Raw genomic sequence first — 230686 nt, 5'->3', positions numbered from 1 at the left:
AAGTATGATTATTTCCTCAATAGTTTTGATTCGCACCAATAAATGGAAATGGTTTTTCATCAAGCACCAAGCATAAGTGTCAGCAATAGGCTCTATATGAGTGTTGTATAAATTTAGGAAATGCTCATAGTTTCGGTTTTCTTTGAAAATAGTTTCGCTATTGTTACCACGGTTATAGATGTGGTAATAATTTCCAAATTCCAAAGGTTCGATTATTTGCATGTTTTTATTCAGAGTTAGTTCTTTTTTAAAACCCAACAGGTTTCAAAAAAGAAACTAAATATATTTAATTTTTTTGTAATATTACTTTACAAATTATTTTATGAGAAAGATTAAATACAAGAATGGAAAACGATTGCAACCTTATAATCTCGAATATACTGGTTTACACAGAAACAAAGAGATTGAAATGCAATTGTTTGTTTATGATGATAAAACTGTTGATGAATATGAGAGTGCTTCAATCGTTAAATTGAAAAAGCTTATTGACTTAAGCAGAATAAATTGGTTAAATATTCATGGATTGAGCGATGTAGATTTACTAAAAGAAGTGGCTAGCCATTTTGATATTGATAATTTTATGTTGGCAGATATTCTAAATACCAGCAAAAGAACAAAACTCGAAGAGGAAAAGGATGTTTTGTTTTTTAACATAAAATCGATGTTGCCAGCAGAAAACTCAGATGATATAAGGGTTGAGCAAATTAGTTTCTTGTTGAAAAAGGGGATTTTAATTTCATTTCAAGAAAAAAGAAGTGATTTCTTTACTCATATACGCGAACGTATTCGAACCAATTCTGGTATCGTACGAAACAAGAAAGCAGATTATTTATTGTATATTTTACTAGATGCCATTATTGGTAATTTTTACATAACTCTGGCAAGTGAAGAAGATAGAATTGAGGATTTGATAGACCTTACCAAGAATAGCGCAGATCCTATCATATTAGAAAAAATTGAGAAGCATAGGGATAATTTTAATTTCTTGAAGCGTTCTATAATTCCGCTTCGGGATTCTTTATACGATATAAAAAGTATAAAAGAGGATGATGTGTTTAATGAAATCGAATCTGAAAATTTTAGTTTTTTTAGCCGTTTGCATCAAAAATGTTTAGAGCTTTTAGAACAAATAGAATCAGATATGGGGTCTTTGGAGAGTGCGTCTAATTTCTTTTTTGCAGCGCAAACGCATAAGATGAATGAAATTATGAAAACGCTGACTATTATCTCGGTTATATTTATTCCGCTTACTTTTATCGTGGGCGTGTATGGGATGAATTTTGATAATATGCCTGAATTAAGATATACTAATGGATATTTTACAGTGATGGTTTTTATGTTTTTTGTAGTAATTGCAATGGTCTTTTATTTTAAAAGAAGAAGATGGTTTTAATTTAATGGAAACATAAAAGAGGAAGTTTGTTTTTTAAACTGATTTAAGTCATATTTAAAAAATAATTAAGAGGTTATTTTTGTATAGAGTGATTAATTACTAATTGTATTAAAAATAGTAGGCATGAAATGAACATGAGACTAAATTGGTAATAAGCACGAACAATAATATGCGTCTCAAGCAATAGTGAACAGACAAAGCAATTACTTATAACAGATAAAAGAACAGTAAATACCAACATATGAATAAAGCTATATATATTGCAACTATCGATGAAAATTGTGGTAAAACAATAATTACTCTGGGTTTAATGAGAACACTTTTGGGGAAAACTGCCAAAGTGGGGTATTTTAGACCAATAATAGAGGATGTAGAAGAAGGAAAAAAGGATACCCATATTGATATGGTTATTTCACATTTTGGTCTGGATATTCAGTATGAAGATGCTTATGCTATTACAAAAAGTAAGTTAATCAAGAAAAAAAATAAAGGTAAACTAGGAGAGGTAGTCGATCTAATTATTGAAAAATTCAAAAAATTAGAAGAGCGCTTTGATTTTGTTTTGGTAGAAGGAACCAGTTTTTCAGGAGAAGGAACCGTTATCGAATTGGATATTAATGTGCTTATTGCCAAAAATCTTGGAATACCTACCATAATTCTGGGTTCAGGAGTTGGGAAAACCTTAGATGAATTAATAGACAGTTTAAGTTTAGCATATAATTCATTTAAATTAAAAGAGGTAGAAGTATTGGCAGTAATAGCCAATAAAGTACAGCCCGAAAATTTAGAATTGGTAACGAATGGATTGAAGAAAAATTTACCGGAATCAATTCTTATCAATTCCATCCCTTTAATCAGTAGTTTAAATAATCCAACAATTCAGGAAATTGTTGAAGCATTAGATGCTAAAATATTATTTGGGAATGAATATTTAAACAATCAAATAGGAAGCTATAGCATTGGAGCAATGCAATTATGCAACTATTTGCTACATCTAAAAGAAAATGGTCTTATTATCACTCCGGGAGATCGTGCAGATATTATACTAGGGGCATTGCAAGCTAATGAATCGGCTAATTATCCTTCGGTGTCGGGTATTGTATTAACTGGGAACATAACCCCAGAAGATAGTATCTTAAAATTAATAGAAGGACTTTCTTCGGTAGTGCCAATCATTACTGTAGAAGGAGGAACCTATCATATTGCAAATACAATTGGCAGCATAAAGTCAAAAATATATGCTGGGAATTTGCAAAAAATAGAGACATCAATAAATACTTTCGATAAATATGTTGATTTAGATGCATTAACAAATAAATTTAATGCTTTTGAAGCAGAAGGAATGACTCCTAAAATGTTTCAATATAACTTAGTAAAAAGAGCAAAGCAGCACCGAAAACATATTGTTTTACCGGAAGGCAGTGACGAAAGAATTATCATAGCTGCAGCTCGCTTGCAAGCAATGGATGTAGTTGATATTTCTATTATTGGAAATAAAAAACAAATCGAAAGCAAAGTAGCCGAATTAGGCTTAGATTTTGATTTTTCTAAAGTGCCAATTATAAACCCAATAGATTCAGAGAATTATGCTGATTACGTGAATACTTATTATGAATTACGCAAAGCCAAAAATGTAACTCTGGGTATGGCCAAAGACCTAATGGAAGATGTGTCATATTTTGGAACCATGATGGTATACAAAGGACATGCTGACGGAATGGTTTCGGGAGCTGCACACACTACTCAACATACCATTTTGCCTGCATTGCAATTCATTAAAACCAAACCTAATTGCTCAGTTGTGTCATCAGTATTTTTTATGTGTTTAGAAGACAGGGTTTCTGTTTTCGGGGATTGCGCCATTAATCCTAATCCAACTGCAGAACAGTTAGCGGAAATTGCGATATCATCAGCAGATTCAAGTTTGGCTTTTGGAATAGAACCAAAAGTAGCCATGCTTTCCTATTCTTCCGGTTCATCAGGAAAAGGAGATGAAGTAGATAAAGTAAGGGCTGCAACCGAAATAGTAAAGCAAAAACGTCCTAATCTTAAAATTGAAGGTCCTATACAATATGACGCAGCAGTTGATTTAGAAGTAGGACAAAGTAAAATGCCAAATTCTGAGGTGGCAGGTCACGCCAGTGTATTGATTTTCCCTGATTTAAATACTGGAAATAACACCTATAAGGCAGTTCAAAGAGAAACAGGAGCATTGGCTATTGGACCAATGTTGCAAGGTTTAAACAAACCGGTAAATGACTTAAGCCGCGGCTGTACTATAGATGATATAATTAACACAGTCGTGATTACGGCAATTCAAGCACAGGGATTGTAAAAAAAAGTTGCTAAGATACAAAGATACAAAGGTTCTAAGTTACTAAGATTCTAAGCGGCTAAGATGCTAAGATACTTAGAGTCTCAGAACCTCAGAACTTTGCCAAAAAAATAAATAAAAATTGTTAAGATTCTAAGCGGCTAAGATACTTAGAGTCTCAGGACCTTAGTTTCTTAGTTCCTCTGAACCTTACTAAAAAAAATATATAAATGAAAATAGTAATTATAAACTCGGGAAGTTCATCTATAAAATATCAATTGATTGATATGCCAGCTAATGAAGTAATTTGTAGTGGTATGATTGATAGAATTGGTCTGGAGGTTTCAAACTTAAGTTATGTAACCCAGTCGGCTAAAATAGAAGAATCATTACCGATTGCCAATCATAAAATTGGTCTGAAAAAAATTGCCCAATTGTTAATGGACGAGAAAATAGGTGTAATCAAAAGTACCAAAGAAATAGAGGCTGTAGGACATCGTGTAGTACACGGCGGTAGTGCTTTTTCTGATACAGTTGTAATTAATGAAGCTGTAAAAGCAAAAATAAAGCAACTCATAGAATTAGCGCCATTACATAATCCAGCCAATTTAGAAGGTATAATTGTAGCCGAAGAAATTTTTTCTGATGCCAAACAGATAGCTGTTTTTGATACTGCTTTTCATCAAACAATCCCAGTTGTAGCCCATAAATATGCAGTGCCTAATTTTCTTTTGACAGAGAATAAAGTGCGTGTTTATGGTTTTCACGGAACCAGTCATAAATATGTCTCGGAAAATGCCATTCAATTTTTAAAAGATAATAAATACACAAATACTTCAAAGATTATCACCATACATTTGGGTAACGGTTGTAGTATGACAGCTGTCAAAGACGGGAAAAGTATCGACCATACTCTAGGGTTTGCACCTATGAACGGATTGATTATGGGAACCCGTTCTGGAGATGTTGATCAATCAGTTATTTTTTATCTTGTTAAAGCATTAGGATATACAGTAGATGAAGTAAACACAATGTTACAAAAACAAAGCGGAATGCTAGGTCTTACAGGATTTAGTGATTTAAGGGATATAGAATCTAATGCCGAAAAAGGAAATGCCGATTGCGAATTGGCTTTGGCTATGAACGCTTACCGTATTAAGAAATTTATAGGATCGTATGCGGCTGTGTTGAATGGTATTGATGCTATTGTTTTTACAGCAGGAATAGGTGAAAACTCATCATATATAAGGAAATTGGTGTGCACTGATATGGATTATTTTGGCTTAGAGTTGGATCATGCTAAAAACGAAATACGCTCGAAAGAAATGAGGGAAATAAATACTCCAAATTCAAGAACTAAGATTTTGGTAATTCCAACCAATGAAGAAATAGAGATCGCAAATCAGGTTTATAACTTGATATTGAATTAAAATTCAATATTATAAAAAAAGAGCTCCTTGAATAGGAGCTTTTTTTATGTAGTTATTGAGCATATTTGTTTAGAAATAATGAGTATTGGCGGTTTTGTTAAGTTAATTCTTTCAATTTTAAATAACTTTTTATAACTACATGGTTGTAGTAGTTTTTAGAAAAAAATAGGAGTGAATAAATATTTATATTTGAGAAATTAACAAAATAACCAAAATGAAATATTTATTATCTATTTTTTTAACTATTGTAACAGGATTACTCCAAGCACAAAGCGTACAATCACCTTCCGGTAAAATTGTGGTCGATTTTAAATTATTGACAAACGGAAAACCATCTTATTCGGTAAATTATAATGGCAAACCCGTTATTCTGGAAAGTACATTAGGGATAAAACTCAAAGAAAAACCGGCCCTTGATGCAAATTTCGAAATTCAGACTTCAAAAGCAGATACATTCAATGAATCTTGGAAACCAGTTTTAGGTCAAAAAGCATCAATCCTAAATCAATATAACGAGCTTACAGTTTCTTTAAAACAAAAGGAAACAAATGTGAAAATGAATATCATTTTTAAAGTATACGATGAAGGAGTAGCTTTTAGATATGATTTTCCAAAACAAGAAAACCTGAATTATTTCATTATATCAGATGAAGAATCACAGTTTAATTTGTCTGACAATTACAAAGCATTCTGGATTCCAGGTGATTTTGACAGTAATGAGTATGCGTATAATGAAACCAAAATTTCTGAAATAGATAATTCTAAACTGGACTTAAATAACGGAATCGGAGTAAAATCAATTCCCGGTAAATATTCAGTACAGTCACCATTGATGATGAAATCGCCAACAGGCATATATGTCAATATTTTTGAAGCAGCAGTAGTCAATTATCCAGTAATGCACTTGAATGTAGATAATGCTAACTTCAAATTATCGTCATTATTGGTACCTAATGCAATAGGAGACAAAGCTTATTTGCAAACGCCTTGTGTATCACCTTGGAGAACAATTATGATTAGTGATGATGCAAGAGATATTGTAGGTTCGCAAATGATTTTAAACTTAAACGAACCTTGTAAGCTTGATGATGTCTCATATATAAAACCAACGAAATATGTTGGAATCTGGTGGGAAATGCACGTAGGGAAATCTACTTGGGATTTAAGCGGTACACAAGATGCTTCCCAAAAGGGAGCAGGTAAAAAACCGCATGGAGCAACCACAGAGAATACCAAAAGATACATTGATTTTGCTGCAAAAAACGGATTTGATGGTGTCTTAGTCGAAGGATGGAATGTAGGTTGGGAAGATTGGTTTGGTAATTGGAAAGAAGAAGTTTTTGATTTTACAACTCCTTATCCAGATTTTGATATTGCAGCAATTTCGGCTTACGCTAAAGAAAAAAACGTAAAAATGATTATGCATCATGAAACATCAGGATCAGTGGCTAATTACGAACGTCATTTGGATCGAGCTTTCAATCTGATGAAGAAGTATGATTATCCAGCTGTAAAGTCGGGTTATGTTGGAAAAATTATTCCACGAGGTGAGTTTCATGACGGACAAACAATGGTGAATCATTATAATTATGTGGCAAGACGAGCTGCTGATTATAAAATCATGATCAATTCACATGAATCGTCACGACCAACAGGTTACAGCCGCACCTATCCAAACTATATTGCAGCCGAAGCCGCTCGTGGAAATGAATTTAATGCTTGGAGTGTAGGGAATCCGCCAAGTCACGAAACCATTTTACCGTTTACCAGACTTCTTGGAGGACCAATGGATTATACCCCTGGAATCTTTGAAATCAAAATGAGCTATTATGACAACAGTAAAAAAGAACAGATACATACTACATTAGCAAAACAATTGGCATTGTATGTGACCATGTATTCACCTTTGCAAATGGCAGCAGATCTACCTGAAAATTATGAAAAATATGCAGATGCTTTTCAATTTATAAAAGATGTAGCGCTAGATTGGGATGACACTAAAATTCTGGAAGCAGAACCTGGAGATTATTTGACCATAGCCAGAAAAACCAAAGGTAAGGAAACATGGTTTCTAGGCGCGATTACAGATGAAAATGGCAGAAAATCTGAAATAAAATTAGATTTTCTTACCAAAGGACAAAAGTATAAAGCCATTATTTATGAAGATGCCAAAGATGCCGATTGGAAAAATAACCCAATAGCCTATAAAATAAAAACAGTTGAGGTAAGCAGTAAATCAAAAATAAACTTGGTATTGGCTCCAGGCGGAGGAACAGCCATTAGTCTTGAACCGATTAAATAATAAAATTAATTAAATTCTGAATGTGTTAAAAAAGCAGGATTTTTTTTAAAAAATTTAACTTTGATTTTATTCTAAAATGCCGAAATTGCAGCTCCAATTAATCAAAAAATAAATTTTTAAAAGACCAAAAAATGAAAAAAAATCTATTGCTTTCACTACTTTTTATAAATAGTGTAGCTGTATTTGCACAAACGAAAGATGAGCAAGTATTTAAGGAAATTTATAAATCAGCACTTACGAATTCTAAATGTTATTCATGGTTAGATTACCTTTCTAATGATATAGGATCTAGGTTGTCAGGTTCTACTGGTGCTGAAAAAGCAGTTCAATATACCAAAAAGCAAATGGAAACATTGGGTTTTGATAAAGTGTATTTGCAAGAAGTGATGGTGCCTAAATGGGTTCGTGGCGAAAAAGAAACAGCCTACATTCAAGATAATTCTGCTAAAATAAAAGTGCCAATTTGTGCATTGGGAGGATCAATAGCTACACCTAAAAATGGATTAACTGCCGAAGTAATAGAAGTTCATAGTTTTGATGAACTAAAAGCTTTGGGAACTGATAAAGTAAAAGGAAAGATTGTTTTTTATAATCGCCCAATGGACAATGGTGCGATAGAATCTTTTGAAGCCTATTCAGGAGCAAATAGTCAAAGATATGCAGGAGCTAGAGAAGCTGCAAAATTGGGAGCTGTTGGTACAATTGTTCGCTCATTAACTTTCCGATTAGACGATTTTCCCCATACAGGAGGACAAAGCTATGGTGATCTTCCAAAATCACAATACATTCCAACTGCTGCAATTAGTACCAATGGTGCTGAATTATTAAGCAAGACTTTAAAGAGTAACCCAAATTTAAAATTCTATTTTAAACAAAGTTGTCAGCAATTTGAAGATGTATTGTCTTATAATGTGGTAGGGGAAATAAAAGGAAGTGAGCATCCGGAAAATATAATGGTAGTAGGAGGACATCTTGATTCATGGGACTTAGCAGATGGTTCTCATGATGATGGTGCAGGAGTGGTACAAAGTATGGAGGTGATGAATATTTTTAAAAATATGAATTATAAGCCTAAAAACACACTTCGCGTTGTTCTTTTTATGAATGAGGAAAATGGGTTAAGAGGAGGAAGTAAATATCAAGAGTTATCTTTGGCTAATAAAGAAAATCACATTTTTGCTTTAGAAAGTGATGCAGGAGGATTTACTCCTAGAGGTTTTTCTTTGGAATGTGACGATGCAAATTTTGCTAAAATAACAGGTTTGAAAAATATATTTGAACCTTATTTAATTCATAGTTTTGTAAAAGGACATGCAGGATCTGACATAGAACCATTAACAGGAGTAGCACTAGTAAAAGCAGGTTTGAAACCAGATTCACAACGCTATTTTGATTATCACCATGCAGCAAACGACAAGTTTGATGCTATTGATAAAAGAGAATTAGAACTTGGAGCTGGAACTATGGCAGCTTTGATGTATATGATAGACCAAAATGGAGTTGTAAAACAAAATCCTTAAGACGAATTAAGATTTTATAATTTAGAATACCGAAGATTTTTTAAAGAAAACAAGATTGGGTTTTAATCCAGTTTTGTTTTCTTTTTTTGTATAGTAATTTTCAATAAGATTAAATTGTTTAATAGTAAAAGTTAATGTAATTGGAATCTAATGAGGTTTAAATATTTACATAATGTTTAAAAATTAAATAGAGATATTAATAGCTAAACAAAAGAAAACTTAATCAGAATAAAAATGTGAAATCCTCAATTTTAAACTTACTTATTTTTAAATCCACAAAATAAATCCTACTTTAGCATTCTTTAAAAAATTACAAAAAATGATAAGTGAAGCACAATTTCAAAAGGAGTTACAAATACTAATTGCCAATGCTATTAGAGAAGATGTGGGTTCTGGAGATTATAGTTCATTAGCTTGTATTCCTGCAGAGGCATCGGGAAAAGCAAAATTGCTCGTAAAAGAAGATGGGATAATTGCAGGTGTGGATTTGGCTAAAATGATCTTTGAATATGTAGATCCAAATTTAGAAATAGAGACCTTTATTGAAGACGGAGCAGCTGTAAAGTTTGGTGATGTTGTTTTTCATGTTTCTGGAAGTTCTCAGTCAATTTTGAAAGCAGAAAGAGTTGTTCTGAATTCTATGCAAAGAATGAGTGCAATAGCCACAAAAACAAACAGTTTTGTGCAATTGTTAAAAGGTACCAACACAAAAATATTAGATACTCGTAAAACAACACCAGGTTTTCGCGCTGCAGAGAAATGGGCAGTGAAAATTGGAGGAGGAGAAAATCACCGTTTTGCTTTATATGACATGGTGATGTTAAAAGATAATCATATAGATTTCGCAGGCGGAATTACTTTGGCAATAGCCAAAACCCAAGCGTATCTAAAAGAAAATAATCTGGATTTAAAAATCATTGTTGAAGCAAGAGATTTAAAAGAGGTTATTGAGATTTTGAAATGCGAAGGAGTGCATAGAATATTAATTGATAATTTTAATTACGAAGATACTAGAAAAGCAGTTGTCTTAATTGGAACCAAATGCCAAACTGAATCTTCGGGAAATATCAATGAAGATACGATGCGCAGTTATGCGGAATGTGGTGTTGATTATATTTCTTCAGGAGCATTAACGCACTCTGTTTATAATATGGATTTAAGTCTAAAAGCAATTTAGAGTTATGACATTTAAGATTGAGGCAAAAATCGAAAAAATCCCGATTGTAAGAAACCTGATGCATATTTTAAAGAAGATTAAAGTTCCAGGTTTAGGAGGTTTTTCTTTTTATGATTTATTGGAATTGTATTTTGAAGGAATCATCGATGGAGCATTCTCATATCATGCCAGTGCAGTAGCATTTAGTTTTTTTATGGCTTTATTTCCTTTTGCGTTATTTATACTAAACTTAATCCCTTACATACCTATAGAAGGATTTCAGGATGATTTTCTTCAATTTGTTAAGGAGGGAGTGCCACCAAATACCTATGATGCAATTGCTAATATCATAAACGATATTCTAAATAATAGTCATTCCGGATTAGTGTCCTCAGGTTTTTTATTGTCTATTTTCTTGATGGCAAATGGGATAAACGGAATTTTGGGAGGATTTGAGTCTTCTCGACATGTTTTGGAAAAAAGAGGTTTCTTAAGTCAATATTTTGTAGCATTAGGAATTTCATTGTTACTTTCTATTCTCTTGCTTTTGACAGTTGCCATTATTGTTGTTTTTGAGGTTTTAATTCAAAGTACAGCAATACAGGACGTGTTGAGTGATCGGATTCCGTTGATTATTTTAGGGAGGTATATATTTGTGATTTTGATGATTTTAATTACTTCATCTGTGTTATTGCGTTATGGGACAAAACAATCACATAAACCACCATTTATAAGTATTGGTTCAGTGTTTACAACTATATTGATTATAATTTCGTCCTATTTTTTTGGAATATGGGTAATACATTTTTCTAAATATAATGAGCTTTATGGATCGATTGGAACATTACTGATTATGATGTTCTATATTTGGATAAACTGTATGATCTTATTACTGGGATTTGAATTGAATGCAACAATTCATAAACTACGCAAAAATAAAAATAATCATATCAAAAAAAGTTTGGTTAGCGAATAAGGTCATAAAGACGAATTTAGTATTCTTGCGACTAAACAACCTCAAAACAAGCTGTGATTGCAATCTGGTTTTATATATAAATTAATAATTTAAAAAAATGAAGAAAAGTATCGTATTTAGTTTAGCTGTCTTTTTTGCAATAATTTGCAATGCTCAGAGCCAAAGTGTTGTTGGGAAATGGAAAACAGTCGATGATGAAACTGGTAAGCCAAAATCAATAGTTGAAATCTATGAAAAGTCTGGAAAGATTTATGGTAAAATTGTAGAGATTTTTGAAGCAGATAAAAGAAATAGAGTTTGTGAAGAATGTACAGGAGAAGATAGAAACAAACCAATCCTTGGAATGGTAATCATAAAAGGATTGCGTAAAGACGGTAATGAGTACAATGATGGACAAATTTTGGATCCTAAAAACGGAAAATTATACAAATGTTTCATTACTCTTGAAGGAAATGATAAATTAAAACTTAGAGGTTATATAGGTGTTTCTATGTTTGGCCGCACTCAATATTGGTCTAGGGTTAAGAATTAAGAGTTGAGTTCAATTTTAAAATTCCAAGCTCGAATTGGTAAAGAGCAAATGGCAAAATCAATTTTTTAAATTCCAAAATCTAAATATCTAACAATCTAAGTAGTCTAAAAAGGAATGTATTTTGTAGAAGTTGTTTTACCGCTTTCTCTTGCCAAAACCTTTACGTACAGTGTTTCGGAAACAGAATTTCTTTTTATAAAAAAAGGAATGAGAGTGGCTGTACCTTTCGGGAAAAGTAAAATTTATACAGCTTTAGTAATTGAAATACACAATAACAAGCCTACATTATATGATGCTAAGGAAATTCATCAAATATTGGATGAATTTCCGATAGTAACAGAATCTCAAATCAATCATTGGCTCTGGATCTCCAATTATTATATGTGTGCCATTGGCGATGTGTACCGAGGTGCCATACCTAGTGCATTACTATTGGAAAGTGAAACTATAATTACAAAAAAAAATGATTCGTTTGTAGATGAGAGTTTACTCACGGATGATGAGTTTTTGGTTTATGAGGCTTTGCAGTACCAAAATTCACTAAAAGTTCAGGATATTATCGCTATTTTAAACAAGAATAATATTTTTCCCGTTATTCAGAAAATGGTCGATAAAAATATTTTGGTACTTCAAGAAGAAGTTCAGGAAAATTATAAGCCTAAATTAGTTCGTTACGTCCGTTTGCATCCTAAATATGATACGAACGACGGTTTAAAAGAATTGCTTGATATTCTTAAAAGTGCCAATAAGCAAAAAGAAATAGTTCTTAATTATTTTCAATTAAGCGCCACCGAAAAAAAGCCAATTACTGTAAAAAAACTAGTTGAGGTAGCGAAATCTTCTACCGCAATTATTAAAGCATTGGTAGAAAAAGAAATATTCGAAGAGTATTTTTTGCAAGAAGATCGAATTAATTTTACAGGCAATAGTAGAGAAGGAGAGCTTCAGTTAAGTGCAGCTCAACAAAAAGCTTTTGATTCCATAAAAGAAAACTTCGAGCATAAAGCAGTTTGTCTTTTGCATGGAATTACTTCAAGTGGTAAGACAGAGATATATATTAAGCTGATAGAGGAATATTTGGTAACGGGAAAGCAAGTCTTGTATTTATTGCCGGAAATAGCCTTGACCACTCAATTGGTTTCAAGATTAAGAGCTCATTTTGGAAATAAAGTAGCTGTTTTTCATTCTAAATATAATAATAATGAAAGGGTAGAAGTTTGGAATCAGGTTTTGAAAAATGCAGAAAAAGCTCAAATTGTGATTGGGGCAAGGTCAGCATTATTTTTGCCATTTTATGATTTAGGATTTATTATTATTGATGAAGAACATGAGCAAACTTTTAAGCAATCGGATCCAGCTCCTCGATACCATGCTCGTGATGCAGCTATAGTTTTGGCAAATGGGCATCAAGCCAAAGTACTTTTAGGTTCAGCAACACCAAGTATAGAAACCTATTTTAATGCAAAATCGGATAAATATGGCTTTGTGACAATTTCTGAGCGTTTTGGTAATGTAAGTTTGCCGGAAATAGTATTGGTTGATTTAAAAGATAAATACTTTCGCAAAAAAATGAATGGTCATTTTAGTGATGTTTTGATCGAAGAAATCACTACAGCTCTGTCGTTGGGAGAACAAGTTATTTTATTTCAAAATAGAAGAGGGTATTCACCAATAGTTGAATGTATAACCTGTGGACATGTGCCGCATTGTCAGCAGTGCGATGTAAGTCTTACTTATCATAAACACAAAAATCAGTTGCGTTGCCACTATTGCGGTTATTCAATGGCAAATCCTACCCGTTGTCATTCGTGCTCAAGTATTGATTTGATAACGAAGGGTTTTGGTACAGAACAAATAGAACAAGAATTGGTAGCTATTTTTCCTAATGCCAAAACAGGAAGAATGGATCAGGATACTACACGAGGTAAATTTGGTTTCGAAAAAATTATAGACAGTTTCAAGAATCGTGAAATTGATATTTTGGTGGGGACTCAAATGCTTGCCAAAGGTTTGGATTTTGACAATGTTAATTTGGTAGGGATTATGAATGCTGATAATATGTTGTATCATCCTGATTTTAGGGCATTCGAACGAAGTTTTCAAATGATGACTCAGGTAGCTGGACGTTCAGGGAGATCAGGAAAAAAAGGAAAAGTGGTTATTCAGACGTATAATCCTAATCACAATACAATTCAGCAAGTAACCAATACCGATTATATTGGGATGTATAAAGAGCAATTGTATGACAGGCAAATTTATAAGTATCCACCTTACTTTAGAATTATAAAATTAACACTTAAGCAGCGTGATTTTGATAAGCTTAAGGAAGGAGCAATGTGGTTGTATCAGGTATTAAGCCAAAATTTGGCTATGCCGGTTTTGGGGCCAGAAGAGCCTGTGATTAGTAGAATTCGAAATGAATATATTCGTACTATAATCATTAAAATTCCTCAGCAAGCTTCAATTGGAAACACAAAAAAAACTATCCAAAAGATATTGAATAGTTTTGAGGCTGTTGCTCAATATAGAGCTATTAAAGTGACGACAAATGTCGATTTCTATTAATAAGGTATATTTAAGAATAGGCAAGTGCTTTTACAAGATCTTCTTTTTTGTTTCTGCTTAAAGGAATTTTTGTTACCCCAATTTCGGCAAACTTGCTGTTAAAACGGTCAATTTTGTCGATATTGACAATAAATGATTTGTGTACTCTTATAAATTTCTCTTTCGATAAATCATTTTCAAAAGACTTCATTGTAGAAAGTACCAAATTGCTGTCATCTTCAGTAACTACTTTTACATAATCACCAAAAGCTTCAATCCATTTAATTTTAGAAGTGAAAATTTTTAATTTTTTCAGATTGCTTTTTATAAAGATATGTTCTCCTTCATCTTCTTTGTTCTCTTTCTTAAGAAGGAATTGATCAATAGCTCTTCGAACTGAAGCATTGAATCTCTCAATAGAAATTGGTTTTTGAAGGTAGTCGGTCGCATTATAATCAAAAGCCTTCATGGCATATTCTGCCTTAGAAGTGATAAATATGATTTGAGGTTTTGTTTTTAAGCCATCAAGAAAATCAAAACCACTAATTACTGGCATTTCAATATCAAGGAATATTAAATCCACCGTATGTACTGTCATGCAACTTTTAGCTTCAATAGCATTAGAGAAATCACCTATTAGATTTAAATTGGTGTGATTATTAACTAATTTTGCTATTATCATCCTTTGTATAGAACTATCATCTACAACTACACAGTTTAGTTTCATAATGTTCGAATTTATTGATTTGGTATAGTAAAAATACTTTTTTTTATTTTATTAATCTAATAAAAAGAGTGTTTTTTTGTTGTTCGTCGATTAAAACCGTTTTACGCTTGTTTGTTTAAAAAAAAAGATTACTTTTGCAGCCAAATTAACAAATAAATAAAAATATTTATGAATCATTATGAAACTGTTTTCATTTTAAATCCCGTTTTATCTGAGGTTCAGGTGAAGGAAACAGTAAGCAAATTTGAAGATTTTCTTACTAGTAGAGGAGCAGAAATGGTATCGAAAGAAGATTGGGGTCTGAAAAAAATGGCTTACGAAATTCAAAACAAAAAAAGTGGTTTTTATCACTTATTCGAATTCAAAGTTGCTGGAGAAGTTCTACTTGCTTTTGAAACTGAATTTAGACGTGACGAAAGAGTTATGCGTTTCTTAACTGTAAGTCTTGACAAACATGCTATCTCTTGGGCTGAAAGAAGAAGAGCAAAACTTAAATCTACAAAAGCTTAATTATCATGGCAACATTACAACAATCTGCTTCAGGAAAAAAAGACGGGGATATCAGATATCTAACGCCTTTAAATATAGAAACTAACAAAACTAAAAAGTATTGTCGTTTCAAAAAATCAGGTATCAAATATGTGGATTACAAAGATGCTGATTTCTTATTGAAATTCGTTAATGAGCAAGGGAAAATTCTTCCTCGTCGTTTAACAGGAACTTCATTGAAATTTCAAAGAAAAGTGTCAGTAGCTGTAAAAAGAGCTCGTCACTTAGCTTTAATGCCATATGTGGCCGATTTATTAAAATAATAATATTAATAACTAAAGTTGTTGCCCCGCCAGCGGCAGGGCTAACTTCTAAAATATAAGGACAACAACATGGAACTTATTTTAAAACAAGACGTACAAAACTTAGGATTTAAAGATGATGTAGTATCTGTAAAACCAGGTTACGGTCGTAACTTTTTAATTCCTCAAGGATTTGCTGTTTTAGCAACTTCTTCAGCTAAAAAAGTTTTAGCTGAAAACCTAAAACAAAGAGCTCACAAAGAGGCTAAAATTGTAGCAGACGCTAAAGCATTAGCTGAAACGTTAAAAGCTATCGAAATTAAAATCTCTGCAAAAGCAGGTGGTGAGAAATTATTTGGTTCAGTTACTAATATTGATATCGCTGATGCTTTAGCTAAAGCTGGTCAAGTAATTGATAGAAAATTCATCACTTCTGGAATCGTTAAACGTACTGGTAAATATGCTGCTACTGTAAGATTGCACAGAGATGTAATTATTGAATTAGCTTACGAAATTGTTGCTGAAAAAGCATAATTTCTAAAACTATATATTAAAATCCCGATGAAAATCGGGATTTTTTTGTTTAATTAAATAGCTTTAAGTTACGAGTTGTAAGTGTGAATTTGGCTTACAACCTATGGCTTATAGCATAAAGCTTAAAAAAAATGAAATACGCCAGACTTACAAAAGAACAATTTGAAGAGTTAACGCAAGAGTTTACTAATTTTTTGGCTACTCAGGCAATTGATAAAGCTGAATGGGATAAAATAAAGGCCGAAAAACCTGAGGTTGCTGAACAGGAATTGGATGTTTTTTCAGATTTGATTTGGGAAGGAGTACTTACCAAAGCAACTTTTTTGGAGTTTTTCTCCAAAAATCATATTTTTCTTTTTCACTGCTTTGATACCTATGTACAATCTATTGTTTTGAAATCGATGGTGCCAGAAATTGACTTTTTGACCAAGGAAGGTTTACAATGGCTTAGTGATAACATGTTTACGGAAACGATCGAAATGAAAGTGGGTAAAAAGGAATTTACGGAAGAGCGTAATCTGTCAATTTTTCAATTGATTCAGCAAGGTTCGTTTTTGAGTGATGGACAATTATACAATCAAATTAATTCGATTATCGAGTCATAAATTTGATTTTTATTCTTTTAATTGGTTATTTTAGTAGATTATTTAATAGACTAGAATAGCCAATTTTGTTTTTTATGGATATAACACAAACCATTCAATCGCTTCGAGAAGAACTAAATCTTCATAATCATAATTATTATGTTTTGGATAAACCCTCTATATCTGATTATGAGTTTGATATGAAGTTAAAAGAGCTTCAGGAGCTAGAGGATAAGTATCCCGATTTTTTTGATGCTAATTCGCCTACACAAAGAGTAGGGGGAGCAATTACCAAAAATTTTGAAACAATTACTCATGAATACCGTATGTATTCTTTAGATAATTCTTATTCGAAAGAAGATTTACAAGATTGGGAAAACCGTATTCAAAAAGTTTTAGGAAATGTACCTTTAGAGTATACCTGTGAATTGAAATATGATGGAGCATCAATAAGTATCACGTATGAGAATGGAATCTTAAAACGTGCAGTAACTCGTGGAGATGGTTTTCAGGGAGATGATGTAACTAATAATATAAAAACAATCAAGTCTATTCCTTTGAAATTAAAAGGGAATTATCCGGATCATTTTGCGATTCGAGGTGAAATTATTTTGCCTTTAGCTGGATTTGAAAAAATGAATCAGGAATTAATTGAGATTGGTGAAACTCCGTATTCAAACCCAAGAAATACTGCCTCTGGAAGTTTAAAATTACAAGATAGTGCGGAAGTTGCCAAGCGACCTCTGGATTGTTTGCTTTATTTTTTAATTGGTCCCAATTTGCCTTTTGATTCTCAATTTGAAGGTTTGGAAAATGCTAGAAATTGGGGTTTTAAAGCACCAACCGAAGCTAAATTGGCAAAGAGCCTGGATGAGGTATTTCAGTTTATAGAGTATTGGGATTTACATCGCCATGACTTGCCTTATGAAACTGATGGTGTGGTGATAAAAGTGAATGATTTTCGCCATCAAGAAGAGCTGGGTTATACGGCTAAATCGCCTCGATGGGCAATCGCATATAAATTCAAATCAGAGCAGGTAGCTACTCAATTAAATTCTATTTCGTATCAGGTTGGAAGAACCGGGGCTATTACTCCGGTTGCTAATCTTGAACCAGTGCAATTAGCGGGAACTATAGTAAAAAGAGCTTCTTTGCACAATGCAGACCAAATAGAAAAATTAGATATTCGAGTAAATGATACGGTATTTGTAGAAAAAGGAGGGGAGATAATTCCTAAGATTATTGCTGTTGATTTAAGTAAACGGCCTGATAATTCAGAACCTACAGAGTATATAACCCATTGCCCGGAATGTAATACAGAATTAATCCGTGGGGATGGAGAAGCAAATCATTATTGTCCTAACTATTATGGCTGCCCTCCTCAAATAATAGGAAGAATTCAGCATTATATTTCCCGAAAAGCAATGGATATTGAAGGATTGGGAGGTGAAACAGTTGCTCTGCTTTATAATAATGATTTGGTACATAATTATGCTGATTTATATGAGCTGACCGTAGAGCAGATTTTGCCTTTGGAAAGAATGGCGCAAAAATCGGCAGAGAATTTGGTAAAAGGGGTTGAGAATTCTAAGAATATTCCTTTTGAAAGTGTTTTGTTTGCTTTAGGGATTCGATTTGTAGGAGAAACTGTTGCCAAGAAGTTAGCTAAGCATTATAAAAATATTGATGCTTTGAAACAGGCAACTCTTATGGATTTGATTTTGGTTGATGAAATTGGAGAGAGAATTGCACAAAGCGTTATTGATTTTTTTGAAAATAATGAGAATAGAATTATTATTGAAAGATTAAAAAGTTACGGCGTTCAATTTGAAATAGTCGAAAAGATTAATCCAAATGCAACAGACAAATTCCTAGGGAAGACTTTTGTGGTTTCTGGTGTTTTTACTGCATTTTCGAGAGATGAATTAAAAAAAATGATTGAAGATAATGGCGGAAAAGTAGGAAGTTCAATATCTGCTAAAACGGACTTCGTCGTTGCAGGAGATAATATGGGACCAGCTAAGTTGGAAAAGGCAAACAAACTTAATGTGCCAATAATTTCGGAAGCTAATTTTATAGAAATGTTAAATGAAAGCTAGTACGCCCTCACTTGTCATATTCTTTGTAGCGTCTTTTTTTGCTATTTTATTTAAAGTGTTAGAGTGTACTTGTCTAATGCTTTATGCTAAATCTATTGTGATACCTTCTTTGTTTATTTATTATTTGGTTTCAAATAATTATAAAATTACGGTAACAAAAGCATTGATTTTTTTGCTGTGCTTTATGAGGGATGTTTTTGTATTGTTGAGTATTCAAGAATCGGCATTGGGATCTTTTCTTTGTATTCTTTTTGTTTATTTGATATTGTTGAATTTGACTCTTAAGGATTTTAGGAATTTAAAATTCAATTTTGATGATAGTGCTTCAATACTAATTTTAGTCTTATCAGTTGGTACTATTTGTTACTCTGTTTTAAATTTGAAATTAGAAGGATTAGATTTTAGCTTTTCATTATATGTCATTTTCGGAATTGTTTTGAGTATTTTGAGTGTTGTTGTATTGTCAAATTACATTAAAAACGAAAGCTATGTTTATGTTAATTCGATGATGATGTGTGTTTGTTTTATAATTACAGATATTTTCTTTGTGCTTTATAATTTCTATTTTGACCTTTATATTTTTAGCTTCATTAGTATAATCACACAGGTCTTATCGTATTTCTTTATGGTCAAGTATTTTTTGGCAAAGGATCAGATGGAGATTGATTCAGGTGATAGTAATAGAATTTCTATCAGTTAATTTCTGTTTGTTTGAGTCAACTTATGAGTTGGTTTTTTTAGGTTAAGTCTGTAGCTACTTACTTGGTTTGTTAAAACCTCTTTTGATCTATATTTTTTAAATTGTTGATTTGTTTGGAGGAAAAATAATGGATATTTTCTCTGATAATCAAATTGTTAGTATTTATTTTTAAGTTGTTTTTATTAAGTGTCTTGTTTAGTAATGATATAGCTGGTTGCTGACGACGAAGAATAAAATGTTAAGAATATAACAAAAAGTTTTAAAACCTCGTTATACTTTTTTAGATTTGCGATCTCAAATGTAACTTAATTAATTAAATTTGTAACCCTGTGAAAGTACTATGTTTTTAAATTACATAAAGAGCATATTAATTAAAAAAGTTTTAAAAAACAGCTTACGGAATGTTGCGATGGAGGATCATAAGAATCCAATAAAAACAGTTGGATTACTTGTTGATGAAAGTTATTTTTTAAATACAAATCCTTTAATAAAAGAAATCGTTTCTAATGGAATAGCCGAAACTGATATTAAAGTTATTGTTTACAGAGATGTTTTAAAAAAGAATGAATCGTATTCGTATACTGTTTTTGGATTGAAAGATTTCAATTTTAAAGGAGTGACAGAATTACAATCAATAAATGAGTTTATCTCTGATGAATTTGATTTATTAATTAATTATTATGATGTTGAAAAACCTGTTTTGTTGCTTTTGACCAGTAAATCAAAAGCAAAATTCAAAGTTGGTTTTTCATCTATTGATAAAAGATTAAATCACTTGACGATTAGCTGTAATACAGGAAATCACAAGGTTTTTACTCATGAATTATTTAGATACTTAAAAATATTAAACAAAATATAATTTAAATTATGCAATCATTAATAGGAACAGGAGTTGCTCTAATCACACCATTCAAAGAAGATTTTTCAATAGATATTGATGCTTTAAAAAGAATTGTAAATTTTTCGATTGATGGAGGTATTGAATATCTTGTTGTACTTGGTACAACAGCAGAAAATGCCACATTATCGCAAGATGAAAAAGAGTTGGTGATTCAAACTGTAATCGAAGTAAATGCAGGAAGACTGCCTTTGGTTTTGGGTGTAGGAGGGAATAATACATTAAAAGTGGTAGAAGAATTAAAGACAAGAGATTTGTCTAGTTTTGTTGCTATACTTTCTGTTTCGCCTTATTATAATAGACCTACTCAAGAGGGAATTTATCAGCACTTTAAAGCAGTTTCTGAAGCATCACCTATTCCGGTAATATTGTATAATGTTCCAGGAAGAACTGCTAGCAATATGTTGCCTTCAACAGTTATTAGATTAGCTAATGATTTTGAAAATATAGTAGCTATAAAAGAAGCTGCTGGTGATATGGTTCAGGCTATGCAATTATTAAAAAATAAGCCTAAAGATTTTCTTGTGATTTCAGGAGATGACATGATTGCTTTACCTATTGTTTTGGCAGGTGGTGTAGGAGTTATATCAGTAATTGGCCAAGGTTTTCCTAAAGAATTTTCTGAAATGATCCGTTTAGGATTGAATAGAAAAGTTGACGATGCATACAAATCGCAATATTTATTATCAGATTGTATTGATATGATTTTTGAACAAGGAAACCCAGCAGGGATTAAAGAAGTGTTTAAGATCCTAGGAATTTCGGAAAATGTGGTGCGTTTGCCACTGGTTACTGTAGATGAATCTCTGGCAAAACGATTAAGCGTTTTTGTAAAAAATATTGATAAAAATGCCTAAAAATCACTAGATTTTTTTATACAAAGAAATATTTTGTAATAGCTAAATTAATAACTAAATTTGCCATCAAAACTTTGGTGCCATTTTATTATGGATTTAAATTATCCAGTATAAATATTTAAGTAAAAAAATGAAAAAAATAATATCTGTATTGCTTGTTGTTCTCTTTTTTTGCTCATGTAGTGAATATCAAACGGCATTAAAAACCGAAGATGTTGCAGTAAAGTTTGATGTAGCTTCAAAATTATATGATGCAGGAAAATATTCCAAAGCAATTAGACTTTTTGAACAATTGGCACCTGCTTATAGAGGGAAACCGCAAGGGGAAAAATTATTCTACATGTATTCTCAATCTTGCTATAAAACAAAACAATATTATATAGCTGGTTACCAGTTTGATAGTTTTGTTTCCGGGTATCCAAAGAGTGAGAAAGCAGAAGAATGTGCTTACTTAGGAGCATTAAGTTACTCAATGTTGTCACCAGTTTATTCGATAGATCAGACCGATACATTCAAAGCCATTGAAAAGATGCAAGGATTTATTGATCGTTATCCAAATTCGAAGTATATTGCTGAAGCTAATACTATTTCTAGAAAATTGAATGACAAAATTGAACGTAAAGTTTACGAAAATGCTTTAGAATATAATAGAATTTCAAATTATAAATCAGCAATTATTGCTTTTGATAATTTTATTGCAGATTTCCCAGGGACTCCATACAAGGAAAAAGCATTATACTATAAATTTGATTCAGCTTACTTGTTAGCCATGAACAGTATTCCTTCTAAAATGGAAGAAAGACTTAATGCAGCAAAAACATATTATTTGAATTTGGTTAAGTTTAAACCTAATACTGAATATAAGGCTAAAGTAGACGAAATGTCAGCACAAATTGATTTAGAATTACAAAAATATAATAAATAAATAAAGTCATGGATTTAAAAAAGACAAATGCTCCAGTAAACACAATAACTTATAACAAAACAGTTATTGAAGAACCTACTGGAAATGTGTATGAGGCGATAACAATTATGGCTAAAAGAGCAAATCAAATTAATTCTGAAATCAAAAAAGAATTGACTGAAAAGCTAGAAGAATTTGCAACTTACAACGATAGTCTAGAAGAAGTTTTTGAAAATAAAGAGCAAATCGAAGTTTCTAAATTTTACGAGAAATTACCAAAGCCACACGCTTTGGCAGTTCAAGAATGGTTAGATGGTAAAATCTACCACAGAGACGCAAATAAATAATCGATATAATGTCAGTTTTAAGCGGAAAAAAGATTTTGCTGGGAATTTCTGGCGGAATTGCTGCGTATAAAACGGCTTCATTAGTTCGACTTTTCATAAAAGCAGGTGCACATGTCCAAGTGATAATGACACCTGCTTCTAAGGATTTTATAACCCCACTTACCTTATCTACATTATCCAAGAATCCCGTTTTTTCTGATTTTTACAATAAAGATGAAAAAAATGAGGAATGGAATAATCATGTTGAGTTTGGTCTTTGGGCCGATTTAATGGTTATTGCACCTGCAACTGCCAATACTTTATCCAAAATGGCAAACGGATTGTGTGATAATCTGTTAATTGCTTGTTACCTATCTGCCAAATGTCCTGTTTATTTTGCGCCAGCAATGGACTTAGATATGTATATTCATCCTTCTACAGTTGAGAGTTTTAAGTCTTTAAAGGAATTCGGTAATATAATGATTCCTGCTGAAAGTGGAGAACTTGCCAGTGGTTTATCTGGCGAAGGTAGAATGGCAGAGCCAGAGAATATTGTTTCTTTCTTAGAAGCTGATCTCGAAAGTAAATTACCGCTAAAAGGAAAAAAAATATTGATTACCGCAGGCCCTACTTATGAGGCAATAGATCCAGTTCGATTTATTGGGAATCATTCTTCAGGTAAAATGGGTTTTGACCTAGCTGAAAGTGCAGCCAATTATGGCGCAACTGTTATATTGGTATCCGGACCAACACATTTTAAAATAAATCACCCTTTAGTACAATTAGTTTCAGTTGTCTCTGCTCAAGAAATGTATGATGCCTGTCATAAACATTATGCAGATGTTGATGTGGCAATTGCAGCTGCTGCAGTAGCTGATTATAAACCTAAAAATGTAGCTGATCAAAAAATAAAAAAAGCAGCCGATGATTTTACAATCGAGCTCGAAAAAACCAAAGATATCCTTGCTTCACTTGGCGATATTAAAAAGAATCAATTCTTGATAGGCTTTGCTTTAGAAACTGAAAATGAAATTGAAAATGCTAAAGCTAAAATTCAGAAAAAAAACCTAAATTTGATTGTTCTTAATTCCTTACAAGATCAAGGAGCCGGTTTTGGTAAAGCAACCAATAAAGTTACTTTTATTGATAGCTCTTTTAATATAGAACCAATGGATTTGAAATCTAAGGAAGAAGTAGCTGATGATATTTTAAACAAGATAATAACGCACTTTTATGGTTAAATATGTTTTATTTCTATTGATGTGGTGTGGCTTTATTCAAGCGCAACAACTGAATTGCACAGTATCACTGAATACCCAAAAAGTGAACAATGCAAATCAGCAGGTTTTTAAAACTCTAGAAACTGCATTGAATGAGTTTGTAAATAAAACAGATTGGACAGGTCAATCAATGTCACAAAAGGAGAAAGTTGATTGTTCGATGTTTATAACAATTTCAAGTTATAATTCGGATCAATTTGTTGCTAATATACAAATACAGTCTTCAAGAAATATATACAACTCGTCGTATTCGTCTCCAGTTTTAAATTTGAATGATAAAGATTTTACCTTCAATTATACTGAGTTCGAAAACTTGACTTACATCCCAACGAGTTATGCTTCTAATCTGGTTTCGGTTATTTCTTTCTATTGTTATGTAATATTAGGAATGGATGCTGATACTTTTGTTCCTATGTATGGAAATAAATATTATAGCGAAGCATTAAATATTGCCAATGTTGCCCAGCAAGGCGGAAATAAAGGATGGAACCAATCCGATGGCCCAATTAGTAGATATTCTTTAATAAATGACTTATTGTCACCGACCTATAATGATATAAGAATGTCGATTGCTCAATATTATACAGGTTTAGACATAATGAATCTAGATCAGAAAAAAGCCAAAGAAATGATTAAAGGCGCTTTGATGAATTTAGCTAAATTAAATGATACCAAACCTAATTCTTATCTATTGAGAATTTTTATGGATTCAAATTCAGATGAAATTGTTTCTATTTTTTCAGGAGGACCAAGTATTACTATTACTGACTTGGTTGATAGTTTGAACAAAACATCTCCTATGAACTCTAGTAAATGGCAATTAATTAAATATTAATTTTATTATTAGTTATTCTTTAATTAAGTCAATTTATCCTTAAAACTATATAAATGATTACTTCTCTGTCGATAAAAAACTATGCGTTAATCGAAAAATTAGCAATTGATTTTTCTAAAGGTTTTTCAATTATTACGGGTGAAACGGGTGCCGGTAAATCGATAATATTAGGAGCGTTAGGTTTGGCGTTAGGTAAAAGAGCCGACTTAACATCGCTTAAAAATAAAGAAGAAAAATGTGTGATTGAAGCTCATTTTGATATTTCTAAATATAACTTGCTTCCTTTTTTTGAGGAAAATGATCTGGATTTCGAAAATGATACCATTATTCGAAGAGAAATATTGCCTTCAGGAAAATCTAGAGCATTTGTAAATGATAGTCCTGTAAATCTTCAAGAGTTGCAGGAATTGAGTTTGTATTTAATAGATATTCATTCGCAACAACAAACTCAGGAATTGTCTGATGAAAATGTTCAATTTAAAATTATTGATGCAATTGCAAATAATCAGGATATAATTTTAGAGTATCAGTCTTTTTTGAAAAAATATAAATCAGATAAGTCTAAGTTGAATGCAATGCTTAAAAGAAAAGCAGATGCTTCAAAAGAACAAGAGTATAATACTTTTCTTTTAGATGAATTGGTATCTGCAAAATTAAAATCCGGAGAGCAAGAAACTCTTGAGGCAGATTATGAGCAGCTAAATAATGTAGAAATTATCAAAGAATCTCTAGATAAGTCTTTGGCATTATCTAATGAAGAACAGATTGGTGTTTTTCATAATTTAAATGAGATAAAAAATGCAATTCAAAAAATAGCTGTTTTTTCATCAGAATATAATTTGTTATTTGAAAGAATTACAAGTTTAAAGATTGAATTTGAGGATATTGCAGTTGAGTTAAATCGTTGCTCAGAGAAATTGATTAATGATCCTGAGCAATTGAATTTAATTAATCAAAAGTTGCAACTTATATATAATCTCCAAAAGAAACATCAAGTACTTTCGGTTGATGAATTGATAGAGATTCAGACTAATTTAGAAAATTCAGTTTTAGAATTAGGAAATCTTGATGAGGAAATAGAAAGTTTATCGAAAGAGGTAGAGGAGAGTGTGAAAAAACTGGATTCAATTTGTGATACAATCCATAAAAATAGATTATCAGCTATTCCGGTTTTGAGTCAAAAATTGGTCGATATTCTAGGATCTTTGGGTATGCCAAATGTACGTTTTAAAATGGAAATAAATAGAACTTCGACCTATTTTGAAAATGGAAAAGACGAATTACAATTTTTAATTTCTGCTAATAAAGGAACTGATTTTGGTTTATTGAAGAAAGTGGCTTCTGGTGGAGAAATGTCAAGAATTATGCTGGCTGTAAAAGCAATTTTGGCACAATATTCAAAATTACCAACTCTGATTTTTGATGAAATCGATACTGGGGTTTCTGGTGAAATTGCTAATAGAATGGGAGAGATTATGAAAGAAATGAGTGTTGAAATGCAGATATTTGCAATAACCCACTTGCCTCAAATAGCAGCCAAAGGTGAGGAGCATTTCAAAGTCTCAAAGATGACTGTTGGAGAGGATACACAATCTGAATTAAGATTATTATCAAGTGATGAGCGTATCACAGAAATAGCACAAATGTTGTCTGGAACTGTTATTTCTGATTCGGCCTTAAATCATGCAAAGGCCTTGTTGAACTAAATAATTGGGCTATATTTGCTCATTCAATTTTGAAAGATTTAAAAACATTCAATTAATTTAAAAATTATATAATATAAATTAACGTATAGACTAATATGATTATAGAACCAAGAATGAGAGGATTTATTTGTTTGACAGCCCAACCAAAAGGTTGCGAACAAAGTGTTAAAAATCAAATTGAATATGTAAAATCAAAAGGAGCTATTGCTGGTGCTAAGAAAGTATTGGTTATAGGAGCTTCAACAGGTTTTGGTTTGGCTTCAAGAATTACTAGTGCTTTTGGTTCAGATGCAGCAACAATTGGGGTGTTTTTTGAAAAAGAACCTTCAGAAGGAAAGACAGCTTCTCCAGGTTGGTATAATTCGGCTGCTTTTGAAAATGAAGCTCATAAAGCGGGCTTATATGCAAAGAGTATTAATGGAGATGCGTTTTCAAACGAAATAAAAAAACAAACATTAGATCTTATAAAAGCTGATTTAGGCCAAGTAGATTTAGTTATATACAGTCTTGCTTCACCAGTAAGATTAAATCCAAATACAGGAGTTTTACACCGTTCAGTGTTGAAACCAATTGGAAGCACTTTTAGCAACAAAACTGTTGATTTTCATACCGGAAAAGTTTCTGAAATTTCTATAGAACCTTGCACAGAAGAAGATATTACCAATACAGTTGCTGTAATGGGTGGTGAAGATTGGGCTATGTGGATTGATGCTTTGAAAGCTGAAAATCTATTGGCTCCAGGTGCTACAACAGTTGCTTATTCATACATAGGGCCATCATTAACTGAGGCTGTTTATAGAAAAGGTACGATTGGTCGTGCTAAAGATCACCTTGAAGCAACAGCATTCACAATTTCTGAAAGTTTAGCATCTCTTAATGGTAAAGCTTATGTTTCCGTAAATAAAGCTTTGGTAACTCAAGCTAGTTCAGCAATTCCGGTTATTCCATTGTATATTTCTTTATTGTATAAAATAATGAAAGAAAAAGGAATTCATGAAGGTTGTATCGAGCAAATTCAGCGTTTGTACCAACAAAGACTATACACAGGAGAAGCAATTTTGACTGATGATAAAGGAAGAATCCGTATTGATGATTGGGAAATGCGTGAGGATGTTCAGGACCAAGTTGCTAAACTATGGTTAGAAGCTACAACTGAGAATCTGGCAGAATTAGGAGATTTAGAAGGTTACAGAAGTGATTTCTATAATTTGTTTGGTTTTGGATTCGATGGTGTAGATTATAAAGCAGATACAAACGAAATGGTTGCTATCCAAAGTATCGGATAATTAGCAAACAATATTCATAATTTTCAAAGCACCTTATTACTTGATGGTTTAAAATCAAGAAAATAAGGTGTTTTTTTATAGTATAATTTGCAGCTATTTAGATTCTAAGACACTGAGTCTCTAAGATTCTAAGTTAAAAAAATGTCTACTTAAAATCTTAGAGACTCAGTGTCTTAGCAACTAGATACTATTAAATAGTTACTGTAATTTTAAATATTATTTTTATGTATAATTTATTAAAAGGAAAAAGAGGAATTATTTTTGGGGCTTTAGATGAAAATTCTATAGCTTGGAAAACGGCTGAACGAGTTAATGCAGAAGGAGGTGTTTTTGTTTTAACAAATGCCCCAGCGGCAATGAGATTGGGTAATATAGACGCGCTGGCTGAGAAAATAGGATGTCAAATTATTCCTGCTGATGCAACTTCGGTTACGGATTTGGAATTGCTGGTTGATAAAGCGGTTGAAATTTTAGGAGGAAAAATTGATTTTGTTTTGCATTCAATCGGAATGTCGGTTAATGTTAGAAAAGGAAATCATTATACGAATCAAAATTATGAGTATACGGAAAAAGGTTGGAATGTTTCTGCAGTTTCTTTTCATAAGTTGATGCAAGTATTGTATAAAAAAGATGCCATGAATGAATGGGGTAGTATTATTGCGCTATCATATATGGCTGCTCAGAGAGTTTTTCCGGATTATAATGATATGGCCGATAATAAAGCCTATTTAGAATCTATTGCACGTAGTTTTGGGTATTTCTTTGGGAGAGATAAAAAAGTGAGAGTCAATACTATTTCGCAATCTCCTACAGCTACCAGAGCTGGGCAGGGAGTCAAAGGATTTGGAGGTTTTATTGCTTTCGCAGATAAGATGTCTCCTCTTGGTAATGCGACAGCTGCAGAATGTGCTGATTATATAGTTGTTATGTTTTCGGATCTGACCCGAAAAGTGACCTTGCAAAATTTGTTGCATGATGGAGGATTTTCTAATATGGGAGTTAGCCAAGAAGTAATGGAAATGTTTGAATAGAGCTAATAAAAACACATGTTATATAAAAACCATCATTATTTATTTGATGGTTTTTTTGTTGATAAAGAGTACCTTTGCCAAAATTTAAAATAAAAGAATAAAAAATAATAACCCAATTACTATTATGTTGTTTTCATTGATCATTCCTGTTTATAATCGTCCTGATGAAGTAGATGAATTATTAGAAAGTTTAGCAAAATCAACCTACGAAGAAATTTTTGAAATTGTACTGATAGAGGATGGTTCTACAATTCGATGTCAGGATGTTGCTGCTAAATATGGAGACAGACTGGATATTTCATACTACTATAAAGAAAATTCAGGTCCTGGTGACTCTAGAAACTACGGAATGAATAAGGCTAGGGGGGATTACTACATTATTTTTGACTCAGATTGTATTATACCTAGTAATTATTTGAGTGAGGTTGAAAAAGCTTTACAGGAAAATTATGTGGATTGTTTTGGTGGGCCAGATAAAGCATTAGATAGTTTTTCGGATATCCAAAAAGCAATCAATTTTGCAATGACTTCTTTTTTAACCACTGGTGGAATTAGAGGAGGATCAGAAAAAATAGATAAATTTCAGCCTCGAAGCTTTAATATGGGATTGTCTCGAAAAGCATTTATAGCTTCTAAAGGTTTTGGAAATATTCACCCTGGCGAGGACCCGGATTTGTCTATTCGTTTATGGGATTTAGGTTATGAAACACGACTTTTTCAGAATGCATTTGTGTATCATAAAAGACGAATTGATTGGGATAAATTCTCCATTCAGGTCAGTAAATTTGGTAAAGCAAGACCAATTCTTAATAGTTGGTATCCTCAATATAATAAATTAACTTTTTTCTTCCCAACGTTTTTTATAATAGGATTTTTTGTATCTTTAATGTTGTTGGTATTTAATCAAGATTTTCTTCTTAAATTTTATTTTGGTTATTTTTTGGCATTATTTTTGCTGTCTTCTATTCAGAATAAGAGTATTAAAATTGGTTATCTGTCAATTATTGCAGTTTGGAAACAGTTTTACGGTTACGGAATGGGGTTTTTAGAGTCTTATGTTAAAGTTATTATGTTAAAACAGAAGCCACAAGAAGCATTTCCAGAATTGTTTTTTAAGAATTAATTAAAATGGCAAAAATAATTGGTTTAACAGGAGGAATTGGTAGTGGTAAAACAACAGTGGCCCAACTTTTTTTAGCATCTGGTATTCCAGTTTACATAACAGATCAAGAAGCTAGAAATTTGATGCAATCAGAAATGATTTTAGATCAAATTAAAGATGTATTTGGTACAACTGTATTTGAAAAAGGCGTTTTAATAAAAGAAAAGTTATCTGAAATTGTATTTAATGACGCTAATAAACTAGCTCAGCTCAATGGAATTGTACATCCTGCTGTTAAAATGCATTTTAAACAATGGCTTTTAGAACATCAAAAAGATCAGTTTGTCATTTACGAAAGTGCCATTTTATTTGAAAGTGGTAGTTATAAAGAATGTGATTTCATCATAAATGTTGTAGCGCCTCTTGAAATAAGGATTCAAAGAGTTATAGAAAGAGATAAAACTACTCGAGAAAAAGTTTTAGAGCGAATAAAAAATCAATGGAATGATGAGCAAAAATCATCAAAAAGCGATTTTATTATAGAAAATACTGGTATAGAGGCTGTAAAGTTAGAAATTGTTAAAATTCTTAATTTTTTAGGAATTAAACAAATCAAGTCTTAAATGTTAATCTTTGGTTAATGCATTATTTACTATATTGTTAAAATATTAATTTTGCTTAAATGAATAAGTTATTTTTTAGATTACTTGTATTGTTAATGAGTTTGTCCTTGATCGGGATTATACTTGTTCAAGTATATTGGTTTAATAGTTCATTTAAGAATAATGATGAGCAGTTTAAGTATCACGTTAAGCAAGTAATTGGTAATGTTGCTGAGAAGCTTCAAAATAGAGAAGCCTATAGTTTTTATGATAAATACAATCATTATAAAGACAGTACAGGTAAAATTCCTAAGAGGGATGATTTATTAGAGTTTTATTATGTTCAGAAAAATCCAAAGACTAATCAAACCATCATTTATTCGAATCTTGTAATTTCTGAAGATTTTAAATTACCCTCTGGATTATTTGATAAAAAATTTGATACCGAAAATTTCAAAAATTTTAATTCAAAAAGAGTTACTGAAGTTTATAATAATAATAAGTTAGATAATTCTGGTTTACAACAGAGTTTGATACCGGATGTTAAAATTGAAAAATCAGGAAATCTAGATGTTTTAGACAATGCGCAGTTTGAAATTTTCTTTAAGGACATTGCCTCAGCCATGCCCATTCAAGAAAGAATTTCAAAAGAGGTATTAAGAGATTTGCTTAAAAAAGAGTTGGAAGAATATGGTGTAAAAACCAAGTTTGAATTTGGAATTTTAAGTAATGGAATACAAACTAAAGTAAAATCAGATAATTTCAAATACGATAAAGAAGCTACGTATTCGATTCCAATTTTTACAGATAATGAAGGAAATGAAAAGTATAAGTTACTGGTAACTTTTCCTCATAAAAAGAAGTTTCTATTATCTGAGTTGGTGAGTATTACGATATTATCTATCATATTTACGTTAATTATAATAATAGCTTATACAAGTGCCCTAAATCAGTTGATACGTCAAAGACAAATTTCGGAGATTAAGACGGATTTTATCAATAATATGACGCATGAGTTTAAAACACCGATTGCAACTATAAATTTAGCTTTGGATGCTATTCGAAATCCTAAAATTATAGAAGATAGGGAAAAAGTATTTAAGTATCTCGATATGATTCGGGATGAAAATAAAAGGATGCATGCTCAAGTAGAAAATGTATTGCGAATTTCTAAGCTGGAGAAGAAAGAATTAAACATAATAAAGGAATCTACAAATGTAGAGGAAATTATAAATGACGCAATAGAACATGTTAATTTGATTCTGGAAGATAGAAATGGTAGTGTTAACCTTCATTTTGGAGCTTTGAGAAAAACAGCGTTACTAAATGATGTGCATTTTACAAACGTAATAGTAAATATTTTAGAAAATGCCATAAAATACTCTCCAGATGTTCCTAAAATTGATATTTATACCGAGAATATCAAAGATATGGTTATTATAAAAATAAAGGATAATGGGGTTGGTATGAGTAAGATTGCCCAGAAAAGAGTTTTTGAGAAGTTTTACAGAGAGCATACAGGGGATATACATAATGTAAAAGGACATGGATTAGGACTTGCTTATGTAAAAAGAATTGTAGATGACCACAATGGTCAAGTATATGTAGAAAGTGAAAAGGGAAAAGGAAGTACCTTCATTATAAAATTACCATTAATAAATTAAAATATGGAAAACGCGAATAAAAAAATACTGTTAGTTGAAGATGACCTTAATTTTGGTGCCGTACTAAAAGATTATTTAATGCTAAATGATTTTGAAGTCGTATTAGCTAAAAATGGTATGGAAGGTTTTGAAAAATTCAAGAAAGATACTTACGATTTGTGTATTCTTGATGTTATGATGCCATATAAAGATGGATATACCCTAGCTAAAGAAATTAGAGAGAAAAATAATGAAGTGCCTATAATTTTCCTTACTGCAAAAACGATGAAGGAGGATGTATTAAAAGGTTACAAGGCAGGTGCTGATGATTATTTGAATAAACCTTTTGATTCTGAGGTATTATTAATGAAAATTAATGCCATCATTCAGAGAAAATCGTCTGATGTAAAAACAGAAGCGGTTCAATTTGAATTTAATATTGGTAAATTTCACCTTAATTCAAAATTGCGTTTCTTGACATTTAGCGGTGGAGAACCTATTAAGTTATCTCCAAAGGAAAACGAATTGCTTAAAATGCTAATTCTTCATGAAAATGACTTAATGCCTAGAGAATTAGCTTTGACTAAAATTTGGAGAGATGATAATTATTTTACTTCTAGAAGTATGGATGTTTACATCGCCAAACTTAGAAAATACTTAAAACAGGATGAGGATGTTGAAATTTTGAACATTCACGGTGAAGGTTTTAGATTAGTTATAAAAAACAAATAGCTTATAAATAAAAAAGCTTCGATTGATTTCGAAGCTTTTTTTTATTTCCAATTGAGTTGTAATGCAAAACTCGTTTTGTCATCCTTGGTAATGCTAAAAATGACATCTTTATCATTTATGCATTCATGTATTGTTACCCTGTCCTTAAGGGACAATTCCTTTAAGAAATTCATCTCGAAACTTTTAATTTCTTTGGATAGGATTTTCTTTTCATCTACCAGATCCAAACACCATTCTAGGTATTTTACATTATTGGCATGGTTGACAATATCTAAATCAGATAAAAATACGGTTCTCTCAAATACCATCTCTTTTTCGTGAGTTATATTTATTTTTGAGAAACCCAATTCAGTAGCTTTATTTTCTGGATATAATTCAAAATGAGAGTAGGGCAGTGCTAATGGTTCCGGTCTACGCATTTTGGTGTTAAAAACAGCCCAAAATGTTTCAGATCCTACTATCTTCTTTCCGTTGACATGCATTTCCAGTGCTCTTACAGAACGAGAATTTTCTAAGGAATTGATCCAAGTTTTTACAGTAACAATGTCTCTCCATTTTGGTAGTTCAGTAACTTCTACGCGCATTCTACTCAAAACCCATGCTTGATCAAATTCTTGCATATCGGAAAAGCTGATACCACCTACTTCTGAATGTGCTGCAGCAGTTAGCTGTAGCAAATTGCATAAATCTGCATATTTTAAATAACCGTTTGGAGCACATTGAGTAAAATTGATTTCCCAATCTTTGCTAAATATGGACGTGAAATTTGGATCTATTGGCATAGGGTTTTATGATTTATGATTGTTGATTTTAGACTGGGATTGAGTTTCTATATATTTTATAATTTCTGCTCTGTCTGTTAGATAGTCAAACCATTGAGTGTTTTCTTTTCGTTTGAACCAAGTGAGTTGGCGCTTAGAAAATCTTCTGGTATTTTTTTTGATTTCTTCTATAGCAAAGGGTAGCGTAAATTCTCCATCAAAATAGCTAAACAATTCTCTATAACCTACGGTTTGTAATGCATTTAGTTCTTTGTTTGGGTATAGTTTTTCGGCTTCTGATAAAAGCCCTTCATTGAGCATGATGTCTACCCGTTGGTTTATTCGATCATAAATAACGCTTCTTTCTGCTTCTAATCCTATGATTATTGGGGTAAAGTTGCGGTTGTTTTTTTCTTGATTTAAAAATGATGAATAAGGTTTACCGGAACCAATGCAAACTTCTACAAAACGCATCATACGTTGTGGATTTTGTAGAGTTTGTGGGTTTTCGGATGTTATTGTTTTGTAATATTCAGGATCTAATGTTGCCAGTTGTTGTTGCAAGTACTCGATTCCTGATTCTTTGTAACTTGAATTTACATTTTCTCTAACAGAAGGATCTATAGTTGGAAATTCATCAAAGCCTTTTAAAATAGCATCTACATACAATCCGGAACCTCCAACGAGAACTACGTAATCATTATTTTGGAACAATTCTTCTATTTTTGACAATGCCTCTTTTTCGAAATCACCTACGGTATAGTTATCAAAAATTGATTTATTTTGAATAAAATGATGTGTTGCTGCTGCCAATTCTTTTGGATTAGGAACTGCTGTACCAATGGTCATTTCCTTAAAAAACTGTCGGCTGTCACAGGAAACAATTTCACAATTATAGTGATTGGCCAGGTTTATACTTAAGGCAGTTTTTCCTATGGCTGTAGGTCCGACGATGGTAATTAAATACTTCATTTTCTTTTTTTAGCCCAGATGGTAACGAAAACCCCGGAATTATTTTAGTTAGTTTTTCTTGGTGTAAAAGAGCAACTGAAAGAAGCTCCTTTTGCGCCTTAGAAAAACGACTGGAATAATGAGGAGTTGTAGTGTACAGCTGGATTGGCTCCTAAATTATTTGCTTATTGGTGTTGAATCTTTCAATTAAAAATTAATAATTTTTAGGACTCTATGTTTTTTTAAATAACCTTGAATGTATGATCTCGTGTCTTTATTGTTGGGCATTGGAATCAGGATATTTTTTAGTATTTCGGGGGTGTGAATTTGATAATTTAAATCATAAAATGCATACCCTTTGTATATTCCTTTTTCGATTAATATTGCACTGTATTCTCCTGTTTTTCGGCCTTTGTCAATGATGATCATGCTTTTATTTTCAAAAAGATTTTTGTCAATAAAAACCTGAACTCTTGAGTTGTATTCTTCAGGAGTTATTTTGTCTATGCAAGCACCATCGCATTCATTGATTGCAAATTGTGCACAGGCTTTTTTTGAATCCGAAAGTCCAGTTAATTTTGGACAAAGTTGATAGTTTGTTGTAATGCGGTTAAGCGCTGCCTTTGCTTCTTGCTGGTTTACAAATGCAGTGATTTCTTTTTTACGACCATCTGCTTTTTGAAGTTTTAAATTCAAATAGCCATTTTTGTCTTTTTCGGTATAAATAGCCCAAGAGAACTTGTTTTTGCGCGCCATTCGGTTGTAAATAGGGCGATTTTTTTTAATTTCTTCGGATTCTTTTAGTAAGGCAATCAATTCACTTCCTGTTTCTTCATAGGTTACGGTAAATACTTCGGATTGGATTTTCTTGGCACTTCTCGTGATTCCTGTAAAGTGTTGATTGACCCTTTTTTTTATGTTTTTGCTTTGACCAATAAAGATAATTGTACCATCTTCCCGATGTATGTAATAAATCCCTGTTTTGGATGGTAAGCTTTCTACTATGTCTAATAATTTTGTTGGAATACCTTTGATGACTTCAAACTTAATGAGCTCTTTTACAATTGTTTTTTCGAGATCTTTGTCTAAAAGCATTTTGAATAGTTTTACCGTAGCCATAGCATCTCCGCTAGCTCTGTGTCTGTCTGCCATTGGGATACCTAGTGCTCTTACCAGTTTTCCTAGACTGTGTGAAGGCTGTTCTGGTAGTAAACGTTGTGATAATTCTACCGTACAAAGGGTTTTTATATTGAAATCATACCCTAAACGACGAAACTCGGTGCGAAGGATTCTGTAATCAAAAGCGGCATTATGAGCAACAAGAACGCAATCTGTGGTCATCTCAATGATACGTTTGGCTACTTCAAAAAACTTTGGAGCTCCACGAAGCATTTCGTTATTTATACCAGTAAGTTTGACAACAAATGGCTGAATGGGAATTTCTGGGTTGATTAAACTAATAAACTGATCTACAATTTCGTGTCCATCAAATTTATAGATTGCAATTTCCGTTATTCCTTCTTCGTTGAATTGTCCTCCTGTGGTTTCTATGTCGAGTATTGCGTACAAAATTCAGTATTCAGTTTTTTGTTGTGACGTACTGCAGTACATCTTTACGTTTTTTTAGTGTTCAGTCGCTAAATCTGAGATCAAAAAATCAAATTATCGCCCTCCAAAGATACTACTTCCAATCCGAACCATTGTACTGCCGCATGCAATTGCCAATTGGTAATCGCCAGACATTCCCATGGAAAGAATTTTTAGATTGCAATTCTCAGAATTTAGATTTTTATGATTGTCAAAAATAGATTTTAAATGCGTGAATTCTTTCTTGATCTGGTTTTGATTGTCTGTAAAAGTCGCCATTCCCATTAAGCCTACAATTCGAATATTTTTCATTTTTAGAAAAGAATCGGAGGATAAGAGAGTGTTAAGTTCTTCTTCATCAAGTCCAAATTTTGTTTCTTCTTCGGCTATATGTATCTGGAGTAAGCAATTAATAACCCGATCGTTTTTTAAGGCTTGCTTATTGATTTCTTCTAATAATTTAAGGCTGTCTACTCCATGAACCAAATTTACGAAAGGAGCCATGTATTTGACTTTATTGGTCTGTACATGTCCAATCATATGCCATTCGATATCTTTGGGCATTTGTTCCCATTTATCGACCATTTCCTGAATTTTGTTTTCACCAAAAATGCGTTGGCCTGCATCATAGGCTTGCATCAAATCAGAAACGGGTTTTGTTTTGGACACAGCGACTAAGGTCACGTGGTCTGGGAGTGTTGATTTTATAGTCTGTAAATTTGTAGCTATTGACATTTTTAAATCTTTTAATTTAAAGTTCATAAATCACTAATCCATTTCTGAATTTGGGTTCTATATAAGTACTTTTTGGTGGCATAACGAGATTAGCGTCAGCTAAATCTTTTATTTCCTGAATATTGGAAGGGAACATAATGAATCCTATTTCGAATTCTTCTTCATCTATTTTTCGTTTTACTTCGAGTATAGATTGTTTACCGGATATATATTCAATTCGCTCATCATTTCGAAGATCTTGAATGTTTAAAAGAGGCAATAGTACTTTTGAATAAAGAATTTGTGTATCTAAAGAATCTAAAGCAGTTTCAAAAATACAATATTCTGGTTTCAAAATCAGACTATAGAATTCATGGTCAAGATACATTCCAAATTGATGTTTTTCAATTGGCTGAAATGGCTGTTGATTTTTGATTTCGACAATGAAGGTCTCATTTAACTTCTGGAGAAAATCCTCTTTGGATAATCCGTTCAAATCTTTTATGAGTCGATTGAATTCGTATATTTTGATGTTGTTTTCTGAAATTAAATAACTTAGCAAGTAGTCTTTTGCTGTGTTTTCCGGATCTTTATTCTCTTCGGATAATAATTTAGAGGCTTCGGATCTGTGGTGACCGTCCGCGATATATAGATTTTTTATTTTTTCAAAAATACCTTGTATCCAATTGATTTCTAGTTCATCATCAATTTTCCATAAATAATGAATCTCTTTTTTTGTAGTAGAGAATTCAAAATCAGCTAGTTTTTGGGTACAGTTGTAAATCCAATTTTCAATAGTTTTGTTATCAGGATAGGTCATTAGAACGGGTTCTGTATTGAACTCCGAATAATTCATGTATTCTTTTAACAATCGAACTCTAAATGCTAGTGTATCTTCGTGTTTCTTGATTATATTGTTGCGATAATCTTCTATACTTGTGCCAACTATTATTCCTGTGAATGAATGTGTTTTGGTGACAATCTTATGGATGTAAATAGATGGCTTTTTATCTTTGATTAAAATAAGCTCTTTTTTGAATTCCTGATATTTTTGGGATACCAGTTTGTATCGCTTTTCATAAGAAACTGTATTTTGATTCGAATAGGCTGGTTTTAAAATATGCAAAAATGATAATGGATTAAAATCCAATTGTGCGGCCAATTCAGCATTTATGTATTCCTCATACGAACGACATGTTACAAGACACACTTTATCGCGTGTGGGTCTAACTGCTTTAAAAGGTACTATTTTTGCCATTCTATTTTGTTTTTAGTTTTAGTCACAGATTTTAATTCATCAATTAGGTTAAAATCTGTGACCGAAAACCACAGCTTTTTAAATAAACTGTTTTGAAATTTTTTCAGCTTTTTTACTTTCGCTATAATCGTAAAAACCTTCACCTGATTTTACACCTAATTTTCCTGCTCTCACCATGTTTACCAATAAAGGACAAGGTGCATATTTTGGATTTTTGAAACCATCGTACATCACATTTAAGATAGCAAGACATACATCAAGACCAATAAAATCTGCTAGTTGTAAAGGTCCCATTGGGTGTCCCATTCCTAATTTCATAACAGTGTCAATCTCATAAACACCAGCTACTTTGTTATATAAAGTTTCAATTGCCTCGTTAATCATTGGCATTAAAATTCTATTGGCAACAAATCCTGGATAATCGTTTACTTCAACTGGTGTTTTTCCTAATTTTTCGGATAAAGCCATGATAATGTTAGTAACTTCATCACTGGTATTGTAACCGCGAATGATTTCTACAAGTTTCATGATAGGCACAGGGTTCATAAAGTGCATTCCAATTACACGTTCCGGATGAGCTACTACTGCACCAATTTGTGTAATGGAAATTGATGAGGTATTAGTTGCTAAAATGGTGTTGTGCGAACAAGCTTCGTTTAATTGCTTGAAGATGTTGAGTTTTAAATCTACATTTTCAGTAGCAGCTTCTACTACTAAATCTACACCTGTTACACCATCCTTAATGTCTGTATAGGTAATGATATTTGTAATAGTTTTTGTCTTTTCTTCTTCGGTTATGGTTCCTTTAGAAACCATTCGATCTAAATTGGCTGCTATGGTTGCCATTCCTTTGTCTAATGACTTCTCGGAGATATCGATTAATTTAACAGTAAATCCACTTTGTGCAAAGGTATGTGCAATTCCATTACCCATAGTCCCAGCACCAATTACAGCAATAATTTTCATTTTTATTATTTTTTAAAGTTAAAAAAGTTTAAAATTTAAAGACGAATTGTGGACTTTAAACTTTAAACTTTTAATTTGATTTATTGAGTTATTTATTTTTTAAAGCAATCTATAATTTGGTATGCCACTCTTAATGCATCTGTTGCTTGTTCTAAAGTTACTACAGGTGTAGTATCGTTATTGATAGCATCAGCAAACGATTCTAGTTCGTCCAGAATAGCATTATTTTGTTCAACATCTGGATTAGAGAAGTAAATCTGTTTTTTTACTCCTTCGGCATTTTGTAAAATCATGTCAAAATCACCAGGTACTTCTGGAGCATCTTTCATTTTAACTACTTCACATTTTTTTTCTAGAAAGTCAACAGAAATGTAGGCATCTTTTTGAAAAAATCGCGACTTGCGCATGTTTTTCATAGAAATTCGGCTCGCGGTTAAGTTGGCTACACAACCGTTTTCGAATTCAATTCTTGCATTGGCAATATCTGGAGTTTCACTTATAACAGATACACCGCTTGCATTGATGTTTTTTACTTTAGAATTTACTACGCTTAAAATAGCATCGATGTCATGAATCATCAAGTCTAAAACTACTGGGACATCTGTACCACGTGGATTAAACTCTGCCAATCGATGGGTTTCTATAAACATGGGATTTTCAATCATGTTTTTGGTAGCGATAAAGGCAGGATTGAATCTTTCTACATGTCCAACTTGTCCTTTTACATTATATTCTTTGGCAAGAGCAATGATTTCTTCAGCCTCTTCAACTGTATTAGAAATAGGTTTTTCTATAAAAACGTGTTTACCGGATTTAATAGCAACTTTGGCACATTTATAGTGGGAAAGTGTTGGAGTTACAATATCAATTACGTCAACTGCATGAATTAGAGTTGCAATTGTATTAAAATGTTTGTAACCAAATTCTTTCGATATTTTTTCGGCATTTTCTTGATTGGGGTCATAAAAACCAACTAATTCATACTTTTCGGATTGTTGTAATAAACGCAAATGTATTTTACCTAGATGCCCTGCACCCAATACTCCAATTTTCAGCATAATAATGATGTTTCTACAAAAATAGTAATAAAATAAGAAATTCCAATTTTTATGCGGATAACTATCGAGTCTAAATTTTAACCTTTAAGTATGAAACGGACTCAGTAAAAATTGAAGTTTTTTTTAAATTGGAATTTGAATTTGTTTTCTATTTTTGCCTTTTTATAAAACCCAAAACTTTGAAAGATACCGCCAAACATCAAGGACTTCGTAATCAATTAGTAAGTGTCTTACAACAAAAAGGAATTACAGACAAGAACGTTTTAGAAGCCATAAAAAAAATTCCGAGACATTTGTTTTTGAACTCAAGTTTTGCAGATTTCGCATACCAAGACAAAGCATTTCCTATTGGAGCTGGCCAAACTATTTCCCAGCCTTATACTGTTGCTTTTCAATCCCAATTATTAGAGGTTAGTAAAGGTCATAAAGTACTAGAAATTGGTACTGGCTCTGGTTATCAAACAGCTGTTTTGTGTATGATGGGTGCTAAAGTTTATAGTGTTGAGCGACAAAAAGAATTGTTTAAACAAACTTCGGCTTTATTACCAAAACTAGGAATTCGTCCGCAACATATTTCTTTTGGAGATGGTTATAAGGGTTTACCTGGTTACGCTCCATTTGATAGTATAATTGTTACTGCCGGTGCTCCTATAATTCCACAACCATTAATGGCACAACTCAAAATAGGAGGAAGACTCGTCATTCCGTTAGGAGAAGATGTTCAAATCATGACATTGTTAATACGTATAAATGAAACTCAATTTGAAAAGCATGAGTTTGGAGAATTTCGTTTCGTTCCTTTATTAGAAGACAAGAATTAATTTATTTTCTAATCTAATTTTTTAAAACCATTCATTCTATAGAATGGTTTTTTTATGTCATAGCTTTAAAGTAAATACTATTATATTGGAATACAGCAACCGTATTTTAATAATAAGCAGCTAAATTCTGATAATATTTACAAAACTGACTATTATCATATTTTTAACAAAAAGGAGGTTTTAAATTTGTTTCGTCAAGTATTCGTAAGTAAAATACTTGTAATAGAATTAAATGTTTAATAAAAAGGTATGAACGAAGTGAAAGAAATGATCAAAAGACCAATCCCTATTGATAAAGAGGTGTCATGGGATAAAACGAAAACAATTATGAGTAAAACGGATTTGTATGGTACCATCGAGTACGCAAATGAAGTTTTTGTAGATGTTTGTGGTTATGAGGATTATGAATTAATGGCTCAGCCCCATAATATTGTTAGACATCCGGATATGCCAAAGGTTATATTTAAGGTGCTTTGGGAGAATATTCAAAAGGGAAATCAGTTTCATGGAATTGTAAAAAATTTAGCAAAATCCGGAAGGTATTATTGGGTGATTACCAATTTTGAGTATTCTAGAGACGAAAATGGTAATATAGTTAATTATATAGCCAGAAGAAAAGCGGTTCCGGAAGAGGTGATAACAAAGCATATTGAGCCTTTGTATAAAAAGCTTTTACAGATTGAACAAGCGAGTGGTGTTGATGCAAGTGAAAAATACTTGATTGGCTTTTTAGAAGAGGAAGGGCTTAGTTATGTTGAGTTGGTTACTAAATTAATGATCGAAAATCAAAAAACTGAGGAATTGCAACAAATACAACATGATGCAGTTGTTAAAGGAACCGAAGAGGAAGAAAAGAAAGGTTTTTTCAGTAGATTTTTCGGTTTATAAAAGCATATCTTTTTAGGTATTATTATTTCAATTTGAATGAAAAAAGCAATACTAAATAATTTTAGTATTGCTTTTTAATTTATATAAATCTCTTTATGAGGATTATGTTATTTTGTTTTAGGAGGCATATATCCATCAGCTCTCATCTGATTCACACAAGCTTGCATGATTTCGTCAACAGTGGCACTGATATCAGATACATCCAAAGATTTTGTAGTAGCACTCCAAACTAATTTATTGTTTTTTAAGTCAAAAATATTAGTTTCTATATAGTAATATGTGTTTTCTTGGTAGTACCCCGGAGTGTAGTATGCAGGAGCGTAAGCACCGTACCATCCTCCAAATCCAGCACCATAACCCATGCCATATCCGCCTACATAGCCATATCCCATTCCAGGATATCCCATTCCACCATAATAAGTGCTTGTTCCTGGGACATATTGAGTTTCTTTATCGGCTCTTATGAAACGCATTGTAATTGCCCCGTCAAAGCCTTCAGTTTGAAGAATGCTTAATTTTTGTTCTTGTGTAAGATTTAAATTTGCTTGATTTAAATAATTGTAAGAAGGATTTAGTACCGAAGGATTAATAGAAGCAATTCTATTTTCTGTAGACCTTCTGGTACTTTCGTCTTTAGCTAAAGCTACAACTATTACTTTTTTGAAGTTTTCACTTGCAAGAGTTGCATTTGGGTCTCTCCAACTAGAAACAATTGATGTATTACTTCCACAACTTGTAAGGCAAACACAAATTAATGCGATAAAAATGTTTTTCATAATTTTCCGTTTTTTTGTTTTACTGTAGTAAAAGTAATTATAATTTTGACAAAAATCTACGGTATCTTATTGAAATTTAATCAAAAAGCATTAAAGATTATTTAAAAAGCTTTCTTTATTCTATCTAAATCTCTTTTGGTGTCCTGTTCTTTCAAGGACTCTCTTTTATCATAAGTTTTTTTACCTTTACAAAGTCCAATTTGTAGTTTGGCCAATCCCTTTTCATTAGTGAATAATTTTAGAGGGACGATAGTAAGTCCCTTGGCTTGAACACTTCTTAGTAATCCCTTCAATTCCCTTTTATTCAAAAGTAATTTACGTTCGCTACGGGCTTTATGATTGAATTGATTTCCAAAAGAATATTCCTCTATATAAGTATTGATGGCAAAAAGTTCATTACCGCTAAATTCACAAAAACTTTCGGTTATGTTGGCTTTTCCTAATCGAATAGATTTTATTTCGGTTCCCACTAAAACAATACCTGCGGTATAGGTTTCAAGGATTTCATAGTCGAATCGGGCTCTTTTATTGAGTATGTTGACAGTTTTTTGCATAGTTGGGCAAATTTAGGAACTAATTAATGAAAGACCAATTGTTTTTGATAAAATGCTATAAATTTGCCGGATGGAAAAGCAGCAATCAAAAGACCCGCTTCATGGAGTTACACTTCAAAAAATTCTGGAAACGTTAGTAGCTTACTATGGATTTGATACCTTAGGGGAATTGATTAAAATCAAATGTTTCAATATAAATCCGAGCATAAAATCCAGTCTTACCTTCTTGCGTAAAACAGATTGGGCCAGAAAACAAGTTGAAGAATTGTATATAAAGACCATTCAGAAAATGTAAACCAATAGCTAGGAGCTTAATCCAGCTGTACACAATATCTTTTATGCCGAACACCGGCATAAAAGGATATTTGTTTCCATCTGGGCTATGACATTCGTTTCCGAGAACTATATAAGTGTGGTAAGTAATTTTTTCAACTGATTATTAGGGCACTATTTGTTCAAAACGGAGTATATTAAGGTATCTAGAAAACGTCCATCATAGTATTCATTTTCTACTAAATGTGCTTCTTTTACAAAACCATTTTTCAATAGAACTTTTTCTGATCCAGCGTTTTTAGGGTCTAAAACTGCTTCTATAGAATGGAGTTGCATATCTTTGAAACCATATTCAACTACTTTTTGCAAAGCTTCGGATATAATTCCTTTTCCATTATATTCAGGTAATAGCATGTAACCTACTTCGGCTCTATAGTGCTCGGGTTTAATTCTGTAATGCCCAATAATACCAATGATTTTTGGATCATTTTTCAGTTGTATTCCCCAGTTAATTCCAATGTTGTTTTCTATTTTGTCATTTAACATAGCAATAAGTTCCAAGGCTTCTTCTTTGTTTTGAAGCAATGGTCTCGGGATGTATTTCATGACTTCTTTATTAGATCGCAATTCAAAAATGTCATCAACATCATCAGCGGTTACTTGTTTCAACAATAAACGCTCGGTTTCAAGATTCGGAAAAGGGGTAAAGTTTATTTCTAACATTATTTGCTATTGTTTAAAAATTCGACAATTTTTTTATTTATAATTTCAGATTGGTCAATAGACATAAAGTGTCCGGAGTTTTTGATAACTGCAGTCTCTGCATTGGGAATGTATTTGTGCACTTTGACAAATATTTTTTCTTTATTAACAATATCATGATCGCCTATCAAAACGAGTACGGGCATTTTTAGTGATTTTAATTCTTTTTTAGAAAATAGTGACATATTCAATAGACGAGGTTTGCTGTTACCATATTTGTAAGCAAGATAAAGCTGATTTTTGAAAACACTGTCAATTTTTTCCGGATAATAGGAAAAGGCGTTAAAAAATCTATTTGTACTTTTTAGGCTTGGAAATATTTTAATATTAATTCCAGTAAGGACTTTCCCTAAATTCGCAACTCTTCCAAAGGTTTGTGCAGGGCTCAATAAGATTATTCTTTTGACTGGGATATTGGGTTGTAAGGCTAAATAGGTTGCCATCCATCCGCCTCTTGATATGCCCAATAAATTAATGTCTTCCATTTGAAAATGTTTAAAAACCTCATTATAAAATGCAGCAGCTTGTTTGTTGCTTAATTTTCTCCTGTTTGAAAGTGACTTTCCAGCTTCTAAAGGGAAGTCAATGGCATAAACTCGGTTTCCTTTGCTTAATTCTGTTACATTCGGAAACCACATGGTCGAACTGGCATCTGTACCATGAAATAAAACCAATGGTTCACCTGATTTTGGGCCACAGACAATAACGTGTGCAATACCATAATTTGTCTTTACGTCTATCTCTTCAAACGGTACATCCCATAATTTTAATGTATTGTCGTATGATTTAATGTATAATTCTTTCTTTTTTAAAGAATTAAATACATAGTCAGGGACTATTTTAAAATCAGAACAGCCCGATGTTGAGAGAATGAGCAATGACAGAAGCGGTAAATTACGCATAGTTTCTTTTATTTACGAACTTCAGTTATATGAGTTTTAGTTCAATATAAAGGTACTGTTTTCATTGGTTATAAGATTTCAATATTGAAAGCCGATTGAAAAGTTGCATTGGCTTCTAATATTTGTATACTTTCTTTTTCAAAAAGATCTCCAAATGTATTGGTGGTGTCTGAATAGCCAAACCATGGTTCAATACATATAAAAGGCGCATTTTGGGGTGTCCAAATTCCTAAATCGGGGAAATCTTTGTAGCTAACTTTTAAAATTGGATTTGAATTTCTTAAAATTGTAATCGATTTTGATTGAATTTGTTTGATAATCAAAGTATCCTTTTCGAATAGCTTACGATTTAAATGCAATTGTTTTTTATCTAATTGTATTTGCTCGGTAATATTTGAAATTAGACCATCTTCCAAGAGGGAAAGTGTCAAAGGCTCATCATTCTCAAATTCAAGGCTGTAATTTTCAAAATTTCCGGGTAAGTCAAATGCAGGATGTGCTCCAATTGAAAATGGCATTTTTGATACTCCCTTGTTGATGACTTTGTATTCAATTTTTAAAGATTTATTCTCTAAAGTATAAATTATACGCAATTCAAAATCAAACGGATATTTTTTCAAAGTTTCATCAGATGAAATTAAAGAAAAAGTAGCACTGTTTTCTTGTTTGTCAATCAATTCAAAGTTCATTTCACGAGCAAATCCATGTCTGGATAAATGATATTCAGTGTCTTTATATTGATAGGAATTGTTTTTTAGTGTGCCAACAATTGGAAACAAAATAGGGGAGTGTTTACCCCAAAATTCAGGGTTTCCACTCCAAATGTATTCCGTATTGGAATTGTCTTTTAGGGAACATAATTCAGCTCCTATATGTTTTATTTGTGCGGTAAGAATTGAGTTTGATAGAGTTGTAATCAAAATAATATCTGTTTATTGTATTTATAGCATATTGTAAAGATATTTTATATTTTAATTAAGTTGTAGAAATAATGCTAAATTCTAATCATATTCTTAATTTCATGTGGAAAATTCATTTTTTTTTCCATTAATTTGTGATTTAAAAAAAAGAAAAATATGAAAAACACCCGTTTCGGAGCCATTTTGCAACTGGCTTTACTTGTTGGAAGTGCTACTTCATGGGCACAAGAAACATCAAATGCTGCAACTCCTGCACCTGTATCAAAGTATAGCTATCAAGATGCGTTTGGACCTATATTTTATGCAAATAATGGTTCCTCTACACGATCTGCTAATGGTGCACCAGGTCATGAATATTGGCAAAACAGAGCTGATTATAAATTGACAGCCAGATTAAATGAAAAAACAAATGAAATTATTGGGTCAGAAATTGTGACCTATACCAATAATAGTTTTGATAAAATGTCTTTTGTTTGGATGTCATTGGATCAAAATTTTTTCAAATCAGATTCTAGAGGAAATGCAATTGTACCTTTAAAAGGAAGTCGTAATGGAGCTCAAGGCGAAGTATTTGATGGAGGATATAAAATAAAGTCAGTAAAAGTTGTTTCTACTAATAGAGGAAAAACGGTTGAAACTGAAGCAAAATATGTTATTTCTGATACCAGAATGCAAGTTTTTCTTCCAGATGAGTTGAAATCTAAAGGTGGAGTAGTGAAAATAAAAATTGATTTTTCATTCATTTCTCCAAAAGAAGGTTCGGACAGAATGGGGGTTTTGGATACTAAAAACGGGAAAATTTTCACCATTGCACAATGGTACCCTCGTATGTGTGTGTATGATGATTTAAGAGGTTGGAATATCAATCCATATATTGGAGCATCAGAGTTTTATCTTGAATATGGTGATTTTGATTTTAATATCACAGTTCCTTCTAATCATGTTGTAGTGAGTTCAGGAGAATTATTAAATCCAACTGCAGTTTATACGGCAGCTGAGCAAAAAAGAATTGCACAAGCTGCACAAAGTGAAAAAACAGTTATGATTCGTACTGCTGATGAGGTAAATGCTGCTGCAAAATCTGGAAGTACTTCTGAGAAAACATGGCACTTTAGAATAAAAAATTCACGTGATCTTTCTTGGGCATCATCTTCAGCATTTATATTAGATGGAGCCAGAATTAATTTGCCAAGTGGTAAAAAATCATTGGCTTTATCTGCTTATCCAGTAGAAAGCGTAGGAAAAGATGCTTGGGATCGTGCTACAGAATATACTAAGGCAGCTATTGAGCATTATTCTAAAAAATGGTTTGAATATCCTTATCCAGTTGCTACAAATGTAGCCGGAAATGAAGGAGGAATGGAATACCCTGGAATTGTTTTTTGCGGATGGCAATCTAAAGGAGAAGATTTATGGGGAGTTACAGATCATGAGTTTGGTCATGGTTGGTTTCCTATGATTGTAGGGTCTAACGAGCGTTTATTTGCTTGGATGGATGAAGGATTTAATACTTTTATTAATTCAGTAAGTTCAGCTGAATTCAATAATGGTGAGTTTAAAAAGAAACCAACAGATTTTCATCAAAATGCGGAGTATTTTACCAATCCAAAAGTAGAAACCGTTATGAGTTCTCCAGATAACATGAAAGAAAGAAATATTGGTCTTTTATGTTATTACAAACCAAGTTCAGGATTGCAAATTTTAAGAGAGCAAGTGTTAGGACAAGAACGTTTTGATACAGCTTTTAGAACTTATACTGAGCGTTGGGCTTTTAAACACCCATCTCCTGATGATTTTTTTAGAACCATGGAGAATGTGGCTGGAGAAGATTTAGGTTGGTTCTGGAGAGGTTGGTTTATAAATAACTGGCGTTTAGACCAAGGAATTAATTCTATTAAATATGTAAAAAATGATCCTGCACAAGGTGTAATAATTAATATTGAAAACTTTGAGAAAATGGCGATGCCAGTCGTTTTGGATGTGAAAACAAAAAGCGGAAAAGTTACCAGAGTTAAATTACCGGTTGAAGTTTGGCAAAAAAATGTTGATTGGTCATTCAAAGTAAATACTACTGAAGAAATAGCTAGTATTGTTCTTGATCCAGAACATGCTTTTCCAGATTCTAATGAAAGCAATAATACTTGGACTTCAGAGAAAGGTGTAATAGAGAAAGAAATAATTTTAGATAGTTATATTGGTAAATACTCTACGAAAGTAGCTCCATTGAAAATTGTAATTACCGAAAAAAATAGTACTTTATTTGCCGAGATCACTGATTATCCTAAGTTTGGGTTAACGTTTGTTTCTCAAGATGTATTTGAATCTAAAGAAGCAGGAGTTAAATTTCAATTTAATGAAGCCAAAACTGGATTTGATATGGTTATTGAAGGCGATCAAAAAATTCCTTTCGCAAGAGATTAATTTTGTTTGAGGATAAAAAAAGACTTGTAGTTTTCTACAAGTCTTTTTTTATGGTTTAATGTTATCTATGAATTTGAAATGCTATATAAATAGATTTGCATTTTAAAAATATACAATAACGATAATTTATTCTGGAATTTGTTGGCTCAAGCAATGTAAGGTCCCAAATCCCCAAATTAAATCTATGGCACTTATCCCGATAATTTCTCTATCAGGGAAGCATTCTGCCAAAATATTTAATGCATTTCTGTCATTGGCGTCATTAAACGTCGGAACCAAAACACAGTTGTTTAATATTAAGAAATTAGCATAACTGGCAGGTAAACGTAAGCCATCAAAATCTATGCGTTTTGGCATTGGTAATGCTACAATAATTGGTGATTTTCCGTTTTCTAGTTTAGCATTTTGCAATCGTTTCAAGTTATCTTGTAACGGTTTGTAGTTGCTGTCGTTTGGATCTAATTCGATTATGGTAACAATTGTGTCTTCATTTACAAATCGGCATAAATCATCGATGTGTCCGTGAGTATCATCGCCTTCAATTCCGTCGCCTAACCAAATCACATTGGTTACTCCAAGATATTCTTTGAAAACGGCTTCGTAATCTTCTTTGGTGAAATTAGGATTCCTTACCTGAATATCAGGATGCATCAAGCATTCTTCTGATGTTAGTAATGTTCCTTTTCCGTTTACATCAATAGCACCGCCTTCTACAATAACAGGTTTTCCTTTGTACATTACTTGTGTAACAGGAATATTTAGAGATTCACCTACTTTTGCAGGGATGTGTTTGTCTAAATTGATGTTTTTGTACTTGGCCCAACCGTTAAAGTTAAAATTCAATGCTTCTCTTGTGGTACCATTTTTTACAATGATTGGTCCAGAGTCACGCATCCAACTGCGATTGGTTTTCTGAATGATAAATGAAACATTGCTAATTTTTACATGTGCCATTTCTAGCATTTCATTTACTTTCGCTTTTTGGTTTTCATCGGCAACTACCAAAAAAACGATCTCGTAAGTGGCTACTTTTTTGATGAATTCTACAAAAGCCCATTGTATAGCTTCATATTTTCCAGGCCAATCTTTCCCGTTATGCGGAAAACACAATAAAATACCTTGTTGTTTTTCCCATTCTGCTGGGAATCTTCTGTTGTTTGTACTCATGATTAGTCGATTGCTCTTTTGGTAATATCTCCGAAAGCATCAACTCTTCTGTCTCTGAAGAAAGGCCAGTTCTGACGTACATTTTCCTGTAAATCCAAGTCTACTTCAGCAATTAAGATTTCCTCTTTATCATGTGAGGCTTGCGCCAAAATTTCACCTTGAGGTCCAGCAATAAATGATGATCCCCAAAACTGAATTCCAGCAGTTCCTTCAATATATTGTTCTAAACCAATTCTGTTTGCGGCAGCTACATAAACACCATTTGCCACAGCATGACCTTTCATTACGTTCATCCATGCACCGTGTTGGTTTTCGCCATATTCTTCTTTTTCAAGAGGATGCCACCCAATTGCTGTTGGGTAAAACAACACATCAGCACCTTGTAAAGCAGTTAATCGAGCTGCTTCCGGATACCATTGATCCCAACAAATTAAAGTTCCTATTTTTCCTTTTTCGGTAGGGAAGGCTTTGAATCCTATATCACCTGGAGTAAAATAGAATTTTTCATAAAAATGAGGATCGTCTGGAATATGCATTTTGCGGTATAATCCTGCTTCTGTTCCATCTGTATTGATGATATAAGCACTATTATGATAAATTCCTGCCATTCTTTTTTCGAAGAAAGGAACAATGATTACGACACCTAATTCTTTTGCTAAAGCGCTAAAAGCAATAAATGATGTGCTATACAAAGGTTCTGCTAAAGCAAAATTGTCGACATCTTCACTTTGACAAAAATAATGACTGCTGTATAATTCAGGTAGTGAAATAACTTCGGCACCTTGATTGGCGGCATCTCGCACCCAACTCAAACATTTTTTCAGGTTGTTTTCGGCGACATCATTAAGATTCAATTGAATAACCGCTATTTTGTATTTCTTCTTTGACATGGTAAAAAATTTAGACTGCAAAAATAGTTATTTTTATAAAGAGTAGGATAAACCGTTTTATAAATATTTCGTTCGTAAATTATTATTAGAATTGAATGAAATTAAGAATAAAACGGTTTCTTAGATAACAGTACAAAAGTTTAAATAATGCAAAAAGGTTATTCTTTTTGTTTTTAAAATTTGTTAATTGATGACGATGGTGTGCGTTTTAAATTCAGTTTCAGATTTTCTAAATTTTACCTGATAGCTTCCTTTAGTAGATGATTTGAATTTATATGTTGTAGTTTTTGGTTCTGGTACTCTTTTGTCGCAAATTGCTGATGGATATTTGGCTTGTACTTGTAAGCCTTTTTCTTTGTCTATTGTGACATCGATAAATTTATTGAAATCTCCGCAGCTATTATCTACAGTGAAGAGAACGTTTAGAGTGATGGTTTCGTCTACTTTTCCTGTAGTAGGTCCATTTACATCAGTTACAAAAGTATTTTTTGTGATAAGTTCCGGAGTACTTGGAGAATCATCATCTTTGTTACAGGAAGTTAAAACTGTTGCTGCGAAAAACACGAATAGAATAGATTGTAATTTAAATTTTTTCATAATAAAATTGTTTTTTGTTATATATAAATAGATACCTAAATAGGAATATGGTTGCTTTTTTAAAATGTTAAATAGGATTTTTGGGTATTAATTTTCTGAAAAACAGAATTTTGTAGATTCTTTAAAATGCTGATATATGAGGGAATCAGTAATTATCGCACAATAAAATTTAAGATTTTTTTGTATGTTATTATTGTGATCAACTCTATTTATTTGAATTCAATAGTTGTAGTTTTGTAATTCAAATTTTTAAAAACAACAATGGAAAGTGCATGAACATATAATTGGTATGTAAACACCAATGATGATATGCAAATTACATATGAGCAATAAAAAGCAGTAAATACCAACATATGAAAATACTATATACCTATATTAAAGAGCACAAAACTTTATTATTTTTGGCTCTATTTTTAGCAGCAATTAACCAATGTTTTTCTTTATGCGACTCTATTATTATTGGGAAATTGTTGAACCAATGTGGTGTTGGGGTGGCAAGTTTCAAGAATAATTTATCCGATTTTATCAAAGCAGTTTCGGGCTGGTTGGCTTTATCTTTAGGAGCCGCAATGATGTCAAGAATAGCTAAAAATTTCCAAGATTACTTTACCAACATTATCATTCAACGAACAGGGGCTAAAATGTATACTGATGGTATTCAGAAAGCACTTGAATTGCCTTTTCAGGATTTTGAAGATCAACGAAGCGGTGAAACCTTAGGGAGACTTCAGAAAGTAAAAATAGATTGCGAAAAGTTCATCACCTTGGCCATTTCGTTAGTTTTTCAAACGCTTATCGGAATTGTATTTGTGATGGGGTATGCCATTAATATCCATTGGTTACTTGGCCCAATTATTTTGGCAACAGTTCCTGTTATTGCTTTTATCAGTTCATTTTTGGGCACCAAAATCAAAAAAGTATCTAAGGAAATTCTTTTGGAAACAACTGCTTTGGCTGGTGCAACAACCGAATCGTTGCGCAATATTGAGTTAGTGAAAAGTTTAGGATTAACTGAGCAGGAAGTGAATCGCTTGAACAGTACGACTATAAAAATATTAGGATTAGAGCTAAAGAAAGTACGATTTATTCGTTCTTTGAGTTTTGTTCAAGGGACAACGGTTCATTTTATGAGAACAAGTTTAGTCTTTGCATTATACATGTTTATTTTTCAAGGAATCATTAAGCCTGGTGATTTGATTACGTTGCTATTTTTCTCTTTCTTTTTGTTTAATCCTTTGCAAGAACTGGGGAATGTTATAGCAACTTATAATGAAACAAAAGTTTCGATGGATAATTTTAGTGATTTGATGAATGCCAAACGTGAGGAGAAACCAATGCATCCCAAAACAATTGGCTCTATCAATGATTTAAGGTTTTCTAACATTTCTTTCAAACATCAAACAGCCACTGGTTATGCTGTAAAAGGAATCTCTTTTGAGGCCAAAGCTGGAGAAACAATTGCTTTTGTTGGACCATCAGGAAGTGGTAAAACAACTTTGGTGAAAATGTTGGTTGGGTTATATACTCCCGAAGATGGCGCTATTTTTTACAATAATATAAATGCCAAAGACATTGATATAACCGAATTGAGACAACAATTAGGGTTTGTGACCCAAGATTCGCAATTGTTCTCAGGAACTATAAAAGACAATTTATTGTTTGTAAAGCCTGATGCAACTGATGAAGAAATAAATGATGTATTGCAAAAATCTGCCTGTCAAAATTTATTGGCGCGTGCCGAAAATGGGTTGAATACCACTATTGGTGAAGGTGGTATTAAAGTATCGGGCGGAGAAAAACAGCGATTATCTATTGCAAGAGCACTGTTAAGAAATCCAAGATTACTGTTATTTGATGAAGCAACCTCGGCTCTTGACTCTATTACAGAAGAAGAAATCACACAAACCATTCGAAGCATATCATCTAAGCAAGACCAAATTACGGTATTAATAGCCCATCGTTTGTCTACCATTATGCATGCTGACAGAATATATGTATTAGAACAAGGTAGAGTTATTGAACAAGGAAAACACTACGATTTATTGGACGAGAAAGGACTGTATTACGCCATGTGGAGACAACAGATTGGTGAACGTAAAATGGTGGTGTAAAAAATAAAAATTTTCGAAAGAATGCTATTCATCACGGGTGAAATGAATATTTTTGATCTTCCGAAAATATTTATTTTAACCTAACTGGATTGAATGAATTTGATAAAAGCAGCGTTATCACCATTGAAAAGATCATAATCATTGGTATTCTCGTGAAGACTATAGTTTTCTGTTTTTTGCCAAAAAGTCCAAGTTTTGGATTCCCAAACAGTAGGTAATGTTAAGGTCGAATTGTAATCGGCTATCCATAAATTATAATTAGCAAAAGCAGTATCAGTCAGATAGGTGTTTGCAGTATTATTATCAGTATATAAAAGTGGTTTCCTCCCTGTTTTTTGTTCCAAAAGAGTTAGGAATTGCAATAAATTGGGTTGAATGCTTGCTTTATTGATTCCTTGATCGATGCTGAGTTCTTCAAAATCTACAATAGGAGGGAAGTCAGTAGCTGAAAGCGTTCCTATAACCGTTAGATAATGTTCTACTTGTTGCTCAGGACTATCGTCACAATGATAAAAATGATAGGCACCTCTTACGTACCCTTTTGAATGTATTGTTGACCAATTTGTGCTGAAATCAGGATCAGTATACGTAACACCTTCTGTGGCTTTACAGATTACAAAAGTGAGTGGGTCAGTTTGTTTGTTAAGCTGATTGATCTCATTTCCTTGGTATTTTGAGATGTCAATTCCGTATACGCTTAAATTATTGGATTCGGTTGTGTTTGTACTCATTGGTTTATTATTGGTTAGTTGTTGAGGTTATATGTTTTTTTTGTATAGTTTATTTGTGTTTTTTACTTTTTTACAATTATCTTTTTGAATAGGTTTACAATAGCAAGAACAATTCCCCCAATTATTAGCCCAATACCAAATTCTTTTACTGTAGAAGGAAGTTGAGGTAATATATGATGTAAGAAATCAATATTATGTACAAATATCCCACCTGCTACAAGAATTAATGCGATTGTACCAATAACGGCTAAGCTCTTTATGACTTTTGGTAACGCTTGTACCAGCAGGTTTCCAATAGTTTTAGATATACTACGTTCGTTACTACTTAATTCAATAAGCTTAAAACCCATTTCATCCATTCTTACAATAATGGCTACAATGCCATACACACCAATGGTTGCTATTAATGCAATAAAGGAAACAACAACAATTTGTGATAGGATAGGCTGGCCAATTACTGTTCCCAGAGCAATAATTACTATCTCTACCGATAAAATAAAATCAGTAACTATAGCTGATTTTATTTTTTCTTTTTCAAGAGTCAAGATTTCGGTTTCTGTTAAAGTGACCATTGTGGTTTCGGCTTTTGAATGGGAGTGAGGGAAAAAATATTCGTATACTTTTTCGGCACCTTCATAAGCCAGAAAAAGCCCTCCAAGTACTAAGATTATTATAATTGCCAAAGGAAAAAAAGCGCTTAGTAAAAAAGCTATTGGCAAAATAATTAGTTTATTGATAAAGGAACCTTTTGCAATTGCCCATAATACCGGAATTTCTCTTGAGGAAATAAACCCCGAAGCTTTTTCGGCATTTACGGCTAAATCATCACCTAAAATACCTGCTGTTTTTTTTGCTGCAATTTTGCTCATTGCCGCAACATCATCCATAATTGCTGCTATATCATCTAATAGTACGAAAAAACCTGATGCCATTCTAATTTGTTTTTTTAAAGAGAGTATTGATTTTGGTATTGTTTCCAAAATTCAATCTGCATATTTTGATTACTTATTTATGCGAAACTACTACTTTTTTGATTGCATTTTTTTATAAAGTTAGTGTTTAGAAAGACTAAATTTCTCGTCTGGTCCCAATGAGAACAAGTATTCTTAATTTTAATGTTGGAGTTCAGTAGAATTATTTTTTCTTTAAAAATAAAGCAGCTATTAATGAAATTAGAATTCCTAGAGGAAAAATTTCCAAATAAGTCAGCAAAATTATCATCAATGGATTTTTATACCATTCTTTCATTTGGTTTATTTCAACAGTTTTTGTGGCTAGCTCTTCGGATGGGGTGTTTTTTATGACCATTTCACTATATTTTTCCATAAAATCAGGGAAAAAGTTATAATAAATAACAAGCCAGGTCAAAACATATATTGTTGATATAACGAATGAAATTTTCAAGCCTGTAAAGAATGCTCTCCCAAAGGTGATTGTACCGTTATTTGTACTACGTTCTTGTTTGATACCTATTATTATGGAAACAAATGCCAAAAGCATACAGGTAAAACCTATAATTGAATTGGGTTCTTGTCCAGGATTGTTTTTCATATAAAATACCATCGAGGACATGACTATTGCAGCAATTATACCGCCAAAAATTCCGTTTTTGAAGATGTTGTTTTTCATAGATGTAAAATTTATTTGTTACTGGTTGTATATATTTCCCTTCGTTAGTTTGCTTTTTATTTTTGGTATTTAATCATGCAAGTTTTTTGTCAAAATCAATATTATAATTATAGTTTATGGGTTAGTATTTCAAAGATAAAGAAAAATTGATTTTTAAATTCTTATTTCCAGTTAGTAATTACTTGTTAAAGAAAACGGTGGGAATAATAATATTTGGTTGAATCTTACAGATGAGGTTATGAGGATTAGGTTGATTTTCTGATATTTATGATTTGTAATGTTGTTTTGTACAGATTTTTCTTTATCTTGTACCTAAATATGTAAGTTTTAATGCATTTTTTAAAATTGTATTTTATTGAATGCTTATTTTCATGTTTTAATAGAGTTAACCTTAAAATCTAACTAACAAAACCAAAAATGAAAACGACAAAAAAATTATTGCTTTTGATTGCACTAATTTCATTATGTGCTTGCAAAAAAGAGACAAAAGAGGGTGAAAAAAATGCTGATTATTCTGGTACCAAACCTACTGAGTGTTTAGCTCCAGCGGATTGGTTTACGATGGTAAACAATACCCGAAAAACCCCTCCGCCAAATGAAGGGCCAACAAGCGCATTTGCAAATAATGAAACGGTAACTAATTGCGACTTTCATCAATGGTCTTGGCAAAAGTTTCTTTATTTAACTAATGATGTAAAAGGGCACCCGTTGTTTATGGATGAACTAATTCAGGTGAATTCGTCTGGTCAAAAATTAGATAAAACTAAAGGAATTGTTTTGACAGATACTGCTCAAGCCAGTTCTACTGTAGATATTTTAAAAACACCTAATTATCCATCAGGTGTCCCACCATCCACTACGGTTTATTACTCAATATTCATGGATAAACTACTTTATGCAACAATGCTAAAGTATGGACCAATAGCAAAAAGTGATCCTACTAAACTAAAGGATGTAACTTTTCCTGTAGGTTCATTAGAACTTAAAACCTCTTGGATAAATGCAAGTGTTCTTAAAGATTCTACTTCTTATTTTATTACTAATGGAGAAATCAATGGGGTAAAAACTAGAGTAGCACTTTTGGGAATGCACGTGGTTGGAGTTGTAGAGAATCACCCTGAATTTGTATGGGCTACATTTGAACATGAAAATCTTGCACCTGCTTATGATTGGGCTAAGGCTACACCAACAACAGATGCACCAGTGACTAGCACGGTCGATTATCCTTTCTTTAATAAAAGTAGCACTGCAACGGTTAAGAACATAACTTCAAAAAATGGTATTTATACAGACGTTTTCTCTGTTTACAAATATGGTGTTCCTGTTGAAAAACAAATGAAAGGATCTTCTGATGTACAGGTTTATATGGAAACCAGTCAAAATGGTTCTGAGAACTTCGATAACATTCGCATGATCAATGCAAGTGTTAAGAAACAACTGAAAGGAGTTTGGAATAATTATTTCTACAATGGTTCACTATGGATCAATACCGAAGGATATGTAGGTACCAAACAACAGGCAGCCTTATTAGATTCTTTAAGCTATAATTTATCAGATTCTGAGCCTAAAAAACTAACAAGAGGATCCGTTGCAGCCTACAATATTACTATGGAGACCTATGTTCAGGTAGGATTTGGAAAACCATCTTCTATACATGCCAATACTGTGAGCAATCTTGTTAATTGCCTTTCGTGTCATAATACTTATTCAGAAAAAAATGTTTCGCCACTTTTTATTAGCCATGTTTTTACTGGATATGTACAAAGTCTGAATGGATTAAGCAGAAAAGAAATCAAACAAAGACATGTTGATGAAATCATGAAGCAATTTCAGTTGCGTCTAAATCTAAAAAGGAAATAATTGAATTGAACTATGATTTTTTTTGAATCATAGTTCATATTTCATTTTACAAAAAAACACAAACGGTAGTTTGTGTTTTTTTATGCCTTGTTTTGATTGTATGCTGGGTTTGTTTTTGATAGTGAGATTGCTTCGTACCTCGCAAAGACTTTGATTGTGTTTATATTATTCCCTTGTTAGGGTATTATTTCCACGCCATAAAGCCTTCATATGCAAAGTATACTACAGTCACATAGATACTGTATTTCAGTATTTTCTTTGCTACTTTATAGCTCTTGAAAAGTATTGGGTTGTAAACCGATTTGTTGAATTGTGTTTTTGTTGTCTGTTCCATGATTATTGAAGTTTAGAAAATAGATATTATTTTGAAAAAAGAGTTTTTATTTGGCTTGTCCATTCTTCAATTGCCTCTGAATTGGCTTTGTCCGCTTTGTCAAAAAAGAAATGCTGATTGATTTCAAGCCCGCAATATGAGAAAATACCCTTATCAGATATTAAAGAAAGAGCCTTGTTCATTCCAATACTTTCGTATTCGGCTTGAGATTTTCCGTGAGTGTTGATAATAGTGGTTTGTTTACCAGTAAGTAAACCTTTTTGAACGCCCTGATCATAACGATATGCAAAACCATAGCTAAAAACGCGATCAATAAATCCTTTCATTATTGCTGGCATTCCTGTCCACCAGATAGGGTAGATGAAAGTGATATGGTCTGCCCACGAAATATAATCTTGTTCTTGTTTTACATCGTCTGCAACTTTTCCCATTCGCTGCCCTTTCATGTCATCCAATGTAAGTGTTGGATTAAAATTGAGTTGATACAAATCTCTTACTTCAATTTCGTGATTTTTGTTTTGAAAACTTTCTACAGCAGTTTGCATTAGGTGATGGTTTAAACTTCCATCATTTGGGTGAGCATAAATTATTAAATGTTTCATTGTCCTATTTTTTAATGTTACAGGACAAAAGTAGAATCACAGGGTCCGCTAAAATTGTATGAAAACGAAATCGGGTTTATTCAGCGTTTGCAATACAAATTTCTTGTTGAAATTTTAGATACTTCGTAGGACTCATTTTGATGTAGTATTTAAAATCATGAATGAGTTGACTTTGGTCGTAATAGCCGCATTTGTTTATGATTTCGAACCAGTCAATTTTAGTGGATGTCGAAGCAATGTCTTGAATAAGTTTAATGGCTTTCAAAAATCGTTGATAGCGATTGATTTCTTTGGAGGAGTATCCTAAATGTTTCTTATGATTGAGTTGGATATTTCTTTCGGTTTGGTTTTGTTGGCTTGCTACTGATTTAATAGGGTTTAAGTTTGCATCATTAAAGTTTGCTAACTTTTCAGCAATTATATTTCGGTGTTTTAAGTAAGGCTTGCAAAACTCAAGTATATAATCTACACGATGGTTTATATCATTACTTTTGTTTAGTTCTGTCCACAAAGCGGTAAAACAATTTTCATCTAATAAATCGTCTGGATTTATAGGCAAATGTTCAGCAACCGATGCGTTACCGAAAAAACGGTAAAAAGCATCATCTTTAAAATTTGCCACCAAAATTTGGGAATTTGGCGGCAAAGAATAATCAAAGGCCTGTTTTATAGGTCCTAACACAAGGCATTTATCAATAATTATTTCAGTATTGTTTTTAGAGTGAAGTATGGATTTTGCTCCAAAATTAAATATCAAAATGGTTTGAAAAGAAGGCAACAATGTTTTGAATACTGTGTCAGATGAAATGTTTTCAGCATAATAGAAATGAGAAAAAACGTCTTCATACTCTGTAGGAACTGCTATTCTAAAGTTGGTATATGTATCTTTGTTTTCTATCATTTTTATGTGTCAATTGAATGTATTGCTGTTTAATAGGGGAGACGTTCTGTAGTTTGGAGATATTATTACTTTTGATGTGCTTCTATTTTTGTAATTGCATCAAACGACAGTTAGTGTCTGTTTTTTTATTCTTTAATTTTTGTTTCAGGTATTTTTGTTGAAATCATCACATTCAGTAAGTTTTCTCTTTCTGTAGCTAAGTTTTGGAGAAACTTGGTTATCTTATTCCCATAACTTCTTTTTGAATATGAATAAACAAGTAATGCTTTTTTATGGTTGTCTAGTTCGATTTGTTTGTATCTATAAATTATAAATTCTACAATATCGAGCTCATCATTTTTGTTAGAACTGAGCAAGCAATCAAGGATACTTTCTTCACCATCAGGGCTATTTATAACACTGAAATTACATACTTTGTCAGTTTCTTTTCTTTTCGTAAGTTCACTCACTTTTTGATGAATAGCATTTTCAACACTAACGTCTAAAACAAATAGATTTACAGTTATGAGTTCATTGAATTTCTCTACGGTTTCATTTTTTGGTAAATATTCTTGGATATAATAGTTGTCATTTGGTTTCTCTGACCAAGCAAGATTAAATTCAGTTTTGTTAAAATTAATTGGACCTTTCAATCCAATTCTCTCAATTGTTTGGCTTTTAATTGTAGAAATGGTAATTAAGAGTAAGCTTGTAAAGTAAATTGTTTTTTTCATTTATGTTTATTTTATTTTGATTGTTGTAAATTGTCACTAACGTTCCCTTGTTAGATGCTCAGTGTAACTCAAGCGAGACTGGGTTTTATCGATAAGTTAATAGTTTTTAAGTGAAGAAAAAGTATGACGCTTAATTCTTATGTTCCTACTGGCGCTTAGAGTGTATTGGCGGTTGATTTGGATTAATTAATAAGTACTTTTCGAATTTGATCCCCATTTCTAAAATATTTGTACGTTTCAAAATTCGACTGTCGATGTAATATTTTAATTGATTTATTTTTGGAAAACATAAACTCAGCAAATGTTTCAATAGTGAAATTTTTTCCATCTAATGTATCTAAAACATGGTCAATTTTTTTTTCATTGATTATTAGGCGACAAAAATCTTTATATAATATATATTCACGAACATCACAGTAGTAAAATAATTCCTTTTTATCCTTTTTCTTAAGAAAAATACCTTCGTCGTTAAACATCAAAATATTGTCATCAAGATCAATTTTTAAAAGGCAATAAAATACAATGGCTACAGAAATTAATATAGAGATTATTGCAAAAGTTTTATTTGTACCTAAAAGGAAAAAGAAAACAAAATTTTCAAAAAAAACAGTCATCAAAATATATTGATATCTTGTACGTGAATTTATTCTTCCGATAAATTGTCGATGCGTTGTTATCATGATTTAAGCTTGTCACTCTTGTTACCAGTTGTTATTTTTTTTCGGTCATTAAGTGGCTAACATATCGTCCGCCATTAGCTTTTATGTTTAGAAACTACAATTTGTTGAGTGTTTGTAATTTAAATATTTGTTCATTGTCAAGATTTGCATTTCTTAATTTGAAATGTCCAACTGATGAAAAAACTTTAAGTTGAATAAGCAACCAGCTATTGAGCCAAGGCACTGTTACTGGCTGTGTAAAAATTATACTTGACCTCTTTTCGGGAATTCAGGTTTCCAAGGTGGAATAATTACTTGTTTTTGGAAATGTATTAATGTTTTATTTGATTTTAATTTTACGTCTACTATATATGATTGTGGACCAGTATCTAATGTATCAATAATTAAGTCAAAATTTCCATTTAATGATTTTTCATTAGAGAATAATTTTACTGTGTAATGTTCCTTTATTTTTTCTGAGTATTGTATACTGACAGGTAAGTTATTTCTGTATATTGGAATGGAAATTGATTTTGTCCAACCATTAATTATAATTTCTGGTCCAAAATCTATAAAGTTGGATAAAGTATCGGGATAAATTTTCTTGCCATTTAAAACAATCTCCTTAGTTTTCCAATTGCCTTCTAAATTAATTCTCTTAGGCTTATAGAAAGCGAAAAAAAGAAAAATTATTATTAAGATACATATTAATATTCTTTTAAACCATTTCATTTATTCGTAATTGTTTGAATTGCTATTAACTCTTTTACGGCTTGATGCAGTAGCGGTTTTTGAGACGTTTTTATCTTGCTAAGATAACCTTTTATGAAAATAAAACGGGATTTTATTCAATTGCAGGAATAGTGCCAAATTGTACTATTGGAAGAAGCTATCTCTGTCCATTGTCAATAGTAATTGTCAATTTATTTTTCTTTTGTTCTATGTTTACCATTTGTCCTTCCTTGAAACCAAGTTTGTCAAGCCATTTGCCTTCAAGCCTAATTTCGGGAATAGTTGTTGATCCGTAAGTCCTTGCTTGATATTTTGAATGAATTTTGAGTTTCCTTGAATTTGTCATTGTCATGCAGTTTTTTTTAATTTATCTCGCGTCTCGAATCAAATGTCATACAATTTCTTGAAAACTTTGTCATATAAAAAGTTGACAAAACAAAATTATTAAATTCAGAGAGCAGAAAAGTTGGAGCCAATCCGACTTGGCGAGAGCGTGTAACAATTGTATTCGTACTTACAAAAATTGATTATTATCCTTTATAAAAATAAAAAAAGCTACAAAAATATTTTCTTGTAGCTTTTTATCTTGTATAATGGCTCATCGTTGCGAGCACGGATTGCAAATCCGCGCGATTGGGGATGAAAGATTTCTGGAAACCGTTAGGTTTCCGGCGGAATAGATAGTAGCTATTGCGCCTAACCGCTGTTAGCGGTTCGTGCTTTTTATTGATTATTTTTCATTACAATTTCTTTTACGCCTCCTTTTGTCAAAATTATTGAATTGTAAACACCTGATTTGTCTTGTATAAATTCTATTGTCCGGTCATTATTGTCGGCTCTAAAAAATTTTGTTTGTGATTCAGGCAAAAGTTCCATTTCTGAATTGTTATAATATATTTTTTCTCCAATTTTGATTATTTCAATTTCTCCATACTTGCCTGTATATTTATCATAAATGGAATTGTCTATTTTAGTTTGATAATGCTTGTATGGAAGTTCTACCTCCATTTGTAAGGCAATTGCAGAAAGCCCATAAGCAATTATATATGAAGATGATTCGTTATTAGAAAGTACTGTTACAAAAAGGTTATCATCTGTAAATCGGTTGAGTGAGGTCATTGCTCCAAAAAAACCACCGTCATGAGCAATAAGTTGATGCCCATGATTATAAAATGGATTAATGATAAAACCATAACCCCAATTTTCTTTACTATAGGGCGTAAACATTAGTTTTTTCATTTTTGCGGACAAAATTGTTGTTCCATAAAGTGCTTTATCCCATAAGGCTAAATCTTCAACGGTAGAATAGACTCCATCATGTCCAATATTGATTTTCCAATTTATATAAGGGTTGTTTATGTATTTATTATCTTCTAAAATATAATTTTTAGCCTTTTTAGGAATCAGGATTTCGTTGGTAATCACTCCAGAGTTTTTCATTCCCACTTTTTCAAATATATGTTTGTTTAAATAATCGGCGTACTTTTCTCCTGAAACTTTTTCTATAATTTTTGCTAATAAATAATAACCAATATTGCTGTATGCCGTTTTTGTGCCTGGCGAAAATTCATAAGGCATTTTTTTAATTTCATTGTATGCTGAATCAGCAGATATACTACTTGTTGCTATTTCTTTAAAACCCATTGCAAGGCCTGAAGAATGTGATAATAACATGTGAATTGTGACGCTATCTGCTTTTGGATAATCTGGAAAGAACTGACTAAGCTTATCATTAAGCGAGAGTTTTCTCTTTTCTACTAATTGAAGAATTGCAGTAGCCGTAAATTGTTTAGTGACAGAAGCCAACTGAAATTTTGTATCAATTGTATTTTTAATATTCCATTCATAATCTGCAAAACCATAAGCCTTTTTTAATAATACAGAACCATTTTTTAAGACAATAACTGTTCCACTAAAATTATTCAAGTCAACTTGTGCCTGCATGTATTTTTCAAGATAAGTTGATATGTTTTTTTGCCCAAAAATTATTGTTGGAAGAAGAATGACTATTAAAAATAGTCTCGATTTAGTTATTTGATGTGTTTTTTTCATTTTATTTTTTACAGTTTGAAAGTATTTTAATTAGTATTTTATCCAATAATTCAATTTCATTTTCTGATAATCCTTTAAGAGCATCTTGCCTGTTTTTGTTTATGACAGGTGTTAACAATTCAATTGTTTTTTTTCCTTTTTCCGTTATTTCAAGGTTAAATTTTCTTCTGTCTATTTCGTTTATTTTTCTTGTCAGATACTCTTTTTTTACCATTAGTTCAATAATTCTAGTAATTGAAGTATTGTCTTTGAAAATCAATTCAGCTATTTCCTTTTGAGAATAATTAGAATTTTTATTAAGCACAATCAATAATAGACATTGGTCCACTGTTATATCCTTTACAATTTTCCCTATGTTTTTCTGTGAAATTTTTCTATACTCTTTTATTGTTTGCTCAATTGTATAAAGAACAGTTCCTGTTGGATTGCTTTTTTTCATATTAAATTAGTTAATGTGAATATAATTGATACGAATATAGTTGTTGTATCAACTAAATAAAAATAATTTAGCAATTTATTTTATTTTTTTTAAATTGTTTTTTTAGTGAAATTTCTGGTGACGCAGCCTGACGTTCTGGCGCTACATTAGGTTTGGGACTAAATTAAGCTCATTCTTCGGATTTGCCACCCGAGCGATAGCGAACAGGCGAAGCAAATCACTCAAATACAAAACTATTTTTCCATTAAGCCAATTGCTCAAATTCGTTGTAGTCGATGTTAGTATAAGGATTTTTATTTAGTTTCTTTTCTCATTAAATTCTTTCCCATAAAATATATTCCGATTATTATAAATGGAATACTCAATATTTGTCCCATATTTAATTTCATTCCATTTTCAAATTCCACTTGATTTATTTTTACAAACTCAATTAAAATTCTCATTGTGAAAATTAAAATTATTGTTAAACCAAACAAAAAACCATTTCCTAGCTTTATGTTTTTAGTTTTGTAAATAGTGAAAACTATAATGAAAATTATTAAATACGAAATAGCTTCGTAAAGCTGGGCTGGATGTCTTGGTATATTGTCAATACGACTAAAAATAAATGCCCAAGGCATTGTAGTCGGATTACCAATCATTTCAGAGTTCATTAAGTTCGCAAGCCTTATAAATGTTGCTCCCAATGGCGCAACAATTGCAATTAAATCAAGTATTTTAAGATATTTTATTTCGTATTTTTTTGAATATAGATAAAGTGAAATAATCAACCCAACTGTACCTCCGTGACTTGCTAAACCCGCAAAGCCAATAAATTTGTATTCTCCATTTAGAGTTTTCTTAATAGGTAAAATAATTTCTAATAGATTTTTTGAATAGTAATCAAAATCATAAAATAAACAATGCCCTAATCTCGCTCCAACAAAAATTCCAACTATTCCGTAAATGAACAATGCTTCGTGCGCACTATCTTTTAAGTTTTCTCTTCTAAAAATTCCTTTTAGAATGTACATACTTAAAAGTAAACCACAAGCAAATAAAAGTCCGTAATATTTTAATGGAAAACCATAAATGTTTATTATTTCAGAGTCAAAATCCCAATTTATGTATAATGCAATCATATATTTTTATTAATTTCTATTTTCTGCGATTTTCGGTAAACTTGCCACCAACGTCCAGCTACTACAGTGGGTTTTGGACTGAATTAAGCCCATTCTTTGGATTTGTCACCCGAGCGATAGCGAACAGGCGAAGCAAATTACAAATAGAAAACTATCTTTTCATTAAGCCAAATACCCAAATCCGTTGTAGTACCTGTTAGCTGTTGTTTTTATTTCCATTCGGTTACTATTTTTAATAAATATCTCATTATATTTTTTTTATCATAGTCATCAAATTTATCAGAAGTTAATGAGTTATTCAATATATAATTTCCCGATTCATAATCGTCATTAAAATTATTCGTCAAAATTGAAACTGATTTATCAAACTCTAAATAATCTTTGAATTCCAATTTTTCTTTGTCTATTAAAACTTGCATTTTTTGAGTGTAGTGTGTCTTTATTTCATAAAAATACTTTTCTTTAACAATTGGTAAAAGTTCTTCTTTCCCTTTTTGAAATTGTTGTAAAGCGTTCTTATATTGCTGTTCGGAATATTGAATTGTGTCGGTTATTATGCCTTTTTGTTTGTAATAGTCTATAAAATCAATATCTGGCGCAAATCCATTTTCTATAAACCAATCTAATGTTTTATGAAACCGTTCGTTGTCATTTTTTAAATATTCTAACCTTGAAATTGTTCTTACTTCGGCGATTATTTTTTGATAGGCTTCTAATTCTAATTCTTGAAGAATTAAAAAAGACTGATATTCCTTCCCATTTTTCTTAATAAAAAAAACATTAAAGTAAGATGCCCAATTATTTCCACATTTAGGTGCCAAAACACAGCCTCCTCCATTTGTTATTAGGTCAGAATAATAATCTTCATTATCTTGATATTTTCTTAACGTTATGGTTTTTGGTAATAAAGAAAGATTATTTTTTAGAATAGTGTCAACTTTTTTTATTTTGACGAATGAGGTATTTGTAAAATCATTTACACGAATTGTGTCAAAAGCAAAGTCATCACTCACAATAATTAAATCACTTTTTAGAATTGCCTTGCGAAAATTTAGATTTTGAGCGTAACTATTAATTGTCAAAAATAAAATCAATAAACTATTTAATATCTTCATTTGTATGTTGTGTCAATTTTTATGTCGATTTTGCAAAATTACCGCTAACGTTCAGGTACTACAGCGGGTTTGGGACTAAATTAAGCCCATTCTTCGGATTTGCCACCCGAGCGATAGCGAACAGGCGAAGCAAATCATCCTAAATGCAAAACCATCTTTCTATTAAGCCTATTGCCCAAATCCGTTGTAGTAGCTGTTAGCGGATGTTTTTTTTGTAGTAAACTGCGATTTCTGGTATATGAGCAAATTCAGTAATTTTTCTCATTTCAATTACTTTCTCTCTTTCAATTGGTTGCAATTTTTCAGTCTTTAATATTTCAATTAATTCGTCCATTTTTTGAGAAATGAATTCATAATTGGGGTTTTTAAGTCCAATTGAATTATTCATCATTATATTTCCTTCTCTCCAACGGTAACAGTAAGTTTTCGGAATCAAACTCCAACGAGACGTTATATACTTTTCAGATATTTCCTTTAAACGTTTATGGTCTGTTTTATTATTATTTAAGGTTGGGGGATTAAAATAAATATTTAAGACTAATGCTTTGCTATTTCTATTATTTGAAACCGTTAGCCAATCGTAGTAAATATCAAATAAATAATTTCTGTAAACTCCATTTAAGCCAACATAATCATTAACTTTTTCTATTCTAAAACCAAGAGAAATTAATTTTTTAAAACCTTCACTTTCAGTTATTTCGAAATGTCTTTTATATCCCAGTTTTGTGGTTAGTAATCCAGCTGTTATTATAAAAAACGTTGTCAATAAAAAAACAATTAATGAAATTAATAAATTATTTGTCGTTATATAAGTGATTAGAGAAAGCGGAATGTTAAAATATAAAGATATTATTATTTGCTCTTTTACTTCTGATGTCTTCATTCTGTGTTATTTGTTTATTCTGTTTCTCGAAAATATCCGCCAGCTTGTGTATAGTCGCTACTTTGTAACGAGTATACACCCAAAATTGGGTATATTGGTAAAGTTTTGTTTTGTATTATTATTATTATTATTATTATCAAATGTATTGAAATATTCTTACTAAATAATAAAATTAGTATTTCATTTGTTTACTGCTTTTCAAATTAATAGGATTGTTAATTAATGTAGTTCTTGTCTAGCCCCGATGGAAGGGAAAATCCTTTTTAATCTCGGCTTTTGGGACGAGATTAAAAAGATTGGAATGACAGCGGGACTACTGTTGATGCAAACACCAATGTCTTTGCTCCTAAAAACAAAAAACTGCAAAGCGTTGTTACTTTGCAGTTTTTAAAGTTTATAAAAAGATGTTATTTGTAGCTGTGAGGCTGTGTAAATTATATTCCTAGGATTTTTAAATACTAATTCATAGTCAAGACTTGTTGGTCTAATTTTACTTTGTACTTCTCTCAATTATGTTTTAGTTGTAAAAATATTTGTCATCGAAGGATTTTATTTATTAGCCACCTACTGCTGTTACGGTTAGGCTTTTCGCAGGGCAACCATTATTGAAGTAAATCTTTGCTTTGCAAGATACACTTGGCAAACAACCTTGGTAATAGAATTCATTTACAATTAAACCGCTTGGATCAGGAATGAAGGGTGGATATAATGTTCCATTGTTTAATCCGCTTAAAGGGGAATCAAATTCGAAAATTACTGCTCCGCTTAAATCAAGATCAATTTTTTCAACTGTACTCCAATCTACTTGACAATTCGTTGGAGATTTAAGACTTACGAAGCCTCCTAAACTTGTTGAAGAACTTCCTCTGCAGATGTATGACATTGTCATAACTGGAGTACAACTACAATTGGCTCCACTACCTGAGTTGGTTATATTTAATACAGTATTACAAGTTTGTGCTGTTCCACCCGAACCAGCTGCGGTTAAAGTACCACTTGCAAAATTTGCTAGGTAAGTTATAGTTATGTTAGCTCCATTAGCAACATAAGTAGCACTTCCAGCTGGGCTTGGGGTCAGTGTCCAAACAATATTACTTGCTGAACCTGTATTATTTGTATAGCTATAACTTGCGGTAGAGCCAGCTGCTACGACAGCTACGCCAGTTGATGTTACTGTTGGACCAGTAATATCACAAATAGTTTGAACTAATTGTGCAGTAGGAGCTATTTTATTGGTAGATAATGTTTTGTTTGTAACTTTGCTTATACCTTTATTGGACATTGTTTTATCTATACTTTTGGTTTCTTGTACTTGAGTGTCATCTTTTGTACAAGCTAGAAAGAATATACTACAGAATATGCCAATTAAACCAATTTTTAAAGAACTTTTTAACTTTTTCATAATTTTATTATATTTCCCTTTGCAAAATATTTGCCATTTTAAGGACGAAAACTTTAGGTACAAATGTTTTTAGTTAGATTTGTTCCGCCCTTGGCATCCTTTACTTTGTGAAATTAATATACTTCTTTAAAATACTCATGATTATTTAAGAGATGTGATATTAATTTGCCAATACCAATTATTTTTTGACTTTCGAACGCCAATTCTACTTGGTAGATTGAGTAAATTTTCTGCCAACTTGTAATGGTCTGACACAATCAGACCGATTGTCTCAAAAATTGTTTTTCGAGATCATACATAAAATTGAAACGCAATTACTTTTGTTTTATTTTGTATTATTTTTATTATAAAACAAAAAAGAGCTATTATTCTTATTTGTAAAAATACTACATTTATATATATTGTTTACACAAGACAATAACAGATTGTTTTTATAACTGATTTGTTACCAGTTGTTAAAAAGTTATGAAAACAGTAAATGAGCAATTATTACTATGAATAATAAGATAAAAAAGCATATAGACAAGGCATTGGAATGAACTCGGATTACAAATGCGTATTATGACTTTGGAAAATAAAAAAAACTGCAAAGCGTTGTCACTTTGCAGTTTTTTAAGATTTGTTCTCGATACATCACGCAAAAAAGCGTGACACTCGAACTGAGGGTTTATTTACTCGTGTGTCAACTCCGTTTGGTTTCTAAAAACCAGTTGCCCATCAAATTCATCGAGCAGGATTATGCTATCGGCAATAATTTTTCCTGCGAGTATTTCTTTAGAGAGTTGGTTTAGGACTTCTTTTTGAATTACTCTTTTTACGGGACGAGCTCCAAATTGCGGATCATAACCTTTCTCAGACAGATAGGCTATGGCTTCCGGCGTAGCGTCTATCGAGATGCCTTGCTGAGCCAGCATTTGAGTGACGTTATGGAGTTGTAAGCTCACAATTCTGGCGATATTGGCTGAGGTAAGCGGACGGAACATAACTATCTCGTCTATACGGTTGATGAATTCCGGACGTACCGTTTGCATCAATAATCCCATTACTTCTATTTTTGCCAATTCGGTGGCTGCTTCGACCCCTGTTTTTAGATTCTCAAATTTATCCTGTATAATTTGGCTTCCCATGTTGGAAGTCATGATGATTATGGTGTTCTTAAAATCGGCCAAGCGTCCTTTGTTGTCCGTCAAACGTCCTTCATCGAGTACTTGCAACAAGATATTGAAAGTGTCCGGATGGGCTTTCTCTATCTCGTCGAGCAAAATAACAGAATAAGGTTTTCTTCGTACGGCTTCGGTCAATTGACCTCCTTCTTCATAACCTATGTATCCTGGAGGCGCTCCCACCAAACGGCTCACGCTGTGGCGCTCTTGGTATTCGCTCATGTCAATTCGGGTCATGGCATTCTCATCATCAAAAAGATATTCGGCTAGCGCTTTGGCTAATTCGGTTTTTCCCACTCCGGTTGATCCAAGGAATAGGAAGGTACCAATTGGTTTTTTCATATCCTGCAATCCTGCACGGCTTCGACGTACGGCGTCGCTCACAGCTTCGATGGCTTCTTCTTGACCTACAACGCGTTTGTGCAATTCTTGTTCAAGATGCAATAGTTTTTCTTTTTCTCCCTGTAGCATTTTCATCACAGGAATTCCTGTCCATTTGGCCACCACTTCGGCAATGTCTTCACGGGTTACTTCCTCTTTTATTAAGGAAGTTCCCGATTGATTTTCGGCTAATTGTTTCTGAAAAACATCTAATCGTTCTTGAGCTTCCTTGATTTTTCCGTAACGAATTTCGGCTACTTTACCGTAATCGCCATCACGTTCGGCACGTTCGGCCTCGTATTTGAAATTTTCAATTTCGGTTTTTACTTCCTGAATATTATCGGCAACTTCTTTTTCGGATTTCCATTTGGCGTAAATCACGTTTCGCTCTTCTTTAAGATTGGCTAATTCCAATCCCAATACTTTGAGTTTGCTTTCGTCTTTTTCGCGTTTGATGGCTTCAATTTCGATTTCCAATTGCATGATTTTTCTATCCAAAACATCCAATTCCTCGGGTTTGGAGTTGATTTCCATACGGAGTTTAGAAGCCGCTTCGTCCATTAAGTCGATGGCTTTGTCTGGTAAGAAACGATTGGAAATGTAACGTTGCGATAGTGTTACGGCTGCAATGATAGCGTCGTCCTTGATTTGTACTTTATGGTGTGTTTCGTATTTTTCCTTGATTCCTCTTAGGATTGAAATCGCACTTTCGATATCTGGTTCTTCGATGATGATTTTTTGGAAACGACGTTCAAGGGCTTTGTCTTTTTCAAAATATTTTTGGTATTCGTCTAAAGTCGTTGCACCTATGGCTCTCAATTCTCCACGAGCCAAAGCTGGTTTCAAAATATTAGCTGCATCCATTGCACCTTCGCCACCACCTGCACCTACAAGCGTGTGAATTTCGTCAATGAATAATACGATGTCTCCTTCGGCAGCAATAACTTCTTTGACTACTGATTTTAATCGTTCCTCGAATTCCCCTTTGTATTTGGCACCAGCAATTAGGGCTCCCATATCAAGAGAAAATACGATTTTGTCTTTTAGGTTATCAGGCACATCGCCATCTACAATACGGTGTGCGAGACCTTCGGCAATAGCGGTTTTACCCACTCCAGGTTCTCCCACTAGCATTGGGTTGTTTTTGGTTCTTCGGGTAAGGATTTGCAGTACGCGTCTAATTTCCTCGTCACGACCAATTACTGGATCGAGTTTTCCGGTTCTGGCCAATTCGTTGAGGTTTTTGGCGTATTTGTTCAAAGAATTATAAGTTTCTTCGGCTGAGGCTGAGGTTACACGTTCGCCTTTTCGTAATTCGTCTATGGCTGCTTTGAGTCCTTTTCCGGTTACACCTTGGTCTTTTAGGATTTGGGCTACTTTGCTTTTAGAATCGAATATGGCAAGTATTAAATGCTCTATTGAAACGTATTCGTCATTCATTTTTTTTGCAATGATTTCCGCTTCGTTCAATGCAGAGCTGGCTGCTCTGGAAAGCTGTATTTCGCCTCCGCTAACTCTTGGAAAACTTTGAATTGTACTGTCTAAAATTTGTAAAAACAATGGTACATTGACATTGAGTTTTTTCAAAATAAACGGAGCTACATTCTCATCTACTTCAAAAATAGCTTTAAAAATGTGTTCGTTCTCAATTTGTTGCTGACCCAAACTCTGAACCAGTTGCTGCGAAAGCTGTATAGCTTCCTGTGATTTAATGGTAAATTTATTTATGTTCATGGTTTTTTATTTTTTGAGTTATTAATTGTTAGTGAAAAGGCAATAGATATTTGGTAGTTATTATTCACGAATCTATAGGTTTCTATATTGTTTTGTTTTTTATTCAAAAAACTAGTGCCAAATGGCTATTGGCTAATCACTAAAAGCTAACTTTGCAAAATAATCTTCAAATGGTGTTCCATAGTAAAATCATGGACAATTTGACGGTTTTAGCTATGTTTTTATAGCTTTTTAAAGACAAAATGACATAAAAAACGACAAAATGAGTATATTTAATTCCCTATTTGGTAGTTCTGAAGAAAAGAAAACAGCAGTTAGTAAAATCAATTGGATTCCATTAACAGATTTAAATCAGTTGAATGAAATTATTGCACTATCAAATGAAAAACCGGTATCGATTTTTAAGCATAGCACCCGTTGCAGCGTGAGTAGAATGGCTTTGAGACAATTTGAAAATGAGTTTGATTCTGCTGATACTACTGATACCTATTTTTTGGATTTGCTGGAATACCGTGAGGTTTCCAATGAAATCGCAAATCGTTTTCAAGTGATGCACCAATCTCCACAAGTGTTATTGATTAAAAACGGTAAATCAGTTTATGATGCTTCGCATAGTGATATTGATGCGAAGGATTTGGCGGAGAGACTGTAAGTTAATTAGTCTGAATAATTCTTTTCGTTAAATTGAGTTTTATATAAAAAGTAAAGACGCTAATCACAAAGTAAAATATTTTAAACTTTGTGATTAGCATCTTTGCTAAAAATAGTTTGGTGTGATTTTAAAATTCTCCTCCTGAGCCTCCACCACTAAATCCACCACCGCCAAATTCCATTGGAGATTCCTCAACTTTTGCTTCGGGTTTAAGTCCGAATTGCGAAGCGACTATAAGTGTTTGTAAATTGGCAAAAGCATTTGGATTGGTAAAGCGATCAGCTTTGAACGTGACTCCTTTTTCTTTATGTTTTGTCTTTTTTATGGCAAAATAAGTAAAGGCAAATACAACCAAACCTCCAATGGTTAAGCCAACTTCCGGCGGTAAAACATGATGATACATTCTAAAGGTAAAAAAGGCAAAGCAAAGTGCCAGAAAGCCTATCCATAGCATCATTCTATCTTTATTTTTCAAAGAGAATACAAGGTATACTGCCGGAACTATGAATGTAAAAGCCCAAAAGAATATGGCAAAAGGTATTTCAGGACTTACACCATCATAAAAATATTCTCCTGATAGGCCGTAATTTAATTCCCTTACCACATAATAATTTCCTGAGAGATAGAATAAAATTAAACTGTAGCCTTTAGCTAATTTTAATCCCTTGTAATAATAGGGAGAAGTTAAGCTTTGGAACTTTTTTTTCAAAATGAAATAACAAACTCCAGAGAATAAAAGCAGTACAAACGGTAATATAGATTTCCCGATTATTAAATATTCGAATGTAATGTAAGCTAGACTTCCTGTTATTCCTAGACAGGCGAGTAGAGCTAATGGGAGATTGAGGTATCGCAAATAGGAGAAACTTGATACGATTGCCATAACTATTATGATAACTAAAAAGTCTGGATCATAATTTTTTTCAAAGGTGAGACCAACTCCAATCAGTAATGCTAATATGGCACCCACAATAAAAGCATCGTCCAGGCCAAAACCAAAATATTTCATTTCTCTTGACATAAACTCTTTGGCTCCAAAACCAATTATAGTAAAGAGATAGATGAAAAATAAATATGCATCGTCTATAATACTCAGCGCAAATAACGATAGCACTCCACAAATAGAAGAATACAACATAAAGCCCAGAATGAAAAAAAGAATTTGGATGAAGATGTTCTTTTGGCTTTTAAGCTTTGGTATTTGAATTTGAATGCTTTTATATTGTTCTTGACTAATGAAGCCTGATTCCTTCAATCGATTGGCTTCTTCATCTATATATGTGTTGTCTAAAAGTGTTTTATCGTATACTATCATCAGTCGTGTTTTTGTTGAAGTGTTTAATCAATTTTATAAATCCAAGTATGGAACCAATAAAATAAAAAGGAGTGGTGAAAATGAATAAAAAGAATAGGTCATCAAATTTTATTAATTCTATAACTCTTACAAATAAGATGTTTATTCCTATATATCCGTATAGAATAGTAAAAATAAATAGAGATATAGACTTGATTTGAAAGCTTAAATTATAAAAGTAGTAGGCAGTAATTCCTAAAACTATTCCAAAAGGTAACCAATAGTAATCTTCAAATAAATTTACAATACAGGCTAAACTAACCAAATGCAACGAGAAAGTAAGATAAACGAGATTGAAGTGCTTTTTCAAATTGATTTTGATTGCATACAAGGCCCAAAGTAACAAAACCAATCCAAATGCTAAACCAATATAACTTAAATAGGGATTGTCAAACATTTCGTTTTCAAACACTTGTTTTGGATCTACTGAGAGTCCCAAATAAGCCGCCATCCCTGTGATTCCTATGGATAAAACACTTTTATTGTCAAAATAATAAGCACAAAAAAGACTGATAACAGTTGGTACCAAAGTGGCCAATCCGTAATGGGTTCCAAAAGTTTGGTATTGAAATTGCAAATATCCCACAAATGTACAGCTCAGTATAACCGCTGTAAGTACTAAGTAATCATAAAGCGGATTGGAGAATAGTACTTCTTCTTTTTTGAAGCCCTCATGTTTTTTGAAACAAAAATAAAAACAAGTTAACGTTACTAAAAGCAATAATCCAAGTAGTGCAGTATGTCCAATTGTGTCTATGTTTTGATAAATTAATATACCAATCCCCGATGTAAACATTAACATCGAAAGGTATAGTAATAATTTCAGTTCGTTGTGAACTGAAAACAAATTCAAACCTCGGTACTCCCGAATGGCTCCAAATTGTTCTTCTGTAATGTGATTTTTTTCAAAAAGCGTTTGAGTTGCTTGTTCCTCGAAATTCGTCATGCTATATATTTAAGATATTTCTCAAATATATAGTTTTTTTTGTACTAATTAATAATTGGAAAAAATACTTCTTTAGAAAAGGGATAAATTAAGGGATAGATCCTCATTTGTGAGTGTTTCCAATTGTATATTATAAGGCATAAAAAAACCAATTTTTCAGTTCTGAAAAATTGGTTTAGTCAATAGGATTGTTTGGTATTTTATTTTTGGACTTTGATATCTACTACGATTCTAGGATCATAGCCAACTCTGTGTACCGATTTAATGTAAATGGCCCCTTTTTTGCCAGCCGCATTTTTGAACAATACTACATTTGGCATTTGACTATCTGGAAAAGAGTCGTCATCATCTGTATCTATTTTAAGAGCGTCAAAATCTGAACCTTTTTCGATTTTGTTGAATTGCTCAATTGTCAATAAGTCTTTCTGGGTATTAATGAATAATGAAAGTGTTGCATTTTTTAGACCGTAGTCGCCATCATTTGGACTGGTGAAATAATTTAATTTATCACTGCTGCTATAAAATTCAATGTCAATTTTTGGTAGAATTGCAGCGTCAATTTGTTTTGTTTTGTATGATTTTCCTAATTCAGTCGAAAAATATAGTCCTGCATCATATCCTTCTGATTGGTCTAATGAAAAGGTAACATCTTTAAAGGTTTTTATGGTTGTATTGTCCGTTGCAGTTGTATCGTCTTTTGAACAGCTGATAAATAGTGTAGAACTAATAAATAATAGTAAAGTAATTTTTTGTGTTAATTTCATGGTATTTTTTTTTTTAATTTTTTGTGAAAATACGTAAAACTATGCGTGCATACTATTTTTATTAGCTAAAATAATTGATTTTTTTATGATTGATTTTAGCTATTTAATAATGGTTTAAGGTAGAATAGGTTACAAAAAAAAATCCATAAATGTATTTTATGGATTTTTCTTGCTTAATTGATTTTTGAATTAATAGGTACTCTTCATTTTATCCTTTATTGCTGCTAGACAAAGGTTATTAATGCTTCCTTCATGTGTATGTTTGGTTTCTTTTGGAGATTGATATGTTCCGTTTTCCAATTGCTCAGCAACGGCTTTGTAGGCATCTCTAAATGGCATTCCAGCTACAACCATTTCGTTTAGTGTATCTACTGTAAACAGATAATTGTATTTTGGGTCATTTAAAATATTGTCTTTTACCGTGATGTCTTTGATAGAGAAAATAGCGATATCCAAACAGGCTTTCAAGTTTTGTATGGCTGGAAACAATCCTTCTTTCAAGAGTTGTAAATCCCTGTGGTAGCCGCTTGGCAGATTGTTGGTAATTAAAGTGATTTCATACGGTAAGGCTTGAATCTTATTGCATTTACCACGAATCAGCTCAAAAACATCCGGGTTTTTCTTGTGTGGCATAATGCTGGAACCTGTGGTTAAGTGAGATGGCAAGCCTATAAAATCAAAATTTTGACTCATGTACAAACACACATCCATTGAGAATTTAGAAAGTGTAGCTGCTATACTGCTCATGGCAAAAGCTACTGTCTTTTCCGATTTTCCACGGCTCATTTGTGCCGCAACTGCGTTGAATTTTAAGGTTTCAAAACCTAATTCCTGAGTTGTAAATGTTCGGTTGATAGGGAATGAGCTTCCGTAACCTGCAGCTGAGCCCAGCGGATTTTGATCCACTATTTTCAAAGCGGCATTTAGCATTGTGATGTCGTCTATAAGACTTTCTGCATAGGCAGAAAACCACATCCCGAAAGAGGAAGGCATTGCAATTTGAAGATGAGTGTAACCTGGCAATAGCACATTTTGGTGTTTTTCTGCCGATTCCATCATTAAATCAAAAAGTGTTTTTACCTGTTCTTTCAGTTCTTTGACTTCATCTTTCAAGTATAAGTTCACATCGACTAAAACCTGATCGTTTCTAGAACGTGCGGTGTGGATTTTTTTTCCGGCATCGCCAAGTTTTACTGTTAGCAAATATTCAATTTTAGAATGTACGTCTTCAAAGCTGTCTTCGATTTCGAAATTCCCGTTCGCGATGTCTTGTATGATTTCGTTCAAGGCTACGACCAAAGATTCGGTTTCAGCATTAGTCAATAAACCTATTTGCCCTAACATTTTGGCGTGGGCAATGGAGCCTAAGGCATCATATTTGGCCAAAACCAAATCAAGTTCCCTGTCATTTCCTACCGTAAAATGTTCAATTTGTTTGTCGGTTGGTATTCCTTTTTCCCAAAGTTTCATAATTGGATTTTTAGATTGTTAGACTGTTAGATTGTTGGATTTTTAGATTGTTGGATTTTTAGACTTTTGGATTTTTTAGAGTATACTATTTTATAGGTTTAAATCTAAGTAATCCAATAATCGAATGATCGAATAATCCAAGTAGTCCAACAATCTATCAATTCAAGAAGTCTCCCAGTATTTTGATGTACAATTGGATTCCTTCTTCTATTTCGTTGATGTATATAAATTCGTCTGCTGAATGTGACCGGAGTGTTTCTCCTGGTCCTAATTTTAATGATTGACAACTTAAAACCGACTGATCCGAAAGGGTAGGCGAGCCATAAGTTGTTCTTCCCAATGCTATTCCGGCTTGTACTAATCCGTGTGAAACTGGAATGGACGAGGCGTTTAAGTGCATTGAGCGTGGTGTGATTTGAGCTGTTAAATGCTGTCTTACAGTTTCTAAAATTTCGACATTGCTATAACAATCATTCACACGAATATCGACCACCAAATGACATTCGGCTGGAACTACGTTGTGTTGTTTTCCAGCGTTTATTTGGGTTACAGTCATCTTTACTGGCCCTAAAACCTCTGATACTCTTTCGAATTGATAACTATTGAACCATTGTATAACTGGCATAGCATTGTAAATGGGATTGTCAGTATTTTGGTGTGCTGCGTGACTAGCTGTTCCTTTTACAACAACATCGAGTACTAGCAGACCTTTCTCGGCTACTGCCAATTGCATCAAGGTAGGCTCACCCACGATGGCGCAATCTAACTCTGGTAAATGTTTTAAAACGCTGTTAAGTCCTTGTTTACCGCTACTTTCTTCTTCGGCCGTTGCTGCCATTACTATATTATATGGTAAATTTTCTTTGGCATAAAAATGAACAAAAGTGGCCAAAAGGGAAACCAAACAACCTCCCGCATCATTGCTGCCTAATCCGTATAATTTACCCTCTTTTTCGATGGCTTTAAACGGGTCGTTGGTGTAACCTTGGTTAGGTTTTACGGTATCGTGATGGGAGTTGAGCAATAGTGTCGGTTTGGATTTATCAAAATATTGATTGAAAGCCCAGATATTATTGTTTTCCCTCTCGAACGGAATGTTGTTTTGACGGAACCAATCTTCGATTAAAAGAGCTGTTTGATCTTCTTCACTCGAAAACGAAGGGGTTTCAATCAGAGATTTTAATAACGCGATGGCTTCTTGTGTTAGGGTCTCTATGTTCTTCATATTTTTTTCCTGAGATCTGACAGATTTTAAAACCTGTTAGATCTGTTAGTATTTTTATAATTCAATGCTTGTATGGATAACACTAGCATTTTGTAACATTCTGTGATGTCCAATTTTTATTTTTTGAACACCTTTTGAAAGGCTATTGAAACAGTTGTCCAATTTAGGGATCATTCCCGAATGTATTGCTTTTTCAGCTTTTAATTTGGTATATAATTGATGGTTGATTTGTTCTATTACCGAACTGTCATCATCTGCATCGTACAAAACGCCCGGTTTTTCGAAACAATAAGTCAACGTAACTTCAAATACATGGGATAATGCAATGGCTAGTTCGCTAGCAATAGTATCAGCATTAGTATTTAGTAATTGTCCCTGTCCATCGTGTGTAATGGCACAAAAAACAGGTGTTATTCCGCTATTTAGTAATGTTTCCAATAAAGGAGTATTCACTTTTTGTACATCGCCCACAAAACCATAATCTATCGTTGGGTGGTTGCGTTTTGTTGAGAGAATCAAATTACCATCGGCACCCGAAAATCCTACGGCATTGGTGCCATTAGCCTGCAATTGAGCAACCACATTTTTATTGATTTCACCTGCATAAATCATTACTACCACATCGAGCATCGGGGCATCGGTAATACGGCGTCCATCAATCATTTGAGGTACCAGCCCAATACTCTGTGCCATTTTGGTTGCCGATTTTCCGCCTCCATGAACAAGTACTTTGTGGCCTTCAATTTTAGAAAAATCAGTTAAGAACTGTTCTAACTCTGTTGGATTATCGATGATGTTGCCACCAATTTTTATGATAGATAGTTTATTCATTTCTTTTAAATTTCTGAATTACTAAGTCCCTAAGTTTCTAAGATAACAAGTAAAAAACTTAGTATCTTCGAATCTTAGAAATTTAGAGCCTTTTTAATATTTTCTGCAAAACTAATTGTGCCGAATACGTTCTGTTATTGGCTTGCTGTATTACAATCGAGTTTTCGCTGTCGATTACTTCATCAGTCACAATTACGTTGCGTCTTACTGGCAAACAATGCATGAATTTGGCATTGTTTGTCAGTTTCATTTTATCGGCTGTGATGGTCCAATTTGGATCGGTATTGGTGATTTTACCGTATTCTTTATAATTACTCCAGTTTTTGGCATAAATGAAATCGGCGTTTTCAAATGCTTTGTCCTGATCGTATTCGATTTTGGAATTCTTGGTGATTTCAGGATTCAATTCGTAGCCTTCCGGATGTGTAATCACAAAATCCATTTCGGTTTGTAATTGCATCATTTCTACAAAAGAATTGGGTACCGCTTGAGGCAAGGCTCTTGGATGTGGAGCCCATGACAGTACGACTTTTGGTCTGTGTTGAGTTTTGTTTTCTTCCATTGTAATGGCATCTGCAAGGGATTGCAACGGATGTCCTGTTGCGCTTTCCATATTAAGAATTGGCACAGTGGCATATTTCAAGAAGCCGTTCATTACAGTTTCGGCATTGTCTTTTTCTTTATCTACTAATCCTGCAAATGCTCTTATGGCAATAATATCGCAGTATTGTGAAACTACTTCGGCAGCTTCTTTGATGTGTTCCGAAGCGCCTTGGTTCATAACGGTTCCGTCTTCAAACTCGAGTGTCCAACCTTCGCTGCCAAAGTTCATGACCATCACGTTCATGCCTAAGTTCAAAGCCGCTTTTTGGGTGCTCAAACGGGTTCTTAAACTCGAATTGAAAAACAACATTCCCAAGGTTTTGTTTTTTCCCAGTTTCTTATTTTTTAGCGGATTTTTTTTGATTTTTATGGCTTGTTTCACCCATTTTTGGAGTGAGTCTATTTCTTTTATTGAGGTGTAGTTCATAGTTCTTGTTTTTTAGTATGAATACTTATGATTTGATGCTTATCGTATGGATTCGTTAAGAGGAAGTCACGGATAAAGCACTTATTTTCTTTTTGCTATTTATGATTTGACGCTGATTAAACTGATTCGCTAAAGCGAAGACATAGATAAAGCACGGATTTTTTCTTTTGCTTATAATTTATGCCGGTTAAACAGTTTTTTGTTTTCTTGTTTTACGGTTGTTTTCATATATTTTTCTTTTAAATTCAGGTTTTTTTCCAAAGTTTAAAAGCAATCCTACTTCACAATCTGTTGCTCTTAAATAATTTAAAATTTGGTTTTCAAAATCCTTTATAATACAATCGGCTGCTTTTAGTTCGAGTATGATAGTATTCTCGACTATTAAGTCAGCAAAGTATTCGCCAACTTCGGTTCCTTTATAGTAAACGCTAATTCTCTTTTGAGCTTCAACTTTATAACCTTTATTTTTTAATTCTAAATACAGGGAATTTTGATACACTTTTTCTAAAAATCCATAACCTAATTCATTATAAACTTCATAAAAGGTTTTGATAATAACATCTGTTAATTCTTGGTGTAATAATCCCATATTTTAAAATTAGTTTTTATCTGTGTTTACGTTTTAGTAAATCAGAATCATCCGTGTTATTTTCAACATAATCTTAGTAAATCTATAAAAAGTTCAGTTCTTTCTTAATGTCTTAACCCAATGAGTTTAAAAAAAATCAGTTTTTATCAGTGTTTTTGCCTTAGCAAACCCGTCTCATCAGCGTACCATAATTATAAAATCTTTGTAAAAGCAATTTCATTACTCAAAGCTTTCAGCATAAAATTATCTTCGAGTCCGTTTACAATCCAGGTTTCGATGTTCGCTTCTTTGGCGATGGCTGATGAATCAATTTTGGATTGCATGCCACCGGTTCCGTGTGATGATTTTTTGTCCCCAATTTCTTTTTGCAACAGCGATAAATCAGTCACTAATTCTATCGTTTCCGGCACTTCATCGTTAATTGATGATTTGGTGTAAATACCATTGGTATTGGTGGCAATTATCAAAATATCAACGTTTAATAGTACAGCTGTCAATGCCGCCAATTTATCGTTATCACCAAATTTAATCTCATCTGTAGCCACAGTGTCGTTTTCATTGATGATCGGGATATAACTATTTTTGACCAATACATTGATGGTATTTACAATATTGACTTTGGATTGTTGTTTTTCAAAATCAGAATATGACAACAAACACTGTGAAGTAAGTAGGCCTAAATCACTAAAGTTCTCATGGTAAATCCGCATCAAATGGGGTTGACCAATTGATGCCAAAGCTTGTTTTACAAAAACATCTTCGTCTTGATTTTCCAGTTTTACAAATTGTTTGGCCGCAGCAATCGCTCCTGAGCTAACAATGATAAACTCATATTTGTCCTGCAAAGAGGCAATTTGCATCCCAATATCCTCAATCTTTCCTCTGGAAATATGATTGGTTTCTTTAGTTAAGGTGTTACTGCCTAGCTTTAGTAATATTCTTTTTTTTGTCATTTTTTAATTATTTAAAAATTGAAAGATTTAATTATTTAAAAATTTGGGTTGCTTTAATTTTTTAATCTTTCAATCCTTCAATCTTAAAATTTTTACCTGATTTGTCCATCACCGTATACATACCATTTATTGGTTACCAAATGTTGTAATCCTATTGGGCCGCGTTGGTGTAGTTTGTCGGTGCTGATTGCTAATTCTCCTCCTAAACCAAATTGACCACCATCTGTGAATCGGGTAGAGGCATTTTGATACACGGCTGCCGCATCTACGTTTTCCATAAATTCTTGGGCAACAGCATCATTTTTTGTAATTATGGAAGCCGAATGCCCGCCACAATATTTGTTTATTTTTTCAATCGCTTCTGTATTAGAATTAATGGTTCCGATTACGATTTTATAATCTAAAAACTCTTCGTACCAAACCAAATCCGATTCTATTTGGGGAACGTTTACTGTTCTTGAAACGGTTTCATCTCCCAAAACTGTTACGTTTCTTTGTTGTAATTCAGTAACTACTTTTTTGGCGAAAGCCTCCCAATCCGGTAAATTCGTGTCGATAAGAACTTTGTCCAAAGCATTACAAACCGATATATTAGATGTTTTACCATTGATAATAACAGAAAGGGCTTGATCTAAATCGGCTTCCTTGTCGACATACACAAAATTATTGCCACGACCGCTGACAATTACAGGGCAAGTAGCGTGTTTTTTGACAAATGCAATTAGATTTTCGCCACCACGAGGAACTATTAAATCTACTTTTTGTGTTGGTTTTTCAAGAAAAGCTTGAGTTTCGTTTCTGTCGTAATTTAGATAATCCACCCAATTAGTGTTCACATCATTGTCGGCTAAAGCTTGGTGCCAAAGGCTTACAATTTTTAAGTTGGAGCGAAGGGATTCTTTACCACCTTTCAAAAGGATTTTATTCCCCGATTTGAAAGCGATACCACCTGCTTCAACTGTTACGTCTGGTCTTGATTCGTAAATGATTAATATCGTTCCGAAAGCTGCAGTTTTGTTGGTTATCTTGATGCCATTATCGTGTACAAAATGAAAGCGTTGCTGACCTACGGGGTCTTCTTGGGCAAACAATTGGCGTAATGAAAGTATCATCCCGTCAATTTTAGCATCGTCTACAAGCAAGCGTTTCTCCATCGCCAAATCATCGCCTTTGTAGTTTTCAAGGTCTTCCTGATTGGTTTTTTTGATGTTGGTTCTTTCTTGTTCGAGCAAATCTGCCATTCGATTCAGAACTGCATTTCTTTTTTGTATGGGTAATAAATGGCTCATAATCTATTTTAGATTTTAGAGGTTAGATTTAAGAATAAAACAACTAAGCTTTCAATTCAGCTAAGCTTTCTTTCAAGGCAACTATGAATGCATCGATGGCTTCCTTTTTGATTGTCAAAGGTGGAAGGATTCTCAATAGATTCTTGTTGTTGGCACTTCCTGTGAAAATCAATTTTTCTACAATTAGTTTTTTGCGTAAAGCACCTATTTCAAAATCAAATTCTACACCCAGCATCAATCCTTTTCCTTTTACTTTGACTACTTCAGGAACTTGTTTGATAGCTTCAAGGAAATATGCATAAACGTCATTTACGTTATCAATTAGTTTTTGCTTTTCGATTACATCCAAAACAGCAATTCCAGCGGCACAGGAAAGGTGACTACCTCCAAAGGTTGTTCCTAGCAATCCGTGGCTAGCGGTGAATTTTGGAGCAATTAAAATTCCGCCAATAGGGAAACCGTTCCCCATTCCTTTGGCAAGCGTAATAATATCTGGTTTGATATTGTGGTGTTGAAAGGCGAAAAACTTTCCGCTTCTTCCGTATCCGGATTGTACTTCATCCAAAATCAAAACCACTTCGTATTGTTTACAAAGTTTCTCTAATCCTTGAAAAAATTCAGATGTTCCTTCATCCAATCCTCCAACACCTTGAATTCCTTCAATAATTACCGCAGTAACATCTCCTTTCTTTAATTCGGCTTCTACCAAATCAAGGTTGTTCAAAGGCAAGAAAGTAACGACTTGCTGTGCATTGATTGGAGCGACAATTTTTTTGTTGTCTGTTACGGCAACAGCTGCCGATGTTCTTCCGTGGAATGAGTTGTCAAAAGCAATCACTCTTGATTTTCCGTTGTGGAAAGAGGCCAGTTTCAATGCATTTTCATTAGCTTCGGCTCCGGAACTGCATAAGAATAAGCTGTATTCCTCGCATCCTGAAAGCTTTCCTAATTTCTCAGCCAATTCCACCTGTAATGGATTTTGTATGGCATTTGAATAAAACCCGAGATTATCTAATTGGTTTTTCAATTTGGCTACATAATCAGGCTGTGTGTGTCCTATGGAGATTACTCCGTGACCACTGTATAAATCTAAATATTCCACTCCGTTTTTATCTGTAATGGTGCAATCCAATGCTTTTACAGGAGTGATGTCGTATAACGGGTAAACGTCAAATAAGTTCATTTTTTAATTATTTAATGATTTAAAAATTGAAGAATTTAAAGATTTATGTCTTTCCTAAACTGTATTTATCTTTTAGAATCTCAATAATTTTTCAATTATTAAATTCTTCAATTTTTTTAATTGTTTTTAGAATCCGCTTGGTTTCAAATGCAATCCTGTGGTTTCTTCCAGTCCAAACATTAAATTCATGTTTTGGATGGCTTGACCCGAGGCTCCTTTGACTAAGTTATCGATCACCGAGGTGATCAAGATCCGGTTCCCTTTTTTTATTAAACTAATGATGCATTTATTCGTTTGAACCACTTGTTTCATGTTGATACCAGCTGTAGTAATGGTTACAAAAGGCTGGTTTTTATAGAATGCTTCGTATTTGGCTACAATATCTTCCAAGCTTTCGTTGCAAGTGGTGTATAATGTGGCAAAAATTCCTCTTGGAAAATCTCCTCTGTTCGGAATGAAAAGCAATTCGTTTTTGTAATCAGTCTGTAATTGGTGTAAACTTTCTGAAATTTCACCCAAATGCTGGTGATCAAATGCCTTGTAATGCGACATGTTGTTGTTTCTCCAACTAAAATGTGATGTTTCCGAAAGGCTTACTCCAGCTCCTGTGCTTCCGGTTGTTGCATTGATGTGTACATCATCTTTCAATAATTTGGCTTCTGCCAATGGCAATAAAGCCAATTGAATTGCGGTAGCAAAACATCCTGGATTGGCTATGAACTGAGCGTTTTTAATAGCCACTTTATTCAATTCCGGTAAGCCATAAATGAATTTTTTACCTTCAAAAACTTCGTCTTTGTTTAATCTGAAATCATTTCCTAAATCGATGATTTTGGTATGGCTCGCAAATTGATTTTCTGTCAAAAATGATTTCGATTTTCCATGTCCTAAGCACAGGAAAACCACATTTACGTTAGGGTTTACCGTGTCAGTAAAATTCATTTCGATATCGCCCAACAAATCGTGATGCGCTACCGAAAGCGGTTTTCCGGCATTGGTGGTGCTGTAAACAAAATCGAGTTTGGCATTGGGATGAAACATCAATATTCTGATGAGTTCTCCCGCCGTATAGCCCGATCCGCCTATTATTCCAACATTAATCATAGCTTTCTTGATTTACGGATGAAAATATGTTTTGGGCATTCCCTAAAATTTTGATGAATCCTTTAGCATCTTCTGATGTCCAAGCGTTGTTCATTTCTCCGTATTGTCCAAAAGCTGTGTTCATCAAGTCGTTTTTGGATTCAATTCCGTCTAATGAAAAGTGGTATGGTTTCAAAGAAACAGTTACGATTCCGTTCACGGTTTTTTGGGTGTCTTCTAAGAATGTTTCTATGTTACGCATTACCGGATCTAAGAACTGACCTTCGTGGAATAACATTCCGTACCAGTTTCCTAGTTGCTCTTTCCAGTATTGTTGCCATTTTCCTAGAGTGTGTTTCTCTAATAAATGATGTGCTTTAATGATGATTAAAGGAGCAGCGGCCTCAAAACCAACTCTTCCTTTGATTCCGATAATTGTGTCACCCACGTGAATATCTCTTCCGATGGCATAGGCACTGGCTAATTTTTCTAAAACCACAATATTGTTTGAAGGTTTGTCGGCTTTTCCGTTTACGGCTACCAATTCACCTTTAAGGAATTCTAATGTTACTTTTTCTTCACCTTCTTTTTGCAATTGCGAAGGATACGCTTCACTAGGTAGAGGTTGTCCGGAAGTCAAAGTTTCTTTTCCTCCAACACTTGTTCCCCATAATCCTTTGTTAATGGAGTATTGTGCTTTTTCCCAAGAGTATTCTACGCCATTTGCTTGTAAATACGCAACTTCTTCTTGTCTTGAAAGTTTTAAGTCTCTGATAGGGGTGATGATTTCTATTTCCGGAGCGATGGTTTGGAAAATTAAATCAAAACGGATTTGATCATTTCCTGCACCAGTACTTCCGTGAGCAATTGCTTGGGCACCAACAGATTTAGCGTATTTTATAGCTTCGATTGCCTGAAAAACACGTTCAGCGCTTACAGATAGAGGATAGGTATTGTTTTTTAATACGTTTCCGTAAATCAGATATTTAATTGCTTTATCATAATATTTATCAAGGATAGTTAGATTGGCATGTTTGGCACTTCCTAGCTCATAAGCTCTGTCTTCGATTGCTTTTAGTTCGGCATCGTCAAAACCACCAGTGTTGATTAATACGGTATGAACTTCATATCCTTTTTCATTTTTTAAATATTTAAGACAATATGATGTGTCCAATCCTCCGCTATATGCTAATACTACTTTTTTCATGTTGTTATGTTTTTTCCTTTTCTAAAGATCTCTTTCGTTAATGATTGTTTTTCTATAAAAAAAGGGTTGTGTTATATTGGTTGTGTTGATTTGTTCTCTTTTGTTAAGAATGCAATTGAAATCCTTATTTTTCTTCTTTTTTCAAAAACAGTGCTTGTTTTATGGCTTTCAATCTGTTTAGGATTTTTACGTTAAATGGATGTTTGGGTGGATCTTTTGGTTTTTCTTTTGGATCAAAAAGCATACCTGTACACAAACACAATTTATTTTCTTTGCTTTTTAAGATTTCATAGTTGGTACAGGTTTGACATCCTTTCCAAAAACTAGGATCTGTAGTCAATTCCGAAAACGGAACTGGTTTGTATCCTAAATCCGAATTGATTTTCATTACCGCAAGGCCTGTAGTGATTCCGAATACTTTAGCCTCAGGATATTTTTGCAACGAATAGTCAAATACAAAAGATTTTATTTGTTTCGCTAATCCTAAATTTCTATAATCCGGATGTACGATTAAACCAGAGTGTGCCACAAACTGACCGTGTTGCCAACTTTCGATATAACAAAAACCAGCAAAAATTCCGTTATTAAGGGCAATTACAGCATCTCCTTTTTTCATCTTTTCCTGGATGTATTCTGGTGTTCTTTTAGCAATTCCAGTACCTCTCAATAGGGCAGATGATTCTATCGTATCGCATATTTCTTGCGCATACTTATAATGTTCTTCCTGAGTTACTACAATAGAAATATTCATTTCAAAGGTTGTGTTTTAGGTTAAAAAATGCACTACAATCAAGTTTGAAATGTTCTGGTTTTGTACTATCAAATATAAGATAAATACAAGGAAGAATAGTCCAATATATTGAATTGTAGATAGATAAAAATTGTTTGGTGTTATTTTTTGGATGTATTAATCCAAATAAAAATGGAAATAATTTCAAAACGATAAAATATGGAAATGAATAAATATATTACTAAATACACTTTGGAAGCTATAGTTATAGCATCCGTACTTCGGGAGAAGTGGTAGGTGTGATTATCCGAGAGATAATAGTTATATATGTTCCTGTATTTTTCATTGGCGCAAAGCTACAAATATTTTTTCAACCAAACGTTATATTTTTTTGCAAAAGTCAAATTTTTAACAAATCAAGATATTTTTGTGGTTAAAAAGAAAATTTACTGTTTTTATGGCTGTTTTTTGGATAATTTTTTCTTTTTTAAGAGTGAAGATACTGATTTTGAATTAAAATCGATTTTCGAAATCATTTGGGAACAATCTTTATATGAAAAAAAGAGCTATTTTGGATTATTGTTATTGCTTTTTCTAGTAATGGTTTTGTTATTTCGTTGACTAGTTTCTATTGTTTATGTGTGCATAAAGCTTTTAAGAAAATAGAAGATGTTTTGTTTTTCTAAAAGATTTTATGATTTTTGTTTGAGCTATGGGTAGGAATATTCTAGTTATATCATAGTTGATAATAAAAATAAAATGTCATTTTAATAATTAAAAAACGGCTTAATAATCTGTAATGATGGAAATCGATAAAAGCATTTTAAAACACTGTATAAAGAGGATTGCAATTTTGATATTTTGCTTGATGATTTCAATTCCTGTTGGATTATCAATGTTAGATCCGAATAGGAGGTGCGGTACAGGAGATGGACTTGCGATAGCAGTTTGGATGTTTGCTTTTTATATAGTTTGGAGTTTGTATTTGCTAATTGATTCCTTTTTTAAGCATAAGAAAAATGAAATATTCAAAAGAAATTCAAACTTTGGAATGGTATTATTTTTACCAGTTGTTTTTATTTTAATCTGGTTATATTTTGCTTTTATGGAATGGATAGATTAGAATTTTTGCAATATTTAAAAAATGGCTTTCTAAAATATCTGTTTCTGGATGTTTTAATGAAATGTTAGGGGACTTTTATTACATTTATAGCTTTTAATAATTAATAAAGAAAGACAAAAAGTCTCCAAAATTTGTAGCTTGCTAGATAGACAGACATTGAGTGTAATAAATGTGGTAAACCAAATATGAAAAAAACAATACTAATAACTATTTGTATTTTATCTTTGATTTCATGCAAAGAAAATAAATCTGATCAAACTGAAAATAAGCAATCTGAGAATGTTTCGTTGGCCGATGCTATTAAATCTTCTTCCTTAAAGAAAGGCAAATTAACAAAAGAAGAAATCGAGAAGAAAAAGAAAGAAGTAAATCATTTATTTGTCGCAAACGGAGGCTCTATTTTGTATATGAAAAATGGAGATGTAAAAGGTGCGGCCCGATTTGATACTGATGGAGATTTTGTTGGAGAATTATTGCAAACCAAAACTTACGGGAAGTACAAAGATTATGATAATTATGTGATTGGGGATCAGGGTGATACTTTAGCATTTTTTGATGAAAATGGTAGGGTTGGCATGGATTGGAAAATTTTGAAAGGTGTTGATATAAACAATGAATTGCAAGTTGTGTCATTTACTTCGCCTAAAAAAGAAGTTCCTAATGAAACTGAAATTGTAACAACGACGAAGCTTGTAATTTTTAGTCCAGAAACAAAATCGTTTAAAGATGAAAATTCTGTTGAGGCGGAAAACTATTTTGCGGCTATGGATGATTGGAGTTATTATTCTAATGAGTTAAGTAAATATTTTGAAGAATTGGGAGTAAAGCCTTTTTATTCGAAAAAGAGATATTTGACTTTTGAAATTGAAAATGGTAAGAAGATCACGATTGATACTAAAAAACAAATCAATAATTTTAATGTACAATGTTTGTTGTATAGAAAGGGCAAAAGACCAATTATAGTTTATTTGTTGCCGAATGATAATGATAAAGAAGAGATTCAAAGATATTTAGATTAAAATGGTTTCTCTTAATGATTTGAGCTTGTCTCGGGTTCTGTAAGTGTAAAGAAGTTTGTAATAATGTTTGTAAGTAAAAACAAAAGATCTATTAAAAATGGAAGGAAAACAAATAAATAGGAAACTGCTTATTCGAAAAATAGTTAAAATCGTTGTTGTTGTGGCTTTGGTCAGTGTGGCGCAATATTATTATTCAAAAAATAAATCAGTGGGGAAAGAGCTCACAGCATTGGTTGAAAATTACAACAAAGCTTGCCCGATGATGATTAGCAATGATATCCGTATGGAGAGTGTAAATACATTGCCACATAATACTGTTCAATATGATTTTACTTTGGTGCGGGTTCAAAAAGAAAGTATTAAGGTTGAGGATTTAAAAAAGTCGGTTGAAAAAGAAATAATGGCTGGTTCTAAAACAAATCCGAGTCTTGAAGCCTTTAGAGATAATAATTCTACCGTGATTTATAACTATATGGACAGTAATCAAAAAGAGCTTTTTAAGATTGTGTTGACACCAGATATGTATAACTAAATGAGAGAAAAATTTCGGTAAATATATAGTTTGCTTACTAATTATAGAACAGCCCAATTGTAGCGACACTGTCATTACAATTGGGCTGTTCTTATTGTTTTGATAATATTAAGAGCCTTATTTTCTAAACTGGTTTCGGGTAATAACCGAATTAATTTTGGCTTTCAAATCCTCACCGGTGTCGTAAACCATTTGTTCGCTGGTTGGAAATGGAGCTACTTTCTTATCAAAATAGGCATAATAATTATCATCGGCAGCACGACGGTCTCCTTTGTATGTCGAATAGATATTTTCAAAAACAAATTCACTTGTTATTGGGAAAGATTCGATTGATTGGTTGGTTTTGTTATCAATGTAATCTACTTTGGCGGTGATTTGACACGATTTGAATTGTCTGATTTCATAAATACTTACAGTTGCATTGACTAGATTGTCTACCATAACTGGTTTCCCTTGTCTATCCAGAACTACTCTTCCGTTAGAATCGAGTTGCTTTTTTTGCCCATCAACTATTTGGCGTTCTTTTATGAATTCTCTTTCTTTTATTTGTTCAGGAGATATAGATATAGATCTAAAATTGATAAGCATTCCGTAATCATAGTAAATGTCTTTTTGTTTAGCACTATGATAAACAGTCCATTTGTCATTCAGTTTATAGCTTTTGAAATCCAATAAATCATTTTGAAGTTGTGTCGGAATTACCATATTGGTTTCGTTTTTGGTATATACAATCACAAAATCGGTTCCTTTATACTGTGCTTCATTCATGATTTTTGTGACATCTTTATAATTTGGATTTATTTTATCCAAATAAGCTAAGTCATCATAAACTCTGCGATAATTCATTTTGTTTTTGGTAAGCATCAAGGCTTTCGCATTAGCATATAAATAATTGGATAGGTTGTTTTTACTGCTGATGATTTCGCTATCATAATTGTCGAAAGGGAAAATAGCATTTCTTTCTTCTTTGATTAATTTTAGCGGAAGCAAAGGCTTGATTTTTTCTTGACGGTCATTTAGTGATAAATACGTATTGTATATTTTCTCTAAATTACTTGGGTTGTTCTCTTTGTTTAAAAAAGCGATAGTATTTAAATCTCTTTCTTTGGCTTTGGCGAAAGCTTCTTCAAGCAAATAGATGTAATCTTGTTTTCCTTTTTTGTCTTTGTTGGAACGCAAATTAGAAACAGCTATGTCAATAGCGGCATCATAATTTCCAGAACTTAGGTTGTTTTTGGTTTGTTTTACTCCGCAGGAGGTAAGGAGGATAAAGAATGCAATTATAAAAGTAATTTTTTTCATGTTTTTTGGGGGAAATGAATTATATCGATCTTAAGCTTAAAAATATTTTTGCAAACTTACTATTCCTCTAGGGGATTACGCTTAAAATTTTTCATAAAAAAAACCGACAACTCTAAAATTGTCGGTTTGTATAAGAGTTTTTTTATTGTTTTGTGATTATTGAGTAGGTAGCTAATTGCTTTTCGTTAATCACTATTGAGAAATTATTGTTTTATAAAAGGAGGAAGCAATTTACTTGACGCTTCTCCAAAACCAATACGAACTTGTCCGTTTTGGCTATATCCTTTGATGATTACAGTGTCTCCATCATTTATGAATTTACGTTCGGTACCGTCACTTAATTGTATAGGATTTTTTCCTCCCCAAGTCAATTCCAGCATAGATCCGTAGCTGTCTGGAGTAGGACCGGAAATTGTTCCGGAACCCATCATGTCTCCTGAGTTTACACGACAGCCGTTTGATGTATGGTGAGTCAGTTGTTGGCTCATTGTCCAGTACATGTATTTGAAATTAGTTCTGGAAACAACAGTTGGTTCAGCATTTTCTGGAGCAATTGCTACTTCAAGATTAATATCGAATGAGTGTTTTCCTTTTTGTTGTAAGTATGGGAAAGGTACTGGTTCTTGTTTTGGCCCTTTGGTTCTAAAAGGTTCTAAAGCATCAAGAGTAACTATCCAAGGAGAAATTGTTGAACCAAAGTTTTTTGCCAAAAACGGGCCTAGTGGTACATATTCCCATTTTTGAATGTCACGGGCACTCCAGTCGTTTAGCAAGACCATTCCAAAAATATAAGCTTCGGTTTCGCCAATAGGAATGTTTTCTCCCATAATATTGACATCTGTTGTGATAAATGCTGTTTCCAGTTCAAAATCTACAGATCTTGAAGGACCAAATACAGGAGTGTTTTCTCCATTTGGTAAGGTTTGTCCCATAGGTCTGTGTACGGGAATTCCAGAAGGAATAATAGTAGAGCTTCTTCCGTGGTAGCCAACCGGAATGTGTAACCAGTTTGGTAATAATGCGTTTTCCGGGTCGCGGAACATTTTACCTACGTTAGTTGCGTGTTCTTTACTGGAATAGAAATCGGTATAATCGCCTATTAATACAGGAAGTTGCATTTCTACATCTTCCATTTTAAAAATTACTATATCTCTATGTTTGGGATTGTCTCTTAATTCGGGATTAACTTCATCAAAAATATCGGCTATTCTATTTCGTACCAATCGCCATGTTTTTTGACCATCGGATATAAAATCGTTCAAAGTATCCTGCATGAACATATCGTCAGTCAATTCGATGCCCTCAAAATAGTTTAATTGCTGTAATGCTCCTAAATCGATTGCAGAATCTCCAATTCTAGTACCTACTGTGACGATATTTTCTTTGGTAAGAAAAACTCCAAAAGGAATATTCTGAATGGGGAAGTCGCTGTCAGGCAGCACTTCTAACCATGACTTTCTACTGGGATCGTTGGCTGTTATTGGCATGATAATGTTAATTGTTTTGTTGAAAATTACTTGTCAAATATATTATAATCTAAGAGTTAAACAAACGTTTTTTTGTATTTTTGCGGGAAATTAACGAAAATCAAAGAAATGCAACGCGACGAACAAATTTTTGACCTCATTATTGAGGAACAAGACAGACAAATACACGGATTAGAACTTATCGCTTCTGAAAACTTTGTAAGTGACGAAGTAATGGAGGCAGCCGGGTCTGTTTTAACTAATAAATATGCCGAGGGATACCCAGGCAAAAGATACTACGGAGGTTGTGAAGTAGTAGATGTAGTAGAACAAATTGCTATAGATAGAGCTAAAGAATTATTTGGTGCTGCTTACGCGAATGTACAGCCTCACTCTGGTTCACAAGCTAATACAGCAGTATTTTTTACATGTTTGAAACCAGGAGATAAAATCTTAGGTTTTGATTTATCACACGGAGGACACTTAACTCATGGTTCACCAGTAAACTTTTCTGGACGTTTATACAATCCGGTTTTTTATGGTGTAGATCAAGAAACAGGTCTTTTGAACTATGATAAAATTCAAGAAATTGCTACTAGAGAGCAGCCAAAATTAATCATCGCAGGAGCTTCGGCTTATTCACGTGATATGGATTTTGAGCGTTTTAGAGTAATTGCTGATAGTGTAGGAGCTATATTAATGGCTGATATTTCTCACCCTGCTGGTTTAATTGCCAAAGGATTGATGAATGATCCAATTCCTCATTGTCATATTGTAACAACTACAACTCACAAAACATTACGTGGACCTCGTGGAGGTTTGATCTTAATGGGTAAAGATTTTGAAAATCCTTGGGGATTAACTACACCAAAAGGAGAAATCAGAATGATGTCAACATTATTAGATCTTGCTGTTTTCCCAGGAAATCAAGGTGGACCATTAATGCACATTATTGCTGCTAAAGCGGTAGCTTTTGGTGAGGCATTACAAGATGAGTTCTTTACATATGCTATGCAATTACAAAAAAATGCTAAGGCAATGGCAGCAGCTTTTGTAAAAAGAGGATATAACATTATTTCTGGAGGAACTGACAATCATATGATGTTAATTGACCTTAGAAATAAAGGAATTTCAGGTAAAGAGGCAGAAAATGCTTTGGTAAAAGCTGAAATCACTGTAAATAAAAACATGGTTCCATTTGATGATAAATCTCCATTTGTAACTTCAGGTATTCGTATCGGAACTCCGGCAATTACCACTCGTGGTCTTGTTGAAGAAGATATGGAAACAATTGTTGCTATGATTGATAAGGTTTTAACAAATCATACTAACGAAGATATCATTGAAGAAGTAGCCAATGAAGTAAACGAAATGATGAGCGAAAGAGCAATCTTTGTTTATTAAATTTTTGTTTAAAGTTTTTAAAGTCGAAAGTCGAAAGTTTTGGATTGGAATTTTATTCTGCCTTAGTTTTGACTTTCGACTTTCGTTTTTATGACGACTTTTGACTTTATGACTTTTTAACTTTTAGACTTAAAAAAAAATGGGAGTATTACGATTACAATTGCCAACTGATCCTAGATGGGTAAATATTGTTGAAAAAAACATCGAAGAAATTCTTACTGATCACGCTTGGTGCGAACAAAAAGCAGCTACCAACGCTATTACAATAATCACTAATAATTCAGAGCATCAGGATTTAGTAAAGGATTTATTGGCTTTGGCCAAAGAAGAAATCGATCATTTTGAACAAGTACATAATATTATCATCAAACGTGGTTTAAAGCTAGGTCGTGAACGCAAAGACGATTATGTAAATGAATTGTATTTGTACATGAAAAAAAGCGGTAACGGAAGCCGTGTTTCAGGTTTGGTAGAACGATTGTTGTTTTCAGCTATGATTGAAGCCAGAAGCTGTGAGCGTTTCAAAGTACTTTCCGAAAATATTCAAGATGAGGAGTTGGCTAAATTTTACCGTGACTTGATGGAAAGTGAGGCAGGACATTATACTACTTTTATCACTTATGCCCGAAAATATGGTGTTGGGATAGATGTAGAAAAACGTTGGAGAGAATGGCTTGAATTCGAAGAGTCAATTATTACCAATTACGGGAAAGGTGAGACAATTCATGGGTAATAATTCCAAATCTTCTAACTTTTAATTTTAATTTTAAATGATTACAATAGTTGCTGCTACTGCAAAAGATTATCAAACAATTCGAGATATTGCACATGAAACCTGGCCTGTTGCTTATGGAGAAATCCTTTCAAAAGAACAATTAGATTATATGTTGGGAGCTTTTTATAATGACGAAGCCCTAAATGACAGTGTTATTAATAAGGGGAATCATTTTGTATTAGCCAAGGAAGGTGATCTTACTTTGGGTTTTGCTTCCTACGAGCATAATTACAAAGAAAAGCATCAAACCAAAATTCATAAAATTTATGTTTTAACAAACACACAGGGTAAAGGAATTGGAAAGAAATTAATTGATTTTGTAGAGAATGTAGCTATAGAAAACCATTCTACAGCACTTACTTTAAATGTAAATAGATTCAATAAAGCATTGCATTTCTATCAAAAATTAGGTTTCGGGATTGTTGGTGAAGTCGATATAGAATTAGATCATGGTTACCTGATGGAAGATTATATTCTGGAGAAAAAAATCTAATTATTAAAGTTATAAGTATTTGTTGCAGTTAGAAATTAGCCATAATTTGACTCATAAAATAAAAAATTAGTAGACTATGTTAGAAATAAAACAAATAACAATCTTGGATTCTCTTTATCAATTAGAAAGAGAATTAAGGAATAAAGTTTTATTGAGACCAATTGGTTTGCCGGATAATGCTTGGGAAATGAATGATGATAAAGCTTGGCATTTCGTGGCAACCGAAAGCAACAATCTTTTGGGCTGTGTTATTTTGGTACCAATAGACAGTAAAAAAGAAAAGGCTCAATTGATGCAAATGGCAGTTGATACAAATTTGCAAGGAAAAGGAATAGGTAAACTTTTGGTGAATGAATTGTTAGAGTTTTGCAAGAAACAAGGAATTAAGGAAGTAACTTGTCATTCTAGGGAATCTGCTAATGATTTTTACAAGAAACTTGGTTTTGAAATTTATGATGAACCTTTTGAAGAAGTTGGGATTAAGCATAATCATATGAGAATATATTTGTAGTTATAAGCTTAAAAAAGATATTTATTCTGAAAGAATAAAATAGGAACCTCGATTATTTAGAAATAGTTGAGGTTTTTTTGTATAAAAGCATGAGGAAAAAATGTAGTGACAAGTTTTTAATTTTCATTGATAAATTAATGTTGTAAAAATAAACTTAAAAATAAGTTGGTGTAATATGTTGATTTATAGAAAAATGCGTAAATTTAAGACTTTTTTCAGAGTAATATTAGCATAATACAAACACTTAAAAAACTATAACATGCAAACATCACACATTTACCCAGGAGCGTACACACTAAATGCATACATAACTATTAAAGGGTGCAATGACGCTATTGAATTTTACAAAAAAGCATTTGGTGCAACTGAACGAGGCAAATTACTAATGCCAAATGGACTAATTGGTCATGCAGAAATAATGATTGAAGATTCCTTACTGATGATGGCAGATGAGAATATTGAATGGGGAAACAAAAGCCCAGAAACTATTGGTGGAAACCCAATGACTTTTGGATTGTATGTTAAAGATGTTGATGCCGTATTCAAGAGAGCTATTGATGCTGGGGCGACTGAAATAATGGCTATTGAAGATATGTTCTATGGTGATCGTGTAGGGCAGGTAATGGATCCATTTGGTTATAAATGGATGATAGCAACCCATAAAGAAGATATGAGTTTTGAGGAAATGCAAAAACGATTTGAGAAAATGTTATCCAAATAAATTATTGAATAAACCCCAAATTTTGTACTCTAAATATTAATTAAATAATGTGTTAAACAGCTTAAATTCATGACTTTACTAATGATTTTATGATGCTGAGTAATTGTGTTAATACCTTAAAAAATAATATTATGGAATCACAAATTGCTATTTATGACACGCATGAAAAGGCGGTTAATGCCATCAAAGTTTTAAGTGAATATGGTTTTCCTATGGATGATGTTTCGTTGTTGGGTAAAGCGGTAATAATTGAAGACCATATTCATATTAAATCTCTGGATAATATAAAAGAAGCTCCAGCAGTAGTTGGCATGGGGGCGGGAACACTAATAGGGTTGCTCTCCGGTATTGGTGTTTTTACGGTTCCTGGTTTTGGTTTTTTATACGGAGCAGGCGCGCTTGTAGGAAGCATTGCGGGGCTTGATCTTGGTATAGTTGCAGGTGGTTTTATTTCACTGCTGACTTTTATAGGGATAAAAGAAGATAAGGTCGTTAAATGTCATGAACATCTGGAAGAAGGGAAATTTATAGTAATAGTAAATGGTCCCAATGAAGAAATTATAAAAGCAAAGCACATTTTACATACCGAAGGGAATCATCTTGAGTTTGTGAGTTAAAAGTTTTGTTTTTAGATGATTAATTTACAATGATATCGTGTTTGTAGAGTAAACCTTTTAGACCTTCTAATGCAAATACTGCTTTCTTCAATTTAGTGGTTTTTGGGTCAATAGTATAATGATAACTGGACTTAAAATTGGTTTTGTTGGCAGTAGCTTTGGCAAATTCAGCACGATATAAATCACAATTTTCAAAAAATACTTCAGTTAAATCAGCAGCCATAAAATCAACTGCAATCAAACTGCAATTGATAAATTGGGTTCCTTTTATTTTTAAGGTATAAAATTTAGAAAAATCCAGTATGCAGTTGTTAAAATGAACTTCAAAAATAAGTTTACTGCACATAGCAAAATTTACATCTTTAATTTCACATCGGTTGAACGTCACGGTTCTTAAAGCGACATGATTGATTCTTGCTTCGTTAAAAATGCAATCATTAAAGACACAATCGATGAAAGTAACATCCATAAAGTTACAAGCCGAAAATGTACAATGATTAAATGTACAGCATTCAAATTCCTTAAAATTGATTTCATCCACACCATAAGTGTGGTTGTTGTATTCTACATCTAGAAAATATTCCGGCATGAAGGAGTTTTAATTGTTATGAGTTGCAGTTATAGATTTAGACAAAGAAACAAATTTCTATTGCCGAAAAAGAAACAAATTTCGATAAATTACTGAAACTTAATTAAAGGTAAATTCAATTGGAAAGACTTCTTAAAGTTATTTTTTGCCTTTACTAAAATTAATTATTTCTTTTAAAATGTAATTCGTTGACTATTAAATATTTTTAGTATTTTTATTAGAAATAAAAAAATAAAAAAATGATAGAAACAAAAGGATTTGCAGTACAGGATGCTAAGTCGGACTTGGCACCATGGAATTTTGAAAGAAGAGAAGTTGGACCACACGATGTACAGTTTGATATTCAATTTTGTGGAGTATGTCATAGTGATCTTCACCAAATTAGAGATGATTGGGGCGGAGGTATTTTCCCGATGGTTCCAGGACATGAAATTGTAGGGAAAGTTGTTAAAGTAGGAAGTCATGTTAAGAAATTTAAAGTAGGTGATCTTGCAGGAACAGGCTGTCTTGTCGATTCTTGTAGAACTTGTGATAATTGTAAGGAAGGATTAGAGCAATTTTGTTCCAACGGATTTACGGCTACATATAATAGTTTGGAGCAAGATAAAAAAACACCAACTTACGGAGGTTATTCAAATACTATTGTGGTGCATGAAGATTTCGTTTTGCATATATCTGATAAGTTAGATTTGGCTGCAGTTGCTCCTTTACTTTGTGCTGGAATCACTACTTATTCTCCATTAAAGTTTTTAGGAGTAGGCAAGGGACATAAACTGGCGGTTTTAGGGCTTGGCGGTTTGGGACACATGGCTGTAAAGTTTGGAGTGGCTTTTGGAGCCGAAGTAACCGTTCTTAGTACATCGCCAGCAAAAGAAGCTGATGCCAAGAAACTAGGCGCCCATAAATTTGTTGTTACCAAAGATGCAAATCAGCTTCAAAGCGTAGCTGGGTCTTTTGATTTTATTTTAGATACAGTTTCAGCACCGCATGATTTGAATATGTATGTAGGATTGTTAAAAACCAAAGGAGTTCATGTTTGTATTGGCGTGCCACCAGCAGCGTATGAGTTGAATCCTATGGGACTTATTTTTGGCCGAAAAAGCGTTGTAGGTTCTTTGATTGGGGGATTACCGGAAACTCAGGAAATGTTGGATTATTGTGCTGAACACGGAATCGTTTCAGATATTGAATTGATAGACATCAAAAATATAAACGAAGCTTATGATCGAATGATAAAAGGTGATGTTCGTTATCGTTTTGTGATAGATATGGCAACATTATAAAAATCAGTTTAAAAAGTTAAAGCCTAAACATTTTAGTGTGTTTGGGCTTTTTTTATGCTCATTACTGAGCATTTAGCAAACATGCTGTATTTGTTTTTAAGTAATATCCTACTTATAAAACGATAAATTAAGAAATGTTTTATTAATGATATAAGGAGATTAAATGCTTTTTGATGATTTAAGGATCAATCATAAAATTATGTTAGAGGCTTCTGTTTTAAAGCATTAAAACATTTCTAAATTGTACTCGACAGCTTATGAATAGTATTGTCAAATGAATTTTTGAAAATAGTTTTGTCTGTTTTTTTCATTGGAGCTTTGAAAAACAGTTTTTTTTATTTAGATCTTTTGCTATTTTTGCGCTCAAATGAGAACAATTGTATTTTTCATATATCTGAGTTTCCATCTGCTTGGCGGAGGGCACTTCTTGCATGCAGATACGAATCATAACAAGAGTAACCATACTTCACAATATAATTTTACAAATAAGCTCAGAGTAAAGCTTATAAGTCAAGATTTTGGCAGCCTGGTAATTGAGGATGCCGACTTAGATTTAGACGAAGAACACGCAAGCGGTGACAATACTAAAGTTGGGGTTTCTGATAAATTTATTTTCAAAAAATATAGCTTACTGGACAGATGGTATCTTACATTTTCCCATCAGTTCCTTTATGACGCTCCCTCAGAGTGTTCAAAAATCTTCCAGCCATTTTCCGGCTATTCAAATCCTATTTACATTCAGCAAAGAGTTTTAAGAATTTGATTAAAACTATACATCGGTTACCAAAAGTGTGATCATGTATAACTTGTGGGTGTATCTCAAACTTACTTCCTCCTGTATTACAGTTAGGGTCTCATTATGGCGACTGATGGTTTATTACGTCTAAAGGAATTCCTAGATTCCAAATATTCAATCGCTTAATTACCATTTTTTATACCATGAAGAGAATAATCTTGTTCACAGGCTTGTTTGCCTTGTTGTGCCTAACTAGCTGTACAACCAAAAAAGAAGAAAAAGAAGAAGCAGGTAAATTTACCGTTACCAATCCCGTAATGATTGATACTTCCTTTACTAAACAGTATGTTTCGCAGATACGTTCAGTTAGAAACATCGAAATCCGAGCACAGGAAAAAGGATTTTTGCAAAACATTTATGTAGATGAAGGTCAGTTTGTAAAAGCTGGTCAGGTGTTGTTTAAAATCATGCCAAAAATGTATGAGGCAGAATTATTAAAAGCACAAGCTGAAGCTAAAGCGGCTGAGATTGAATTGCAAAATGCTAAATCATTAGCCGATAAAAATATAGTTTCAAAAAGTGAACAGGCTATCGCTCAGGCTAAGTTAGAGCAGGCAAAAGCAGAAGTTGCCTTAGCAAAATTACATTTATCATTTACTGAGATCAGGGCTCCATTTGACGGAACTATTGACCGAATCCCGAAAAAATTAGGAAGCCTTATCGACGAAGGGGAGTTATTGACCAGCCTTTCAGATAATAGCCAGGTGTTCGCCTATTTTAATGTATCTGAACCTGAATATTTAGAGTATCAAACTAATATAAAAGGCAGAGGAAATAGTACTGTAAGTTTGCTTTTGGCAAATGGCGAAGCATTAAAATATAAAGGAAATGTAGAAGTTATTGAAAGTGAATTTGATAATGAAACAGGTAATATTGCCTTCAGAGCAAAATTCCCGAATTCTGATAAACTATTAAAGAATGGAGAAACAGGTAAAGTATTAATGACAGTTCCTGTTAGAAACGCATTAGTTATTCCTCAAAAAGCTACTTATGAAATACAAGATAAAAAATATGTATTTGTAGTAGAAAAAAACAATGTACTTAAATCAGTAGAGATCACTATAAAAGGTGAAATGCCAGATTTGTATGTAGTAAATTCAGGAATAACCGCTAATGATAAAATCTTATTGGATGGACTTCAAAAAGCCAATGATAATGATAAAATCAAATTTGATTATCTAAATCCAAAAGAAGTATTAGCACACTTAAGATTAAAAGCGGAGTAGTCGTTTTAACTATTTAAAAAGATAAAAATATGTTTAATAAATTTATACAAAGACCTGTATTATCGATTGTAATATCGTTAGTTATTGTCTTTTTGGGAATATTGGCAATGACTAGTTTGCCAGTAACACAATTCCCGTCTATTTCGCCACCAAAAGTAAACATTCTGGCAGCTTATCCGGGTGCCAATGGTGAGTTGATGGTTAAATCTGTAATTATACCACTTGAAAGAGCCCTAAATGGAGTTCCTGGAATGAAGTATATTACATCTGATGCCGGAAATGATGGAGAAGCAAACGTTCAGGTAATATTCAATTTGGGTACAGATCCTAACCAAGCAGCGATTAATGTACAAAATCGTGTGTCATCTGTAATCAATAAGCTTCCGCCATTGGTAGTTAGGGAAGGACTAAAAATCACGCGTGAAGAGCCTAATATGCTTTTGTATATTAACTTATTCAGTAAGGATCCAAAAACAAGTCAAAAATTCCTTTTCAATTATGCTGATATTAATATTCTTTCGGACATAAAACGTGTAAACGGGGTAGGTGTTGCTGATATCTTAGGAAATCGTGAATATGCGATGCGTGTTTGGTTGAAACCAGACAGAATGTTGGCTTACAAAATATCAGCCGATGAGATAATGGAATCCTTAAGCAACCAGAGTTTGGAAGCTTCACCAGGGAAAACAGGAGAGAGTTCGGGTAAAAGATCTCAAGCGTTCGAATATGTATTGAAATACAAAGGAAGATACACAACTAAGGAAGGATATGAAAATATCGTAGTAAGATCGAATGCCAATGGTGAATTACTTCGATTGAAAGATGTTGCCGATGTGGAGTTTGGAAGTTCGATGTATGATATTTATTCCAGTATAGATGGAAAACCATCTGCAGCAATAACCATTAAACAATCTTATGGTAGTAATGCCAGTCAGGTAATTAAAGATGTTAAAGTAAAATTAGAAGAATTAAAGAAATCATTTCCAAAAGGAATGGATTATGAAATTAGTTATGATGTATCTAAATTTTTGGATGCTTCTATCGAAAAAGTAATTCATACATTGGTTGAAGCCTTTATATTAGTAGGTTTAGTGGTATTCTTGTTCTTGGGAGACTGGCGTTCAACGCTTATTCCGGCTATTGCAGTACCGGTATCGTTAATTGGTACGTTTGCCTTTATGCAAATGTTTGGAATTACAATCAACTTGATAACTTTATTTGCACTTGTATTAGCAATTGGAGTCGTTGTGGATGATGCCATCGTAGTGATTGAAGCCGTCCATGCCAAAATGGAAGAAGAACATCTTTCTGCCAGAAAAGCTACTAGACAAGCAATGTCAGAGATTGGTGGAGCGATTATCGCTATTACCTTTTTGATGGCTGCTGTTTTTATTCCTGTAGCATTTATGTCAGGTCCTGTAGGTATCTTTTACCGTCAGTTCTCAATCACTATGGCAACCTCAATTATTCTTTCGGGAGTAGTAGCTTTGACCCTTACGCCAGCATTGTGTGCTTTGATGTTAAAAAACACACATGGACAACCACGACCTAAAAATTTAATCAATAGGTTTTTAGATGGTTTTAATAATAAGTTCAATAATTTATCAGATAGATACCAAAAAATACTTGGATTTTTTATCAATAGAAGATCAGTATCAATTGGGATTTTAGTTGCATTCTGTATGGGTATATTTTTCATAAACAACAGTCTTCCATCAGGGTTTATTCCTAGTGAAGATCAAGGAATGTTTTATGCTATTATCCAAACTCCTCCAGGTTCATCTTTAGAGAGAACGAACCAAATAGCGGAGCGTTTACAAAAAGTAGCCGAGAAAATTGAAGGAGTAAAATCAGTATCAGCTTTGGCGGGATATGAAATTCTAACAGAAGGAACAGGGGCTAATACAGGAACTTGTTTGATTAATTTAAAAAGTTGGGAAGAACGTCACCATAATGTTGAGGAAATTATCAAAGAATTAGAAGAGGAAACCAAAGACATTTCGGGAGCAACCATCGAATATTTCCAACCCCCAGCGGTTCCTGGATATGGAGCAGCAGGTGGTTTTGAATTACGTTTACTGGATAAAGCAGGTTCTGGGGATTACAAAAAAATGGAAACGGTAAGTAAGGAATTTGTTCGTGAATTGAAAAAACGTCCTGAATTGACCTCGGTATTTACCTTTTATAGTGCTAGTTTCCCACAATATATGTTGGATATTGATAACGATTTAGCACAACAAAAAGGAGTTAGTATCGAGAATGCCATGAACACATTGTCTACACTTGTAGGTAGTAATTATGAAACCAATTTCATAAAATACGACCGTCAATATAAGGTAATTGTACAGGCTTCACCAGAATATAGAGCATTACCAGAAGATATATTAAAATTATATGTCAAAAATAATAGAGATGAGATGGTACCTTTTTCTGCTTTCATGAAAATGAAAAAAGTATACGGTTTGTCTGAAATCACTAGACATAATATGTACAATGCATCGGAAATTAGTGGAGCTCCAGCTATTGGTTACAGTAGTGGTACAGCCATTGAAGTTGTAAAAGAAGTAGCTGCAAAAACACTTCCTAGAGGTTTTGGTATTGATTGGGCTGGTATCTCTGCAGATGAGGTAGCTAGAGGAAACGAGGCCATTTATATATTCTTAATATGTCTTGGTTTCGTGTATTTGGTTCTAGCAGCTCAATACGAGAGTTTCATTTTACCACTTGTTGTTATTTTGTCTTTACCGGCAGGTATCTTTGGAGCCTTTTTATTCTTAAAATTATTTGGATTAGCCAATAATATATATGCTCAGGTAGCTTTTGTAATGCTCATAGGTTTGTTAGGAAAAAATGCCGTGTTAATTGTGGAGTTTGCAGCCCAGAAGCATAGCCAAGGTGCGTCTGTACTCGATGCAGCAATGCAAGGAGCAGTTGTACGTTTCCGTCCAATTTTGATGACATCCTTTGCCTTTATTGCAGGTTTAGTTCCTTTGGCTTTAGCTTCTGATCCGGGTAAAATTGGAAACAGAACATTGGGTTCAGCAGCAGCAGGAGGGATGCTTATAGGTACAGTTTGCGGGGTATTAATAATACCTGGCTTGTACTATATTTTTGCAAAAATTTCAGAAAAACATCAGTTCTCTAAGAAAGATGATGAAAATCCATTTACCGAATATTTGACTGACAATGAATAAAATAAAGTTATATAAATATGTTGCCCCGCTAGGTATTTGCCTAGCGGTAGCAAGTTGTACCCCAACTCTTGCACCTTTGGCAGAAACCAAAGCTGTTCCAGAATCTTTTGATAAGAGTTTTGATAAGAGTAAAAGTGCTGATACAACCAATACATCAACCATTCCTTGGCGTACTTATTTTAAGGATCCAAATTTGGTAAGTTTGATTGATACTGCTCTGAAAAACAATCAGGAATTACAAATTACTTTACAGGAAATCCAAATTGCACAGAATGATGTTCGTGTGAGAAAAGGGGCTTTCTTGCCAAAAGTGGGTATCGGAGCAGGAGCAGGAATTGAGAAAGTAGGGAGATATACCAGCCAAGGTGCCGGAGATGCTTCTACTGAAATTAGACCAGGTGAGGAAATGCCAGAGCCATTAGGTGATTTAAAAATAGCAGCCTATGCAAATTGGGAAGTTGATATCTGGAAAAAACTGCGCAATTCTAAGAAAGCAGCAGTAAGCCGATATTTATCAACTGTTGAGGGTAAAAATTTCGTGATAACGAACCTTATATCTGAAATAGCCGATTCATATTACGAACTATTGGCTCTAGACAGTCAGTTGGAGATTGTAAAACAGAACATCGCACTGCAATCTAATGCATTAGAAATCGTAAAAGTTCAGAAAGAGGCTGCTAGAGCAACCGAATTGGCAGTTCAGAAGTTTCAAGCTGAGGTGTTAACTTCAAAAAGTATGGAGTTTGAAATTCTTCAAAAGATAAAAGAAGAAGAGAACAAAATCAACTTTTTGTTAGGAAGGTATCCACAAGACATAAAGAGGGATAATAGTAATTTCATGAGTTTACTACCGTCAGTGGTTAATTCTGGAATTCCTTCTCAACTATTAGCGAACCGTCCGGATATCAAACAGGCTGAACTGCAATTAGAAGCAGCAAAACTAGATGTAAAGGTAGCTCGTGCAGAGTTTTATCCTTCACTTGATATTACTGCGGCTATAGGAGTTAATGCATTCAAACCATCTTTCTTGTTTACAATGCCAGAATCACTTTTGTATTCTTTAGCAGGAGAACTAACAGCACCATTGATCAATAGAAATGCCATTAAAGCAGAGTATAGCAGTGCCAATGCAAGACAACTTCAAGCGCTGTATAACTACGAGCGTACCATTCTAAACGCATATTTAGAAGTGTCTACACAGCTTTCTAAAATTAGCAATCTAGGAAAAAGCTATGAGCTGAAATCACAACAAGTAGATGCCTTGAACCGTTCAATTGATGTTGCAGGAGATTTGTTCAAGTCAGCCAAAGCTGATTATTTTGAAGTTTTGATGACACAGCGTGATGCTTTAGAATCTAAACTTGAATTGATAGATACCAAAAAAGAACAACTTAATGCCTCAGTCCATGTCTACAGAGACCTAGGTGGAGGATGGAAATAAGACCATTTTTTTTATTTGTTAAAGCCCTAAACATGTTAAAGCGTTTAGGGCTTTTTCTATAAAAAGATTTTATAAAAGATATTGTTTTAAGGAGCAGATCATTGTGTAAGTAACAACATCTGTCCCGCTGTTCACTATATCTTTTTATAAGGCAAAAGACCTTATAAAAAGGATGCCGCTTCCATCGGGGCTAGGTGACAAATGCAATTATATGATCAGCAGCCAAAATTGCAATTGATACGATTAATTTGAATCGTTATCAGATAATGCGTTGAATTTTTTTAGGTACTGATTGGCCATTTCAACTTCCCCTTTTGATTTTAAAGAAGCTGAATAACGATAATAGTATTCAGGTTCTAGGTCAGTTGTTTTGCTAAATAATTTACTATAGTATTTCTCAGCTTTTTCCAATTCATTGTTGAAAAAATAGGAATCAGCTAATTTTTTTAATATTTCTATAGGTTCGTATCCTTTTTCAACCACTCTTTCATAGGTTTCTATAATGTCAATATAACCTGATGTATCTATGTTTTTTGGAGTATCGGTAATTGATAATTTAGCAGATTTTTCAATTTTGTTTAAGGCATTAAGCTTAATACCAGACTCATTGAGTTTCTCTTTTTGAGCAAGGACCGATGGTGTTGTTTTATTCTCAGGATCTAAATCATTAGTGCCTACTTTTTGAGGAATATCAGAGATTGGTGATTTAGTAGGATCTTCAATTTTATTTAAAGTGCTTAATTTAAGAGTGGTTTCATCAATTTGCTCTTTTGAGGCAAAAACATCAGATGTTGCTGCTTTTTTATTTTCAGGATCTAAATCATATATCTCTACACTTTTGGGTATATTTTGACTTGATAACTTAGTAGAATTTTCGATTTTGTTTAAAGCGTTTGCTCTTAAATCAGTTTTATTAACCAGTTGTTCATTTTCCTGAAACACTGGGGTTATTATTCTTCCGTTATTAGGTCCTAGATTATTGTTTTCAAGTAATCTTAAATCTGTTACATTGTAAACAGTTTTGTGTCCGCCAAATTTCATCTGGACGGTTTCTTCAACACGGTAATATTTTATTTTCCTTGTTGATTTATCAGTTTGATTATTTAAAATAGAAGAATTGGTTTCTGATTTTTCTATTTTTTTTTGGTTTAGAAGCGAATTCTGTGCCCAATTATCAAATGAAAATGAACTTGTAATTATAATGTAAACTAATATTTTATTTTTCATGATGTTATCAAAAATGTAATATTGAGGTAGATTTACAATCAGCGTATACACAAAGATTGGTAATTTAATTTTTTAAAACAAATCCTACACAATAATATTAATTTTTTTTAATTTGAAGCAGGAGAAATATTAACTTCTCCTGCTTCTATTTTATTTAACTCTTTTGTCTAATTTCTAATTTTTGCTCTAGGGCTATTTTTAGCCAAAGAACATAAAAAAATGTGACATTTATTGAGTTTTATAATCCTAGTGGTATTTTATTTTAAACTATTTTCTCTAAGATTTAAAGAAACTAGCTTATTTTTTATAGTAATAAAAAAACAATATGTCTCGTTCTATATAAACCGTCTTTGTCTTGAGACGGTTTCTTTATGAGTTTTTAAAGTATCAATTGGTTTACTGTTAAACCTGAATCACTCCCAAATTAAATTTCTTTTCAATAGGAGAGTGGTTGGCCGCTTCTATACCCATAGAGATCCAATTTCTTGTGTCTAAAGGATCAATAATAGCATCAGTCCATAATCTGGCAGCGGCATAATATGGAGAAACTTGCTCGTCATAACGGGCTTTGATTTTGTCAAATAATTCGGCTTCCTTGGCCTCATCTACAATTTCTCCTTTTCCTTTTAGGGAAGAAGCTTCAATTTGAGCTAAAACTTTAGCAGCTTGTGTACCACCCATTACAGCTAGCTCTGCACTAGGCCAAGCAAAGATCAATCTAGGATCGAATGCTTTACCACACATGGCATAATTTCCAGCTCCGTATGAGTTTCCTACTACTACAGTAAATTTTGGAACTACAGAATTCGATACGGCATTTACCATTTTAGCTCCATCCTTTATGATTCCACCATGTTCAGATTTAGAACCCACCATAAAACCAGTTACATCCTGAACAAAAACCAATGGAATTTTCTTTTGGTTGCAATTGGCAATAAAACGAGTGGCTTTGTCTGCAGAATCCGAATAGATTACACCTCCAAATTGCATTTCGCCTTTGGTTGTTTTAACCACTTTTCTTTGGTTGGCTACTATTCCTACAGCCCAACCATCAATTCGGGCATAACCGGTAATGAGTGATTGACCGTAACCTTCTTTGTAGGCTTCAAATTCTGAATTGTCGACCAATCGTTTAATGATTTCCATCATATCATATTGTTCGCTTCTTGCTTTTGGCAAAATACCGTAGATTTCTTTTTCGTCTAAAGCAGGCTTTTCTGCTTTGATACGATTGAAACCAGCTTTCTCAAAATCACCAATCTTATCGACTATATTTTTTATTTTATCTAAAGCATCTTTATCATCCTTGGCTTTATAATCAGTAACCCCCGAAATTTCGCAATGTGTTGTAGCGCCACCTAAGGTTTCATTATCGATACTTTCGCCAATGGCTGCTTTGACCAAATAACTTCCAGCCAGGAAAATACTTCCTGTTTTGTCTACAATAAGAGCTTCATCACTCATGATAGGAAGATAAGCACCTCCAGCAACACAGCTACCCATTACAGCAGAGATTTGTGTAATTCCCATGCTACTCATTATGGCGTTGTTTCTAAAGATGCGTCCGAAATGTTCTTTATCTGGAAAAATTTCATCTTGTAAAGGCAAATAAACTCCAGCGCTATCTACCAAATAGATAATAGGTAAATTGTTCTCTATGGCTATTTCTTGAGCTCTTAAATTTTTCTTGGCAGTGATAGGAAACCAAGCACCAGCTTTTACAGTTGCGTCATTGGCTACAACAATACATTGTTTTCCTTTGATGTATCCTATCTTTACAATTACTCCACCAGATGGGCATCCACCATGTTCGGCATACATTTTTTTACCTACAAAAGCACCAATTTCAATGCTTTTTGCATTCTCATCAAGAAGATAGTCAATACGTTCGCGAGCGGTCATTTTACCTTCGGCATGTAGCTTTTCGATACGTTTTTCACCGCCTCCTAATTTGACTTTGGCAAGTTTTTGTTTTAATTCAGACAATAAAAGTTTATTATGATCTTCGTTTTTATTGAAGTTTAAATCCATGTTGGTTATTTATTTTGTTCTAATAGTGAGGGCTAATTTACGAAAACGATTGAAAATATTTAATTTATATGTTCTTTTTTGAATTTTTAGCAATTAAGAAACGCTGTAACTATTCAGAATATAATAAAATGGAGTATTTATGCTACCTGTTTTGGTTAGAGTAATAGGCATTTAAGTTGTAGCGTTTTTTTATTTAAGATGTTTTCATCAAGAACTTTTTCCTCACTTTAAATTATTACGAAAACGGTTATACTATAGACTAAAATTGGGTTCCGATAGTATGATTGCGAAATATGTAGTTAAGTTAATTTGTTAAGTATCAATGCTTTTTATTGAGAATATTTTCTTAATTTTAATTTAAGTAAAAAGATTACATATTTTATTTGATTTTAAAACTCCCTGAATTGCTGATATAGAGATGTATTGGTATCGTTTTTCACTTGCAATTTTAAATATCTCAAATAAATGGATAATTCAAATAATTCAATTTCAAATTCAGAAGACAGCTACGGTGAATTGCATCTAGAAATGTCTAAAGAGATTCAATTTTTAAACCAATATAAAAAATTGATTCAGACTGCTACGGACATTATTTTTGAAATTGATTTAAATGGTAATTATACTTTTATCAATGAAATCACTTATAAACTCACTGGCTATAGTAAAGAGGAAATCTTAGGATCTCATTTTTCTCAATTTGTTCGTGAAGATTATGTGGCAGAGGTTTTAGATGCCTATAAAGGGGTATTAGAGGATGAAGATGAATTTCCAACTGTTGAATTTCCAGTATCCAAAAAAGATGGTGGGTATTTATGGGTTTCGCAAAAAGTTATTTTGAACAAGGATGAATCGGGGAAAATAATTAGCTATTCCGGAATTGCCAGAGATATTACTTCTAAGAAACTGAAAGAAGAAAGCGAGTTTAAAAGACAAAATAAAGTTGATGCTTACATGGAAATATTGAGGAGCTTGACCCTAAAAAGTTACTCAGGAGCAGAAAATTTTGATGATGTTTTGAAGAATATTTTAGTAATCACGGGCAAGATCATGGGAGTTTGCCAATCGAGTTACTGGAAATATTATCCAGATAGGATTGAATGCGTAAGTCTATACAATCTAAAAACTGAAACTTTTGAAAAAAATATAGTTTTATATAGGGAAAATATTGAACACTATTTTCTCTCAATAGAAAATGACAAACAGGTCGTAACATCAGATGTTGCAACGTTTATACCAGAGTCGGATCTCTCTGGAAATGCTTATTGTGTGTCTGAAAGAGGAATTTCATCCTTAATAGATACGCCTGTGTTTATAAATGGTGAGATAAAAGGCATTTGTTCCTTTGAAACTACTGAAATAAAAATCGATTGGGATCAAGATGATATAAATTTTGCACGTTCGATTGCAGACATCGTTGCCAATGTGTTAGAATCTGAAGTGCGGTTTGAGATTGAAAAGAAAATAGATTATAAAAGCCAGCTACTTTCTGCTATGACAATTTGCACAAACAAATTTATACAGAAAAACAACATTATCGAGATATTTCAAGAAACGTTCCCTATAATTGGAAAAGTCACGAATGTGAACCAAATTTTTTATTACGAAAATGATAAAAAAAGAAAACATTTAATACAAAAGTACAAATGGAATAATGTAGATAGCGAGATTGAAGTCAATACTTTGCGAAAATTTTCGAGTGATAAGTTTTATGGTTTTCTATCGGTAAAGGAGCCGGCAGCTCCACTAGTTGTAATTACCAGTAAATTGGATTCTACCTATTTCAAAAAAATACTGACTGCGTATAATGTACAATCGATTTTGATTTTGCCAATTCTCATCAAAGAGGAAATTATAGGCTTTATGAGTTTGGAGGATTGTCAAAACGAAAGAGTCTGGACAACAGATGAAATCAATATTCTCCAAATGTTAGCAAGTACTATCAGTTCTACAATGGAGCGCATGCAAAATGAAATTAATCTTCGGGAGAGTGAAGACAAATTTAAACTGTTGGCAAACAATATTCCAGGTACCGTTTATTTATCAAAATTTGATGCCAAAGCAACAAAACTGTACTTGAATGATGAGATTGAAAACCTGACGGGTTATCTCAAATCTGATTTTTTTGAAGATAAGCTGTCTTTTTTAGATATAATTCATCCAGATGATAGAGATAAAACGATAGAATCGAATATAGAATCACTCAAGAATGGCAAGCCAATACATTCAGTATATAGAATTATCCGTAAGAACAAGGAAATAGTTTGGGTTGAGGAATTTTCTGAGAGTATTGCTAAAAATGGAAAAATAGCTTATATCGTTGGTATTTACATTGATATAACCGAAAGAAAACAGAATGAAGCCATTCTGAAAGAAAAGCAACTTGCAGAAGCATCTAATAAAGCTAAATCTGAATTTTTGGCCAATATGAGCCATGAAATCAGAACTCCTCTAAATGGTATTTTGGGATTTAGTGAGTTATTAATGAATACCAAATTGACAGATTTTCAAAAACAATCTCTGGAAACTATCAACCAATCTTCACATTTGTTATTAGAAATTATCACAGATATATTAGATTTCTCCAAAATTGAATCTGGGAAATTTGAACTGTTTATTGAAAAATGTAACCTTGTTGACTTGGTTAAACAAGTAATCAAACTGGTTAAAAGAAAATCAATGGAAAAGAAAATTGATTTGAATTTTAGTTTAGACAAGAATGTTCCAAAATTCATTTGGACAGATCATATGAGATTAAGACAAATTTTATTGAACTTACTTGCTAACGCCATAAAATTCACATCATGTGGAGAAATAAAGCTAAGAATTTCTACAATAGGGACCATTGCAAACAAATCGCGTTTGAGGTTCTCTATAAGTGATACTGGAATTGGAATCAAGAAAAAAAGCCGAGCCAAGATTTTTCAGGCTTTTGTTCAAGAAGACAGTTCAACTACAAAAAAGTTTGGAGGAACCGGCTTGGGATTAACGATTTCGAACCAATTATTAGGTTTGATGAATAGTCAATTACAGTTAAAAAGTAAATATAAATCCGGAAGTACTTTTTATTTTGATGTTGAATTTAAAACATCTAATGAAGCAGAGAATGAGCAAATAATTACTCCTTCCGAGCCCATTATTTTTGAAGAAACTACAGAGTTTGAAAACGAAAAGCTTAAAATCCTTATAGTTGAAGACAATAAAATAAATATGATGCTAATAAAAACGTTAGTGAAGAAAATATTTCCTAATGTTATTATCATTGAAGCTTTTGATGGAAAAGAGGCAGTACAGCAATTTCTTGAAGCTGTACCGGATTTGATTCTTATGGATATACAAATGCCTGTAATGAATGGGCTTGAGGCAACAATAGAGATAAGAAAAATGCAAGGAGGAGACAATATTCCTATTATTGCGGTAACAGCAGGAGTATCTGAAGAGGAAAAAGATAAGTGCATGAAAGTAGGAATGAATGATTATGTTCCTAAACCTATTTTAAGAAGCACATTAGAAAATGCAATGATAAAATGGATTAAGGAAACAAGAGTGTTAGGAAGATAGCTAAGATGTTTTTTATAATTATTTCAAGACGGTACAGTTGTACAAATGAAAAAGCCTTTCAAAGAAATATTGAAAGGCTTTTTTATATGAGTATTATTGAACTCTTAAGAAGTATGGGATGCTATTCCTCTTCGCGTTGTCCCATCATCATTAAGAAGGCTTTAAGGAATGGATCAATGTTTCCGTTCATTACACCTTCTACATCGCTGGTTTCATATCCTGTTCGAACGTCTTTAACCAGTTTGTAGGGTTGCATTACATAATTACGTATTTGTGAACCCCATTCGATTTTCATTTTTCCGGCTTCAATATCGCTACGTTGTTCCTGTTGCTTTTTAAGTTCAATTTCATACAACTGTGAGCGCAACATTTGCAAGGCACGAGTTCTATTGTCATGCTGTGAACGAGTTTCTGAACATTGAATCTGGATACCGGTAGGTTTGTGAGTCAATTGCACTTTGGTTTCTACCTTGTTTACGTTTTGACCTCCCGCACCACTAGATCGTGCTGTTGTTATTTCGATATCAGCAGGATTAATTTCGATTTCAATAGTGTCGTCGACAAGTGGGTAAACGTAAACAGAGACAAATGATGTATGCCTTTTTGCATTACTGTCAAAAGGAGAAATTCGTACCAATCGGTGTACGCCATTTTCGCCTTTGAGGTATCCAAAAGAATAATCTCCTTCAATCTCGAGAGTTACTGTTTTTATTCCGGCAGCATCTCCTTTCTGGAAATTCAGTTCTCTAATTTTGTAACCTTCTTTTTCGGCCCACATCATGTACATACGCATGAGCATTTCTGCCCAATCGCAACTTTCTGTACCACCAGCACCAGCAGTGATTTGTAGTACAGCACTCAAGCTATCACCTTCTTCCGAAAGCATGTTTTTGAATTCTATAGCTTCAATATGTGCTTGGGTTAGGTTGTATTGATTGTCTAATTCTTCAGGAGTTAGCTCACCTTCTTTGTAAAAATCATAGGCAAGTTGCAACTCATCAGTCATATCGACCGCTTTGTTGTAATCCTCAACCCATTTTTTTTTGCTTCTAAGATTTTTTACGAGATTTTCTGCTTCTTTTGGGTTGTTCCAAAAGTCAGGAGCAAAAGTTTTTTCCTCTTCGTTGGTAATTTCGATAAGTTTGGCATCAACGTCAAAGATACCTCCTCAACGCACCAAGGCGTTCCACAATACCTTTAATTTGTTCGGTAGTTGTCATAAATTTATAGTAATTTTGCTTCGAAAAATTATTAGATTAGCTTCTGATAATTTTACTAGTTTTGAATTGCAAAAATATGATATAGTTTTTAGATTATGGAAATAAATTTAGTTAGCGATACGATAACCAAGCCATCGGTTGAAATGTTGCAGTATATGTTTAATGCCCAAGTAGGGGATGATGTGTACAAGCAAGACCCAACTGTTATTGCTCTTGAAGCGAGATTGGCGGCGATGTTTGGTATGGAGGCAGGGCTTTTTTTTCCGTCGGGGACTATGGCAAATCAGACTGCGATAAAGTTGCATACCCAGCCTGGAGAGCAATTAATAGCTGATAAATATGCTCATGTGTATCATTATGAAGGGGGTGGTGTTTCGTTTAACAGCGGTGTATCTTGTTGTCTTTTGGACGGGAATCGAGGCATGATTACGGCAGAACAAGTGGCTGGAGCTATAAATGATCCTGAGTTTTATCATAGTCCGTTAACAAGCTTAGTATGTGTAGAGAATACAACGAATAAAGGAGGAGGAGCTTGTTATGATCTGGAAGAATTAAAAAAAATAAAAGCGGTTTGTGTTAATAATAACCTGAAATATCACTTGGATGGTGCTCGAATTTGGAATGCAGTAGTGGCGAAGAAACAGCATCCAAGAGAGTTTGGAGCTCTGTTTGATACCATTTCGGTATGTATGTCCAAAGGATTGGGAGCGCCAATAGGTTCTGTTCTTTTGGGGAATAAAGAAACCATTCATAGAGCATTACGTATCCGAAAAATATTAGGTGGTGGGATGCGTCAAGTAGGGTATTTGGCTGCGGCAGGAAATTTTGCTTTAGATAATAATATCGCCAAATTGGTTGATGATCATAGAAGAGCAAGAGAAATTGCTGAGGTATTGTCTCGTCAGCCATGGATAGGTAAAATTGAACCTGTTGAAACTAATATTTTGATTTTTTCTGTAAGAACTGGATTGAGTGAAAAGTTATTTATTGAGAAACTGAAAGAAAAGAATATTCTAATAAGTGCGTTAGGAGAAGGAAAACTTAGAATAGTAACGCATCTGGATTATAAAGAAGTGATGCATACGTATGTTTTAGAAACGTTGCAGAAGATTGTTCTTTAAAAGAAATATAGATATAGGCGCATGTTTGTCTTTGCGAGGAACGAAGCAATCTCATAACAGATGTCGTTGCAATAAGCTCCCTTTACTTGCTTAGGAAAAAAATATACGGACAAGACATAAAAAAAACCTTGTAGGATGTTCAATATCTTACAAGGTTTTTTTTATACAAGGTTTTAGAAATTAATATCTAACTTCTGAAATTTTATTTAAACATATCTTCCATTCCCGGAATCATAGGCATGTCCATTTTGGTAACGGCATCCAATTCAGTTTGGTTTACGTTTGATGCTTTTTCAATTGCTTTGTTCAAAACTAAAATCAAATAATCTTCCAATTGTTCTTTGTCTTCTAATAAAGAATCATCAATGGTGATTGATTTTATTTTTGTATTGGCAGTCAAAGTAACTTTTAATAAATTGTCATTGCTTTGCTCGTCAATAAGTACGGTGTCTAAACGTTTTTTAGTATCTTCTATTTTTTGTTGGGTTTCTCTAAGTTTACCCATCATTCCCATTAAATCCATTTTGATATTTTTTAAAAATTAAAAAGCAAATTTACGCAATTACTATATTATAACTATGAAGTATTTTGTTTAAGTGCATTAATTATTAGTTCTCTTTGTACTATTTTTGTAAATATATTTTAAACAAACAGCGCCAACAATGCCAGAAATTATACAGCCTCCAATAGCTAAAATTATACCGAAAAAACTAAAAAAGCACAAAGAAACTAGAGTTGATAATTACTTTTGGTTGAATGACAGAGAGAATCCGGAAGTTATTGAATATTTGAATCAGGAAAATGCCTATTATCAGGCAAAAACGATACATACAAAAGATTTTCAAGCTCAATTATTTGAGGAAATGAAAAGCAGAATTAAGGAAGACGATCAATCAGTTCCTTATTTGTTCAACGGGTATTACTATATCACTCGTTTTGAGAAAGGGCAAAATTACCCGATTTATTCTCGTAAAAAAGAAAGTCTTTCAGCAAAGGAAGAAATACTTTTTGATTGTAACGAAATGGCGAAAGACAAGCCTTATTTTCAATTGGGCGCTTTGAGTATTAGTCCAGATAATAAAATGGCACTTTTTAGCTGTGATATTGTAGGAAGACGCATTTATACCATTCAAATAAAAAATCTTGAAAACAATACAATTTTAGAAGATAAAATAGAGGACGTTACAGGAAGTGCTGTTTGGGCAAATGATAATAAAACCATATTTTATTCGGATCAAGATAATGTAACATTGCGTTCGGATAAGATCTTTAAACATAAACTAGGTACAAAACAAGCTGATGATGTTTTGGTTTATTTTGAGAAAGACGAAACATTTAATGTTGACATCGCAAAGTCTAAATCCAGAAAATATTTAGCGATAGAGTCTGGTAGCACACTCACTACAGAATATCAAATTCTAGATGCTGATAACCCGGATGGAGAATTTAAAATTTTTCAGAAACGTGTTAGAGGACTGGAATATAGCATTAATCATTATGGGGATAGTTTTTATATTATGACCAATATGGATAAGGCTGAGAACTTTAAATTGATGAAAACCCCAGTGGACAAGACTTCTAAAGCCAATTGGCAAGAAGTTATTGCGCATAGGAAAGATGTTTTACTGGAAGATATTGAGATTTTTAAGGACTTCTTGGTTGTAGAAGAGCGTGAGAACGGATTGAATAAAATCAGAATTATGCCGTGGAGTGGAGAAGAGGAGTATTATCTTCCTTTTGAAAGCGAAACGTATACGGCTTATACATCATCAAATGTTGATTTTGATACCGATGTATTGCGTTATGGATATCAGTCTATGGCAACGCCGTCTTCGATTATTGATTTTAATATGAGAACCAAAACCAAAGAAATCAAGAAAGAGCAAGAAGTACTTGGCGGAAAGTTTGATAAGAGTAATTATACCGAAGAGCGTGTTTGGGCAACGGCAAATGATGGAACCAAAATCCCTATTTCTATGGTTTATAAAAAGGGATTGAAGAAAGATGGTAGTAATCCTTTACTTCAGTACGCTTATGGATCTTATGGTCATTCTATGGATGCCACTTTTTCATCGACCAGACTAACTTTGTTAGATAGAGGATTTATTTTTGCCATAGCACACATTCGTGGGGGAGAAGATTTGGGAAGACAATGGTATGAGGATGGGAAATTGTTGAAAAAGATAAACACATTTACAGATTTTATTGATTGTTCTAAGTTTTTAATAGCCGAAAAATATACTTCTCCGGAGCATTTATACGCCGAAGGAGGTTCTGCAGGTGGTTTGTTGATGGGAGCGGTGGTTAATATGGCACCAGAATTGTATAATGGCGTGATTGCTCAAGTTGCTTTTGTAGATGTTGTAACAACAATGCTTGATGATAGCATACCACTTACTACTGGGGAATATGATGAATGGGGAAATCCAAACGATAAGAAGTATTATGACTACATGTTGTCTTATTCTCCTTATGATAATATAGCACCGCAGAAATATCCTAATATGTACGTTTCTACAGGTTTACATGATTCTCAGGTGCAATATTGGGAGCCTGCAAAATGGGTTGCTAAGCTAAGAGCCTTAAAAATTGATGATAATTTCTTGTTTTTAGATACTAACATGGATGCAGGTCATGGAGGTGCTTCTGGACGCTTTGAAGCGATCAAAGAATTGGCCAAAGAGTACAGTTTTTTACTAGATTTAGAAAAAATTCAAAAGTAATTAGATTTTTTTTGTTAGATTTGCATCATATCGGGGTGGATTGAAAATACCCTTTGATAAACTATTTTTTTATGAAAGAAGAAATAAATGCTTGTAAAAATGTTTTAGAATTAATAGGTAATACACCACTTATTAAGCTAAATAAAGTCACTGAAGAGTTAAAAGGTAATTTCTACGCTAAAGTAGAATCCTTTAATCCAGGACATTCTTCGAAAGACAGAATAGCTTTATACATCATCGAAGAAGCAGAAAGACAAGGGATTTTGTCTCCAGGTGACACCATAATCGAAACAACTTCTGGTAATACAGGTTTTAGTTTAGCTATGGTAAGCATTATAAAAGGATATAACTGTATTCTTGCCGTAAGTTCAAAATCATCCAAAGATAAAATTGATATGTTAAGAAGCTTGGGAGCCAAAGTATATGTTTGCCCAGCCCACGTTTCTGCAGATGATGACCGTTCCTATTACAATGTTGCCAAACGTTTGCACGAGGAAACAAAAGGATCGGTTTATATTAATCAATATTTTAACCAACTTAATATTGATGCTCATTACAAATCTACCGGACCAGAAATTTGGAAACAAACCAATGGTAAAATAACTCACCTTGTTGCTTGTAGTGGAACTGGAGGTACAATCTCCGGAACTGCAAAATTCTTAAAAGAGCAAAATCCTAATATTAGAATACTTGGAGTTGACGCATTTGGTTCTGTTTTGAAAAAATACCATGAAACTAAAGAATTCGATAATGATGAAATTTATCCTTATAGAATAGAAGGTTTAGGTAAAAATTTAATTCCATCAGCAACTGACTTTGATATAATTGATAAGTTTATTAAAGTTTCTGATGAAGATAGTGCTCATTCAGCAAGAGAAGTAACTAAAAAAGAAGGATTATTTGTCGGATATACTTCAGGAGCAGTAATGCAAGCTATAAAGCAATATGCGGAAGAAGGAGAGTTTGATGAGAATAGTAATGTAATCGCTATTTTCCCGGATCATGGTTCTCGCTATATGAGTAAAGTATTTAGTGATGAATGGATGAATGATCAAGGTTTCTTTGATAGTGTTAATGAAGAAGAAGCTCAAAAAGTTGAATTTGTAAAATAGTTTAATGGTATAAACTATTTGTTGATATATAAAACTCCAGAAAACTCTGGAGTTTTTTTTGCTTTAAATAGAAATTGTCTAACAAAAAAAGACTCCAAAGCAGCGCCTTGGAGTCTTTTTTATTATTTTTTAGTCTTACTAAGTGAAGTCTAAGCTTCTTCCATAGTATGATATACGTTCATTACGTCGTCATCCTCTTCCATTTTTTCAATCAGTTTCTCTACATCAGCCATTTCAGCTTCAGTAAGTTTTTTTGTGATTTGAGGGATTCTTTCAAAACCAGAAGAAAGGATTTCCAGGTTTCTGTTTTCAAGCTCTTTTTGTATAGTTCCAAAACTTCCGAAAGGAGCGTAGATTAAAATACCATCTTCATCTTCAAAAACTTCTTCAGCTCCAAAATCAATTAGTTCTAATTCTAATTCTTCAGGATCGATTCCTTCTTTTGGTATTCTAAAGTTACAAGTATGGTCAAACATGAATTCTACAGAACCTTGAGTTCCCATAGTTCCGTTACATTTGTTAAAGTAACTTCTAACATTAGCAACAGTTCTGTTGTTATTATCTGTAGCAGTTTCGATCAAAAGAGCAATTCCGTGAGGAGCGTACCCTTCAAATAAAACTTCTTTATAGTTGGCAGTATCTTTATCAGTTGCTTTTTTGATAGCGCGTTCAACATTATCTTTAGGCATGTTGGCTGCTTTGGCATTCTGAATTACGGCTCTTAATCTTGAATTGGCTTCAGGGTTAGGACCTCCTTCTTTTACTGCCATTACAATATCTTTACCAATTCTGGTAAACGCTTTAGCCATTGCTGACCAACGTTTCATTTTTCTACCTTTTCGGAATTCAAACGCTCTTCCCATTTCTTTTTATTATTTTGAACTGCAAAAATACAGCTATTCCTTATTTTTCCAAAATCAATTTATAATCTTTTGGAATTTTTGTATAAAGTTTTTGTTAGTTTCTTTTTAATGCTTTAAAGTCTTCAATGATTGTTATGGCTTCATTGAGATAGTGATTAGATTTTAAGGCATCCAGTTGCATTTGATTGTACTCTTTTTCAGAGGGGTAAATGATTAGCAACGACTTATTATAATCAGAATTTGATACATTTAGATTAAGATCTTTAGTGTCAAAATTATTGATTTCTTCCCATAAATTAGACAAGTTGTTTTGTTCTTCAAAGACGTTGTCTATTGTCATCAGCATCTCTGGTTTTGGTTTGTTGACTGTTTGGTCAATTTTAGAATTAAGAGCTTTTACGGAATTAAAATAAGGGTCTTCGGATACTCTTTTGGCGCTCTTTTGTGCTAATTCGTCTATCAGACTATTTTTTACATAGGTTCTAAAACGAACTTGTGTATTTAAACTGTCATTTGGTAAAGCGGTTGGAAATTCGCTTTCTTTTTGAAAAATGGTTTGGTATATTGTTGGGATTTGTACATCTGGAATTACTCCAACTGCCTGATGACTTTTTCCGGTTATTCGATAAAATTTACTGATAGTTATTTTTACAAAATTTTGATCATCATTTTTTTCTAATGGAGCAATGGTTTGCATGGTGGCTTTTCCAAGAGAGGTGCTACCAATCAAAAGTGCCCGATTGTAATCTTGCATTATTGAGGCGAAAAATTCACTTGCTGAGGCTGAATTTCCATTGATTATAATAATGACTGGGCCTTTGTAAATAACACCTTTGTAGGGGTCATTTATCACGGATAGTCTTTTTTTATTATCAACTAATATTGATATTGGTCCAGACTCTATAAATAAACCTGCTAATTTAATGGCTTCTTCCATTGATCCTCCACCATTATCAGTTAGGTCTATAACTAAACCTTTGATGTCGTCCTTCATTAGTTTAATGGTTTCTTTGGCAACATCTTGTGCGCAGCCTCTACCACTTCGACCTTCAAAGTCTGAATAGAAACTTGGAATTTTTATATAACCAATTTTGATTTCCTTATCGATGATGAAACTATACACGGCATTTTCTTCGTCTTTTAGAATTTGCTTTTCTATGGTAACCTTAAAAATTTTACCGGCGTTTCTCCTAAGGGTTAATGTTATGCTGGTGTTTAATTCTGAAGACAATAAGGTTGAAATAGATTCTAATGACGAACAGGAAACTTGTAAAGTCTCTTTTTGATTTGAAACTGATAAAATTTGATCTCCCTTCTTGATTTTTCCGGATCTGAAGGCTGGACCATTTGGATCAATTTCGTATACAATGATTTCGTTTTTATTGTTTAGGCTCACGTTTAAGCCCATAGATAAACGTTCTTTGGATAAAGTGGATACAAAACTGGATTTAGAATCGTTACTGAAATAATTTGTGTGTGGGTCAAAATAAGTACAAAAGATATTGTAAAGCCCGTCTTCAAAAGGTTTGTCGCTTTTTGTTAAGGCATTGATTTTACAAATCTCATTATCAATAATTGCTTTTTTTGATTTTAAGGCTAATGAAGTAAAGTTGCTTTTTATAGAATCTAAATTTTTACTTTTTCCAGAAATATCATTTAATATTTCGTAACGGATTTTTTTATTCCAAACTTTATCAACTTCACTTTCTTTTAGATAAAAATTGAAATTTTTTTGTTTGAATCGTATTGTGTCTAGCTGGTTGAAATCGAGGTTTTCTTTGCTTATTTTGTCTAAAACGAGTTTGTTTCTTTCAAGATTTGCTTTGTAAAGAGCTTTGATTTCGGATATAAAAGAACAGTTTTTGTTTAGAATCAATTCGTCTAAATTAAGACGGTATTTACTGGAAAGGGCATCAATTTGTGATTTGTAAAAAATGTTTCTTGACGGATCCAATTCATTCATTAAGTTATCAAAAACATAAGCCGATAAACTGTCGTTTACCGGCTTTGGATTAATATGCTCTGCTTGAATGAGAGTATTTATTTTGAATAGAATTTCACATGTAGAATTGCTATTTTGCGCAAATAGAGTATTTGTGAACAAGAATATTACAAGCGAAATTTTGTTCATTTAATCTTTTTATTTTTTATAGAAAGGCAATTTTACTACTTTGGCAGCAACATCATTTTTTCTAATTCTAATGAAGATATCACTGTCTACAGCACTGTTTTCTGTAGTTACATAACCTAGTCCAATTCCTTTGTTCATAGATGGTGACATAGTTCCAGAAGTTACAACTCCAATTACAGTACCAGTTGCATCAACAATTTCGTAATCGTGTCTTGGCACTGAACGCTCTTGCATTTCAAAAGCTATTAATTTTTTTGTTACCCCTGCTTCTTTTTGCTTTTTTAAATTCTCAGAATTGGTGAATTCTTTATTGAATTTAGTAATCCAACCTAATCCAGCTTCTAATGGTGAAGTTGTATCGTTGATATCGTTTCCGTATAAACAGAATCCCATTTCTAAACGTAAAGTATCACGAGCAGCTAAACCAATTGGCTTAATTCCGAAAGAAGCTCCTGCTTCAAACACTTTGTTCCAAATGTGTTCTACATCTTCATTTTTACAATAAATTTCAAAACCTCCAGATCCTGTATATCCTGTAGCTGAAATGATTACATTATCTCTACCTGCAAAATCTGCTACTTCAAAATGATAATAAGTAATAGCTCCTAAATCTATAGAAGATAAAGATTGCATAGCTTCTACTGCTTTAGGTCCTTGAATTGCTAATAATGAATATTCATCAGATAGGTTTTTCATATCTACACCCAAATCGTTGTGAGCAGAAATCCATTCCCAATCTTTATCAATATTCGATGCATTTACAACCAATAAATATTCTTCTTCTTTCAATTTATAGACAATTAAATCATCTACAATTCCACCTTCATTATTTGGTAAGCAAGAATATTGAGCTCTACCAATTGTTAATGTTGCAGCATCATTTGAAGTTACTTTTTGTATTAAGGCCAATGCATTTGGACCAGAGAGAATAAATTCACCCATGTGAGATACATCAAACACTCCTACAGCATTTCTAACTGTTTCATGTTCAGTATTTACCCCATCATAAAGAATAGGCATATTGTATCCAGCAAACGGTAGCATTTTTGCTCCCAAACCCTCATGTATGTGCGTTAAAGCAGTATTTTTCATTGTTTTTTTTTATAAAAATTAGACTGCTAATTTAGAGCTTTTATTTTTTGTGACAAAGCCTATGAACATTGAAAAAGAATATATTTTTGATTAATAAAGTGTTGAAAATTAAAGTGTAAGAGTTATTCAAATTTAGTTATAAAATATTACCTCTTTTTAATCTTTTTTTACCTTTTTTGTTTGAAAAATTAAATTGGGAATATAAAACGAATCTGTCATTTTTTTGAGACACCGTATCCAGACGTTACACTAGGTTTGATATTGCTTTTTATAGTTTCGCGGAGAAAGATAGATTTTATGCATATATGGTTATCTACTTGTAATTCAATGATTTGAATTAGAAATGGTTATTTATTTGTTTTCCAAAATGGCTTTGTTCGTAGATTTTGTATTGGGAAATTTCTATCTTTTTTCAAATAGTTATGTATGGTTATGCAAGTTTCTGGTTCTCCAAAAATATAGGCTATTGTATTGTCTAAATTATCGGGTAGTTCCTCTATGATTTTTTTTAGAATAATTTCTGCTGAAACTGGATTTATAACATGGAAATTTAATGGATAACTTAAGTCAATATCTGGAAAAATATCTTGTGATTGATTAACGTATATAAAACTGAAAATGTTTTTGGATATTGATAAGTTTCTGTTTATTTCATACAAATGTGAGAGCGACGTTGTGTCCCCAATCAATAAATAATTTTCGGCATTATTATCTGCCAAAAGTTTGCCTTTAGGTTGTTTAAAATATATGGCATCTCCTGGTTTAATTGTTTTTATCCAATTCGCACCTTTGCCTTTTGAAAAAGTACAAATTGCGATATCAGCATTATTATAAATTGGATCATAATCCCAAAAAGAATATTTTCTATCTTCTATTTCCGGTTGTTCAAACGGATTCCCTAAATAGATATCAAGTGTAAATCCTGCAATATATTCCATCTTTTTGAAATCTTCGCTCTGAATTTTAAGATGGAAAGTGTTTTCTGCAATTTTTTTATTGTTTAATACTATACCTTTTTGTACGGCTATTGAATAATCTTGTTCACTCATAATTTTATTTGTTTTTATGAGTACAAAATTGAATATTAAAAATAGTGTAAACTTTGATTTAAGTCAAAAAACTAGTTTTTAGATTTTAAACGACTTAAAGTTTCTTGAGAAACATTTATATAGGAAGCCACAACTTTATTAGACAATCGTCTCACAACAGTTGGATTTATCTTTAATAATTGGTTGTATCTTTCTAAAGCGTCCATTGTGGTAAATGACATTAATCTATTGGTGTTATTCACGTATGCTTTCTCCAGATATTTACAATAAAATTCTCTCCATTTAGGAACGATTTCCATTAAATTAGTAAAATCTCGGTGGTTTATATATAAGATTTCTGATTTTTCTATGACTTGTATGTATTCTGTTGAGGGTGATTTGGTTATAAAGCTAACTAATGCCGTTGCAAACTGATTCTCGAAAGCAATATATCTCGTGACATCTTTTCCTTCTTCGTTTACAAAGAAAATCCTTAAACAACCTTTGCCAACAAAAAAAGTTTGTTGGCTGGTTTCTCCTTGTGAAAGTAAAAGGTCATTTTTGTTTTTTTTTATTGGTTTGAAATAAGAAAGAATAATTTCTAAATCTTCGTCCGTAACATCAATACTCTTTTTTATGTAATTAGACAGTTGTTCTTGCATTGTAAAAATTAAATATAGTCTCTAACAAATTTACGGTAATAGATAATATCTTCTATTGATAATACTATTAAATTGTTTTGTTTTGCAAAATCGATAATTCTTGATAGTTTGGCCATGCTTCCGTCTGGATTCATTAATTCGCACAGAACGGCTTGAGGTTCTAGATAGGCTAGTTTCATCAAATCGATGCTGCCTTCTGTATGTCCGTTTCTTTCTAGAACGCCATTGTTTTTTGCCCGTAAAGGAAAAATATGTCCTGGTCTTGCTAAATCTGATGGTTTTGCATTTAGATTGCAAGCTGCTTGAATGGTCTTAATTCTGTCTGATGCTGAGACCCCAGTTGTGATGCCTTTTGTGGCTTCTATTGTGATGGTAAAAGGAGTTTGAAAATGACTGGTATTTTCTGTTACCATATAAGGCAAATTCAGTTCATCGGCTTTGTTATTGGTTAGGCAAAGACAAACAATACCGCTGCATTCTCTTATCATCATTGCCATATCTTGTGAGTTTATGCTTTGAGCAGGGAAAATAAGATCACCTTCATTTTCCCTGTCTTCATTATCAGTTAGTAAAATTCCTTTTCCGTTTTGAAGATGTCTTAAAGCATTTTCTACACGTTCTTGGCTAGTTGTGCCAAATTCTGTGAGAGGATGTAATTCTGTAAGTACCATTTCTAAGCGGTTATTTTTTCAGATAATTTTCTAGCATTTGGAATAATAATAAATGCAGCTAAATAGGCTACAGGTAACATTACGCTCCATGCTTTTAAGAATTTCAGGAACCAATCTTCTCCAAAACCATAGTTTCTCATTAGACCCACAAATGCCATAATTAATGTCATTGGTATAACTACAAATAGTGTGTTGATGTATTTAAAATACTTCTTTTTCATTTTTTTAATGTTTTAAAATTAATAACAGTGCAAATGTGCGATTGTTCCTAATCTTAAATATTGACATAGGTCAAAAAATGAAATTGTAGGTTCTTATTTCAATACTGTTTAGTGTAACTATTTGGTTAATTGTGTTTTGTGGTTTTTTGAAAAAATGATTTTTATTAATAAAGTGAGTATTAGTCTTAAAATACAATACTATTCCCTTTTATTTTTTTATAAAAGGATATTGGATAAATGTGACTGTAAGCGAATGTGTAAAAAGCTCTATGAATTACTTTTTATTATATCATTTATAATTTGCAGATGATGATTGGTGTGAATTTCAAGAAATTTGATAGTTGGTTTTAAAGTTAAATGACCTAAATATGGATGTTCAAAATAGTTTTTATCACTTATGGAATTTAACTCGGCTAATTTTGCTTTTCCTTTTTCAAGATGATTTCTTAAGGATTCTATGTTGACATCTTCTTTGGGCTGAACCACTTTAGGTGCTTTGGCTCTTCCTCTTGGAATTTTATTTATGGTGAATATTAAAACGCGTTTGAAATTAAATTTCCATTTATAATTTTCCGGATTTGATTTTTGCAATGCTCCAACGATTAATATTATTGTTAAGAGCGAATGTTCAATATGCCAACCAACAGATGATTTTGAGATTGCTGGATTAAGTATTTCTTGATTAGGTATTTTACTTTCTAAATCTTGTATTAACTTTTTTAATTTTTCCATGGGGGAGTGTTTGATAATTTAAAAGCTCATAAATGTACGATTTTTAAGTCATATGGAAATAAAGTTGTTTAAAAAATGCTTTTTTTAAAAAAAATGTGAAAAAATAATCCAAATAAGCTATTTGAATTTAGAGTGTATCTTCTTCAAAATCAATCAAAAAAAACGGCAAATAAATAGGTTTCAGTTGCTAGAGAAAGCTCCTAGTTTATCGCAAAATGCTGCTCAGTTTGATAATCACTAATATTACTTACCTAGCTGAGTTTTAAAATTCTCTATTTGTCTTCTGTGACGCAAAACATGTACGATTGCGTGTTCCATCATTTGCTCTATATCGTACAATTGTTTCCATGAAGTCCTCATTTTTTCTGATTCATCAAATTTTTCTATCTCATTATCTGAAATGTTAGAAAAAGTGTCATAAGTAAACTGTATAACATCGTCTAAATCTTTTTTATATTCAGAAACGGATTTACGGTTTATTTTCTCAGGGCGAGTTATACCTTCATTTTTTAGTTCTCGAATATAAATGCAGTAGGAATATCCTGAACTCACAACGTGTGCAAGAACAGTTTGGATTGATTTACAGTCTGGGTCTTTTGTTTCTGTATCAATTATAAATGCCAAATCTTCATCAGAGATGTTTTGAATTACACTCTGTAGTTCCAAAATTGCTTTTTGATATTCAGCTAATATAGCGTTAACAGCATTTCTCTTTTTAGTTGCAATCATGTTAATTTTTAATTAGAATTCCTTTTTCTACACTTTCATTAATTAAGGCTTCTGAATACTTCCAAATTGTTTCAGAGCCTTTCTTAATTTCCTTTTTCTTCTCATAGACTTTTGCATAATCTACATTGAACTCTCTCCAAGTTCCACCATTATTTGATGTGTTTTGCAATAGAGGTTCAAACCGATCCATGCTCTTTGCAAATTTAGCCTCGTTTGTTTCCCCTTTTTCAAATTCTTTCCAAATTTCAATTAATTCTTCGGCTTGTTTTTGGGGTAGGATTCCAAAGATTCGATTTGCAGCTAGAGATTCTTCGTCAGTATTGGTGTGATTTTTTACGGTGTCATAAATAAAAGTATCGCCGGCATCTATTTCTACAATGTCGTGAATGAGAACCATTTTTATAACTTTTAGCAAATCGATTTTTTCATTCGAATGTTCGGCTAAAACAATTGCCATCATGGCTAAATGCCAACTATGTTCAGCATCGTTCTCGTTTCTGTCGCTATTGAATAGTTTGGTTTTGCGCTGAATGTATTTTATTTTATCTATTTCTTTAATAAAATTCACTTGCTTCAATAAATTGTCAATTTCCATTATCGTATTTTTTGTTTCTTACTTTATTTTTAAATTCTTTTACCAAAATATTGTCTTAGAAAAACGAAAACCCGCTTTTGGGCAGGTTTTGTTATATGTTGTACTTTGCTATTCATGTCAAAAGGCATGTCTAGTTATTTCTGTCTTGTCAATATTAATGTATCTTTTACAATTGATATAGTAAAGGTCGAATAATTTGATTTTCTATGTTCAGTTGGTTTGGTCCATCCTCCGGAATAGGTTACTGTATCTACAGCAATAGCAATTTTGTCTTTGTCCAGAAATTTGTATTTTCCAAAAACGTTAGTAAAATTGTCATTACCACACCAGGCTGTATACTGGCTATGAAAAGTTGAATTATCTAAAAATTGAGTAAGGTTTCCAGCAAATATTTCTTGAGGATTATATTTTGTCAGTTTGTATGTTTCGGTATTAGGGTCAAGCCCTAATATATGATCGGTTTTCCATCCGTTTTTTAGTAAAGTTTCTTTAACCGTGTCCGTGGGCAGTGTCTGACAATAACAATTGTATGTAAATGTCATTGCTGCCATGAGTATAAAAGTCCTTACTAATGATTTCATTGAATAATTGTTTTAATGATTTATAGTAATTGAGTTGGTTTTGTAGTATAGCTATGTACAAAATAAATTTTCGCAAAGCTTATCTAAGTTTGGGTAAATAGACGAAAGTCAGTTTTATTTGAAGCTTTTTATTGTCTTAATTGCCAGTCGTTTTTACAAATTTATTACTTTCTTCGCTCTATTTTGCGAATAATCGTTGAAAAAAGTTCGGTTTTTTTATTCTTGTATTTTGAAAAGATGAAATTTTCCAAACACCATTTTCTTTTATTACCACGTTTGTATTTATAGAAAGCTTGTTCTTGGGTACGTTTTTTTGAAAACTCAATTGAACGGCACCAACTGCATAAAAAATAGCAATGTCGGACGTAATGAATTTGGTTGTTTTAATTTTTCCTGTCAATTTCGACCCTTTTAAGATGCTTTTGAATAGTTTATTGTGTAATTGAGCATTTTCAATTTTTCCTTTCAAATGTTGTCCGTCAAAAGCAACATAGTCGCAGTCATCGGTAAAGTATGATGCATAAAGTTCACTATGGCCTTCATTCCAAGCGAATTTAAGGTTTTCAAAAAGTCGTTCAATTTCTATCAAGCTATTATCCATCTCTTAAATTTTAAAAATTTGTGTTTGATTGTTTCGTTTATGCCCTTTCAAATGTATAGCTTTTTTTCTTACAAATAATTAAATGAATTTTAATTTTATGAATACTTTTCAAAATTTTTTATAGGTAATATTTTGTGTGATATGATGGATTTTTATTGATTTTTGACTCTGAGAGATAATTGAGCTTAAAGGTCGAAATATTGCCGAGGGATAGAAATTTATCAACCAAAATGGTATTCACTTTGGTTGATAAATATTGTATGAATCAAAATTACAAACTGTCAATAGCTGCTTTTATTACCTGCAGTACTTCCTGAGGTTTAGATATCATCGGAACATGACTCGATTCTATTTCAGTTACCGTAGCCCCAATTCTTTTTGACATTATACGTTGCAGTTCCGGGCTAACGGCTTCATCGTTTGTAGCCAAAATATACCAGTTGGGTGTATTCTTCCATGCAGGTGCTGTCATTTTTTCGACAAACAATCCTGCTGCTGCAGGGCCTTGTGTATAATAGATTAGCTCCGATTCTTTTTCAGTAAGATCAGATGCAAAATGTTTTTGTATACCCTCTCGGGTTACCCAAATATAATCGTCTACTACTTCCAGATGCTGAAATACGGCAGTTTGATAATCTTTTGTCAGTTCTCCTATTGTTTCGCCTTCGTCGGGGGCTAGGGCAGCCACATATACTAGGGCTTTTACTTTTGGGTTGGTTCCGGCTGCTGTTATTACTACTCCGCCCCATGAATGGCCTACCAATACAATTGGTCCATCCAGCTTAGCAAAGGCTCGGCGAACAGCCGCTACATCATCTGCCAGTGATGATAAAGGGTTTTGTACAGAAATCACTTCATGGCCTTCAGCCATTAGCGCTGGCGCCACTTCATTCCAGCAGGAACCATCAGCCCAAAGTCCGTGTACGAATACAATGTTTGCTTTTTTCATAATTTAAATATTTAAAATGTTTATTATAGCCGGCCGAATCTTAAACAATCCCCGACTTTGCTTTTTCTAGCGAGGGTTAGGGCCGAAATAGGACTTTGAAAAATTGTTAATCATGATTTAATCTATTCCTAGATTTTTTTTATTTTGTAAAGACAGTGTAATGATGTATGGATGATCTATTTCCCTTTAATTCGTTTTAGTAAGGACGCAAATATTACACACATAGATTCTTTATGTTTGATTCTATTCAAAGCTCTTTTGTTATCGGTGTTTTTGTTGAGGTTGTACTTGAAAGCAAAAGCTTCATTTGGTTTATCCCATCCGCTTATTTGACCAAAGCGGATGTCATTAAAATATAGGGAAGAATCTTCTCTTGTTACGGTATAGTTCCCTTTTGAAAGTCGTTTAAGATCCTTTACTGATCTTTCGCTTGCAAAGGGAAGAAGTAATGAGTCATTTCGTTGTACTCGATAATAATTTACTTTTTTTTCTTTATCAAAAATAGAGTAGTATCCTATCCATGCTCCATCTTTGTCATGTGAATATCCCATCCATAAAAAAATATTTAGTGGAGTAGGAGTGACTGTGAAATGATCGAATGTTATTCTTTGCTCTTTTAAGGATTTCTCCATTACATGATAGACATACTGATGGGTTAGAATTGCAAGAATCAAATAGAAGGAACTAATGCACAGACCGGCATTATTCCATCTTGTTCGTTGTGGTGAACCATTTTTTGCTCTAAAAGCCAATAAAACACAAAAGAAAAATGGAAATGTATATAATGGATCTGCAACAAAAATGGTATTGAAGGATATTCTGTAATTGCTAAAGGGTTCAAATAATCCTGTGCCATAAGCGGTAAGTGAATCTAGCAGTATGTGTGACAGCATGGCTATGAAGAATAACCACGTCATATTGATCCAGTTTACGGGGCTGTCTTTAGACCATCTTTTGGTGAGCCAACCCAATAGAACTGAAATTAGTGTTATAAACAAAAATGAATGCGTAATGCCACGATGAAATAGTAATTGTTGTGAATCACTAAAAAAAAGTGTCCCGAACACATCTATGTCTGGGAGATTACTGGCTAAAACTCCATATAGGATTGCTTTTCGACCTATTTCTTTGCCTAGCATAGCTTCGCCTATAGCTGCTCCCAAAACTACATGTGAGAATGAATCCATATTTGATTGGTTGTTGTATACTGTTTTTTGAATACAAGTTCTTGAGTTTTTTCTCTTTGAAAAAGGAAAGCTTCATTTTAGAACTCGTTATTAATGCCCGTTGGGTGTAATTGCCTTTTGAATTACACCCAACGGGGATTAATGATTTATTTTCATTACGATTTTTTATTCAATAGGAATTCGGGAAGCATTGGCAGAGAGCCATTTGTCAAAATTTTGTAATTCAGGATTCAGTTCTTTTGAGAAGACTTCATTGCGGACTCCGTTAAAATCATCATTAAAATCTCTTTTAAACTGAAACATGTTACCTAAATCTTCGGCACCTGGAAATCCAAAATTGCGATACGCTTCTGGACTTACTGGATTAAAAATTACATTTTTATCTAAGGCTTTTGATAGTTTGGCGGCCATCTCATTTCCGTTTAGTTTTTCACCTACAATACCAACTGTTTTTCCAATTAATTCTTTTTCTTTTTTGAATATTCCATAGGCACATTTTCCAATATCTTCGGAGGCAATGGCAGATAGCTTTTTATCATCCATAGGGAAGGCTATATAGTAATTACCATCTTCTCCTTTTTTAGGCCCCATTCCAAAATGAATAAAATTGTCCCAGTAAAAGGAAGTTCTTAAAAATGTAGTTGGTAAGCCTGCTTCGGTAAAGAAATGATCAGCTTCTCCTTTTCCGTCAAAGTGAGGTACTTTGTATTTACCATTTAGAGTTGGCATTCTGTCATCATCTAGTTTCATCCAGTTTCTGGTGTCTTCCAATGTAGACCAAATAATGTGTTGCAAATGAGATTCCAGTGCAGCTTCTACAAAGTTTTTTACTTCTTGTTGTTCTTTTTCAACAGAGAAATGATCCCAAAAAAAGGTAACAAAATAAGCTCCATAAGCACCTTCTAATGCTCTCTTAATGCTTTTGATATCATCTATGTCGGCTTCGACTACTTCGGCACCCAATTGTGCGAATGTTTTAGATTTATCTGAATTAGCGTTTCTGGTAACAACTCTTACAGCAAATTCACTGTTTTTATCTGCCAAAATTGCTCTGGCTAGTCCACCGCCTTGTGCACCAGTCGCACCAAATACAGTAATTATCTTTTTATTTTCCATTTTGATTGGTTTGTCTTCCATTTTGATTGGTGTTAAAATTTTATCTACTCGTATGGCTTTTGGTTTCGCCTCGTTTTTATAGTGGTTTCTGACCTCCACGTTATATTTTGCCTTTTTATTTATAAGGTAAAAAAGCACATAAAGTTATGAAAAAATAGCTTTAATTATATGATTTACAATTGTTTAATTGTTTGTTTTTATTGATTTTAGTCACTAAAAAACATATCCTATAATTATACAAAGAATAGAGTGGCATTCTTGATTATGAAGTTTAATATAGATTCTGAATTTGAAATCTAGAGATGCTAAAAAATGAAAATCACTGCACTAAAAACGATAATTATTTTTAATACAGTGATTTTTTTAAAGAGTCTGTTTTTTATTTTGCTATGAGCTCATCATTTAGAACAGAAGCTTCGCTTTCTATTGCGATAAATTTGGTTAGCATCAGGTCTGCAGTTTGTAATGCTCCCTCAACCCAACCTTGTGCGTCAGAGTAAGCTTCTCCACAGATGTATAGAGAGCAGTTGTCTATTGGGTGAACGATTTTTTCTTTTACTTCCCAACTTTTAACGCCTATATTCCAGCTATTCCATCCACCTCCATATGGATCTTCTCCCCAGTCACGGAAAGAGGCACTATACACCATTGGTGTGTAATCTAAATCGTGTATTTGTTTTAATTGACGGCTTAGTTCTTCTACCATTTTTCTTGGTGCTTTGTATTGATGCCACTTCTGGTTTAATGCTTCGCTTTCTACTGTTTCCAGATTAGCGTCATCTCCAATGTATGGATCAGCTATGTCAGAATGAGAAAGACCTTCTTTCCAAGCTTTTTTACGTTGAGGTCTAAGTCCGTCCCAGAAGCCAATATTTGAGCCATCATCATAACTTGCCAATAGCATTGCTCTACCGCTTTCTGCAGGTGTTCCATCATTATTTGGCCAATAGTAAGTTTGTCTTATAGGCATATCTGTAACCGTTCTTCCAGACTGTAAAGGAACATATTCTCCTTTGATATTATTATATCCTGCATTTCTCCACCATGGACTTGTGTAAGTTGTAAACACCTTAAACAATGGTCTTGGAGTAACACTGCTGATTAATGGCTGAATTTCCTGTAGTTTAGGAGCATTAGGCGTAACCAGTTCCAGAGAACGACGTGGCATTGCTAGTATTAATTGACTTGCTTCGATAGTTTTACCATTGATAGTAAGTTCGAAGTAATCGTTTTTAGATTCAAATCCATCTAATTTGGCATTCAATCGTATTTCGCCTCCTTCTTCTTCAAAGAAGTTTGCTAGTGAAATTGGAACCTGTTGAAATCCATTTTTAAATCCTTTGTATTTTGGTGTAATTCCAAAATCCGAAAGGTACCATGGAATTGCATCGGCAGCATTCCAATTGATTAATGTAGAATTGTAGCCTCCTGAATCTATGCTGAATTGATATGCCTCACCACTAATTACGCGGTAAAGTAAATTCCAAAAGCCTAATGTATATAATGGCTGTCCTTCAAATTTAGCTTCTCTACACATTTTTAGACGTTCCTCTTCTGTTAAATCAGGGTCTGTTATGCCTGGAACCAACTGCTCAATTGCATTTACGATTATGGTGCCTGATGTATTTCCTTTTTCTAAAAATGATAAACGATATGGAACTTTATCCGGTTCTGTTGTAAAATCTTGTAAACGTAGGTATTCTCCACGCAAGTAAGCAATATTTTGTGGTTGATCTACTGGGAAATCATATAGTTCGATTTGATTGTCTTTTGGTAGTTTTTCATTCAAATCCTTTATTAATTTCACAATCAATTTTTGGGTATTTTCCAGAATTCGCATTCCACCCAATTCGGCCACCATATTTGGAATCCCCGGAGGTGTTACTGAGAGTAAACGACCTCCGATATGATCGCTTCCTTCAAAAAGAACAATTTTTTTGTTAGGATATTTTGTCTTAAGCTTCCATGCACTATATACACCGGAAACACCTCCACCAACTATGGCGATGTCAATTTTTTCATTTTCCATTTTATATATATTTATGTTGCTTTCGCAACGGTTATTTTTTAGAAGAGAGAAGGGATATTATAGCTTATAGTTTCATTTGCTATGTCGATGCCTTTCTTTAATGATGCATTTTTCTTTACAGAGTTTTCATGAAAAACATTTAGCATTGGTTGTAAAGCGTATCGTTTGTCAACCATAAATGTTGTATCGCCTGATTTTACTTGCATTGCAGGTGTGTTTGAAGCAATACGCATATCTAAAATGTATGACGTATTATTGTTCAGGACATGATCTATTCCTCTCTCAATGGCTTCTTTTACTGTAGCTGGTGTAAGTACTACTTCACCATGTTCTCCTCCAAATGCATTGGCTAAACTCACAAAATCTATTTTAGGTCTTTCTAATTTTAGATAACTAGGATCCATTGTTTTGGGTTTCCATTCATATCCAGGTGCTTCTCCGTAAGCCGCAACCACTTGTTGAAGCCCTAATTGTAACGTATGGTATTCTTGATTGTTGGTGATGATGTATAGAATTGGCAATTTTTCATGTGCAGCTGTCCACCATGTCTGTGGGTAAAATAAGGAAGATCCGTCTCCTACAGCATTAATAACCAGTTTAGTGCCTATTCCCTGTGAAGTGTTTGCTTCTAGTTTTATTCCTAGTGAAGCCGGCATTGACCATCCTAGTGAACCACCAGCTACACAATAGTAACTAATAGGTTTTGCTCCGGAAGTTCCAAAAGGAAGATAGTATTGAAATGGGGCTCCATCTGAAACGGCCTCATGTGCATACACAAAGTTGTTTGTTAAATCACGGCTCTCGATTGCTTCTTTTAATGCCTTTGCTATAACTACGGCCCAAATATCTGGTTCGTTCATAGCTTCTTCATAATAGTTTTCCCATTGTTGTGCACGAGAAAGTGCCAGTTTTTTTAGGCTTTCATTTCTTGCAATGGCAGCTTCAGGACGTTGAGGTATGATGTAGTTGTTTAATAATGGGAGTGTGGCTTTAATGTCTCCAAAAATGGCGGTTTCGCCGTAGAAGTTTTTGGCAATATCCCAAGTGTTATTGGTTAGATAGGCCAGTTTTACATTTTCTGGAATAAGGGCTCCATCAGAATATTTAAATACTGCAATTTGTGCTTGAGCTCCAAACCCAACTAGAAATGCTACATCATGCTCTTTAAATACCGATTGAATTTCTGCTTGGCTGCCCGGTAATTCTCCTTGCCAGTGATAATCATTGTTTGGGAAGTTAGCAACACTACTAAAGGTTTGTAAAACAACTGGAGCTCCAATTAATTCTGCTAATTCTTGAATCTCAGTCCAAGCATTGGCATAACCTACAGCATCACCGCAAACAATAAGTGGGTTCTTGGCTGTAGCCAGCAAATTAGCTGTTTCTTTAATAGCTTGATTATCTCCTATAAAGTGTGGTGAAATGCGTGTTACTCCTTTTACTTTTTGATTATCGCTAATAGCTACCATCATATATTCCCATGGTATAGAAATAAAAACCGGACCGTTTGGTGGTGCCATAGCTTCCTTGAAGGCTCTTTGTAAGACCAATGGCATTTCTTCGGCTGTACGCACTTCATGTGCCCATTTGGTATATTGTTTTGCTAAATCTACCAGATTCGAAGCTAATAAAGGTTCTTGCGTAACTAAATCGTTTTGCTGTTGACAACAAAGAATTACCAGTGGCATTTGTGAACGACAGGCATTAAAGAGATTGCCTATACTGTGAGCAATTCCCGGAGTTACATGGACAACAAGAACTCCTGGTTTTCCAGTCATTCGAGCCGAACCCATTGCAGCTCCTATAGCTATGTTTTCGTGTAAGCATTCAATATACTTTACACCATTTTCAGGATAGGAGGTTCCATCAATTATAGGGATTTCATTAGTTCCCGGAACCCCAAAAATATACTTGATTCCTAAATCTTTAAGGATATCAAATACATAATCTCTTGTCCATCGTGTAGATGTTGCAGTTGTTTCTTCTGCCCATTGTGCTGGTGCTGTAATTGTATCTTTTATCATCTTCTTTGATTTTTTTTAACTACAAATTATTGTAGTAATTAGGTTAAATATTTGTCATTCAATCAAAGATAAGAAACAAGTTATTTTAAAGATTCAGGTATAAATACGTGGTTTTCATAATACTTAATGGAATTTTCTTTTTTTGTTTTACTCTAGATTCGATTTATTGAATCAGGAAATGGTAGGAGTGAAGTATCTGTTTAAAAGAATTATTATAAGAATATGATTTTTAGACTTTTTTCGATGTATTTCTATATAAAAAACTCAGCCTCTCAATTATTATAATCGAGAGGCTGAGTAAATGTTTTTAGTTTTGAATTTCTGTAAAGACAGTTTATAGAATGTTCTATTTTTTAGAAAATAAATTATGGACAACCCATGCTGGGCCAATCATCAAAAATTGTATGTCTTTTAGGAATGATGGTTTTTTCCCTTCAATCTTATGTCCATAAAATTGTCCTATCCAAGCAATAACAAAGACACTAATTGAAAATGCCCAAAGTGGTAAGAACTGCCCGATGTAAAAATTAACTATCAAACATAGAGCTGAAAAAATGGCAATTTTGATTGCCATAACTAAGGATAATCGGAGGTAAAATAGCAATACAAAAATCAAAACCACTACTGCCCAGTTTTCTATGATAGGTTGGTTGAGGTGCAGGAGGTTACTTAAAAAAGCACTAGGAATACTCATTAATAATCCCACAATCGAGAAGAAAATAGCCGGAACACAAATATAGTGTATGGTCTTGTTCTTTGGATTTTGGTGACTTACCGCGTATTCTTCAAACCATTGATCTAGTGTTTTCATACGTATATTTTTTCCTAATTTATGAAATAATATTCAACTAGATCGAAAGTGTTAAATTATTTTTTCCATTACAATAAATTCCAATGGCTGATTTATAATTATCGTGTCGGCATCATTGAGTGGAAAAGGTTCTCTAGCTCCAGTATCTTCAAATCCATGACGTTTATACCAAGCAATCAATTCCTCCCGAATAGAAATGACAGTCATGACAATTTTTGGCAAACCTAATGCCAAGACATGAACTTCTGCTTCATGTAATAATTGTTTCCCTATGCCACTGTTTTGTAATTCGGGTGAAACTGTAAGCATTCCCAGATAGAGTTTGTTTCCTTCATTGGCAAGTAATACAGATCCAATAATTTGGTTGTTCTTGGTGTATTTTAGAATTGTATTTTTCTTGTTTTCAATAATTTCTGTTAATTCATCTACAGTTATTCTTTTGCCTTCTAATAAGTTGGCTTCGGTTGTCCATCCTTTTTTGGAAGTTTCTCCACGGTAGGCTGAATTTATTAATTTTTCTAAGGAAATAATGTCTTCTAGAGTTGCAATTGTAATCATGTATGGTAATTTAAATAGGATATTTTGAGGGTTATTAATATTGGTTAAAGATAAAAAAACTACAACATAATATTCTTTAGTTGTAGTTCTTATATCTTATTATTTTAATGTATTCTTTAGATTTGAAATTATTTGGTATTGATTTTAGATTTCAATTTTTGTTCCCATAAGTTTAAGAAATTCCCTGATGAAACTTGGATGTGCTGGCCAAGCTGGTGATGTAACGAGGTTGCCGTCTACAAATGCTTCATCTATTGGAATGGATTGAAAAATTCCTCCGGCTAAAGTTACTTCTGGTCCCACTGCTGGATAAGCCGTTAGTTTTCTTCCTGTGACAACACCAGCGGCTGTTAAAATCTGAATACCGTGACAAATGGCCGCCACAGGTTTATTGGTTGTGAAAAAATGCTGAACCATTTCAATCACTTTTTCATTCAATCTTAAATATTCTGGGGCTCTTCCTCCAGCAATGACCAATCCGTCATAATCTCCCACTTTTACATCATCAAAACTATAATTCAGGGCAAATTTATGTCCAGGCTTTTCAGAATACGTTTGATCTCCTTCAAAATCATGGATGGCTGTTTTTACAGTGTCACCCTTTTTCTTGTTGGGACAAACGGTATGAACAGTATAACCTATCATTTCCAGCATTTGGAACGGAACCATAGTTTCATAATCTTCGGTGAAGTCACCAGTTAGGAACAATACTTTTTTCATTTCTTCGAATTTTAAATTAATACAATTTTTTAAAAATTAAAAAATCAAGATTCTATAAACTTCTTGGTTAAGGAATCAGATTTTGTTTTCTCTAAAGGTAAGAAAAAAGCTTTATTAATTTGATTTTTAGAATTGTAACTGGTATTGGATTATTGACGAAAGTTTTGCCTCTTACTGTGCAATAGGTGTTGCAGCAGGAGTTGGAGTGGTAGTCTCATTAGTTGGAGCGGTTACGCTATAAGTTGGCGTAGTTTGTGTAGTTGCTGGTTTTGCAGTAGTCACTGGAGAATTTAATGGTGCTCCAACAGCAATGTCACAGCGATGTCCTGGTTGACCATGAGGAGGATTCATACCTTTTGGGGTTGGAGTAGCAGTAGCTGAAGGAACACTTACGCTTGTATTAGAAACAATTTGTGGTGCTGTCGCTTTAGTAGTTGTTATGGGAGAATTTAATGGTGCTCCAACAGCAATATCGCAACGATGTCCTGGTTGGCCGTGGGAAGGATTCATCCCTTTTGCAACTTTTACCGGAGCCGCAACAGTTTGTACTGTCGTTGTTGTATTTTGTGTTGTAGTGTATTGACCTCCATTATTTTGATACATAACACTTTGGTTTTGATTAGGCTGTGGAGTCGCTACAGCTTGATTTTGTTGCGGAATAGCAACCTGTGTAAACGGGACAATTACTTTAGGTATGTTGCTTTCTTTTGTTTCAGCTTCATTTTTGCAAGAAGCTAATGCTAATGCTATAAGGAATAGGTGTGTAGTAAGATTTTTCATAATGAGATTTTTTGGTTCATTACAAATTTAGGATTTTAAGTAATGCGCCATCAAATTTTGATACTAATGATTCGCTTTTTAAATCACTGATTTTTATTGAGATAAATTCACAGTGATTTGCTTGACAAATAGTATCATTTTGAATTTCCGTGCTTCATTATCATCATCATTTCAGTTCATAGGCTTTTTTTACAATTGGGTTTCCATTAACGGTAACTATTATAAAATAAAGTCCTTCGGTTATTTGTCTTTTCAATAAAGGGAGTTCAAAATTGTAATACCCTTTAGTTTGATAGGTGGGGATTTGGTCGAATGAAATGATTTTTTGTCCCAAAGCATTAAATAGATCAATTTTTACGTTAGCATTTTCGTTTAAAAAGTAATTTACTTTTAATGCATTTTCAATTGTGTAAATATTGATTAAGTCACTTTCTTTTTGTGTGGTTGCTGATGCCAGTTTACTCGTTCCACTTTTTGTAATGCTAAACTGGTCAACTATAGTTCCTGTGCTCGCTAGGTATTTGCAAGATAGATTATCGCCACTTACATCAATCACCAAGGAGCAATTATTAGTGTTGTTATTAAAGTACATGCATGGCATTGGGTAGCCTGATTGCGTTGCTCCTGGATTTTGACCTGATGTGCCACAAACTGCATAAATAGTTCCGTCATACGGCGCTGTTTTTGTAAAAGTATTCGTTGCTGTGCTAACTTTCATGGCTTGCGTAAAAGTGGTTGACGTACCATAATGCCCTTTAATCAAATAACTCCTTTCGTTACTGTGAGAATGTCCGGAAAGCACTAAATCTACATGATAACTTTCTAGTAACGGAACAATATTGGTGCGCATGTCTATGAGTTCTACACCTGTGTTACTATTACTAGAACCTAAAGCATAGGGTGCATGATGAAAATAAACCACAGTCCATCGTTGGCTATTAGCGGCCAAATCGTTATTGAGCCATTGATACATAGGGCTTGAGCTATTGTTTAATGCACCATAACTGTCTAATGAAACAAAATGGATGTTGCCATAATTATAAGAGTAATATTTAGGTGTATTGGATGCTACACCACCAGCTTCGGCATTTTGCGGAACCGTGAAAATAGAGAAGTAAGGGAAATTGGTTGTAAGTGAATTTGTGCTTTGATAGCCAACCGCGGCATAGTCGTGATTTCCTGGTGAAGGAAACAAGGGTATGCTTTTGAATTGGTCTGGATATTGTGCGAATACATAATTTTGAAATTCTGTATCGGTTCCGTTTGCATAAGCATTGTCGCCTAACCAAATCCATAAATTGGTAGGTGTTGTTCCAGTATAAGTTGCATAGGAGTTTCGCACGGCTGCTTGTTGGGTGGAACCGTTTCCAAAATCGCCTATTGCCCAAATCCGAATTGGAGCTGTGCTTCCTACTAAAGGAGCGGTATAGAAATTATTTTTCGCATTGCCTTGCAATGTTTGGGATGAAGTTCCTATTGAATAAAAATAATTTGTGGCAGGCGTTAATCCTGTTAGTGTGATACTATGTTCTGTAGTCATGGTTGCATCGCTGGTTGTATTGCCATAAGCTGTGCTTGTTCCGTATTGTACTGTACTATTGCAAGCCAAATCTGTACGCCAGCGAATGGTAATTCCATTAGGAGTTAGTTTTTGAAGGTAAGCCCCACGGGTAACCACAGGTGTCACAGCGGTACTTGACGCATTTAAGCGTGCATTAAAACTAATATCGGTACTGGATGCTGCCTGTTGATGAATTTCTACTGCCATAACATTAGTGCCAGCAACAAGAGTGCTTGTATTTAATGTAGTGCTAATCCATGCCGATTCATCTGTGCCACTAATTGCGACTGGAGATAAAGTGTTATAAGCAATAGTTGTGGTTGGCATGTTGTTGCGATACACTTCGGTTCCGTTTATGTAAACAACAATTCCGTCATCTCGTACCACATCTAATAGTAGTGATGTGTAAGCTGCTGGATTGGTAACTGTAAATGATTTTCTGAAATAGGTAGTAATATATTTAGTTGTTGAAGAGGGACCATAGCTCACCACTGTTGCTTCGCCACCATCTCCATAACCTAGTTCAGCATTTCCGCTTGCCCATGTGGCATCATTGAAAGTTGTGGCTCGCCATGCCGTACCCTGATTGGTTCCGTTGTCCAGGTATTTCCATGATGAGTTTGCGGTTATGAGAGTTTCGTTTCCTGCGGCAAGTGTTGTAAAGTTAGCTGTCGTACTATATGCTCCTGTAACTGAACATACGGCTTGTATTCTAAATTCATAGTTACTATTGGCTGTTAGTCCTGTTAATGATTTTGTGGTAACTGTAGCAGTAGTGGTTGTCCATGTTGAAGCTCCAACTATACGGTATTGAATATTGTAACTTGTTGCTCCTGCAATTGATGACCAAGAAAGTGAGGCTGTTGTTGTGGTTATGGATGAAGAAGCAAGAGAAGAAGGTGTTGCACATGTTGCTGAAGCTGTTGTAGCATCTAATTTTAAATTAAAACTCAAATCGCTGCTATTTGCTGCCGACTGATGAACTTCTACCGCTAATACATTGTTTCCTGCAACAAAAGAGGAGGGATTTAAAGTGAAGGTATAAAAAGTTGATTCATTTGTTCCGCTAACTGCCGAACTGGCCAATGTTCTGTAATCGATGTTTCCTGTGGGCATATTAGTTCTGACAACTTCGACTCCGTTTAAATAAACAACGGCGCCATCATCGCGTAGCAGTCCTAATGTAAACGATGAATATGTATTTGGTGCCGATACTGAAAAAGCTTTTCTAAAATAAGTGGTACGGTATCTATTGGATGTATTGGAGCCATAACTTACTACGGTAGCTTCTCCGCCATCACCATAACCCAGTTCTGCATTTCCACTTTTCCAAGTGTTGTCATTAAATGTAGTGGAACGCCAAGCAGTCCCTTGATTGCTCCCGTTGTCCAGATATTTCCATGATCCGTTTTGAGGAATTATTGAAACCGTTTGAGCAATAATAGTAGAAAACAATAACACAAATAATAAAGTAAAGGATATCTTTTTCATAATCATCAGTTATTAAATTAACTCTTTTACAACAACCTACTATAATGTTAGAGAGCAAACTTATGAGTGAATGCAATTAGACGTTTAACACAGATTCAATAAATCAATATGTGGTAATTTGGGGAAGTTTGAATGGAAAAAGTTCAGTATTTGTGTGTTTATCCTTTTTTATTGAAGGATAATAATCTGATGTGTTTGGGAGGTGTAAAGTTACTCAAATTTTAGGAAGTACTATTTTGTTTTCTGTAATAATTTGAGTAAAATGTTAATTTGGGATAAGATGTAGGTATTTGATTATTAGTATTTTATTTGTTAGTCTTGAATGTGGTTTAAAATTATGTACATTAGTGCTTTTGCTTTAACTTCTAAAAATATTTAGCCACAAATTGCACAAATTTTCACAAATTAATTTATGACTAATAAATAAATGATGCAATCTTGTTGACTTTTAGTTTGCCAACCAAATCTATGGACTTTTAGTGAATAGTGGTTTAGTTTAAAGTAAACAAAAGCCCAGGTTTCATAATCCTGCAAACTGTATTTAATGAAAAAACCACAAAATAAAGAATACTTTATTTTGTGGTTTTTGATATATGTTTAATTAAATAGGTGTAAACCTTTTTACACTAGATACTAATCTTCTTCAATTTCAAATTCGGCGTCTTTTTCCCAGATTTCCATTTCGCAGGGTTTGCAATTGAATTTCAGTTTGTATTCTAGTTCTCCCTGTTTTAAAACCAAAGGCTCTTTTAGCTTGGTTTCCATAGAGTCTTTGTGGTATTTTGGACATTTAGCCAATTCGTATTTGATGCAATATTTGGTAGTCATTACACGTGATTTTCCTGGATCCCATTGTAATTCAAATGCTTTTTCAATTTCGGTTACACCATGACGCTCATAAAACTTACGAGCCAGTTTATTGGAAACATTGTACATGAAATCCAATTTTTCTACTGGGTAAGGGTGACTCGTTTTCTCAATTTTGCGTTCTTCGCGTTTGTAATTTTTCAAACGAATTTCAGATAATTGTTCGTAAACGGTTCTACGCATTTCATTGATTTTTGAAATTGGTAAAAACCAGTTATCTGAAAATTGAACCGTTATTTCATCGGCTGTATAAGGAGTAAATCCTGTTTTTGCCAATTGTGCTTTGATGTTCTCTTCTATAGATTGATTGTTTTTGGTTTGTTCTTTTGGGTGAACCAACTGAACTGTACTCACGTTTCCATCTTCATCTGTAGCAAGTAATTCAAAACCTGTTTCATTTTCGAACAACAATAAAGTGGTGCCTATTTTACGAACGGCACTGTCTTCACGTTCTACGATTTTGATAAATGCAGCATCATTGTTACGGTAAATAAATGTACCATCTTTAACTTCCTTAAGTACATTAGGATAAGCTAAACCGTTCTCTACTTTATTTACATAAATACCGTCGGCTTCATTATTTTCATTGATGTAGCATAAACCGTCACCATTGTTCAATAAGTGTCCGTTTTCAATTTCGTATGCATTTCCAACAGTTTTTATCAATTTACCAATGTATTGTCCTTTTGATTTTGGGCTTTCCCAAGATCCGATTGTATTATGACGTTCGTTTACGAAATAATCGGTATAACCACGGTTGAAAGTTCTATTTAATTCCGATTCAAAAGTATATGTACATTTACCGGAAGAAGCTTTGGTATATTTATCACTTCCTTCTAAGAAAGCATCCAGTTTTTGTCTAAGGTAAGAAACATTGTTTTTTACGTAGACAATATCTTTCAAACGTCCTTCAATTTTGAAAGAGCAAACACCTGCTTCCACTAAATTTGGAATTTCGTTTGAAACGTCAAAATCTTTGATAGAAAGTAAGTGAGTGTTTTTAATTAATGTATCTCCATGACCATCAATTAAGTTGTATGGCAAACGGCAGTTTTGAGCACAAGAACCACGATTAGCGCTACGTTCTCCATTGGCGACACTCATATAACAGTTTCCGCTGAAAGAAACACATAAAGCACCGGTTACAAAAAATTCCAGTTCCACATCGGTTGCAGTACTGATTTCTTTGATTTGGTGTAAGTTTAATTCACGAGCTAATACGACACGTTTGATTCCGGCATCGGCCAAAAATTTCATTTTGTCGGCATCTCTATTGTTGGCTTGTGTACTGGCGTGTAGGATGATAGGAGGTAAGTCCATTTCCATAATGGCCATGTCTTGAATGATAAGCGCATCAACACCTATGTCATATAATTTCCAAATTAACTGACGGCAAGTTTCTAATTCATTGTCGTAAAGAATAGTATTCAAAACCACAAAAACCGGTACATTGTATAAATGGGCATATTCTACCAAGGCAGCAACATCTTCAACAGAGTTGGTGGCATTAGAACGTGCACCAAATTGTGGAGCACCAACATAAACGGCATCGGCACCACTGTTTATGGCTGCTATACCATGAATTAAATCTTTTGCAGGTGCTAATATTTCTATTTTCTTCTTCATCAGTTGATGATTGTTTTATAATTTCTAAAGGACTCTAGGATTGCATTTTTACAAAAAGCGTGCAAAGTTCTTATAAATAATCGGGGATTTCTAACCCAAAGGGATTTTTTTTGAGTTGAACAGGAAAAAGTAGGATTTTGGGATAAAAAAATGGATTGAGTTTAGGAGAATTGTCTTCGTTTCTTAATGCTTTTTTGAAAAATACATTACAGTATAAAGAGACTTGAAATTATTTGATCGGTATGACTATTTAATAATCTTCAGTTTTCTAAAAGCTTCTTTGGTTGAATTTAATCGAATCGCAGGAAATTCATCCATATTGGTTTCTTTCTTTTCAACATTAGTGGCAAAAAAATAAACAGTATTATTCGTTTCTAAATACCCCACTAACCAACCATTATTGATTTCATTTCGCATTCCCCAACCTGGTTTTCCACTTAGAGTATAACTTTCGGTTTTCTCGATTATCATAATGTCTTTCAAAATATTTTCGGTTCGTTTAGAAATGGGTAATTGGGAGTAATACAATCTTTCGAGAAAGTCTATTTGCTGCATCTGGGAAATTTTGGATTTTCCTTGTAACCAAAAATTATCAATGGTCAAGGTATCGAAAACCATTCTGGGATAATTCAATTTCTTTAGATAGGTTTTCATTCTATTAACCCCAATTTTTCTTGCCACTTCTTGGTAACAGGGAACACAGGAAACACGAAATGCTTCTTTGAAAGTTAAATCTTTTTCCCATTTTTTGAAGTTTCGTTTCTCTCCGTTCCATTTAAAAATAACCGAATCATTTTTTACCACTCCTGTTTCTAATGCGATAATTGAATTTGGAATTTTAAAAGTTGATGCTGGAATGATTCCCTTTTTTGTCCATGAAAAATCATTAGAATAATAGGTTTTGTTTTTTATATCATAAATTAAAACTGCCCCTTTTACTTTTAGACTATCCAATATTTTTCCAAATTCTGGTTTTATAACTTCTTGTTTGTTCTTTATTTGAGCTTGTATATTTCCATTTGCAAATACAATTAGACTTAAAAGAATCAGTGCTTTTCTCATTTTGATTGCGTTTTTTTAGAAGTTAATACAGAGTTTATATTTTTTCGAAATAGCTTCCTTTAAATTGATAACGTATTTTGTTTTTTGTGATTTTTCCATCAGCATTTATTAACGGAATCACAATCGTTTGGTTTTTCTTGTCATAAATCAAACTCATATAATCACGACTTTCTATACCGTCTTTTCTATCACTATTGGATGAACTTGAGAGGTCCACATCATAAGTTAAAGTGTTTTTTATGCCACTTTTTGTTTTTATCAGTTTGGCATTTTCATTCAATGCGCCATTTTCAAGTGAAAATATTTTGGCTTGGTATAAATAAGCGGCACTACTTCCTACTTTTACACTATTGGTAACATAATAGTGCTTGTCATTTGCTTGTATATCATTGATTTCATAAAAACGACAACCACTATCATAGCCTTCTTTCTTATTTAATTTTGAATATACTTTTCCATCAATGCTATATTGAAAAACATTTGTGTAAAATTGCATCGTACCACCTTCAAATGTATTCCAAGTGTATATTCTAAAGAGTCCGTCTTCTGATGTAATTATAGTAAGATCAGTCTTGATTTTCTTAAAGTTATAGGTTAATGTTTTAGGATTTGTTGCAGTGAATTTCAAAATTAGTTTTTCAAATTCTTTATTGTATTTTGCTAATGAATCATAAGAACCTTCATTTTGGTTGTCACTCCAGTTGATTCTTTTTTCGATTAAATCATTCAATTTGTTTTCCAATAAATTTAAGTCTTGGCTAAATAGGGGAGTTTTAAAAAGGATAAGGAATAGTAAAATAGATTTTTTCATTAATTATTTTTATTTTGGATTCAAGTTTTAGCGTTGTGTATGCAAATTATCTTATAAATTATGGGTACTCCATTCCATCATCTTTTCCATAAGTTCGGATAACGTTTTTCCTTTTTCGGTTAAATTGTATTCTACTTTTGGTGGAATAACTGGATATGAAATTCTATTTATTATATTTTCTTCTTCTAAACTTTTTAATTGTTGCGATAACATTTTTTGTGTAATTCCAACGATTGTTTTGTCTAACTCATTAAAACGCATTGTTCCATTCTTTAACAAAAGCCAAATAATTACAGGTTTCCATTTTCCGCCAATTTTTTCCATGAAAGTTGTAATTGGACATTCATTTGCATTTTTATATTTTTTTTCAAAAACTTCCATAGTGTAATTGTTTGATTATCAATTTTTATAACTTAAAAGTAAGTACATTACTTTTTGGTAAGTACTTGTCACAAATATAGTAAAGATATAGTTTTGTCAGAAAAATAATTTAGATATGGAAGACAAAAAAAGAATATTACTTATCAATACACACCAAAAATATGATGGAGTTTCTGAGGGAAAATTAAATAAAACATTAGCAGGACATGCGAAATCATATTTTGAAAACAAGCAATTTGAAGTTATGGAGACTTTTGTCAATAACGGTTATGATCCTACAACTGAAGTAGAGAAGCATTTAAGAGCTGATTTAGTTATCATTCAAACACCAGTTTTTTGGTTCAATACTCCATGGATTTATAAAAAATATGCTGATGAAGTTTTTATGGAAGGATTGCTTTCTCAAAAAATGCTTAATGATGACGGAAGATCAAGAAATGATGCAACAAAACAGTATGGATCTGGTGGAAATTTAGATGGAAAAAAAGTAATGGTATCTGCAACCTGGAATGCGCCGATTGAAAGTTTTGACAATAAGAGTCAGGCTTTTTTGAGTGGGAAATCTGCGAATGATGTTTTATTCAATGTTACTTTAAACTATAAATTTTGCGGGTACGATGTTTTACCTAATTTTCATTGTTTTGACGTTGTAAAAAATCCAACAATTGATCTATATATGGAGCAGTATAACACACATCTTGAAATAATTTCTAAAATGATATATAATGAAAACTAAAAAAACAATTGTAATTACGGGCGGAACAACAGGAATTGGATTTGCTTGTGCTGAATATCTTTTAGAGGAGGGGTACGAAGTTATTATAACAGGGCGTACAAAGGAAAATTTAGATGCCGCTTTGTCTAAATTAGGAAATGGGGTTACTGGATTTTTGTCAGACACTTCCAAACTATCTGAAATTAATCAACTAGTTAACTCGATTGAAAAGAAGTTTAATAGAATTGATGGTTTGTTTATAAATGCAGGGATTTTTAAAGCGGCAAGTTTTGAGAATACCAGCGAAGAAATTTTTGATGAAACGATGGATGTAAATTTCAAAGGTGCTTTTTTTACAATTCAAAAATTTATTCCAATTATGAACAATCCCTCAAGTATTGTTTTGAATTCTTCGGTAGTTGTATTTAAGGCTTTTGCCGACACAAGTATTTATACAGCCACTAAAGCAGCAATCGAAAGTATTGCAAAAGTGTTGAATTTAGAACTTGCACCAAAGGGTATTCGGGTAAATGTAATTAGCCCAGGTGTTACAGAAAGTCCGATTCAACAAAAGTCTGGGATGAGTGATGATGCAATAAAAAATATGTTAGAACATTTCTCAAATACATCTCCAATAGGAAGAATTGTTAATCCAAAAGATATTGCTCCAATTCTGGAGTTTCTAGTTTCTGATAAATCACTGGTTTTGAGAAATGAAAAGATTATTGTTGATGGTGGGACTACAATGTAAGTAGCATCATTATAAACAACTGCCAATATTTTGCTGCTTGTCGAGATTGAAGAATTTGAAATCCCTTGTTTTTTAACTTAAACAGGAATATTTAAGTTCCAATCTCGACAAACTGCAATTGTTATTGTATCAATTTACTGTTCATTACTATCTTTTTGATTTCTATTTCAAAATAGTAGCTCAAATCCATCTTTTCATTGATTTGGTTTTCTAATATTACGATGGTAACATCTTTGCTTGGAAAATATAGGTTTGTAGAAAGGAAACCATTTCCCATTCCGGTGTGACCAATATATTTTATGGGTTCTTTATCGCTAATTCTTATTCCGTAGCCATAACCCACTTTTTCTTTTCCAAAGACATCGTGTTGTGCTGTTATAGAGTAAGTGGTCATTAGTTTATAAGTTTCTGGTTTTAGAATTTTTCCTTTATGCAAGTTGTTATCCCAGATTGTCAAATCGTTTACAGTAGAAATTATTCCGGCAGCTGGTACGTTTTCTGGAGTGATTGGTTTATTTTCTAATACTTCGAATGTATTGTTGCTGTTTATATATCCCGATACAAGATTTTGATTATTGTCTTTTGTGTAGCAAAATGTATTCTTCATTTTGAGTTCTTTAAACAATTCATTTGCAACTGTAGAATATGATTTCTTAGTAGAAAATTCAACAATCTTTCCTAATAATGCGAATGAAGTATTTCCGTATTTAAAATCAGTACCCGGTTTAAACAACAATTTTTTACCCAAATCTTCTGGGATTCCAGCAGAAAAATTTAGCAATTGGTGCACTGTAACCGAATCTGCCCATGTTTGGTTTAGGTTGGGCAAGTATTTTTTTATAGGTGACTGCAAATCTATTTTGCCTTTTTCTACTTCTTTCAAAACTAAAGTAGCGGTTACTTGCTTGCTGTTTGACATGATTTCGAATTGATCATCGATTTTCAATGGCAGCTTTTTTTCAAAATTAGAATATCCGTATGCTTTAGAATATTTTGTTTTTCCATTTAGTGCAATTAGAATCGCTCCGTTGAATTGTCTAACATTTGTTGTTGTAATTAAACTGTCAATTTTAGCGGTGTAATCATCCTCTTTTTTTTGACCAAAAGAATGGCATCCTGTTAATAAGAATATGAAAGCAATAAAGTAAATAGGTTTGAAATAGTGGGTCATTTGTTATAGTAAAATTTATTATTTCTGTTTAATAGTGTTGTAAAAAAGTATTGTCATTCTGGGTTTTTATGCCGCTAGGATATCTTTGTATTGAAGTCGATTATTATTCCTTGAAGGGCAGTTTTTGTATTTCAGCCCATTGGCGTACATATCTCAATTAGAAAACCGTCAAGGTCTCTTAAATAGGCAACAACTTGTCCCCATGGTTTGGTTTTTGGATTTTCAACAATTGTCGCACCAGCATGAATTGCTAACTTGATTGTTTCTTCTACATTGTCTGTTGTAAAAGCAATTTCAATTCCAAATGGTTTGTTTGTCAAACTACTTTCAGTAAAACCGTCTTCTAAGTTTGATTTTGCCAATGTTATCGAAGCAAAAGAAAGCGTTGTTTCGCCTACTAAAAGTTCTCCATAGTCATTTTCGGGTGTTATAAATTTCCTTGTAAAGCCAAATGCTTTTTCGTAAAACTCAAGTGCTTTCGCTACGTCTTGGACATAAAGAATTGTGTAAGCAAATTTTACCATATTGTCGATTTTTTTATTGTTGTTTTTCGATTGTTCTGTATGCTGTATCAGTAATTCTGTTGAATGAAATCGTACTTAATTTGTTTATAAACAGAGATTTGTGTCTTTGTTAACAAAGCGATTTTGTATCACAGATTAGTTTTTTAGCAGCTAACGAATATAGATATATTTTTATTACAAATTGTTAAAAGAAGTTTCGGTATTTTATAAAAAATAACAACCACAGAATAATGATATATTCTGTGGTTGTTCTAGTAGTAGGTATAGGCAATTGGATAAAATTTATAGATTTTTGGTTATAGAATTTCTACTTCTTCGGGTACTATAAATAGGATGGTACAACCCGTTTCTGTTCTCACAGCATGTTTAAAACTAGGTGGCGTATATAAATAATCACCAGCTTTTAATGATGCTCCTTCTATAATAGCCTCGCCTTCAAGTATAAATAATTCCTCGCCTGCTGGATGATTGTGATAAGGATAACTGGTTCCTGGTTGAAACTTTAAAAGAATGGTTGTAGATCGCTGGCTTTCTGTGTCAAAGCGAAGTGATTTTACAAATACGCCTTCATAATGAATACCTTTCTCTACTAAAGGATGCCATTCTTGTTGTTGTGTGTTTACAATGTAATCGTGAATGTTTTGGCTCATGGTTCTAAAATTTTATTGATTTAATAATTGATTAATACTCCATTTGTTGGTTGGAAAATTGGCTAAAAGATAGGCTGCGGCACTAAATACAAATACAGAATAGTCTAACGGTTCTTTTACACCGAAGGAAAAAGTCATTGCTAAAGCAAATAATAAGGTAAGAATCGCGGCGAAAGAGGCTACATAGCGTGTTTTATACCCCACTAAAAGGAGAATTCCCAAAAGAAGTTCTAAAACGGTGCTTGTTACAGCAAGGGGTGAAATGAAAGCTTTAGGTACAAAAGAATTGACCTGTTCTGTATAGCTTAAAAAGTTTTGCCAACCAGATGATTGATTTCCCCAAAGGTTTAATCGGCTTGCAACGGCTGATAAAAAACCTGATGCCAATGCTAATCGTAATAGTAGTGAAGCGATGTTTTGTTGAGTGTTCATACTTGTTATTTTGTGGATTAATTACAAGTACAAAGTTGAAGCATTCAGCAAGCCAAAAAAATAGACAATCTTCAGAAAAACATATAAAATTTATAGGACAACATTCTTTTTGTATTCCTTAGGGGATAATTGAGTATGTTTTTTAAAGAAATTAGAAAAATAAAAAGGATCGTTAAAGCCTAATTGAAAAGCGATTTCCTTGATAGATAAATTATGATAGAGCAAAAGTCTTTTGGCCTCTGAAATCGTCAAGCTAAAAATAACATTTTGAGCCGTTTTATTGGTATGTAATTTGGCTAACTCATTAAGTTTAGCCTCTGTAGTAAGTAATATTTCTGCAAATTTTGACAATGGATAATTATCTGCAAAATGAGTTCTGATGGCTTCCAGAAATTTAAGAAACAAAGCGTCTGGTTTCCAGATTTCGTCTCCGTTTTCTACTTTGGCTCTGTTCAGTTCAACCAAAAGAAGTACTATATAATTGCGAATTGAAATTAAATACTGATACGGTTTCTCGTTTAGTTCAACTTCTATTTTTTGTAATAGATCCTTAAAAACAGCCGTATTTTTAAGCGTAATTATTTCATTCATCCCAAAGTGACAGAAAAGCCCATTATGGAAAATCAGCTCAATGTCATTATCATCTTTACAAATAAAATCAAGTGTAAATTCTATGATATCCAGTTGTCCATTAATTTCTTTAAAAAAATGAATTTGCCCAGAAGTAATAGTAATCGCTTGGTTTTCACGGAGTATAAACTCGTTTTCGTCTATTACAATAGTGGCATTACCTTGTTTGCACGATATAAGAATGTATTTTAAAACTCTTTTGGGTTTTGTTGCAACCTCTAATTGATTTATGGATTTGAACTGTATCATTTTTAAGGTACTAATTTTATCAGATTTTAAGGATGAAAGATAATCTTTTGTTTCTTAATATGGTTACCCTTAAAATCTCAGAATCAAAGGAAGTTGTTTTTAAGAAAAGACGCAAAACTAAAACATATTTCGTCAGTGTTTTCGGCATTAATTTATATATTTGAAAAAAAACTTTAGACGAAATTGTACATAAATAAATGACAAACGCAAAATTATATTTTTTAGGAGAAGAGCGAGAGTTGCTTTGGACAAGTATGAGTTATGATAAATTTACTTGTGCAAAAGGCTCTCCAAGATCAGACATGGAAGGCGGCATGATAACATTGGTATTTACTACACAAGAAAATGATGATGTTTTTATGCATAATATGACCAAAGAAGTGGAGCTAGAAACAGATAGAATGGAAGATGGAGAAATACATTTTTGGGACAAAGGTTTTAATGAAGCTGTAACCAGAAAATACAAATTTAAGGACACCTATATTGTTGAGTTTTCGGAAATATTCTCTACTTATCATGCAGGCAATATGCAAACTCAGCTTACCATTTCTCCTGCCATACAGGATTATGGAGCAAAATTGGTTAAGCATTGGAATAAATCCTGGATCCCGCCAAGTGAACCCGTACCATACCAACCGCAAAAAGAAGAGGAGAAAGAAAAAAGAGTAATACTAACTTTTGATGCCAATAGTAGCGACATAAAAGAAGGAAAATTTGGCTTTGACAAATTTGACTCTGGTCTGAAAAAAGTATTCAAGGGTAAGGATTTCACAGAATTCGAAAACGAGTACAACCCTATACTAGTCTATAGTGAAAAATATTTCCCGGTTTGGGTAAGTATGCGAAGAGGGCAAACCATAACCTTGAAAATCAACGAAGATAAACGAAAAAACTACGAGCTTTTTAATGAAATTAGGTTTAGCGAAAATCCAGATTTTACATTCGTGCCCGCAAACCTCAAAGATGCCAAAGAAGTACAAATAACTTGCAACAACTCAGGAAGCCAAACCCAAATAAATATTGAGGGTGATGGCGAAGTAGTTGGAGCTATCAACTTCTTTTATCCAGAGCCCAAAGAAGTAAATGTGCGTTGGGTGGTCGTGAATTTTAATGAAGGAGACAAGGACATTATTGAAGGCCAAATTAAAATCAAAAACTTAAAAGACTATTGTAAAACTGCTTTCAATCCAGCGTTAATTGATATTAAAATTGTAAATGAAAATTCTGAAAACCTAGATATTACACTTCCTGTAACAAATAAGCCAGAACAAGCCCATATTGACAGAATGAAAACAAATCTTGAAGTTGGCAAAAATGACAGCGTAATACAAGACGATAAAAACAAGATAAATTTAACAACAGCATTAAACACTTTACATTTATTAAGACAAAAGAGATTGCAAGCTGATGAAATCACTCTGTATTTATCAAATCTTAAAAGTGGTTCAATTACACAATCACCAACGGACAGTAATAAAGACCTTATTTCATCTAATAACGGAGCAACTTTTGGTAATTTATGCCTAATGTTTTTAGGGAATGATAGACAATATATGTACCCATCAGTAGAAATTCCTCACGAAATAATGCACGCGCTAGGCTTAAAGCATACATTTGATGAAAGAGAAAAATATTATTTTGAAGGTGAAATGACAAAAAACTATATGGATTATTCTCTTGAAAAAGAATATACTTGGAAATGGCAATGGGATTTATTACACTAAAGCAACAAATTATGAAAACATATATATTCATTTTAGCTCTTTTCTTTTTTGCTTGTTCATCAAACAAGCAATTACAATATGACACATCAAATTGTGATTTTAATGATAAAATTCTTGACATTGATAAGACAATAAATATTGAGCCATATAAAAATGAGCTTTATAAAGAAGGATATTCTACTCTACTTGAAAATGATAGTATTGAAATTACTGTTGATACAAAATCAGATGGATGGAGAAAATATATTATTAACAAAATATCAAATATTGAAAAGCATATATTATATGATAAAAAAACTTTAAGAATAATACATTTATATTCATTTTACAACAAAGGCAATTTCAACATTGGTAACGAATACATCTATAATGACCAAGGTCAAGTAATCAAAACTATCGATCATAATCAATATAGTAAATACCCAATTTGCTATAAAGAAATTATACAATCAACTATAAAAAAAGCGGGGAGTAAATTTTATTTTCAAGCACTACAAAGAGATTCATTAATTAAGAACAATGAAAGAGAATATTCTTGGAAAGTTTATTTTGCATCTCATAGAACAAAAAAGTTTGAAATAATAAAACATAAATTTTTTAGAATAGATGCCAAAACTGGAAAGACAATAACGGAAGAAATTGTAAATTAATAAAGATGGTGTGATTGTTCACTTGACAAAGAATATACTCGGAAATGGCAATAGGATTTATTACACTAAAAAATAAAATCATGAAACCATATTTAGCATTTTTAGTGCTCTTTATTTTTGCTTGTTCTTCAAACAAGCAATTGCAATCAGACAGGTCAATTTCTATACCATGAAAAATAAATTTTTAATATGTTTGTTTTTAGCTTTTTTCTTTCTTGTATCAAATATTGAAGGGTATTCACAAGAAAAAAAATGTTATACAGATTCCATTTTTACTGTATCGAAAAATGAAATGTTTTTGAATATAGATATAAATGAACTGAAAAAGGGAGAATTAGTTTTAATTGATAATGAGCTATATAGTGTTACCTATTCACTATATAGTGCTTCAAGAGGGGTTCTTAATATAAAAATTGATAAGCAATTAGGGGTTGTTAAATATCTCGATTATTCATTAGAAGGCAAAATATCGCAAGTTTCTTTCAATAGTTCGTCTGGAGAAGCAAAACTATTTAAAGAATACGATTTCGATAAAGAAGGTAATATAGTAAAAGAAATAGACAATGATAAAGGTTACACTATTTGCTGGCAAGAAGCAATAGAAATATGCAAAAAACTTATAGGAGAACGAGAGTTAAGAAAATACAATATCAAAGATTTTGCATTACGAAGAGCGGACTTAAATGACCGTCCTAATGATACGCCTTTATGGATTGTAAGACCTATTGCCCGAAAAGAAGATGGTAGTGTCTATGAAAACAATCTTCAGGATAAATATTACAAACACAACAAAGGTGATTTGTATTACTATATAGACGGTACTACAGGTAAATCGAAGAAAAAAATCATGAAATGGACTCTCTCTACAAACGACCAATTATAATTTTTTAGTATAGATGCCAAAACCGGAAAAACAATAACGGAAGAAATTGTGAACTAAATAATAATTAGAATAACCAAAATGAAAAAAATCTATTTACTATTAATTATAATTATACACTTTAATGTTTTTAGCCAAGAAAACTTATCTAATGAAGGCTATTTTAATTCTAAAAATGATAAGGAATATAACATTTATAGAGATACAATATCTAATAAATACTTTTTAATAAATGATAACGGAAAAATAAAACTTAAAAATTATAAATATATTGGTAATTTAAGCAATCAAATTCTGCAATGTCTTGATGATAAAAATCAAATGATATTTTTGGATACCAGATTTAAGAAATTAAAAAAAACAAGGTTAGCATTGTCAGTATGTGGAACAGTTAATACTTACGAATATAATATTGAAAAAAAGTGAATAAGTATGTTGTAACGGAAAGAATCTTGCCATTTCGTTTGCATAATGACACAATAAAAGCGAAACCGATCGATTCAATTAGTATTGATAAAGTCAATGAAATTTATTTTCCAAATTGTCAAACAACGTTAACTTATGATGAAAACACATTCATATTTGATGATATAAAATATTATCCGCATACTGTTATTATTGAAAAAGATAATCTATTTGGAATTTTAAAAAATGGGAATATTACTTTTTACGATAATATTAGTGTTAAAAATTTCATTATTAAATTAGAAAAGGATCATCATTTTGGGTACTTTGGAATTACTAAAATTAAATACAAAGTATTAGAAAAATACCGGTTTAATCTCGCACGTTTTACCCTAGATAATGGAAAAAGCGGATATATTGATGAAATAGGTAACGAATATTATGATTGATATTCTTGAAAATATTGAAAAATGTATCTTACAAATGCATACTAGTTTTTTACCAAAACCGATTTTTTTTACAGAATTTTAAATATCTTTGGCCTATGAGCACAGTAACAAAACCAAACCATATAGGGCGAAAAATAAGCCGTATTCGCGAACTCCGAGACATGAAGCAAGAAGCTTTAGCACAGGCTTTAGGAACAAATCAACAGGCAATATCTGTTATGGAGAATAGCGAAACTATCGAGGAAGAAAAACTGGTAGAAGTTGCAAAAGCTCTTGGTGTAAGTGTAGAAGCAATTAAAAACTTTTCGGAAGATGGGGTTATTAATTATTTTAATACTTTTCAAGACAACGTTGTTACAACTGGAAGTATTTTTGCAACTAATTGTACATTCAATCCACTTGATAAGTTAGTAGAAGCTTACGATGAAAATAAAAAACTTTACGAACGCTTACTAGCTGCGGAAAAAGAAAAAAACGCTTATCTAGAAAAATTAACTGATAAGAAATAACATACTGCCAAATTTGGTTTTGATAAGAGAGGTTGTCTAAATAGACAGCCTCTCTTTTATATATCCTTATATATTTAGAAAAAGTAATACCGAGAGTTTGTCACACAAAATTACCCAGATTTGGGTGGATTGGAGTGATTAGTCATAGATATATGCATGTTGTACGACATTTTAACCGAACGAAATCTAATGAACGAGAAGGTTTTTAAAACTGATTTTATAAAATTTACAGACCGAATAAAAAATGACATGTTTTTTTGTATTTTGATTATTTTAGGAATAATTATTTACTGGTTTTGTGCCAGCGAAGAAGATTATGGGGAATTAATAGGTTTAGTATTTTTTATAATTGCTGCACTACTTTATACAATAGAAAATTATATAAATTCCATTAATTTTATAAGTGAAATTAGAATTGATAAAGAAAAAATCACTTTAATCGGATATGAATTCAACAGCAAATGGGAAGAAAAAATAGATATTAAAAGAACTGAAATCAAAATTAAATCAAAAGGTGGTAAATCTAACATTCAGTATTTATTGAGATTATCTTGTGATAAAGAGGTTTATGATATTAATAAATTATTTAATTGGGATTATTTTACTATTGTAGAGATTTATAAAGAGTTTAAAAAAAATAAAGAGGAGAAAATAATTCTAGACGAAAAATTCATACTAGATAACGTATTGAACAAAGCTAAAGGATTATCACCATTAGATGTTTTGTTTAACAGAACCAAATAAAAAAACGACGTAAAATAGCTATTACAAGGGATTTAGACATTTGGCTTAATGGAAAGTTGGTTTTGTATTTGGGATGATTTGGAAAATCCGAAAAATAGGGGTTGATTTAGAACCAAACCCGCTGTAGCATCAGAACGTTGTACTCAATTTTAAAGATGAAAGAACGAAAGAAAATTAAATACGGAATATTAGCAATTTTGCTCTTATTGACTTTATGTTTAAACCTTCATTTTGGTGATTTCTGCGAAGGAATGGCTAAAGGTTTATTATTTGCTTTTTTAAGTGTAATTTTTATTCTTAGTTTTATAATAATTGAAATTCGAGATTTGTTTAAATTGTTTAACAAAGGAGAAAAATTTGATTTTATTCCTTTGTACCTCTTTATTATGTTTGTTACCTTGAATAGTTTTCTAATTATAGCTAATGAAAATAAATTTTGGAGAGAAATTAAATATGAAGGAGTTATTGAAGACGAGTATGAGAGAGCTTGGATAGTATTGTATGAAAATAATTCCTTTGAAGTAACAAGATCGTATATTGAAAATCGATGCACATTTATTGGAAAATATCATATTGAAAAGAATATAATTATTCTTGATGATGAAAATATAGAAAGTAAAACAGACAAAGAAATCACTAAAAGATATTTGATAATTTCGGACAGTATTTTACAACCTTTGGACAAAAAATATAGTAGAATTAAACTAAATCGTAAATAAAAACTGGGTGCAATAGCTACTACAACGGATTTGGGCAATTGGCTTAATGGAAAATTAGTTTTGTATTTGGGGTAATTTGTCAAATTCGAGAGACTCAATTTAGTTCCAAAATCACTGTAGTATGGAAATGTAGGCTCGCCTATGGTTTTGATAGGCGACTGTTGTTTGTAAAAATAGGGGAGTTGTTATTTTCCCAAAAAGGGTTTTAAAAACACAAAAGCTATAAAAATCAAGTAGACTTTTATAGCTTTTGCTTTTTGTAATGTTAGGAGAAAATGATTTCTTATTTTTTCTCTTCTACAATGTCTTTGTAGGCTTGGGTTTTCATTTCGATAAAATAATCTAAATAACTGGTTTGGTAAGCAACAAAATCTGAAGCATATTTCTTTTTGTCCAGAGTTGCGAATAAATTCAAACGTATTTTATCAATTTCCTTATTGAATTCGGATTCGCTTAATTGTAATAAAGATTCATAATCAAAGTTCTCTTCGTTTTTGGCAAAGGTGGTTGCAAATTCATTTTCGGCAGCGCCTTTTCCGCTAAATTCAAGGGTTTGTCCCGGTTCTTTGGCATCAACACTAATCTTTAAATCGTATCCGTTGCTTAAGTATATTCCGTTAGGGAATAGATTAGAACAATTGCTTACATAATATTTATCTCCTTTTACATTTAGAGTGTCTTTCAGTACACCTTCCTTATTTACTTTTATGATTTTTTTGAAATTTGGTCTTTTGTATGAGATAATCACTAAAGAATCTACTTGAAGATTGGTGACTTTTACTTTAAGAGTGGCGTAGTCCTTGGTTTGGCTATTTGCGCTAAAAGCAAAAAGTAGTGTTGCTACGATTGGGAATAGGTTTTTCATCTAGAATTTTGTTTTTGTTAATTTGGCGCAAAAATATTTTAATTCCCTATTTGCGATGTTAACCTAATAATAAGTTAATGTTTACTAATTTATTATTATAGGAAGGTGATTTATGATGTTTTTAGTATGAAATTGATAATGCAAGTGACATCGCTTTAGAGATAACAAACTGATAAAACAAATCTGCGATTGGTTTTTTGAGTAAAATAGAATTAATGTAAATTAGGGCTTTGAACTATAAAAAAGTAGCATAACACTAAAGACTAAAAATATATTTTGCAATCTTTGGGCTCAAAAAAAATATAATAGCAGTATGAGCAAGACAAAATTAGTAATCAATCGCAATGGGTCTATAAAAATTGAAGGCGATTTCGAAATAATGGATCAGGAAGGTAACGTTTATGGACTACAAGGAAGAGCAGCATTAGGGCTTTGTCGTTGTGGGTTATCATCTAATAAACCTTTTTGTGATGGTGCGCATCGCAATAGTTTTGAACACGATTCTAAAGCTTTTGACTTACCACCTATGAAAACGAATTAAAACATTCGTTTACTTATTACTTTATAAAAGAAGAAGCCGACTCAATTTTGAGTCGGCTTCTTCTTTTATAACAAAAATGGATTAATGATTTCCGTGTCCATGTCCATGACCGTGTCCATTTCCATGACCTCTTCCTTCATGCTTATCATGATGATCGTGACCGTGATCATCATAATCATCATTTTCATAGCGTACTCTGTATTCACCTCTGTTTTTTTGTGGTTTTCCTTTGTATCCTTTATAATATTTTACTCTGTGAGTATTGAAATAAGAATACGGTGTATGACCATGATAATCAGTCAGTACTACTTTATAGCCACTATATAAGTCATAGTTTCTACAACGATGAGGTAATTGTCTTGCTCTTATCCAGCCACCGTTTCCGAAATAAATATATTGTGATGCTCGTATATCATAATACACTTCTATATCTGGCAAATAATAATATTCTGTATCATCATAGCCTACTGGACCCCAAACAGGAGGTCTTCCCACATTCACATTTACGTTGGGCGTTCCTATGTTTACATTCACAGAAACCTGGGCTTGTGTTGAACTCGCTGCAAAAAACAGGAGTCCAATAATAATTGTTTTAATTGTTTTCATTGTTTTTAAAATTGGTATTTAGGGTTTATTTGTATACTGCTTATTAGGTGTAAAATTATTTTTTTTTGAATTTCTTAGATAGACAATAACTAAACTATAATGTTATTATTGTATCATGAAAATCGAATAATTTAAGATGTTTTATTTTTATGATTTCTTTTGTAAAACATTAATAGTATTCTTTTTAGCTTGTAAAAGTTCACATTGTTTTATATGATTATTAAATTTTATATGGATTAAGAAATTTTATGCAAGTCTTGTATAATTTTAAGAAGTTCCGAATAAAATATCTTAGTTATTTGTAATTAAAACCTTTTTGTTTAATCAGTAAACTCCTTATCATTGGTTGAAGGTTTTTTTATGATCGAAATTCCTTTTTGAAAAAATAAATTATTTGGATAGATTATTATTTCTCCTTCTTTTGATCGCAAAGTCACATGAAAAGCGCCAATATCTTCTATTTCTCCTTCTTCAATAAAATCTTTGTCATGAATTAAAACTACATCTCCAATTTTGAAAGGAAAAGAAAAAAACAAAATGATTCCGGAAGTAATATTACTCAAGATCGACCATTGGGCAAACATGGCCACACCAATTACGGTGGCAATAGACGAAAGCGTAATAAAAATGTCTTTGGCTTGAACCCCCCAAATTAATATTAAGGTGATTATTGCCAAAATATTGATAAGGATGTTAATGTATTTGATAACCAAGTTGGTTCTTCTCTCAATAATCTGACTTGTTTTGGCATATCGTCGCACTAATTTTGAAACAGTAGTGCGTAATAAAATAACAATCAATATCAATACTCCAGTACTTATTTGTTCTTTAAGATATTGATCAAAAAACTCCATTAATCTTATTTTGTTTATAAATTATTTAAATACTCATATACTTTGTCTGTGGGCATTCCCATAACATTAGCATAGGATCCTTCTATTTTTGAAACTCCAATAAACCCAATCCATTCCTGAATTCCATACGATCCAGCTTTGTCATAAGGCTTGTAGTTTTCTAAATAATAAAGAATAGCTTCATCACTTAATTCATTAAAGGTAACTTTTGTTATCTCAAAAATCAAATCGGATGTTGTATTTGTCTTAAAACATACAGAAGTAATGACTTCGTGCGTTGCATTCGATAATGACTTTAAAATTTGAAAAGCGTCCTGATGATCCTTTGGTTTACCTAAAGCACAATTTTTGTGCCAAACAATAGTGTCACTGGTGATTAAAATTTCATTGTTTTGCAATTCACCTTCAAATGCATTGGCTTTTAATTCTGCGAGATAGTTGGTAATTTCCTCAGCTTTCAATTCAGGAGGAAAAATTTCTTTTATTTCTTTGAGTCGAATTTCAAAATCTAAGTCTAAATCCTTAAAGAATTGTTGTCTTCTAGGTGAACCTGAAGCCAGTATGAGTTTATAATTTTTTAGTTTTCCTTTAAGCATGATGTTGAATATTATAGGTAACAATTGCAATAGAGAACAATCCCAATAAGATCACAAACTTAAGAACTGTACTTAAGTGATGAAAATCTTTGGTATTTTTTGCCGTAGCCATTTTTATGGTAAAATAGAGCAGGGGGGAAACAATAAATAACAAAGCATATATTGTTGCGATGTGTAAATTGTATTCAATATAATAGGCATTAATATAGAATATAACCAATAGTAAGGGAATGAAGCTTATAATTAATACCAGTTTTGATGTTCGGTTAATTCCTAGGGCTATTGGTAATGTATTCATACCTTGATTGTAATCTCCATTGACGTCTTCCAGGTCCTTTACTATCTCTCTGATGAAGTTAATGATAAAAGCAAATATGGCATAATCAAGAAGTATTGAAAATAAATCAGCCATAGTTTGTTGATTCCCTGCATTGGTAACCGGAAAAAGGTCAAAAACACCAATAATAATAACGCTAAATGATAGTAGTAAAGCAACGATTAGATTCCCTACAAGCATCATTTGTTTGAGACTTGTTGCGTATAAATATAACGTAGCGGCTATCATAATAAAGATAGAAGCAAAACCGGGTTTTGAAATTACATTAGACAAATAAAACCCAATGCTGACACCTACAACAGTTAATGCTAAATAGATATTATAAGCTAGGGTTTCAGAAATACTTTTGCCTACAACTACTTGATCGGGTTTGTTTTCATTGTCAGTTGCCTGATCCAAAATATTATTAATTACATAACCTCCAGCAGCAATTAAAACTGTAGTAAGGACCAAAAGACAATACTGCCAATCAGTAAGTGCCAAAGGAATATTTTGCAATTTCAAGAATCCGTAACGGAATAATAGTTGCATCAAGGCAAGCATTAGTAGGTTTTGGTAGCGTATTAATTTGAGGTATTTCATGTTTTGGGGTTCAGTTGTTGGTTATCGATTCTCAGAAGTCTGTAATCTAAAATTTTTTAGTCGTGTTTCCCGTCAAAATAGGTCATCCACTTTCCTTGTACTTTCATTACTTGTTCGATGACATCGCGAACAGCGCCTTTACCACCGCTTTTGTGGGAAACGTAAGTAGAAATGGCTTTGATTTCTGGACTTGCATCTTGTGGACAAGCCGGTAATCCTACTAATTTCATGACGTGATAATCTGGAATGTCATCACCCATATATAAAACTTGCTCCGGATTAATAGAGTAAAGATCTGTATATTCTTTAAACGTTTCAACCTTGTCCGGAGTGGCCAAATGTATGTCTGTTATTCCTAAATTTCTAAGTCTCACTCGTACGCCTTCATTGCTTCCTCCTGAAATAATACATACATGATAACCACTTTCTATAGCCGCTTTCATGGCATAACCATCACGAATATTCATTGTTCTAAGCATATCTCCTTCATTGGTTACAAAAACCGAACTGTCTGTTAGTACGCCATCTACGTCAAAAATAAACGTAGTAATATCATTCATTATTTCTTTATAGCTTTTTGCCATGATTTAGTATTGATTGTGTTAGTATTTTATAAATTGTAGATTGATTTTCATTGGTTAAAAAAGATTCATGCGCTGCAATGGTCGAAAGATCATTGCGTTTTGCAGGGCCTGTTTGGGCATCACTGGGTGAAAGGGTCTGGATTTTCTCTGCAGTTTCAAGGATTAAAGGTTTCAAAATATCAAAAGGAACCTTGTTTTCCTGACAGATTTCGTTTCCTAATTGATATAAATGATTGGTGAAATTGTTAACGAAAACGGCCGCAACATGCAAAGCTTTTCGTTGGTGTGAATCAATAGCAAAAACATTATCCGAAATGGATTGGGCTACTTTTTCTAATACCTGATAATCGTTTTCGAATTGAGTTTCCAAACAAAAAGGAATGCCTTTAAAATCTACCGCTTTTCCTTTTGTAAAAGTCTGTAACGGATAAAAAACCCCTTTTCGGTTTTTGTTGTCTAACGAGATCAAAGGAGCACTTCCCGAAGTGTGAACTACTAATCTATTCTCGAAAGGCAATTGGGATGAAACCGCTGCAATTGCATCGTCCGAAACGGCTATAATGTATAGATCGGCTTCTGCCAAAGTGTTCCAATCGTTCGTGATTTTAGTGGAATCGAGTAGTGGAGAAATTGGTTTTTGTGTCCTTGAAAAAACCTGAATGATTTCTACCGCATTGCTTTTTGCGAAAGCATCAATCAAGTGTTGCGCCACATTTCCTGAACCGATAATCGTTATTTTAATCATTTTGCAAAATTAACAAAAAAAATGAAGTGTTGGTTTCAATTTTTTAATCCTGGTATAACACGTATATGTCTTAACTTATATGCTTGTACACACGATCCTCAGATGAAAATAACTAAAAAAAATAGTCTATATTTTTTTAATTGAAAGATATATTGTAATATTGCAATATAGATATATAACTATGGGAGCGACAAAAACAGATTTTTATACAGATAACCAAAACGAACTGGCAATTTTAATAAAAGCATTAGGACATCCTGCTCGTATTGCAATTATAGAATACATTCTAAAAGTTAATTCTTGTATTTGTGGCGATATTGTAAATGAATTGTCATTGGCACAGCCAACAATTTCACAGCATTTAAAAGAACTTAAAAATGCAGGGTTGATAAAAGGAAGTGTTGAAGGAAATGCGATTTGCTATTGTATTGACGAAAATGGATTTGAAAAAATCAAAAGTTTTTTTCAAAACGTAAATGCTCATATTGAAAAAAAGAAAACTGATTGTTGTTGAATTTAGAAAAAAGCATATTATGAAACTATCACAAATTAAACAGTTATTAGGCACAGTTGAAACAGTAAACTTTCAATTGCCAAACGGAACATTTGTTCCAGAACATTTTCACGTTACAGAAGTTGGTTTAATTAATAAAAATTTTATTGATTGTGGCGGAACTGTTCGTAATGAAACGGTTGTAAATTTTCAACTTTGGGATGCAAATGATTTTGAACACAGGCTAAAACCTAAAAAACTTTTGGACATTATTCAATTGTCAGAAAAAGTTTTAGGGATAGAAGATTTTGAAATTGAAGTCGAATATCAAGATAGGACAATTGCTAAATACGATTTAGGATTCAATGGAGAAAATTTTCAATTGCTAAATAAACAAACGGCTTGTTTAGCTCAAGATCAATGCGGTATTTCATTGGAAAAAGAAAAAGTGAGATTGTCAGATAAAAATAATGAGCCTTGCTGTGCTCCAGACGGAAACTGTTGCTAAATATGAAATCGCCATGACAGAAGCTGTCGCAAACACCAATGAAGATCTGGCGATACCATAGGTGACCTATGTCAAATAAAATTTACACATATGAAAGAATTTATCATAAAATATAAAAAGCCAATTATAATTACCACATCCATTACAACACTACAATTGATTTGGGGTTTTGATCCAAAATTTTGCATCATAAATATAATTTGGTTGCTAGTTTAATAAAATGAAAAATGAAAAAAATATTAGTTTTATGCACAGGAAACAGTTGCAGAAGTCAAATTGCAGAAGGATATTTGAGATATTTTGCCAAAAATAAAGCTGAAATTTATAGTGCGGGAGTTGAAACTCATGGAGTAAATTCAAAAGCAATTGCCATTATGAAAGAAGATGGAATTGATATTTCAAATCACACATCAAACAATGTTGAAGAATATTATGAAATAGATTTTGATTTTGTTATCACAGTTTGTGATAATGCAAAAGAACGTTGTCCATTTTTTCCAACAAAGGCAAAAAAGTTTCATTATAATTTTCCTGACCCGGCAAAAGCAATAGGAACTGAAGATGAAATTTTGAAAGAGTTTAGATTTGTAAGGCAACAAATTAAAGATTATTCAGAAAATTTTGTAAAAGAATATATAATCTAAAAAAAGGCTTCATATTTTGGATTATGTATTTGATTGGTTTTTAAATATTTAATGATTAATTTTATGTAGAATTAAAGGAACGGTTTATTGTTTTTTTGTCTAAAAAAACCTCCTTATTTTTGGATTAAATTAACAATTGTCTTCGAATACAAGTGGACAATTTTGAGTACTTTTGCGACACTCAAATAAAACGAAACTCCTTTCAAATGGATAAAAAATTATTCTCTGTTCTGTTTTCAACTCGATTAATGGCTTTGTTATTCCTGACTTTTGCAATTGCAATGGGTACTGGGACTTTTATAGAAAGCAAATACAATACCGATACTGCTCGAATTTTAGTGTATAATACCTGGTGGTTTGAAGCCATTATGGGATTCTTTATGATCAATTTCATAGGGAATATCAAGCGTTACCATTTGCTTAGAAAAGAAAAATGGGCAACCTTATTACTGCATTTGGCTTTTATATTTATCATAGCGGGTGCATTTATCACTCGTTACATTAGCTATGAAGGAATGATGCCAATACGTGAAGGAGCTGCCGAAAATCAATTCTATTCGGATAAAACCTTTCTGACTCTTTTTGTAGATGGAGAATATAAAGGCGAAATGAAACGTAGAGTTTTTGAAAAAGCCGTTTTATTATCACCAGTTACAGATAATGATTTTACTATGAAAGGCGATTTTGCCGATACTAAGTTTGAAGTAAAATTCGATAATTTTATAATGGGTGCCAAAGAATACGTTAAACCCGATCCAAAAGGGAATTTGTATTTTAAATTGGTTGAAGCCGGAGATGGTGGTCGTGAAGAGCATTTCTTGAAATCAGGAGAAGTTCAGAATATCCATAACGTACTTTTTGCCTTGAATAAATTTACTGAAGGGGCAATCAATATTAATACCACCGGAAGTAGTTATACCATTCAAATGCCTTTTGAAGGGAATTTTATGCGAATGGCTGATAAAATGCAAGGAAAAGTGGTAAAAGATATTGTACAACCTTTGATGATGCGTTCTTTGTACAGTATTGGTGACATCAGATTTGTTTTTCCAGAGCCTGCAGTTACTGGGGTGATTGATTATGAAACTAAAAATGATTTTAAAGAGAAAAATCATGAAGATGCTTTGACTGTTAAAGTAATAGCAAATGGAAAAGAAGAAAAAGTTACTTTATTAGGATCTAAAGGAAAAACAGGGGATTCTAAAACCGTTAAAATAGGAGGGTTAGAGTATTCTCTTTTCTACGGAAGTAAAGCTTATGTTTTGCCTTTCAAAATAAAACTAAATGATTTTATTGCTCAAAAATATCCAGGAACCGAGAAAAGTTACTCTTCTTTTGAAAGTCAGGTAACAGTTCAAGATTCTGTAAAACCATTTGATGCCAGAATTTATATGAATAATGTTTTGGATTATGAAGGTTATCGTTTCTTTCAATCTTCATTTGACCCAGATGAAAAAGGAACTGTTTTGTCTGTAAACCATGATTACTGGGGAACTACCATTACTTATATTGGGTATTTTATGCTGTTTCTTTCCATGATTGCTATTCTGTTTACCAAGCATTCCCGTTTTGCCGATTTAAAAAGAAAATTAGACGTTGTGAAAAATAAGAAAGCAAAGCTAATGACGATTTTGGTATTGTTATTTAGTTTAAGTGGTTTTGCACAAGAACATGAAGGACATAACCATGCAGCTGGCGAAACTGAACATTCGCATGATGAAAGTACCGGTCATGTAAGAGTTAAACCTACAGAAAAGCAATTAGATTCTCTATTGCCACTCTTTACAGTAAATGAAAAACATGCAGCAAAATTTGGTAGATTAATAATCCAGGACGCTGGAGGTAGAATGAAACCAATCAATACATTCTCTTCTGAATTATTGAGAAAAGTAAGTCATTCTGATTCATACAAAGGGATGAACTCTGACCAAGTGTTTTTGTCCATGACGCAAAGCGCTCAATTGTGGATAGAAATTCCGATAATTTATATTAAACCGGAAAACGATAGTATCCGTAAAATTATTGGGATAGATGCTAAACAAAAATTTGCTCCGTTTATTGCTTTCTTTGACGAGAAAGGAAATTATAAATTATCACCTTATCTGGATGCTGCTTATAAAGCGGGTAATCCAAACAATTTTGAAAAAGATTTTATAGAGACAGACAAGAAAGTAAACTTGATGGAATCTGCCTTGAGTGGTAGTATATTAAGAATCTTCCCTATACCTAATGATCCCGGAAATAAATGGATTTCGTATCTTGAATTAGAGCATGCCGGAATGAAAGGTATGGATTCTACTTATACAAAAAGTATCTTACCCCTTTATTTTGGTACACTAGGACATGCTATTGAGTCTAAGAATTACAAAACAGCCGATGATTTATTGGAGAGCATTAATGGTTTTCAGAAAAAATTTGGTAGTAGAGTAAGACCGTCTGAAAAGAAAATTGATTTAGAAATAGCCTATAACAAATACGACTTGCTACAAAAGTTGCCTTTTGCCTATTTATTTGCAGCAATTTTGATGTTATTGTTTACCATTATAAAAATCTTTAAAGAGACTAAAGTTTTGAATGTTTTAGTCAATTCGATGCATATTTTGATTGCGGTATTCTTCTTTCTGCATACCATTACATTAGGAGCGCGTTGGTATATTTCGGGACATGCACCTTGGAGTAATGCGTATGAGGCCATTGTATATGTGGCTTGGGCGACTATGTTCTTTGGATTGGTATTTGATATCAAATCAAAATTAACTGTGGCTTCGGCAGCATTTGTAACAGCAATGATACTTGCTGCAGCTTACGCTAACTGGATCGATCCGGAAATTGCAAACTTACAGCCTGTTCTTAATTCGTATTGGTTAATGATTCACGTGGCGGTAATTGTGGCAAGTTATGGACCATTCGCCCTGGGTATGATCTTAGGATTTGTATCACTTGTTTTAATCTTTTTTACCAATGAAAAGAATAAAGCAAAGATGGATTTAAACATTAAAGAAATCAGTTACATCAATGAAATGTCATTAACAGTTGGTCTGATTATGTTAACTATAGGGAATTTCCTTGGAGGACAATGGGCTAACGAAAGTTGGGGACGTTATTGGGGATGGGATCCAAAAGAAACATGGGCTTTAATCAGTATTATGGTATATGCATTTGTGATTCATGCTCGATTTGTTCCTTCATTAAGAGGGAAGTGGATTTTTAATTTAATGAGTATGTTTGCCTTTATATCTATTTTATTTACCTATTACGGAGTAAACTTCCATTTAGTAGGATTGCATTCATATGCTAGTGGAGAGGCACATTCTTTGAGCTGGATATGGTATTCATTTGGAACCATTTCTCTAATTGGAGCTTTGACTTATCCAAAATACAAAAAATTTTATAAGAAATAATTGTAATTATTTTTTAGATCCTAAAAGTCCAACTTAGCGGTTGGACTTTTTTTTGCAACTATTTTTCCTCACAGTATTTCTAAAAAGACAATTTTTTTGGGTAATAATTTTATTTACAATAATTATTTTGTAAGAATTATATTGTTTTATTGCTTAAAACATGCTTTTAATCTATTTTTATTGACTGTTTGTCGATTTGTATCTATTTTAATAGTAAATTAGTTTAAAATATAAGTTTAGCATAAAAATAGATTGTGAGTATTAATTAAAATTGCATTGATATGAAATATTTATTTTTAATTTTCACTATTACTTTACAAGGACAGGTTTTACATCATCAAATGATTTCTTCTCAAGGACTGTCCAAAAAAATGTCAGACGGTACAATAGTTAGGCAAACTATCGGTCAACAAAGTTTGACAGGTACTTCTAATAAAAATTATATTGTCATGCAGGGATTCCAGCAGAATGCTCGGGGCAGTATTATTCCTGTTTCTTTGGATGATATTAAAACCATTGCCTATCCAAATCCATTTGTTGGAGCGATCCATTTTAAATTTTCAAAGCCAATTACCGAAAGCATAGAAGTTAATGTTTTTGATATGCTTGGTCATACTATTCTCAGGCAGAATAAAAATCTGGAAAACAATATTTTGACAATTGATCTGCCAAATATTGCCGAAGGTGAATATTTTATAAAACTGATATCTAAAAATTATAGTTATACAGGTAAACTATTAAAAACCAAATAAACTTTAAGATAAGAGTTTACTAAACCATAATACCCCAAAAAGGCTAGTAAAAGACATTGCTTATCAAAACTTAATATTTTGGTTAAAAGTAATTTTCAAAGTACATATAAAGTGACTTAATATTTAGCAGGAAAAACAACTTGTAGTGTATTTTGATTCTATTAAATAACACATTCCAATATCACTAAAATAAAAAATTATGAAAAAAATTACTTTACTTTTATTTTTATTTATTTCATCAGTGTTTTACTCCCAAACGAATGGAATAACTTATCAAGCGGTTATTTTTAACCCAAATTCAGGAGGACTTTCCAGCGGAAATGATGCAGGTTCGCCATTAGTAAACAAAGGAATTTGTTTGCAATTTACAATTTTGGATGCATTGCTTCAAACAGAATACCAGGAAACAATAAGTACAACTACAGATGGATTTGGAATGGTTAATTTGGTTATTGGAACCGGACAGCAATCCGGAGGATATGTTTCCTCATTTGGTGCAATTGTTTGGAATTCGAGTCAAAAAAGTTTGAAAGTATCCTTAGACACACAAGGATCCTGTGCTTCTTTTGAAGAAATAAGTAATCAAGTATTTACGGCAGTGCCTTTTGCATTAAACGCCGCAAATTCAACAAATGTAACAGGATTAGTATCTATTGAAAATGGAGGAACCGGTGCAAATACTGCGATAGGGGCAAAAATAGAATTAGGACTGGAAAATGTTGATAACACTAGTGATTTAAATAAACCAATTAGTTCAGCTACTCAGGCATCATTAAATCTTAAGGAAGATGCGGTCAATAAATCTACTTCAATTCTATTAGGAACGAGTGATGTTTTATATCCAACTCAAAATGCGGTAAAAAAGTACGTTGATAATATAGCTTTTTCAGCAGGAGGAGGATCAATTGAGGCTGAGGTTACCAGAGCAACCAACGCCGAAACTACGTTGACCACGAATCTAAGCACAGAAGTTACTCGCGCTACAAATGCGGAAAACTCGCTAGCAATAGATTTGGCAACCGAAACTACTCGTGCCACCACAGCAGAAGCTGCTAAAGAAGATTTGGCTAATAAAAGCACAAATGTTACTACAGATGGCGCTTCAGATACGAAATACCCAAGTGTTAAGTCGGTAAAAAACTATGTTGATGGAGTTGCTTCAACTGGATCAGCAGCCTTAACGGCAGAAATTACCAGAGCAACCAACGCCGAAACTGCTTTGAACACAAACCTAAGCGCAGAAGTTACTCGTGCCACAAATGCTGAAAACACATTAACGACAGATTTAGCAGCCGAAACTACACGCGCCACTGCTGCTGAAGCTACAAAAGAAGCTTTGGCTAATAAAAGCACAAACGTTACTACAGATGGTGCTTCAGACACGAAATATCCAAGTGTTAAGTCGGTAAAAAACTATGTTGATGGAGCTGCTTCTACGGCATCTGCAGCCTTAGCGGCAGAGGTAACCAGAGCAACCAATGCCGAGACTACTTTGACTACAAATCTAAGCGCAGAAGTTACTCGTGCCACGAATACTGAAAACACATTAATCACAGATTTAGCGTCCGAAACTACACGTGCCACCGCTGCAGAAGCTACGAAAGAAGCTTTGGCTAATAAAAGCACGAATGTTGTTACAGACGGAGCATCAGACACGAAATACCCAAGTGTAAAATCGGTAAAGAACTATGCTGATGGAGTTGCTTCTACGGCATCTACAGCCTTAGCGGCAGAGGTTACCAGAGCGACCAATGCCGAAACTACTTTGACTAATGATTTAAGCACAGAAGTTGCCCGCGCTACCAATGCTGAAAATACATTAACCACAGATTTGGCATCCGAAACTACCCGTGCTACCGCTGCAGAAGCTACGAAAGAAGATTTGGCTAATAAAAGCACAAATGTTGCCACAGATGGAGCTTCTGATACGAAATACCCAAGTGTTAAATCGGTAAAAAACTATGTGGATAATGCAATCAGCACAAACGCCACCCCAGATGCAACTGCATTAGTAAAGGGTAAAATACAGCTGGGAGGAGATTTAGCAGGAACAGGTTCAACTGCTGCTACTCCTGTGATTTCAGATGATGCAATAACTTCAGTAAAAATTATTAATAAAGCTGTTACCACTAACAAAATTGATGATTTAGCAGTAGGGACAAATCAACTGGCAGATGATGCAATAAATAATAGTAAAATTTCTCCGACTGCGGGCATTGTAGACACTAAGCTAGCTACGATAGCAACAGCAGGAAAGGTGTCTAACTCGGCTACTACTGCCACAGCTGCGAACACCGCAAGTGCAATTGTCGCAAGAGATGCTTCTGGTAATTTTTCTGCTGGAGCAATCACTGGAACATCAATTATTAAATCTGGTGGTACATCTTCTCAATTTTTAAAAGCAGACGGAAGCGTTGATTCAAATACTTACTTAACAAGTGCAGTTACAACTTTAGATGGGCTTACCGATGCTAAAAGTGGGGGTACTAACTTTTCAAACAGTATATTGATTGGTCACCAAACTACCGGGGTATTAAGTAATGCAGACAGAAATATAGGTATAGGTATAGGGGCGTTAACTTCTATTACATCAGGAGATGATAATATAGCTATTGGTTATCAGTCATTAGTGAGCAATACAACAGGGTATCAAAATATTGCTATTGGTAGACAGTCGATGTTAAGTAATATGACTGGTGCAAGCAATACGGCTGTTGGTCTAGAAACATTAGAGTCAAATTCTACAGGTCACCACAATGCTGCATTTGGTCATCTAACCATGGTAAGTAATAGTACAGGTTATCAAAATGCTGCATTTGGACAGGAAGCTTTGCAAGGTAATGATACAGGAAATAAAAATGCTGCAATGGGTGGGGAGTCTTTGTACAACAATAGTTCAGGTAGTTTTAATGTGGCTGTAGGGTTCGGTTCAGCAAGTAATAACACTTCAGGAAGTAATAATACTACAATTGGGTATAATTCTGATTTATCTTCCAGTGCTTTGACCAATGCCACAGCTATTGGTAACGGAGCGGTTGTTAATGCAAGCAATAAAATTCAGTTGGGTAATACCAGTGTGACTAGTGTAAATACCAGTGCTTCAATTACAGCAGCCTCTTATATTAAAACAGGTGGTACATCTTCACAATTTTTAAAAGGAGACGGAAGTGTAGATAGTAATACCTATTTGACAAGTGCAAGTGCAGCAAGTACTTATTTACCATTGGCAGGCGGAACATTAACCGGAGGTTTAACTGGAACGACAGTGACTACTAGTGGGAATGTAACATCATCCGGAACTGTAAGTGGTGCAAGTGGTTCGTTTGGAAGACTTATTTTGAATACAGCAACACAATCTTCAGCTTCTGTAAGTAATTATGATGTTTCCGGTATTGGAGTCTTATTTATTGTGCCTAACAATAGTTGGGAAAATATAGCAGGCTTTTCAGGTGGGGTTTTAGGTCAGGTTATTCAAATTATAAATGCAAATAATGATGCAATAAGTTGCTGTACCGGAGTGGTTTTTCAAAATGACAATGCAGGCGGAACTCAAAAAATTAAATGTTCATCTGATATGCCATTAGGAAGTAACCAAGGTGTAACCCTTATTTTTGATGGAACATATTGGAGAGTTATGATACCACCAAACTAAATTTTATAAATAATTCTTGCTGTAAATGAAGGAGTTAAAATTATTGTTTCAAATAAAGAATTCTTAAAAAATTGTGATTTTTTGGTTTTATTAACTAAATTAACATTATATTTATCTTTATATTCTTACTTTTAATAGAATTTTCTTTTTATTGTAACAAAACTAAAAACTAGTTAAAAACTTACATAAAATAAAAAATTATGTATTTTGTCGATAAAATTTGCTTTTAATGGATTTTTTGTTTTATATTTGACTTATCTATTCAACGATAATTATTAAAAGTTTGTAAATTTCTAATTTAGTAGGTTAGGTTTAGGAGATTAAATACAAATGGGGCACTTTTAAAAAATTATCAAATTATTATTTGCAAAAGATGTTCCTTCTGGGAACATCTTTTTTTATGTATAATCCTGTTTTTTAAAGTTGGAGTGGTATATAAGTTTAGTTTATGAAGGCAGAGTTCTTTTTTTAACTTCTGTTTAACCTAAATAAATTTTTCAGGAACTGCTATTTGTCCTAATTTTATATAAAAAATTAAACGTATGAAAAAAATAGTAGTAGCGATCTTCGCAATGTTCCTTTTTAATATCCAAATTCAAGCACAAGTGAAACAAAATATCTATCAATTCAAAGTAGAAGACTTATACGGTAAGACTTTTGATTTTGCCACACTAAAAGGTAAAAAAGTAATGATTGTCAATACCGCTTCAAAATGTGGATTGACTCCTCAATATAAAGATTTAGAGGCTTTGTATAATGAATATTCAGCCAAAGGATTTGTGATTATAGGTTTTCCAGCCAATAATTTTGCTTCACAAGAGCCTGGAACCAATGAAGAAATTGCAACTTTCTGTAAAATGAATTACGGAGTTACGTTCCCAATGATGGATAAGGTTTCAGTAAAAGGAGACGATATGTGTGCTGTTTATCAGTTCTTGACACAAAAGTCTAAAAACGGTTTACAGGATTCAGAGGTGCAATGGAATTTTCAAAAATACCTTATCAATGAAAAAGGTGAATTAGAAAAAGTAATTTCTCCAAAAACTTTACCAACAGACCCTGAAGTGGTAAAATGGATTAAAGCATAGTTTTATAAAATCATTCACAAAAAAAGAGTTTGCTTGTCAAACTCTTTTTTTGTGATTTTAATAATTCAATTTTAGTTTCTGAATCTGAAAAATCTAAGTATTTGATTTAGAGCGCTGTTTTGTGAAGGTAGAAAAGTGTTATTCAAGACCAGATCCTCATGAGTAATAGGATTAAATAATAATCAGTATTTTTGATAAATGAAAAAATCACTCCAAAATCATATCGAAAAGGAAATGCCTTTTTTAAAGCATAAAAAGCTACTTCTTGCCGTAAGTGGTGGTCTGGATAGTATGGTTTTATTACATTTATTTAGGGAGTTGCACTATGATATTGCCATAGCTCATTGTAATTTTCAGCTTCGGGGAGTAGAAAGCTTTGGAGATCAAAAATTCATACAAGATTATGCTGAGGTTAATGCAATTCCAATTTTTGTAACCCAATTTGATACTGAGGCTTTTGCCAATGATTATAGATTATCGACTCAAGTTGCTGCGAGAGAACTAAGATACAATTGGTTTTACGAATTGTTGGAAATAGAAAATTATGATTATATCCTAACGGCACATCATGCCGATGATAATCTGGAAACGTTTCTAATTAACCTAACCAGAGGAACAGGACTTGAAGGACTGACTGGTATTCCTGAGCAAAATGATAAAATAGTTAGGCCTTTACTGTTTTTATCTCGCCATGAAATTGATAATTATGCCAAAGAGCAGGACATTGAATGGAGAGAAGACAGTAGCAATGCATCGGATAAATATGTGAGAAACAAAATTAGACATCATTTGATTCCTATTTTGAAGGAATTGAATCCTAATTTTATGACTTCATTTTTGAAAACCGAAAGTTATTTACAGCAATCGTTGGGAATGGTCGAAGATGCAGCTATTATGGTATATCAGCAAGTGGCCCGAGAGGTAGAGGATCAAATTCATTTTGATTTAAATCAATTGTTGAGATTACCCAATTATCAATCGTATTTGTACCAATGGCTAAAAGAATTTGGCTTTACCGCTTGGAATGATATTTATGATTTGGTAGAAAGTCAATCAGGAAAGCAGGTTTTTGCTGCAGATTTCCGCTTATTGAAAGACAGGGATTCCCTGATTTTGTTTCCCATAGATTATTCGGAAAAGCAGGAAGAATTTCTTATTAATAAAAACCAAACAGAAGTTAAGATTCCCTTAAATATGACTTTTTGTAAAGTAGCCGACCTTTCGGTTGCTTCAAATAGAACTATATTTGTTGATGAGGATCAATTGGATTTTCCATTGGTTTTACGCAAGTGGAAAACCGGAGATGTTTTTACGCCATTTGGGATGGATGGAAAATCAAAGAAGGTGAGCAAACTTTTTAAAGATGAAAAATTATCATTAATAGAGAAAGAAAATACCTGGCTTTTATGCTCAAACGATCAAATTGTTTGGGTAATTGGCATAAGAGCTGACAACCGATTCAGAACAAGTAACACAACAAAAAATATACTTAAAATAGAATTAATTTAGATGTTAATAATGAAAAAAACACTTTTTATACTGCTTGCTTTTTTGGCTTTCGCAAAAGGGAATGCTCAGGTTCTAGATCCTGCAAAATGGACAACTACAATTGAAAAGAAATCTGAAAACAATTATATTCTAACCTTTAATGCAGTAATCGAAAAAGATTGGCATTTATATTCACAGTTTACACCAGATGGAGGACCACTGGCTCTAGAAATTGTTTTTAAAGATCAAAAAGGGAATTTTAATTTGGTAGGTAAAGCCAAAGAAAGTAAAACAACAACCGCTTTTAATGATATTTTTGGTGTAAACGAAATTTTCTTTCACGATAAAGCCCAAATTCAACAAGAAATAACCCTTATAAATCCAAAAATCACTTCTATTCAAGCCGAATTGAATTACCAGATATGTAAAGAAGTGTGTATTAATTTAGAAAAGAAATTCACGTTCAAAATACCGGGAACAGAAGTGACTGCTGTTACAGCACCAACTACGGTTGCTCCTGTTAAATTGGATACTGCCAAAGTAGATACTACAAACACTTTTACTGTTACAGCAAAAGAAAGTGTTGCACCTATTGATAAAAAGACAGTTGAGCAACCAAAACCCGCTTCGCAAATAGGATTATGGTCAATTTTCTTTATTGCTTTTTTCTCTGGATTTGCAGCCTTGTTGACACCTTGTGTATTTCCTATGATTCCTATGACAGTGAGTTTTTTTACAAAGCAGAGTAAAACCAAAGCTGCCGGAATTAAAAACGCTATTATTTATGGAGTTTCTATTATTCTAATTTATGTACTATTAGGATTTCTGGTTACTTGGATTTTTGGCGCCGATGCACTCAATGCCTTGTCAACCAATGTTTGGTTCAATATTATATTCTTTATTCTATTAATCGTATTTGCAACTTCATTTCTTGGTGCATTTGAGATTATGTTGCCTAATTCCTGGGCGAATAAAGTAGACAGTCAGGCCGATAGAGGCGGAATTATTGGGATATTATTTATGGCATTAGCGCTTGCTATTGTTTCGTTCTCTTGCACAGGACCTATAGTAGGGACACTTTTAGTAGATGCAGCTTCCAAAGGTGGAATTGCACCTATAATTGGGATGCTTGGTTTTTCATTGGCACTAGCTTTGCCTTTTATGCTTTTTGCGATGTTCCCGGGTTGGTTGAACTCTTTACCTAAATCAGGAGGATGGTTGAATACCGTAAAAGTTGTTTTAGGGTTTTTGGAATTAGCCTTGGCCTTCAAATTTTTATCTAATGCAGATTTGGTTTTACAATTGCATTTATTGGAAAGAGAAGTGTTTTTGGTAATTTGGATTGCTATTTTTGGAACATTGGCTTTTTATTTATTTGGAAAAATTACCTTGCCACACGATAGTCCATTGATGCATATTTCAGTGGGGAGATTGTCTTTAGGCTTACTTGTTTTATCATTTACCATTTATTTGATACCGGGTCTTTGGGGAGCACCACTTAAATTGATAAGTGCTTTTCCACCTCCAATGGAGTATAGTGAAAGTCCACTTGGGGTTGGTAGTTCCGTTACAGGAAATGCATCGACTACAGTTTTGCCTGATGGTGCTAAATTTGGACCACATCAAATTGTTTCTTTTGATGATTATGACAAAGGATTAGCTTATGCCAAAATGGTAAACAAACCTATAATGCTTGATTTTACAGGACATGCTTGTGTGAATTGCAGAAAAATGGAAAATAACGTTTGGTCTGATGAAATGATACTTCCAATTCTTAAAAATGAAGTAGTATTAATTTCACTGTATGTGGATGATAAAAGAGAATTACCAAAAAGTGAACAATTTATCTCTAAATCTACTGGAGCCGAAATTGAAACAATTGGTGATAAGTGGACAGATTTTATGATTACAAAATACAATACCAATACACAGCCTTTGTATGTTTTAACAGATTTACAAGGAAATAATCTTAATGAAAAACAACCTACAATAAGTTATGTGTCCGTTGAGGAATATGAAGCATGGTTAAAAGAAGGAATTTCAAAATTCAAAAAGTAAAAGCAAAAATCCCAATCTGTTTAATAAAGATTGGGATTTTTTTGTTTTAGTCTAATCCAGAAAAAAGTTAACTACTTAATTCTATTATTTTTCTTTAGCAATAACTTCTTTAACAGTAGCCTCGTAATTTTTGATGCTTTTGGCTTTTTTAATGTTTTTATGGACTTTATGGGGATTAGAAAAGATAACCGAAAAATACTCCCATAAATGATGCATTTTGAGTAATATATGTGCTTGTCCGGATAATGACTCACTGTAACCTTCATAAAGAGTGTCATGAAAAGCACTGAATAATTCCATTTTGTTTTTAGGGTATTCAGTAGCGTTGTTTTTTATCATACTCGGTAAAAAAGGATCGGCAATTAATCCTCTACCGATCATCCAATGGTCAATACTAGGAAAACGTTGCTGCATTTCCTGAAATTTAGCTACCGAAGTAATATCACCGTTATAATACAGTTTGTGCTTGGTATTGTCAATACATTGTTGAAACGCATCCAGATGTACGCCTCCTTTGTATAGTTGTTTCCCAATACGGGCATGAATGGCAATATTCTTAATAGGGTAGTTGTCTAAAATGGGTAAAACATCCAGAATTTCTTCAGTAGTATCATAACCCAGACGCATTTTCATAGAGACTATAATGTCAGTTTCTGAGTGTGCACGGTCAAGAATGTGATTGATTCTTTCGGTATTACTGATGAGTCCTGATCCCATGCCAGATTTGGTAACCATAGGATACGGACAGCCTAAATTCCAGTTTAATTCTTTATAGCCTAGTTCTTGAACATATTTGGCGACAAACAAAAACTCATCGGCATCATTGGTTATAATTTGCGGAATTACTTCCAGACCAACATTGTTTTCTGGAAGCAAGTCTCGTTCGTAAGATGATTTTATGACTAACTTTCCGTTCAAGCGGATGTATGGAGAATAATAGGTGTCAATCCCACCAAAATATTTATTGATGGCATTTCGAAAACGAAAATCGGTAAATCCTTGTAAGGGAGAAGAAAGCAATGTAAAACTCATAATATTTGTAAAAGTGCAAAGATACAATTCTTTATGCGGTTATGATTTTAGACTGCGTTTTATTCTAGAACAATTATGAAGTTTGATTCAGATTAATTTATAAAATCTATGTTTAAAGATATTACTCCAATATCAATTGCATAAATACGGAATGCAGCCAGCGATCGAACTTATAACCGGATTCTTTGATAATGCCAACCGTTTTAAATCCAAATTTCTCATGAAACTCAATACTGCTTTGATTCTCGGCATCGATAACGGCAATCATGGTGTGGAGTTTTTGCTCTTTTGCCAATTGAATCAATTTTTGAAGCAGAAGTTTTCCAATGCCTTTTCCGTGATGGGTATTATCTACATAAACAGAATGTTCTACGGTATATTTATAAGCTTCTCTAAATCGGAATTCACTATACATACCAAACCCGACGACCTTATCATCTTCTATAGCAACAATAACAGGGAAGTTCTTGTTGATTTTCTCTTCTAGTATAGTTTTTTGTTGTTCGTAATTTCGAATATTGTAATCATATAAGGCAGTTGAGTTTAGAATATTATAATTGATAATATCTAATATTGCTTGCGTATCCTCTGTTTGATAAGATCTTAATGTGATTTGCATGAAGTAAATATTTGTTCTTCAAAATTAAGAAAAATAGACTCAAATGAAAGGAAAAGCTTTGGCAACTTTGTAACTTTGCAAAACAGTTTTTAGAAGTTTGTTTGGTACTAAACTTTCTAAATTTTTCTAAACTTTCTAAACTTTTTAAATGATTTACCCCAAAATACCACTAGCTCAAAGTATACTCCAAATTTTTTTAGCCAAAGGAATCACTAACATTATTATATCTCCAGGTTCAAGAAATGCACCCTTAACGATAGGTTTTGCAAGCAATCCCGCTTTTCAATGTTACAGTATTGCTGATGAACGTGCAGCTGCTTTTTTTGCTTTGGGAATAGCTCAGCAAACCCAGAAGCCTACAGTGCTTGTTTGTACCTCAGGTTCGGCTTTATTAAACTATTATCCTGCAATTGCAGAGGCATTTTACAGTCAGATTCCGTTAATTGTTATATCGGCGGATCGACCACAAAGTAAGATAGACATTGGCGATGGGCAAACCATTCGTCAGGAAAATGTATTCGCAAATCATTCTTTGTACAATGCTAATTTGGTTGAAGAGGTTTCGGAGGAAAACGATCGAAAAATAAATGAAGCCATTAATACTGCTATTGATAAAAAAGGACCAACGCATATCAATGCTCCTTTTGAAGAGCCTTTGTACGAAACGGTTTCGGAGCTAAGTGTTAATAGTACAGTTTTCGCTTCCGCAAAAGAGCAACAGGCAATAGAGACTAAAGAGTTGCAGCAATATGCTAATCTTTGGAACAATGCTAGCCGAAAATTAATACTTATTGGAGTAAACGAACCCAATTCAATTTCTAAAAAGGTTATTGAAAGCTTTGCTAATGATGAATCGATTGTAGTGATGACCGAAAACACTTCAAATTTGCATCATCAAAGTTTTATAAGCAATATAGATACAATCATTACACCTTTTACGGCAGAAGATTTTGAAGCATATCGCCCAGAAATCTTAATCACTTTTGGCGGAATGGTAGTCTCTAAACGTATTAAAGCCTTTTTGAGAAAATACAAACCAGAACACCATTGGCATATCGACACATTGAGAGCCTATGATACATTTGGTTGTTTGACTCAGCATTTTGAGGCTGACCCTAATACTTTTTTCGAAGCCTTTTTGCCTTTGACCTCAAGAATAGAAAGTGATTATTTCTCTCAACTGAATGCAGTTAAAGCATTGCGAAAAGAAAAACACGAAATCTATTTGTCTAAAACTCCTTTTACAGATTTTAAAGTTTTTGATCAAGTGATTTCTACTTTGCCTAAATCATGCCAATTACAAATAAGTAATAGCTCGGCGATACGTTATGCTCAATTAATAGCAATAGATCCATCTATCGAAGTGTATTGCAATAGAGGAACCAGTGGGATAGATGGTAGTACATCAACAGCCATTGGTGCAGCTTTTGCCAGTACAAAACCAACCGTTTTCATTTCAGGTGACATCGGGTTTTTATATGACAGTAATGCTCTTTGGAACAGTTATATTCCGAAAAATTTCAAAATTATTTTGATAAATAATGGGGGTGGAGGCATTTTTAGAATTTTGCCAGGACACGAAGAAACACCTGTTTTTAATACTTATTTCGAAACGTCTCATGGCTTGACAGCAGAACATTTAGCAAAAATGTATGGCTTTGATTATGCTGTTGCCAATGATGAAACAAGCTTGTCAAAAGAATTAGATTCATTATACAATCAAAATGAAAAACCAAGTATTCTAGAAGTTTTTACTCCAACATTAGAAAATAATGTTGTCTTATTGCAGTATTTTAAGGAGCTGACGTAGTTGCATTAACAATGTCAACGCGTTTGTTGTAATGATTTAAGAGTATCAACGAATTGTATTACGCTGATTAAAAATTTAACAATAAAAAAGTGAATAAAAATCGTACATGTATTCAATAAATTATTAAATTTGAGGTAGTTATAAATGAATGAATAACCCTTAATTATATTTTTATGAGCGCAAAAGACGAATTAATTGTAAAGTATGCAGCCGACTTGAAAGAAAAATGCGGGATTAATCCAGAAATGGATTTATTAAAAAAAGTAACTATTGGATGTGGTCCATCCATATTTAACCCTGATTCCTCAATTATAGCCGGAACTCAAAAATCGGAGATTGATACTGTTAAAAAAAATTTCTTAATTAAGAAGTTAGGCTTGCCAGATGGCCCGGCTCTTAAGGAAGGAATTGATACTGTACTAGAGCAATACGGAAGGTCAAATAGAAATAAATATAGAGCCGTTTTCTATTATTTGCTGACTAAGCATTTTGGACGTGAAAGTGCGTACAATTAAAATAACATTACTATTATGAAAGCGCCTTATATGGGCGCTTTTTTTATTGGAAATGTTTTTCTAATTCCCATTTTCAAACTTCGTACATTTGCATTTTAAACTTAGTTGCTCGGCAACTTAGAACCTCGATAAAAATGATTGAAATAGGAAAATACAATACGCTTACTATATTGCGTGATACCAAAGTGGGGTTGTTTTTAGGAAACCCGGAAAAAGATCCAGAAGGGAAACACGATATACTTTTACCTAATAAATATGTACCCAATGAATTTGAAATAGGCGAGGAGCTTATTGTCTTTGTGTACTTGGATCATGAAGAACGTCCGGTTGCTACAACTCTGGAGCCTTATATCTTATTGAATGAATTTGCACTTTTGCGTGTAAATTATACCAATCAAATAGGTGCTTTTATGGATTGGGGAATGGAGAAGGATATTTTGGTTCCGTTTAAGGAACAAGCGCGTCCTATGGAGAAAGGAAAACGTTATTTGGTTTATCTATACATGGATAAAAAGACCAATCGTTTGGTAGCATCAAGTAAATTGAATCAATTTTTAAATAATGACCATCTCACTGTTGAAAAAGGTGAAGAAGTAGAGTTAATTGTTTCTCATATAACTGAATTAGGAATCAATGTGATCATCAACGAAAAACACAAAGGTTTGTTGTATAAAGATGAGGTGTATGATGATTCTATTCGTACAGGAGATCGCATGCGTGGCTATATTAAAAACATTAGACCTGATAATAAAATTGACGTGTCTTTACAAATGCAAGGCTATCAAAATGTTGAACCAAATGCCGAAAAAATTCTGGATGAATTGAGAGCTAGTAGAGGATTTTTACGATTAACGGATAACTCACATCCTGAAGACATCAAGACGGTCTTAAAAATGAGTAAAAAGACATTCAAAAAAGCTATTGGTGCTTTATACAAAGAAAAATTAATCGAGATAAAAGAGGACGGAATTTACTTGGTTAAAGAATAATTTTATTCTTCGAATCTAATTTTATAATGCAGATTTAGGTTTAAAAAGAGTCATAAAAAAAGCGAAAAACAATATTGTTTTTCGCTTTTTTTGATTGTATGAACAATAGAAAAAGTGTTATACACCTAGACTAGTTCTGGTTTTTTTAGATAATCCATCTTTATGTAATAAAACAGAAATTGATTTTAGTTTCATATAAGGAACGCTCATATAAATAAAACCATTATTTTGTCCAATTGTACCCCATGAATTTTTTACTTTATAGTAAATATTTCCATTTTGGTCTTTTACTTTTCCAACAATGTGCATTAGATGATCGTCTGCTGTGTTAAGATTTTCAAATTCCTGTTGACGGTATTCTTGAGAGATGCTTTTTTCAGGTTTAATCTCTGTTAGAATTGCTTTTTCATCATCTGAACTGGCAGGAATTACAGCTATACCATTTTTGCTGGAGAAAGTGTTTTCACTCACATCACTATCCAAAGCTACAGTGTATCCATTATCTAAAGCATTATCAATATTTTGAATATATTCCTCTAATGGTAGATTGTAGAAAAGACCATTGGAGAAATTATCTGGAATATCTAATAAAAATGGTTTGTAAAACGGCTGATGAGTAAATGATGAAATAGCGATATAAGAAGCCGGATTAATTTTAGTCATTTCTAAAAAGGTGGCCGGAGTATATTTCTTCCCTTCGTATGTAAATTCAGTTACATTTTTTCCTAAGTAGATATCTAAAATTGCAGAAACTGATTCTTTCCAGTGTGGAGAAAGTTTTTTTGCAGGATTTGAAACATAAGTTTTTAGCATAGATTCAAGAACTGCAACCATTTCAGAATGATTATAGGTAGTCTCATTTTGTACTAAACCGAAATAGGCACTTTGTGGTACTAAGCCAAAATCTCTAGCACTATTAATAACATCATGGCTTAATCCACCTTCGCTAAATTGCGCTTTTCCTTGTCGCATAATGTAATTTGAGGCTTTTTTTGGATAGGTATTTCGAACATTGTACATTTCAGATAAATCTATTTTTTTACCTGTTATACGGATAATTTCGGATTCTAAAAAAGAAGTAGTAGAGAAGCTCCAGCAAGTACCTGTTTTATCTTGGGAAAGGATAGGTGTTGCTTCAATATCTTTAATGGTTTGGAATTCATACTTTTGAGCATAGCTATTAAAAGCTAGGCTAAGTAAAGCAATAGATAGAAATCGTGTTTTCATTTTGGTTAAGTTTTTTTTGAGCGAAAATAAAACAAATAATGGTAAAAAAAATGTGTATTGGTATAATCCGTATAAAAAAAGAAAGACTAATCATTTTGACTAGTCTTTCTCTCTTTATTTCTGTTTTTAACGATGTAGTATTGAACAGAAATAAAATAAATTCCTTGCATCCTCAAAAGTATATTTAAGTTCTTCAAAATATCTAAAGTATATAGATACTGATATTGTTAAAGTTTAAATTTCTTTATTAAATGGTTTGTCTATAAATAAAAAGCATCTGCTTATTTTGTAAAGAAACAATTTCACAATAAGACCATTGGTTAATTTATACATTGAAAGTTTACTTTTCCTGAAACAATTCAGCATTTATGCAAAATACAATTGTTGAACCGTAAATCTTTTGTTAACCCTTAGGTGTTACTTTTTAATTCATACTATTTCTGCAAAAACTCATATTTATGTGCTTGTATTTTGAAATAGTCTTAGAAATAATAATATAATTTAAAACCATAAAAATAGAAGCGACAATAATTTCAAATTTACTCAAAAAAATCATTTTTTAGGTTAATAAATCAGTGAACTATCTATATGCTAACCGGAACTAATAATTAACATTGATTGAATGTAAAATACTGATTAGCAGGTGATAAAAGTAATAATTATTTCTATTGATGATTGTTAATTACCAATTTTTTTTCACTTTAAATGAAAATTTTAACTCTTTTGAGGAGTATTGTAAAACTATTGAAAGAAATGATTTAATAAATAGATTATCAATGGTTTTTTAATTCTTACTAATTAAAATTGCATGTTAAAGGTAAGCCCCCAAATGGCTTTATTTGCACCTTTGTCAAATCCAACTGGAGCTAAACTTAATTGTGTTTTTTGTCTTTCTTTGTAACCAAAACTATCCAATATAGTATTGAATGGATCCATAAGTAGCAAAGAGGTGTATCCTAAAAATTTAGAGCGCAATACTCTTCTGTCATTTTTTATAATGCTTTTCTTGGCATAGAAAAAACCTTCACCTAATGCTGATCCTATTACGGGAGTTACTATTAAATCTTGTTTAGAAGGGATTTCAGCAAAAGCTTCAATTCCGTATTCCCAGAAGCAAGTAGACATAAAAGCTGAATATAAAAAAGACTCAAAAATGGTAAAACCACTACTTCTGGATGTCATATAGTAAACAGCCCCAGAATAAGGGTGGGTAATATAATTTAGAACCCAGTCATCTTCATCCCAAACTGGTCCGGCTTTTACATTTTGTTTCCATTTATAGGTAATGCCATTTTCTTTCATGGCTTCTTTGTCCCAATTGGTCGCACTCTCCGGCATAGCATAGAGAATACCAAAAGCAACAACGGCAGCACCAAGATACATAGCTGTATCATATCCTAATCTTCTATAATCTCTAAAAGCGGGAGGGTAGACAGGAGTATTTTGTTTTACTAATGTAGTGTCTATTAGTGTTGTTGTATTGTTGTAAGAAGTGCTGTTGTAAAGAGAATCTGGAGTAGTTACGTTTACATCATTTACTGCTACCAAATTATCAAAATGATTTAAATTGATGTCTTGTGGGGTATTATTATTCTCAACTTGTTGAGAAAATACAGTAAAACCTGTTAGGGTTAAGAGAACGAAACTTAAAAATATTTTTGTTTGAGTCATGTCAAGCTTAATGTTATTAATATCTTGGGGGTTATTTGTATAATGATTTGATATAAAAAGAAACTTCAAAAGTTATCATTCAGGGATGAAATGAAAAATAAAGCTGGTACTCTCTATATAAAAAACGGTGCAAATGTAGTGAAAAATGTTTCAGAATTTTTGGATCATTTTCAAGAAATGATGACATGTTAACTTTAGCTTGAGAATACGGGTTTTAGATATAATAAATTAGGCTAACCTTTTTAGGATTAGCCTAGTTTATTGTTAGAAATTCATTTAAATATTTTTGCTTAGAAAAATCTTCTATTATTGAAGTATTATCTGCACAAAGATACATTAAGAACAAGACGATCTAAAAGTACTTTCATAAATCGCTTGATTGAATTTATTTGTCTTGAAATGGTTTGCTTATTCAGGTGACATCAAAGAGATTTTCACATTTTAACCATTGGGTTTCATCATTTATTAAAAGAAAATTGAAAAATGTCCTTTAGAAAAATTATGAATTCTTATTTTCCAGCAGGAGTTGTCAATGTATCTTTAGTTACAACCTCAGGTGTTACTTCATCTGTTTTGGTGCTGTCTGTTTTAATGCTATCTGTAACAGTAGCAGTGCTGTCTGTAACAGTTTGTTCCATTTGCTCTTCTGAAGTAGCTTCAGACTTGTTTTTGCAATTCGAGAAAAATACAACAGATAATAGAGCGACAAAAATTACGGCTTTTTTCAAAAATAAAAAATTTAGTTAATAATTTAGTTAGCAATCTTCTCTTAAAAATGGAACTGTTTCCATGATTAAAAGACAATTAAATTTACGAAGAACTATTGAAAATGTATCTGAAATTAACATTTCATTTTCTATTATTTGGCTGTTTTACTATTTTGAAATGTTTTTATGAAAGCCATTGTCTTTACTGCAATGAATGGAAAAAATAAGATACTTTTTTGTATAATATTTGATAAAATTTGTTCGAAGTTTAGCCCATTTTTGGGTTGATTTTTTTGAACAGCCAAAAGTTCCAAGTGAATAGCTACAAATTGTTCAGAAAAATAAAAAAAATGGTTTATTTTTACGCTAAAATAATTTAAAATTAATACAAAATGGATTGGATTACCGCCAAAGAATTTGAAGATATAACCTATAAAAAATGCAATGGAGTAGCTAGAATAGCATTCAATAGACCTGATGTACGAAATGCATTTAGACCAAAAACAACATCAGAATTGTATCAGGCTTTTTATGACGCTCAAGAAGATACTTCAATAGGGGTAGTTTTACTTTCTGCCGAAGGGCCTTCGTCTAAAGATGGAGTGTATTCTTTTTGTAGTGGAGGTGACCAAAATGCACGTGGACATCAAGGTTATGTTGGAGATGATGGTCAACACCGTTTGAATATTCTTGAAGTGCAACGTTTAATTCGTTTTATGCCAAAAGTAGTTATAGCCGTAGTACCAGGTTGGGCTGTTGGAGGAGGACACAGTTTGCACGTAGTTTGTGATATGACATTGGCTAGTAAAGAGCATGCTATTTTTAAACAAACGGATGCTGATGTAACAAGCTTTGACGGAGGATACGGATCAGCTTATCTTGCCAAAATGGTAGGTCAGAAAAAAGCTCGTGAAATTTTCTTTTTAGGACGTAATTATTCAGCTCAGGAAGCTTTTGAAATGGGGATGGTTAATGCGGTTATCCCTCATGCTGAACTAGAAGAGACAGCTTATCAATGGGCTCAGGAAGTTTTAGGAAAATCACCTATGGCTATCAAAATGCTAAAATTTGCCATGAACCTTACTGATGATGGTATGGTTGGACAACAGGTTTTTGCTGGTGAAGCGACAAGATTAGCCTATATGACCGAAGAAGCTAAAGAAGGAAGAAATGCTTTCCTTGAAAAACGTAAGCCGAATTTTGAGAAAAAATGGTTGCCATAAAGAGATATTGAAAGATTTAAAGATTTAAAGATTGGTGGTTTCAGATTTCAAGTTAGTTTTTTTTGAAATCTGAAACCTGAAACCTGAAACTCGAAACTCGAAACGAGAAGCTTAAAACCTGAACCCAAAAAATAAAAATGGAAAACTTCACAAACGAAACCATAGATACTACACTGCTTCCAAAATTTGAGGAAGTACAATTCTCGGTTTTGCATCCTAATTATTGGAAAGTAACTTTAATAAGTCTAACAGTCTTCTTTTTGATTATTGGAATAGGAGTGGGACTCACGTTATTTTTTAATGATCTCCTTGCTTCATTTGTATTAGAATTTAGCATTGCTTTTGCTTGTATGGTAGTTGTAGTATTATTCTTTTCTAGAATTGCATTCAAGAAAAAAGGATTTGCATTTAGACAACATGATGTTTTATTCAGACATGGAGTAATTGCAACGAACACACTTGTAATTCCATATAATAGAGTGCAACACGTAGCTTTACATGAAGGATTGATTTCAAGGTTTTTTGGTTTAGCCAAAATAGAAATTTTTACTGCTGGTGGGAGTTCTAGTGATATAGAGATTCCTGGAATTGTCAAAGAAGAAGCCGAAAATATCAAGCAATTGTTGATGGGTAAAATTCAAAAACAACTATAATGGAAGGTGATTTTAGTCAACCCCAGCGACAATCCATTGTGGGGATTTTTGTCATGTTTGTTTATTCGCTTCAAGGATATCTAAAAGCATTTTGGCCAATTCTGGTTATTTGGATTTTCAAGTTCAATGAAATTAATAAAGGGTATTTATTGGCAGGAACGATTGCTGTTTTTGCCTTTATTGGAGTTATTGCTTATTTACGATATAGGAACTTTACCTTTTATATAGATCAGGAAAATGATGAATTTATTATAACTGAAGGTGTTTTTAATAAAACAAAAACAGCTATACAACTTCATAAAATACAACAAGTAAATATCAATCAGTCTTTTATTCAAAGAGTGGTTGGGGTTTACGAATTAGCGGTTGATACTGCTGGATCCAATAAAAAAGAAGCCGATATCAAAGCGATTTCACATGCATTGGCATTAGACCTGAAAGTTCGTTTATTAGAAAATGAAAAAAAGAGAGTAATTGAGGATGGCAGTATTGATCAAACCGAAATTCCAGTAGAAAAACAAGTTGAAACCGATATTCCTTTTATAAATATCAGTTTTTTAAGTTTGATAAAAATTGGAATTACTTCAAATTATGTAAAGAGCTTTTTTGTATTACTGGCTTTTTTCTTCACGGTTTTCGATCATATCAAACAAATCACAGGACGAGATGTTTTACAGGATGAAAATATTGAGGATTATGTAGGTAAAAGACAAATAGTCAATGTGTTTCTAATACTTTTTATTCTTTTCTTTCTTGCTGTAATTGTTATTAATCTAATCAAAACAGTATTTACTTATTTTGATTATAAAATTACGAGACAAAAGGGTTCATTGTTGCTTTCCTATGGTTTATTGAATACCAGAAGTACGATTGTGAAGCCTGAAAAAGTTCAAATTACCAGTATAACACAGAATTTTTTGCAAAAGAAAATGAATGTTTTAGAACTTAAAATCAAGCAGGCTGCAAATGGTGAAAAAGAAGCACATAAATTAGCTATTGATATTCCGGGTTGTAGTAGACCGGAAAAAGATGCTATTTTGAAATTGTTGTTTCAAAAAATACCTGAGAAAGGTGTTATGTTAAAGCCAAATTTTAGAAAGTTGGGATTTTCAGTGTTTTTAACCATAGGTTTACCTTTGTTAGGCTTTTATTTTATTAGAGATTTTGTTGTGACACAAATGCCAATGATTGATTATTTGGTAATGTTTTTTGTTGTTTTTATGGGGCTGATTCAGTTTTTTATTTACAAAAATAATCGCCTTTTTATCAATGATGATTTTATAATTCTACAAAGTGGAGCATGGGATATTAGTAATGAAATTATAGAACCTAGTAAGATTCAGGCGATTACTGTATCACAACTTTTTTGGCATAAAAATATCAATATTGGTTCCTTAACTTTGCATACCGCTGGCGGAAATATTGCTTTTCAATTAGGTAATTTTACAACCATAAAACAATACGTCAACCTTTGGTTATACGAAATGGAAACGTCCGATAGTAATTGGATGTAGAAAAATAGTTTCAAGTTTTAGATTTCAAATTTGGAGTCTGAAAATACGAAACTTTAAACTTTAAATAAAAAAATATAATGAAACACTGGATTGAAGCCGCAAGATTAAGAACATTACCATTATCAGTTTCCGGAATTATAGTGGGAAGTATGTATGCACTTAGACCTACTGAGAATATAGATACTCCAACAGATGTTTTTAGTTGGAAAATATTTGCTTTTGCATTGCTAACGACTTTGGGATTGCAAGTGCTGTCTAATTTTGCCAATGATTATGGAGATGGCGTTAAAGGAACCGATAATGAAGATAGAGTAGGACCAAAACGTGCTATCCAAAGTGGAGTAATCACTCCACAAGCTATGAAACGTGCTTTAGTGATAACTTCAATACTTACATTGCTTTCTGCAATATTATTGATTTATGTTGCTTTTGGAGAGAGTAATCTTGTGTATTCCTTATTCTATTTAGTATTGGGGATCTTAGCTATAGCTTCTGCGATTCGTTATACAGTAGGGAATTCTGCTTATGGATATCGTGGATACGGAGATATTTTTGTCTTTGTGTTTTTTGGTTTGGTGAGTACTATAGGAGTTAATTTTTTGTATTCAAAACAATTGGACTTAGTTTTGATCTTACCAGCGATTGCTGTTGGATTATTGAGCGTTGGAGTTTTGAATCTGAACAATATGCGTGATCAGGCTTCGGATGCTAAGTCTGGAAAGAATACCGTAGTAGTAAAAATTGGTGCTGAAGCAGCCAAAAAATACCATTACTTTTTGATAATTTCAGCAATGGTGTCTGTGCTGGTTTTTGCTATATTGAATGATTTTCGTTTCGATCAATATTTGTTTGTATTGGCTTATATTCCGTTGACAAAACATTTAATCACAGTGTCTAAAAATCAAGATCCAAAATTGCTTGATCCTGAATTAAAGAAAGTGGCATTGAGTACCTTTTTCCTTTCTATATTACTTTCGTTATGTATGATTTCTTTGATTTCAGACATTTTTGTAAATGCCTTTTTGGGAGGAAGGTAAGTCAAAATCAATTTTATGTTCAATTTTTAAGCTTATAAAAAAAAATGAAAGTAACATTCTATGGTCACGCCTCTTTGGGGATTGAAGTGAGTGGTAAGCACATACTTGTTGATCCTTATATTTCAGCCAATCCAAAAGCGGCGCATATTGATATTAATACCCTGAAAGCTGATTTTATTCTGATTACCCATGCGCATGGCGATCATATTCTGGATGTAGAAGCTATTGCTAAAAGAACAGGAGCAGTAATTGTTTCCAATTATGAAATAGCTACTCATTATGGAGCGAAGGGATTTAAAAATCATCCTATGAATCATGGAGGGAGTTGGAGTTTTGATTTCGGAAAGCTAAAATATGTCAATGCAGTACATTCCAGTACTTTTCCTGATGGGAGTAATGGTGGGAATCCAGGTGGTTTTGTAATAGAGGGTGAACATAAAAATATTTACATAGCTGGGGACACTGCACTTACAATGGATATGAAATTAATCCCGATGCGAACCAAGCTTGATTTGGCTATTTTGCCAATTGGAGATAATTTTACGATGGATGTTGATGATGCCATAATTGCTTCAGATTTTGTGGCTTGCGATAAAATTCTTGGTATGCACTACGATACGTTTGGTTATATTGAGATTAATCATGAGGAAGCTATCAAGAAGTTTTTTGACAAAGGAAAAGATTTGATGTTACTTGAAATTGGTGGTTATATCGAATTGTAATTTAGATTTTTTTACTTCGCTAGTTGTCTTCTCAAGTCTTAATTCTGTTTTTCAGGACTAGGCCGTTCTATAAATTTAATATCTTTCATTTTAAAGAAAGACCAATATTTTCATAATGAGAAAAAAATATTTTCTATTATTTATTGCACTACAAATTACTATAAATACTTTTTCGCAACAAGACGGCTATTGGGATAAAGACAGATCTACCACTAAAGAAGTCAATGTTTCAGCTAGAGACCGAATTGTTATCAAAACGGAGGATCTGCCTTTAGGAACTACTGAAGTTGTATATAGAATCACACTTTTAGATCAAAATCAGCAATTGGCGAGTAGTTTGGTTTCAGTTTTAAAATCGATTCCGGATCCTACTGGGATTAGTCAAGGATCAGCCGGAGCTGTTTTTGTTTTGTCAAAAATATCGGGAGACGATAAGTGTACTTATGCTATTTTTTCAACAGATAAATTAGCTTCTGAGTACAAAGATTCGGGTAAAACCTTAGAGTCCTGCTTGGTTCAGGATGAACCGGTAAGTAAAGATGCCAAGCGACTTTCTGTAGAAAAATCAACCTGTTTGAAAGGAAATGCCATGTGGTTTGGTTTTGAAAGCAAAAACTGGATCATGAATCAAAAAATCATTTTGGAAGTTGTGCCTTGGGTTGATAAAAAATTAAGCCGTGGCTGGAGTCTTGAGAATAGAAGAAGCATTATTGAGCAATGTAAAACTTCTAATTTGGCTCAAAAAATGATTAATTCAGATGATTTTTGTGTTTGTGTGCTGGATAAAATCCAAACAAAATATAAGTTTCAGGAATTTCAAAAATTATTGCCGGTAGAGCGTTCTAAGTTCTTTAAGGATTCAGGGAATAGTTGTTTTGGTGAAACGAGCACTTCTAACACTGTTTATGCTGATTTGCGTAACCAAGCGTCGCTTTTGGTAAAACAAGGCAAATACGGCGATGCAATTGCAAAATTAGGGATAATTATAAATGATGGTAAAGGTACGGTTCTGGATTATAGCGCCATTGGGAATGCTTACCTGATGACTAAGCAATACGGAAAAGCCTTAAAATACCTGCAAGAAGGTGAAAAACTTGATGATACAGAGTTGTTGATTAAATTGAATTTGGCGCACGCATACTTGCTGAATGATAATTATAAAGAAGCTAAAACGATCTATAAAAAATATCAAAAACAAAACGTAACCGATAGTTTGAGTTGGGTTCAAAAAACAGAGTTAGATTTTAAAGCTTTCCAAAAAGCTGGAATCCAAAACGAGGATTTTGAAAGAGTGCTGAAGTTGATAAAAGAATAATGAAAAGTCCAATAATCAAATAATCCAAAAATCAAAACATGTTTGCTTCTTACCACAAATACATTCTAAACTTCAAACGTCCATCAGGAACTTCTCGTGGTGTGATGACCGAAAAAGAAACTTGGTTTATTGTCTTAGAACAAGACGGGAAAAAGGGGATAGGTGAGTGTGGAATCTTAAGAGGTTTGAGTGCTGATGATCGTCCCGATTATGAAGAAAAATTACAATGGACTTGCGCGAATATTCATTTGGGGAAAGATGAACTTTGGGATGCTTTAATTGAGTTTCCTTCGATACAGTTTGGGGTCGAAATGGCGTTCCAATCTTTGGTTAGTGAAACTCCATTTTTGCTCTTTCCTTCCGACTTTACAAAAGGTATAAAATCGATCCCGATTAATGGTTTGGTTTGGATGGGTGAGGAGTCTTTTATGAAGCAACAAATAGAAGAAAAATTGGCTGATGGTTTCCGTTGTATAAAACTCAAAATTGGGGCTATAGATTTTGATAAAGAACTGCAATTATTGCAATTTATTCGAGAACATTTTACTCCGGAACAAGTTGAAATTAGAGTGGATGCGAACGGTGCTTTCGATTCAAATGAAGCTTTATATAAATTAAATCAACTAGCTGGTTTTGTGTTGCATAGTATTGAGCAGCCAATTCAAAAAAACAACACTGACAGTATGGCAGAGCTGTGTAAAATCACTCCTTTTCCTATCGCGTTAGACGAGGAACTGATCGGGGTTTTTACAAAGGCTGAAAAAGAAAAATTATTGACTAAGATTAAGCCGCAATACATCATTTTGAAGCCTAGTTTTATAGGCGGTTTTAGAGGTGCGCAGGAGTGGATTTCCTTGGCTGAAAAGTATAATATTGGATGGTGGATTACCTCGGCTTTAGAAAGTAATATAGGTCTAAATGCTATTGCTCAATGGACATTTTTGCAACATAATTTAATGCCTCAAGGATTAGGGACGGGAGCTTTATATACAAATAATTTTGATTGCCCGTTACAAGTTTTGCAAGGGCAATTATGGTATAGTAAGGATGGGATTTGGCCGCTTAATTTGGATCGCTTTTAATTGTCTAATAGACGCCTGTGATAGTTTATTTGTCCTAAGTGGTAAGCAAGATGAGTTGTGAGGTGAATTAATAAAAACTCTGTCGAAGTCTTTGTTTCAAAAACTAAAAGTGGATATTCTTCCTTTAATTCCTCATCAGTTAATTGGACAAGCGCGTCATTTACAACAACAATTGTAGCTTCGATTTTGGTTATTAATTCCGCTTGTGGAATGTCTTTTTGTGTAAACTCGAGTTCTCTATTCCTAATGTAATTTGTCTTTCCAATTTGAGCTCCAATATAGGTGTTTAGGTTCCCGATTAAGTGTAAGCACAGGTTTCCTGCTGAATTTGATATATTTTTATCTATAGACCAAATTCTGCTCTCATTTTGGTACGACCCGATTTCTGTTTTTAGTTTATTTAAATCTCGGTTAAATAGGGTTTTTAGAGTTTCAATAGCCATTATACTAATGTTGTTTCTTGGTAGTGTTTTAAAGTGGTAAGTGATTGTTTTTGAATTTTCATTTCCATGAAACCGGTCCATCCTAATAATAATCCCTTAAAGCCCAAAGCTTGTTTAGACCATTCCCAGATGCAAAAATCATCAGTATGTTTGATGATTAAGCCATCCTTAAATTGAAATTGGGCTTCGATTCGATTTATTACCTTTCTATTGGTTTTGCTAAAATTATAGGTTGCAATCCAATTTGCGGATCCCATGTATTCATCCGCTTTAATATCTGAAAATTCTATTTTGATATTGCCTTTGCTTTTTTCAATCAACATCTTCCACATTTGGCATGCATCATTCTCTTTTAATAGACCAAAAACAGGGTCATAAAATTTAATTTTCGGATGATAGCATTCGCACATAGTTTTAGTGTCAGCATTCGCGAAAGCGGTATAAAATTTATGAATTAGTTGCTCTTTTGAATTCATTTTATATAGAGTTAGATAGTAAAAATAATGAATTTTTAGATTCGATATACGTCTTCTTATAAAATATTGCAAGAAAAATTGTCTTTAAAATAATCATAATTGATTCAATTTCAAATAAAAACACCTCACTCTTATGAAAAGGGAGGTGTTTTTGGTAAAAAAAATGAATTCAATTGGTATTCTTAATTTTCTTCGCGAAATCTATCGCTGCATCGGGACTAAAAAGTTATTGTTCCTATGTCCGTTGTTTGTCCTGCAGTAACGACGACTCCACTTATGGTCACAGGGAGCAAGGGTGATGCTGGTGTGACGGTCACAGTATAAGTTCCTGGAGGAAGTCCTAAAAGTTGGAAATCACCGCTGTCATTTACATTTGTAGAATAAGCAACATCCGAAGTGGCACTAACTACAGCCAAAGTGCCCATTGGTGAAATTTTTCCTTTGATGATTCCGCTTATTGCGGTTTCTATTGTTCTAATAACCGGTTTAAGTTTATAACCGCCATTGCCTTGAGCAACTATAGATTGATTGGCATCAAAATCGAGAAGTACATTGTAAATTATGCCGCTTTGAAGGGTTTGATGCACTTGAAGTTTTAATCCTGATTGTTCTGCACTGGGCGTACTCAAAGGGTAACTTATGTTATTTACTACAACGGAATTATTAGGTCCTAATATGAGTCTTATTTGCTCCACATTGGCACTTTCTAATGTATCGGTAGCAATAAGTGTTGTTGTTCCGTTTGATAGTTCTAGAAGGTCGTAAATACCCGGAATCACATTTAGTGCAACTGTTTGTCCATTATTTCCAGTTATTTCAACACCTTTAAGGTCTATAAGTACAGCTTCATATGGGCCTGGAGCATCAGTCATGGAAACGGTATACGGATAAGTTGCTTTCATGGCATTATTACTATCATCGTTATCATCATTACATGAATTCGTTAAAAATCCAAGAAAGATAAGAGTCAGGATTATTTTTATTGTTTTCATTGCTTTTGATTTTGGTTACTACGTTGATTTATTGAATTAAAGTGTTCACTTATGTTGTCTAAATGTGAGATTGTTATGTTTGGTATTTGATGTTTTGACTCATCAAGTTTTAAAAATTAGACATTAATTATGTTTTTGTGAATGCTGTTGTTGCATATGTTGACCACGATCCTGTTGTGGTTGTTGAGCAGGTTGTTCGTAATGTGGTTGTTGCATATGTTGACCACGATCTTGTTGTGGTTGTTGAGCAGGTTGCTCGTAACGTGGTTGTCTCATAGGTTGACCATGATCTTGTTGTGGCTGTTGAGCAGGTTGATCATAACGTTGTTGCTGTTTGGGTTGTTCATGATGTTTCTGCTGTGGTTGTTGAGCAGGTTGCTCGTAACGTGGTTGTTTCATGTGTTGACCACGATCTTGCTGTGATTGTTGAGCAGGTTGATCATAGCGTTGTTGCTGTTTGGGTTGTTCATGACGTTTCTGCTGTGGTTGTTGAGCAGGTTGATCATAACGTTGTTGCTGTTTGGGTTGTTCTTGATGTTTCTGTTGTGGTTGTTGAGTAGGTTGATCATAGCGCTTTTGTTGCGATGGATTAGTTCTAGTATTACTTTGCTTTGTAGACTTTGCGTCTTTCATACTTATGACTTTATATGGAATAGGTTTTTGCCCTGAGGCATTGTGTTTTTCAACTCTAGGTTTATAGATATTAAGCTCTCTATTGCTCAAATTATGCCCAGGTTTATTTCTATCTCTTACGGTGTAAGTTGTAATTGCATTTCCTGAGCTTCTTTGTACTTCGTTTCTATTAGGGCCTATTCCGTATCTTGCATGACTAGTGTTGTCTGTCCTAATATTGTTTATCACGGTAGAGTTCTTTAGAATTCTGCTGTTATCGGGAGTTCTAACATAATAGTTATTGATGTTTGTTCGCCCTAAATCCCGATCTCTCACTACTATCCATTGATTATAAGGTAAAATATAATTACCACCATATGCAATGTTTATACTAATTCCGGGACCTATAGGTGCCCATCCGTAATAACCTTCAGATCTTCGCCAAACAACCCAAGCTGGTCCCCATTCGTAATCAGGTACCCATATCCATCCATAAATATAGTCGTAATACCATCGACCGTAATGAAATGGCGCCCATCCCCATGAATAATTAGAAACCCATGTCCATCCTACGTTAGAATATACCCAATGTCCATTAGTACCATAGGGAATGAAGCCGGGAGAAACATCAGGAAGCCAAACGTATCCATAATGAGTATTAAGTACCCAACTGCCATAGGGGCTTAGATCATCGTAAAAAACCTGAAAACTTATTGAAACTTGTGCAGTTGCCTGTTGAGGCACTATCATTGTCCATGAATTGAAAGCAATGAGCAAAACTGCTATTTTACTTATAAATTTCATGATATTGATATTTAAATGTTATAGATTTTTAAAAAGAACTGTAATCTATTATAACGTTCAATATAAGTGATTTGTACTTAAAATTATGTTGCTTGTTTCTAAATTAAAAGTTAAATGATTGCTTTTCAAGATCTTGGTATGTGTCAAAAAGCGGAAATAATTTTTTATCCTTGATTATGATATCTTCAATAGTAAATTTGGATCAGGACAGTTTTCTAAATAATAATCCAAGTTGCTTTTACTGCAAACTCCCGGATAATCTCCGAAATTTTCTTTTATGTCTTTTATAATCTGAAAATGCAAATGTGGTGCATAATCACCATTTACAGTCGAGTCTCCTAATGTAGCGAGTTGTTGTCCTTTTGTGAAAAAGTTACCTATTTTGATAGAAGTAATACTTTCTAGAGATAAATGACCGTATAAAGTATAAAAAGTTTGATTTTCTATTTGGTGTTCCAGTATAATAGTTGGGCCGTAATCGGCTATTTTATTATTGTATTGAAAACTATGTACTTTTCCGTCTAAAGCGGCTAAAACGGGTGTTCCTGCTTTGATCCATAAATCTAAACCGATATGAATGTTTCTTTCCTCTGAATCATTAAATGAAGTGCTTCGTTTGTATAGATTGCGAATTTCATTATAGCCTCCATATGCTACTTTTGCCTTATTTGTTGCTAAAAAATGTTCTATAAAGTTTTCAAATTCATTAGCATTAGTAATGTTTAATTGATTTAATTCAAGGTTTGAAGGAGATAGATTTATAGGGGTATATTGTTGATAGGGAATAGTATTATCTATTACTTTAATATCTTTTAAATCTAAAAACAAATCGTTTAGGGGCTTCATTGCGAAATAAGTTTAAATAAAGATATAAAAAAATCCCAATCGGTTAAGATTGGGATTCTATAATTCTAAATTGTACTGATTAATACAAACTTGGATATTTTGAAGGATTTGCTTCGTTCATCATAGCATATACTTTTTCAAAAATATCTTCTGCAGAAGGTTTAGAGAAGTAATCTCCATCTGTTCCGTAAGCAGGTCTATGTTCTTTGGCAGTCAAGGTTTGTGGCTTGCTGTCTAGGTATTTATAAGCGTCTTGCTGTTCTAAAATTTGTTGCAAAATATAAGCAGAAGCTCCACCTGGAAGATCTTCGTCTATAACCAATAATCTGTTGGTTTTTGCAACACTTTTTATAATATCCTGATTAACATCAAGTGGGAGTAAAGATTGTATATCAATAACTTCGCAATCAATTCCTACTTCAAGTAGTTCTTTGGCAGCTTGTTCTACTAATCGTAATGTTGAACCATAGGAAACAAGTGTAATATCGTTTCCTGTTTTCAGCGTTTCAATAACTCCAATTGGTGTTTTGAATTCACCATAATTCAAAGGCATTTTTTCTTTCAAACGGTATCCGTTCAAACATTCGATAACCAAAGCAGGTTCGTCGCATTCTAATAAAGAGTTGTAAAAACCAGCTGCTTGTGTCATGTTTCTTGGAACCAAAACGTGAATTCCTCTAATGGCATTGATAATCATTCCCATTGGAGAGCCTGAATGCCAAATACCTTCTAAGCGGTGCCCACGAGTACGAATAATAAGTGGCGCTTTTTGTTTTCCAACGGTTCTGTATTGCAAAGTGGCTAAATCGTCACTCATGATTTGGATAGCATATAATAGGTAATCCAAATACTGAATTTCGGCAATAGGACGTAATCCTCTTAAAGCCATTCCGATTCCTTGCCCTAATATAGAAGCTTCACGAATTCCAACATCGGCAACGCGTAACTCTCCATATTTCTCTTGCATTCCTTCAAGACCTTGGTTAACATCACCAATATTTCCTGCATCTTCCCCAAAAATTAATGCTTCTGGGTATTTTGAAAAAATAGCATCAAAGTTATCTCTCAAGATCATTCTACCATCGATATCTTCTTTGTTGTTTTCAGAATATACTGGTAGAACTTCTTTAACTGAAAACACATTCAAATCTGAGTTTGAATATAAGTTACTGCTGAATTTTTCTTGTGTTTTGCTAATGTAGTTGGTAATCCAACGGGATAATTCTAATTTATCTTCTTCATTGATAACCAAACGTAATGTTTTACGTGCGATTACCAATATTTCCTTTTTTAGAGGAGATTTAATCCCTTTTAGGTTAGATACATTTCTAAGAATTTCTTCTTTTCTATTACTGCTAACAGCTACTCTTTCTAATATGGCTACCAATTCGTTTTGTTCTTCTACAATTGGTTCAATAAAAGCATTCCAAGCGGCTTTTTTGCCCTCAAAAACTTCTTTTTTAGCTTCTAGATCAATAGCTTCAATCTCTTCTGGTGTTGCAATGTTAATGGCAATCATCCATAATTTCATCTGACGAATACAGTCAAAATCTTTTTCCCAAGCTAATCGAGCTGCATTTTTATATCTTTCGTGTGAACCAGAGCTTGAGTGTCCTTGAGGTTGTGTTAGTTGATCAACGTGAATCAAAACTGGGATATGTTTTTCACGTGCAATTTCTGCCGCTTTTTCATAAGTAGCAATCAAATCTACATAATCCCAACCTTTTACTTTAAGGATTTCAAATCCGTTAGTTCCTTCTTCTCTTTGGTATCCTTTTAAGATTTCAGAAATATTCTCTTTGGTAGTTTGGTGTTTTGCATGTACAGAAATTCCGTACTCATCATCCCAAACGCTCATTACCATAGGAACTTGTAATACACCGGCAGCATTTATGGTTTCAAAAAATAAACCTTCAGATGTACTTGCATTTCCAATAGTTCCCCAAGCAATTTCATTTCCATTTATAGAAAAATTGCTTGCATTTTCAATACCTGGAACATTTCTGTATATTTTAGATGCTTGTGCTAATCCTAATAAACGTGGCATTTGTCCAGCTGTAGGAGAAATATCTGAACTAGAATTTTTTTGTTCAGTTAAGTTTTTCCAAGATCCATCTTCATTTAAGCTATGGGTTGCAAAATGCCCTCCCATTTGCCTTCCAGCCGACATTGGTTCTTGATTTATATCTGTATGTGCATATAATCCGGCAAAGAATTGTTGTACTGTCAATTCACCTATGGCCATCATAAAAGTTTGATCGCGATAATATCCGGAACGGAAATCTCCATTTTTAAAGGATTTAGCCATGGCAAGTTGCGGAACTTCTTTACCATCACCAAATATTCCGAATTTGGCTTTTCCGGTTAATACTTCTTTTCGACCTAATAAACTACATTCTCTGCTTATTATGGCGATTCTGTAATCATTCAGGACTTCGGTTCTAAAGTCTTCAAATGTTAAACCAGTATTCACTTTCTCTTTTATCATAATTTAAAAGTATAGCTTTTTTTGTGCTGCAAATCTAATCAAAAACTATCTATATATCGTTATACACTTTTGTATTTTTCTAAATTTTTAACAAATAATTTTTAGTAAAACATATTTATTTTTATGAATTATGTAATTTTATTTTAATTTATCGAATAATTATTTAATATTTTAAAGTTTTTGTTTTGAATTAAAACCATTTTCGGGTAAAAAGATTAATTAATGATTTAGGATTAAAAACGAAGATAAATCTTATTTTATCACCATAATTTTTTTGCGCTATTTCAAAACCATTTGATGAATATACCGGAAAAAACAATTCAAAGTAATCTTGAACCAAATTTAATCGGATACCACCATCATATATAAATGTATTATTTTGACCTTTATTTTTTACAAATCCAAAATCAGCATAAGCATCAATCCAATTCCAAATTGTATAACTCATATTGCTTGTTATTAACCATTTATTAGATTCTGAAGGGGTTACAAAAGATTTGAATCCACCTTGGGCAAGGAAATATTGTTGGCTTAAAATACCTGTGGTCTCAGAGCGGGCATAAACATCATAATCAAAAAGATAATCGTTGGGTCTGGATACCCCAAAATTATAGTTTTGGGTATTGTTCGAATTATATAAAAATGTTCCTCCGTATAGCCTGGAATTAAAAAAACGCTTGTTGTTAAAAAGTTTTCGGTATTCCATTTCGGCAGATATTTTTCCAAAATAGCCTGAAAATTGAACATCAGTAAAGAATTTAGTATGACTCGTTACCTCGGTTTTGATGTTGTAATATTTAAGATTCAAAATAGAATAATTGTCTGTACTGTCAACCACAATGGCTGATGGTTCCTTATTTATGATGTTGTATTTAACAAATATGCTTTGTTTTCTGTTATCTCTATAATTGGGTTCTCTTATAAATAAGGATAAGCTGGGATTTAATTTGAAATAAGCGGCATCTGGAGCATAATGAAAATAGGAGCCACTTAATAAATACCGTACATTATATACTGTTCCTGTTCTATAATATTTATTGATGATAAATGAATAATTACCCACGATAGATTTTGTGTTTATGGAGTACATAGGATTCAAAACATACATAAAGGGTTTGTCGAAGAAGCTATAATTGTAAAAACTAATTCCAGGCGAAAGCCCGTCATAAAGATTGTAATAAAAGGTGGGGTTGTAAAAAAATTGTGAATAATGTGGATCTTCTAAATCCTGAAAAAAAGTTGGCTTTAAAGGACGATTAAGCGAAAATGTTTTTAATGATTTCCAGTTATTTCTCAAATTAAATTCTGGCACTTCATTATTGTAGTTGAGCACTAATTTATCGATATTTTTTCTGTCAAATATAAGGGTAGTGTCTATTTCATTAGTTTCTAGCCATCTTTTAAATATAATTTGGTTTTTTCTGATTCCAAATACTGGCATAGGAACTAATGGAACTCCTTTGTTTTTTACGAAGAAAGTAATACTGTCTTTTGTTCTTGAAACGTCTTTAAATTTATAATCAATATTTTCTCTGCTGTTTATAATGTATTTAAAAAACCAATCAATGTCTTTGGGTGTATTGGATTTCAGGATGTTTTCAAAATCAGCTTCAGTAGTTAGTCTTTCTTTATTTAAAGTGTAAAATTGTCGAATTCCATTATCTACCAAGTCATGGCCAAGATAATGATCTAAATATTGTAAGCTCAATCCAGCTTTGTATTTATTGGCAATTTGAACATTGTATTTTATTAATGAGTTTTTGGGCGAGTTAAGTGGTTGGTCAAGATTTTTTCGAGCCATAAGCATATAATAATAGCTGTATTGCTCATTAAAATCAGTTTGAGCCATTTTAAATCCTCTCAATAAGAAAAATTTAGAGGCAGATCCCATCATTTTGCTTCTTGGATGGTATTTATCAATGTAATCAATCATGGTAAAAACCTGTATTCCATCATAAATCCAGTTATCTTTTCTAGGATTTAATTGCAAACTGTTTCTTAGAAAAATATTCAGATAGGTTTTAAGGAATTTAATTTCAAACAGAAAGTCATCATGAAACGGTCTCATGAATTTCGGCAATTGATTCAGCCCATAAAACGGATTACGGTCATAATCAGCCTGTGAAATTATTATTTTTTGAAAAGGATATGTGCCTATTTGTTCTTTTGCTAAGGTTGCAATTCTATTAATAAGGAGTGCTTTGTGGTTGTCTTCTACCTTAGAGCTAGCCCTGAGATTAGTAATGATTTCCAGATCACCAACTTTAAAACTTTCGTAACTGGATTTTTTTTCAATAATGAGACTAAAATCGGGAATCTTTTTGCCTATTAGGGTATAAGTTGCCTGAGTTTCAGTTTGAGTTGAGTTATTGATATCCAAGTCAGTAGTTATGGTTCTGTTTTTTGGAATTTTAAGACTAATAACAAAATCAGAAACGGCATTGGCAATATCATCTAGGTTCTCATTGCTGTATTTAATAAATTGATGATCCTCATAGCGAGCAGGAGTTAAGAACCAGTTTTTTAGGTTCAAAATCCTGTCTTCTGAATAACCGAATTTGGTGAATTTATCACTGGGAATTTTTGAAGCGTAGGATAGATGTAAAGTTGTTTTTTGATTGGGTTCCAATTTTTTATTTAATGGAAGTTCAATATAATCAGGATGTTTTTTTGTTCTTTCCCAAAGAATAACATTTTTGTTTTCATCTTCAATTATCAAATTGATTGTTCCTCCTCGTTCTTCTACTGTCGCCAAGTGAAAGTGATTGTAAAACTCATCAGAAAAACGTTTACCCAGCGGACTTTCTTTATCAGAGAAAGCATTATTCCAATCATTTAGAACGATAGATGACAGAGTATCGTTACTTTTATTGTAATAAGTGATTTCCTGATTAATAAATAAGGTTTTGGTATCCATATTTACATCAACAGACATTTTGGAGTGATGCTGTGCGTATTGCTTTTGTGAAATGAACAAAACAATAAGAAATAGGATGATTTTACCGTAAGTTTTCAATCTGGGGATGTATAAGATTACTTAAAAGTATAAAACTAATACAATTTACAAATAATTAAGAAAAGTTCTGTTTTTATTAGCCAAAATACATCAAAACACGATGAATTAAAAGCATTGTTTTAAAAGCACTTAAGTGTTCTAAAAACAATTTTACTGCAATAATTTTAGAGTAGGATTAATCAATTAAAAAATGCCACGAATTGCACAAATTTCATATGAATTAATTAGTATGAAGTTTATGCAATTCGTGGCAAAATAACATTGTCAGAATTGTTTTTGATGGGTCTTAGAAATTAGGACTCAAATCGTATTTTTTATAGAAATTATCCAAGACTGTAACTACTTCATCTTCGGTATCAACCAGTTTGAATAAATTCAAATCTTCAGGACTTACCGTATGTTCTCTTTCTACTAATACTGCTTTTATCCAATCAATCAATCCAGACCAAAAAGTGGTTCCTACTAGTATGATAGGGAATTTTCCAATTTTTTTGGTTTGAATTAAGGTTATAGCTTCAAATAATTCATCCATAGTTCCAAAACCACCTGGCATAACCACGAAACCTTGTGAGTATTTCACAAACATTACTTTTCGAACAAAGAAATAATCAAAATTTAAGTTTTTGTCTCTGTCAATATATGGGTTAAAATGTTGCTCAAAAGGCAATTCTATATTTAATCCCACAGAAGTTCCACCACCTAAATGCGCACCTTTGTTTCCTGCTTCCATAATTCCGGGACCACCACCAGTAATCACTCCGTAGCCGGCTTTACTTATTTTATAAGCAATTTTCTCAGCAAGCAGATAGTACTTATCTTCTGGTTTTATCCTTGCTGAACCAAAAATAGTCACACAAGGACCAATACGACTCATTGTATCATATCCATTTACAAATTCGGACATGATTTTGAAAATAGCCCAACTGTCGTTGGTTTTAATATCATTCCAAGTTTTTTGTTTCAGTTTGTCTTGGATAACTTTATCCTCGTCATTGTCAAAATCTTCTAATCTCATATTTATTTTATTTTTAGGAGCTTTATCCCGCTATTCGTTTTAATCTTTTCATTTTTAAAGGAAAAATAAAAAGGATTTCCACTGCTATCGGGGTTAGGGCATCCGTTTTCAATTCAACTTTTACTAAAGTAATTCTTTTTTCAAAAACTGTGCCGTATGGCTTTTTTTATTTTTAGCAATTTCTTCCGGTGTACCTTTTGCTACAAGTTGTCCGCCACCTTTTCCACCTTCTGGGCCAATATCTATAATATAATCGGCCAGTTTGATTACATCCATATTGTGTTCAATAATCAAAATGGTATTTCCTTTGTCTACCAATTTATTGATTACATCCATCAATACCCTGATGTCTTCAAAATGCAAACCTGTTGTAGGTTCGTCAAGAATATAGAACGTATTTCCGGTATCTTTTTTAGAGAGTTCACCAGCTAGTTTGATACGTTGTGCCTCACCTCCAGAAAGCGTTGTGCTTTGTTGACCAAGAGTGATGTAGCCCAAGCCAACATCCTGAATTGTTTTTACTTTTCTATAGATTTTTGGTATGTTTTCAAAGAAAGGAACCGCTTCGTCTACTGTCATATCCAATACATCCGAAATAGATTTTCCTTTATACCTAATCTCTAATGTTTCTCTGTTAAAACGTTTTCCTTGGCAAGTCTCACATTCTACATACACATCGGGTAAGAAGTTCATTTCTATCGTACGTACTCCGGAACCTTCACAGGTTTCACAACGACCACCTTTGACATTAAAACTAAAACGTCCCGCTTTATAGCCTCGAATCATACTTTCAGAAGTCATTGTAAACAAGTTTCGGATTTCGGTAAAAACCTCTGTATAAGTCGCAGGATTAGATCGCGGTGTTCGTCCAATCGGGCTTTGGTCAATATCAATTACTTTGTCTATATGCTCTAAACCTTCAATCTTTTTATACGGTTTTGGAATTTTAACACCATTAAAATAGTGTGCATTCAAAATAGGGTAGAGGGTTTCATTAATCAATGTCGATTTCCCGCTTCCGGAAACTCCTGTGATGCAAATCATTTTTCCCAAAGGCAATTCAATCGAAACATTTTTCAGGTTATTACCAGTAGCTCCGGTTAATTTTAGGAATTTCCCGTTTCCTTCACGACGTTTTTTGGGAATTTCCAATTTCATTTTTCCATTCAGATACTGAGCTGTAATGGTATTCGATGCCAAAGTTTCTCCAGGAGTTCCAATACTGATTATTTCACCACCGTATTTACCGGCTTTAGGTCCAATATCGATTACATAATCGGCTCGTTCAATCATGTCTTTGTCATGCTCAACTACGATTACAGAGTTACCTATGTCTCGTAATTGCTCAAGGGAATGAATCAGCTTGTCATTGTCTCTTTGGTGCAAACCAATGCTTGGTTCATCCAGAATATACAAAACACCAACCAGTTGTGACCCAATTTGGGTTGCTAGTCGAATACGTTGTGCCTCACCACCTGAAAGGGATTTTGAGCTTCGGCTTAAAGCTAAATAATCTAAACCTACATTCATCAAGAAATCCAATCTATCTTTGATTTCCTTAATTACTTCGGTTGCAATTCGTTTTTGTTTGTCTGATAAATGATGATCTAAGTCCAAAAACCAAGCTGTCAAATCCGAAATATCCATATCACATAACTCAGATATGCTTTTTTCGTTGATTTTAAAATAATTAGCTTCTTTTTTCAAACGGGAGCCTTCGCAAACAGAACATTTTACTTCGTCCATAAAAGCGGCAGCCCAACGTTTTATTGATGATGAACCACTCTCGTCGTGTTGGTTTTTTATAAAATGGGCGATTCCTTCAAAATCAATCTTATATTCTCTGGCAACTCCAAGATCTTTGGAATTAATGGTGAATTTTTCTTTTCCACCGTTCAAAATCATTTCCATTGCTTCCTCTGGAATGTTTTCAACAGGATCAGTCAATTTAAAACCATATTTTTCACCTATAATTTCCAATTGTTTGAAAATCCAAGATGATTTGTATTCGCCCAAAGGTGCAAAACCACCTGCTTTAATTGTTATTTTAGGGTTTGGGATGATTTTTTCAACATTTATTTGGTTAACAGTTCCTAAGCCGTTGCAATGATCACAAGCTCCTTTTGGTGAGTTGAAAGAAAATAAATTTGGTTCCGGATTTTGATATGATATTCCTGTAGAAGGACACATTAAATTACGACTGAAGTAGCGTACTTCATTCGTATCCTGATCTAGAACCATCAGTACATTTTCGCCGTGATGCATGGCGGTGTTAATACTTTCGGATAAACGTTTTTCGTTATCTGGTGTATCTTCAATAACCATTCTGTCAACAACAATCTCAATGTCATGGGTTTTGTAACGATCTAATTTCATACCTGAAACTAAATCTTGAATATCACCATTCACACGAACTTTTAGGAATCCTTGCTTGGTAATTTGCTGAAAAAGCTCTGCGTAATGCCCTTTTCTGGCTCGAATAATCGGTGCAAGAATATTGATTCGTTTTCCGGTAAAATCCTGAATAATTAATTCTTTGATTTGCTCATCCGAATAAGAAACCATTTTCTCGCCTGTGTTGTAACTATAGGCATCAGCACCACGGGCATACAGCAAACGTAAGAAATCATAAATTTCTGTAATGGTTCCCACGGTAGAGCGTGGACTTTTACTGGTTGTTTTTTGTTCGATAGCAATAACGGGAGAAAGCCCATCAATTTTATCGACATCGGGACGTTCTAATCCGCCCAAAAACTGCCTTGCATAAGCCGAGAAAGTTTCTACATAGCGGCGTTGTCCTTCGGCATAAATAGTGTCGAAGGCTAATGACGATTTTCCTGATCCGGAAAGACCAGTAATGACTACTAGTTTTTCTCTAGGAATGGAAACATCTATATTTTTAAGATTGTGAACGCGTGCACCTTGTACTTCAATCGTATTTTCTGTATCTAGCATAATTTTTTGCAAAAAAGCAAAGTTACCATTTTGATTTATTCTTTTGATGTGAGGGAGAACAAAATTAATGTAAGTGTAAAATTAGTTTTATTCTATTATCATTGATTTTAGTTTGGTTCTGTAAGTTTCTAAGGCTACAGATTTTGAGATAAAACCATAGTAGATGCCGTTTTTAAGTACTGGTAAAAAAGCTACTTTTGTGGCTTCAAATTTATCCATTACCGTTTCCATGCTATCAGCAGGATATATAACGTCAATTGGTGTTTTCATTATTTCCTTTATCAAAGTGTATTTTACTCGATACTGATTAAAAATAATTTCTCTGATATCATTAAAATGTACTATTCCCAAGAGTTTATTTTCTTCGTTTATCACAGCAAAAATAACTTGATTAGAATGGGAAATTAGATCTACTAATCGTTCTAAATTTTCATCTGGAAAAACAGTTAGATAATCGGTTTGGATAATAGAATTTGTATCTAAAGTTGAAAGTACGTTAGAATCTTTATTACTGGTAAAAACATGTCCTTTTTTTGCTAATCCCTTAACGTCCAATGAGTGTTTTTCAAAAGCTTTAGAAATGGCAAAACTAATAGAGGCAACAATCATAAGTGGTATCATTAACCCGTAACCTCCAGTAATCTCTGCGATTAAGAAGATTGCTGTCAATGGAGCATGAAACAATCCACTTAAAATACCAGCCATGCCAACCATTGTAAAATTACTAATAGGTAAATTGGTTAAGCCTGTTAAATTCAATAGTTTTGAGAAGAAAAAGCCGACATAAGAACCTAAAAATAGAGAAGGAGCAAAGCTACCTCCATTACCACCACTTCCTAGGGTAATTCCTGTAGCATAAGCTTTAAGCATTAAAGCACAACCTACAAATGCTAATAAAGCCCAACTGTTATTTCTAAATTCACTAAAAAGTGTGTTTTCTAATAATTCACCGGGGTCACTATCGGATAAAGTTCTTATACTTTCATATCCTTCTCCAAAAAGTGTTGGGAAAATAAAAATTAAAAGAGCTAAAATTGATGCCCCAAAGAATGCTTTTTTATAGGGTGAAATTTTGAGTCGACTAAAAAAATGCTCTGTATTTTGAAAATTTCGGGCATAAAAAATAGCTACAAATCCAGTAATAATCCCTAAAAGAATGTAGTAAGGGATATTATGATAATTAAAAGTTTGTTTTCCTGTAAAATTCAATAAGATTGTTTCATCCAAAACCATTGCAGATACTAATGCTCCGGTTGCAGCAGCAATCATAATTGGTGTAAATGCGGAAATGCTTACGTCTACAAGTAATACTTCTACAGCAAACAAAACTCCTGCAATTGGAGCATTAAATGCGGCGGCTATTCCCGCTGCAACTCCACAGCCAATAAGCATTGTTCTGTCCTTGTAATTTAAACTGTATTTTTGGGCATAATTAGAGCCGAATGCAGCTCCTGTAATCACAATTGGACTTTCAAGTCCTGCAGAACCCCCAAGTCCGACGGTAAGCGAACTGGTTACAATTTGGGCATACATTTGTTTTTCTGGAATAATACTTGCTTTTTTGGCTACGGCATATAAAATCTGTGAAGTTCCTTTTTCAATTGTGCCTCCTAAAAATCGTTTTACTACAAATACTGTAAGTACAATACCAATTACCGGTAACATTACTTTTAGGAGGCCTAATTTAAAAAAGGTTGCATGTATGGTTACATAAGTAGCAAATGTAAAAACCCAGTGAGCAAATGTTTTTAAAACAATTACGGCAAATGCTGATGAAATACCAACCAAAACACTTGATAAAAAGATAAATTGCTTTGGACTTAAAACGGATTGCGATAAGGCAATTATATTCTCTACTTTTGAAATTATCTTTTTAAGCATTATATTTTTGAAGATGGTTTATCACAAAAATAAGCTTTTTAGTGCAAATGGTAACAAACTAATTCACTAAAGCCATAGCATGTTTGGCAACAATTCCAAAATTATACCCCTGGGCTTCGTCATAACCAGCATAATTGATAGCGATAAGCTGACCACATTGGTTAAAAACGGGTGATCCACTGGCACCATGTGTTGATGTTACATTGTATTGTAGACTAACACCGTCTGATTCTTTATTAATTTGGCCTTCGTAAACTTGTACTTTTATACCTCTGCGTGTGTTGGCTAGCTGTAATCCCATTGGGTAACCAATTAAGATTGCATTAGTTCCTGGTTTTATACTAGCGTCATCTTTTATCGCATTGTCTAAATCAACATAATCCGTTACAGAACCTGGTAGAGTTTCGCTCATAAGTTGTAAAACAGCAACATCTACTTCGTCTCCGTCGGCTATTTTAAAAACTTTACATTTTAACCAATCGTCTTTAGAACCATGAAGGGCTACGCTAATTTCAACTGTTTGAGGAACAATTTCGATATCTTCAAGATTTGTATAAGTTACTTGGCTTGTTACAGCTTTTTCTTCTGATTGATTGTCTGAAATCAAATCATTTACTTCACTATTTACATTTGTTGAATCAACATTTGCAACTGGTGCTGCAGCCGCAGCTGACTCACTTTCTTCACTATATTCTTCTTCCGAACCTTCTCCATCATTATAATAATCATTCCAATGAGATTCTAAATAGGTTTTATAGTCTTTTTTCTCAATAGAATCTGGAAGAATAGCAGCAATATGTCCTTTTAATTCATCAAAATTTTCTGTTTTTTGTTCAGAATATTTCCAAGGTTCAGCAACATGGTGATTGGTAACAATTTTTCCATCGTTTGATACAAAGAAACCAGTTCCGGAAATTGTTTTGTCTTCAAATGAACTATCTTCAACATTAATTTGAAAAGGTTCTGATCCTTTGATTGAAATTTGCAAAGCATAAGTATGTTTGACAAGCACAACAGCATCTTTGTATTTATCGTAAATCTCAGTTTGATTATTGAGGCATACCAGCTCTTTTTTATGGAATTTATCCCAAATACGAGGTACGATAATTATACCAAGGACTAATACTCCTGCAACGATTAGAGCTATTTTTTTATTTCTAGCCTTTTTATCGGCTTGTAATGTATCGACATTATTTTTTTCTTCTGAAGCTTGATTTTCTAACATTTTTTAAAAATTTGTGAGCAAATTTAATAAAACAAACCGTACTAATAATGTGTAGTTTTATTTTAATCAAAATTATTTTTGCCTTTTTTGTTAAAATGTTATTTGTGAGTGTTTTATGGTTGTTTTTTCTTTAAATAGTTTGGGGTCTAGAAGCTCAAAATGAATGAGATAAGAAGAAAACCATTCATTTTACTTCATGTTTTTCAGTGCTTCTTTCTGACTCAATTTTTTTAAATCAGTGTTGGAAACAAAATCCTTTACCGCTTCGGGATTTGTTTTTGCATATTCACGTAACGCCCAACCAATGGCTTTTTGTATAAAAAACTCAGTAGACATTTTATGTTTCTCGCTGACCAATTTTAATAGATTAAAATTTGTTTTTTCTTTGTAACCTAACTGAAAAAGAATAGCACTTCGATTGAGCCACATATTGTCGGAAGAGGAGAATTTATGAATAACTGAATCTGTTTCTTCAGGGAATTGCAGTAAATAATTTCCCAATAGATATTTGGCTAGAAAATCAATACTGTCCCACCAAGAGTTGATTATGATTAGTTTTTCAATAAGTTGAATGTCGTCTTTTATATAATTATTTTTGAGGTTTTTTATCAAAATTTCCATAGCGCAATAATGTAGCTCCCGTTCTTTTTTTGAATATAAAGACAAAGCTATTTCTCTTGCATTATCGGAAACTTCTTTTTTGTTTTCTGTCCAAATATTTTTGAAAATTCTTCTTCTGTCCTCAGTTTTTATTCCAAAAAACTGAAAATTGTTTTTCATGTATTTTGACATGGCAACTGCATTTTCGGCATTGCTATTGTCATTAAAAGTCTTTTCTAAAGAGGATATAAAATTCATATATAAAAAAATTAATCTATTTTATCTACGTGAATCTGCGTGAAATTTGACACGTAGATTCGGCAGATTTACGCAGATTTTTTTTAAAATCCTTATGAAAGGCAATTTGTTGTGTATTTATAAATATCAATGATAATTCGGAATTTCTAACTTCTAAAATTTAAAATCCCACCGCTTTATTATCTGCTCTTTTATCTGCCCCACCTTCTAGTTTCCCGTTTGGAAGTACCAAAATCGCATCGACTTGACCAATTATTTCTTTGTTTTTTTCATTGATGATGTATCCTTTTTTGGCTAAATCTTCGAGCAATGATTTAGAAAACGAATTGGGTTCAAAAACAACTTCATCAGGTAACCATTGATGATGAAAACGAGGAGCATCGACTGCTTCTTGCATACTCAAATTAAACTCGTAAACATTCAAAATTGTTTGTAATACCGAAGTAATAATAGTAGATCCTCCGGGAGTTCCCACAACCATAAAGAGTTTGCCGTTTTTCTCTACGATAGTTGGCGACATAGAGCTCAACATTCTTTTTTCGGGAGCAATGCTATTGGCTTCCGTTCCTGTGAGTCCATATAAATTGGGTACTCCTGGTTTGGCACTAAAGTCATCCATTTGGTTGTTCAGAAAGAAACCCAATTCATCACAATAAATTTTAGAACCATAATTGTCATTTAGAGTTGTAGTAACCGAAACTGCATTTCCTTTAGCATCGACTATCGAATAATGAGTAGTTTGTTTGCTCTCGTAACCTTGAATTGCACCGTGGGCAATATCTGCTGATTTTGTGGCTTTATCGAATGAAAAATCACTCATTCGTTTTTTTAAATAAGTAGGGTCTTGCATTTCTTTTAACGGGAGTTTTACAAAATCAGGATCACCCAAGAAATAGTTTCTATCTGCATAGGCTCTTCTTTCGGCTTCAGTAATTACCTGAATGGCTTTCATACTATTATGTCCCATTTTGGCAAGATCATAAGGCTCAATCATTTTCATGATTTGATTCAAACAGATACCGCCGCTACTCGGTGGAGACATGGAGGTAATCTTTAAATCTTTGTAATTAAAAGTGATTGGAGTTCTCCATTTGGCCTGATATTTTGCCAAATCTTCAAGAGTTATAATTCCGCCTTTTTTATTTAAAAATGAAACTAGTTTTTGCCCAGTTTCCCCTTTATAGAATTCATCTTTACCATTTTTTGAGATTCGTTTCAAGGTTTCGGCCAAAGCTAAATATTTGATAGTGTCATTCGCTTTATATACTTTAGAAAACAAGCTATTAGGGCCATTTGCTTTTATAAAGGAAGCTCTATGTTCTGCTAAGCTTTGTGCTTGATGTTGAGTAACTATAACTCCTCTTTCTGCCAAGGCAATAACAGGTTTTAGAATCTCACTTATTGGTAAGGAACCATATTTTCTGTGTACTTCAAATACACCAGCAATCGTTCCGGGAATTCCTGAGGCTAGAGCAGTTTCGGTACTTTTTCCTTTAATCACATTTCCTTTTTCATCCAAGTACATGTTTTTTGATGCTGATAGAGGCGCTTTTTCTCTATAATCAATAGCACCAGTTTCTCCATTGGCTTTTCTAAAAACCATAAATCCTCCGCCTCCAATGTTTCCTGCCTGAGGATGGCTTACCGCCAAAGCCAATTCGGTGGCAACCATAGCATCAAAAGCATTTCCGCCTTTTTTTAAGATTTCCGATCCAATTTTAGAAGCTTCTTCTCGTGCCGAAACGACCATGGCTTTAGACGTAACTAAGCCAGTAGGCTCGACTATTTTTTCGTTCGATTTGCAACTTAAAAATAAGACTGCAAGTAGTAGGATGAATTTTTTCATATGCTGATATTTATTGTTTTTTATAGGTCATATGTTATTGCTTCGCCTGTTCGCTATCGCTCGAGTCACTTATCATCATTGGTGTTTACAACGAATTTTGGTCATGCTAATTTCATAGCGTTATTAGTTTTTGATGGGATTCTATTCTTAAATCTTCAAAGAAAGTTGTGAATTCTTGTTCAAATTCAGAGTAGAATTCTTTAAGCTCATTCTGAGCAAATCTCATTTTCGACTCGTTTTTGGTTCTACTGTCCATTCGAGTTAAAATTTGGCTAATTCCTTCTACAGATTGATAACTTACTAACCAATTTTGATTGATTATATAAGGCATCATTCCTTTTGTTCTTTCTGATAAAAATGCATAATTATCCTGTAAAGATTGATAAAAATGATTTGTGAAATCTACCAAATTTTCATCAGAATAATTGCCCCAGTTTTTAGCCAGAAAATGATCGTAAAAAACATCTACAATCACACCGGCATAATGATGATAGTTTTTGTGTAAGCGTTTGGTACTTTCTCTAAAAATAGGGTGGGAATCGGTATAAGTGTCAATAAAACGATGTAAAATGATTCCTTTTTGAATCTCTAAGGGGTAACTGCCAAATTGTTTCCCACGAATTCCATCGGCCATAAAGTTGCCTATTTTTATTAAATCATTATCTCCGGATAAATAAATATGGGCTAGAAAATTCATTTTTGTTGAGTTTCTAAGTTTCTTAAGGACTAAGATTCTAGGTTTACTTTCGTAAATGTATAAACTTTTTTATAGATTATTTTAAAAATAAAGCTCCCAGAACAAATGTTGTGTTTTTAGAATGTAGAATTGAAGAGTCAATTTTGGGAAAACTTAGCTTCTTAGCACCTCAGAAACTCGGCAACTTTTTTATATTTGTATCCAATAACAATCTAATTTAAAAAAATGACTTTAATAAAATCAATATCAGGAATTCGAGGAACTATAGGTGGGAAAGTTGGAGATAATTTAACTCCTGTTGATGCCGTAAAATTTGCTTCGGCTTACGGAACTTGGCTAAAAGAATATTCCAAAAAAGCTAAACTAACAGTTGTAGTAGGTCGTGATGCTCGTATTTCGGGGCCAATGATTCATAATTTGGTTATCAATACACTTATAGGTTTAGGGATCGATGTAATTGATTTAGGGCTTTCTACAACACCAACTGTTGAAGTAGCCGTACCATTGGAAAAAGCTGATGGTGGTATTATCTTGACAGCTTCTCATAATCCAAAACAATGGAACGCCTTGAAATTATTGAATGAGAAAGGTGAATTCTTAAGTGGTGCTGCAGGAGAAAAAATCCTTGAGATTGCAGAAAATGATGCTTTTGATTTTTCGGATGTAGATCATTTGGGTGAAATTATTCAAAATGATGCTTATATGGATATTCATATTGATGAAGTGTTGAATTTACCATTAGTTGATGTTGAAGCGGTTAAAGCGGCTAAATTTAAAGTAGTTGTTGATGGTGTAAATTCATCAGGAGGAGTTATTATTCCAAAATTATTAGAGTTGATGGGAGTTGAAGTAGTAAAATTATACTGCGAACCAAACGGACATTTCCCTCATAACCCAGAACCTTTAAAAGAACACTTAACGGATATTTCAGAATTAGTAGTAAAAGAAGGTGCTCATTTAGGAGTTGTTGTTGATCCAGATGTGGATCGTTTGGCTTTTATTTGTGAAGACGGAGAAATGTTTGGCGAAGAATATACTTTGGTTGCTTGTGCTGATTATGTTTTGAGTAAAACTCCAGGAAATACAGTTTCAAATATGTCATCTTCACGTGCATTACGTGATGTAACCAAAAAGCATAATGGAAATTACGAAGCCAGTGCAGTAGGTGAGGTGAACGTAGTGGAATTGATGAAAAAGAACAACGCAATCATTGGTGGAGAAGGTAATGGAGGAATTATTTATCCAGAATCACATTATGGTCGCGACAGTATGGTAGGTGTGGCTTTGTTCCTAACTCATTTGGCAAACAAAAAAATGTCGGTTTCAGCTTTACGTGCTTCTTATCCTGAGTACTATATGAGCAAAAACAAAATTGAATTGACTCCACAAATTGATGTAGATGCAATTCTTGTTGCCATGACAGAAAAATATAAAAATGAAGATATTACCACAATCGATGGAGTGAAGATTGACTTTGCCGAAAATTGGGTACATTTAAGAAAATCGAATACAGAACCAATTATTCGTATTTATACCGAAGCGGCATCTCAACAATTAGCAGATGATTTGGCTTTGAAAATTATTGATGAAATAAAAGCTGTAGCTGGGATTTAATATCACTTTTTTTTAAAAATAAATAACCCTTTTAGTTCTGGAATCTCAGGACTGAAAGGGTTTGTTTTTTTGTCTCAATTTCTAAATTGTCGCTGTTATTTAGAACAAAATTGGGAAGAGTAAAGTGGGTTGTATAGGCGAGTTTTGATTCTGTTCTGTATGATAATTGAATAAGGCGGTACTGTCACTTATGACAATCCGCCCTCATTTATTTTTGCTATAATAAAATTGTAATAGGTTAACCACCATTGTATTCAAAGTGTAATGGAGATATAACTGGATCTATTGATGGGATTCCATTCTTGCTAAGAATAGGTATCAATGTTTCTCCGAATTCATTAAACTTATCAGCATTTTCCCAAACATCAACCACTTTCCAGCCTTTATCGGTTGGGGCGCCTACGTGATGTACCAAACCTTTTGGATTTTCATGACCTGCTTCACGCAAATCTTGCCATACCTGATCGTATTGATCTGATGTCATACCAGGAATGTCCATTTGAACCACTATTTTTCCCATAATTTCTAAATATTTATTTGCCTACTCTTTGTTCGGATTTTCTGCTTACTCCATTTTTTGTATATAAATTATAAAACAGTTACATAGGATTTTCTTTTTTTGGAGTGTTTCACAGAAGCAAAATAATGATTATAAATAAGGCTAAAAATATTTTTAAACCTAATATTTTTTGAGGGCAAAAAGCTCAACAAAAATACAAATATTTTGAGTTAATATCTTGATTTGTAGTTTATTATATTTGTTGTTTTAGTACTATTTTTATTTGTAAAATAAAAATAGTACTAAAACAGTGTTAAGTGTATAGTTCTAGGTAAAAAGAACTGAAATTAACTGTTCTAGGTGTTTTGAATTCAATAAGAAAGACTAAATTTGCCTCAAACATGATTAAAATGAGCATGACCCCATCGACAATACAAGAAACTCAACTGGAGCAATATTTTCAACAGTTTCGCAAGAATATTATAGGAATCGACCAAACGTTTGAATCGCCTTTTGGTTTGCAAAAAATTATTTATACTGACTGGACTGCCAGTGGACGCTTGTATCGTCCTATCGAAGAAAAGCTGATGAATGAGTTTGGACCATTTGTAGCCAATACCCATACTGAAACTACCGTTTCCGGAACTGCAATGACCAAATCCTATCACCATGCCCGTCATATTATTAAACATCATGTGAATGCCAATTCTGATGATGTTCTTATAACAGATGGTACGGGAATGACAGGAGTTGTAAATAAATTTCAAAGAATATTGGGATTGAAAATTCCTGAAAATCTAAAAGAATTTATCAATATTCCTGCCGATAAGAAGCCGATTGTTTTTATTTCTCATATGGAGCACCATTCTAACCAAACGTCTTGGTTGGAAACTATTGCTGATGTAGAGGTTATACCTTCAACAGAAGACGGTCTTTTTAGTATAGAAAATCTCGCTAAGCTATTAGATAAGTACAAAGATAGAACCTTTAAAATTGCCTCAATAACTTCATGTTCGAATGTAACAGGGTTGAGAACACCTTATCATGAAGCTGCTAAATTAATGCATCAAAATAATGGAGTTTGTTTTGTGGATTTTGCTTGTTCTGGGCCTTATGTAGAAATTGATATGCACCCAGAAGATCAAGAGTCGTATTTAGATGCGATTTTCTTTTCACCTCACAAGTTCCTTGGAGGACCAGGTACTTCTGGAGTTTTGGTTTTTAATAAAAAATTGTATCACAATATGGTTCCTGATTGTCCGGGCGGAGGAACGGTTTCCTGGACTAATCCTTGGGGAGAACACAAATATATTGATGATATTGAAGATAGGGAAGACGGAGGAACTCCTGGTTTTCTTCAAGTTATCAAAACGGCATTGGCTATCCAACTAAAAGAGCAAATGGGAATTGAAAATATTCTCAAACGTGAACATGAAATTGTGGAGTATGTTTTTGACTCATTAGAAAGCGTTCCAAATATCAAGATTCTTGCTGGTCAACATCATAATCGATTAGGAGTGATTTCATTTTTTATAGATGACTTGCATTTTAATTTAGGTGTGAAATTATTGAATGATAGATTTGGAATTCAAACCCGTGGAGGTTGCAGTTGTGCCGGAACTTATGGGCATTTCCTATTGCATGTAGATCAAGAAACATCTCATAAACTTATAGATGAAATTACTTTAGGGGATTTAATCAAAAAGCCAGGTTGGATTAGAATGTCGATTCATCCTACCACTACATCGGCTGAAATTGAATATGTTTGTAATAGTATCAAAGCTTTGGCAGAAAACCATAAAACTTGGTCATTAGATTATAATTACAATAAAGACACGAATGAGTTTTTACATAAAAACACACAAATGTTAGAAGACGGATTAGTAAGTAACTGGTTCTCTTTGTAATTAGTAAGTTTTAGGATATAATAGTTTAGTGGTAAAAGAAGATATTTTGCTTGCTAAACCCAGCACATCTTGTATAAAGCCATCAATTATTTGTTCGTAAATAATTGATGGCTTTTATTTTTTATAGCAATGTCTTAAATGGAATAAAAGTGACGCTTTTCTTTAAGTTAGATTGCATATTAAACAAATGCAATTTTTTAAAAAATAGTTTAAGGTTTGAATAAAACTTTTCTAACAATGTTATCAAAATTCCTCAGTAATCATTTCTTTCTCTTAAAAAAAAACATACTAATTCACCGGGTAAAAGCTATGAGTGTTTAGTTGTCAATTGATTATATCCAATGTTATTTTTTAGTTTATTTAAATTTAAGCTTTTGTAAAGAAAAAACCGATCTGGAGGGGTCTAGTAGGTTTTTTTGAGAAGAATTTTGAATATTTTATTCGGCAAAATGATGTTTTTTTGAGCATTTTTAGTGTAAAAAATCAGCTCTTAAGTCAATGAATATCAGGGTTTTTTGAATTTTTTTAATAAGTTTTAAATTACATATAAAAAACGTGTATTTTTGAAAAGATCAGGTTTGTACAGAAAGAAGTTTATTTAATTATGATTTTAATTTTTTAAATCATAAAAAAAAGGTTAAAAAATAATCTATTTATCTGCATTTGTTTTATTAGTGTTTTTAATATGATAAATGCTTTTAAAAAATTCGATTTGTATAAAACTGTAAACTAAATGCCCCAACTTATTATAAACAAAAACTTATGAAAAAATGAAAAGAATTTACATTTTACTCATTACTGGATTTTGCACGATAAATTCGTTTGGTCAAACAAGTAATTTGACATTAACATCTGGTAATTCGGAATTACAATCCCATTTTGATTGGGCAAAAAACAGAGCGTTGAGCTTAGTGATCACTGGTAAGGCAGATTATACAGAAACTGCTTATTGGGGTTCGTATGCCCATGATAAGGCATACTGCATTAGGGATATAACGCATCAGTCTGAGGCAGGACATTTACTTGGATTGGATAATGAAAATTTTTACATGATGAAACAATTTGCCAAGTCAACTAAAAATATGCAGACTTCGCAAAAAAACTGGGTATCTTGGAAATTTGATTTCTATGGGAATGAATCTCGTTTTAATCGAGAGCTTCCTTCTCCCTTTGATGCTGTACAACGTTGTTATGAAAACTATTTGTGGTCTGGCGATTCACGTTGGATTAATGATCCGGAGCTAAACTATTTTTATAATTTAACACTCAATACCAATGTTAATGAATACGATACAGCAGTTCTTGGGTTGGATATTGATCCTTCTTTAATAGGTAACGGTGTTGTTGGGATTACTGAATCTCAAGATGGACTTGCATCATATCATGAGTTTCAAAACGAGAAGCTTTATGAAGCAGGTGATTCTTTTGGATCCCAATATCAGGCAACTTTGGCTTATGCTGAAATTTTGAAAGCACAGGGTAAGACGAGTGAGTCAAATGCCATGTTCCAAACTGCTGCCAATCTAAAAAATCATTTTGAAACAAAATGGTATTCTAATTCGGAACGTCGTTATATTCGAGGATTTGAACCTAATGGACATGCACAAACAAATTGGGGGCATGAAAATAGTTTTTTCATGGTCTTGAAAAAATTAATTGAACAAGGAACCGGTAAAGGTCAGGATTATATTGATTTTGTTCATGTTTCAACAATGAATGATCCTATCAATATTGAGGCACAAACGTACTATGCGGAGGCTTTTTATAATAATGAGCAAAATCATTTGGGATGGCACTGGCTGCTTAATGTAATGCGTTCACGAAACATTTATCCAGAGGTTGCTTATATGTGTGTGTACAATACCGTTGGAGGTTTGTTGGGTGTTAGAGCCGATGCGCCAAATAATAAGTTTTTTACAATTTCTCGTTTGACCAAAGCTGTACCTTGGGTTCAGGCTGAACATATTCCGGTAGGAAGTAATGATGTAACGGTGCGTCATGATGGTATTACATCAACGACAGCTACAAATAATAGTGCAAATCCGATTACTTGGGAAGCACAGTTTTACGGAACTTATGCTACATTGAATGTTAATGGAGCTAGTACAGCTGCACAGCAAAAACAATTAAATGGAAAAACAATATCTTATGTTGCGGTACCTTTAAGTAATAATACACCAGTAACGGTTACTGTACCACCAACAGCTCCAGCTGATTTTGTTTATCTTAGTGATATGACGCCAACAGCGAATACTGGAACTATTTATCCTGAAACAAATTCAGAATCTCTTATTTTGATGGTGCGAGATAAATACTTTACTAAAGGATTCAGTACAAGAAATGGTACAGAGGTTTCGTATAATGTGGCTGGGAATTCTTTATTTAAAGCTAAAGTAGGAGTTGATAGAAACGTGGGAGGAGTTATGAACTTTCAAGTTTGGGGTGATGGAGTAAAGCTTTATGAAACTGGAAATATGACCGAAAGGGATGAGTATAAACCAATTTCTGTTAATATAGTTGGTGTAACTACTTTAAAGCTAGTTGCTGTAGGCAGTACTGGGAATGTTTCGGCTGACTGGGCTGATGCAGGTATTGCAAAAGCGCCAAATGCTGATTTTATCGTTGAGTATGTTTCAATGACGGATAATGGTAACAATGACGGATTGGTTGATCCGGGTGAAACAATTAATTTGAAAGTGAAAATTACAAATGCAGGAGTTGTACAATCGGGGAATGTTAATTTGAGTTGTGTTCCATGGGCTAGTGATATGTCATATATTACAATCAATAGTGGTACAGGGAATATAGGAACACTAGCTGTTGGAGCATCAATAGAGAAAACCATTACAGCAACAATAAGTGCTGCTACTGTTAGACACTCACCTTTAGAGTTTAGTTTTATTGCTAATGACGGAAGTGTGACAGGATCAACCGTTAAAATATTGACTACACCTTTTCCTATTTTCAATTTTAAACATAACGGTATAGGTACTGAAACAATTGAAGATAATGAGCTTAGCGCTGGTGAAACAGCCAGTTTTGACTTGTCTATTGAAAACAAAGGGAATGGTATTACAAAACCAATAACAGCTACTTGTGAAGTAATTACTGGAGCTCAGTATGTAGATATAACGCCATCTGAGGCAAGTAAATCAATTGCAGCGGTTGCAGCAGGAGCGATATCAAATTTTACTCATGGAATAAAGGTTAAGAATGGAGTTGTTGGTGGTACTGAATTAAGATTCAAGTTTGTTATTGATGATGGTATTGATAAAACGGAGATAATTAAGCAATACTTTGTGACTAAGCCTAATTTTAATGTTAATTTCGGAAAGCTTGAAAATAAGAGCAACCAAAAGCCTATGGTTTTAGGAGGTAGTCAAAGTGATTATACAATTCAGATTCTTAATGATGGTAATGGATTTTCTACTGCAAATACAAACGTTACGATTACAGCAACTGGAACAAACGCTTCGTTGGTTACTGTAAATACGCCTTCGTTTAATTTAGGAAGCTTATTGGCTAATAGTAAGACGGATAAAATTATTAACTTCTCTGTTAGTTCAAAAGCAAAAGTTAATGACATTGTTGAATTGACGATAGTAATTAAAGACGGAATCTATACAAATACTAAAAAGCAGAAATTTATTGTGGGCAAAATATGTCTGAGTGATATGCTTTTCTCTTATAACCAAGGTAGCTACTCTGAGGTTTTTAGAGATTCTAAAGTAATGAGTACTTCGCCTATAATACTTGGAGGTGTTACTTATGCTAAAGGACTAGGAGTACATGCAACAAGAACCATTCATGTTGATCTAAACGGTCAGTATTCTAGATTTACTTCTATTGTAGGTATTGATGGAGCTGTTGTTGGTAGTGGTTCTGTAAAGTTTAATGTTTATGATGAAAATAATGTTAGTTTGTATACTGGAGGTTTGCTGGAAGGAAGCTCTACTGGGCCAAATAAAACAGAATCTATAGATATTGATGTAACAGGAGTAAGGGTATTGAAACTTGAGGTTACTGATGGGAACTTAAATGGTATTAATAGCGATCATGCTGATTGGGGGAATCCTCAATTAAGACCGATCGAAGAAGTTGTACTGGCTCCGGCTATACCAGGTAATTTGGTTGCAACACCTAATTCCGCGTCATTACAGATTGGATTAAAGTGGGTAGATAATGCTACAAACGAGACGGCTTATGTAATTGAAAGAGCTTCAAATAATGGGGCTTATAGCGTAATTGCGACTCTAGGACAAAATGTGATTTCTTATACAGATACAGGACTTGCTGTGGGTATCAATTATTCGTATAGAGTGAAAGCGGTTAATGGTACTCTGATTAGTGATTGGAGTAATGTTGCGAAGGCTACTTTATCAACTTTAGGGTTAGGTGAGTCAGAGATGGCAGGAGAAAAAGAAGGTTTTGTAATATATCCTAATCCTTCATCTAGCAAAGTTAGTTTTATGTTTGCTAAAGAAAATAGTATTACAGGAACTATATATATCTATAGCTCTTTAGGGAAATTATTGGATGTGATTAAAAACCAATCAAGCTATTCGGTTAATCATTTGCCAAAAGGAGTGTATTTTGTAAAATTGGTAAACGATTCTGTTGAGGTAACGAAGCGTTTAATTGTAAATTAATTTTCTTTTGTAGGAAAAAAGAAAAAGGCCGTTCTGTATAGAACGGCCTTTTCTATTATGGGGTTAAAAATTGAGGTAAAGGTTCAATTCTATTCTTTTTCTTGATTATTTGAATCTGTATGACCGTGTTTCCATCTTTTATGGGTCCATAAATAGTATTCTGGAGTCTCGTAGATTTGTTTTTCCAGTAGTTTTATGAATTGGTCTGTAATTTCATAGTTTGGAACTTCGCGGGGATTATCCGAAAGTAATTCTAGAGTTGCTTCATAATAGCCTCGTTTTACTTTTTTGGTATTGAGATAGACGACATTCATGTTGTATCTTTTCGCTAACATTTCGGCACCAGTATGAACAGGGACTTTGATTCCCATAAACTCGGTGTGGTGAAAAGCGTTTTTTTCCTTTGGAGATTGGTCACTTGCAAAACCATAGATAGATAGTTTCTTATCGCGGTTATTTTTTATAATAGTAGGCACGGTTTGTTTTGTAGTGATTAATTTGGCATTAAATTTTGAACGAATTTTATGTACTAATTTGTCAAAATATGGGTTTTTTATTTGTTTGTAAATTCCATAACCTTGAAAAAGTGTATAATAATTCATTGAAATAATCCACTCGTAACTAGCGTAATGAGAACAAATTAAAGCAACGCTTCTTTCTTGTTTTTCAAGCTCTTTGTATATCTCTATATTTTTGAATACGAATCTTTTACATATTTCTTCTTTTGAAATATTCATTGTTTTTATCATTTCCAAAAACATGTCACACATGTGATGATAGAATTTTTTTTCTATAACTAATCTTTCTTTGTCTGATAAATGTGGCAAGGTTATTGCTAGGTTTTTTCTAACAGTTTTTTTTCGGTAGCCAACAATATGATAAATGATTATATATATAAAGTCTGAAAACAGATATAAGAGCCTGAAGGGAAGCATTGAAACGCACCAAATCAAGGGGTAAGCTAATAAGTATATGAGGTATTGCATTGGAAGTAAATTTTAGCAAATATAAATCAAATAATTTTGTTTGTTCATTAGTTTATGATTTCTGTATGAAAATGGAAGCATAATATTAATTAGATTTACATTAAAATTTAAAAACCTACATTTTATGAATGCCATTTTGATTGGAATTATTGTTGCTAACGTGCTTATAAGTTATAAAGGATTTAATGATATATCATTTTTTAGAAAATATGAATTTCATATTGGTAGTATACGAGCAGGCGAGCAGATTAGAATGATTTCTTCAGGGTTTCTACATGTTGATATAGCGCATTTGGTATTCAATATGTTGACACTCTATTTTTTTGCTCCGGTAGTCTTTAGTTATTTAGGTGCTTTTTCGTTTGTGTTGGTCTATTTCGGAAGCTTGATTTTCGGGAGCTTGTTAACAATGTTACTCCATAAAGAGGATTATAGTTATAGGGCAGTAGGTGCATCGGGAGCTGTTACGGGGGTGTTATATTCGGCTATATTGTTGCGTCCCGATATGATGTTGGGATTGTTCTTTATTATTCCGATCCCGGCATATTTGTTTGGAATTGTGTACTTGTTGTACTCGATCTATGGGATGAAAGCAAAGAATGATAACATTGGTCATACTGCTCATTTTGGAGGGGCTATAGGAGGGTATTTGATTACGCTTTTAAGAGATCCTCAATTATTGGAAGAACATACTTTGATGGTTGTGCTTTTAGCTATCCCGATAGTGATTCTTTTTGGTATGGAAAAAATGGGTAAACTTTAAAAATAGAATTAAAATTAAATCAATAAAAATCAATAATTATGAAAAAAGCAGTAGTATTAATCGCTTGTCTATTTACAGTTTTGACTTATGGTCAAGAAACAAAACAAATTCCTCAGGTAAATGTGTCTGGAGAGGGAAAGGTGAAAGTAACTCCTGATCAGGTGTTAATTTTGGCAACTGTAGAAACAAAGGGGAATAATAGTAAAGAGGTTAAGAAACAAAATGATGAGCAAATGGAATCGGTTTTAAAGTTGGTTAAGAGCATGAATTTGGCTCCGGCAGATTATAAAACCAAAAGAGTTTCATTGAATCCTCAATACGATTATGAAAAGAAGAAAAACAATTATAATGCAACGCAAACTATTGAGATCTTATTAAGAGACTTGTCAAAGTATGATGCGTTAATGGAAGGTTTAGTTGATCAAGGGATAAATAGAATTGATAATGTAACTTTTCAATCTTCAAAATTGGCGCAATACCAATCTGATGCAAGAAAATTGGCTATGAAAGATGCGAAAACGAAAGCAGAGGATTATGTGTCTGTTTTAGGGCAAAAAATTACCTCAGCAATACTAATTGCAGATAATTCACAAAACTATTACCCACAGCCGGTATATATGGCTATGAAAGGGGCAATGGGGGCTCAAAGTGATGCTTCTCCAAGAGAAACGATGGCTGTTGGAGAAATTGAAATAGTAGCCAATGTAAGTGTGAGTTTTAAATTGGAATAACGCTCAGGAATTATGAATTAAAATCCCATCTCGTTGAAAAAAATGAGATGGGATTTTTTATGTATTATTTTTCGGGGCAGGATAATTTTGATCAAAAAAAAACGCTTCAAAAAAATTTGAAGCGTTTTGTGGGGAGAGCAGGATTCGAACCTGCGAAGTTCACACAGCAGATTTACAGTCTGCCCTCGTTGGCCGCTTGAGTATCTCCCCGAGCCATATTTGGTAGCGCTTATTGCGTTATCCGGGTGCAAATATAGAGACACTTTTTAGTTTTACAAACTTTTTTTGAACTTTATTTTAGTATTATTTTTAACACATTGGTATTGAATAAAATAAAATTTGATAATTTGATAGATTTTTTATTTCGGAATGTAAAAAGGGGGAGTTTTTATGATAATTCGATGTTTTTTGATGCATTAATTCTTGTAATTTGTCTTAAGATTGGTGTGATTTTGACTTTATAAAAATTTTAGAATTGATTTTTTATCACTTTGCAAGAGATGTAGAGGTTAATGGTTTTGGGCTAATAAACTTAAATTCCTTGATTTTTTCTTTTTTAAGTCTTTTGATGACTGTAAAAGGATTGAAATAGCTAGAGTATAGAAATGGTTATTTTTTTGAATATCTTCTCTTAGGAATGAGTATAGATGATTTTAATTTCTTTTTGATTAGGGTAGTATTAAAATAAAAAAATCTCCACTAGGGAGATTTTTTTATTTTAATATTAGAAGAGATTATTTTCCTAATAATTCTATGATTTTTGCTTTAAGCTCATCGCCTCTTAAATCTTGTGCAACTACATTTCCTGACTTATCAAGAATAAAAGTAGCTGGAATTGATTCTACTTTATATTGTTTGGCAATTGGTTCTTCCCAGCCTTTAAGATTAGATACTTGTGTCCAAGTTAATTTATCTTTGGCTATGGCTTCTTTCCATTTTGCAGGATCTTCATCTAGAGAAACACCAATTATGTTAAGTCCTTTAGAATGTAATTCATTATAAATGGCTACTACATTAGGATTTTCTTTTCGACAAGGACCGCACCATGAAGCCCAAAAATCAACTATCGTTACTTTTCCTAAGCTTTCTTTGAGGGAAATGGTTTTTCCTTGAGGATTAGGAGCGGAAAAATCTGTCCTTCATTTAGCAGTTGGAGCAGCAGTAGCACCAACAGAAGGAGTTTTCATTTCTGTAAGTTTAGCTTTTATTGCTTTTCCAGGTTTAGTGTTTTTTAAAGTTTCTTCAAGGCTGTTGAACATTGATTCAATTTTTTTAGCATCTACAGTTGGATCATCGCCCATGCTTTTGATGATCAATACACTGATGAAAGATTTTGGGTGTGTATTTGCGTAATCAACATATTTAGCTTTTGATGTAACGCCAACTTCAGCTTGAATTTTAGAGTATTCTTGCATTAATGAATTAATTACAGCAGTGTCTTTGTTTTGTTGCGCAGTTTGCATTTTTTGCATGTTAGCAGTTTGAAAATCCATTAAAGGTTTTTGAACTTTAACAAGGTCTTCATTGAATTTTACAAACTCGTCATTGCTATAGGTTCCAGAAATTTTAGATTTTTGGATTGTATCTTTGTTTACTACGATTTTAATATCTCCGTTTTCAAGAATAAAAGGGATTTTACCTTGTACTCCTTCAATTTGTAAAGTATGGAAAGCAGGTTCTGTTACTTTTCCTTCGATTTCGAATTTACCATTTTCTATTTTTACTGTATCAACAGCAATTAATCCCATTCCTTTCTCATCTTGAGCTTCAAGAATAACTGATTTTCCATTCTCGAATCCAGCTGCAGTTCCTGAAATTGTGTATTTATCTTTACTGCAAGAAGTTAGGATTGCTGCAGCACTAAGAAATAAAATAATTTTTTTCATTTTAATTAGTTAATTGATTTAAGGTTACAAAAGTATTTAAATTTATAAATTAACAATAACTTTTAGCCCCTAAATTTATGTTATAATTTGGATAAAAACCGAATTTGACTCCTTACTATTTATTTGGTAGCAAGAAGTGTATTTTTGATTTGGGATTTTATTGTCAAAAGTTTGTTTATAAATTAGGTTGATTTTTTTAAATTTTTATTTGCCTTTAACTTACTTCACATTTAAGGATATAAGATTCAGCATGTTCAATCTCGTTTAATGTTATTTTTATATCTAGATTAACAGTTCTTAATTCTTTGTGTAAGTGTGAACAAATTGGATCTGAATTTAGTTTAAAATCTATTTCTGCCTTTTGTTTTTCAAGTGTTTTTAGTGTTTCAGTGGCTTTGATGTATTGCCTCTTGTACAGGTTTTGCCAGTCATTCATGGTTAAGTCGTTAGGTTAATGATTTAAGGGGCAGCTAATATATAAAAAAACTTGTTAAAATTGTGTTAGTTATTAATACTTTTGTTACATAAATTATGTTAAATATTATTTTGAATTTTTTTCAAATAAAAAAAGCACCCTCAAAAAGGGTGCTTTTTTTATTTGAAATGGTAAGAAAACTAGTCTTGATTAATAGTTTTTCTCCAAGTATAGGCGTTAAGAATGTGTCTTTTTGCAAATCTTCCAGGAGAATCTGCATTAACCATTTTTACGTAAGTAGCTTTAGGAACACTGATGTATTCATAAACACTTCCGTTTGAGAAATTGATGATTAATCTACCTTCAACAAATTTGTAATCTGTAATTGTTGATGTAGAGATAGTCTCAGTATACTCTGGTAAGTTTTGTTTAATTGTCTCAGGATTGATACTTACCAAAAAGTGGTAGGCTTCAATAATTTTTTTACTGTTTTCTTCAGCCGCTTTTAATCCTGCTTCATCACCTTGAAATTTATCAGGATGCGCATCTTTCATCGCATTGCGATAAATGGTTTTTAAATCTTTAAGCTCTACTGTTTTTTCTACGTTAAGCAGTTTGCGGTATTCAACTATTTTTTTCATAAATAAGGTAACTACTTGTCTTTTAATGTTAAACCGGAATTGGTTGGTTGAAAATCGACAATTTTTTGCAAAGGTACACTTTTTTTTAACTTTTTAGTTTAGACCCCAAAAAAAATCAAAAAAAGTACATTTTTTTTTAATCTTTATTAAATGTATGTAATGATATAAAGGCTTATTACTGAGGCTTATTGTTTGCCTTGTCAAAGTTTTTTGATTTTTTTGGATACTTGTTATAGCTAATATCGCTTGGGTTTTCAATAATGCTTTTTATGGTAATCCAATCACCTAGATTGTATTTTTGAGCCATTTTGAAGTCTAAAAGATAGGCACCACAAAAATAGTTGTTGTTTTCATCTTGCTCCATTATTCCTGTATAAACGCCTTTTTGTAGCATTTTATCTTCTGCTGCTTTGCTCATAATCTCTTTGTTGTTTTATAATAAATCTAGCGACAAAGTTAAGCATTTATTAATCATTAAATGAGTGATTGAAAGTTGAAATGGTTTTTAATAATGAATTATGTTTTGGTTGTTTTTGGAATTGATTTGGTGGATACAGCTGTTTCTGATTACCTTTGTTTTATGGAAAAAGTGTTTCGTCCAAGTCCAAAATCATTCAAAAATACATTTTGTGTTTTTCAAGAAGTTCTTCCTGAAAGGATTGAAGGATTGATAGTGCAATATGACAGTAAATCGGGAAGTAAGTATTATTATACTAAAGAGGGGATGTACCGTTTATCGAATCATTGGGGGAGATTGGCTAATAGCAAATGGCGTTTGGTACCCTTGAACCCAGAAACTGATTCTAAATTTAAAATAGGGTTTGCTGCGTGGGAGGAGTTTTATCCAGATAATGCAGAAGAGGAATTGTATTATTTAGAAGCCAATTATAGTGACAATACCGTAAATTACCAGCATAAGAAGAATCCAAACTACGATTCTAAAGCCATACTGAGAACAAGTTTTGACACCGCTAAAAGAATCAAACAAATTCGGAATTTATTTGAACTAACTTCATGGGCTAAGTATTTTGATTATGATGATATTGATGAATTACGAAAAGAAATTATAGATAAGCTAATTTTTACCAATAAGACATTGGAAGAAATAAAAAGAGAAGTACAATGAGTAGAAACAACGAAGGAAATATCAAGAAGCACAACGATAAGCTGCATAAAGCACAAATAAAAGCTAAAAAAGCTGCAATGGATCGTAAAGAAAAACTAAAGCTGATTACTAAAAAGTTTAATGAAAGTAAGTCTTCAGAGAATAATTAAATACCAATATCATGGATAAAAATAAATTTAGTGAATTAAAGAATGGAGTTCAGGAAATAATTGATCTCATTGCCAGTAAAAATGGTAGAGAGGCTAATAATAAGTTGGTAGAAGTTAGTGAGGAATTAGACGAATTACTTGATCATGCCGAAGAGGATGAGGAACTTATAGAGATTAGTAAATATCAAGTATTATTGAATCAATTGCAGCAAAGAATAATTTTGCTTGACGGACAATTGTAATGTTATTAATTAGATTTTTATAAATAATTATGGCTTCAGAAAAATGCTACTGTGGTTCTTTGGAACCTTTTGAGTTATGTTGCAATCGCTATATCAATGGGACACAAAAAGCCCCAACAGCTTTGGCATTGATGAAATCAAGATATTCAGCTTATGCAACCCATCAAGCCGATTATTTATTAGAAACTACTCATAGTTCACAAAGAAAACTGTATTCGAAAGCCGAAATTTTGAACTGGGCTACAGCCAATCAATGGCAGAAACTCGAAATCATTTCGGTTACAGATACTACAGTAGAGTTCAAAGCTTATTTTAAGGATGAAAATAATGAGGATCAAGTGCACCATGAGTTTTCTACTTTTAAGCAAGAAAACGGAAGTTGGTTCTATGTAGATGGAACGTTTAAGTAATTCTAAATTTTAAAATTGAAATTATGAGGAAGTGGATTCAATTATTGATAATTGTCTTATTTATTACCAGTTGTAAAAGTGCTATGATAGCTCCTAAAGAAGTAGTAGAAACAGAACCTACATTAGCCTACAAACAACAAATGGAAAATTTAGAGCATGGAATTTATTTTAGAGCGAATGGTAACGAACCGGAGTGGAGTTTGAAAATATCCGAAAATGATATTGAGTTCACTTCTTTGAAACCTGGTTTTGAATCACTAAAAGGTGCTCATGTAGACCCCATTAGAGCAATGGATGCCAATGTAAAAATGTATCGTGTTGCCACTGCAAAAGGGATAATGAATATTCAAATACAGCAGCAAGAATGCATTAATATGATGTCTGGATACAAGTCAGCTTATACAGTTCGAATAGAAATCCCAAAAGAAAAATCTGGAGATTCAACTAATTTTAATGGTTGTGGGAGTTATATAACGGATTCACGTTTACATGATATTTGGGTTTTAGAAAAACTAAATGGAAATGCTGCGAGCTTAACGAACTTCAGTAAAGAATTGCCTAATTTAGAAATCAACAGTACAACGAATCAATTCATGGGATTTGCGGGTTGTAATCGTATGAGCGGAACTATTTTCTTTGAAAAAGGATTGCTTAGATTTTCGAATACCATCACTACTCTGATGGCGTGTGGGGATAATAATAAAGAAAGTGAATTTATTACGGCATTAGAAAGTACTACAGCTTATAAAGTAGAAAACTTGCGATTGACACTGAGTAATCAATCAGGGGTAGAGTTAGTGTTTAAAAAAGTAGATTAGTTATTTTGAGTTCATAATCGATACTATTCTAAATAATATTAAGTAAAAAGAAATGAGGGTTTGTATACCCTCATTTTTTGTCTAAACTGTTGTCGAGACACTATCATTTTGTATAAAAAGTTATTTTGCTTCTAGTAATTTTTGACTATAGTATGCTATTTCAGAGGTTATTTTTCCTTTATCATCAAAAGTATCTATGAATAAAATGGGCAGCACAATATTTTTCTTATCAGATTTTCGGATTAATCTAATTTTCCACCACGATTGAACTATTCTTGCATCA

The 230686-nt window shown here is 33.0% G+C and carries 213 protein-coding genes and 1 tRNA gene (2 of these 214 only partly in view); 93 read left to right on the top strand and 121 right to left on the bottom strand.

Annotation, left to right across the window (positions count from 1 at the left end; genetic code table 11):
* Window positions 1-222, bottom strand: the start of a protein-coding gene (locus OZP08_RS15930) for a transposase (RefSeq protein ID WP_268847059.1). Its footprint begins 390 nt before the window's first position; 222 of the gene's 612 nt are visible here — the first part of the coding sequence; its start codon is at window positions 220-222; its stop codon lies off the left edge, out of view.
* 100 nt (window positions 223-322) lie between these two features.
* Here OZP08_RS15930 and corA point away from each other — a divergent pair, with 100 nt between their 5' ends.
* The 9 genes from corA to priA all read left to right on the top strand — a co-directional run bounded on the left by corA (window position 323) and on the right by priA (window position 14188).
* Complete coding sequence (corA, locus tag OZP08_RS15925; RefSeq protein ID WP_281322303.1) at window positions 323-1393, top strand: magnesium/cobalt transporter CorA; 1071 nt, start codon at window positions 323-325, stop codon at window positions 1391-1393.
* A gap of 241 nt (window positions 1394-1634) precedes the next feature.
* Window positions 1635-3728, top strand: coding sequence for a phosphate acetyltransferase (pta, locus tag OZP08_RS15920; protein WP_281322302.1), 2094 nt, complete (start codon window positions 1635-1637; stop codon window positions 3726-3728).
* A 209-nt stretch (window positions 3729-3937) separates the two neighbouring features.
* Window positions 3938-5137, top strand: coding sequence for an acetate/propionate family kinase (locus OZP08_RS15915; protein ID WP_268847058.1), 1200 nt, complete (start codon window positions 3938-3940; stop codon window positions 5135-5137).
* A 214-nt stretch (window positions 5138-5351) separates the two neighbouring features.
* Complete coding sequence (locus tag OZP08_RS15910) at window positions 5352-7439, top strand: glycoside hydrolase family 97 protein (RefSeq protein ID WP_268847057.1); 2088 nt, start codon at window positions 5352-5354, stop codon at window positions 7437-7439.
* Window positions 7440-7570: 131 nt separating this feature from the next.
* Complete coding sequence (locus OZP08_RS15905; protein ID WP_281322301.1) at window positions 7571-8959, top strand: M28 family peptidase; 1389 nt, start codon at window positions 7571-7573, stop codon at window positions 8957-8959.
* A gap of 319 nt (window positions 8960-9278) precedes the next feature.
* Entirely contained in the window at window positions 9279-10136 is an 858-nt protein-coding gene (gene nadC, locus OZP08_RS15900; protein ID WP_268847056.1) for a carboxylating nicotinate-nucleotide diphosphorylase, read from the top strand.
* 4 nt (window positions 10137-10140) lie between these two features.
* The gene (locus OZP08_RS15895) at window positions 10141-11091 is read left to right on the top strand and encodes a YihY/virulence factor BrkB family protein (protein ID WP_281322300.1); all 951 of its coding nucleotides are present in this window, start codon (window positions 10141-10143) and stop codon (window positions 11089-11091) included.
* A 97-nt stretch (window positions 11092-11188) separates the two neighbouring features.
* Window positions 11189-11623: a DUF2147 domain-containing protein gene (locus OZP08_RS15890; protein WP_268847055.1), complete on the top strand. Its 435-nt coding sequence runs from the start codon at window positions 11189-11191 to the stop codon at window positions 11621-11623.
* A gap of 114 nt (window positions 11624-11737) precedes the next feature.
* Window positions 11738-14188 carry a replication restart helicase PriA gene (gene priA, locus OZP08_RS15885; RefSeq protein ID WP_281322299.1) on the top strand — a complete coding sequence of 817 codons (2451 nt, stop codon included), beginning with the start codon at window positions 11738-11740 and terminating at the stop codon, window positions 14186-14188.
* A 10-nt stretch (window positions 14189-14198) separates the two neighbouring features.
* Here the strand turns inward: priA and OZP08_RS15880 are convergent, their stop codons facing one another.
* Window positions 14199-14894: a LytR/AlgR family response regulator transcription factor gene (locus OZP08_RS15880; RefSeq protein ID WP_268847054.1), complete on the bottom strand. Its 696-nt coding sequence runs from the start codon at window positions 14892-14894 to the stop codon at window positions 14199-14201.
* 168 nt (window positions 14895-15062) lie between these two features.
* Here OZP08_RS15880 and rpsF point away from each other — a divergent pair, with 168 nt between their 5' ends.
* From rpsF to OZP08_RS15785, 19 genes are all read left to right on the top strand, one after another.
* Window positions 15063-15404 (top strand): 30S ribosomal protein S6, encoded by a 342-nt coding sequence (gene rpsF, locus OZP08_RS15875; RefSeq protein WP_268847053.1) that lies wholly within the window; start codon window positions 15063-15065, stop codon window positions 15402-15404.
* A 5-nt stretch (window positions 15405-15409) separates the two neighbouring features.
* The gene (gene rpsR, locus OZP08_RS15870) at window positions 15410-15706 is read left to right on the top strand and encodes a 30S ribosomal protein S18 (RefSeq protein WP_091393867.1); all 297 of its coding nucleotides are present in this window, start codon (window positions 15410-15412) and stop codon (window positions 15704-15706) included.
* 69 nt (window positions 15707-15775) lie between these two features.
* Window positions 15776-16219 carry a 50S ribosomal protein L9 gene (gene rplI / locus OZP08_RS15865; RefSeq protein WP_268847052.1) on the top strand — a complete coding sequence of 148 codons (444 nt, stop codon included), beginning with the start codon at window positions 15776-15778 and terminating at the stop codon, window positions 16217-16219.
* A gap of 131 nt (window positions 16220-16350) precedes the next feature.
* Complete coding sequence (locus tag OZP08_RS15860) at window positions 16351-16824, top strand: DUF6495 family protein (protein WP_268847051.1); 474 nt, start codon at window positions 16351-16353, stop codon at window positions 16822-16824.
* Window positions 16825-16898: 74 nt separating this feature from the next.
* On the top strand, window positions 16899-18902 hold the full coding sequence (gene ligA, locus OZP08_RS15855) for an NAD-dependent DNA ligase LigA (protein WP_281322298.1): 2004 nt from the start codon (window positions 16899-16901) through the stop codon (window positions 18900-18902).
* A complete protein-coding gene (locus OZP08_RS15850; RefSeq protein WP_281322297.1) occupies window positions 18892-19602 on the top strand; it encodes a hypothetical protein in 711 nt (236 codons plus the stop codon). The genes ligA and OZP08_RS15850 overlap by 11 nt, the downstream gene beginning before the upstream one ends.
* A gap of 409 nt (window positions 19603-20011) precedes the next feature.
* Window positions 20012-20461, top strand: a complete 450-nt coding sequence (locus OZP08_RS15845) for a DUF6913 domain-containing protein (RefSeq protein WP_349293457.1) — start codon at window positions 20012-20014, stop codon at window positions 20459-20461.
* 8 nt (window positions 20462-20469) lie between these two features.
* Window positions 20470-21357, top strand: a complete 888-nt coding sequence (dapA, locus tag OZP08_RS15840) for a 4-hydroxy-tetrahydrodipicolinate synthase (protein ID WP_268847045.1) — start codon at window positions 20470-20472, stop codon at window positions 21355-21357.
* A 130-nt stretch (window positions 21358-21487) separates the two neighbouring features.
* Window positions 21488-22282, top strand: a complete 795-nt coding sequence (locus OZP08_RS15835) for an outer membrane protein assembly factor BamD (RefSeq protein WP_268847044.1) — start codon at window positions 21488-21490, stop codon at window positions 22280-22282.
* An 8-nt stretch (window positions 22283-22290) separates the two neighbouring features.
* Window positions 22291-22608, top strand: coding sequence for a DNA-directed RNA polymerase subunit omega (locus OZP08_RS15830; protein ID WP_116761231.1), 318 nt, complete (start codon window positions 22291-22293; stop codon window positions 22606-22608).
* 8 nt (window positions 22609-22616) lie between these two features.
* Window positions 22617-23828 carry a bifunctional phosphopantothenoylcysteine decarboxylase/phosphopantothenate--cysteine ligase CoaBC gene (gene coaBC / locus OZP08_RS15825; protein WP_281322296.1) on the top strand — a complete coding sequence of 404 codons (1212 nt, stop codon included), beginning with the start codon at window positions 22617-22619 and terminating at the stop codon, window positions 23826-23828.
* On the top strand, window positions 23821-24702 hold the full coding sequence (gene porD, locus OZP08_RS15820; protein ID WP_281322295.1) for a type IX secretion system protein PorD: 882 nt from the start codon (window positions 23821-23823) through the stop codon (window positions 24700-24702). The genes coaBC and porD overlap by 8 nt, the downstream gene beginning before the upstream one ends.
* Window positions 24703-24755: 53 nt before the next feature.
* Window positions 24756-26408 carry a DNA repair protein RecN gene (gene recN / locus OZP08_RS15815; RefSeq protein WP_281322294.1) on the top strand — a complete coding sequence of 551 codons (1653 nt, stop codon included), beginning with the start codon at window positions 24756-24758 and terminating at the stop codon, window positions 26406-26408.
* A gap of 95 nt (window positions 26409-26503) precedes the next feature.
* Window positions 26504-27694 (top strand): enoyl-ACP reductase FabV, encoded by a 1191-nt coding sequence (gene fabV / locus OZP08_RS15810; protein WP_268847043.1) that lies wholly within the window; start codon window positions 26504-26506, stop codon window positions 27692-27694.
* A 224-nt stretch (window positions 27695-27918) separates the two neighbouring features.
* A complete protein-coding gene (locus OZP08_RS15805) occupies window positions 27919-28725 on the top strand; it encodes an enoyl-ACP reductase FabI (RefSeq protein WP_268847042.1) in 807 nt (268 codons plus the stop codon).
* Window positions 28726-28849: 124 nt separating this feature from the next.
* Complete coding sequence (locus OZP08_RS15800; protein ID WP_281322293.1) at window positions 28850-29848, top strand: glycosyltransferase family 2 protein; 999 nt, start codon at window positions 28850-28852, stop codon at window positions 29846-29848.
* A gap of 5 nt (window positions 29849-29853) precedes the next feature.
* Window positions 29854-30450, top strand: coding sequence for a dephospho-CoA kinase (gene coaE / locus OZP08_RS15795; RefSeq protein ID WP_281322292.1), 597 nt, complete (start codon window positions 29854-29856; stop codon window positions 30448-30450).
* A gap of 59 nt (window positions 30451-30509) precedes the next feature.
* The gene (locus OZP08_RS15790; protein ID WP_268847041.1) at window positions 30510-32093 is read left to right on the top strand and encodes a sensor histidine kinase; all 1584 of its coding nucleotides are present in this window, start codon (window positions 30510-30512) and stop codon (window positions 32091-32093) included.
* A gap of 3 nt (window positions 32094-32096) precedes the next feature.
* Entirely contained in the window at window positions 32097-32804 is a 708-nt protein-coding gene (locus OZP08_RS15785; RefSeq protein ID WP_268847040.1) for a response regulator transcription factor, read from the top strand.
* Window positions 32805-32845: 41 nt separating this feature from the next.
* On the opposite strand, the gene OZP08_RS15780 is transcribed toward OZP08_RS15785, so the two are convergent.
* The 7 genes from OZP08_RS15780 to OZP08_RS15750 form a co-directional block, all read right to left on the bottom strand.
* Window positions 32846-33586 (bottom strand): acyl-[acyl-carrier-protein] thioesterase, encoded by a 741-nt coding sequence (locus tag OZP08_RS15780; RefSeq protein ID WP_268847039.1) that lies wholly within the window; start codon window positions 33584-33586, stop codon window positions 32846-32848.
* Between the two features lie 6 nt (window positions 33587-33592).
* The gene (gene miaA, locus OZP08_RS15775; protein ID WP_281322291.1) at window positions 33593-34537 is read right to left on the bottom strand and encodes a tRNA (adenosine(37)-N6)-dimethylallyltransferase MiaA; all 945 of its coding nucleotides are present in this window, start codon (window positions 34535-34537) and stop codon (window positions 33593-33595) included.
* Window positions 34538-34723: 186 nt separating this feature from the next.
* A complete protein-coding gene (locus OZP08_RS15770) occupies window positions 34724-36085 on the bottom strand; it encodes an exonuclease domain-containing protein (protein WP_281322290.1) in 1362 nt (453 codons plus the stop codon).
* A 93-nt stretch (window positions 36086-36178) separates the two neighbouring features.
* Entirely contained in the window at window positions 36179-36838 is a 660-nt protein-coding gene (locus tag OZP08_RS15765; RefSeq protein ID WP_268847038.1) for a YggS family pyridoxal phosphate-dependent enzyme, read from the bottom strand.
* Window positions 36839-36854: 16 nt separating this feature from the next.
* Window positions 36855-38075: a DUF1015 domain-containing protein gene (locus OZP08_RS15760; RefSeq protein ID WP_268847037.1), complete on the bottom strand. Its 1221-nt coding sequence runs from the start codon at window positions 38073-38075 to the stop codon at window positions 36855-36857.
* A 78-nt stretch (window positions 38076-38153) separates the two neighbouring features.
* Window positions 38154-39041 carry a 3-hydroxyacyl-CoA dehydrogenase family protein gene (locus tag OZP08_RS15755; RefSeq protein WP_268847036.1) on the bottom strand — a complete coding sequence of 296 codons (888 nt, stop codon included), beginning with the start codon at window positions 39039-39041 and terminating at the stop codon, window positions 38154-38156.
* A 92-nt stretch (window positions 39042-39133) separates the two neighbouring features.
* Entirely contained in the window at window positions 39134-40099 is a 966-nt protein-coding gene (locus OZP08_RS15750; RefSeq protein WP_281322289.1) for a Gfo/Idh/MocA family protein, read from the bottom strand.
* 179 nt (window positions 40100-40278) lie between these two features.
* Here OZP08_RS15750 and OZP08_RS15745 point away from each other — a divergent pair, with 179 nt between their 5' ends.
* The gene (locus OZP08_RS15745) at window positions 40279-40920 is read left to right on the top strand and encodes a protein-L-isoaspartate(D-aspartate) O-methyltransferase (RefSeq protein WP_281322288.1); all 642 of its coding nucleotides are present in this window, start codon (window positions 40279-40281) and stop codon (window positions 40918-40920) included.
* Between the two features lie 249 nt (window positions 40921-41169).
* On the top strand, window positions 41170-41808 hold the full coding sequence (locus OZP08_RS15740) for a PAS domain-containing protein (protein WP_268847035.1): 639 nt from the start codon (window positions 41170-41172) through the stop codon (window positions 41806-41808).
* 107 nt (window positions 41809-41915) lie between these two features.
* Here the strand turns inward: OZP08_RS15740 and OZP08_RS15735 are convergent, their stop codons facing one another.
* The gene (locus OZP08_RS15735) at window positions 41916-42584 is read right to left on the bottom strand and encodes a DUF4136 domain-containing protein (protein ID WP_268847034.1); all 669 of its coding nucleotides are present in this window, start codon (window positions 42582-42584) and stop codon (window positions 41916-41918) included.
* A gap of 101 nt (window positions 42585-42685) precedes the next feature.
* Window positions 42686-43138, bottom strand: a complete 453-nt coding sequence (gene smpB / locus OZP08_RS15730) for an SsrA-binding protein SmpB (protein WP_268847033.1) — start codon at window positions 43136-43138, stop codon at window positions 42686-42688.
* 70 nt (window positions 43139-43208) lie between these two features.
* On the opposite strand from smpB, the gene OZP08_RS15725 reads away from it, so the two are divergent.
* A complete protein-coding gene (locus tag OZP08_RS15725) occupies window positions 43209-43433 on the top strand; it encodes a VF530 family protein (protein WP_268847032.1) in 225 nt (74 codons plus the stop codon).
* Window positions 43434-43585: 152 nt separating this feature from the next.
* On the opposite strand, the gene OZP08_RS15720 is transcribed toward OZP08_RS15725, so the two are convergent.
* From OZP08_RS15720 to OZP08_RS15710, 3 genes are all read right to left on the bottom strand, one after another.
* On the bottom strand, window positions 43586-44134 hold the full coding sequence (locus tag OZP08_RS15720; protein WP_268847031.1) for a GNAT family N-acetyltransferase: 549 nt from the start codon (window positions 44132-44134) through the stop codon (window positions 43586-43588).
* Window positions 44134-45075: an alpha/beta fold hydrolase gene (locus tag OZP08_RS15715; RefSeq protein WP_268847030.1), complete on the bottom strand. Its 942-nt coding sequence runs from the start codon at window positions 45073-45075 to the stop codon at window positions 44134-44136. The genes OZP08_RS15720 and OZP08_RS15715 overlap by 1 nt, the downstream gene beginning before the upstream one ends.
* 68 nt (window positions 45076-45143) lie before the next feature.
* Window positions 45144-45995 carry an aldose 1-epimerase family protein gene (locus OZP08_RS15710; protein WP_281322287.1) on the bottom strand — a complete coding sequence of 284 codons (852 nt, stop codon included), beginning with the start codon at window positions 45993-45995 and terminating at the stop codon, window positions 45144-45146.
* Between the two features lie 156 nt (window positions 45996-46151).
* Between OZP08_RS15710 and OZP08_RS15705 the strand changes: the two genes are divergently transcribed.
* Window positions 46152-48416, top strand: a complete 2265-nt coding sequence (locus tag OZP08_RS15705; protein ID WP_281322286.1) for a M1 family metallopeptidase — start codon at window positions 46152-46154, stop codon at window positions 48414-48416.
* Window positions 48417-48542: 126 nt separating this feature from the next.
* On the opposite strand, the gene OZP08_RS15700 is transcribed toward OZP08_RS15705, so the two are convergent.
* The 3 genes from OZP08_RS15700 to OZP08_RS15690 all read right to left on the bottom strand — a co-directional run bounded on the left by OZP08_RS15700 (window position 48543) and on the right by OZP08_RS15690 (window position 51070).
* Entirely contained in the window at window positions 48543-49583 is a 1041-nt protein-coding gene (locus tag OZP08_RS15700; RefSeq protein ID WP_268847029.1) for an agmatine deiminase family protein, read from the bottom strand.
* Window positions 49584-49585: 2 nt separating this feature from the next.
* On the bottom strand, window positions 49586-50473 hold the full coding sequence (locus OZP08_RS15695) for a carbon-nitrogen hydrolase (RefSeq protein WP_268847028.1): 888 nt from the start codon (window positions 50471-50473) through the stop codon (window positions 49586-49588).
* 183 nt (window positions 50474-50656) lie between these two features.
* Complete coding sequence (locus OZP08_RS15690; protein WP_281322285.1) at window positions 50657-51070, bottom strand: hypothetical protein; 414 nt, start codon at window positions 51068-51070, stop codon at window positions 50657-50659.
* Window positions 51071-51423: 353 nt separating this feature from the next.
* On the opposite strand from OZP08_RS15690, the gene OZP08_RS15685 reads away from it, so the two are divergent.
* Entirely contained in the window at window positions 51424-53181 is a 1758-nt protein-coding gene (locus tag OZP08_RS15685; RefSeq protein ID WP_268847026.1) for an ABC transporter ATP-binding protein, read from the top strand.
* A gap of 80 nt (window positions 53182-53261) precedes the next feature.
* Here OZP08_RS15685 and OZP08_RS15680 read toward each other — a convergent pair whose 3' ends face one another.
* The 3 genes from OZP08_RS15680 to OZP08_RS15670 form a co-directional block, all read right to left on the bottom strand.
* Window positions 53262-53912: a GH25 family lysozyme gene (locus tag OZP08_RS15680; protein ID WP_281322284.1), complete on the bottom strand. Its 651-nt coding sequence runs from the start codon at window positions 53910-53912 to the stop codon at window positions 53262-53264.
* Window positions 53913-53974: 62 nt separating this feature from the next.
* The gene (locus OZP08_RS15675) at window positions 53975-54844 is read right to left on the bottom strand and encodes a DUF808 domain-containing protein (protein WP_268847024.1); all 870 of its coding nucleotides are present in this window, start codon (window positions 54842-54844) and stop codon (window positions 53975-53977) included.
* Between the two features lie 202 nt (window positions 54845-55046).
* Complete coding sequence (locus OZP08_RS15670) at window positions 55047-55541, bottom strand: DUF4199 domain-containing protein (protein WP_268847023.1); 495 nt, start codon at window positions 55539-55541, stop codon at window positions 55047-55049.
* A gap of 417 nt (window positions 55542-55958) precedes the next feature.
* Here OZP08_RS15670 and OZP08_RS15665 point away from each other — a divergent pair, with 417 nt between their 5' ends.
* Window positions 55959-57401: a hypothetical protein gene (locus OZP08_RS15665; protein WP_281322283.1), complete on the top strand. Its 1443-nt coding sequence runs from the start codon at window positions 55959-55961 to the stop codon at window positions 57399-57401.
* A gap of 184 nt (window positions 57402-57585) precedes the next feature.
* Here OZP08_RS15665 and OZP08_RS15660 read toward each other — a convergent pair whose 3' ends face one another.
* The 14 genes from OZP08_RS15660 to clpB form a co-directional block, all read right to left on the bottom strand.
* The gene (locus tag OZP08_RS15660; protein ID WP_281322282.1) at window positions 57586-57735 is read right to left on the bottom strand and encodes a hypothetical protein; all 150 of its coding nucleotides are present in this window, start codon (window positions 57733-57735) and stop codon (window positions 57586-57588) included.
* A gap of 26 nt (window positions 57736-57761) precedes the next feature.
* Window positions 57762-58337 (bottom strand): NAD(P)H-dependent oxidoreductase, encoded by a 576-nt coding sequence (locus OZP08_RS15655; RefSeq protein ID WP_281322281.1) that lies wholly within the window; start codon window positions 58335-58337, stop codon window positions 57762-57764.
* Window positions 58338-58413: 76 nt separating this feature from the next.
* Window positions 58414-59238 carry an AraC family transcriptional regulator gene (locus tag OZP08_RS15650; RefSeq protein WP_268847019.1) on the bottom strand — a complete coding sequence of 275 codons (825 nt, stop codon included), beginning with the start codon at window positions 59236-59238 and terminating at the stop codon, window positions 58414-58416.
* A gap of 125 nt (window positions 59239-59363) precedes the next feature.
* The gene (locus OZP08_RS15645; protein ID WP_268847018.1) at window positions 59364-59951 is read right to left on the bottom strand and encodes a hypothetical protein; all 588 of its coding nucleotides are present in this window, start codon (window positions 59949-59951) and stop codon (window positions 59364-59366) included.
* Between the two features lie 182 nt (window positions 59952-60133).
* A complete protein-coding gene (locus tag OZP08_RS15640) occupies window positions 60134-60631 on the bottom strand; it encodes a hypothetical protein (RefSeq protein WP_281322280.1) in 498 nt (165 codons plus the stop codon).
* 243 nt (window positions 60632-60874) lie between these two features.
* Window positions 60875-61342 (bottom strand): hypothetical protein, encoded by a 468-nt coding sequence (locus OZP08_RS15635; RefSeq protein WP_268847017.1) that lies wholly within the window; start codon window positions 61340-61342, stop codon window positions 60875-60877.
* 157 nt (window positions 61343-61499) lie between these two features.
* A complete protein-coding gene (locus OZP08_RS15630; RefSeq protein WP_268847016.1) occupies window positions 61500-61688 on the bottom strand; it encodes a SymE family type I addiction module toxin in 189 nt (62 codons plus the stop codon).
* A 377-nt stretch (window positions 61689-62065) separates the two neighbouring features.
* Window positions 62066-63394 (bottom strand): serine hydrolase domain-containing protein, encoded by a 1329-nt coding sequence (locus OZP08_RS15625; RefSeq protein WP_281322279.1) that lies wholly within the window; start codon window positions 63392-63394, stop codon window positions 62066-62068.
* A gap of 1 nt (window position 63395) precedes the next feature.
* Window positions 63396-63833: a MarR family winged helix-turn-helix transcriptional regulator gene (locus OZP08_RS15620; RefSeq protein WP_268847014.1), complete on the bottom strand. Its 438-nt coding sequence runs from the start codon at window positions 63831-63833 to the stop codon at window positions 63396-63398.
* Between the two features lie 293 nt (window positions 63834-64126).
* On the bottom strand, window positions 64127-64954 hold the full coding sequence (gene lgt, locus OZP08_RS15615) for a prolipoprotein diacylglyceryl transferase (protein WP_268847013.1): 828 nt from the start codon (window positions 64952-64954) through the stop codon (window positions 64127-64129).
* Window positions 64955-65163: 209 nt separating this feature from the next.
* Window positions 65164-66069, bottom strand: coding sequence for a hypothetical protein (locus OZP08_RS15610; RefSeq protein WP_281322278.1), 906 nt, complete (start codon window positions 66067-66069; stop codon window positions 65164-65166).
* 196 nt (window positions 66070-66265) lie between these two features.
* Window positions 66266-66952 (bottom strand): hypothetical protein, encoded by a 687-nt coding sequence (locus OZP08_RS15605; protein ID WP_268847011.1) that lies wholly within the window; start codon window positions 66950-66952, stop codon window positions 66266-66268.
* A gap of 556 nt (window positions 66953-67508) precedes the next feature.
* On the bottom strand, window positions 67509-68354 hold the full coding sequence (locus tag OZP08_RS15600) for a hypothetical protein (protein ID WP_268847010.1): 846 nt from the start codon (window positions 68352-68354) through the stop codon (window positions 67509-67511).
* A gap of 671 nt (window positions 68355-69025) precedes the next feature.
* Window positions 69026-71632: an ATP-dependent chaperone ClpB gene (clpB, locus tag OZP08_RS15595; RefSeq protein WP_281322277.1), complete on the bottom strand. Its 2607-nt coding sequence runs from the start codon at window positions 71630-71632 to the stop codon at window positions 69026-69028.
* A 262-nt stretch (window positions 71633-71894) separates the two neighbouring features.
* Between clpB and ytxJ the strand changes: the two genes are divergently transcribed.
* Complete coding sequence (gene ytxJ, locus OZP08_RS15590; RefSeq protein ID WP_268847008.1) at window positions 71895-72284, top strand: bacillithiol system redox-active protein YtxJ; 390 nt, start codon at window positions 71895-71897, stop codon at window positions 72282-72284.
* A 127-nt stretch (window positions 72285-72411) separates the two neighbouring features.
* Here ytxJ and OZP08_RS15585 read toward each other — a convergent pair whose 3' ends face one another.
* The 14 genes from OZP08_RS15585 to OZP08_RS15520 all read right to left on the bottom strand — a co-directional run bounded on the left by OZP08_RS15585 (window position 72412) and on the right by OZP08_RS15520 (window position 86959).
* The gene (locus OZP08_RS15585; protein ID WP_281322276.1) at window positions 72412-73599 is read right to left on the bottom strand and encodes a hypothetical protein; all 1188 of its coding nucleotides are present in this window, start codon (window positions 73597-73599) and stop codon (window positions 72412-72414) included.
* Complete coding sequence (locus OZP08_RS15580; RefSeq protein WP_268847005.1) at window positions 73583-74584, bottom strand: DUF2157 domain-containing protein; 1002 nt, start codon at window positions 74582-74584, stop codon at window positions 73583-73585. Before OZP08_RS15580 ends, OZP08_RS15585 begins: the two co-directional genes overlap by 17 nt.
* A gap of 200 nt (window positions 74585-74784) precedes the next feature.
* Entirely contained in the window at window positions 74785-75348 is a 564-nt protein-coding gene (locus OZP08_RS15575; RefSeq protein ID WP_268847004.1) for a hypothetical protein, read from the bottom strand.
* A gap of 189 nt (window positions 75349-75537) precedes the next feature.
* Complete coding sequence (gene argH / locus OZP08_RS15570; protein WP_281322275.1) at window positions 75538-76818, bottom strand: argininosuccinate lyase; 1281 nt, start codon at window positions 76816-76818, stop codon at window positions 75538-75540.
* 157 nt (window positions 76819-76975) lie between these two features.
* Window positions 76976-78043 carry a M20 family metallo-hydrolase gene (locus tag OZP08_RS15565; protein WP_281322274.1) on the bottom strand — a complete coding sequence of 356 codons (1068 nt, stop codon included), beginning with the start codon at window positions 78041-78043 and terminating at the stop codon, window positions 76976-76978.
* A gap of 54 nt (window positions 78044-78097) precedes the next feature.
* Complete coding sequence (gene argB / locus OZP08_RS15560) at window positions 78098-78874, bottom strand: acetylglutamate kinase (protein ID WP_268847003.1); 777 nt, start codon at window positions 78872-78874, stop codon at window positions 78098-78100.
* An 82-nt stretch (window positions 78875-78956) separates the two neighbouring features.
* Window positions 78957-79904, bottom strand: coding sequence for an N-acetylornithine carbamoyltransferase (locus OZP08_RS15555; RefSeq protein WP_281322273.1), 948 nt, complete (start codon window positions 79902-79904; stop codon window positions 78957-78959).
* Window positions 79905-80091: 187 nt separating this feature from the next.
* Complete coding sequence (locus tag OZP08_RS15550; RefSeq protein ID WP_268847002.1) at window positions 80092-80493, bottom strand: GxxExxY protein; 402 nt, start codon at window positions 80491-80493, stop codon at window positions 80092-80094.
* 191 nt (window positions 80494-80684) lie between these two features.
* On the bottom strand, window positions 80685-81446 hold the full coding sequence (gene proB, locus OZP08_RS15545; protein WP_281322272.1) for a glutamate 5-kinase: 762 nt from the start codon (window positions 81444-81446) through the stop codon (window positions 80685-80687).
* Window positions 81447-81538: 92 nt separating this feature from the next.
* Window positions 81539-82735 carry a glutamate-5-semialdehyde dehydrogenase gene (locus tag OZP08_RS15540; protein ID WP_281322271.1) on the bottom strand — a complete coding sequence of 399 codons (1197 nt, stop codon included), beginning with the start codon at window positions 82733-82735 and terminating at the stop codon, window positions 81539-81541.
* 43 nt (window positions 82736-82778) lie between these two features.
* On the bottom strand, window positions 82779-83918 hold the full coding sequence (locus OZP08_RS15535; protein WP_281322270.1) for an aspartate aminotransferase family protein: 1140 nt from the start codon (window positions 83916-83918) through the stop codon (window positions 82779-82781).
* 126 nt (window positions 83919-84044) lie between these two features.
* The gene (gene argC / locus OZP08_RS15530) at window positions 84045-85022 is read right to left on the bottom strand and encodes an N-acetyl-gamma-glutamyl-phosphate reductase (RefSeq protein WP_281322269.1); all 978 of its coding nucleotides are present in this window, start codon (window positions 85020-85022) and stop codon (window positions 84045-84047) included.
* Complete coding sequence (locus OZP08_RS15525; protein ID WP_268847000.1) at window positions 85015-86208, bottom strand: argininosuccinate synthase; 1194 nt, start codon at window positions 86206-86208, stop codon at window positions 85015-85017. The genes argC and OZP08_RS15525 overlap by 8 nt, the downstream gene beginning before the upstream one ends.
* Before the next feature lie 124 nt (window positions 86209-86332).
* Complete coding sequence (locus OZP08_RS15520; protein WP_281322268.1) at window positions 86333-86959, bottom strand: GNAT family N-acetyltransferase; 627 nt, start codon at window positions 86957-86959, stop codon at window positions 86333-86335.
* A 778-nt stretch (window positions 86960-87737) separates the two neighbouring features.
* Between OZP08_RS15520 and OZP08_RS15515 the strand changes: the two genes are divergently transcribed.
* The 3 genes from OZP08_RS15515 to OZP08_RS15505 all read left to right on the top strand — a co-directional run bounded on the left by OZP08_RS15515 (window position 87738) and on the right by OZP08_RS15505 (window position 89612).
* On the top strand, window positions 87738-88061 hold the full coding sequence (locus OZP08_RS15515; RefSeq protein WP_268846998.1) for a hypothetical protein: 324 nt from the start codon (window positions 87738-87740) through the stop codon (window positions 88059-88061).
* 185 nt (window positions 88062-88246) lie between these two features.
* Window positions 88247-89080: a hypothetical protein gene (locus OZP08_RS15510; protein WP_268846997.1), complete on the top strand. Its 834-nt coding sequence runs from the start codon at window positions 88247-88249 to the stop codon at window positions 89078-89080.
* A 97-nt stretch (window positions 89081-89177) separates the two neighbouring features.
* Complete coding sequence (locus OZP08_RS15505) at window positions 89178-89612, top strand: DUF8479 domain-containing protein (RefSeq protein WP_268846996.1); 435 nt, start codon at window positions 89178-89180, stop codon at window positions 89610-89612.
* 117 nt (window positions 89613-89729) lie between these two features.
* Here the strand turns inward: OZP08_RS15505 and OZP08_RS15500 are convergent, their stop codons facing one another.
* Both OZP08_RS15500 and fahA read right to left on the bottom strand, forming a co-directional pair.
* Window positions 89730-90914 (bottom strand): hypothetical protein, encoded by a 1185-nt coding sequence (locus OZP08_RS15500; protein ID WP_281322267.1) that lies wholly within the window; start codon window positions 90912-90914, stop codon window positions 89730-89732.
* A gap of 203 nt (window positions 90915-91117) precedes the next feature.
* Window positions 91118-92401, bottom strand: coding sequence for a fumarylacetoacetase (gene fahA / locus OZP08_RS15495; protein ID WP_281322266.1), 1284 nt, complete (start codon window positions 92399-92401; stop codon window positions 91118-91120).
* A 108-nt stretch (window positions 92402-92509) separates the two neighbouring features.
* Between fahA and glyA the strand changes: the two genes are divergently transcribed.
* From glyA to OZP08_RS15465, 6 genes are all read left to right on the top strand, one after another.
* Window positions 92510-93784 (top strand): serine hydroxymethyltransferase, encoded by a 1275-nt coding sequence (glyA, locus tag OZP08_RS15490; RefSeq protein WP_281322265.1) that lies wholly within the window; start codon window positions 92510-92512, stop codon window positions 93782-93784.
* Between the two features lie 139 nt (window positions 93785-93923).
* A complete protein-coding gene (locus OZP08_RS15485; protein ID WP_281322264.1) occupies window positions 93924-94517 on the top strand; it encodes a MiaE family protein in 594 nt (197 codons plus the stop codon).
* 37 nt (window positions 94518-94554) lie between these two features.
* Window positions 94555-95052: a GNAT family N-acetyltransferase gene (locus tag OZP08_RS15480; RefSeq protein ID WP_281322263.1), complete on the top strand. Its 498-nt coding sequence runs from the start codon at window positions 94555-94557 to the stop codon at window positions 95050-95052.
* Window positions 95053-95128: 76 nt separating this feature from the next.
* Entirely contained in the window at window positions 95129-95563 is a 435-nt protein-coding gene (locus tag OZP08_RS15475) for a GNAT family N-acetyltransferase (protein ID WP_268846993.1), read from the top strand.
* Between the two features lie 259 nt (window positions 95564-95822).
* The gene (locus OZP08_RS15470) at window positions 95823-96284 is read left to right on the top strand and encodes a VOC family protein (protein WP_268846992.1); all 462 of its coding nucleotides are present in this window, start codon (window positions 95823-95825) and stop codon (window positions 96282-96284) included.
* Window positions 96285-96415: 131 nt separating this feature from the next.
* Window positions 96416-96901, top strand: coding sequence for a hypothetical protein (locus tag OZP08_RS15465; RefSeq protein ID WP_268846991.1), 486 nt, complete (start codon window positions 96416-96418; stop codon window positions 96899-96901).
* Between the two features lie 19 nt (window positions 96902-96920).
* Here OZP08_RS15465 and OZP08_RS15460 read toward each other — a convergent pair whose 3' ends face one another.
* Window positions 96921-97490 (bottom strand): pentapeptide repeat-containing protein, encoded by a 570-nt coding sequence (locus OZP08_RS15460; RefSeq protein WP_268846990.1) that lies wholly within the window; start codon window positions 97488-97490, stop codon window positions 96921-96923.
* Between the two features lie 239 nt (window positions 97491-97729).
* On the opposite strand from OZP08_RS15460, the gene OZP08_RS15455 reads away from it, so the two are divergent.
* From OZP08_RS15455 to OZP08_RS15435, 5 genes are all read left to right on the top strand, one after another.
* On the top strand, window positions 97730-98773 hold the full coding sequence (locus OZP08_RS15455) for an NAD(P)-dependent alcohol dehydrogenase (RefSeq protein ID WP_268846989.1): 1044 nt from the start codon (window positions 97730-97732) through the stop codon (window positions 98771-98773).
* 367 nt (window positions 98774-99140) lie between these two features.
* Complete coding sequence (locus OZP08_RS15450) at window positions 99141-99536, top strand: hypothetical protein (RefSeq protein WP_281322262.1); 396 nt, start codon at window positions 99141-99143, stop codon at window positions 99534-99536.
* A gap of 176 nt (window positions 99537-99712) precedes the next feature.
* Window positions 99713-100795, top strand: a complete 1083-nt coding sequence (locus OZP08_RS15445; RefSeq protein ID WP_281322261.1) for an efflux RND transporter periplasmic adaptor subunit — start codon at window positions 99713-99715, stop codon at window positions 100793-100795.
* 29 nt (window positions 100796-100824) lie between these two features.
* On the top strand, window positions 100825-103989 hold the full coding sequence (locus OZP08_RS15440) for an efflux RND transporter permease subunit (RefSeq protein ID WP_281322260.1): 3165 nt from the start codon (window positions 100825-100827) through the stop codon (window positions 103987-103989).
* Complete coding sequence (locus tag OZP08_RS15435) at window positions 103982-105430, top strand: TolC family protein (protein ID WP_268846987.1); 1449 nt, start codon at window positions 103982-103984, stop codon at window positions 105428-105430. The genes OZP08_RS15440 and OZP08_RS15435 overlap by 8 nt, the downstream gene beginning before the upstream one ends.
* Window positions 105431-105673: 243 nt before the next feature.
* On the opposite strand, the gene OZP08_RS15430 is transcribed toward OZP08_RS15435, so the two are convergent.
* Together OZP08_RS15430 and OZP08_RS15425 are read right to left on the bottom strand one after the other, a co-directional pair.
* Entirely contained in the window at window positions 105674-106657 is a 984-nt protein-coding gene (locus tag OZP08_RS15430) for a tetratricopeptide repeat protein (RefSeq protein WP_281322259.1), read from the bottom strand.
* Between the two features lie 402 nt (window positions 106658-107059).
* Window positions 107060-108688 carry an acyl-CoA carboxylase subunit beta gene (locus OZP08_RS15425; protein WP_281322258.1) on the bottom strand — a complete coding sequence of 543 codons (1629 nt, stop codon included), beginning with the start codon at window positions 108686-108688 and terminating at the stop codon, window positions 107060-107062.
* A gap of 465 nt (window positions 108689-109153) precedes the next feature.
* Between OZP08_RS15425 and OZP08_RS15420 the strand changes: the two genes are divergently transcribed.
* Window positions 109154-112246, top strand: a complete 3093-nt coding sequence (locus tag OZP08_RS15420; protein ID WP_281322257.1) for a PAS domain S-box protein — start codon at window positions 109154-109156, stop codon at window positions 112244-112246.
* Between the two features lie 121 nt (window positions 112247-112367).
* Here the strand turns inward: OZP08_RS15420 and prfB are convergent.
* Window positions 112368-113466, bottom strand: a protein-coding gene (prfB, locus tag OZP08_RS15415) for a peptide chain release factor 2 (RefSeq protein ID WP_281322256.1) whose coding sequence is annotated in 2 segments (ribosomal slippage) — window positions 112368-113402 and window positions 113404-113466 — 1098 coding nt in all. Because the reading frame shifts where the segments join, the coding sequence is not laid out codon by codon here.
* 95 nt (window positions 113467-113561) lie between these two features.
* Between prfB and OZP08_RS15410 the strand changes: the two genes are divergently transcribed.
* Window positions 113562-114587, top strand: coding sequence for a threonine aldolase family protein (locus OZP08_RS15410; protein ID WP_281322255.1), 1026 nt, complete (start codon window positions 113562-113564; stop codon window positions 114585-114587).
* Between the two features lie 202 nt (window positions 114588-114789).
* On the opposite strand, the gene OZP08_RS15405 is transcribed toward OZP08_RS15410, so the two are convergent.
* On the bottom strand, window positions 114790-115110 hold the full coding sequence (locus tag OZP08_RS15405) for a YbaB/EbfC family nucleoid-associated protein (protein WP_100841230.1): 321 nt from the start codon (window positions 115108-115110) through the stop codon (window positions 114790-114792).
* Window positions 115111-115249: 139 nt separating this feature from the next.
* Between OZP08_RS15405 and OZP08_RS15400 the strand changes: the two genes are divergently transcribed.
* Window positions 115250-117310, top strand: coding sequence for a S9 family peptidase (locus OZP08_RS15400; RefSeq protein WP_268846982.1), 2061 nt, complete (start codon window positions 115250-115252; stop codon window positions 117308-117310).
* A 71-nt stretch (window positions 117311-117381) separates the two neighbouring features.
* Complete coding sequence (gene capA, locus OZP08_RS15395; protein WP_268846981.1) at window positions 117382-118422, top strand: cysteate synthase; 1041 nt, start codon at window positions 117382-117384, stop codon at window positions 118420-118422.
* 149 nt (window positions 118423-118571) lie between these two features.
* Here capA and OZP08_RS15390 read toward each other — a convergent pair whose 3' ends face one another.
* The 26 genes from OZP08_RS15390 to OZP08_RS15265 form a co-directional block, all read right to left on the bottom strand.
* The gene (locus OZP08_RS15390; RefSeq protein WP_268846980.1) at window positions 118572-119285 is read right to left on the bottom strand and encodes a YebC/PmpR family DNA-binding transcriptional regulator; all 714 of its coding nucleotides are present in this window, start codon (window positions 119283-119285) and stop codon (window positions 118572-118574) included.
* A 94-nt stretch (window positions 119286-119379) separates the two neighbouring features.
* Complete coding sequence (locus tag OZP08_RS15385; RefSeq protein ID WP_281322254.1) at window positions 119380-121416, bottom strand: S41 family peptidase; 2037 nt, start codon at window positions 121414-121416, stop codon at window positions 119380-119382.
* 9 nt (window positions 121417-121425) lie between these two features.
* Window positions 121426-122508, bottom strand: a complete 1083-nt coding sequence (gene gcvT / locus OZP08_RS15380; protein WP_268846977.1) for a glycine cleavage system aminomethyltransferase GcvT — start codon at window positions 122506-122508, stop codon at window positions 121426-121428.
* Between the two features lie 347 nt (window positions 122509-122855).
* Complete coding sequence (locus OZP08_RS15375) at window positions 122856-123557, bottom strand: SIP domain-containing protein (RefSeq protein ID WP_281322253.1); 702 nt, start codon at window positions 123555-123557, stop codon at window positions 122856-122858.
* A 71-nt stretch (window positions 123558-123628) separates the two neighbouring features.
* Complete coding sequence (locus tag OZP08_RS15370; RefSeq protein ID WP_281322252.1) at window positions 123629-124198, bottom strand: Crp/Fnr family transcriptional regulator; 570 nt, start codon at window positions 124196-124198, stop codon at window positions 123629-123631.
* Window positions 124199-124206: 8 nt separating this feature from the next.
* The gene (ribB, locus tag OZP08_RS15365) at window positions 124207-124869 is read right to left on the bottom strand and encodes a 3,4-dihydroxy-2-butanone-4-phosphate synthase (RefSeq protein WP_268846975.1); all 663 of its coding nucleotides are present in this window, start codon (window positions 124867-124869) and stop codon (window positions 124207-124209) included.
* A gap of 2 nt (window positions 124870-124871) precedes the next feature.
* Window positions 124872-125090: a DUF2798 domain-containing protein gene (locus OZP08_RS15360; RefSeq protein ID WP_268846974.1), complete on the bottom strand. Its 219-nt coding sequence runs from the start codon at window positions 125088-125090 to the stop codon at window positions 124872-124874.
* Window positions 125091-125357: 267 nt separating this feature from the next.
* Window positions 125358-125822: a hypothetical protein gene (locus OZP08_RS15355; RefSeq protein ID WP_268846973.1), complete on the bottom strand. Its 465-nt coding sequence runs from the start codon at window positions 125820-125822 to the stop codon at window positions 125358-125360.
* A 243-nt stretch (window positions 125823-126065) separates the two neighbouring features.
* Window positions 126066-126551, bottom strand: a complete 486-nt coding sequence (locus OZP08_RS15350; protein ID WP_268846972.1) for a DinB family protein — start codon at window positions 126549-126551, stop codon at window positions 126066-126068.
* 1 nt (window position 126552) lies between these two features.
* Window positions 126553-127146 (bottom strand): HD domain-containing protein, encoded by a 594-nt coding sequence (locus tag OZP08_RS15345; protein ID WP_268846971.1) that lies wholly within the window; start codon window positions 127144-127146, stop codon window positions 126553-126555.
* Window positions 127147-127280: 134 nt separating this feature from the next.
* Complete coding sequence (locus OZP08_RS15340) at window positions 127281-127727, bottom strand: hypothetical protein (RefSeq protein ID WP_268846970.1); 447 nt, start codon at window positions 127725-127727, stop codon at window positions 127281-127283.
* A gap of 178 nt (window positions 127728-127905) precedes the next feature.
* Window positions 127906-128328 (bottom strand): SgcJ/EcaC family oxidoreductase, encoded by a 423-nt coding sequence (locus tag OZP08_RS15335; RefSeq protein ID WP_268846969.1) that lies wholly within the window; start codon window positions 128326-128328, stop codon window positions 127906-127908.
* Window positions 128329-128599: 271 nt separating this feature from the next.
* The gene (locus tag OZP08_RS15330; RefSeq protein ID WP_268846968.1) at window positions 128600-129277 is read right to left on the bottom strand and encodes an alpha/beta fold hydrolase; all 678 of its coding nucleotides are present in this window, start codon (window positions 129275-129277) and stop codon (window positions 128600-128602) included.
* A 176-nt stretch (window positions 129278-129453) separates the two neighbouring features.
* Window positions 129454-130464, bottom strand: coding sequence for a metal-dependent hydrolase (locus OZP08_RS15325; protein WP_281322251.1), 1011 nt, complete (start codon window positions 130462-130464; stop codon window positions 129454-129456).
* A gap of 165 nt (window positions 130465-130629) precedes the next feature.
* Entirely contained in the window at window positions 130630-131601 is a 972-nt protein-coding gene (locus OZP08_RS15320; protein WP_268846965.1) for an NmrA/HSCARG family protein, read from the bottom strand.
* A gap of 358 nt (window positions 131602-131959) precedes the next feature.
* Entirely contained in the window at window positions 131960-133609 is a 1650-nt protein-coding gene (locus OZP08_RS15315; RefSeq protein WP_281322250.1) for a flavin monoamine oxidase family protein, read from the bottom strand.
* A gap of 38 nt (window positions 133610-133647) precedes the next feature.
* Entirely contained in the window at window positions 133648-135633 is a 1986-nt protein-coding gene (locus tag OZP08_RS15310; RefSeq protein WP_268846963.1) for a thiamine pyrophosphate-binding protein, read from the bottom strand.
* A gap of 346 nt (window positions 135634-135979) precedes the next feature.
* On the bottom strand, window positions 135980-136444 hold the full coding sequence (locus OZP08_RS15305) for an Mpo1 family 2-hydroxy fatty acid dioxygenase (RefSeq protein ID WP_268846962.1): 465 nt from the start codon (window positions 136442-136444) through the stop codon (window positions 135980-135982).
* A 51-nt stretch (window positions 136445-136495) separates the two neighbouring features.
* Window positions 136496-137002 carry a GNAT family N-acetyltransferase gene (locus OZP08_RS15300; RefSeq protein WP_268846961.1) on the bottom strand — a complete coding sequence of 169 codons (507 nt, stop codon included), beginning with the start codon at window positions 137000-137002 and terminating at the stop codon, window positions 136496-136498.
* Window positions 137003-137146: 144 nt separating this feature from the next.
* A complete protein-coding gene (locus OZP08_RS15295) occupies window positions 137147-137722 on the bottom strand; it encodes a DJ-1/PfpI family protein (protein WP_268846960.1) in 576 nt (191 codons plus the stop codon).
* A gap of 171 nt (window positions 137723-137893) precedes the next feature.
* The gene (locus tag OZP08_RS15290) at window positions 137894-138502 is read right to left on the bottom strand and encodes a hypothetical protein (RefSeq protein ID WP_268846959.1); all 609 of its coding nucleotides are present in this window, start codon (window positions 138500-138502) and stop codon (window positions 137894-137896) included.
* A gap of 166 nt (window positions 138503-138668) precedes the next feature.
* Window positions 138669-141554, bottom strand: coding sequence for a metallophosphoesterase (locus tag OZP08_RS15285; protein ID WP_281322249.1), 2886 nt, complete (start codon window positions 141552-141554; stop codon window positions 138669-138671).
* 633 nt (window positions 141555-142187) lie between these two features.
* Window positions 142188-144047 carry a peptidase U32 family protein gene (locus tag OZP08_RS15280; RefSeq protein ID WP_268846956.1) on the bottom strand — a complete coding sequence of 620 codons (1860 nt, stop codon included), beginning with the start codon at window positions 144045-144047 and terminating at the stop codon, window positions 142188-142190.
* Window positions 144048-144293: 246 nt separating this feature from the next.
* Window positions 144294-145109: a class D beta-lactamase gene (blaOXA, locus tag OZP08_RS15275; protein WP_268846955.1), complete on the bottom strand. Its 816-nt coding sequence runs from the start codon at window positions 145107-145109 to the stop codon at window positions 144294-144296.
* A 34-nt stretch (window positions 145110-145143) separates the two neighbouring features.
* Window positions 145144-145920, bottom strand: coding sequence for a hypothetical protein (locus OZP08_RS15270; RefSeq protein WP_281322248.1), 777 nt, complete (start codon window positions 145918-145920; stop codon window positions 145144-145146).
* Window positions 145921-145971: 51 nt separating this feature from the next.
* Window positions 145972-146301: a winged helix-turn-helix transcriptional regulator gene (locus OZP08_RS15265; protein ID WP_281322247.1), complete on the bottom strand. Its 330-nt coding sequence runs from the start codon at window positions 146299-146301 to the stop codon at window positions 145972-145974.
* Between the two features lie 115 nt (window positions 146302-146416).
* On the opposite strand from OZP08_RS15265, the gene OZP08_RS15260 reads away from it, so the two are divergent.
* Together OZP08_RS15260 and OZP08_RS15255 are read left to right on the top strand one after the other, a co-directional pair.
* Window positions 146417-147037, top strand: a complete 621-nt coding sequence (locus tag OZP08_RS15260; protein ID WP_281322246.1) for an NAD(P)H-dependent oxidoreductase — start codon at window positions 146417-146419, stop codon at window positions 147035-147037.
* A complete protein-coding gene (locus OZP08_RS15255; RefSeq protein ID WP_268846952.1) occupies window positions 147027-147767 on the top strand; it encodes an SDR family oxidoreductase in 741 nt (246 codons plus the stop codon). The genes OZP08_RS15260 and OZP08_RS15255 overlap by 11 nt, the downstream gene beginning before the upstream one ends.
* 121 nt (window positions 147768-147888) lie before the next feature.
* Here OZP08_RS15255 and OZP08_RS15250 read toward each other — a convergent pair whose 3' ends face one another.
* The 5 genes from OZP08_RS15250 to OZP08_RS15230 form a co-directional block, all read right to left on the bottom strand.
* Window positions 147889-148938: a serine hydrolase domain-containing protein gene (locus tag OZP08_RS15250; RefSeq protein ID WP_281322245.1), complete on the bottom strand. Its 1050-nt coding sequence runs from the start codon at window positions 148936-148938 to the stop codon at window positions 147889-147891.
* Between the two features lie 131 nt (window positions 148939-149069).
* The gene (locus OZP08_RS15245; protein ID WP_268846950.1) at window positions 149070-149462 is read right to left on the bottom strand and encodes a VOC family protein; all 393 of its coding nucleotides are present in this window, start codon (window positions 149460-149462) and stop codon (window positions 149070-149072) included.
* Window positions 149463-149758: 296 nt separating this feature from the next.
* Window positions 149759-150112, bottom strand: coding sequence for a dimethylsulfonioproprionate lyase family protein (locus OZP08_RS15240; protein WP_268846949.1), 354 nt, complete (start codon window positions 150110-150112; stop codon window positions 149759-149761).
* 12 nt (window positions 150113-150124) lie between these two features.
* Window positions 150125-150544, bottom strand: a complete 420-nt coding sequence (locus tag OZP08_RS15235) for a DoxX family membrane protein (RefSeq protein WP_268846948.1) — start codon at window positions 150542-150544, stop codon at window positions 150125-150127.
* Between the two features lie 90 nt (window positions 150545-150634).
* Window positions 150635-151423, bottom strand: a complete 789-nt coding sequence (locus tag OZP08_RS15230; RefSeq protein WP_281322244.1) for a helix-turn-helix domain-containing protein — start codon at window positions 151421-151423, stop codon at window positions 150635-150637.
* 197 nt (window positions 151424-151620) lie between these two features.
* Here OZP08_RS15230 and tssD point away from each other — a divergent pair, with 197 nt between their 5' ends.
* The 8 genes from tssD to OZP08_RS15190 all read left to right on the top strand — a co-directional run bounded on the left by tssD (window position 151621) and on the right by OZP08_RS15190 (window position 157503).
* The gene (gene tssD, locus OZP08_RS15225; protein WP_281322243.1) at window positions 151621-153147 is read left to right on the top strand and encodes a type VI secretion system tube protein TssD; all 1527 of its coding nucleotides are present in this window, start codon (window positions 151621-151623) and stop codon (window positions 153145-153147) included.
* 11 nt (window positions 153148-153158) lie between these two features.
* On the top strand, window positions 153159-153797 hold the full coding sequence (locus tag OZP08_RS15220; protein WP_281322242.1) for a hypothetical protein: 639 nt from the start codon (window positions 153159-153161) through the stop codon (window positions 153795-153797).
* 298 nt (window positions 153798-154095) lie between these two features.
* On the top strand, window positions 154096-154680 hold the full coding sequence (locus OZP08_RS15215) for a hypothetical protein (RefSeq protein ID WP_281322241.1): 585 nt from the start codon (window positions 154096-154098) through the stop codon (window positions 154678-154680).
* A gap of 78 nt (window positions 154681-154758) precedes the next feature.
* On the top strand, window positions 154759-155103 hold the full coding sequence (locus tag OZP08_RS15210; protein ID WP_281322240.1) for a hypothetical protein: 345 nt from the start codon (window positions 154759-154761) through the stop codon (window positions 155101-155103).
* Window positions 155100-155531 carry a hypothetical protein gene (locus tag OZP08_RS15205; protein WP_268846942.1) on the top strand — a complete coding sequence of 144 codons (432 nt, stop codon included), beginning with the start codon at window positions 155100-155102 and terminating at the stop codon, window positions 155529-155531. Before OZP08_RS15210 ends, OZP08_RS15205 begins: the two co-directional genes overlap by 4 nt.
* Window positions 155532-155626: 95 nt before the next feature.
* Complete coding sequence (locus OZP08_RS15200) at window positions 155627-156040, top strand: helix-turn-helix domain-containing protein (protein WP_268849531.1); 414 nt, start codon at window positions 155627-155629, stop codon at window positions 156038-156040.
* 189 nt (window positions 156041-156229) lie between these two features.
* Window positions 156230-156784, top strand: a complete 555-nt coding sequence (locus tag OZP08_RS15195; protein ID WP_281322239.1) for a hypothetical protein — start codon at window positions 156230-156232, stop codon at window positions 156782-156784.
* Window positions 156785-156939: 155 nt separating this feature from the next.
* Window positions 156940-157503, top strand: coding sequence for a hypothetical protein (locus tag OZP08_RS15190; RefSeq protein ID WP_281322238.1), 564 nt, complete (start codon window positions 156940-156942; stop codon window positions 157501-157503).
* Window positions 157504-157786: 283 nt separating this feature from the next.
* Here the strand turns inward: OZP08_RS15190 and OZP08_RS15185 are convergent, their stop codons facing one another.
* Window positions 157787-158368 carry a hypothetical protein gene (locus OZP08_RS15185; protein WP_268846939.1) on the bottom strand — a complete coding sequence of 194 codons (582 nt, stop codon included), beginning with the start codon at window positions 158366-158368 and terminating at the stop codon, window positions 157787-157789.
* Window positions 158369-158681: 313 nt separating this feature from the next.
* Between OZP08_RS15185 and OZP08_RS15180 the strand changes: the two genes are divergently transcribed.
* A complete protein-coding gene (locus OZP08_RS15180) occupies window positions 158682-158909 on the top strand; it encodes a CDGSH iron-sulfur domain-containing protein (RefSeq protein ID WP_268846938.1) in 228 nt (75 codons plus the stop codon).
* A gap of 81 nt (window positions 158910-158990) precedes the next feature.
* On the opposite strand, the gene OZP08_RS15175 is transcribed toward OZP08_RS15180, so the two are convergent.
* From OZP08_RS15175 to OZP08_RS15150, 6 genes are all read right to left on the bottom strand, one after another.
* Entirely contained in the window at window positions 158991-159515 is a 525-nt protein-coding gene (locus tag OZP08_RS15175; RefSeq protein WP_268846937.1) for a hypothetical protein, read from the bottom strand.
* A gap of 320 nt (window positions 159516-159835) precedes the next feature.
* Entirely contained in the window at window positions 159836-160369 is a 534-nt protein-coding gene (locus tag OZP08_RS15170) for a mechanosensitive ion channel domain-containing protein (protein WP_268846936.1), read from the bottom strand.
* 14 nt (window positions 160370-160383) lie between these two features.
* Complete coding sequence (locus OZP08_RS15165; RefSeq protein WP_281322237.1) at window positions 160384-160965, bottom strand: Maf-like protein; 582 nt, start codon at window positions 160963-160965, stop codon at window positions 160384-160386.
* On the bottom strand, window positions 160958-161884 hold the full coding sequence (locus OZP08_RS15160) for a geranylgeranylglycerol-phosphate geranylgeranyltransferase (RefSeq protein WP_281322236.1): 927 nt from the start codon (window positions 161882-161884) through the stop codon (window positions 160958-160960). Before OZP08_RS15160 ends, OZP08_RS15165 begins: the two co-directional genes overlap by 8 nt.
* Window positions 161885-161940: 56 nt before the next feature.
* Entirely contained in the window at window positions 161941-162468 is a 528-nt protein-coding gene (locus OZP08_RS15155) for a KdsC family phosphatase (RefSeq protein WP_268846935.1), read from the bottom strand.
* The gene (locus OZP08_RS15150; protein WP_281322235.1) at window positions 162452-163213 is read right to left on the bottom strand and encodes a Rossmann-like and DUF2520 domain-containing protein; all 762 of its coding nucleotides are present in this window, start codon (window positions 163211-163213) and stop codon (window positions 162452-162454) included. The genes OZP08_RS15155 and OZP08_RS15150 overlap by 17 nt, the downstream gene beginning before the upstream one ends.
* Before the next feature lie 181 nt (window positions 163214-163394).
* Between OZP08_RS15150 and OZP08_RS15145 the strand changes: the two genes are divergently transcribed.
* The 9 genes from OZP08_RS15145 to OZP08_RS15105 all read left to right on the top strand — a co-directional run bounded on the left by OZP08_RS15145 (window position 163395) and on the right by OZP08_RS15105 (window position 177297).
* Window positions 163395-163727: an ArsR/SmtB family transcription factor gene (locus OZP08_RS15145; RefSeq protein ID WP_281322234.1), complete on the top strand. Its 333-nt coding sequence runs from the start codon at window positions 163395-163397 to the stop codon at window positions 163725-163727.
* 19 nt (window positions 163728-163746) lie between these two features.
* Window positions 163747-164214: a DUF6428 family protein gene (locus OZP08_RS15140; RefSeq protein ID WP_268846933.1), complete on the top strand. Its 468-nt coding sequence runs from the start codon at window positions 163747-163749 to the stop codon at window positions 164212-164214.
* A gap of 227 nt (window positions 164215-164441) precedes the next feature.
* Complete coding sequence (locus OZP08_RS15135) at window positions 164442-164858, top strand: arsenate reductase ArsC (protein WP_268846932.1); 417 nt, start codon at window positions 164442-164444, stop codon at window positions 164856-164858.
* Between the two features lie 206 nt (window positions 164859-165064).
* Entirely contained in the window at window positions 165065-168259 is a 3195-nt protein-coding gene (locus tag OZP08_RS15130; protein ID WP_268846931.1) for a cytochrome c biogenesis protein CcsA, read from the top strand.
* Between the two features lie 281 nt (window positions 168260-168540).
* Complete coding sequence (locus OZP08_RS15125; protein ID WP_281322233.1) at window positions 168541-169011, top strand: T9SS type A sorting domain-containing protein; 471 nt, start codon at window positions 168541-168543, stop codon at window positions 169009-169011.
* Window positions 169012-169210: 199 nt separating this feature from the next.
* On the top strand, window positions 169211-172663 hold the full coding sequence (locus OZP08_RS15120; protein ID WP_281322232.1) for a beta strand repeat-containing protein: 3453 nt from the start codon (window positions 169211-169213) through the stop codon (window positions 172661-172663).
* Window positions 172664-173235: 572 nt separating this feature from the next.
* A complete protein-coding gene (locus OZP08_RS15115) occupies window positions 173236-173751 on the top strand; it encodes a glutathione peroxidase (RefSeq protein WP_432419640.1) in 516 nt (171 codons plus the stop codon).
* A gap of 198 nt (window positions 173752-173949) precedes the next feature.
* Window positions 173950-175260 (top strand): tRNA lysidine(34) synthetase TilS, encoded by a 1311-nt coding sequence (tilS, locus tag OZP08_RS15110; protein ID WP_281322231.1) that lies wholly within the window; start codon window positions 173950-173952, stop codon window positions 175258-175260.
* 9 nt (window positions 175261-175269) lie between these two features.
* Window positions 175270-177297, top strand: coding sequence for a protein-disulfide reductase DsbD family protein (locus OZP08_RS15105; protein ID WP_281322230.1), 2028 nt, complete (start codon window positions 175270-175272; stop codon window positions 177295-177297).
* An 84-nt stretch (window positions 177298-177381) separates the two neighbouring features.
* Here the strand turns inward: OZP08_RS15105 and OZP08_RS15100 are convergent, their stop codons facing one another.
* Both OZP08_RS15100 and OZP08_RS15095 read right to left on the bottom strand, forming a co-directional pair.
* Window positions 177382-178329, bottom strand: coding sequence for a tRNA dihydrouridine synthase (locus OZP08_RS15100; protein WP_268846926.1), 948 nt, complete (start codon window positions 178327-178329; stop codon window positions 177382-177384).
* A 121-nt stretch (window positions 178330-178450) separates the two neighbouring features.
* Window positions 178451-178948, bottom strand: a complete 498-nt coding sequence (locus OZP08_RS15095; protein ID WP_268846925.1) for a GNAT family N-acetyltransferase — start codon at window positions 178946-178948, stop codon at window positions 178451-178453.
* 148 nt (window positions 178949-179096) lie between these two features.
* On the opposite strand from OZP08_RS15095, the gene menD reads away from it, so the two are divergent.
* The 3 genes from menD to OZP08_RS15080 all read left to right on the top strand — a co-directional run bounded on the left by menD (window position 179097) and on the right by OZP08_RS15080 (window position 182262).
* Complete coding sequence (gene menD / locus OZP08_RS15090) at window positions 179097-180758, top strand: 2-succinyl-5-enolpyruvyl-6-hydroxy-3-cyclohexene-1-carboxylic-acid synthase (protein WP_268846924.1); 1662 nt, start codon at window positions 179097-179099, stop codon at window positions 180756-180758.
* A 173-nt stretch (window positions 180759-180931) separates the two neighbouring features.
* Window positions 180932-181273 (top strand): DUF2853 family protein, encoded by a 342-nt coding sequence (locus OZP08_RS15085; RefSeq protein ID WP_268846923.1) that lies wholly within the window; start codon window positions 180932-180934, stop codon window positions 181271-181273.
* Window positions 181274-181407: 134 nt separating this feature from the next.
* The gene (locus tag OZP08_RS15080) at window positions 181408-182262 is read left to right on the top strand and encodes a CvfB family protein (RefSeq protein ID WP_268846922.1); all 855 of its coding nucleotides are present in this window, start codon (window positions 181408-181410) and stop codon (window positions 182260-182262) included.
* Window positions 182263-182379: 117 nt separating this feature from the next.
* Here OZP08_RS15080 and OZP08_RS15075 read toward each other — a convergent pair whose 3' ends face one another.
* The 3 genes from OZP08_RS15075 to OZP08_RS15065 all read right to left on the bottom strand — a co-directional run bounded on the left by OZP08_RS15075 (window position 182380) and on the right by OZP08_RS15065 (window position 185888).
* Window positions 182380-183489, bottom strand: coding sequence for a C1 family peptidase (locus tag OZP08_RS15075; RefSeq protein WP_268846921.1), 1110 nt, complete (start codon window positions 183487-183489; stop codon window positions 182380-182382).
* A gap of 798 nt (window positions 183490-184287) precedes the next feature.
* Entirely contained in the window at window positions 184288-185160 is an 873-nt protein-coding gene (locus tag OZP08_RS15070) for a DUF3943 domain-containing protein (protein WP_281322229.1), read from the bottom strand.
* A 509-nt stretch (window positions 185161-185669) separates the two neighbouring features.
* On the bottom strand, window positions 185670-185888 hold the full coding sequence (locus OZP08_RS15065) for a hypothetical protein (protein ID WP_268846918.1): 219 nt from the start codon (window positions 185886-185888) through the stop codon (window positions 185670-185672).
* Between the two features lie 371 nt (window positions 185889-186259).
* Here OZP08_RS15065 and OZP08_RS15060 point away from each other — a divergent pair, with 371 nt between their 5' ends.
* The 7 genes from OZP08_RS15060 to OZP08_RS15030 all read left to right on the top strand — a co-directional run bounded on the left by OZP08_RS15060 (window position 186260) and on the right by OZP08_RS15030 (window position 193413).
* Entirely contained in the window at window positions 186260-187090 is an 831-nt protein-coding gene (locus OZP08_RS15060; protein WP_281322228.1) for a 1,4-dihydroxy-2-naphthoyl-CoA synthase, read from the top strand.
* A gap of 137 nt (window positions 187091-187227) precedes the next feature.
* Complete coding sequence (locus OZP08_RS15055; RefSeq protein WP_281322227.1) at window positions 187228-187743, top strand: PH domain-containing protein; 516 nt, start codon at window positions 187228-187230, stop codon at window positions 187741-187743.
* Window positions 187743-189257 (top strand): PH domain-containing protein, encoded by a 1515-nt coding sequence (locus OZP08_RS15050; protein ID WP_268846915.1) that lies wholly within the window; start codon window positions 187743-187745, stop codon window positions 189255-189257. Before OZP08_RS15055 ends, OZP08_RS15050 begins: the two co-directional genes overlap by 1 nt.
* A gap of 77 nt (window positions 189258-189334) precedes the next feature.
* Window positions 189335-190294 carry a 1,4-dihydroxy-2-naphthoate octaprenyltransferase gene (gene menA / locus OZP08_RS15045; RefSeq protein WP_268846914.1) on the top strand — a complete coding sequence of 320 codons (960 nt, stop codon included), beginning with the start codon at window positions 189335-189337 and terminating at the stop codon, window positions 190292-190294.
* A gap of 44 nt (window positions 190295-190338) precedes the next feature.
* Entirely contained in the window at window positions 190339-191016 is a 678-nt protein-coding gene (locus tag OZP08_RS15040) for a metal-dependent hydrolase (RefSeq protein WP_281322226.1), read from the top strand.
* 115 nt (window positions 191017-191131) lie between these two features.
* Complete coding sequence (locus OZP08_RS15035) at window positions 191132-192331, top strand: tetratricopeptide repeat protein (protein ID WP_268846912.1); 1200 nt, start codon at window positions 191132-191134, stop codon at window positions 192329-192331.
* 38 nt (window positions 192332-192369) lie between these two features.
* On the top strand, window positions 192370-193413 hold the full coding sequence (locus OZP08_RS15030) for an o-succinylbenzoate synthase (protein WP_281322225.1): 1044 nt from the start codon (window positions 192370-192372) through the stop codon (window positions 193411-193413).
* On the opposite strand, the gene OZP08_RS15025 is transcribed toward OZP08_RS15030, so the two are convergent.
* The 14 genes from OZP08_RS15025 to OZP08_RS14960 all read right to left on the bottom strand — a co-directional run bounded on the left by OZP08_RS15025 (window position 193410) and on the right by OZP08_RS14960 (window position 213567).
* Window positions 193410-193856 (bottom strand): DinB family protein, encoded by a 447-nt coding sequence (locus OZP08_RS15025; protein WP_268846911.1) that lies wholly within the window; start codon window positions 193854-193856, stop codon window positions 193410-193412. The genes OZP08_RS15030 and OZP08_RS15025 overlap by 4 nt on opposite strands.
* Entirely contained in the window at window positions 193856-194332 is a 477-nt protein-coding gene (locus OZP08_RS15020; RefSeq protein ID WP_268846910.1) for a nuclear transport factor 2 family protein, read from the bottom strand. Before OZP08_RS15020 ends, OZP08_RS15025 begins: the two co-directional genes overlap by 1 nt.
* 218 nt (window positions 194333-194550) lie before the next feature.
* A complete protein-coding gene (locus OZP08_RS15015) occupies window positions 194551-195324 on the bottom strand; it encodes a DUF4382 domain-containing protein (protein ID WP_268846909.1) in 774 nt (257 codons plus the stop codon).
* Window positions 195325-195447: 123 nt separating this feature from the next.
* Window positions 195448-196740, bottom strand: coding sequence for a DUF6600 domain-containing protein (locus OZP08_RS15010; protein ID WP_281322224.1), 1293 nt, complete (start codon window positions 196738-196740; stop codon window positions 195448-195450).
* Between the two features lie 174 nt (window positions 196741-196914).
* A complete protein-coding gene (locus OZP08_RS15005; RefSeq protein WP_268846907.1) occupies window positions 196915-197586 on the bottom strand; it encodes a peptidoglycan DD-metalloendopeptidase family protein in 672 nt (223 codons plus the stop codon).
* A 79-nt stretch (window positions 197587-197665) separates the two neighbouring features.
* Window positions 197666-200074, bottom strand: coding sequence for an alpha-ketoacid dehydrogenase subunit alpha/beta (locus OZP08_RS15000; protein WP_268846906.1), 2409 nt, complete (start codon window positions 200072-200074; stop codon window positions 197666-197668).
* A gap of 190 nt (window positions 200075-200264) precedes the next feature.
* Window positions 200265-203090, bottom strand: a complete 2826-nt coding sequence (locus tag OZP08_RS14995; RefSeq protein WP_349293456.1) for a gluzincin family metallopeptidase — start codon at window positions 203088-203090, stop codon at window positions 200265-200267.
* A gap of 286 nt (window positions 203091-203376) precedes the next feature.
* Entirely contained in the window at window positions 203377-204105 is a 729-nt protein-coding gene (locus tag OZP08_RS14990; protein WP_281322223.1) for an LOG family protein, read from the bottom strand.
* 123 nt (window positions 204106-204228) lie between these two features.
* Window positions 204229-207060 carry an excinuclease ABC subunit UvrA gene (gene uvrA, locus OZP08_RS14985; RefSeq protein WP_281322222.1) on the bottom strand — a complete coding sequence of 944 codons (2832 nt, stop codon included), beginning with the start codon at window positions 207058-207060 and terminating at the stop codon, window positions 204229-204231.
* Window positions 207061-207147: 87 nt separating this feature from the next.
* Window positions 207148-208941, bottom strand: a complete 1794-nt coding sequence (locus tag OZP08_RS14980) for a chloride channel protein (protein WP_281322221.1) — start codon at window positions 208939-208941, stop codon at window positions 207148-207150.
* A gap of 58 nt (window positions 208942-208999) precedes the next feature.
* Entirely contained in the window at window positions 209000-210166 is a 1167-nt protein-coding gene (locus OZP08_RS14975; protein ID WP_268846903.1) for a S1 family peptidase, read from the bottom strand.
* Window positions 210167-210355: 189 nt separating this feature from the next.
* A complete protein-coding gene (locus tag OZP08_RS14970) occupies window positions 210356-211024 on the bottom strand; it encodes a DNA alkylation repair protein (protein ID WP_268846902.1) in 669 nt (222 codons plus the stop codon).
* Between the two features lie 160 nt (window positions 211025-211184).
* The gene (gene ggt, locus OZP08_RS14965) at window positions 211185-212870 is read right to left on the bottom strand and encodes a gamma-glutamyltransferase (RefSeq protein WP_281322220.1); all 1686 of its coding nucleotides are present in this window, start codon (window positions 212868-212870) and stop codon (window positions 211185-211187) included.
* Window positions 212871-212982: 112 nt separating this feature from the next.
* Window positions 212983-213567 (bottom strand): acyl carrier protein phosphodiesterase, encoded by a 585-nt coding sequence (locus OZP08_RS14960; protein ID WP_268846901.1) that lies wholly within the window; start codon window positions 213565-213567, stop codon window positions 212983-212985.
* A 225-nt stretch (window positions 213568-213792) separates the two neighbouring features.
* On the opposite strand from OZP08_RS14960, the gene glmM reads away from it, so the two are divergent.
* The gene (gene glmM / locus OZP08_RS14955; protein WP_268846900.1) at window positions 213793-215181 is read left to right on the top strand and encodes a phosphoglucosamine mutase; all 1389 of its coding nucleotides are present in this window, start codon (window positions 213793-213795) and stop codon (window positions 215179-215181) included.
* Window positions 215182-215419: 238 nt separating this feature from the next.
* Here glmM and OZP08_RS14950 read toward each other — a convergent pair whose 3' ends face one another.
* Window positions 215420-215701 carry a hypothetical protein gene (locus tag OZP08_RS14950; RefSeq protein ID WP_268846899.1) on the bottom strand — a complete coding sequence of 94 codons (282 nt, stop codon included), beginning with the start codon at window positions 215699-215701 and terminating at the stop codon, window positions 215420-215422.
* A gap of 389 nt (window positions 215702-216090) precedes the next feature.
* Here OZP08_RS14950 and OZP08_RS14945 point away from each other — a divergent pair, with 389 nt between their 5' ends.
* Window positions 216091-217587, top strand: coding sequence for an aminotransferase class V-fold PLP-dependent enzyme (locus tag OZP08_RS14945; protein ID WP_268846898.1), 1497 nt, complete (start codon window positions 216091-216093; stop codon window positions 217585-217587).
* 770 nt (window positions 217588-218357) lie between these two features.
* A complete protein-coding gene (locus OZP08_RS14940) occupies window positions 218358-222236 on the top strand; it encodes an NPCBM/NEW2 domain-containing protein (RefSeq protein WP_268846897.1) in 3879 nt (1292 codons plus the stop codon).
* A gap of 89 nt (window positions 222237-222325) precedes the next feature.
* Here the strand turns inward: OZP08_RS14940 and OZP08_RS14935 are convergent, their stop codons facing one another.
* On the bottom strand, window positions 222326-223171 hold the full coding sequence (locus OZP08_RS14935; RefSeq protein ID WP_349293473.1) for a lysophospholipid acyltransferase family protein: 846 nt from the start codon (window positions 223169-223171) through the stop codon (window positions 222326-222328).
* A 175-nt stretch (window positions 223172-223346) separates the two neighbouring features.
* Here OZP08_RS14935 and OZP08_RS14930 point away from each other — a divergent pair, with 175 nt between their 5' ends.
* Entirely contained in the window at window positions 223347-223985 is a 639-nt protein-coding gene (locus tag OZP08_RS14930; RefSeq protein ID WP_268846896.1) for a rhomboid family intramembrane serine protease, read from the top strand.
* 38 nt (window positions 223986-224023) lie between these two features.
* Window positions 224024-224716 carry an SIMPL domain-containing protein gene (locus OZP08_RS14925; protein WP_281322218.1) on the top strand — a complete coding sequence of 231 codons (693 nt, stop codon included), beginning with the start codon at window positions 224024-224026 and terminating at the stop codon, window positions 224714-224716.
* A 129-nt stretch (window positions 224717-224845) separates the two neighbouring features.
* On the opposite strand, the gene OZP08_RS14920 is transcribed toward OZP08_RS14925, so the two are convergent.
* The 6 genes from OZP08_RS14920 to OZP08_RS14895 all read right to left on the bottom strand — a co-directional run bounded on the left by OZP08_RS14920 (window position 224846) and on the right by OZP08_RS14895 (window position 228076).
* A tRNA-Tyr gene (locus OZP08_RS14920) sits at window positions 224846-224926 on the bottom strand.
* Window positions 224927-225450: 524 nt separating this feature from the next.
* Entirely contained in the window at window positions 225451-225816 is a 366-nt protein-coding gene (locus tag OZP08_RS14915) for a TlpA family protein disulfide reductase (RefSeq protein ID WP_268849529.1), read from the bottom strand.
* A gap of 39 nt (window positions 225817-225855) precedes the next feature.
* Window positions 225856-226602, bottom strand: a complete 747-nt coding sequence (locus OZP08_RS14910) for a DUF4369 domain-containing protein (RefSeq protein WP_268846895.1) — start codon at window positions 226600-226602, stop codon at window positions 225856-225858.
* Between the two features lie 214 nt (window positions 226603-226816).
* Complete coding sequence (locus OZP08_RS14905) at window positions 226817-227038, bottom strand: hypothetical protein (protein ID WP_268846894.1); 222 nt, start codon at window positions 227036-227038, stop codon at window positions 226817-226819.
* A 179-nt stretch (window positions 227039-227217) separates the two neighbouring features.
* On the bottom strand, window positions 227218-227658 hold the full coding sequence (locus OZP08_RS14900; RefSeq protein ID WP_268846893.1) for a KTSC domain-containing protein: 441 nt from the start codon (window positions 227656-227658) through the stop codon (window positions 227218-227220).
* 175 nt (window positions 227659-227833) lie between these two features.
* Window positions 227834-228076, bottom strand: a complete 243-nt coding sequence (locus OZP08_RS14895; RefSeq protein WP_281322217.1) for a hypothetical protein — start codon at window positions 228074-228076, stop codon at window positions 227834-227836.
* 162 nt (window positions 228077-228238) lie between these two features.
* Between OZP08_RS14895 and OZP08_RS14890 the strand changes: the two genes are divergently transcribed.
* Genes OZP08_RS14890 through OZP08_RS14870 form a run of 5 tightly spaced genes read left to right on the top strand, consistent with a single transcriptional unit; the run spans window position 228239 to window position 230403 of the window.
* Window positions 228239-228784: a hypothetical protein gene (locus OZP08_RS14890; RefSeq protein ID WP_268849528.1), complete on the top strand. Its 546-nt coding sequence runs from the start codon at window positions 228239-228241 to the stop codon at window positions 228782-228784.
* Window positions 228781-228933, top strand: a complete 153-nt coding sequence (locus OZP08_RS14885; protein WP_268846892.1) for a hypothetical protein — start codon at window positions 228781-228783, stop codon at window positions 228931-228933. Before OZP08_RS14890 ends, OZP08_RS14885 begins: the two co-directional genes overlap by 4 nt.
* Window positions 228934-228944: 11 nt before the next feature.
* Window positions 228945-229175 carry a hypothetical protein gene (locus OZP08_RS14880; protein ID WP_268846891.1) on the top strand — a complete coding sequence of 77 codons (231 nt, stop codon included), beginning with the start codon at window positions 228945-228947 and terminating at the stop codon, window positions 229173-229175.
* Between the two features lie 29 nt (window positions 229176-229204).
* Window positions 229205-229585, top strand: coding sequence for a YchJ family protein (locus OZP08_RS14875; protein WP_268846890.1), 381 nt, complete (start codon window positions 229205-229207; stop codon window positions 229583-229585).
* A gap of 23 nt (window positions 229586-229608) precedes the next feature.
* Window positions 229609-230403: an META domain-containing protein gene (locus OZP08_RS14870; protein ID WP_268846889.1), complete on the top strand. Its 795-nt coding sequence runs from the start codon at window positions 229609-229611 to the stop codon at window positions 230401-230403.
* A gap of 120 nt (window positions 230404-230523) precedes the next feature.
* Here the strand turns inward: OZP08_RS14870 and OZP08_RS14865 are convergent, their stop codons facing one another.
* Window positions 230524-230686: the 3' portion of a nuclear transport factor 2-like protein gene (locus OZP08_RS14865; RefSeq protein ID WP_281322216.1), read on the bottom strand. The gene runs 782 nt beyond the window's last position; only the last 163 of its 945 coding nucleotides appear in the window; its start codon lies beyond the right edge, outside the window — the gene reads right to left on this strand; its stop codon occupies window positions 230524-230526.

This window comes from Flavobacterium aestivum, assembly GCF_026870175.2.
Lineage (GTDB): Bacteria > Bacteroidota > Bacteroidia > Flavobacteriales > Flavobacteriaceae > Flavobacterium > Flavobacterium aestivum.
Note: the sequence above shows the minus strand (reverse complement) of the source record. Positions and strands in the feature narration are given on the sequence as shown.

What these genes read in the sequence shown, in the direction of transcription:
- corA (WP_281322303.1), top strand. Translation starts at nt 323, where the DNA reads ATGAGAAAGATTAAATACAAGAATGGAAAACGATTGCAACCTTATAAT.
- pta (WP_281322302.1), top strand. Translation starts at nt 1,635, where the DNA reads ATGAATAAAGCTATATATATTGCAACTATCGATGAAAATTGTGGTAAA.
- OZP08_RS15915 (WP_268847058.1), top strand. Translation starts at nt 3,938, where the DNA reads ATGAAAATAGTAATTATAAACTCGGGAAGTTCATCTATAAAATATCAA.
- OZP08_RS15910 (WP_268847057.1), top strand. Translation starts at nt 5,352, where the DNA reads ATGAAATATTTATTATCTATTTTTTTAACTATTGTAACAGGATTACTC.
- OZP08_RS15905 (WP_281322301.1), top strand. Translation starts at nt 7,571, where the DNA reads ATGAAAAAAAATCTATTGCTTTCACTACTTTTTATAAATAGTGTAGCT.
- nadC (WP_268847056.1), top strand. Translation starts at nt 9,279, where the DNA reads ATGATAAGTGAAGCACAATTTCAAAAGGAGTTACAAATACTAATTGCC.
- OZP08_RS15895 (WP_281322300.1), top strand. Translation starts at nt 10,141, where the DNA reads ATGACATTTAAGATTGAGGCAAAAATCGAAAAAATCCCGATTGTAAGA.
- OZP08_RS15890 (WP_268847055.1), top strand. Translation starts at nt 11,189, where the DNA reads ATGAAGAAAAGTATCGTATTTAGTTTAGCTGTCTTTTTTGCAATAATT.
- priA (WP_281322299.1), top strand. Translation starts at nt 11,738, where the DNA reads ATGTATTTTGTAGAAGTTGTTTTACCGCTTTCTCTTGCCAAAACCTTT.
- OZP08_RS15880 (WP_268847054.1), bottom strand. Translation starts at nt 14,894, where the DNA reads ATGAAACTAAACTGTGTAGTTGTAGATGATAGTTCTATACAAAGGATG.
- rpsF (WP_268847053.1), top strand. Translation starts at nt 15,063, where the DNA reads ATGAATCATTATGAAACTGTTTTCATTTTAAATCCCGTTTTATCTGAG.
- rpsR (WP_091393867.1), top strand. Translation starts at nt 15,410, where the DNA reads ATGGCAACATTACAACAATCTGCTTCAGGAAAAAAAGACGGGGATATC.
- rplI (WP_268847052.1), top strand. Translation starts at nt 15,776, where the DNA reads ATGGAACTTATTTTAAAACAAGACGTACAAAACTTAGGATTTAAAGAT.
- OZP08_RS15860 (WP_268847051.1), top strand. Translation starts at nt 16,351, where the DNA reads ATGAAATACGCCAGACTTACAAAAGAACAATTTGAAGAGTTAACGCAA.
- ligA (WP_281322298.1), top strand. Translation starts at nt 16,899, where the DNA reads ATGGATATAACACAAACCATTCAATCGCTTCGAGAAGAACTAAATCTT.
- OZP08_RS15850 (WP_281322297.1), top strand. Translation starts at nt 18,892, where the DNA reads ATGAAAGCTAGTACGCCCTCACTTGTCATATTCTTTGTAGCGTCTTTT.
- OZP08_RS15845 (WP_349293457.1), top strand. Translation starts at nt 20,012, where the DNA reads ATGGAGGATCATAAGAATCCAATAAAAACAGTTGGATTACTTGTTGAT.
- dapA (WP_268847045.1), top strand. Translation starts at nt 20,470, where the DNA reads ATGCAATCATTAATAGGAACAGGAGTTGCTCTAATCACACCATTCAAA.
- OZP08_RS15835 (WP_268847044.1), top strand. Translation starts at nt 21,488, where the DNA reads ATGAAAAAAATAATATCTGTATTGCTTGTTGTTCTCTTTTTTTGCTCA.
- OZP08_RS15830 (WP_116761231.1), top strand. Translation starts at nt 22,291, where the DNA reads ATGGATTTAAAAAAGACAAATGCTCCAGTAAACACAATAACTTATAAC.
- coaBC (WP_281322296.1), top strand. Translation starts at nt 22,617, where the DNA reads ATGTCAGTTTTAAGCGGAAAAAAGATTTTGCTGGGAATTTCTGGCGGA.
- porD (WP_281322295.1), top strand. Translation starts at nt 23,821, where the DNA reads ATGGTTAAATATGTTTTATTTCTATTGATGTGGTGTGGCTTTATTCAA.
- recN (WP_281322294.1), top strand. Translation starts at nt 24,756, where the DNA reads ATGATTACTTCTCTGTCGATAAAAAACTATGCGTTAATCGAAAAATTA.
- fabV (WP_268847043.1), top strand. Translation starts at nt 26,504, where the DNA reads ATGATTATAGAACCAAGAATGAGAGGATTTATTTGTTTGACAGCCCAA.
- OZP08_RS15805 (WP_268847042.1), top strand. Translation starts at nt 27,919, where the DNA reads ATGTATAATTTATTAAAAGGAAAAAGAGGAATTATTTTTGGGGCTTTA.
- OZP08_RS15800 (WP_281322293.1), top strand. Translation starts at nt 28,850, where the DNA reads ATGTTGTTTTCATTGATCATTCCTGTTTATAATCGTCCTGATGAAGTA.
- coaE (WP_281322292.1), top strand. Translation starts at nt 29,854, where the DNA reads ATGGCAAAAATAATTGGTTTAACAGGAGGAATTGGTAGTGGTAAAACA.
- OZP08_RS15790 (WP_268847041.1), top strand. Translation starts at nt 30,510, where the DNA reads ATGAATAAGTTATTTTTTAGATTACTTGTATTGTTAATGAGTTTGTCC.
- OZP08_RS15785 (WP_268847040.1), top strand. Translation starts at nt 32,097, where the DNA reads ATGGAAAACGCGAATAAAAAAATACTGTTAGTTGAAGATGACCTTAAT.
- OZP08_RS15780 (WP_268847039.1), bottom strand. Translation starts at nt 33,586, where the DNA reads ATGCCAATAGATCCAAATTTCACGTCCATATTTAGCAAAGATTGGGAA.
- miaA (WP_281322291.1), bottom strand. Translation starts at nt 34,537, where the DNA reads ATGAAGTATTTAATTACCATCGTCGGACCTACAGCCATAGGAAAAACT.
- OZP08_RS15765 (WP_268847038.1), bottom strand. Translation starts at nt 36,838, where the DNA reads ATGTCAATAGCTACAAATTTACAGACTATAAAATCAACACTCCCAGAC.
- OZP08_RS15760 (WP_268847037.1), bottom strand. Translation starts at nt 38,075, where the DNA reads ATGGCAAAAATAGTACCTTTTAAAGCAGTTAGACCCACACGCGATAAA.
- OZP08_RS15755 (WP_268847036.1), bottom strand. Translation starts at nt 39,041, where the DNA reads ATGAAAATTATTGCTGTAATTGGTGCTGGGACTATGGGTAATGGAATT.
- OZP08_RS15750 (WP_281322289.1), bottom strand. Translation starts at nt 40,099, where the DNA reads ATGCTGAAAATTGGAGTATTGGGTGCAGGGCATCTAGGTAAAATACAT.
- OZP08_RS15740 (WP_268847035.1), top strand. Translation starts at nt 41,170, where the DNA reads ATGAACGAAGTGAAAGAAATGATCAAAAGACCAATCCCTATTGATAAA.
- OZP08_RS15735 (WP_268847034.1), bottom strand. Translation starts at nt 42,584, where the DNA reads ATGAAAAACATTTTTATCGCATTAATTTGTGTTTGCCTTACAAGTTGT.
- smpB (WP_268847033.1), bottom strand. Translation starts at nt 43,138, where the DNA reads ATGCAAAAAACTGTCAACATACTCAATAAAAGAGCCCGATTCGACTAT.
- OZP08_RS15725 (WP_268847032.1), top strand. Translation starts at nt 43,209, where the DNA reads ATGGAAAAGCAGCAATCAAAAGACCCGCTTCATGGAGTTACACTTCAA.
- OZP08_RS15720 (WP_268847031.1), bottom strand. Translation starts at nt 44,134, where the DNA reads ATGTTAGAAATAAACTTTACCCCTTTTCCGAATCTTGAAACCGAGCGT.
- OZP08_RS15715 (WP_268847030.1), bottom strand. Translation starts at nt 45,075, where the DNA reads ATGCGTAATTTACCGCTTCTGTCATTGCTCATTCTCTCAACATCGGGC.
- OZP08_RS15705 (WP_281322286.1), top strand. Translation starts at nt 46,152, where the DNA reads ATGAAAAACACCCGTTTCGGAGCCATTTTGCAACTGGCTTTACTTGTT.
- OZP08_RS15700 (WP_268847029.1), bottom strand. Translation starts at nt 49,583, where the DNA reads ATGAGTACAAACAACAGAAGATTCCCAGCAGAATGGGAAAAACAACAA.
- OZP08_RS15695 (WP_268847028.1), bottom strand. Translation starts at nt 50,473, where the DNA reads ATGTCAAAGAAGAAATACAAAATAGCGGTTATTCAATTGAATCTTAAT.
- OZP08_RS15690 (WP_281322285.1), bottom strand. Translation starts at nt 51,070, where the DNA reads ATGAAAAAATTTAAATTACAATCTATTCTATTCGTGTTTTTCGCAGCA.
- OZP08_RS15685 (WP_268847026.1), top strand. Translation starts at nt 51,424, where the DNA reads ATGAAAATACTATATACCTATATTAAAGAGCACAAAACTTTATTATTT.
- OZP08_RS15680 (WP_281322284.1), bottom strand. Translation starts at nt 53,912, where the DNA reads ATGAGTACAAACACAACCGAATCCAATAATTTAAGCGTATACGGAATT.
- OZP08_RS15675 (WP_268847024.1), bottom strand. Translation starts at nt 54,844, where the DNA reads ATGGCATCAGGTTTTTTCGTACTATTAGATGATATAGCAGCAATTATG.
- OZP08_RS15670 (WP_268847023.1), bottom strand. Translation starts at nt 55,541, where the DNA reads ATGAAAAACAACATCTTCAAAAACGGAATTTTTGGCGGTATAATTGCT.
- OZP08_RS15665 (WP_281322283.1), top strand. Translation starts at nt 55,959, where the DNA reads ATGAAAACGACAAAAAAATTATTGCTTTTGATTGCACTAATTTCATTA.
- OZP08_RS15660 (WP_281322282.1), bottom strand. Translation starts at nt 57,735, where the DNA reads ATGGAACAGACAACAAAAACACAATTCAACAAATCGGTTTACAACCCA.
- OZP08_RS15655 (WP_281322281.1), bottom strand. Translation starts at nt 58,337, where the DNA reads ATGAAACATTTAATAATTTATGCTCACCCAAATGATGGAAGTTTAAAC.
- OZP08_RS15650 (WP_268847019.1), bottom strand. Translation starts at nt 59,238, where the DNA reads ATGATAGAAAACAAAGATACATATACCAACTTTAGAATAGCAGTTCCT.
- OZP08_RS15645 (WP_268847018.1), bottom strand. Translation starts at nt 59,951, where the DNA reads ATGAAAAAAACAATTTACTTTACAAGCTTACTCTTAATTACCATTTCT.
- OZP08_RS15640 (WP_281322280.1), bottom strand. Translation starts at nt 60,631, where the DNA reads ATGATAACAACGCATCGACAATTTATCGGAAGAATAAATTCACGTACA.
- OZP08_RS15635 (WP_268847017.1), bottom strand. Translation starts at nt 61,342, where the DNA reads ATGAAATGGTTTAAAAGAATATTAATATGTATCTTAATAATAATTTTT.
- OZP08_RS15630 (WP_268847016.1), bottom strand. Translation starts at nt 61,688, where the DNA reads ATGACAAATTCAAGGAAACTCAAAATTCATTCAAAATATCAAGCAAGG.
- OZP08_RS15625 (WP_281322279.1), bottom strand. Translation starts at nt 63,394, where the DNA reads ATGAAAAAAACACATCAAATAACTAAATCGAGACTATTTTTAATAGTC.
- OZP08_RS15620 (WP_268847014.1), bottom strand. Translation starts at nt 63,833, where the DNA reads ATGAAAAAAAGCAATCCAACAGGAACTGTTCTTTATACAATTGAGCAA.
- lgt (WP_268847013.1), bottom strand. Translation starts at nt 64,954, where the DNA reads ATGATTGCATTATACATAAATTGGGATTTTGACTCTGAAATAATAAAC.
- OZP08_RS15610 (WP_281322278.1), bottom strand. Translation starts at nt 66,069, where the DNA reads ATGAAGATATTAAATAGTTTATTGATTTTATTTTTGACAATTAATAGT.
- OZP08_RS15605 (WP_268847011.1), bottom strand. Translation starts at nt 66,952, where the DNA reads ATGAAGACATCAGAAGTAAAAGAGCAAATAATAATATCTTTATATTTT.
- OZP08_RS15600 (WP_268847010.1), bottom strand. Translation starts at nt 68,354, where the DNA reads ATGAAAAAGTTAAAAAGTTCTTTAAAAATTGGTTTAATTGGCATATTC.
- clpB (WP_281322277.1), bottom strand. Translation starts at nt 71,632, where the DNA reads ATGAACATAAATAAATTTACCATTAAATCACAGGAAGCTATACAGCTT.
- ytxJ (WP_268847008.1), top strand. Translation starts at nt 71,895, where the DNA reads ATGAGTATATTTAATTCCCTATTTGGTAGTTCTGAAGAAAAGAAAACA.
- OZP08_RS15585 (WP_281322276.1), bottom strand. Translation starts at nt 73,599, where the DNA reads ATGATAGTATACGATAAAACACTTTTAGACAACACATATATAGATGAA.
- OZP08_RS15580 (WP_268847005.1), bottom strand. Translation starts at nt 74,584, where the DNA reads ATGACGAATTTCGAGGAACAAGCAACTCAAACGCTTTTTGAAAAAAAT.
- OZP08_RS15575 (WP_268847004.1), bottom strand. Translation starts at nt 75,348, where the DNA reads ATGAAATTAACACAAAAAATTACTTTACTATTATTTATTAGTTCTACA.
- argH (WP_281322275.1), bottom strand. Translation starts at nt 76,818, where the DNA reads ATGAAACTTTGGGAAAAAGGAATACCAACCGACAAACAAATTGAACAT.
- OZP08_RS15565 (WP_281322274.1), bottom strand. Translation starts at nt 78,043, where the DNA reads ATGAAGAACATAGAGACCCTAACACAAGAAGCCATCGCGTTATTAAAA.
- argB (WP_268847003.1), bottom strand. Translation starts at nt 78,874, where the DNA reads ATGAATAAACTATCTATCATAAAAATTGGTGGCAACATCATCGATAAT.
- OZP08_RS15555 (WP_281322273.1), bottom strand. Translation starts at nt 79,904, where the DNA reads ATGAACTACACCTCAATAAAAGAAATAGACTCACTCCAAAAATGGGTG.
- OZP08_RS15550 (WP_268847002.1), bottom strand. Translation starts at nt 80,493, where the DNA reads ATGGGATTATTACACCAAGAATTAACAGATGTTATTATCAAAACCTTT.
- proB (WP_281322272.1), bottom strand. Translation starts at nt 81,446, where the DNA reads ATGACAAAAAAAAGAATATTACTAAAGCTAGGCAGTAACACCTTAACT.
- OZP08_RS15540 (WP_281322271.1), bottom strand. Translation starts at nt 82,735, where the DNA reads ATGAGCCATTTATTACCCATACAAAAAAGAAATGCAGTTCTGAATCGA.
- OZP08_RS15535 (WP_281322270.1), bottom strand. Translation starts at nt 83,918, where the DNA reads ATGAACTTATTTGACGTTTACCCGTTATACGACATCACTCCTGTAAAA.
- argC (WP_281322269.1), bottom strand. Translation starts at nt 85,022, where the DNA reads ATGATTAATGTTGGAATAATAGGCGGATCGGGCTATACGGCGGGAGAA.
- OZP08_RS15525 (WP_268847000.1), bottom strand. Translation starts at nt 86,208, where the DNA reads ATGAAAAAAGTAGTATTAGCATATAGCGGAGGATTGGACACATCATAT.
- OZP08_RS15520 (WP_281322268.1), bottom strand. Translation starts at nt 86,959, where the DNA reads ATGAATATTTCTATTGTAGTAACTCAGGAAGAACATTATAAGTATGCG.
- OZP08_RS15515 (WP_268846998.1), top strand. Translation starts at nt 87,738, where the DNA reads ATGATGGAAATCGATAAAAGCATTTTAAAACACTGTATAAAGAGGATT.
- OZP08_RS15510 (WP_268846997.1), top strand. Translation starts at nt 88,247, where the DNA reads ATGAAAAAAACAATACTAATAACTATTTGTATTTTATCTTTGATTTCA.
- OZP08_RS15505 (WP_268846996.1), top strand. Translation starts at nt 89,178, where the DNA reads ATGGAAGGAAAACAAATAAATAGGAAACTGCTTATTCGAAAAATAGTT.
- OZP08_RS15500 (WP_281322267.1), bottom strand. Translation starts at nt 90,914, where the DNA reads ATGAAAAAAATTACTTTTATAATTGCATTCTTTATCCTCCTTACCTCC.
- fahA (WP_281322266.1), bottom strand. Translation starts at nt 92,401, where the DNA reads ATGCCAATAACAGCCAACGATCCCAGTAGAAAGTCATGGTTAGAAGTG.
- glyA (WP_281322265.1), top strand. Translation starts at nt 92,510, where the DNA reads ATGCAACGCGACGAACAAATTTTTGACCTCATTATTGAGGAACAAGAC.
- OZP08_RS15485 (WP_281322264.1), top strand. Translation starts at nt 93,924, where the DNA reads ATGGGAGTATTACGATTACAATTGCCAACTGATCCTAGATGGGTAAAT.
- OZP08_RS15480 (WP_281322263.1), top strand. Translation starts at nt 94,555, where the DNA reads ATGATTACAATAGTTGCTGCTACTGCAAAAGATTATCAAACAATTCGA.
- OZP08_RS15475 (WP_268846993.1), top strand. Translation starts at nt 95,129, where the DNA reads ATGTTAGAAATAAAACAAATAACAATCTTGGATTCTCTTTATCAATTA.
- OZP08_RS15470 (WP_268846992.1), top strand. Translation starts at nt 95,823, where the DNA reads ATGCAAACATCACACATTTACCCAGGAGCGTACACACTAAATGCATAC.
- OZP08_RS15465 (WP_268846991.1), top strand. Translation starts at nt 96,416, where the DNA reads ATGGAATCACAAATTGCTATTTATGACACGCATGAAAAGGCGGTTAAT.
- OZP08_RS15460 (WP_268846990.1), bottom strand. Translation starts at nt 97,490, where the DNA reads ATGCCGGAATATTTTCTAGATGTAGAATACAACAACCACACTTATGGT.
- OZP08_RS15455 (WP_268846989.1), top strand. Translation starts at nt 97,730, where the DNA reads ATGATAGAAACAAAAGGATTTGCAGTACAGGATGCTAAGTCGGACTTG.
- OZP08_RS15450 (WP_281322262.1), top strand. Translation starts at nt 99,141, where the DNA reads ATGAGAACAATTGTATTTTTCATATATCTGAGTTTCCATCTGCTTGGC.
- OZP08_RS15445 (WP_281322261.1), top strand. Translation starts at nt 99,713, where the DNA reads ATGAAGAGAATAATCTTGTTCACAGGCTTGTTTGCCTTGTTGTGCCTA.
- OZP08_RS15440 (WP_281322260.1), top strand. Translation starts at nt 100,825, where the DNA reads ATGTTTAATAAATTTATACAAAGACCTGTATTATCGATTGTAATATCG.
- OZP08_RS15435 (WP_268846987.1), top strand. Translation starts at nt 103,982, where the DNA reads ATGAATAAAATAAAGTTATATAAATATGTTGCCCCGCTAGGTATTTGC.
- OZP08_RS15430 (WP_281322259.1), bottom strand. Translation starts at nt 106,657, where the DNA reads ATGAAAAATAAAATATTAGTTTACATTATAATTACAAGTTCATTTTCA.
- OZP08_RS15425 (WP_281322258.1), bottom strand. Translation starts at nt 108,688, where the DNA reads ATGGATTTAAACTTCAATAAAAACGAAGATCATAATAAACTTTTATTG.
- OZP08_RS15420 (WP_281322257.1), top strand. Translation starts at nt 109,154, where the DNA reads ATGGATAATTCAAATAATTCAATTTCAAATTCAGAAGACAGCTACGGT.
- OZP08_RS15410 (WP_281322255.1), top strand. Translation starts at nt 113,562, where the DNA reads ATGGAAATAAATTTAGTTAGCGATACGATAACCAAGCCATCGGTTGAA.
- OZP08_RS15405 (WP_100841230.1), bottom strand. Translation starts at nt 115,110, where the DNA reads ATGGATTTAATGGGAATGATGGGTAAACTTAGAGAAACCCAACAAAAA.
- OZP08_RS15400 (WP_268846982.1), top strand. Translation starts at nt 115,250, where the DNA reads ATGCCAGAAATTATACAGCCTCCAATAGCTAAAATTATACCGAAAAAA.
- capA (WP_268846981.1), top strand. Translation starts at nt 117,382, where the DNA reads ATGAAAGAAGAAATAAATGCTTGTAAAAATGTTTTAGAATTAATAGGT.
- OZP08_RS15390 (WP_268846980.1), bottom strand. Translation starts at nt 119,285, where the DNA reads ATGGGAAGAGCGTTTGAATTCCGAAAAGGTAGAAAAATGAAACGTTGG.
- OZP08_RS15385 (WP_281322254.1), bottom strand. Translation starts at nt 121,416, where the DNA reads ATGAACAAAATTTCGCTTGTAATATTCTTGTTCACAAATACTCTATTT.
- gcvT (WP_268846977.1), bottom strand. Translation starts at nt 122,508, where the DNA reads ATGAAAAATACTGCTTTAACGCACATACATGAGGGTTTGGGAGCAAAA.
- OZP08_RS15375 (WP_281322253.1), bottom strand. Translation starts at nt 123,557, where the DNA reads ATGAGTGAACAAGATTATTCAATAGCCGTACAAAAAGGTATAGTATTA.
- OZP08_RS15370 (WP_281322252.1), bottom strand. Translation starts at nt 124,198, where the DNA reads ATGCAAGAACAACTGTCTAATTACATAAAAAAGAGTATTGATGTTACG.
- ribB (WP_268846975.1), bottom strand. Translation starts at nt 124,869, where the DNA reads ATGGTACTTACAGAATTACATCCTCTCACAGAATTTGGCACAACTAGC.
- OZP08_RS15360 (WP_268846974.1), bottom strand. Translation starts at nt 125,090, where the DNA reads ATGAAAAAGAAGTATTTTAAATACATCAACACACTATTTGTAGTTATA.
- OZP08_RS15355 (WP_268846973.1), bottom strand. Translation starts at nt 125,822, where the DNA reads ATGGAAAAATTAAAAAAGTTAATACAAGATTTAGAAAGTAAAATACCT.
- OZP08_RS15350 (WP_268846972.1), bottom strand. Translation starts at nt 126,551, where the DNA reads ATGATTGCAACTAAAAAGAGAAATGCTGTTAACGCTATATTAGCTGAA.
- OZP08_RS15345 (WP_268846971.1), bottom strand. Translation starts at nt 127,146, where the DNA reads ATGGAAATTGACAATTTATTGAAGCAAGTGAATTTTATTAAAGAAATA.
- OZP08_RS15340 (WP_268846970.1), bottom strand. Translation starts at nt 127,727, where the DNA reads ATGAAATCATTAGTAAGGACTTTTATACTCATGGCAGCAATGACATTT.
- OZP08_RS15335 (WP_268846969.1), bottom strand. Translation starts at nt 128,328, where the DNA reads ATGGATAATAGCTTGATAGAAATTGAACGACTTTTTGAAAACCTTAAA.
- OZP08_RS15330 (WP_268846968.1), bottom strand. Translation starts at nt 129,277, where the DNA reads ATGAAAAAAGCAAACATTGTATTCGTACACGGACTTTGGGCTGATGGT.
- OZP08_RS15325 (WP_281322251.1), bottom strand. Translation starts at nt 130,464, where the DNA reads ATGGATTCATTCTCACATGTAGTTTTGGGAGCAGCTATAGGCGAAGCT.
- OZP08_RS15320 (WP_268846965.1), bottom strand. Translation starts at nt 131,601, where the DNA reads ATGGAAGACAAACCAATCAAAATGGAAAATAAAAAGATAATTACTGTA.
- OZP08_RS15315 (WP_281322250.1), bottom strand. Translation starts at nt 133,609, where the DNA reads ATGGAAAATGAAAAAATTGACATCGCCATAGTTGGTGGAGGTGTTTCC.
- OZP08_RS15310 (WP_268846963.1), bottom strand. Translation starts at nt 135,633, where the DNA reads ATGATAAAAGATACAATTACAGCACCAGCACAATGGGCAGAAGAAACA.
- OZP08_RS15305 (WP_268846962.1), bottom strand. Translation starts at nt 136,444, where the DNA reads ATGAAAACACTAGATCAATGGTTTGAAGAATACGCGGTAAGTCACCAA.
- OZP08_RS15300 (WP_268846961.1), bottom strand. Translation starts at nt 137,002, where the DNA reads ATGATTACAATTGCAACTCTAGAAGACATTATTTCCTTAGAAAAATTA.
- OZP08_RS15295 (WP_268846960.1), bottom strand. Translation starts at nt 137,722, where the DNA reads ATGAAAAAAGTATTGTTCCTAACTGGTGACTTCACCGAAGATTATGAA.
- OZP08_RS15290 (WP_268846959.1), bottom strand. Translation starts at nt 138,502, where the DNA reads ATGAAAAATCTTACTACACACCTATTCCTTATAGCATTAGCATTAGCT.
- OZP08_RS15285 (WP_281322249.1), bottom strand. Translation starts at nt 141,554, where the DNA reads ATGAAAAAGATATCCTTTACTTTATTATTTGTGTTATTGTTTTCTACT.
- OZP08_RS15280 (WP_268846956.1), bottom strand. Translation starts at nt 144,047, where the DNA reads ATGAAGAAGAAAATAGAAATATTAGCACCTGCAAAAGATTTAATTCAT.
- blaOXA (WP_268846955.1), bottom strand. Translation starts at nt 145,109, where the DNA reads ATGAGAAAAGCACTGATTCTTTTAAGTCTAATTGTATTTGCAAATGGA.
- OZP08_RS15270 (WP_281322248.1), bottom strand. Translation starts at nt 145,920, where the DNA reads ATGAAAAAATCTATTTTACTATTCCTTATCCTTTTTAAAACTCCCCTA.
- OZP08_RS15265 (WP_281322247.1), bottom strand. Translation starts at nt 146,301, where the DNA reads ATGGAAGTTTTTGAAAAAAAATATAAAAATGCAAATGAATGTCCAATT.
- OZP08_RS15260 (WP_281322246.1), top strand. Translation starts at nt 146,417, where the DNA reads ATGGAAGACAAAAAAAGAATATTACTTATCAATACACACCAAAAATAT.
- OZP08_RS15255 (WP_268846952.1), top strand. Translation starts at nt 147,027, where the DNA reads ATGAAAACTAAAAAAACAATTGTAATTACGGGCGGAACAACAGGAATT.
- OZP08_RS15250 (WP_281322245.1), bottom strand. Translation starts at nt 148,938, where the DNA reads ATGACCCACTATTTCAAACCTATTTACTTTATTGCTTTCATATTCTTA.
- OZP08_RS15245 (WP_268846950.1), bottom strand. Translation starts at nt 149,462, where the DNA reads ATGGTAAAATTTGCTTACACAATTCTTTATGTCCAAGACGTAGCGAAA.
- OZP08_RS15240 (WP_268846949.1), bottom strand. Translation starts at nt 150,112, where the DNA reads ATGAGCCAAAACATTCACGATTACATTGTAAACACACAACAACAAGAA.
- OZP08_RS15235 (WP_268846948.1), bottom strand. Translation starts at nt 150,544, where the DNA reads ATGAACACTCAACAAAACATCGCTTCACTACTATTACGATTAGCATTG.
- OZP08_RS15230 (WP_281322244.1), bottom strand. Translation starts at nt 151,423, where the DNA reads ATGATACAGTTCAAATCCATAAATCAATTAGAGGTTGCAACAAAACCC.
- tssD (WP_281322243.1), top strand. Translation starts at nt 151,621, where the DNA reads ATGACAAACGCAAAATTATATTTTTTAGGAGAAGAGCGAGAGTTGCTT.
- OZP08_RS15220 (WP_281322242.1), top strand. Translation starts at nt 153,159, where the DNA reads ATGAAAACATATATATTCATTTTAGCTCTTTTCTTTTTTGCTTGTTCA.
- OZP08_RS15210 (WP_281322240.1), top strand. Translation starts at nt 154,759, where the DNA reads ATGAAAAAAATCTATTTACTATTAATTATAATTATACACTTTAATGTT.
- OZP08_RS15200 (WP_268849531.1), top strand. Translation starts at nt 155,627, where the DNA reads ATGAGCACAGTAACAAAACCAAACCATATAGGGCGAAAAATAAGCCGT.
- OZP08_RS15195 (WP_281322239.1), top strand. Translation starts at nt 156,230, where the DNA reads ATGAACGAGAAGGTTTTTAAAACTGATTTTATAAAATTTACAGACCGA.
- OZP08_RS15190 (WP_281322238.1), top strand. Translation starts at nt 156,940, where the DNA reads ATGAAAGAACGAAAGAAAATTAAATACGGAATATTAGCAATTTTGCTC.
- OZP08_RS15185 (WP_268846939.1), bottom strand. Translation starts at nt 158,368, where the DNA reads ATGAAAAACCTATTCCCAATCGTAGCAACACTACTTTTTGCTTTTAGC.
- OZP08_RS15180 (WP_268846938.1), top strand. Translation starts at nt 158,682, where the DNA reads ATGAGCAAGACAAAATTAGTAATCAATCGCAATGGGTCTATAAAAATT.
- OZP08_RS15175 (WP_268846937.1), bottom strand. Translation starts at nt 159,515, where the DNA reads ATGAAAACAATTAAAACAATTATTATTGGACTCCTGTTTTTTGCAGCG.
- OZP08_RS15170 (WP_268846936.1), bottom strand. Translation starts at nt 160,369, where the DNA reads ATGGAGTTTTTTGATCAATATCTTAAAGAACAAATAAGTACTGGAGTA.
- OZP08_RS15165 (WP_281322237.1), bottom strand. Translation starts at nt 160,965, where the DNA reads ATGCTTAAAGGAAAACTAAAAAATTATAAACTCATACTGGCTTCAGGT.
- OZP08_RS15160 (WP_281322236.1), bottom strand. Translation starts at nt 161,884, where the DNA reads ATGAAATACCTCAAATTAATACGCTACCAAAACCTACTAATGCTTGCC.
- OZP08_RS15155 (WP_268846935.1), bottom strand. Translation starts at nt 162,468, where the DNA reads ATGGCAAAAAGCTATAAAGAAATAATGAATGATATTACTACGTTTATT.
- OZP08_RS15150 (WP_281322235.1), bottom strand. Translation starts at nt 163,213, where the DNA reads ATGATTAAAATAACGATTATCGGTTCAGGAAATGTGGCGCAACACTTG.
- OZP08_RS15145 (WP_281322234.1), top strand. Translation starts at nt 163,395, where the DNA reads ATGGGAGCGACAAAAACAGATTTTTATACAGATAACCAAAACGAACTG.
- OZP08_RS15140 (WP_268846933.1), top strand. Translation starts at nt 163,747, where the DNA reads ATGAAACTATCACAAATTAAACAGTTATTAGGCACAGTTGAAACAGTA.
- OZP08_RS15135 (WP_268846932.1), top strand. Translation starts at nt 164,442, where the DNA reads ATGAAAAAAATATTAGTTTTATGCACAGGAAACAGTTGCAGAAGTCAA.
- OZP08_RS15130 (WP_268846931.1), top strand. Translation starts at nt 165,065, where the DNA reads ATGGATAAAAAATTATTCTCTGTTCTGTTTTCAACTCGATTAATGGCT.
- OZP08_RS15125 (WP_281322233.1), top strand. Translation starts at nt 168,541, where the DNA reads ATGAAATATTTATTTTTAATTTTCACTATTACTTTACAAGGACAGGTT.
- OZP08_RS15120 (WP_281322232.1), top strand. Translation starts at nt 169,211, where the DNA reads ATGAAAAAAATTACTTTACTTTTATTTTTATTTATTTCATCAGTGTTT.
- OZP08_RS15115 (WP_432419640.1), top strand. Translation starts at nt 173,236, where the DNA reads ATGTTCCTTTTTAATATCCAAATTCAAGCACAAGTGAAACAAAATATC.
- tilS (WP_281322231.1), top strand. Translation starts at nt 173,950, where the DNA reads ATGAAAAAATCACTCCAAAATCATATCGAAAAGGAAATGCCTTTTTTA.
- OZP08_RS15105 (WP_281322230.1), top strand. Translation starts at nt 175,270, where the DNA reads ATGAAAAAAACACTTTTTATACTGCTTGCTTTTTTGGCTTTCGCAAAA.
- OZP08_RS15100 (WP_268846926.1), bottom strand. Translation starts at nt 178,329, where the DNA reads ATGAGTTTTACATTGCTTTCTTCTCCCTTACAAGGATTTACCGATTTT.
- OZP08_RS15095 (WP_268846925.1), bottom strand. Translation starts at nt 178,948, where the DNA reads ATGCAAATCACATTAAGATCTTATCAAACAGAGGATACGCAAGCAATA.
- menD (WP_268846924.1), top strand. Translation starts at nt 179,097, where the DNA reads ATGATTTACCCCAAAATACCACTAGCTCAAAGTATACTCCAAATTTTT.
- OZP08_RS15085 (WP_268846923.1), top strand. Translation starts at nt 180,932, where the DNA reads ATGAGCGCAAAAGACGAATTAATTGTAAAGTATGCAGCCGACTTGAAA.
- OZP08_RS15080 (WP_268846922.1), top strand. Translation starts at nt 181,408, where the DNA reads ATGATTGAAATAGGAAAATACAATACGCTTACTATATTGCGTGATACC.
- OZP08_RS15075 (WP_268846921.1), bottom strand. Translation starts at nt 183,489, where the DNA reads ATGAAAACACGATTTCTATCTATTGCTTTACTTAGCCTAGCTTTTAAT.
- OZP08_RS15070 (WP_281322229.1), bottom strand. Translation starts at nt 185,160, where the DNA reads ATGACTCAAACAAAAATATTTTTAAGTTTCGTTCTCTTAACCCTAACA.
- OZP08_RS15060 (WP_281322228.1), top strand. Translation starts at nt 186,260, where the DNA reads ATGGATTGGATTACCGCCAAAGAATTTGAAGATATAACCTATAAAAAA.
- OZP08_RS15055 (WP_281322227.1), top strand. Translation starts at nt 187,228, where the DNA reads ATGGAAAACTTCACAAACGAAACCATAGATACTACACTGCTTCCAAAA.
- OZP08_RS15050 (WP_268846915.1), top strand. Translation starts at nt 187,743, where the DNA reads ATGGAAGGTGATTTTAGTCAACCCCAGCGACAATCCATTGTGGGGATT.
- menA (WP_268846914.1), top strand. Translation starts at nt 189,335, where the DNA reads ATGAAACACTGGATTGAAGCCGCAAGATTAAGAACATTACCATTATCA.
- OZP08_RS15040 (WP_281322226.1), top strand. Translation starts at nt 190,339, where the DNA reads ATGAAAGTAACATTCTATGGTCACGCCTCTTTGGGGATTGAAGTGAGT.
- OZP08_RS15035 (WP_268846912.1), top strand. Translation starts at nt 191,132, where the DNA reads ATGAGAAAAAAATATTTTCTATTATTTATTGCACTACAAATTACTATA.
- OZP08_RS15030 (WP_281322225.1), top strand. Translation starts at nt 192,370, where the DNA reads ATGTTTGCTTCTTACCACAAATACATTCTAAACTTCAAACGTCCATCA.
- OZP08_RS15025 (WP_268846911.1), bottom strand. Translation starts at nt 193,856, where the DNA reads ATGGCTATTGAAACTCTAAAAACCCTATTTAACCGAGATTTAAATAAA.
- OZP08_RS15020 (WP_268846910.1), bottom strand. Translation starts at nt 194,332, where the DNA reads ATGAATTCAAAAGAGCAACTAATTCATAAATTTTATACCGCTTTCGCG.
- OZP08_RS15015 (WP_268846909.1), bottom strand. Translation starts at nt 195,324, where the DNA reads ATGAAAACAATAAAAATAATCCTGACTCTTATCTTTCTTGGATTTTTA.
- OZP08_RS15010 (WP_281322224.1), bottom strand. Translation starts at nt 196,740, where the DNA reads ATGAAATTTATAAGTAAAATAGCAGTTTTGCTCATTGCTTTCAATTCA.
- OZP08_RS15005 (WP_268846907.1), bottom strand. Translation starts at nt 197,586, where the DNA reads ATGAAGCCCCTAAACGATTTGTTTTTAGATTTAAAAGATATTAAAGTA.
- OZP08_RS15000 (WP_268846906.1), bottom strand. Translation starts at nt 200,074, where the DNA reads ATGATAAAAGAGAAAGTGAATACTGGTTTAACATTTGAAGACTTTAGA.
- OZP08_RS14990 (WP_281322223.1), bottom strand. Translation starts at nt 204,105, where the DNA reads ATGAGATTAGAAGATTTTGACAATGACGAGGATAAAGTTATCCAAGAC.
- uvrA (WP_281322222.1), bottom strand. Translation starts at nt 207,060, where the DNA reads ATGCTAGATACAGAAAATACGATTGAAGTACAAGGTGCACGCGTTCAC.
- OZP08_RS14980 (WP_281322221.1), bottom strand. Translation starts at nt 208,941, where the DNA reads ATGCTTAAAAAGATAATTTCAAAAGTAGAGAATATAATTGCCTTATCG.
- OZP08_RS14975 (WP_268846903.1), bottom strand. Translation starts at nt 210,166, where the DNA reads ATGTTAGAAAATCAAGCTTCAGAAGAAAAAAATAATGTCGATACATTA.
- OZP08_RS14970 (WP_268846902.1), bottom strand. Translation starts at nt 211,024, where the DNA reads ATGAATTTTATATCCTCTTTAGAAAAGACTTTTAATGACAATAGCAAT.
- ggt (WP_281322220.1), bottom strand. Translation starts at nt 212,870, where the DNA reads ATGAAAAAATTCATCCTACTACTTGCAGTCTTATTTTTAAGTTGCAAA.
- OZP08_RS14960 (WP_268846901.1), bottom strand. Translation starts at nt 213,567, where the DNA reads ATGAATTTTCTAGCCCATATTTATTTATCCGGAGATAATGATTTAATA.
- glmM (WP_268846900.1), top strand. Translation starts at nt 213,793, where the DNA reads ATGACTTTAATAAAATCAATATCAGGAATTCGAGGAACTATAGGTGGG.
- OZP08_RS14950 (WP_268846899.1), bottom strand. Translation starts at nt 215,701, where the DNA reads ATGGGAAAAATAGTGGTTCAAATGGACATTCCTGGTATGACATCAGAT.
- OZP08_RS14945 (WP_268846898.1), top strand. Translation starts at nt 216,091, where the DNA reads ATGAGCATGACCCCATCGACAATACAAGAAACTCAACTGGAGCAATAT.
- OZP08_RS14940 (WP_268846897.1), top strand. Translation starts at nt 218,358, where the DNA reads ATGAAAAGAATTTACATTTTACTCATTACTGGATTTTGCACGATAAAT.
- OZP08_RS14935 (WP_349293473.1), bottom strand. Translation starts at nt 223,171, where the DNA reads ATGCTTCCCTTCAGGCTCTTATATCTGTTTTCAGACTTTATATATATA.
- OZP08_RS14930 (WP_268846896.1), top strand. Translation starts at nt 223,347, where the DNA reads ATGAATGCCATTTTGATTGGAATTATTGTTGCTAACGTGCTTATAAGT.
- OZP08_RS14925 (WP_281322218.1), top strand. Translation starts at nt 224,024, where the DNA reads ATGAAAAAAGCAGTAGTATTAATCGCTTGTCTATTTACAGTTTTGACT.
- OZP08_RS14910 (WP_268846895.1), bottom strand. Translation starts at nt 226,602, where the DNA reads ATGAAAAAAATTATTTTATTTCTTAGTGCTGCAGCAATCCTAACTTCT.
- OZP08_RS14905 (WP_268846894.1), bottom strand. Translation starts at nt 227,038, where the DNA reads ATGAATGACTGGCAAAACCTGTACAAGAGGCAATACATCAAAGCCACT.
- OZP08_RS14900 (WP_268846893.1), bottom strand. Translation starts at nt 227,658, where the DNA reads ATGAAAAAAATAGTTGAATACCGCAAACTGCTTAACGTAGAAAAAACA.
- OZP08_RS14895 (WP_281322217.1), bottom strand. Translation starts at nt 228,076, where the DNA reads ATGAGCAAAGCAGCAGAAGATAAAATGCTACAAAAAGGCGTTTATACA.
- OZP08_RS14890 (WP_268849528.1), top strand. Translation starts at nt 228,239, where the DNA reads ATGGAAAAAGTGTTTCGTCCAAGTCCAAAATCATTCAAAAATACATTT.
- OZP08_RS14885 (WP_268846892.1), top strand. Translation starts at nt 228,781, where the DNA reads ATGAGTAGAAACAACGAAGGAAATATCAAGAAGCACAACGATAAGCTG.
- OZP08_RS14880 (WP_268846891.1), top strand. Translation starts at nt 228,945, where the DNA reads ATGGATAAAAATAAATTTAGTGAATTAAAGAATGGAGTTCAGGAAATA.
- OZP08_RS14875 (WP_268846890.1), top strand. Translation starts at nt 229,205, where the DNA reads ATGGCTTCAGAAAAATGCTACTGTGGTTCTTTGGAACCTTTTGAGTTA.
- OZP08_RS14870 (WP_268846889.1), top strand. Translation starts at nt 229,609, where the DNA reads ATGAGGAAGTGGATTCAATTATTGATAATTGTCTTATTTATTACCAGT.